This window comes from Stenotrophomonas sp. FSL W7-1447, from assembly GCF_037966425.1.
GTDB lineage: Bacteria > Pseudomonadota > Gammaproteobacteria > Xanthomonadales > Xanthomonadaceae > Stenotrophomonas > Stenotrophomonas pavanii.
The window spans coordinates 868,694-1,091,226 of record NZ_CP150199.1; the positions used below are offsets into that span (position 1 = coordinate 868,694).

Consider the following 222,533-nt stretch of genomic DNA (forward strand, 5'->3'; position numbering starts at 1 on the left):
CATGCTTTGACCCAGGGCCCGCAGTGACGCGGGCCCGGCACTACCCGCAACCAGAACAGGAATCCTCCGGTGTCCCAGTCCATCCCCAGCTTCGCCGTCACCCGTTCGGACCACCCGCGCAGCGCTGAAGAGCGCGCCAAGATCCTGGAGAAGCCGGGCTTCGGCCTGCACTTCACCGATCACATGGTGGAAGTGCGCTGGGACAAGGATGCCGGCTGGCACAACGCCAACGTGCGCGCCTACGGCCCGCTGCAGCTGGACCCGGCCGCGGCCGTGCTGCACTACGGCCAGGAGATCTTCGAAGGCATCAAGGCTTACCGCCATGCCGACGGTTCGATCTGGACCTTCCGCCCCGATGCCAACGGCCGTCGCCTGCAGCGTTCGGCGCAGCGCCTGGCGCTGCCGGAACTGCCGGTGGAGATCTTCGTCGAATCGCTGAAGCAGCTGATCGCCGTCGACAGCGACTGGGTGCCGTCCGCCGATGAGTCGAGCCTGTACTTCCGCCCGTTCATGATCGGCGACGAAGCCTTCCTCGGCGTGCGCGGCGCGCACAAGGCCGGCTACTACGTCATCGCCAGCCCGGCCGGCCCGTACTTCGCCAAGGGCGTGGCCCCGGTGTCGATCTGGCTGTCCACCGAATACGCGCGTGCGGCCAAGGGCGGCACCGGCGCCGCCAAGTGCGGTGGCAACTACGCGGCCTCGCTGCTGCCGCAGCAGAAGGCGCAGGCGCAGGGCTGCTCACAGGTGCTGTTCCTCGACCCGGTCGAAGGCAAGTACCTGGAAGAACTGGGCGGCATGAACGTGTTCCTGGTCTACAAGGACGGCACGCTGGTCACCCCGGAACTGTCCGGCAGCATCCTCGAGGGCATCACCCGCGAGAGCATCCTGCAGCTGGCCCGCGACCGCGGCATGAAGGTCGAAGAGCGCAAGGTCAGCATCGACGAGTGGAAGGACGGCGTGGCCTCCGGTGCGATCAGTGAAGTGTTTGCCTGCGGTACGGCGGCGGTGGTTACCCCGATCGGCCAGCTGAAGGGCGAAGGCTTCGCGGTGGGCGACATCAATGCCCCGGCCGGCGAAGTGACCATGTCGCTGCGCAAGGAGCTGACCGACATCCAGTACGGCCGCCTGCCGGACCGCCACAACTGGCTGGTCAAGCTGGGCTGATCGCCCACGCTCAACTGGAGAGCCGAGCCTACGCTCGGCGGCGTTGTTCCTGGAAAGCCCGTCCCTGTGACGGGCTTTCTGCGTTGTGAGGCCTCCAGATCGCTGCAGAGGACTGCTTGACGCAAATAGGTTTGCAGTGCAAACTATATTCAAGTGGCCACGATGGAGCGTGTCATGCAGCAGCCGTCCGTCATTGATCCTTCCTCGCGCCTGCAGGCGTTGACCCGTGAGTACTCGCGTTACTCGCGCAGTGCCGGTGGCCTGTCGGCGATCGCGGGTGGTGTCGCCTGTCTGGCCTCCTTCCTTGCGGGCGCGCTGTTGCCGACCACGCTGGCACTGCGCGTCGCACTGATCGCCGTCCCGGTGCTGTGGATCGTCGGCAAGCAATGGCTGGCGCGCCGCTACTACCAGCGGCTGGGCCAGGTCGAGGAGCAGGTGACGCCGGCCGAGCGCAACTTCCAGCGCTTCTTCATCGCCTTCACCGCCTTGGTGAGCGTGCTGGTGATCGGCAGCGTGCTGCCCAGGCTGGCGCCGATGGGTGAATTGCCCTGGGATCTGCGCGCAATCGGCTACCTGGCCGTGGTGGCGCTGCTGCCCTGGGTAGTGTGGCGCTGGCTGCGTACACCGCTGGAGTTCATCGTGGGTGTGTTCCTGCTGTGCCAGGCCGCGCTGGCCTTCACCGGGCAGACCTACGGTTTCGGGCTGAGCACTGCGGTGTTCCCACTGGCGTCCATTGCGCTGATCGTGGTCGGCTGGCGTGACCACCAGCGGTTCCACCGCCTGCAGGCGGAAATGCGCGCGTTCATGGCCGGACGGACGTTCGTCGAATGACCCGCTTGCCTGATTCGCGCGCGCTGCTCCAGCTCGACCGCCTGATCCACGAACCGGCGCGCCTGCTGATCCTGTCGATCCTGGCCGGCGCCGAGTCTGCCGAGTTCGGCTTTGTGGAACATCTCAGCGGGTTGAGCAAGGGCAACCTGTCCAGTCACCTGAGCAAGCTGGAGGCAGCCGGCCTGGTCGCCATCGAGAAATCGTTCCGTGGCAAGCGCCCGCTGACCACCCTGCAGTTGACGCCACTGGGGCGCACCGCCCTAGCCGAGTACCGCACGCAGCTGGCGGCGATCGTCGCCGGCATTCCCGATCCGGATCGGAAGGACGCCTGACATGACATTGCTCCCGCGCCTGTTTGCAGTTCTGGTTGTTTCCTTCTCTGCCCTCACCGGTGCCGCCGCGGCCACAGATCCGCGCCAGCAGGGAGCCACGCTGACCGCGCAGTTCTATGAAGGCCACATCGACGCCCTGTGGGAACGGATGACGCCACAGATGCGGGCGGGGCTGCAGTCCCCGCAGAACCTGGTGGCGCTGCGCGAGCAGGTGCTGGCAGGCTGGGGCGCAGAAACCGAGCTGGTCAGCGAGAAGGTCGAGAAGGCTGAGGGATACGACACCTATCTGCGGCAGGCGCGCTTCGCCAAGAGCCAGGCCATCATCCAGGTGCTGTGGGCCATCGACGCTGACGGGCGGATCGGCGGCTTCTACATCCGCCCGCTACAGACCACGCCTCCGCAGGCCGCGGCGAGCGGGTTCCTTGACTACCAGACCCGCACACGGCTGCAACTGCCGTTCAAAGATGAATTCTTCGTGTTCTGGGGCGGCCGCAGTGTCGAACAGAACTACCATGCGGCCCACGCCGGCCAGCGCTTCGCGATGGACCTGCTGGTGGTCCGCGATGGCCGTTCCCATGGTGGAGAGGGTCAGCGCAACGAGGACTATTTCTGCTTTGGCCGGCCAATCCTCGCGCCGGCCGACGGCACGGTGGTGGAGGTGGTCGAGGGCGTCGCCGACAACGTGCCAGGCCAGATGAACGCTGCCCAGCTCACCGGCAACCGCGTCATCCTCGATCACGGCAATGACGAGTACTCGGTGCTGGCGCACCTGCGCCAGGGCAGCGTGCGCGTTGCACAGGGGCAGGTCGTCCGCAGCGGCACGCACCTCGGTGACTGTGGGAACAGCGGCAATTCCTCCGAACCGCACCTGCACTACCAGCTGCAGGCCGGGCCTGCGTTCGGGGTCAGCGCGGCGCTGCCGGCCCAGTTCTCCGGCTATGTGGCCGACGGCCAGCCGGTCGCGCGCGGCGAACCGGTCAAGGGGCAGCACATTCGGCCTGGCGGCGCTGCACACATCGAATAGTCCCTGCACTCGAACGGGGCAGCACTATGGCCGCGCCGATGCTGCGCGGCCATCGGCGTGGAAGTGCACGCCGATGTCGGCAAAGTCATCGGCGGACAGGACAACGCCCAGTCAGGTGCGTGCAGGGCGTGAGAAAGTCCTTCACCTTCACAAACCCTCGACCCGAAAAGTCTCATATCAGACATTTCATCTTGCTGAAAAGACGCTGAAAATCTTGTGGTGTCCGCTTTTGGTCATTAGCGTCATGTGCACGGCGGATCGATAGGGGGATCCGCTGGCCCGCCGGACTTCGAACCTCGCCAACGCAAGCCAGCCCAGGGTTCGGGCCGGTGCTTCTGCCGATTCCGGCATTCACACCACTAGAAAGGGAAATACGATGTCCCAGGTAACGCAACCGCGTGTGCGTCGAGTGTGGGTGGTCCTTGGTGCGTCCGTTCTGTCATCGCTGCTGCTGGCCACGCCTGCGCTGGCCGGTGACGTCCAGCTCAGCGGCCTGCAGTCCGCGCCGACGCACCAGCGCTTCATCGTGAAGTACCGCGACGGCAGTGCGCCGGTGGCCAACACCACTGCACTGGCGTCTTCGCTGAAGAGTGCCGCCGCCGGCCTGGCCAGCAGCCAGGGGCGCGCGCTGGGCCTGCAGGAAGTCCGCAAGCTGGCCGTGGGCCCGACCCTGGTCAGGACCGATCGCCCGCTCGACCAGGCCGAATCCGAGCTGCTGATGCGCAAGCTCGCTGCCGACCCGAATGTGGAATACGTCGAAGTCGACCAGATCATGCGTGCGACGCTGACCCCGAACGACACCCGCTTCAGTGAACAGTGGGGCTTCGGTACCTCCAATGCGTCGATCAACGTGCAGCCGGCCTGGGACAAGGCCACCGGCACCGGCGTCGTGGTGGCCGTGATCGACACCGGCATCACCAACCATCCCGATCTCAACGCCAACATCCTGCCCGGCTATGACTTCATCAGCGATGCCGCGATGGCGCGCGATGGCGGCGGCCGCGACAGCAACCCGAACGACGAAGGCGACTGGTATGGCGCCAACGAGTGCGGCTCGGGCACCCCGGCGTCCAACTCCAGCTGGCACGGCACCCACGTCGCCGGCACCGTGGCGGCGGTGACCAACAACAGCACCGGCGTGGCCGGCACGGCGTTCAACGCCAAGGTCGTCCCGGTGCGCGTGCTCGGCAAGTGCGGCGGCTATACCTCCGACATCGCCGATGCCATCGTGTGGGCCTCCGGCGGCACCGTCAGTGGCGTGCCGGCCAATGCCAATCCGGCGGAAGTCATCAACATGTCGCTGGGCGGCGGCGGCACCTGCTCGGCCACCTACCAGAACGCGATCAACGGCGCGGTCAGCCGCGGCACCACCGTGGTGGTCGCCGCTGGCAACAGCAACACCAACGTGTCCTCGTCGGTGCCGGCCAACTGCGCCAATGTGATCGCAGTGGCGGCCACGACCTCGGCCGGTGCGCGGGCCAGCTTCTCCAACTATGGTGCCGGCATCGACATTTCCGGTCCGGGCCAGAGCATCCTGTCCACCCTCAACACCGGCACCACCACGCCGGGCAGCGCCAGCTACGCGTCCTACAACGGCACTTCGATGGCGGCCCCGCATGTGGCCGGTGTGGTTGCACTGATGCAGTCGGTGGCGCCGAGCCCGCTGAGCCCGGCGCAGGTCGAGAGCATCATCAAGAGCACCGCACGCCCGCTGCCGGGCGCCTGCTCGGGGGGCTGCGGCGCCGGCATCATCGACGCCAACGCGGCGGTCACCGCAGCGATCAACGGCGGTGGCAACCCGAACCCGGGTGGCAACGTGCTGCAGAACAATGTGCCGGTGACCGGCCTGGGCGCCGCGACCGGTGCCGAGCTGAACTACACCGTCGCCGTCCCGGCCGGCAGCACCCAGCTGCGCGTGGCGACCAGTGGCGGCAGCGGTGATGCCGACCTGTACGTGCGCCAGGGCAGTGCCCCGACCGATACCACCTACACCTGCCGCCCGTACCTGAGTGGCAACAGCGAGACCTGCACCATCAACAGTCCCGCCGCCGGCACCTGGTACGTGCGGGTGAAGGCGTACAGCACCTTCTCGGGCGTGACCCTCAGCGCCCAGTACTGAGCCCAAGACCCTCTCCAAGGGCACGCCCTGGCTTCGGCCGGGGCGTTTTTTCCTGGGTGGATGCCGACCCTGGTCGGCGCCCTGTTCCTCAGACCGACTCGAATCGGTTGGCCGCCACGTTCTTGCGCACGTGCTGCGGGTCGAAGATCCGCCCGTTCATCGCGATGTACACGCCGCTCGGCAGCGACTGCACCGCACCGATCGCACAGCCGATGTTGAACTCGGCATCCGAGCCGCGGAAGCGGGCCGGGCTCAGCGCGCCGGTCATCACGATGGTCTTGTCCGGGATCGTCGCCAGCACCTTGCCGGTCTGCACCATCGAGTCGGTGCCATGGGTCACCAGCACGTGCCGGGTCGGCTGCGCGGCGATGGTGGCACGGATCAGCTCGCGGTCCTCGTCGTTGATGTGCAGCGAATCCTTGCGCAGGATCGGGATCACGTTGAAGCGGAACGTCACGCCCAGCTCGCGCAGGATCATGCCGATCTGCGGATCGCCGATCTGGTAGTCCGACTTGTCGTCGAAGTAGATCTTGTCGATCGTGCCACCGGTGGTGACGACCAGGAGCTCTTCCATCATGTGCATGCGCGAAACCAGGACAGGGACTGCGGCGCGGGGCCAGGAATGCAGATGATAAGGCCCTGCGCGCGCAGCGTCAGCGCCGCTTGCCGAAGCGGGCGCGCAGGCCGGGCAGGCTGGCGCTGAAGATCACCAGCAGCGCCAGCGCGATCTCGATCAGCGCCAGCCAGCGTGTTTCCGGGTGGCTCCAGGCGCTCATCACGCCGTGGCTGAACCAGCCCAGCGCCAGCACCGAGGCCCAGAAGCCGGCCTTGCGCCAGCCCAGGCGCACGGCGATGGCCAGTGCCAGCGGTGGGGAGGTGAACACCAGCTGGGTGGCCAGCCAGTGCCTGTCATTGATGAACCAGCCGGCGAACAGCGCGGCCAGCCCCATCAGGGCCAGCAGCAGCACCGTGCGCGGCGCCCGGCTCATCGGGCCAACCGCTGCGCGATGTCGGCCACCCGGCGCCCCAGCGCGCGCGCCAGCACCGCTTCGTCGTCGGTCGGCTGCGGATCGTCGGCGGCACCGGCCACATGGCTTGCGCCGTAGGGTGTACCGCCGCTGGTGGTATGGCTCAGCGCCGGCTCGGTGAACGGGATGCCGACGATCACGCAGCCGTGGTGCAGCAGTGGCACCTGCATCGACAGCAGGGTCGACTCCTGCCCGCCGTGCATTGACGCGGTGGAGGTGAACACGCCCGCCGGTTTGCCGGACAGGGTGCCGTTGACCCATTCGGCACCCAGCCCGTCCAGGAAGTGCTTGACCGGCGCGGCCATGTTGCCGAAGCGGGTAGGGCTGCCCAGCAGCAGGCCCTGGCATTCGGCCAGGTCCTGCACGCTCACGTAGGGCGCGCCATCGTCGGGTACCGGTGGCTGCGCGGTCTGGGTCACGGCAGCCACCGGCGGCACCGTGCGCAGGCGCGCGGTCATGCCCGGCACTTCGCCGATGCCCCGCGCGATCTGGCGCGCCAGCCGTGCCACCGAACCGCCCCGGCTGTAGTACAGCACCAGAATCTCGCCCATCGTGCCCGCTTCTCCTCGTCGTGTGGCCACCAGTATGGCTATCCTGCGAGCATTCCGCATCGGGTACCCTTTCGCCGATGGAACCTTTGGATACGCTCAACCTGTGGATGGAGCGCGCGCGGGATCGCGCACGGGCCATCAGCTTCGGCCGCTTCCTGTGGCACCGCTTCCTCGACGACCGCCTGTTCCAGGCAGCGGCGGCGCTGGCGTACACCACGGTGTTCGCGCTGGTGCCGCTGGCGATCGTGGTGTTCGGTGTGCTGTCGGCCTTCCCCGTCTTCGACCGCTGGAGCGACCAGCTCAGCGACTACGTGTTCTCCAACTTCGTGCCCTCCGCGGCACGTGCCGCCGAAGGCTACCTGCGGCAGTTCTCGGCCAGTGCCGGGCAGCTGACGGCGGCCGGCTTCATCGCGCTGGTGGTATCGCTGCTGATCACGCTCAACAGCGTGGAAGAGACCTTCAACCAGATCTGGCGGGTCGGCTCGACCCGGCCCAAGCTGACCCGCTTCCTGGTCTACTGGACCGTGCTGACCCTGGGCGCGATGCTTGCCGCTGCGTCTCTGGCCGTATCGGCGCGGGTGTTCGCCATGCCGTTGTTCGGTACCCAGGAGGGCCGGTGGCTGGCCGAACTGGCGCTGCGGCTGGCGCCGATCCTGATCGAGTTCGTCTGCATCACGCTGATGTTCCGGGTGGTGCCGCACCACACGGTGAAATGGCGGCATGCCGTGCCCGGCGCGATCCTGGCGGCGGTCATCCTGGAACTGGTGAAGTGGGGCATCGGTGCCTATCTGGGCAGCTTCCAGTCCTACCAGAAGCTGTATGGCACGGTGGCGTTCGTGCCGATCCTGCTGCTGTGGATCTACCTGTGCTGGGTGGCGGTGCTGCTGGGGGCGTCGCTGGCTTCGTCGATGGCCGCCTTCCGCTACCAGCCGGTGGAACTGCGCCTGCCGCAGGGCTATGAGTTCTATGGACTGCTGCGCCTGCTTGGCCGCTTCCAGCATGCACGGGCCAAGGGCAAAGGCCTGGCCGATGACGAGATCCTGCGGCTGGAGCCGATGCTGACCGATTCGCTGCTGCAGGACCTGATCTGCAACCTGCAGGAGATCGACCTGCTGCGCCGCGATGAGCGCGGCGAGTGGCTGCTGTCACGCGACCTGGACCAGGTCAGCCTGGCCGATCTGTACGAATGCACCCAGCTGCGCATCCCGGTGGCCGAGCAGCACCTGCCGTACCGTGACGACAGCCTGGGCCGTGCCGCGTTGGCGGCGCTGGACGATCTGCGGCTGCCCCTGCGCGAACGCCTGAAGCGCCGGGTCAGCGATATCTATACCGATTCTGGAGACATGCCATGACCCGCAAGACCCCGTTGCCGCTGCTGCTTCCAGTGGCCCTGATGCTGGCCCTGGCGGCCTGCAAGCCGGCCCAGGAACCGGCGCCGGCCAGCAGCCAGCCGCCGGCGCAGGCGCCCACCCCGAGTGCCCCAGCACCTGCGGAGGAGACGCCGGCCGAGCGCACCACGGCCGAGTTCCCGACGCTGAAGATGAAGGCGGTGGACGGCAGCGACTACGACTTGGCCGCGCGTCGCGGGAAGTGGGTGGTGGTGAACTTCTGGGCCACCTGGTGCGCACCGTGCCGCAAGGAGATGCCCGAGCTGTCGGCGTTGCACGCGATGCGCAGCAACATCGAAGTGGTCGGCCTGGCCTATGAGGACATCGCGGCACCGGAAATGCAGTCGTTCCTGGCCAAGCATCCGGTGACCTATCCGATCGTCATCGTGGATCCGTTCGATCCGCCGGCGGACTTCGCCACACCGCGCGGCCTGCCGCTGACGCATCTGCTGGACCCGCAGGGCAAGCTGGCGCATACGTTCCTTGGCCCGGTGACCGCCGCCGACATCGAAAAGCAGATCGCTGCTGCCAAGTAATGGGGTTGGGCGGCAGGGCCTGCGGCCCTGCACCCGCCGACGCGGTAGTGCCGGCCGCTGGCCGGCAGCAACAGCAACAGCCGAAGCAACAGCAACAGCGGGCTATCCGTGGGATGGCGGGGCGGTGTCGGAGTGCGGGGACGCTGCAAGTACGTCCCTGTAAGCTTGGCAGCCGCATCCATGCGGCTGACACCCCGCACTCCGACACCGCCCCACCTCTGACAGTTTTCCGCGATCGGGTAGATCCACGCCATGCGTGGATGAATTTCTGTCAGATATCGAAATCAATCTGGGGTCGGATCCGTTTTCCTGCGGAAAACGGATCCGACCCCATGCCATTCCGACAGCTCGCAAGAATCTGTCGAAGGCGGGGTGGGTCCGGTTGCGGGGGCGTGAGCCGCATGGATGCGGCGACCGAGCTTACAGGGACGTACTTGCAGCGTCCCCCGCAACCGGACTCACCCCGCCATCCCTTAGGAAGCCCGCCGTTGCTGTTGCTTCGGCTGTTGCTGTTGCTGCCGGCCAGCGGCCGGCACTACCGCAGGTGCAGGGCCGCAGGCCCTGCCGACCCACCCTAATCCTCGACCGGGAAGTCCTCGATCGGCTTCAGCACATCGTAGTGCTCGCGATGCAGCTTGCCCTTCAGCTTCGGCAGCTCCGGCAACGGCGCATCCACCCGCGTGTCCGGCAACCGGTCCAGCAGGTTGCGCACCAGCGTCAACCGGCCCAGCCGCTGGTCATTGAAATTCACCAGCGTCCACGGCGCCGCCTCGCGATGCGTCGCGCGCAGCATCGCCTCGCGGGCTTCGGTATAGGCGCTGTACTTGCTGCGCGATTTCAGGTCGACCGGGGACAGCTTCCAGCCCTTCAGTGGATCGAGATGGCGCTCGGCGAAGCGCTTTTCCTGCTGCTCCTGGTCCACGCACAGCCAGTACTTGAACAGCAGGATGCCGTCGTCCACCAGCAGCTGCTCGAACACCGGTGCCTGGCGCAGGAACTGCTGGTACTCGGTTTCGCTGCAATAGCCCATCACCCGCTCGACGCCCGCGCGGTTGTACCAGCTGCGGTCCATCAGCACGATCTCGCCGGCGGCGGGAAGATGCGAGGCATAGCGCTGGAAATACCACTGCGTGGCTTCGCGGTCGGTAGGCTTGGGCAACGCCACCACCCGGCATTGGCGCGGGTTGAGATGCTGGCTGATGGCCTGGATCGCGCCGCCCTTGCCTGCCGTATCCCGTCCCTCGAACAGCACCAGCAGGCGTTGCCCGCTGTGCTGCACCCAGCGCGCCATCGCGGTCAGTTCCAGCTGCAGCGGCAGCAGCAGTTCGTCGTAGTCCTTGCGCTTGAGCTTGGCCATCGTCACACCACGCGGGGAGGAAGCCCGAGCGTAGCGCAGCGGTGGCTCAGGCGATGTCGACGCCCTGCCAGCCCTGCTCGCCGGCCAGTCGCTGCAGCAGCGCCGACAGGTCGCGGGCGAACCCGGCCATGTCGAACAGGCCACTGCGGTCGCGCGCCTGCGCCAGCTCGGCGCGCAGCGCGGCCAGGGCCGACGGGTCGTTGCCCAATGCGCTGGCGGCGGCGATGAACGCCGCATCGTCGACAACATTCATCCGCGAAAGACCCAGATGATGGTTGAGGCTGCCGGCCACGCGCGCGGCGAAGGTATCGCCCGGGCAGGTCAGCACCGGGCAGCCGGCCCACAGCGCATCGGAAGCGGTGGTGTGCGCGTTGTACGGATGCGTGTCGAGGAACAGGTCGGCCAGTTGATACCGGGCCAGGTACTGCGGGTGCGGCAGCTTGGCCATGAACACCAGGCGCGCCGGATCCACGCCTGCCGCCTGCGCGGCAGCGCGCAGGCGGGCGTCGGCCTGGCCCGGGCCGGACAGCAGCCACAGCACGCTGCCCGGCACCGCCTGCAGCACGGCGAACGCACGGCCCATGCTGCGCGGGTTGAGCTTGTAGCTGTTGTTGAAGCAGCAGAACACCACGCCCTGTTCGGGCAGGCCGCACTCGGCGCGGGACGGGGACGGCTCCAGCGCGCGGGTGTTGTCCGAGGGCTGGAAGGCCCGTTGCAGGCGCAGGACGCGTTCGCTGAAGTGCGGTTCCAGCGATGCCGGCAGCACGAATTCATCGGCGACCACGGCGTCCAGCCACCGCGCGCCCGAGGTGCCGGGGTAGGCCAGCCAGTTCAGCTGCAACGGGGCCGGGCGCATGGCCAGCACTTCGGGCGTGCCACCGCCACCCCAGCCGCGCAGGTCGAACAGCAGGTCGATGCCCTGCGCACGGATGCGGGCCGCGATGTCGGCATGCCGCAGCGCGGCCACGTCATGCAGGCGGGTCGCGGCCTGCAGGCGGTCGCGGATGCGGCTGCCATCGGCGCGGTTCAGCGCGAACAGGTGCAGCTGCAGCGCCGGGTCATGACGCAGGTGTTCGAGCAGGGCCACGGTCAGTAGCCCGGTGGGATGGGCACCGAAGCCATTGGAAAGGAAGCCGACGCGCAACGGGCCGCGCGTGCGCATCTTCACCGCTGGCAAGGGCCGCACCGAGCCGGCGATGACAGCGGCGCGCGCCCGTGCACAGGCCAGCTGCTCGGCGGCGCTGGCGTCTTCGCTGAGGAAGGCGAAGGGTTCCACCGCACCCTGCCCGGAAGCGAGCGCGGCGCGTACCTGCGTGGACAGCGCGTCCACGTCCTGCCAGTCACACAGGCGGCGCTGCCAGGCCAGGCGCTGGGCCGCGATGTAGGGCTCGTCGGGCATCAGCGCATGCGCGCGCCGATAGGCCGCTGCCGCGCCCTCGGCATCATCGGCATCTTCCAGTGCATGGCCCAGCCACAGCGCGATGCCCGGGTGCTGCGGCGCCAATGCCGAGGCCTGGCCGAGCAGCGCCGCCGCGTCGGCATGCGCGCCGGCCATCCAGGCCACGCGGCCCAGGCGCGCCAGTGCCTCGGGGTGGTTCGGGCGCAGCTGCAATGCACGTCGTGCGGCCTGCTCGCCGGCGGCGATGTCGCCGGCTTCCAGCTCCAGGTCGGCCAGCATCACCCAGGCGACGAAGTCACCGGGCTGGCGTGCGATCGCCTGCTGCAGGTGCTGCCGCTGCTGCCAGGCCGACATCGCGCTCAGCCCGCTGACAGCTGGGCCAGGGCATCGACCTGGTGTTCGTGGCTGAGCCGCTGCAGCAGCGGGTCGAGGTCGCCGGCGAGGATGTTGGGCAGGTCGTACAGGGTCAGGCCTTCCACGCGATGGTCGGTGATCCGGCCCTGCGGGAAGTTGTAGGTGCGGATGCGCTGGCTGCGGTCGCCGCTGCCGACCTGCAGGCGCCGCGATTCGGCCTGCGCGGCGTCCTGGCGCTGGCGCTCGGCATCGAGCAGCTGCGCCTTCAGGCGCTTCATCGCCTTGTCGCGGTTGGCGTGCTGGCTGCGCTCGGTCTGGCACTCCACCACCACGCCGGTCGGCACGTGGGTGATGCGGATCGCCGATTCGGTCTTGTTGACGTGCTGGCCACCGGCGCCGGACGAGCGGAACGTATCCACCTTCAGGTCGGCCGGGTTGATGACGATGTCATCGACCTCGTCGGCCTCGGGAATGATCGCCACAGTTGCCGCCGAGGTGTGGATGCGGCCCTGTGATTCGGTGGCCGGCACGCGCTGCACGCGATGCGTGCCCGATTCGAACTTCAGGCGCGAGAACGCACCGCGGCCGACCACGCGCGCCACCACTTCCTTGTAGCCCCCATGCTCACCCGGGCTGTCCGATTCGATCTCGACCTTCCAGCCCTGGCGTTCGGCATAGCGGGCGTACATGCGGAACAGGTCGCCGGCGAAGATCGCCGCCTCATCGCCGCCGGTGCCGGCGCGCACTTCCAGGAACAGGTTGCCGTCGTCGCGCGGGTCACGCGGCACCAGCAGCAGCGCAAGCTCCTGCTCCAGTGCCTGCAGGCGCGCCTGCGCGGCGGCGATTTCCTCCTCGGCCAGCTCGCGCAGGTCGGGGTCGGCGCGCATGCCTTCGGCGGCGGCCAGGTCGGCCTTGGCACGGGCTTCATCGGCCAGTGCAGTGGCGACCGGTTCAAGTTGGGCGAATTCGCGCGAAAGGTCGCGGAAACGGGTGTTGTCGGCGACCACATCGGGTTCGGCGAGCAGGCGTTCCAGTTCTTCGCGGCGCTCGGCCAGCGCTTCCAGCTTACGGCGCAGGGTCGGCGTCATCGGGTCTCACGGGTGGGTGGCGGTAACCCGGCGTGGCCGGGAACAGGCGCTCGGCGGCGCGGGTCAGGTCGGCATCGCCGCTCAGCGCGGCCGCGCGCAGGGCGGCGGTCGGCGGATGCAGCAGGCGATTGGTCAGGCCATGGGCCAGCAGTTCCAGCACTTCGTCGGCGGGCTTGCCGTTGGCCAGCTGCTGGCGCGCACGCTCCAGCAGCTCGGCGCGGGTGGCTTCGCCAAACGCGCGCAGCTGCCGCAGCGGTGCCTGATGGGCGCTGGCCTGCTGGGTTTCGATGAAACGCGACACCTGCAGGTCGATGATCGCCTCGGCCTCGGCAGCGGCCTCGCGGCGGCCACGACGGTTGTCTTCCACCGCGCGTTCCAGGTCATCGACGGTGTAGAGGAAGGCGTCGTTGAGCGTGCCGACCTCGGCTTCGATGTCGCGCGGCACGGCCAGGTCGAACAGCAGCATCGGCTTGTGCCGGCGCGCGCGCAGGGCCTTGGCCACCATCTCGCGATGGATCACCGGTTCGCGCGCGGCGGTGGCCGAGAACACGATGTCGGCCTCGCCGAGGTGGCGATCCAGTTCGGTCAGCGGCAACGCCACGCCGCCATGGCGGCTGGCCAGTTCCTGCGCGTGGGCCAGGGTGCGGTTGGCGATCAGCAGCCGCCGTACCTTGCCTTCACTCAGGTGCCGTGCAGCCAGTTCGATGGTCTCGCCGGCACCGACCAGCAGGACGGTGGAGTCGTCCAGCCGGGCGAACGCGTTCTGTGCCAGGCGCACGGCCGCCGAGGCCACCGACACCGGGTTGGTGCCGATCTGGGTATCGGTGCGCGCACGCTTGGCCACCGAGAAGGTCTGCTGGAACAGGCGGTCCAGGCGTTGGCCGAGCAGTCCGTGGTCGCGCGCCGTCGACCAGGCTTCCTTCACCTGGCCGAGGATCTGCGGCTCGCCCAGCACCATCGAGTCCAGGCCGGTGGCGACCCGGAACAGGTGGCGCACGGCTTCGGCATCGGCGTGCTGGTACAGATAGCCCTGCAGGTCGCCGGCCTGGCTGTGCAGCCACTGGTCCAGCGCCTGCGCCGACTCGGCCACGGCGTACAGCTCGGTGCGGTTGCAGGTGGACAGCAGGACCGCCTCGGCAATCTGCGGGGTGTCGCGCAGCGAACCCAGCGCACGCGGCAACGCCTCACCGGCGAAGGCCGCGCGCTCGCGCAGCTCCACCGGTGCGGTCTGGTGATTCAGTCCGAGCACCCACAGGGTCATTGTTCAGTTGCTTGCGATAAGCTGCTGGCCATTGGACGACATTTTAAGGCCCCGATGCCGACGATGCCCGCATTGATTCGCATCCCCAGTGTTCTGCTGCTGTCCCTGGCCTGCGCCCAGGCCATGGCGGCGGCGCCGGCCAAGGCGCCTGTACGGGGCCCGGCCACTGAGGAACTGGCGCTGGAACCGGTGATGGCCGGCGAGTTCGCGCTGCAGGCCGGCAAGCTGGCCGAGGCCGCGCGCTGGTACCTGCAGGCGGCCCAGCAGACCGACGGCGATGCCGGGCTGGCCGAGCGCGCCACCCGTATTTCGATGCTGGCCAACGATGACGCCAGTGCCGCCAAGGGCCTGGCCCTGTGGCAGCAGCGTGCGCCGGATTCGTTGACCCTGCGCAGCGCCGCCGGTGCGCTGGCCATGCGCCAGGGCGATGTGAAGGCGGCCCGCAGCGCGTTGCAGGCCCTGCTGGCCGACCCCGACGAGCGCGGCTGGAAGTTCGCCCTGGCCGCACTCATCGGCGGTGGCCGCGACCCGGCGGTGCCGGCGCAGGTGCTGGGCGAGCTGGTCGATGCCAATGCGATTCCAGCGAAGATCGAGGCCTGGCAGGAGTTCGGCCGTCTCGCCCTGCGCATGGACAAGCCCGAACTGGCGCGGCGCATGATCGATGAAGTGGTCAAGCGCTTCCCCGAAGAACCGCGTGTGGCGCTGTTGCGTGCCAGCCAGCTGCAGCAGGCCGGCGAGACCGACAAGGCCCTGTCGCTGCTGCACGACGTCGAACCGAAGACCCGCCAGGACCCCGAGCTGCGCAACGCGGTGGCCATCGCCTATGACAGCCTCGGCCAGCCGGCTGCGGCCGAGCGTGTGCTGGCGTTCGGCCCGCAGGACGTGCAGACCTGGGGCATGCGCGCCTCGCTGCTGGCCAAGCAGGGCGACAAGGCGGCGCTGTCCAACCTGTACAACGAACTGTCGCGGCAGGCGGCCAAGCCGGACCCGGCGCAGCGACTGCTGCTGGGCAAGATCGCCGAGTACCTGAAGCGCTACCCCGAAGCGGTGCAGTGGTACCACAGCGTACCCGGCGGTGATGAGCTGAGCGAGGCGCGCCTGCGTGCGGCCAACGCCCAGGCCCTGGCCGGGCGCCTGCCGCAGGCCCTGGATGAAGTGCACGCGATCCAGTCCGACGCGGTGGTCGACGACGATGTGCGCCGTGACGCCTATCTGCTGGAAGCCGAACTGCGCCAGCGTGGCGACGACAGCGCCGGTGAACTGGATGCGCTGGCCCGCGGCCTGGCTGCCTACCCGGATGACAACGGCCTGCTGTACGCACGTGCGCTCACCTGGGAGCGCCGCGACGACATCCCGCGCGCCGAGGCCGACCTGCGCAAGATCCTGGTGACCGACCCGGAAAACGTGCCGGCGCTGAACGCGCTGGGCTACACCCTGGCCGACCGTACCGGCCGCCTGCAGGAGGCGCTGGAGCTGATCGACCGCGCCCGCGTGGCCGAGCCGGACAACGCCGCCATCGTCGACAGCTATGGCTGGGTGCTGTATCGCCTGGGTCGCAAGGAAGAGGCACTGGTGCAGCTGCGCCGGGCCTGGACCCTGGCCAAGGACCCGGAGATCGCCGCCCATGTCGGTGAAGTGCTGTGGGTGCTGGGCAAGCATGACGAGGCCCGCCATTTCTTCGAGGAAGCGGCCAGGCTCGACCCTGAAAACCGCGCGCTGCTGCGCGCCCGCGAGAAATTCAATCCATGAGTGTTTCCCTGATCCGTCCGCTGCTGCTGGCGGCTGCGACCTTGGCGGTGACCGCCTGTACCAGCGTGGGTACGCAGAAGACCGCGCCACCGGCGGTGGTCCAGACGGTTTCGGCCGAAGCGGCACAGGCCGAAGCGGCCCGCGTGGCGGCCCTGCACGCGCAGCCGGAGTGGGCCTTCCAGGGCCGGGTCGCGGTCAGCAAGGGCAAGGACGGCGGCAGCGGTCGCATTGACTGGAAACAGGACGGCCGCCGCTACGTGGTCGAACTGAGCGCGCCGGTGACCCGGCAGAGCTGGAAGCTGACCGGCGACACCCATTCCGAAGCCGGCCGCCTGGAAGGGCTGTCTGGCGGTCCGCGTGATGGCGAGGACGCCCAGCAGCTGCTGCTGGAGGCGACCGGCTGGGACATCCCGGTCAACCAGCTGCCGGAGTGGATCCGTGGCCTGGTGGCCGGCGACGCTGCCGGTCCGGAGGCGGTCGAGCGCGACGCTGACGGCCGGCCGCGCCGCATGCAGCAGATGGGCTGGCAGGTGCAGTACCTGGACTGGTACCCGGCTGAGAGCGGACGCCCGGCGCTGCCACGCCGGATCGAGGCCAGCAATGGCGACGCCAAGGTGCGCCTGCTGGTGGACCAGTGGGGGCAGGGCACGCCATGAGCGGGGCTGCCGACGACGCGGGCTGGTCCTGGTGGCCGGCCCCGGCCAAGCTGAACCTGTTCCTGCACATCACCGGCCGCCGGGCCGACGGCTACCACGAGCTGCAGACCGTGTTCCGCCTGCTGGACTGGGGGGACCGCATCGGCCTGCGCCTGCGTGAAGACGGCCAGGTGCGTCGGCAGGGCGAGGGCCTGGCCGGCGTGGCCGAGGCCGATGACCTCGCGGTGCGGGCCGCGCGCGTGCTCCAGGAAGCGGCGAAGGTCGCGCAAGGTGCTGACATCATCGTCGAAAAGCACGTTCCTGCCGGTGGTGGGTTTGGCGGCGGTTCGTCCGACGCGGCCACCGTGCTGGTGGTACTGAACCGGCTCTGGCGTGCCGGCCTGGATGAAGATGCCCTGGCCGCGCTGGGCCTGCGCCTGGGCGCCGACGTGCCGGTGTTCGTGCGCGGGCGCAACGCCTGGGCCGAAGGGGTGGGCGAGCGCCTGCAGCCGATCACGCTGGCCCCGGCCTGGTATGTGGTGGTTGAACCGGGCGTTCATGTTCCCACGCCGGTGCTCTTTGCAGACCCGGATTTGACGCGCGACAGCCCAGTGGCGAAAATAGAGGACTTCGCTTCCGGGACCCTGGTCGGGAACGCGTTCGAACCGGTGCTGCGCCGCCGTGAGCCTGCCGTCGAGGCCGCGCTCGCTGCGTTGAGCGGCATCGGCACGGCGCGGCTGACCGGTTCGGGAAGTGGTTGTTTCGTCGAGTTCGCATCGCAGTCTGCCGCAGAGCAGGGACGGTCGAAGTTGCCGAAGGAGTTGCGGGCAAGGGTGGCAGCGGGCGTTGCGCGTTCGCCACTGCTGGATGCACTCGAGCAACACTGATTTATCAATGCAGGGGCGTCGCCAAGAGGCCCAAGGCACCAGGTTTTGATCCTGGCATTCGTAGGTTCGAATCCTACCGCCCCTGCCAATAGCGGCTGTGTCCGCGCCTTCCAGCGCATCGCCCGCGCGGGACGTGGATACAACCGCGGTGTTGTCAGCAGCAAGGGTCCATCGGGGTCCTTGCCGACTCCGGATCCCCGCCACTCGTCCCCGCCCGAGACAATCATGATGCAAGAGTCCCCGAACCTGCTGGTCTTTTCCGGCAACGCCAACAAACGTCTGGCGCAGAACATCTGCAAGGAACTGGGGGTTCGCCCGGGCAAGGCGCTGGTCTCGCACTTCTCCGATGGTGAAGTGCAGGTGGAGATCGAGGAGAACGTCCGCAAGCAGGACGTGTTCGTGATCCAGCCGACCTGCGCGCCGAGCGCGGAAAACCTGATGGAACTGCTGGTGCTGATCGACGCGCTCAAGCGCGCATCGGTGGCCAGCGTGACCGCCGTGGTGCCGTACTTCGGCTACTCGCGGCAGGATCGCCGCATGCGTTCCTCGCGCGTGCCGATCACCGCCAAGCTGGCGGCCAAGATGTTCAGCACCGCTGGCGCTGATCGCGTGCTGACCGTCGACCTGCACGCCGACCAGATCCAGGGCTTCTTCGATATTCCGGTCGACAACGTGTACGCCTCGCCGCTGCTGCTGGCCGACATCTGGCGCGCCTACGGCACCGAGAACCTGATCGTTGTGTCGCCGGACGTGGGCGGCGTGGTCCGAGCCCGTGCGGTGGCCAAGCGCCTGGATGACGCCGACCTGGCGATCATCGACAAGCGCCGCCCGCGCGCCAACGTCTCCACCGTGATGAACATCATCGGTGACGTCGAAGGCAAGACCTGCGTGATGGTCGATGACATCGTCGATACCGCCGGCACCCTGTGCGCCGCTGCCGCTGCCCTGAAGGCGCGCGGTGCGCTCAAGGTCGCCGCCTACTGCACCCACGCGGTGCTGTCGGGCCCGGCGGTGGACAACATCACCAATTCCCAGCTCGACGAGCTGGTGGTGACCGACACCATCCCGCTGAAGGACGCGGCGCGCGTGTGCAGCAAGATCCGCCAGCTGAGCGTGGCGGAAATGCTGGCCGAAACGATGCGCCGCATCGCCTTCGGCGAGTCGGTCAGCTCGCTGTACGTCGACTGAGTTTTTCGCCCCTGCCGGCAACGGCGGGGGCATACCCGGATGCTTCTGGTCGCGGAAGCATCTTCAACCGCCACGCCGCAGGGCGCGGCAACAACCTGAGTAGTCGAAAATGTCGAAGACCCATGAAATCAAGGTCACCAAGCGTGAACTGCAGCGTAAGGGTGCGAGCCGCCGCCTGCGTCACGCCGGTGTGATCCCGGCCATCGTGTACGGCGGCAACGCCGAGCCGGTCGCCATCAGCCTGGACCACAACGAAATCTGGCTGGCCCAGCAGAACGAGTGGTTCTATGCCTCGATCCTGGACCTGAACCTGGATGGCCAGGTGCAGAAGGTCCTGCTGCGTGACATGCAGCGCCACCCGTACAAGCAGCTGATCATGCACCTGGACTTCCAGCGCGTGAACGAGAACGAAGCCCTGACCGCTTCGGTCCCGCTGCACTTTGTCAACGAAGACACCTCGCCGGCCGGCAAGGCTGCCGACGTCGTGGTCACCCACGAACTGAAGGAAGTGACCATCACCTGCCTGCCGAAGGACCTGCCGGAGTCGATCGAAGTCGACCTGGGCGAGCTGAAGGCCGGTGACGTGGTGTACCTGTCCGACATCAAGCTGCCGAAGGGCGTGGAAATCCCGGCCCTGGCGCTGGGCAAGGACCACGACGACGCCATCGTCACCGCCAAGGCCGGCAAGGCCGACGAGGCTGACGAAGAAGCGGCTGCCGCCGAGTAATACCGTTACGGTGCCTGCCTCCGGGCAGGCACCGTACTGGAAGGAACCATGGCAGGACTGCGACTGATCGTCGGTCTGGGCAACCCCGGATCGGAACACGCCCGGACCCGGCACAATGCCGGGTTTCATTTCGTTGAGGCCCTGGCGGAAAAAGCCGGTGCGCGATGGAATGTGGACAGCAAGCTGTTCGGTGAGACCGCCAAGGTCGAGATCGCCGGGCAGACGGTGTGGCTGCTCAAGCCCGCCACCTTCATGAACCTCAGCGGCAAGTCGGTCACCGCCGCGCAGCGGTTCTGGAAGATCGAGCCGGAGGAAACCCTGCTGGCCCACGACGAGCTGGACCTGCCGCCCGGTGCGGCGCGGCTGAAGTTCGACGGTGGCCACGGCGGCCAGAACGGCCTGCGCGACACCATGCGCCTGCTGGGCCACGGCAGGTTCCATCGCCTGCGCGTGGGCATCGGCCATCCCGGCCACAAGGACCGCGTAGTGGGTTGGGTGCTCGGCCGCCCGTCCAAGGAGGATGACGTGCTGATCGCACGCGCCATCGACGATGCGATCGACGTGCTGCCGCTGGCGGTGCAGGGCGATTTCAACGAAGCGATGAAGCGGCTGCATACCCCGAAATAGCCGGTAGGTACCGACCGCTGGTCGGTACGGAGTCAACCAGACCGGGAGGTACCGACCGCTGGTCGGTACGGAGTCAACCCGACCGGTAGGTACCGACCGCTGGTCGGTACGGAGTCAACCCGACCGGTAGGTACCGACCGCTGGTCGGTATGGAGTCAACCAGACCGGTAGGTACCGACCGCTGGTCGGTACGGAGTCAACCCGACCGGTAGGTACCGACCGCTGGTCGGTACGGAGTCAACCAGACCGGTAGGTACCGACCGCTGGTCGGTATGGAGTCAACCAGACCGGTAGGTACCGACCGCTGGTCGGTATGGAGTCAACCAGACCGGTAGGTACCGACCGCTGGTCGGTACGGAGAATGATTGGAAAAGCAGCGCCCACGTCGCTGTTTCCCCAATCACTTTCACCCCAGAGAGCTGTCACCCATGGGTATCAAATGCGGCATCGTCGGCCTGCCCAACGTCGGCAAGTCGACCCTGTTCAATGCGCTGACCAAGGCGGGCATCGCTGCGGCGAACTTCCCGTTCTGCACCATCGAGCCGAACGTCGGCATCGTGCCGGTGCCGGATCCGCGCCTGAACGAGCTGGCGGGCATCATCAACCCGCAGAAGGTCATCCCGACCGCGGTCGAGTTCGTCGACATCGCCGGCCTGGTCGCCGGTGCCGCCAGCGGTGAAGGCCTGGGCAACAAGTTCCTGGCGCACATCCGCGAAGTCGATGCCATCACCCACGTGGTGCGCTGCTTCGAGCATGGTGACATCGTGCACGTGGCCGGCAAGGTCGACCCGATCTCGGACATCGAAACCATCGACACCGAGCTGGCGTTGGCCGACCTGGACAGCGTCGAGAAGGCGCTGAACCGTGCCGAGCGCGCGGCCAAGGGCGGCGACAAGGATGCGGCGGCGCGCAAGCCGGTGCTGGCCAAGCTGCAGGCGGCACTGTCCGACGGCAAGGCCGGTCGCTCGGCCGGACTGGACGACGAGGAAAAGGCGCTGGTGCGCGACCTGTTCCTGCTCACCCTGAAGCCGGTGATGTACATCGCCAACGTGCTGGAAGACGGCTTCGAGAACAACCCGCACCTGGACGCCGTGCGCGCGCACGCCGCCGCCGAGGGCGCGCAGGTGGTGCCGGTGTCGGCCGCGATCGAAGAAGAGCTGTCCCAGCTCGACGACGAAGACCGCGATACCTTCCTGGCCGACCTGGGCCTGAGCGAGCCGGGCCTGAACCGCGTGATCAACGCGGCCTACAGCCTGCTCGGCCTGCAGACCTATTTCACTGCCGGCGTGAAGGAAGTCCGCGCGTGGACCGTGCGCAAGGGCGCTACCGCTCCGCAGGCTGCCGCCGTCATCCACACCGACTTCGAGAAGGGCTTCATCCGCGCCGAAACCATCGCGTATGACGACTTCATCAAGTACAAGGGCGAAGCCGGCGCCAAGGAAGCCGGTCGCCTGCGCCTGGAAGGCAAGGAATACCGCGTGCAGGAAGGCGACATCCTGCACTTCCGCTTCAACGTCTGATCCAGCGGCATCGGATCGGCCCCGGACGCCCCGCCTTGTGCGGGGCGCCTGCGTTTCTGGCGATGGACAAAAATTCACCATGCTGCGAAACGCTTGCCGCGTGATGTTCGCCGGCACTTGTCCACAGCAAACTCCCATCGCTTTCCACGCCGGGTGTGGAAAACCGGCGAAGCCGATGTAGCGCCGAGCCCATGCTCGGCTGCGATGGACGTGAGCCGAGCGTGGGCCCGGCGCTACACGCCTCAATCGTTCCGCGTGGACAAAATTTCGCCACGCATCGAAACGCTTGCGTGGCAACATTCCCGCCCACTTGTCCACATCAAATCCCAACCGCTCTCCACGGCGCATGTGGAAAACCGCGGATGGGCATGGTTAAAAATTCACCAGCCTTTGAAACGCTTGCGCCGCAACGTTCGCGGTCACTTGTCCACATCAAGTCCGCATGGCTTTCCACGCGGCGTGTGGAAAAGCGCCCGGCACTCCCTTGCCGGGCACGTCCCGCATCACCAGGTGTACGACACGCCCAGCTGGGCACCGACATCGCGGAAGCCCATGCCACCGCTCTGCCGGCTCAATTCACCCCAGCCGCGCCAGCCACCGGACAGATCCACCTGTACACCGGCCTTGGCTTCGTAGATGTCGCGCGGCAACGGCCGCTGCAGGCGCTCGCCGTCCATCGCCAGGCCCGCGCCATTGCCGCCGGACCACCAGTTCACCGCCACGTACGGGTGCACCTGGCCCTGCGCCTGGCTCAACCCACGGCTGTAAAGACGCAGGCCGAGGCGCGTGCTGGTCTCGCCACCGCCACGGTCTTCGACCACCGTGCCGTTGGCTTCGATCAGCCGGTCGCTGTCGTAGCGGCTGTGCACCACCTGCAGCTGCGGTTGCAGGTAGACGCCACGCTGCGCGGTCTGGCGCAGCGGCAGCACGTAGCCGGCCTCGGCCGACGCGCTCCAGTTGCGCGCGTCATAGCGCTCCTTCTGCAAGCCATCGCCCTGCACGCTGTTGCGGAAGCGGCCGTACTGCAGCCAGCCATCCACATAGGCGCCACCGCGCATCTGCGCATCCTGCAGCCAGGTGGCATAGGCACCGACGCTGGTGCCGGTGACCACGCCGCGTGCGGTGTAGCCGGTCAGCTGCGAGCGGCTGTCATTGCGGGCGCGGCCGTGGCCAAGCATCGCACCTGCCTGCAGTTCGCCGGTACCGCCCACTTCGAAGCGGCGTCCGACGCCGACCAGCACACTGCTGATCTGCCCATCGACGTGCACCTGGCGGTTGCGGTCGTGGCTGTCCGGCTGCGCGCTGCGCAGGTGCATCCAGGCCACGGCATCGCTGCTTGCGCCGGCCTCGGCGGCGGGATCACCGGCGCGGTCGTGCAGGCTGTGCCGGAACATGCCCAGCGCGGCGTTGCGGTTGGCCAGGTAGGCCGCCGGTTCCGGGCGTTCCACCTGCGGGCGCGGCGGATCGATCGGCGGTTCCGGTGGCAGCGGCGGATCGACCGGCGGTTCCGGCGGCAGTGGCGGATCGACCGGCGGTTCCGGCGGCGACGGCGGATCGACCGGGGGATCGGGTGGCTGCGGCGGATCAACCGGCGGCTCCGGCGGATCGACCGGCGGCACGTATTCCGAACGCAGGTACCAGTTGCCGTCATCCGGGGTCGACACGCCGCCCTTGAACAGGAAGTAGTCGTAGGCACCGGCAACCGCGCGGCCCTGCAGGCTGAACTGTGCATCCGACTGGCCAGCCACGGTGATCAGGCGGATGCCCTCCTGGGTCAGTGCTCCGGCGCCGCCGGCGTTGCGCACGCTCACGCTGGCAGTGCCGCTGCTGTTGCCGTTGATGACAAGCTGATCGCCGAGCGAGGTGTCGTCACCCAGTGCACGGTTGAAGATCCACTGGCCACCGTTGCCCACGTAGTCGCCGCTGACAGTGACCGTCTTGAAGTCGCCGGCCGTCGGCGCATCGAAGGCGATGGTGCCGGCGTGATCGAGCGCGCCGACGCTGGAACTGGCACGCACGTTCCATTGGCTGCTGCCATCCAGCGACAGCTGCGCGACCTGGTAGCCGGAATCGCTGCGCAGGGCACCGCTGAAGAGCGTGCCGTTGCCCAGCAGCAGGTGCACGTCGGCGGTTGCGCTGTCGACCACCACGTCGCCGCGCAGCGTGCTGGCGTCGGCGTTGAAGTCGATGCGGCTGGTCGCCACGCTGCTGCCGTCGGTGAACACCGTGTCGCTGACCCGCAGCAGCCGGCCGTCGCCATCGCCGGCGGTCACCTCGCTGCCCTTGACGGTCAACGCATGATTGCTGCCCTGCAGCCAGAACGCGGCGCCGCTGGCGGTCTCGATATGGCTGTCGTTGAAGGTGGCGCGGTTCCAGTAAGGGCCGAACGCGGTCAGGTAGGAACGGTAGCCGCCGCTGTTGCTGCCGGTCATGCGGATGTCCAGGCGGTCGGCCTGGGTCAGCCGTGCGGTGTTCATGTGCACGATGCCGAACACGTTCTCGCCGTCACCGCGGATCGCGACGGTGTCGAGCAGCGCGGTGGCGGTGGAGCCCCCGATGAACACGCCGCCGCCGCCGTCGCCGCGCACATCGATCACGTTGCCGGTGGCTTCGATGCGGCTGGCGGAGCTGCCGGTGGAGCCGGTCACGCGAACACCATAGGTCGCATCGCCGTGCGTGGTGATCCGGCCGCCCTGCACCGTGGCGGTGCCGCCGTAGATCTCCACGCCATGGCCGTAGCTGTCGGTCCAGGTGTCGACGCTGCTGTCGGTCAGCTGCAGGCGCGACGCATCGCTGGCCAGCCAGAAGCCGGAATATCCTTCGCGTACATCGAAGGTCGCGTCGCGGGCGGTCAGTTCGCCCCAGCTGTTGATGTTCACGCCATAGCCGCCGACGGTGAAGAAGCTGCCGCCGTTGATCACCGCGCTGGAATAGGTCTTGCTGAGGGTGCTGCCGAGCAGTCGCATGCTGCCGCCCACCGAATGGGCTTCCACGTTCTCCAGCAGCAGGCTGCCGCCGCTGTCGATATCGAACCAGCCGCCCTGCAGGTAGGTGTCGTACAGCTCGGCGCGGCTGCCCACGCCGTCGGCCGCCACGCCGGCAAGAATGCCACCGGGGGCGAGGGTGATGCGGCTGTTGCGGATCGTCAGCAGGCCGGCGCTGTCGGCGCGCAGGCGGGCACCGCCGTCGGCGCTCATCTGCAGATCGGCCAAGTGCAGTTCGCTGCCCTTGCCGGACGCACCGGCCAGAGTGCCACCGGTCCCGGTCATTGAAAGACGGCCCCCGGCATAGTGGATCACGCCACCGTTGTAGGCCTGCACGCTGCCGAATCCGCTGCCGTTGCGGGTGGCATCGATGTCGACATCGCGTGCGTCGATCACACTGCCAGCGCCATTGGCGTACAGCGCATAGAAGCCCGTACCGGTGGCCGGCGCGATCGACAGCGTCGCGTTGCGCAGCTGCACCTGTCCCCCATTGCTGGCGGACACGGCGCTGCCACTGCCGGTCACGTTGATACGGCTGCCGTCGATCACTGCCTGGCTGCCCGCACCGGTGACGGTCAGCGCAAAGCTGCCGGCGGCATGGGTGAGGACATCGTCCGCGCCGAGTTGCAGGGTATTGCCGTCGCTGACCTGCAGTGGGCCGGTCAGATCGGCCGCGTGGACCGGCAGTGCCGCCCACAGGGCGGTCGCCAGCAGGCTGGGAAGGAGCGGGGCAGGCGCGCGGCGCGCGCGCCCGGACGCACGGCGGCGCCGTGTAGGGGAGGCGTACATGCTGTTGGACTTCCTGTGGCAGAGCGCAGCACGGCTGCGCGAACTGGCGCGGCAGGGCCGCGTCGCTGCGGAAGCCACATGCGATGGCAGCTGCAGGCGCCATCGGGCTTCCGTCCCCCACGGCGACGCAGTGCTGCTGGCACGCGCACCATGGCGGGATGCATCCAGCCTAGAAATCGGCGCCGTCCTATGGAATCAGGCGTTTCCTAAAGCCACTGCGGGCCCGCGTACAGCACCCGCGCGATTCAGCCCGGAGTCGGTCTCAGGCGAACAACGAGGCCTGCAGGCAGTACTCGATCAGCGCCTGGTCGCTGTCCACGCCGAGCTTGCGCATCGCGCTGATCTTCTGCGTGCTGACCGTCTTGGCACTGCGTTGCAGCTGTCGTGCGATCTCGCCCACGCTCATGCCGCCGGTGAACAGGCGGATCACTTCCAGCTCGCGCGGTGACAGGCGCGCACGCACGGCCTCGGCATCGGCCGGTTCACCCGCGTCTACCGGCAGCAGGCCCGGGGGCCGGTAGACCCGGTCGGCCAGCACCACGCGCAGGGCCTGTACCAGGCTGCCCAGTCCATGGCTCTTGAGCACCACGCCGCCGGCGCCTGCGGCATACATCGCCGCCACCAGCGACGGGTTGGATACCATCGTCAGCACCAGCAGGCGTGTCTCCGGAAAGCTGCGGCGCAGGAACGAGATCAGCTTGATGCCGTCCCCGAAGTGATCACCCCCGGGCATGCTGTAGTCGGTGATCACCGCCTGTGGCCGGGTCCGGGTCATCAGCTCGATCAGCGTCGCCGGGTCGGCCGCTTCGCCCACGACCTCCAGGTCCAGTTCCCCGGCCAGCACGTCGCGGATGCCGGCAAGCACGATCGGGTGGTCGTCGGCGATGAGGATCCGTGTGGTCATGGCAGGGCCGGGTCGTCGGGAAGGGAAGGGGATGCGGGGTCAAGCAGGGGGTGCAGCAGTTGTTCGAGGCGCCGCTGGAAGCCGGCAAGCGGGGCCGCCTGGGTCGCCAGGTCAGCGCCGCCCGCCAGGGCATGTTCGATCTGCAGGCCGCGATCCACCAGGGCTGGCGCGCCGACGATCACCAGTGCGCCGCGGATGCGATGCAGTACCTGCACCACGCGTGCGGGGTCGGCGGCGGCGATCGCCTGGCGCAGGCTGTCCAGGTCGCCCTGCATGGTCTGCACGAACAGCGCCTGCATCCTGTCCGGAACCTGCAGTGGCGCATCATCATCATCGCGCGCATCGGCGGAGGCCGGGCTCTCCGGCAGCGCCCGGACGCCTGCGTCGCCCTGGCTGATCCGGGTCAGCAGGCGCTGCAGGGCTTCCAGCGTGATCGGCTTGACCAGTACGCCCTGCATGCCTGACTCCTGGCAGCGTTGTCGCTCGGCCGGGTCGGCGTTGGCGGTGGCGCCGTGGATCGGTACGCGGGCACCGCGCGCGCGCAGGGCACGGGCCAGGCCGTACCCATCCATGCCGGGCATGTTCAGGTCGGTCAGCACCAGCGCGAATGCACCCTGCTGCCAGTAGCCCAGCGCTTCATTGCCATCGCTGGCGACCACGGCGCGGCAGCCCAGCTGCTCCAGCTGGTCGCGCAGGATGGCCTGGTTGATCGGATTGTCCTCGGCTACCAGCACCTGCAGGCCGAAGCGCCGCGGCAGGGGCAGGCGTCCGTTGGCACTGGCCGCCAGGGGCTGGCCTGCGGCGGCGGCCAACGCCATCACGATCGCATCGAACCGATGCAGTCCCACCTGCCAGAAGCCATCCATCTGCCGAGGCCGCACGCCGCCGTCGCGGCAGGCGACAACGCGCGCGCCACCGGCCCAGTGTGGCAGCGGACCGTCCAGGACCAGGTCAAGCAGTACCGCAGCCGCTGGCAGGCCCATGGCGCTGTCTTCCCGGTACGCGCCGGCGTGCGCGCCGCGCTGCTGCAGGCGCTCGCACAGCGACTGCACCAGCTCGCGCACATTGCCGCGCACCTGCACCTGCAGCCCCGCCGGCAACCGCAGTGCCGGGCATTGCTGCGGATCCGCCGGCGCCGGGAACAGCGGCAGTTCGACGCTGAAACTGCTGCCCAGGCCACTCTCGCTGACCACGCGCAGCTGGCCTTCCATCAACGCCACAAGGTGCGCACAGATGGCCAGGCCCAGGCCGGTGCCGCGCATCGCGTCGGTGCCCGGGTTGGCCTGGAAGAAGGGCTCGAACAGATGCGCCTGGTGTTCACTGGCAATGCCGATGCCGGTATCGGCCACCTGCCACTGCAGCCAGCAGCGCTGTGCCTGCCAGCGTGCCGACACGCGCACCACCACGCGTCCGCTGTCGGTGAACTTCAGCGCGTTGCTGATCAGGTTGTTGAGCACCTGGCGGATCCGTGCGGCGTCACCGCATACCCTGGAGGGCACGTCGGCATCGATGCAGGCGTAGAACTGCAGCCCCTTGCTGGCGGCCGCGGCGGCGTACGAGTCGAGTGCATCTTCGGTCAGCCGGACCGGATCGAACGGGCTGGGCTCCAGGCTCAGTTGTCCGGCCTCGGCCTTGCTGACATCGAGGATGTCGCTGATCAACTGCATCAGGGTCGAGGACGAACGCTGGATCGTGGCGAGGTACTCCTGCTGCCGCGCATCCAGCGGCGTGAGCCCCAGCAGTTCGAGCGTACCGAGCACGCCGTACAGCGGCGTGCGGATCTCGTGGCTCATGGTGGCCAGGAACTGGCTCTTGGCGCGGTTGGCCTGGTCGGCAGCGCGACGCGCCTGCTGCAGTACCTGTTCGGCCTCGTGCTGGCTGCTGAGATCGATGAACAGGCACAACACCGCCGGCTCGCCGCGATAGCGCGCCGGTGTCGCCGTCACCAGCAGGTGGCGGTCCTCAGGCGTGGTGTAGGCCAGTCCGTCGCCGAGGGTGGTGCCGCCAGCGGCCAGCACGCTTTGCCGCCAGGGGCCATGCCAGCCGCCTGCGTTATGGTCCTCGCCCAGCCAGCGGCGGGCGAGGGCGTTGTCCAGCAGTACAGTGCCATCGTCGCGCCGCAACAGGCACAGCCCGATCGGTGCGTTGTCCAGGATGGTGCGGCTGAAGGCCTCGCTTTCCAGCAGGCGCGCGTGGTGGCTGCGCAGCGGCTCGATGACCGAGCGCCGGTACGCGCGCAGCAGCAGCGTGCCACCCAGCGCCAGCAGCAGGGCCGCCACCGTCGCGCCGAGCAGCGGCCCTTGCGGGTGCTGGAATACCTGGCGCCAGCTGACGTGGTAGACCGCCTGCCAGCCGCGCTCGCTGCGCATGCGGAACTGCAGGCCGTCCAGGCCGGCCCGCGTGGCGGTGCCGGTGTCGCTGGCGTCTGCGGCATCGCCCAGCAGGCGCTGGCCCTCAGGATCGAACAGCGACAGCCGCTGGAACACCGGGACACCCAGCACCTGGCGGTAGTCATCAACACGCGCCGGATCCAGCAGGCACGCCAGCGCGGCCTGTGAATCCCGGCCATCCTCCCCCCACAGCCGCGCATCCTGTGGGGCGTGCGCGATGGCCAGCAGGCGGGTCTGGCGGTCGCGCCACGGCACGCTCACCCAGGCGATGCCGCCACGCCGCAGCGCGGGCCGCGTGGCCAGCGCCCGGTGGATGTCGGCGATCGCCGGGCGCAGGTGATGCGGGCTGTTCTGGCCGGCGTCATGACGGCCGATCTGCACCGGTGCCAGCAACCCGCGCGTGCCCTGGCCGTTGACCAGCAGGCATTGCGGCGGTGGGTAGCGCGAGGCCGACCAGAACGTGCCATAGAAGCGCAGGAAACGGTTGCCCAGTTCGGACGGCGGCGAAGGGCTGGCGCCCTCGCTTCCGACCATCGCAAAGTGCGCGAACAGCGGGCCGTGTTGCAGTTCGCCGCTGGCATCGGCAAGCGGTGGCCCCTGCATGCCGACGTCATGCAGCCGCCATTGGCGCAGGAAGCGCTCCTGCTCGCGCAGCGTGCCGTCCAGGCGGCGGAAGTGGAACTCGATCTTGCTGCGCTCTTCGTTCAGCAGCTGCGAACCGGCCGACAGCAGCAGTCCGGCCTGCAGGGTCGCCAGTGCCACCACGCCGATCAGCACGGCATGGACGCGCAGCGAGCGGCGGGCGAGTCGGCGGACGGGAGCGGCCTCGGCCGGCATGGCAGGTCTCGGAGCAGGGGGCGCACAGCGGCACCGGTAGCAGCGGCACAGGTCCCCCGCCGCAGCGCAGACAGGATCATCAATGTCGCTTGATGGTTTCGTGAACCCGCCGCGGAGCCGGCGTCAGCGCAGCGCGGCCCGCGGGCGGTCATCCACAGGGCGCTTCCTCGTCCAGCAGGCGGGTGAACTCGTCCGACGGCAGCGCCTGCGAGATCAGGAAGCCCTGCACCTGGCTGCATCCGAGCTGGCGCAGTGCGGCCAGGTCCGCATCACTTTCCACGCCTTCGGCCACGATGGTCAGGCCCAGTTGGTTGGCCAGTGCGATCACCGTCGACAGGGTCAGGTGCAGGGCAGGATCACGGGCGCAGCCGCTGACCAGCGCGCGGTCGATCTTGACCTCGGTGAAGGGGGTATTGACCAGATTGTGGACCGAGCTCAGGCCCTGCCCGAAATCATCCTGGGCCAGGCCGAAGCCTTTCATGCGCAGCCGGCAGGCCCCGGCATAGAAATCACTGACGTGCCGCGTGGTGCTGTTCTCCATCAGCTCGAAGCACAACTCACCGGGGCTGCCGCCGTGGGCCAGGGTCAGCGCCAGCAGTTCATCGGGCAGGTCCGACTGTTCCAGCAGATGAGGCGGCAGGTTGATCGATACCGGTACCCGGAAGCCCTGTTTGCGCCAGCGTGCCTGTGCGCTGATGCTGGCCTTGAGCATCATCCGCAGCAGCTCGCCCTCCAGCCCGTGGCGGCAGATCGCCGGCAGGAAGCTGCCAGCGGCCAGCGTGCCCAGCTGCGGATGGCGCCAGCGCACCAGGGCTTCGGCCGCCACCACCCGTCCGGACTGCAGCGATTTCTTCGGCTGGAACCAGGCCGTCAGGCTGCCGTCGGCCATGGCCTGGCGCAGTTGGGATGCGTCCGGTTCGGGCGCTGCCGGTGCGCGCGCGGGAACCTCGCCGGCGGCCGGGCGCGCCTGCGCCAGGGCCTCGAACAGGGCGTCCACGTCGGCCGCCGCCACCGGCTTGGGCAGCAGGCCGATCACATCCAGCCCCAGCGATTCGGCCATGAGCCGTGCCGAGGTCATCATCCGCCGCGGCGCCGCACTGACCACCGCAAGGCGCGGCGGACGCGGCTGGGCCGCAAGGGCCTGGATGAACTGGATGCCGTCCTGCCCGGGCATCAGCAGGTCACTGACCACCAGGTCGTAGGGCTGGCACGCACACAGCGCGATGGCCGCCTCGACGTCCTCGCAGGCATCGACCTGGACGTCGGCGCGGCTGCCGAACAGGTTGGCCAGGAAGCCACGCTGGAAGGCCTGGTCTTCCAGGATCAGGACACGCTGGGTCATGCGGGGTCTCCTTGGCGCAGGGCGGTGATTGCCTTGCGCAGGCGGGCGATGTCGATGGGTTTGCTCAGGTAGCCCTGCATGCCACTGGCCAGGCAGCGCTCGCGTTCCTCGGCGGTGGCATTGGCGGTGGCGCCGATCACCGGCACCAGGCTGCCGTCATCGCGCAGCTGGCGGGCCAGTGCGTGGCCGTCCATGCGCGGCATGTTGATGTCGGTCACCACCAGGTCGAAGCACTGATCGCGGCACCGCTGCAGGGCCTCCACGCCGTCCTGGGCCAGCTCCACCTCGCAGCCCAGGGTGCGCAGCTGCTCGGCCAGGATCACCCGGTTGATCGGATTGTCCTCGACGGCCAGCGCGCGCAGGCCCAGCGGCATCGGTGGCGCCAGGCGGGCGGGCTCCGGCTGCGCCGCACGTTGCCGCTGCACGTTGGCCAGCGCATTGCCGATCGCGGCCATGCCGTGCAGGGTCACCACCAGGCTGCCATCGGCCGCGACGATCGGCTGGTCACCGCCCTCGATCGACGCCACCACGCGCGGTCCTGTCCACGGCAGCGGCATCCCGGCTTCGCCATCGAGCAGGATCGCGCCATCATGGTCCAGCAACGCCGGGTCGCCCTGCAGGGGCTGTGCGTTGGCGCCCCAGCGACGAAGCCATCCACAGGCACTGTCGACCAGCTCGCGGTTGCGGCCGCGCACCAGGATCGGCGGCTCCGGCAGCAGCGCGGGCCCGTCTTCGGCGGCGGCCAGGACCGGCAGCGGCAGGCGGACGCTGAAGCTGCTGCCCAGGCCCGGCTCGCTCACCACCTGCAGTTCGCCGCTCATCAGGCGCACCAGGCGGTCGCTGATGGACAGGCCCAGTCCGGTGCCCTGCGCGCTGGCCGCACCGCGCACCTGCCGGAACGGTTCGAACAGGCGTGCCTGCTCCTCAGCGGGGATGCCGACGCCGGTGTCGGTGACCTGCCAGGCCAGCACGCTCGAATCACCTTCGCGCTGCACCTGGCGCACGCGCAACACCACCCGGCCATGCTCGGTGAACTTGATCGCGTTGCTGAGCAGGTTGGCCAGCACCTGGCGGATGCGGTCGGCATCACCGAGCACCCGCGTCGGCAGGCGCGGATCGGTGCAGACCAGGACCTGCAGGCCCTTGCAGGTGGCCGACGCGGCGAAGCTGCGCAGCACGCTCTCGGTCAGTTCGCGCGGCGAGAACGCCGCCGGTTCCAGGCTGAGCTGTCCTGATTCGATCTTGGAAACATCCAGCACGTCGCTGATCAACTGCAGCAGGACCGATGAAGAGCTCTCGATGGTGCGCAGGTACTGCGACTGCCGGGCATCCAGTTCGGTATGCCCCAGCAGTTCCAGCGTGCCCAGCACGCCGTACAGCGGGGTGCGGATCTCATGGCTCATGGTGGCCAGGAACGCGCTCTTGGCCTGGTTGGCCGCATCGGCGGCCTGGCGCGCCGACGACAACGCGGCCTGGGCCTGGCGGTGCCGGGAAATATCATGGAAGACGCACAGCAGCACGTCGTCGCCCTGGTAGCGGCAGGCCGCGTGCAGCACCTGCAGCTGGCGCCCGTCGCGGGTGGTGAACTCCAGCCCACGCCCGCGTTCGCCGGCGTGCCCGCGCCACGGAGCCTGCCAGTCGCTGTGCTCGCCTTCTTCGCCCAGCCAGTCGCGCAGCAGCTGGTTGGACAGCAGCAGCGCGCGGTCGTCGCGGCGCAGCACGCAGATGCCGACCGGTGCCATGTCGATAACCGTCGAACTGAAATCCAGGTTCTCCAGCAACCGGCGGTGCTGCTGCAGGGCCGGCTGGATCAACTGGCGGTCCACGCGATGCTGCAGCAGGTACAGCGCGACGCCGGCCAGCAGCAGCAACAGGAGGCAGACCAGCAGAGGCGCGGCCAGGTCGCTCAGCAGCAGTGGCGGCGGCAGGTGGTAGACCAGCCGCCAGCCATCGGTACCGACGCCCTTGACCAGCGCCACGCCACGCGGCAGACCGCCGCTCCACAACGTGCCGAAGCTGTCGTTCTGGCGCTGTTGAAGGGTCGTCCAGCCCGCGCGGTCCAGCCGCGGCGCCTGGCTGGACAGTGCGGGCTGTCCAGCACGGTCCAGCAGCGCGTAACCGCCGATGCCCTGGCCATCGATCATCTCCGCCGCTGCATCGGCATCAAGCAGCAGTACCAGCCACTGCGCCGGCTGCGGGCCGGCCTGCACCGGCCTTGCCAGTGCGACGCCACGCTCACCCGGGCGCAGCCAGTACACCGGGTCCGCGCCCTCCAGGCTGCCGTTGCGCGCCTGCAGTGCACGCAGTGACGGCAGGCGCGCCAGGTCGACGTCGACCGCGTCGCCGGCCAGCCAATGCGCACCTCGCGCATCGACCAGCAGCAGGTGCGTCTGCAGCGCCTGCAGCGTGTGCTCGGCGCGTGCCGACAACAGCAGTCGCTGGCCCGGCTGGCCGCCGGGTCCATCCAGCGCCACCTGGCGCATGCCTTCGCTGTCCGCAGCGGGCGCATCCGGGCGGCCGGCCAGCACCGAATCGCCCAGGTACCGCAGCAGGGCTTCGCGCTGGTCGAAATAGATCTGGGCCTTGTAGGCGGCGGCATTCATCTCGCGGCGATGGGTCGAGATGTCCTCGGTGAACGCCGTGAGCAGGTAGAAGCCGGCCGCCGCAGCCAGGCAGAGGAAGACGCACACGGTCAGGCAGCGCAACAGCACCGACGCGGTGGCCGATGGCACGGTCTGCTGCAGCGAAGGGCGGGGAAAGCGGAACATGCAACGATGCTAGGGAGCGGCGCGGAAGGCGCGGAATCAGCCGTTTCCTAAAATCCCCTGCGGCCGGGCCAGGCTGAAGCACACGCGCAGGTGCCGTTCAGGTGGCGGAAAAAAAGAACCCCCGCCGGAGCGGGGGTCTTCTGTGTCTGCGCTGGCCGGGCGCTTACAGAGCGCTGCCACCGAACTTGTGGGTGTACTGCAGGTTGATCGTGCGCCCCACGCTGTCGAACCAGGACACGTCGTAGTACGGGTATGCAGTGTAGGTACGGTCCTTCGGCGGCATCTTGTTGAACACATTGACCACCGACAGCGACAGGCGCGAATGGTCGTCGACGCGGTACTGCAGCGATGCGTTGTAGCGGTAGGTTGCCTTCACGTACGGGCTGTCACCGCTGTCCCAGTCGAACACCTGGTCGTAGCTGTCCGAGGTCGGCAGCTTGCCCAGGCGAGAACCGTACACCGTTGCCGACCACGCCTCCTTCTCCCAGGTCACGCTCAGGCCGGTCTTGGTGCGCGGAATGTCGAAGCCGCTGTTGACTGCGAACTGGTCTTCGCTGCGGTCGCCCGGGTAGCGCTGGAAGTCATGCTTCTTCACCCAGGTGTGGGTGCCGTTGAAGATGAAATCGCCGATCCCTGTCTGCAGGCGGTAGCGCAGGCCGACGTCGATGCCGGAGGTGGACTCGCGGGCGACGTTGATCGGCTCCACGCGCACGCCATACAGGCGCCCGTCGTTGCTGCGGGTGATGCGGGCAATCGCGTCCACGCAGGTCGGCGAGGTGACGTCGGCGCTGCCCAGGCGGCAGTTCGCTTCGTTGGCCAGGATCGTGCGCACATCCATGTCCTGCACCTGGTTGCGCATGTCGATGTCGAACCAGTCCACTGACAGGTCCAGGCCGATCGCCGGCGACCAGACCACGCCGGCGCTCCACGAGGTGCTGGTTTCCGGGTCGAGCTGGCGGTTGCCGGTGCGGCTGCGGATCAGGTTGCGCTCGTAGTCGGCACAGTCGCTGGCACCGTCGGCGCGGCAGCTGTACAGGTCTTCGGCGCTGGTCTCGTCGTTGCCCGGGCCGGCGAATACATAGTGCAGGTCAGGCGCACGGAACGCGGTGCCATACGAACCGCGCACCAGCAGCGTGTCGATCGGGCGCCATTCCAGGCCGCCGCTCCAGGTGGCCTTGCCGATGGTGTGACCGGAATAGCGGTACTGGTCGTAGCGGCCGGCCACGCTCAGGTTGACCGTCTCGTGCAGCGGCATGCGCAGCTCCGCAGCGGTCGCCCAGCGGTTGCGCGAACCGTTGCCGTCCGAATCCTTCCAGCTGTAGTAGTAGTACTCGGTCGCCAGCGGATCGGGATTCAGCGAGTAGGCCTGCTGGCCCACTTCCACGGTCGCGGCAAACCCGGCGTCGCCACCGGGCAGGGCGAACAGGGCCGAATTGGTCAGGGTGAAGGCGGCGGTCTCCGTGCGCGACTTCGGGGTGTAGGTGGTACGCGCGGCGATCGCGTCGTACTCGGCGCGGGTCAGTGGTCGGTACAGGCGCGACGGGTCGGCGTTGTAGATCGGGAAACCGTCGTCATCCACGCCCAGCTGCGGGCCGAGGAACAGGTCATTGGCCTTGGCGGCAATGATCTGTGCCCAGCTGATCCGCGACTGGTACTGCGAATGGCTCAATGCCGCTTCGTAATCCCAGTTGCCGGCCAGGTTGCCCTTGAAGCCAGTGGTCACGCTGAAGGTCTTCTGCGTGCTGCGCACCATGGCATTGCGCAGGCCACCCATTTCCTCGGGGGAGAACTGGCGCTGCCAGAACTCGATCTCGCCGGTGGCTTCGTTGTTGAAGTAGCCCGACTCGTCGCCGTTGGCGTCCATGCGGCCCCACTTGGTGACGTCGCGCATCAGCGACAGCGTGTGGTAGCCCAGCTGCAGGTCGGCGAACCACTGCTGGCCATTGTCGAAGTCGTAGCTCAGCGACGCGTAGCCGTTGGCGCCCCGGCGCTTGCTGAGGACGGTGCCATAGCCGATCGAGCTGTCGCTGCCGCAGTAGTAGCCGTACTTCGGGCGATAGGTGCGATAGGTGCTGCCCTGGTTCTGGCCGGACAGCGCTTCGCAGGTGGCCGCGCCCGGGTCCAGGTAGTCATCGTTGTAGTCGGTGCGCAGGTAGGCACGGCGCGCGATGCGCGAGCCCTCGGTGGGACCGTCCTGGGTCGAGTCCTGGATCTCACGCTCATAGGCCCACAGCGGGGTCTGCGACTGCAGTTCGACGCTGTATACGGCGTTGAAATTGCCACGGCTGAAACCGCTGGCCAGGCTCATGTCGAACGACTCACCGCCGCCTTCGGTGGTGGTGCCCATGCGCATGTCGACGGTGGTGCCATCGGCCTTTTTCTTCAGGATGAAGTTGACCACGCCGGCGATCGCGTCCGAGCCGTAGATGGCCGACGCGCTGCCGGTCAGCACTTCGATGCGCTCGATCATTCCTAGCGGGATGTTGGAGACATCGGTGAAGTTGCTGCGGCCCTTGAACGGCATCGGGAAGTCGGCGATGCGGCGGCCATTGACCAGCACCAGCGTATGGTTCGGGCCCAGGCCGCGCAGGTCCACCTGCTGCGCGCCCGGCGAGAAGTCGGCGCCACTGGAAGACTGCGGGCTCTGCGTCTCACCGCCGTTCTGGGTCATTGCACGCAGCACGTCCGGCACGCTGGTGAAACCGCTGGAGCGGATCTGCTCGGCGTTGATCACCGTGATCGGGGCCGGGCCTTCCACCTGGGCGCGCGGAATGCGCGAGCCGGTGACCTGCACCGCGTCCAGTTGTTGAACCGAAGAGGAAGCCGGTGCCTGGGCCGCCGCGGAAGCAGCCACGCCCATCAACGCCAGCTGGATCGACCACGCCATCGCCTGTCTACGCATGAGGAATTCTCAAAAATGATGCCGGCCCGCAGAGGAGGGGCCCTGTCCCCCATTCATATTTCTGGAATGGGCGCGCGCATTTAACGCCTTTTTCATGTCCTTGACTACCGGGTGTCTATCTGGCAAAGAGTGAAAACGCTTGCAAGTCGATTTTGTTCAGGGAGATCAAGATGCGACCCCTCTGCAGTCTCCGGCGCGGTGCCTTCCTCTGGCTGCTGTCGCTGGTCCTGGCCTGGCCGTCCGCGAGCCCTGCCCAGGACCTGCAGGGACCGGGCTTCGCCTACTACGAAGTGGGTGACCTGGAGGCGCCGAGACCCGGTCCGCGCGTACCGGCGATGATGCTGATGGGCGGTGGCGAATGGGTGCCCGAGGCCTTCCAGTGGTGGCTGAAGCAGGCCGGCCATGGCCGCGTGCTGATCCTGCGGGCCTCCGGCAAGGACGAGCTGCAGGACCGTCTCTATCACCAGATCGGCGGCACCACCGCCGTGCAGACCCTGGTCTTCGACAGCCGTCGCGGCGCCGACGATCCGGCGGTGCTGCGGGTGGTGGCTGCAGCCGATGCGATCTTCATTGCCGGCGGCGACCAGTCGCGCTACATCCGCTTCTGGAAGGGCACCGCGCTCAACCGCGCGCTCAACGCGCATGTGCGCGCCGGCAAGCCGATCGCCGGTACCAGCGCCGGGCTCGCCATCCTGGGCGGCTATGCCTACGGCGCGATGGACGGCGGCAGCATCACCTCCGCCGGCGCCCTGGCCGACCCGATGGGCCGCGCGGTGACCCTCGACAGCGGCTTCCTGCAGATGCCCTACCTGCAGCGCGTGGTCACCGACACCCATTTCGACAAACGCGACCGGCTCGGACGCCTCATCGTGTTCGTGGCCCGTGCCGCGCTGGAGAGCGGCGACCCCGGCATCGTCGGCATCGGCGTCGACGAGGACACCGCCCTGTGCGTAGAGCCCGATGGCCAGGCACAGGTCTACAGCGCCGGCGGCCAGGGCCGGGTCTGGGTGGTAAACCCCGGCCGCGGCGCCGATCGTCTGGTCGAGGGCGAACCCCTGCGCTTCCATGCCGTACCGGTAACGGTGGTCGCCAGTGGCAGCCGCATGCGGCTGGACGACGTCCAGGCCGAGGCCGATTTCCAGGCCGTGGCCGACATCAGCGACGGCGAGATTGAGTTCACGCTTCGGTAGTGCCGGCCGCTGGCCGGCAACTCACCTTCCCCGATGCGCCCCGTGCCGGCCAGCGGCCGGCGCTACCCTGCAATCCATTCCCTCGTCCTGCTGGAGATGTACCCGATGAAACTGCGTCTGGCCCTGTGTGCGCTGCTGTCCCTGCCGTTGCTGGCCCAGGCCGCCCCGGCGGTCTCGCCGCTGCTGGTCATCCACGGCGGCGCCGGCGTCGAGCGCAGGGACCTGTCGCCGGCCGAAGAGAAGGCCGCGCGCGATGCGTTGCGCGCTGCGCTGCTGAAGGGGCATGCCGAACTGGCGGCCGGTCGCCCGGCGCTGGCCGCCGTCACCGCAGCGATCACGGTGCTGGAAGACGATCCGACCTTCAACGCCGGCAAGGGCGCGGTGTTCACCCATGACGGCCACAACGAGCTGGACGCCGCCGTGATGGACGGCGCCACCCAGGCCGCAGGCGCGGTGGCCGGCGTGCAGCGGGTGCGCAACCCGATCCTGCTGGCTCAGACCGTGATGCAGAAATCCAGGCACGTGATGATGGTCGGGCAGGGCGCCGAAACCTTCGCGGCCGAGCAGGGCATTGCCCTGGTGGATCCCTCCTACTTCCGCACGGAGAAGCGCTGGCAGCAGCTGCAGCGCGCACTGAAGGAAGAGGCCAGCGGCCAGGCCCATGCCGACCTGGAGACCGCAAGGCACTTCGGCACCGTGGGCGCGGTCGCGCTGGACGCGCAGGGGCACCTGGCCGCCGGCACGTCCACCGGCGGCATGACCAACAAGCGCTACGGTCGCGTGGGTGACTCGCCGATCATCGGCGCCGGTACCTGGGCCGACGCGCGCTGTGCGGTGTCGGGCACCGGCTGGGGCGAGTACTACATCCGCACCGCGGCCGCGCACGAGATCTGCGCGCGCATGCGCTACCAGGGGCAGACGCCGGAGCAGGCCGGCAAGGGCGTCATCAACCAGGCGATTCCGCAGATGGGCGGCGACGGCGGCGCGATCGTGCTCGGCGCCGATGGAAAAATGGCCGCGCCGTTCAACACCCAGGGCATGTATCGGGGCTGGATCGGCGCCGACGGCGTTCCCCATGTCGCAATTTTCGCCAGCGAAGCACTGCCGGCTCCCGGGCAATAACCTTGCGTATCAATGGGTTTGCGACGACGTGTGAAAAAGATGGAAAAAAGCGTTGACAGCCCCTCGTCCCATCAGCAGAATAAGCGGCTCACCACCACACACCGCAACGCTTCGGCGGCAACGGGACGGGGTGGTAAGGAGGGATACCCAAGCGGCCAACGGGGGCAGACTGTAAATCTGCTGGCTTACGCCTTCGGTGGTTCGAATCCACCTCCCTCCACCAGTTTCACGTTGTGACATTCCCGGCGCGGGAGTAGTTCAATGGTAGAACCTCAGCCTTCCAAGCTGATGGTGCGGGTTCGATTCCCGTCTCCCGCTCCATTGAATGAACTTTGAATAGTATCGAGTTCATGTCATAATGCAAAACTCGGCTCACGTAGCTCAGTCGGTAGAGCACTTCCTTGGTAAGGAAGAGGTCGAAGGTTCGATTCCTTTCGTGAGCACCATCTTAAGCATCACCTCTCAGACGAATTCGAGATAAGCAGCCATGGCCAAGGGTAAGTTCGAGCGCACCAAGCCGCACGTCAACGTCGGCACCATCGGTCACGTCGACCACGGCAAGACCACGCTGACCGCCGCACTGACCAAGATCGGTGCCGAGCGCTTCGGTGGCGAGTTCAAGGATTACTCCTCGATCGACGCCGCGCCGGAAGAAAAGGCTCGTGGTATCACGATCTCGACCGCGCACGTCGAATACGAATCCCCGATCCGTCACTACGCCCACGTTGACTGCCCGGGCCACGCTGACTACGTCAAGAACATGATCACCGGTGCCGCCCAGATGGACGGCGCGATCCTGGTGTGCTCGGCCGCTGACGGTCCGATGCCGCAGACCCGTGAGCACATCCTGCTGTCGCGCCAGGTCGGCGTGCCGTACATCGTCGTGTTCCTGAACAAGGCCGACATGGTCGACGACGCCGAGCTGCTCGAGCTGGTCGAGATGGAAGTGCGCGAACTGCTGAGCAAGTACGAGTTCCCGGGCGACGACACCCCGATCATCGCCGGTTCGGCCCGCCTGGCGCTGGAAGGCGACCAGAGCGACATCGGCGTGCCGGCCATCCTGAAGCTGGTCGACGCGCTGGACAGCTGGATTCCGGAGCCGGAGCGTGCGATCGACAAGCCGTTCCTGATGCCGGTGGAAGACGTGTTCTCGATCTCGGGCCGCGGCACCGTGGTGACCGGTCGTATCGAGCGCGGCGTGATCAAGGTTGGCGACGAAATCGAAATCGTCGGCATCCGTCCGGTGCAGAAGACCACCGTGACCGGCGTTGAAATGTTCCGCAAGCTGCTGGACCAGGGTCAGGCAGGCGACAACGCTGGCCTGCTGCTGCGCGGCACCAAGCGTGACGACGTCGAGCGTGGCCAGGTGCTGGCCAAGCCGGGCACGATCAAGCCGCACACCAAGTTCGAAGGCGAAGTGTACGTCCTGTCGAAGGACGAGGGCGGCCGCCACACCCCGTTCTTCAACGGCTACCGTCCGCAGTTCTACTTCCGCACCACCGACATCACCGGCGCCGCTGCACTGCCGGAAGGCGTCGAAATGGTGATGCCGGGTGACAACGTCAAGATGGTCGTCACCCTGATCAACCCGGTGGCCATGGACGAAGGCCTGCGCTTCGCCATCCGCGAAGGCGGCCGTACCGTCGGCGCCGGCGTGGTCTCGAAGATCATCGAGTAAGCCTGCAGTACCGGTGGTTGCATAGCGCCGCCGGTTACGCGAATGGCGGGCCGGGAACCTCGGTCCGCCTTCGCCGTCTAAGGGAAGGCAAGTTTTCAACGTACGCCAGTAGCTCAATTGGCAGAGCAGCGGTCTCCAAAACCGCAGGTTGGGGGTTCGAGTCCCTCCTGGCGTGCCATCTGCCCACCTTACCCAGCGGCCTGCGCCGCTAAAGCAGACACAGCCGGATGAATAGCAAGATCGAACACTCCAAGGACAACTCCGCCAATGGTGGAGATATCGTCAAGTATGTCGCCGCATCGTTGCTGGTGCTGGCCGGTCTGTTCGTCTGGTTCTGGTTCTCCGCCGACTCCGGTCGCGCCGCCCAGCTGGGTGCGTGGGCGGGTCAGGTGCGTGCGTTGGCGGTCGTGGTCGGTCTGGTTGGCGGTATCGGCGTGTTCATGCTGACCGGCAAGGGGCGCGACACCCGCGAATTCCTCTCCGAGTCGCGCTTCGAACTGCGCAAGGTGGTCTGGCCGACGCGCCAGGAAGCCATCCGCATGACCTGGGTCGTGATCGTCGTGGTGCTCATCCTCAGCCTGCTGCTGGGTGGCTTCGACTTCCTGATCCAGAAACTGACTCAGTGGTTCCTGAGCCGCTAAGGAGAATTGCATGAAGCGTTGGTACGTCGTTCACGCCTATTCGGGCTTCGAGAAGTCGGTGGCGCAGGCCCTGCGCGATCGCATCGTCCGTGACGGCATGGAAGAGCGCTTCGGCGACGTCCTGGTTCCGACCGAAGAAGTGGTCGAGATGCGCGCTGGCCAGAAGCGCCGCTCCGAGCGCAAGTTCTTCCCGGGCTATGTGCTGGTCCAGATCGAGACTCACGAAGAAGCCGGCATTCCGCGCATAGACAACGAAAGCTGGCATCTGGTCAAGGAAACCCCGCGCGTGATGGGCTTCATCGGCGGTACCGCTGATCGCCCGCTGCCGATCGCCGATTCCGAGGCCGAGGCCATCCTGAACCGCGTTCAGGAAGGTGTCGAGAAGCCGCGTCCCAAGGTGCTGTTCGAGCCGGGCCAGATGGTCCGTGTCACCGACGGCCCGTTCAACGATTTCAACGGCGTCGTCGAAGAGGTCAACTACGAGAAGAGCCGTCTGCGCGTCTCGGTGCTGATCTTCGGCCGTGCCACGCCGGTCGAACTCGAGTTCGGCCAGGTCGAAAAGGCCGTCTGACCTGTCTGTCGCGTCGAGCCACACTCGACGCCGGACCAGAAACCGGGCGGCGCCCGGTTTCGTTCGTTTAGATGCCGCTTCAGGCATGTGAAGAAAAAACCTGTTATAGTGCGCGGCTCCCCGCTGGGAAGCCAGCAGGACGAGGCCGCCGAAAGGTGGCCTTCGGCATGATTTCAAAACGCGATGCCGGGACGCGTGATTCCCGGTCCGATGGGGAGCCTGTTGTCGAAAGGCGCTAGCACCCGGAGAGCACTCACATGGCAAAGAAAGTTGTCGGTTACATCAAGCTGCAGGTGAAGGCCGGTCAGGCCAACCCCTCGCCGCCGGTCGGTCCCGCGCTGGGTCAGCGTGGTCTGAACATCATGGAATTCTGCAAGGCGTTCAACGCTGCCACGCAGAAGCTCGAGCCGGGTCTGCCGGTTCCGGTGATCATCACGGCCTACTCGGACCGTACGTTCACCTTCATCACCAAGAGCACCCCGGCCACCACCCTGCTGAAGAAGGCTGCTGGCATCTCGTCGGGCTCCAAGCGCCCGAACACCGAGAAGGTCGGCAAGGTCACCCGTAAGCAGCTGGAAGAGATCGCCAAGGCGAAGGAACCGGATCTGACTGCCGCCGACCTGGACGCCGCCGTGCGTACCATCGCTGGCTCTGCCCGTTCCATGGGCCTCGTGGTGGAGGGTTAATAAGATGGCACAGACCAAGCGTGAGAAGGCCATCAAGGCCGCCGTCGTTCCGGGCAAGGCATATGCCTTCGAGGACGCGATCAACATCCTGAAGACCGCCACCAAGGCCAAGTTCGTCGAGTCGATCGACGTTGCCGTGCGCCTGGGCGTCGATGCGAAGAAGTCCGACCAGCAGGTCCGTGGCTCCACCGTGCTGCCGGCCGGTACCGGCAAGTCGGTCCGCGTCGCCGTGTTCGCTCCGGCCGGTGCCAAGGCTGACGAAGCCCTGGCCGCTGGCGCCGAAGCCGTCGGTATGGACGATCTGGCCGAGAAGATGCAGGCCGGCGATCTGAACTACGACGTCGTCATCGCGACCCCGGACGCCATGCGCGTCGTCGGCAAGCTGGGCACCGTGCTGGGCCCGCGCGGCCTGATGCCGAACCCGAAGGTCGGCACCGTTTCCCCGAACCCGGGTGAAGCCGTGAAGAACGCCAAGTCGGGCCAGGTCCGTTACCGCACCGACAAGGCCGGCATCATCCACTGCACCATCGGCAAGGCCGACTTCGCCGAAGACGCGCTGAAGTCGAACCTGACCGCGCTGCTGCTGGACCTGATCAAGGCCAAGCCGGCCACCTCGAAGGGCACCTACCTGCAGAAGGTTTCGGTCAGCTCGACGATGGGCCCGGGCGTCACCGTCGACCAGTCGTCGCTGACCCTGAAGTAATCGTTTCAAGCGGTCACGGCATTTCGGTGCCGTGACCGTGACATTTGAAGGCATCGCTGGCAGTGCATCGCCCGCGGTAGCCGTCAAAGACCGCAGGCGCGGTCGTGGCAATACCGGCGACGGGCAGGGAGGCTCGATCTGGCAAGGAGTCGCCGCCGGAGCAGTCATGAACGCTTAATCGATTCCCCGGAATCACCCTGCGTAGATGGTGCCCTTCTGGAGTTTTTCTGGTTCACGCACGTCTGGGTTTCCCAGGTTGGCCCACTCCAGGTCTAGAACGGCCCACCCCCGGAACATCATCCCGATGTTCCCGGCGTCCAGGACGGATGCCGCACAGGACCGCACACGGCAGGAGCCGTAAGCGGAGTTCAATAGGAGGAGTGCAATGGCTCTCAATCTGTCCCAGAAGCAAGAAGTAGTCGCCGAGCTGGCAGACGTCGCCGCCAAGGCCCACTCCTTGATCGCAGCCGAATACGCTGGCACCACGGTCGCCCAGATGACCGCGATGCGCAAGCAGGCTCGTGAAACCGGTGTTTTCTTGAAGGTTGTCAAGAACACCCTGGCTTCGCGCGCCGTTGAAGGCACCGAGTTCGCAGTCGCCCAGGACCAGATGGTTGGTCCGCTGCTGTACGCGTTCTCGCTCGAGGAGCCCGGCGCTGCCGGTCGCCTGATCAAGGAAGCCGCCAAGGGCAACGACAAGCTGAAGGCTAAGGTCGTCGCCATCGGTGGCGAAGTGTTCCCGGCAAGCCACGTCGAAGTGCTGGCCTCGCTGCCGACCCGCGACCAGGCCCTGGCCATGCTGGCCCGCGTCCTGACCGAGCCGGTCACGATGTTCGCCCGCGCCATCAAGGCCGTTGGCGAGAAGCAGGGTGGTGGCGATGTCGCCGCCGACGCTGCCGAGCCGGCCGCCGAGACCGCCTGAGTTTCGACTTACCGTGGTTCCTGACGGAACCTCAACCCAGAAAATCATCCAAAGGTATTTATCATGTCCCTTACCAACGAACAGATCGTCGACGCCATCGCCGAGAAGTCCCTGATGGAAGTGATGGAGCTGGTCAAGGCCATCGAAGAGAAGTTCGGCGTCTCCGCCGCTGCTCCGGTTGCCGTGGCTGCTGCCGCTGGCCCGGCTGCTGCTGTTGAAGAGCAGACCGAATTCACCGTCACCCTGAAGACCGCCGGCGAGAAGAAGGTCGAGGTCATCAAGGCCGTCCGCGCCATCACCGGCCTGGGCCTGAAGGAAGCGAAGGACCTGGCCGAAGCCGGTGGCGTCCTGAAGGAAGGCGCTTCGAAGGAAGACGCCGAGAAGATGAAGAAGGACCTGGAAGCTGCTGGCGCGACTGTCGAAGTCAAGTAAGCAGTTCCCTTGCATCGTCATCGATTCGCGGCGATGCAGCCAAGGCTGGGGGCGTAAGCCCCCGGCCTTTGGTCGTTGTTGCGGTGGTGTAGAGTCGACGGTTGGTCGACTGCTGTGAAGGAAGTCGACCAACAGTCGACTCTACCGTTTCAAAAGCAGGAAAAAAGCCCAACACGGGCTGCAGTCAAACCCCGGCAGGCCAGCGCACGGCGCGGCAGCGGGGGCGTGGTAGCAGACGAGTTGGCAGTTGGAAGTAGCGGGAGAAGGCGTGCTGGTGCCGGCAATACCAGCGACTTCCAACTGACAATTTCAAGTTCCCTTCAGGGTCGTGGACGCACGGCCCGCACAACAAGGTGGAAGACCTCATGACGTCCTATTCGTTCACCGAAAAAAAGCGTATCCGCAAGGATTTCGGCAAGCAGCGCTCGATTCTCGAAGTGCCGTTCCTGCTCGCCATCCAGGTGGATTCCTATCGTGAATTCCTGCAGGAAAACGTCGATCCGGCCAAGCGCACGGACCACGGCCTGCATGCCGCGCTGAAGTCGGTCTTCCCGATCGCCAGCTACAGCGGCAATGCTGCCCTGGAATACGTCGGCTACAAGCTGGGCGAACCGGTCTTCGACGAGCGTGAGTGCCGCCAGCGCGGCATGAGCTACGGCGCCCCGCTGCGCGTCACCGTGCGCCTGGTGATCTACGACCGCGAGTCGTCGACCAAGGCCATCAAGTACGTGAAGGAGCAGGAGGTCTATCTGGGCGAAATCCCGCTGATGACCGAGAACGGCACCTTCATCGTCAACGGCACCGAGCGCGTCATCGTCTCCCAGCTGCACCGCTCGCCGGGCGTGTTCTTCGACCACGACCGTGGCAAGACCCACAGCTCGGGCAAGCTGCTGTACAGCGCCCGCATCATTCCTTACCGCGGCTCCTGGCTGGACTTCGAGTTCGACCCGAAGGACGCGCTGTTCACCCGTATCGACCGCCGCCGCAAGCTGCCGGTGTCGATCCTGCTGCGCGCGCTTGGCTACAGCAACGAAGAGATGCTGGCCGAGTTCTTCGAGATCAACACCTTCCACATCAACCCGGATGAAGGCGTCCAGCTGGAGCTGGTGCCCGAGCGCCTGCGTGGCGAAACCCTGGGCTTCGACCTCGCCGACGGCGACAAGGTCATCGTGGAAGCCGGCAAGCGCATCACCGCACGCCACATCAAGCAGCTGGAAGCCTCGGGCATCGCCGCCCTGGCCGTGCCGGACGACTACATCGTCGGCCGCATCCTGTCGCACGACGTGGTCGATGCCTCGACCGGCGAACTGCTGGCCCAGGCCAACGACGAGATCACCGACGAGCAGCTGCAGGCCTTCCGCAAGGCCGGCGTTGACGCGGTCGGCACCCTGTGGGTGAACGACCTGGATCGTGGCCCGTACCTGTCCAACACCCTGCGCATCGACCCGACCAAGACCCAGCTGGAAGCCCTGGTCGAGATCTACCGCATGATGCGTCCGGGCGAGCCGCCGACCAAGGATGCCGCGCAGAACTTGTTCCACAACCTGTTCTTCACCTTCGAGCGCTACGACCTGTCCGCGGTCGGCCGCATGAAGTTCAACCGTCGCGTGGGCCGCAAGGAAACCACCGGCGAAGCCGTGCTGTACGACAGCAAGTACTTCGGTGAGCGCAACGACGAAGAGTCCAAGCGCCTGGTCGCCGCCCACGGCGACAGCTCCGACATCCTGGACGTGATCAAGGTCCTGACCGAGATCCGCAACGGTCGCGGCGTGGTCGACGACATCGATCACCTGGGCAACCGTCGCGTGCGCTCGGTCGGTGAAATGGCCGAGAACGTGTTCCGCGTCGGCCTGGTCCGTGTCGAGCGCGCGGTCAAGGAGCGCCTGTCGATGGCCGAGTCGGAAGGCCTGACCCCGCAGGAGCTGATCAACGCCAAGCCGGTCGCCGCTGCCATCAAGGAGTTCTTCGGCTCCTCGCAGCTGTCGCAGTTCATGGACCAGAACAACCCGCTGTCGGAAGTGACGCACAAGCGTCGCGTCTCGGCGCTGGGCCCGGGCGGCCTGACCCGCGAGCGCGCCGGCTTCGAAGTGCGCGACGTGCACCCGACCCATTACGGCCGCGTCTGCACCATCGAAACCCCGGAAGGCCCGAACATCGGCCTGATCAACTCGCTGGCCGTGTACGCCCGCACCAACCAGTACGGTTTCCTCGAGACCCCGTACCGCAAGGTCGTGGACGGCAAGGTCTATGACGAAGTCGAGTTCCTGTCGGCGATCGAAGAAAACGAGTACGTCATTGCGCAGGCCAACGCGCTGACCGACGCCAAGGGCACCCTGACCGAGCAGTTCGTCCCGTGCCGCTTCCAGGGCGAATCGCTGCTGAAGCCGCCGGCGGAAGTCCACTTCATGGACGTCTCGCCGATGCAGACCGTGTCGATCGCGGCCGCGCTGGTTCCGTTCCTGGAGCACGATGACGCCAACCGCGCACTGATGGGCGCCAACATGCAGCGTCAGGCCGTGCCGACCCTGCGTGCGCAGAAGCCGCTGGTGGGTACCGGTATCGAACGCGCCGTGGCGCGCGACTCGGGCGTGACCGTGAACGCCCGCCGTGGCGGCGAGATCGTGCAGATCGACGCGGCCCGCATCGTGGTCAAGGTCAACGAGGAAGAGATCGTTGGCGCCACCGACGCAGGCGTGGACATCTACAACCTGGTCAAGTACACCCGTTCGAACCAGAACACCTGCATCAACCAGCGTCCGCTGGTCCAGGTCGGTGACGTCATCGCCCGCGGCGACGTGCTGGCCGACGGTCCGTCCACCGACATCGGCGAACTGGCCCTCGGCCAGAACATGCTGATCGCGTTCATGCCGTGGAACGGCTACAACTTCGAAGACTCCATCCTGCTCTCCGAGCGCGTGGTGGAAGAGGATCGTTACACCACGATCCACATCGAAGAGCTGACCTGCGTCGCGCGTGACACCAAGCTGGGGCCGGAGGAAATCTCCGCCGACATTCCGAACGTCTCCGAGCAGGCGCTGAACCGCCTGGACGAGAGCGGCGTGGTGTACATCGGCGCGGAAGTCCGTGCCGGCGACATCCTGGTCGGCAAGGTCACCCCGAAGGGCGAAAGCCAGCTGACCCCGGAAGAGAAGCTGCTGCGCGCGATCTTCGGCGAGAAGGCTTCGGACGTGAAGGACAGCTCGCTGCGCGTGCCGCCGGGCATGGACGGCACCGTCATCGACGTGCAGGTCTTCACCCGCGACGGCATCGAGAAGGACAAGCGCGCCCGCCAGATCGAAGAGTCTGAAATCAAGCGCGTCAAGAAGGACTTCGACGACCAGTTCCGCATCCTGGAAGCCGCCATCTACATGCGTCTGCGTTCGCAGATCGTGGGCAAGGTGGTCAACGGCGGCGCTGGCCTGAAGAAGGGCGACGTGATCACCGACGCCTTCCTGGACGGCCTGAAGAAGGCTGACTGGTTCGCGCTGCGCATGAAGGACGAAGACGCTTCGGAAGCCATCGAGCGCGCGCAGAAGCAGATCCAGGCGCACGAGAAGGAATTCGAGCGTCGCTTCGCCGACAAGCGCGGCAAGATCACCGCCGGTGACGACCTCGCTCCGGGCGTGCTGAAGATGGTCAAGGTGTTCCTGGCCGTGAAGCGCCGCATCCAGCCGGGCGACAAGATGGCAGGCCGCCACGGCAACAAGGGTGTGGTCTCCAACGTGGTGCCGGTCGAGGACATGCCGTACATGGCCTCGGGCGAAACCGTGGACATCGTGCTGAACCCGCTGGGCGTGCCGTCGCGCATGAACATCGGCCAGATCCTGGAAGTGCACCTGGGCTGGGCGGCCAAGGGCCTGGGTCGCAAGATCCAGGCGATGCTGGAAGCCCAGGCCGCGGTGGCCGACCTGCGCAAGTTCCTGGACGACATCTACAACCACGACGACACCAACGTGGCCAACCGTGTCGACCTGTCGCAGTTCAGCGACGAGGAACTGCTGCGTCTGGCCCGCAACCTGACCGACGGCGTGCCGATGGCCACCCCGGTGTTCGACGGCGCCACCGAAGCGGAAATCAAGCGCATGCTGGAACTGGCCGACCTGCCGAGCAGTGGCCAGACCCAGCTGTACGACGGCCGCACCGGTGAAGCCTTCGATCGCCACACCACCGTCGGTTACATGCACTACCTGAAGCTGAACCACCTGGTCGACGACAAGATGCACGCGCGTTCGACCGGTCCGTACTCGCTCGTCACCCAGCAGCCGCTGGGCGGCAAGGCGCAGTTCGGCGGCCAGCGCTTCGGTGAAATGGAAGTCTGGGCGCTGGAAGCCTACGGCGCGGCCTACACCCTGCAGGAAATGCTGACGGTGAAGTCCGATGACGTGCAGGGCCGCAACCAGATGTACAAGAACATCGTCGACGGTGAGCACGAGATGGTCGCGGGCATGCCGGAATCCTTCAACGTGCTCGTGAAGGAAATCCGCTCGCTGGCCATCAACATGGAACTGGAAGACAACTGATCCATGCCGCGCGGCGGCCCCGCCGCCGCGCCGCTGGCAGTGAACTGAAAGCCCATCGACACAGCATTCCTCCTTCTGGAGAACACCATGAAAGACCTGCTCAACCTCTTCAACCAGCAGCGCCAGACGCTGGACTTCGACGCGATCAAGATCGCGCTGGCCTCGCCGGACCTGATCCGTTCGTGGTCCTTCGGCGAAGTGAAGAAGCCGGAAACCATCAACTACCGTACCTTCAAGCCGGAACGCGACGGCCTGTTCTGCGCCGCCATCTTCGGCCCGGTGAAGGACTACGAGTGCCTGTGCGGCAAGTACAAGCGCATGAAGCACCGCGGCGTGGTCTGCGAAAAGTGCGGCACCGAAGTGACCCTGGCCAAGGTGCGTCGTGAGCGCATGGGCCACATCGACCTGGCTTCGCCGGTCGCGCACATCTGGTTCCTGAAGTCGCTGCCGTCGCGCATCGGCCTGATGCTGGACATGACCCTGCGCGACATCGAGCGCGTGCTGTACTTCGAAGCGTACGTGGTGACCGAGCCGGGCCTGACCGCCCTGGAGCGTCGCCAGCTGCTGACCGAAGAACAGTACCTGCAGGCCCGCCAGGAGCACGGTGACGACTTCGACGCCGCGATGGGCGCCGAGGCGGTGTACGAGCTGCTGCGCACGATCGACCTGCAGTCGGAGATGACCCGCCTGCGCGAGGAAATCGCTGCGACCGGTTCGGAAACCAAGCTGAAGCGACTGACCAAGCGCATCAAGCTGATCGAGGCCTTCCTGGAATCGGGCAACCGTCCGGAGTGGATGGTCATGACCGTGCTGCCGGTGCTGCCGCCGGACCTGCGCCCGCTGGTTCCGCTGGATGGCGGCCGCTTCGCGACCTCCGACCTGAACGACCTGTACCGCCGCGTCATCAACCGCAACAACCGCCTGCGCCGCCTGCTCGAACTGAGCGCGCCGGACATCATCGTGCGCAATGAAAAGCGCATGCTGCAGGAATCGGTCGATGCGCTGCTGGACAACGGCCGTCGCGGCCGTGCCATCACCGGTACCAACAAGCGCCCGCTGAAGTCGCTGGCCGACATGATCAAGGGCAAGCAGGGTCGCTTCCGCCAGAACCTGCTCGGCAAGCGCGTCGACTACTCGGGCCGTTCGGTCATCGTGGTCGGTCCGTACCTGCGCCTGCACCAGTGCGGCCTGCCGAAGAAGATGGCGCTGGAGCTGTTCAAGCCGTTCGTCTTCGCCAAGCTGCAGCGTCGTGGCCTGGCCACCACCATCAAGGCCGCCAAGAAGCTGGTCGAGCGCGAAGAAGCCGAAGTCTGGGACATCCTGGAAGAGGTCATCCGCGAGCATCCGGTGATGCTGAACCGTGCGCCGACCCTGCACCGCCTGGGCATCCAGGCGTTTGAGCCGGTGCTGATCGAAGGCAAGGCCATCCAGCTGCACCCGCTGGTCTGCACCGCGTTCAACGCCGACTTCGACGGTGACCAGATGGCCGTCCACGTGCCGCTCTCGCTGGAAGCCCAGCTGGAAGCGCGTGCGCTGATGATGTCGACCAACAACATCCTGTCGCCGGCCAACGGCGAGCCGATCATCGTGCCGTCGCAGGACGTCGTGCTGGGTCTGTACTACATGACCCGCTCGCTGGAGAACAAGAAGGGCGAGGGCATGGCCTTCGCCAACATCGCCGAAGTCAAGCGCGCCTATGACAACCGCGTGGTGGAACTGCACGCCAAGGTCAAGGTCCGCATCACCGAGGTGGTGACCGACGAAGACGGCAACAAGCAGAACAAGACCTCGATCGTGGACACCACGATCGGTCGCGCCCTGCTGGCTGAAATCCTGCCGGAAGGCCTGCCGTTCGCGCTGGCCAACACCGAGCTGACCAAGAAGAACATCAGCCGCCTGATCAACTCCAGCTACCGCCAGCTGGGCCTGAAGGACACGGTCGTGTTCGCCGACAAGCTGATGTACACCGGCTTCGCCTACGCGACCCGCGCCGGCGTCTCGATCGGCATCGACGACATGCTGATCCCGGACGAGAAGAAGGGCATCCTCACCGAGGCCGAAGCCGAAGTGCTGGAAATCCAGGAGCAGTACCAGTCGGGCCTGGTCACCGCCGGCGAGCGCTACAACAAGGTGGTCGACATCTGGTCGCGCACCAACGAGCGCATCGCCAAGGCGATGATGGACACCATCGGTACCGAGAAGGTGGTCAATGCCAAGGGTGAGACCATCGACCAGAAGTCGATGAACTCGCTGTACATCATGGCCGACTCCGGTGCGCGTGGTTCGCAGGCGCAGATCCGTCAGCTGGCCGGCATGCGCGGCCTGATGGCCCGCCCGGACGGCTCGATCATCGAGACGCCCATCAAGGCGAACTTCCGCGAAGGCCTGAACGTGCAGGAGTACTTCAACTCCACCCACGGTGCCCGTAAGGGTCTGGCCGATACCGCGCTGAAGACCGCGAACTCGGGTTACCTGACCCGTCGTCTGGTCGACGTCGCGCAGGACGTGGTGATCACCGAGGTGGATTGCGGTACCACCGAAGGCCTGATCATGACCCCGATCGTGGAAGGCGGCGACGTGGTCGAGCCGCTGAAGGACCGCGTGCTGGGCCGCGTGGTTGCCGAGGACGTGTTCCTGCCGGGCAACGACGAGGATCCGATCGTCACCCGCAACACCCTGCTCGACGAAGCCTGGGTCGCCAAGCTGGAAGATGCCGGCGTGCAGACCATCAAGGTCCGCTCGACCATCTCCTGCGAATCGGCGTTCGGTGTCTGCTCGCGCTGCTACGGCCGCGACCTGGCCCGTGGCCACCTGGTCAACATCGGTGAAGCGGTCGGCGTCATCGCCGCCCAGTCCATCGGTGAGCCGGGTACCCAGCTGACCATGCGTACGTTCCACATCGGTGGTGCGGCGTCGCGAGCTGCAGCGGTCGACAACATCACCGTCAAGACCACCGGCTCGGTCAAGTTCAGCAACCTCAAGTCGGTCGAGCATGCCAACGGCTCGCTGGTGGCAGTGTCGCGCTCGGGCGAAATCTCGGTGCTCGATGCCCACGGCCGTGAGCGTGAGCGTTACAAGCTGCCGTACGGTGCGACCATCACGTCCAAGGACGGTGATGCGATCAAGGCGGGCCAGACCGTGGCCAACTGGGATCCGCATAACCATCCGATCGTGTCGGAAGTGGCCGGCTTCATCCGCTTCATCGACTTCGTCGACGGCATCACCGTCATCGAGAAGACCGACGAGCTGACCGGCCTGGCTTCGCGCGAGATCACCGATCCGAAGCGTCGTGGTACCCAGGCCAAGGACCTGCGCCCGATCGTGCGCATCGTTGATGCCAAGGGCAACGACCTGTCGATCCCGGGCACCGACCTGCCGGCGCAGTACCTGCTGCCGCCGCGTTCGATCGTCAACCTGCAGGATGGCGCCCCGGTGGGCGTGGGCGACGTCGTCGCCAAGATCCCGCAGGAAGCGTCGAAGACCCGCGACATCACCGGTGGTCTGCCGCGCGTGGCCGACCTGTTCGAAGCGCGCAAGCCGAAGGATCCGGCGGTGCTGGCCGAGCGTTCGGGCATCATCAGCTTCGGCAAGGACACCAAGGGCAAGCAGCGCCTGATCATCAAGGACACCGATGGTTCGGAGCACGAAGAGCTGATCCCGAAGTACCGTCAGGTGATCGTGTTCGAAGGCGAGCATGTCACCAAGGGTGAAACCATCGTGGACGGCGAGCCGAGCCCGCAGGACATCCTGCGCCTGCTGGGTGTCGAGCCGCTGGCGGCCTACCTGGTGAAGGAAATCCAGGACGTGTACCGCCTGCAGGGCGTGAAGATCAACGACAAGCACATCGAGGTGATCACCCGCCAGATGCTGCGCAAGGTCGAGATCACCGACCAGGGCGGCAGCAAGTTCCTGAACGGCGAACAGGTGGAGCGTCAGCGCGTTATCGAGGAGAATGCGCGCCTGTCGACCCGCAACGAGCTGCCGGCACGTTTCGATCCGGTCCTGCTGGGCATCACCAAGGCATCGCTGGCGACCGAATCGTTCATCTCGGCCGCATCGTTCCAGGAAACCACCCGCGTGCTGACCGAAGCGGCCGTCCGCGGCACCTCGGACAACCTGCGCGGCCTGAAGGAAAACGTCATCGTGGGTCGCCTGATTCCGGCCGGTACCGGCCTGGCGTACCACAGCAACCGTCGTCGCGGCGCCTCCGGTCTCACCGAGTCGGAGATGCAGACCCTGGCCGGCACCCCGGCCGTCGCCGAGGCCGCAGTGGTTGAAGCTGAAGCTGAACAGGCTTCGGGCGAAGAATGAGGCATCCGGTCCGGCCACACGGCCGGACCACCCCGTCGGTGCATTGACGGGATTGGGAAAGGGCAGGGGCGATCGTCCGCGATCGGCCCGGCCAACCTGAACGGGGTACATGGAGGCCCCCCAGTAACGTCCCGGGATCAGGGGCGGGCTTGACAGGAGGCGTTTGACTGCTTTCCTGGCAGGTTGCTACAATCGTCTGTCTCAGCAGGCCAGAATTTTGGCCTGCTTTAACATTTCCGCATCTCTGGTCGGATTTTCCGGCCACCAATCAGAAGAACCTACTGATGGCGACGATCAACCAGCTGGTCCGCAAGCCGCGGCAAGCGACCACCTACAAGAGTGCCTCGCCGGCGCTCGACAAGTGCCCGCAGCGCCGTGGCGTCTGCACCCGTGTCTACACCACCACTCCGAAGAAGCCGAACTCGGCGCTGCGCAAGGTTGCCAAGGTCCGCCTGACCAACCAGGAAGAAGTGATTTCCTACATCGGTGGTGAAGGCCACAACCTGCAGGAGCACTCCGTGGTCCTGATCCGCGGCGGTCGCGTCAAGGACCTGCCGGGTGTGCGTTACCACACCGTTCGTGGCTCGCTCGACGCCGCCGGCGTTGCCAAGCGTCGCCAGGCCCGTTCCAAGTACGGCGCCAAGCGTCCGAAGGCATAAGGAGAGAGCACTATGTCGCGTAAGGGTAATACTCCGCAGCGTTCCGTCCTGCCCGATCCGAAGCACGGAAGCGAAACCATCGCCCGCTTCATCAACATGGTCATGCAGAGCGGCAAGAAGTCCGTCGCCGAAAAGATCGTGTACGGCGCCATGGACGTGATCACCGAGAAGAACAGCAGCGCCAACGCCATTGACCTGGTGCAGAAGGCTCTGGACAACGTCGCTCCGGCGGTTGAAGTCAAGTCGCGCCGCGTCGGTGGTGCCACCTACCAGGTGCCGGTCGAAGTGCGTTCGTCGCGCAAGATGGCCCTGGCCATGCGCTGGCTGATCGACTCCGCGCGCAAGCGTGGCGAGAACACCATGCCGAAGAAGCTGGCTGCTGAACTGATCGACGCCTCGGAAAACCGTGGCGGCGCCATCAAGAAGCGCGAAGAAACCCACCGCATGGCCGAAGCCAACAAGGCCTTCGCCCACTACCGCTGGTGAGTTTGACGGCCTTGTAAAACAGGCAGGGCAGCGCCACTTAGGTGCGTGCTGCCTCGCGGTCCCAGAAGGACTGCGCCAATCCGAAGGCCGCCGAAAGGCGGCGTTCGGCCATCCGAAATCCAAGAAATCTGAGAGGCTCCCGTGGCCCGTTCCACTCCCATCGAGCGTTACCGCAACTTCGGCATCATGGCTCACATCGATGCCGGCAAGACCACCACGTCCGAGCGCATCCTGTTCTACACCGGCAAGAGCCACAAGATCGGTGAAGTGCACGACGGCGCCGCCACCATGGACTGGATGGAGCAGGAGCAGGAGCGTGGCATCACGATCCAGTCCGCTGCCACCACCGCGTTCTGGAAGGGCATGGACAAGTCCCTGCCGGAGCACCGCTTCAACATCATCGACACCCCCGGGCACGTCGACTTCACCATCGAAGTGGAGCGCTCGCTGCGCGTGCTCGACGGTGCCGTCTTCGTCCTGTGCGCCGTCGGTGGCGTGCAGCCGCAGTCGGAAACCGTGTGGCGCCAGGCCAACAAGTACCACGTGCCGCGCATCGCGTTCGTCAACAAGATGGACCGCACCGGTGCCAACTTCCAGAAGGTCGTCGGCCAGCTGAAGGCCAAGCTGGGCGCCGTTGCCGTGCCGATGCAGCTGCCGATCGGCGCTGAAGACAACTTCAAGGGCGTTGTCGACCTGCTGAAGATGAAGGCCATCCATTGGGATGAGGCTTCGCAGGGCATGAAGTTCGAGTACAGCGACATCCCGGCCGAACTGCAGGCGGCTGCCGAAGAGGCTCGCCAGTTCATGGTCGAGACCGCTGCTGAAGCCAGCGAAGAGCTGATGGAAAAGTACCTGGGCGGCGAAGAGCTGGCCGAGGCCGAAATCATCAACGCGCTGCGTACCCGCACCCTGGCCACCGAGATCGTGCCGATGTACTGCGGCTCGGCCTTCAAGAACAAGGGCGTGCAGGCCATGCTGGACGGCGTGATCCAGCTGCTGCCGTCGCCGGTCGACGTGCCGGACGTGAAGGGCGTGGACGTTGACGACGACACCGTCGAAATGACCCGCAAGTCGGACGACAAGGCTCCGTTCTCGTCGCTGGCCTTCAAGATCATCACCGACCCGTTCGTCGGCGCGCTGACCTTCTTCCGCGTCTACTCGGGCACCCTGAACGGTGGCGACACCGTGCTGAACTCGGTGAAGGGCAAGAAGGAGCGCATCGGCCGCATCCTGCAGATGCACTCGAACAACCGCGAGGAAATCAAGGAAGTTCTGGCTGGTGACATCGCCGCGGCGGTGGGCCTGAAGGACACCACCACCGGTGACACCCTGTGCGCCGTGGACGCGCCGATCATCCTGGAGCGCATGACGTTCCCGGAGCCGGTGATCTCGATGGCCGTCGAGCCGAAGACCAAGTCGGACCAGGAAAAGATGGGTCTGGCCCTGGGCCGTCTGGCGCAGGAAGATCCGTCGTTCCGCGTCAAGACCGACGAAGAATCCGGCCAGACCATCATCTCGGGCATGGGCGAGCTGCACCTGGACATCATCGTCGACCGCCTGAAGCGCGAGTTCAACGTTGAAGCCAACGTCGGCGCGCCGCAGGTGGCCTACCGCGAAACCATCACCCTGGCTGACGTCAAGTCGGACTACAAGCACGCCAAGCAGTCCGGTGGTAAGGGTCAGTACGGTCACGTCGTGATCGAGCTGTCGCCGATCACCGCTGAAGACCGTGCCGATCCGAAGCTGGCTCCGGCCATCAAGGACGACTTCCTGTTCATCAACGACATCACCGGCGGCGTGATCCCGAAGGAATTCATTCCGTCGGTTGAAAAGGGCCTGCGCGAAACCATCACCAGCGGTCCGCTGGCTGGCTTCCCGGTCGTGGACGTCAAGGTGAAGCTGGTGTTCGGTTCGTACCACGACGTCGACTCCTCGGAAATGGCGTTCAAGCTGGCTTCGTCGATGGCCTTCAAGCAGGGCTTCGCCAAGGCCAAGCCGGTGCTGCTGGAGCCGATCATGAAGGTCGAGATCGTGACCCCGGAGGATTACCAGGGTGACGTGATGGGCGACGTCAGCCGTCGTCGCGGCGTGCTGCAGGGTTCCGACACCACCGGTGACGGTTCGGCCAGCATCATCAACGCGATGATCCCGCTGGGTGAAATGTTCGGCTACGCCACTGCGCTGCGTTCGCAGACCCAGGGCCGCGCCACCTTCACCATGGAATTCGATCACTACGAGCCGGCTCCGACCAACATCGCCGAAGCCGTCATGAAGAAGGGCTGAGCCTCGCTCAGCCTCTCTTGAAACCACTTACGAACAATCAAGGTATAGAACAATGGCAAAGGGTAAGTTCGAGCGCACCAAGCCGCACGTCAACGTCGGCACCATCGGTCACGTCGACCACGGCAAGACCACGCTGACCGCCGCACTGACCAAGATCGGTGCCGAGCGCTTCGGTGGCGAGTTCAAGGATTACTCCTCGATCGACGCCGCGCCGGAAGAAAAGGCTCGTGGTATCACGATCTCGACCGCGCACGTCGAATACGAATCCCCGATCCGTCACTACGCCCACGTTGACTGCCCGGGCCACGCTGACTACGTCAAGAACATGATCACCGGTGCCGCCCAGATGGACGGCGCGATCCTGGTGTGCTCGGCCGCTGACGGCCCGATGCCGCAGACCCGTGAGCACATCCTGCTGTCGCGCCAGGTCGGCGTGCCGTACATCGTCGTGTTCCTGAACAAGGCCGACATGGTCGACGACGCCGAGCTGCTCGAGCTGGTCGAGATGGAAGTGCGCGAACTGCTGAGCAAGTACGAGTTCCCGGGCGACGACACCCCGATCATCGCCGGTTCGGCCCGCCTGGCGCTGGAAGGCGACCAGAGCGACATCGGCGTGCCGGCCATCCTGAAGCTGGTCGACGCGCTGGACAGCTGGATTCCGGAGCCGGAGCGTGCGATCGACAAGCCGTTCCTGATGCCGGTGGAAGACGTGTTCTCGATCTCGGGCCGCGGCACCGTGGTGACCGGTCGTATCGAGCGCGGCGTGATCAAGGTTGGCGACGAAATCGAAATCGTCGGCATCCGTCCGGTGCAGAAGACCACCGTGACCGGCGTTGAAATGTTCCGCAAGCTGCTGGACCAGGGTCAGGCAGGCGACAACGCTGGCCTGCTGCTGCGCGGCACCAAGCGTGACGACGTCGAGCGTGGCCAGGTGCTGGCCAAGCCGGGCACGATCAAGCCGCACACCAAGTTCGAAGGCGAAGTGTACGTCCTGTCGAAGGACGAGGGCGGCCGCCACACCCCGTTCTTCAACGGCTACCGTCCGCAGTTCTACTTCCGCACCACCGACATCACCGGCGCCGCTGCACTGCCGGAAGGCGTCGAAATGGTGATGCCGGGTGACAACGTCAAGATGGTCGTCACCCTGATCAACCCGGTGGCCATGGACGAAGGCCTGCGCTTCGCCATCCGCGAAGGCGGCCGTACCGTCGGCGCCGGCGTGGTCTCGAAGATCATCGAGTAATCTGGTAGTATCTGCGCCCCGATGTTGCCTGGGTAGGGCATCGGGGCGTATCAAATGGGAAAGCAGGCACAGGACGTGCCTTGTGTTCCCCGGACCAGGAAGGGTCAATGCCATTCAGGCGGCGTCAACAGGCGACTGTTGACAGCTGCCTTGCGTGCCATTATGCTTCTACGTCTGGGCAGGCCGGGAAACTGGTCTGCCTACGTTTTTGAGGTCCATGGAGTGACCTTGTCGGCCTGCAGGACTGCGGGCCGTCCGTATTCAGGAATTTCATGGGGCAAAGCAACCCAGAGGCTTTGTCTGTCGCTCTTTTAACGAAGGAACCTACCGCCATGGCGGACCAAAAGATCCGGATCCGGCTGAAAGCGTTCGATCATCGTCTGATCGACCGTTCGGCCAGCGAGATCGTTGAAACGGCAAAGCGGACCGGCGCGCAAGTGCGTGGCCCGATCCCGCTGCCGACCAAGATCGAGCGTTACACCGTTCTCGTCTCCCCGCACGTCGACAAGGACGCGCGTGACCAGTACGAGACCCGCACGCACAAGCGCGTGCTCGATATCGTTGACCCGAATGACAAGACCGTGGACGCGCTGATGAAGCTCGAACTGGCTGCCGGCGTCGACGTTCAGATCAAGCTGACCTGAGGACTACGACCATGACGAAGAAGTATTCGTTGGGCTTCGTGGGCCGCAAGGCCGGCATGAGCCGCGTGTTCACCGAAGATGGCCGTTCCATCCCGGTGACCCTGATCGAAGCAACCCCGAACCGCATCGCGCAGATCAAGACCGTCGAAACCGACGGCTACAGCGCCGTGCAGGTGACCGTCGGCGCGCGTCGCGCTGCCCTGGTCAACAAGCCGGAAGCCGGCCACTTCGCCAAGGCGAAGGTGGAAGCGGGTCGTGGCCTGTGGGAATTCCGCGTTGAAGACGCGCAGCTCGGCGATTTCGCCGTTGGCGGCGAAGTCAAGGCGGACATCTTCGAAGTCGGCCAGATCGTCGACGTCCAGGGTGTCACCAAGGGTAAGGGCTTCCAGGGCACCATCAAGCGCCACAACTTCCGTATGGGCGATGCAACCCACGGTAACTCGCTGTCGCATCGCGCGCCGGGTTCGCTGGGTCAGCGCCAGACCCCGGGTCGCGTTTTCCCGGGCAAGAAGATGTCGGGCCACATGGGCGCGGTGCAGCAGAGCACCCAGAACCTGGAAGTGGTCAAGGTCGACGTCGAGCGCGGTCTGATCGCCGTTCGCGGCGCCGTTCCGGGCGCGGCGGGTGGCGATGTGATCGTCCGTCCGGCGAGCAAGGCATAAGGAGAGATGACGATGGAACTCGTTATCACGGGTAGCAACAACAAGGTCTCGGTCTCCGACGCCGTGTTCGGTCGCGATTTCAGCGAAGATCTGGTCCACCAGGTCGTCGTTGCCTACCGCAACGCCGGTCGCGCCGGCACCAAGGCACAGAAGACTCGCTCCGAAGTGGCTGGTACCACCAAGAAGTCGAAAAAGCAGAAGGGCGGCGGCGCGCGTCATGGCGCACTGACGGCTCCGATCTTCGTCGGCGGCGGTGTCACCTTCGCGGCCAAGCCGCGCAGCTTCGAGCAGAAGGTCAATCGTAAGCAGTACCGTGCCGCCATGTGCGCGATCCTGTCCGAGCTGAACCGTCAGGGCCGTCTGACCATCGTGGAGTCCTTCGACGTCGAAGCGACCAACACGAAGGGTCTGGTCGCCAAGCTGGCCGGCCTGGAAGTGGGCAAGCGCCCGCTGATCGTCACCGAAGAAGCGTCCGAGCACCTGTACCTGTCCGCCCGCAATCTGCCGTACGTGCAGGTGCGTGACGTCCAGGGCCTGGACCCGGTCTCGCTGGTGGGTGCCGACACGGTCGTCATCACCGCTGACGCGGTCAAGAAGGTCGAGGAGTGGCTGGCATGAACAGCAACGAAAAAATCTTCAGCGTGCTGCGTGCCCCGCGTGTCTCCGAAAAGACCGCGCGCCTGCAGGAACTCTCCAACCAGTATGTCTTCGAAGTTTCGAACGAAGCCACCAAGGCCGATGTAAAGGCCGCGGTTGAGCAGCTGTTCGACGTCAAGGTCGAAGCCGTCAACGTGGTCAACGTCAAGGGCAAGAACAAGTCCTTCCGTAACCGTGCTGGCCGCCGCGGCGATTGGCGCAAGGCGTACGTTCGCCTGGCCGACGGCCAGTCGATCGATGTAACGGCCAAGGCCTGAGGTACATCCCATGCCATTGATGAAATTCAAGCCCACTTCCCCCGGCCGCCGTTCGGCCGTGCGCGTGGTTACGCCCGACCTGCACAAGGGTGCTCCGCACGCCGCACTGGTCGAGTCGCAGAGCCGCTCGGGTGGCCGCAACCACCACGGCCGCATTACCGTGCGTCACGTCGGTGGTGGTGCCAAGCAGCACTACCGCATCATCGACTTCAAGCGCAACAAGCTGGGCATCCCGGCGCGCGTGGAACGCATCGAATACGATCCGAACCGCACCGCCCACATCGCCCTGCTGTGCTACGTCGATGGTGAGCGTCGCTACATCATCGCCCCGAAGGGCCTGAAGGCCGGTGATCAGGTGATCGCTGGTTCGGACGCCCCGATCAAGGCCGGCAACACCCTGCCGCTGCGCAACATCCCGGTCGGCACCACCATCCACTGCATCGAGCTGAAGCCGGGCAAGGGCGCTCAGATCGCTCGCGCCGCCGGTGCGGCCGTGCAGCTGGTGGCTCGCGAAGGCATCTACGCCACCCTGCGCCTGCGCTCGGGTGAAATGCGCAAGGTTCCGGTCGAGTGCTGCGCCACCATTGGTGAAGTCGGCAACGACGAGCACAGCCTGGAAAAGCTGGGCAAGGCCGGTGCCAAGCGTTGGCGCGGCGTCCGCCCGACCGTTCGTGGTGCTGCCATGAACCCGGTTGACCACCCGCACGGTGGTGGTGAGGCCAAGGCCGGCCAGGGTAACCCGCATCCGGTCACCCCGTGGGGTGTTCCGACCAAGGGTTACAAGACGCGCCATAACAAGCGCACTCAGCAGTTCATCGTCCGCGATCGTAGGGGCTAATCGACCATGGCACGTTCACTCAAGAAGGGCCCGTTCGTCGATCACCACCTCGTCAAGAAGGTGGAGGCCGCTGCGGGCAGCAAGAAGCCGATCAAGACCTGGTCGCGCCGTTCGATGATCCTGCCTGACATGGTAGGCATCACCATTGCCGTGCATAACGGCAAGAACCACATCCCGGTTCTCGTCAACGAGAACATGGTCGGCCACAAGCTCGGCGAATTTGCCATCACCCGGACCTTCAAGGGTCACGGTGGTGACAAGAAGTCGGGCAAGTAAGGAGAGATGACAATGGAAGCGAAAGCCATCCTGCGCACTGCGCGCATCTCCCCGCAGAAGGCTCGTCTGGTCGCTGACCAGGTGCGCGGTCTGCCGGCCGAACGTGCGGTCAACCTGCTGAAGTTCTCGGACAAGAAGGCTGCCCACCTGATCAAGAAGGTGGTGGAGTCGGCAATTGCCAACGCCGAGAACAACCAGGGCGCCGACGTCGACGAGCTGAAGGTTCAGACCATCATGGTTGATGAAGGTCCGACCCTGAAGCGTTTCATGGCGCGGGCGAAAGGCCGCGGTACCCGCATCCTCAAGCGCACCAGCCACATCACTGTGGTTGTGGGCGCCGCCAAGTAAGCGGATAAGGAAAAGACCATGGGTCATAAAGTTCATCCGATTGGTATCCGCCTCGGCATTTCCAAGGACTGGAACTCCAAGTGGTACGCCAACAAGGCCGAGTTCGCCGGTTACCTGGCAGCCGACCTGAAAGTGCGCGAAATGCTGCGCAAGAAGCTGGCCCAGGCCGGCATCAGCAAGATCCTGATCGAGCGTCCGGCCAAGACCGCTCGCGTGACGATCCACACCGCCCGTCCGGGCGTGGTGATCGGCAAGCGCGGTGAGGACATCGAGAAGCTGCGCAAGGAAGTGAGCGAGATGATGGGCGTCCCGGCGCACATCAACGTCACCGAAGTGCGCAAGCCGGAACTGGACGCGCAGCTCGTTGCCGAGTCGATCGCCCAGCAGCTGGAGCGTCGCATTATGTTCCGCCGTGCAATGAAGCGCTCGGTCGGCAACGCGATGCGCCTGGGTGCCCTGGGCATCAAGGTCAACGTTGGTGGCCGCCTCAACGGTGCTGAAATCGCCCGTTCGGAGTGGTACCGCGAAGGCCGCGTGCCGCTGCACACCCTGCGTGCCGACATCGACTATGGCTTCGCTGAAGCCAAGACGACCTACGGCATCATCGGCATCAAGGTCTGGATCTACAAGGGCGAGGTCTTCGATTTCTCCCAGGTTGGCCAGGAAAAGCAGGACGACACCCCGTCGCGCAACGATCGTCACGATCGCGGCGACCGTGGTGACCGTCAGCGCCCGGCCCGTGAAGCGAGGTAACGACAATGTTGCAACCCAAGCGAACCAAGTACCGCAAGGTACACAAGGGCCGTAACGATGGCCTGAGCTGGAGCGCCAACGCTGTCAGCTTCGGCGAATACGGCCTGAAGGCAACCGCACACGGTCAGCTGACCGCGCGTCAGATCGAAGCGGCCCGCCGCTCGATCAGCCGCTACGTCAAGCGCGGCGGCAAGATGTGGATCCGCGTGTTCCCCGACAAGCCCATCACCAAGAAGCCCATCGAAGTTCGAATGGGTTCGGGTAAGGGTAACGTGGAATACTGGGTGGCCCAGATCCAGCCCGGCCGCATGATCTATGAAATCGAGGGTGTTTCCGAGGAAGTGGCTCGCGAGGCGTTCCGCCTGGCCGCCGCCAAGCTCTCGGTCACCACCACTTTCGTGACCCGTACGGTGCGCTGATGGATATCAAAACTCTCCGTGAAAAGTCGGCTGACGAACTCAAGGCCCACCTGATCGACCTGCGTAAGGAACAGTTCTCTGTCCGTATGCAGCAGGTCACCGGCCAGCTGCCGAAGACCCACGACATTCGCCGGGTCCGTCGCGAGATTGCTCGCGTCAAGACCCTGCTCGGCAGCACGAAGTAAGGATGGCCGCTATGAGCGACAATACTGAAAAGAAGACGCTGCGCACGGTCGAAGGCCGTGTCGTCAGCAACAAGATGGACAAGACGGTTACCGTCCTGGTTGAGCGTCAGGTCAAGCACGCGCTGTACGGCAAGTACATCAAGCGCTCGACCAAGCTGCACGCCCACGATGCCGACAACGCCTGCAAGGAAGGCGATGTCGTCCGCGTGACCGAGATTGCTCCGATGTCCAAGACCAAGAACTGGCGCGTGGTGGAAGTCATCACGCGTGCGGCTGAATAAGGAGTCTGAATCATGATCCAGATGCAGAGCTACCTTGACGTCGCGGACAATTCGGGTGCCAAGCAGGTGATGTGCTTCAAGGTGCTGGGTGGTTCCAAGCGCCGTTACGCCGGCATCGGCGACATCATCAAGGTCACCGTGAAGGATGCGATTCCGCGCGGCAAGGTCAAGAAGGGTGAAGTGTATGACGCCGTCGTGGTGCGTACCCGCAAGGGTGTGCGTCGCGCCGACGGTTCGCTGATCCGCTTCGACGGCAACGCTGCCGTCCTGCTGAACAACAAGCAGGAGCCGATCGGTACCCGTATCTTCGGGCCGGTGACCCGTGAACTTCGTTCGGAGAAGTTCATGAAGATCGTCTCGCTCGCTCCCGAAGTGCTGTGAGCGACAGGAGATAATCATGGCTAACCGTATCAAGAAGGGCGACCAGGTTGTCGTCAACGCTGGCAAGGACAAGGGCAAGCAGGGCGAAGTCGTCCGCGTCGACGGCGACCGTGTGGTCGTCGCCAACGTGAACATCGTCAAGCGCCACACCAAGCCGAACCCGCAGGCAGGTGTTGCCGGCGGCGTGGTCGAGCGCGAAGCTTCGATCCATATCTCCAACGTGAACGTGCTGAACCCGGCTTCGGGCAAGGGCGAACGCGTTGGCTTCAAGGTGCTGGAGGATGGACGCAAACTGCGTGTGTTCCGCTCCAGCGGTGAGGCGCTCGACGCCTGAGGAATGTGAAGATGACTTCCCGTCTCGAAAAGATCTACAAGGAAGAAGTGGTGCCGGCGCTGATGAAGCAGTTCGGCTACACCAATCCGATGGAAGTACCGAAGCTCGTCAAGGTCACCCTGAACATGGGTGTCGGCGAGGCTGCCACCAACAAGAAGATCCTGGAAAACGCCGTCGCGGACATGACCAAGATTTCCGGCCAGAAGCCGGTTGTCACCAAGTCGCGTATCTCGGTTGCGTCGTTCAAGATCCGTGATGGTTGGCCGATCGGCTGCAAGACCACGCTGCGTCGCCACAAGATGTACGAGTTCCTGGACCGCCTGATCAACATCTCGCTGCCGCGCGTGCGCGACTTCCGTGGTGTTTCCGGTCGTTCCTTCGACGGCCGCGGCAACTTCAACATGGGTGTGAAGGAACAGATCATCTTCCCGGAAATCGACTTCGACGCCGTCGACGCGATCCGCGGTATGGATATCGCCATCACCACCACTGCGAAGACCGACGCGGAAGCGAAGGCGCTGCTGGCAGCGTTCAAGTTCCCGTTCCGTAACTGATCTGTCGAGGAAACCGAAATGGCAAAGACCTCCATGGTCAACCGCGACATCAAGCGGGAAAAGCTGGCCAAGAAGTACGCTGAGAAGCGTGCGGCTCTGAAGAAGATCGTGTCCTCCGTGGACGCGACCTACGAAGAGAAGATCGACGCCGCAACCAAGCTGGCCAAGCTGCCGCGCGATTCGTCGCCGAGCCGTCAGCGCAACCGTTGCGAGCTGTCGGGTCGTCCGCGTGGCGTGTACAGCAAGTTCGGCCTCGGCCGCAACAAGCTGCGCGAAGCCACCATGCGTGGCGACGTCCCGGGCCTGCGCAAGGCCAGCTGGTAATCCCAGCCGGCCCTGCGATCAGCACCTCCTTGCGGGGGTGCTGAACCGGGAGAGGGGGCTGTTCAGCTTCCTTTCTGCGAAAAAACCCGAAGAGCCCGACGCAAGTCGGGCTCTTTTGGCGTATACTCCCGCGTCTTGCCCTGTGCAGACGGGGTTGTAGGAGTGGGCCCTGGCCCGCTGCATCAAGGGACCTGGCCCGTTTCCAGGAGACAACAGATTTTCGCGAAAGCGGATATCGGTGCACTCAAAGGTACTCATATGAGCATGACTGATCCCATCGCCGACCTGCTGGTCCGCATCAAGAATGCGGCCGCAGTTGGCAAGCAGACGGTGAAAGCCCCGTCGTCCAAGATCAAGGTTGCGATCGCCCAGGTCCTGAAGGACGAGGGTTACATCACCGACCTGCGCGTGACCCAGCTGGAAAACAACAAGTCCGAGCTGGAAATCGTGCTGAAGTATTTCGAAGGCAAGCCGGTCATCGCGACCCTGAAGCGCTTCTCGCGTTCGGGTCTGCGCCAGTACCGCGGCAAGAGCGAGCTGCCGAAGGTCATGAACGGCCTGGGTATCTCCATCATTTCCACCTCCAAGGGCATCATGACTGATGCGCAGGCGCGCCAGCTGGGCGTCGGCGGCGAAGTCCTGTGCTTCGTGGCCTAAGGCGAAAGGAGTAGAACTATGTCCCGCGTAGCCAAGAAGCCGATCACCCTGGGTAAGGTTGAACTGAACGTCCAGTCGGACAGCGTCACCGCCAAGGGCCCGAAGGGCACCCTGTCGCTGGCCAAGCCGGCCGGCATTGCCATCAACGTCGACAATGGCGTTGCCACCCTGAGCACCGAGAACGCCGAGCTGGTCGCACTGACCGGCACCGTGCGTGCGATCCTGTCCAACATGGTCAAGGGCGTGTCCGAAGGCTTCGAGCGCAAGCTGGAGCTGGTTGGCGTGGGTTACCGCGCTGCCATGCAGGGCAAGGACCTGAGCCTGTCGCTGGGCTTCTCGCACCCGGTCGTGTTCGTGGCGCCGGAAGGCATCACCATCACCACCCCGACCCAGACCGAGATCCTGGTCCAGGGCGCTGACAAGCAGGTCGTCGGTGAAGTCGCCGCCAAGATCCGTGCGTTCCGCAAGCCGGAGCCGTACAAGGGCAAGGGCGTGAAGTACTCCGACGAAGTCATCATCCGTAAGGAAGCCAAGAAGGCGTAAGTGCGAGTCCCTCGCAAGAGCCCGCACATCCATGTGCGGACTCCTCAGGGAAAAGCCCATCCTTCAGCTTTCAAGGAACAATCAAAATGAACAAGAACATCGCCCGCCTGCGTCGCGCCAAGTCGACCCGCGCCCACATCCGTGAGCTCGGCGTCGCCCGCCTGTCGGTGCTGCGCACCGGCCAGCACCTGTACGCCCAGGTCTTCACCGCTGACGGTTCGAAGGTGCTGGCTGCCGCCAACACCACCCAGACCGACGTCAAGGAAGGCCTGAAGAACGGCAAGAACGCCGATGCCGCTGCCAAGGTTGGCCGCATCGTCGCCGAGCGCGCCAAGGCCGCCGGCGTCGAGAAGGTTGCCTTCGATCGTTCGGGCTACCGCTACCACGGCCGCATCAAGGCCCTGGCAGAAGCCGCCCGCGAAGCCGGCCTGCAGTTCTAAGGGACAAGGGCAGGGGCCGATGGCCTCCTGCCTGCCTGCTCGCCAGCCTGAGCGAGGCTGGACGGCGCCGCTCTTCTGCAGCGGCCCACCGGAACAACGCGTCACTCCACAACCATAAGCGGCCTCGAGCCGTACATACCCAAACAACCAAGGAATCAACATGGCAGAAGAGCGTCAGCAGCGGGGTCGCGATCGCGACCGTAACCGCGAAGAGAAGATCGACGACGGCATGATCGAAAAGCTGGTCGCGGTCAACCGCGTCAGCAAGACCGTCAAGGGTGGCCGCCAGTTCACCTTCACCGCCCTGACCGTTGTCGGCGACGGCGAAGGCAAGGTCGGTTTCGGTTATGGCAAGGCCCGCGAAGTGCCGGTCGCCATCCAGAAGTCGATGGAGCAGGCCCGCAAGAACCTGGTCAGCGTTGACCTGAACAACGGCACCCTGTGGCACACCATCAAGGATGGTCACGGCGCAGCCCGCGTGTTCATGCAGCCGGCTTCGGAAGGTACCGGCGTGATCGCCGGCGGTGCCATGCGCGCCGTGCTGGAAGCCGTTGGCGTGAAGAACGTGCTGGCCAAGGCCACCGGTTCGCGCAACCCGATCAACCTGGTGCGTGCCACCGTGAAGGGCCTGTCTGCTGCGCAGTCGCCGGCTCGCATCGCGGCCAAGCGCGGCAAGAAGGTGGAGGAACTCAACCATGGCTAATGAGTCCAACAAGACTGTGAAGGTCCGCCTAGTGCGTGGCCTGCGTGGTACCCAGTCGCGTCACCGCCTGTCGGTGCGTGCCCTGGGCCTGAACAAGCTCAACGATGTGCGTGAACTGAAGGACAGCCCGCAGGTACGCGGCCTGATCAACAAGGTTCAGTACCTCGTCCAGGTTGAGGAGTAATCGACCATGACTCTGCGTCTCAATGAACTGAGCCCGGCACCGGGCGCCCGCACCGAGCGCACCCGCGTCGGCCGCGGTATCGGCTCGGGCCTGGGCAAGACTGCCGGCCGCGGCCACAAGGGTTCGTTCGCCCGTAAGGGTGGCGGCAAGATCAAGGCTGGCTTCGAAGGCGGCCAGACCCCCATGCAGCGCCGTCTGCCGAAGATCGGCTTCCGTTCGCCGATCGCCAAGGACACCGCTGAAGTGCTGCTGTACGCGCTGGACAAGCTGCCGGCCGGTGAGATCGATTTCGCCGCCCTGCGTGCTGCCAAGCTGGTCCCGAGCACCGCAAAGAAGGCCAAGGTCGTCGTCAAGGGCGAAGTGACCAAGGCGTTCACCCTGAAGGGTATTGCTGCCACGGCCGGTGCCAAGGCTGCAATCGAAGCTGCCGGCGGCAGCGTAACGGAGTAAGAAAATCATGGCGCAAGCTGGCATCGGTAACCTCGCGGGCGGAATGGGCAAGTTCACTGAACTTCGCCAACGTTTGCTGTTCGTCGTCGGGGCTTTGATCGTCTATCGCATCGGCTGCTACGTGCCGGTGCCGGGCGTCAATCCCGATGCCATGCTTGCCATGATGCAACAGCAGGGCGGCGGCATCGTGGACATGTTCAACATGTTCTCGGGCGGCGCCCTGCACCGTTTCAGCATCTTCGCGCTGAACGTGATGCCGTACATTTCGGCATCGATCGTGATGCAGCTGGCGGTGCACATCTTCCCCGCGCTGAAGGCGATGCAGAAGGAAGGTGAGTCCGGCCGCCGCAAGATCACCCAGTATTCGCGCATCGGCGCCGTGCTGCTGGCGGTGGTGCAGGGTGGCTCGATCGCGCTGGCCCTGCAGGGCCAGGTCTCGCCGTCGGGCGCTCCGGTCGTGTACGCGCCGGGCATGGGCTTCGTGCTCACCGCCGTGGTCGCGCTGACCGCCGGCACCATGTTCCTGATGTGGGTGGGCGAGCAGGTCACCGAGCGCGGCATCGGCAACGGCGTCTCGCTGATCATCTTCGCCGGTATCGTGGCCGGCCTGCCGGGTGCGGTCATCCACACCTTCGACGCCTACCGCGACGGCAACATCCAGTTCATCCAGCTGCTGCTGATCGCCATCGTCGTGCTTGCCTTCACCTTCTTCGTGGTGTTCGTCGAGCGCGGCCAGCGCCGGATCACGGTGAACTACGCGCGCCGCCAGGGCGGTCGCAACGCGTACATGAACCAGACCTCGTTCCTGCCGCTGAAGCTCAACATGGCCGGCGTCATCCCGGCGATCTTCGCCTCGAGCCTGCTGGCCTTCCCGGCCACCCTGGCCATGTGGTCCGGCCAGGCGGCCAACCAGAGCAGCTTCGGCCAGGTGCTGCAGAAGGTCGCCAACGCGCTCGGCCCGGGCGAGCCGCTGCACATGATCGTGTTCGCTGCGCTGATCACTGGCTTCGCGTTCTTCTATACCGCGCTGGTCTTCAACTCGCAGGAAACCGCCGACAACCTGAAGAAGTCGGGCGCGCTGATCCCTGGCATCCGTCCGGGCAAGGCCACCGCCGACTACATCGACGGCGTGCTGACCCGCCTGACCGCTGCCGGTTCGGCGTACCTGGTGATCGTCTGCCTGCTGCCGGAACTGATGCGCACGCAGCTGAACGCCTCGTTCTACTTCGGTGGTACTTCGCTGTTGATCGTGGTGGTGGTGGTGATGGACTTCATCGCCCAGGTGCAGGCGCACCTGATGTCCCACCAGTACGAGAGCCTGCTGAAGAAGGCCAACCTGAAGGGCGGCAACCGCGGCGGTTTTGCCCGCGGCTGATTGAGCTGTTATACTTTCGTCTTCCTGACGTGATGGTCCCTCCGCTTCGCGGACTTCGGCCACACAAACGAAGGGCGGCCCCCGCAGCGGTTCCGGGTGGGGGTGTGATGAGGTGGTCCCGCGCTGGAGTAGCGCGGGCGGCCCCGGGGGAAACCCCAGGTCCAACCCCATCCGGCGCCGGAGCCTGGGCACACTCCCCAGGCCGGGTTCATGAAACCAATGGTTTCACGGGCTTCCATGTAAACCGGAACCTTGTTAGTATCGCTAGTTCACTTTTTTGATCCATCCTGCCGGATTGGCGTGCCCGAGGCGCGCTGTCGGCCATCACTCAGCTGGAGAACCGCGTCATGGCGCGTATTGCAGGCGTCAACCTGCCAGCCCAGAAGCATGTCTGGGTCGGGTTGCAAAGCATTTACGGCATCGGCCGTACCCGTTCGAAGAAGGTCTGCGAAGTCGCAGGCGTTGCTTCGACCACCAAGATCCGCGATCTGTCGGAGCCGGAAATCGAGCGCCTGCGCGCCGAAGTCGGCAAGTACATCGTGGAAGGCGATCTGCGCCGTGAGATCGGCATCGCGATCAAGCGCCTGATGGACCTGGGCTGCTACCGCGGCCTGCGTCACCGTCGTGGTCTCCCGCTGCGTGGCCAGCGCACCCGTACCAACGCCCGCACCCGCAAGGGTCCGCGCAAGGCGATCAAGAAGTAAGGGACTGAGAAATGGCTAAGCCCGCTGCTAAGACCAAGAAGAAGATCAAGCGCGTCGTCACCGACGGCGTCGCCCACGTCCACGCTTCGTTCAACAACACCATCGTCACCATCACCGACCGCCAGGGCAACGCTCTGTCGTGGGCAACCTCCGGTGGCGCTGGCTTCCGCGGTTCGCGCAAGTCGACCCCGTTCGCTGCCCAGGTGGCGGCTGAAAAGGCCGGTCGTGCTGCGCTGGACTACGGCGTGAAGTCGCTGGAAGTCCGCATCAAGGGCCCGGGTCCGGGCCGTGAGTCGGCCGTGCGTTCGTTGAACAACGTCGGCTACAAGATCACCAACATCATCGACGTGACGCCCATCCCGCACAACGGGTGCCGTCCGCCGAAGAAGCGTCGCGTCTAAAGGGAGCGATAAGAAATGGCTCGTTATATCGGTCCTACCTGTAAGCTCGCCCGCCGCGAAGGCGCCGACCTGTCCCTGAAGAGCCCGGCGCGTGCGCTGGACTCCAAGTGCAAGCTGGAGCAGAAGCCCGGCCAGCACGGCGCCACTGCCCGCAAGGGCAAGCTGTCCGACTACGCCACCCAGCTGCGTGAAAAGCAGAAGGTCAAGCGTATCTACGGCCTGCTGGAGCGTCAGTTCCGCAACTACTACAAGAAGGCCTCGACCAAGAAGGGCAACACCGGCGAGAACCTGCTGCAGCTGCTGGAAACCCGCCTGGACAACGTCGTCTACCGCATGGGCTTCGCCGTGACCCGTCCGGCTGCCCGTCAGCTGGTGTCGCACCGCGGCGTCACCGTGAATGGCAAGTCGGTCAACCTGGCCTCGTACCAGGTCAAGGCTGGCGACGCCATCGCTCTGTCCGAAAAGGCTGCCAAGCAGCTGCGCGTCCAGGAAGCCCTGACCGTCGCCGCCCAGCATGACCTGAGCCCGTCGTGGGTTGAAGTGGATTCCGGCAAGTTCACCGGCATCTTCAAGGCTGTTCCGGATCGTTCGGATCTGCCTGCGGACATCAACGAAGCGCTGATCGTCGAGCTGTATTCGAAGTAATTCACATTGGAGAGCCCCCGGCGACGGCCGGGGGTTCACTAGGAGAACCCGCAACATGACGGTTACCGCCAACCAGGTTCTGCGTCCTCGCGGTCCGCAGATCGAACGCCTTACCGACACCCGCGCAAAGGTCGTCATCGAACCTTTGGAGCGGGGTTACGGGCATACGCTGGGCAATGCCCTGCGTCGCGTGCTGCTGTCGTCCATCCCGGGCTTCGCCATCACGGAAGTCGAAATCGACGGCGTGTTGCATGAGTACACCACGGTCGAAGGTCTGCAGGAGGACGTGCTCGAAGTCCTGCTGAACCTGAAGGACGTGGCCATCCGTATGCACTCCGGCGACAGCGCCACCCTGTCCCTGTCCAAGCAGGGCCCGGGCGTTGTCACCGCTGCCGACATCAAGGTCGACCACAATGTGGAGATCCTGAACGGCGACCATGTGATCTGCCACCTGACCAAGGATACGGCGATCAACATGCGTCTGAAGATCGAACGTGGTTTCGGCTACCAGCCGGCGGCCGCGCGTCGTCGTCCGGACGAAGAAACCCGTGCCATCGGCCGCCTGGTCCTGGATGCCTCGTTCTCGCCGGTCCGCCGTGTCGCCTACGCCGTGGAAGCGGCGCGTGTCGAACAGCGCACCGACCTGGACAAGCTGGTCATCGATATCGAGACCAACGGCACCATCGATGCCGAGGAAGCCGTGCGCACCGCCGCCGACATCCTCAGCGACCAGCTGTCGGTGTTCGGTGACTTCACCCACCGCGACCGCGGTGCGGCCAAGCCGGCCAACAACGGCGTGGATCCGGTGCTGCTGCGCCCGATCGACGATCTGGAGCTGACCGTGCGTTCGGCCAACTGCCTGAAGGCTGAAAGCATCTACTACATCGGCGATCTGATCCAGAAGACCGAAGTGGAGCTGCTGAAGACCCCGAACCTGGGCAAGAAGTCGCTCACCGAGATCAAGGAAGTGCTGGCTCAGCGCGGCCTTTCGCTCGGCATGAAGCTGGAGAACTGGCCGCCGGCCGGCGTCGCCAGCCACGGCATGCTGGGCTGATATCGGTAATGCCTGGAGGCTCCACCGCTCGCGGTGGAGCCTTCAACGCAACACACCACGCCACGACGAACCGCAGGTTCGCGGGCAGGTCGTCCAGGACGGGTGACCAGGACCAACCGCAGTCCGCGCAGTAACGCCAGGATGGCGACAACGATCCACACAGCCGCATCATTAACCAAGGAATATCACCATGCGTCACCAGAAGTCTGGCCGTAAGTTCAGCCGCACCAGCGCCCACCGCGAAGCGATGTTCAAGAACATGGCCGCCTCGCTGTTCAAGCACGAGCTGATCAAGACCACCCTGCCGAAGGCCAAGGAACTGCGCCGCGTTGCCGAGCCGCTGATCACCCTGGCCAAGGTCGACTCCGTCGCCAACCGCCGTCTGGCCTTCGCCCGCCTGCGCGACAACGAAGCCGTGGGCAACCTGTTCACCATCCTGGGCCCGCGCTACGCGAACCGTCCGGGCGGCTACCTGCGCCTGCTGAAGTGCGGTTTCCGCGCCGGCGACAACGCACCGATGGCCTACGTCGAGCTGGTTGACCGTCCGGTCGTGGCCGAGGAAGTGGCCGAGTAATCGGACTGCTCCAATGCGACACAGCGAAAGCCCGGCCTCTGCCGGGCTTTTGCATTTCCGGAGCGGAGGTCCGGGGTCGGATCCCGTGCCATGGGCGCGGGATCTGACCCGCACCGTTCCGACAGGCGTCACCTGTGGCGGTTCGAATGGCGCGCGCTCTCGGTTACGCTTGGCGCCTTGATCCATTCGAGCGTTGACGATGAATCCACTGCGCTGGCCCTTCCGCGCCCAGTTCTTCCTGGGCTTCCTGATCTGCGCGGGCCTGCTCGGCTACGCGATCTTCCTGCAGCTCAAGATGGGCCTGGAGCCGTGCCCGCTGTGCATCTTCCAGCGCCTGGCTTTTGCCGCGCTGGGCCTGCTGTTCCTGATCGGTGCGCTGCACGGGCCGTCCAACCGTCCCGGCCGCGCCACCTACGGCGTGCTCGCCTTCATCGCGGCGGCCGTCGGCGTGGGCATCGCTGCGCGCCACGTCTACGTGCAGATGCTGCCGCCGGAGATGGGCGCGACCTGTGGCCCGCCGCTGAGCTTCCTGCGCGAGACCATGGGGCCGCTGGAAGTGTTCCGCACGGTACTGACCGGTACCGGCAACTGCGGCAACATCGACTGGACGTTCCTGGGCCTGACCATGCCGATGTGGTCGGGCGTGTGGTTCGTGCTGCTGGCGCTGTGGGCGCTGGTGGTGTCGCTGCGCAAGGTCAAGCGCTGAAGCAAGGCGGGGTCGGAGCCCTTTCCTGCGGAAAGAGATCCGACCCCAGGCACCCTGGCGTCCTCAGAAGTCCTGCTGCAGGCTCAGGTAGGCGCCCCGGCGCGGACCCCACTGCGGGGCGAACACGCCGACGCCACCGCCATCACGCAGCTGGTAGCTGCGGTCCAGTGCGTTGATCAGGGCGAGTTGCACGTGCAGGGGATGGCCACTGTCGGCGTTGAAGTCATGCCCGGCGCTGAGGTTCACCTGCAGGTAGGACGGCAGTTCGCCGCCGTTGGGCACGCCGTCGGCGTCCGAGCGCAGGCCGCTGCCGAACAGGTAGTTGGCACCGATCCGGTTGTGCCCGGCAAAGGCGTAGCTGAAGCCGCCCGAAGATGTCAGTTTCTGGTCGTGGTCGAGGTGGATCCAGTGGTTGGCCACATAGGCCAGTGCGTCCGGGTCGAGGTTGTACTGGCTGGTGATGACCTGGGTGCCGATCGCCTTGTTGTAGGCCGCGTTGAAGTAGGCGCTGAACGGGCCGTTGCTGTAGTCGGCGCTGAACTCCAGCCCACGGATGTGGCCACGGCGATAGTTGAACGTCGAGTAGATGTAGGCGGCGCCGAACTGGCCTTCGTCCTGCAGGCGCGCAACGCGGCGGTCGTAGGCGTCCAGGCCCAGGGTCAGGTGGTCGCCCAGCTGCTGCGAGATGCCGATGTCGTAGTAGTCGCTGCGTTCGGCCAGGGGCGTGTTGTTGCCGCCGCTGGGCTGCTGGTTGGTGGTGCCGTCGTACAGCGCGATGTCGCTGCTGGCAATCAGCTCACTGGCCGGCGGCGTGAAGTAGCGCGCGTAGCCCGCATGCACGGTGGTGCGGTCGCTGGCATTCCAGACCACGCCTGCGCGCGGGCTGAGCTGGCCCTCGGTGCGTCCAAACGCCTTGTAGCGGTCGCCGCGCAGCCCGTAGTTGACGGTCCAGTCGTCGCCGATCTTCCACTCGTCCTGTACGTACACCGCCAGCGTGCTGGCGTGGAAGGCGCTGCGGTCTGGAATCAGCAGTGGCGTGGTGCTGGATTGCTGGCCGGCGCCATCGACCGGGAAGACCCAGCTGTTGTTGCTGGCGCGCGCATTCTCGTAGTTGCCGTACAGGCCGTAGCGCAGCGTGTGGTCATTGCCCAGCGGGGTGGAGAAGTCGGCCTGCAGCGTGTTGGCGCGGTTGCTGCGCTGCACCTGTGAGGCGACGCCGCTGAACACCAGGTCGCCGATGACATCCGGATGGAATGCCACATCGCTGTAGCGCTGCCCGGCCGAGAGCTGATAGGCGGTGCTGCCCAACGTGCCCTGCAGCACCAGCATGCCGAAGCGGGTGGCCTCGCGCTGGGTTTCATCCAGCTGGCTGGAGTCGAAGGCGGTGGTATCGAGGTAACCGAACTGCGGCGTCTGCCCGGGGTTGACCGGGATCTGGAAGCGATTGTTGGCAAAGCCGGCGAACACGCTCAGGCGGGTGTTCTCGTTGACCAGGTAGGTGAGGTCGGCGAAGGCCTTGCCCTGGTGGGTGTCGTCGTGCTGCGGCTTGCGCGTGCTGGTCGGGTTCTCCAGGCCCACCTCGTTCTGGTCGTAGTTGCCGGTCAGGAACCAGCTCCAGCGCCCCTGGTTGCCCCACCAGGAGGCATTGGGATTGATCTTGCCGAACGCGCCTGCGGTCAGCCCGGCGCTGCCGCCATTGCCAAGCTCTGCGCCGCTGCGGGTGGTGATGTCGACCACCGCTGCCGTGCGTTCGCCGAACTGTGCCGGCAGCGCGCCATCCATCAGGCGGAGGCTCTTGATCGTGCGGGCATCCAGGGTCTGGCCAAAGCCGGAGATCGACTCGGGCAGCAGGACGCCGTTGATGCGGTACTGCAGATTGGCGTGGTCGCCGCGCACGTGCACGCCGCCGTAGGAATCCTGGACCACGCCCGGGGCCTGCAGCAGCACCTGGCTCAGCGGCGCCGAGGCGCCCAGCGGCTGCTTCTGGATGTCCTCGGCGGTGATCTGGTACTGGCTGCTGCCGATGTCCGGCGACAGCGCATTGCGGGCCTGGTCGAGCTGGGCACTGACGGTGACCGTATCCAGGTCCTTGACCGATGGTTTGCCGTCGTCGGGCGTGGCCGCGAACGCGGGCAGGCTGGCCAGGGCCAGGGCCAGGGCGAAGGTGATGCCGGTAGCGAGCAGGGAGGGCTTCATGGCAGCGGGCTGTGGAAGGGAGCTGTGGAAGGGAGGGCGGGGCGATTGTTACTTCGTAACAGTGCGTGGCGAATCATGCGCCTGTCCGGAGCCCCCGGCCATGCGATTTCTGGCCGATCGCGAGAGCCTTTGCCCGGCGTTCAGTCATGTGCAGGCGTCGGCCGGGCCTTTGCGGCAGCGGTCGGCTCTGCGACCATGAACGCCTTCTCCCCCCCGCCGGAAACCTGCAATGAGCCTGTCCGCCGTTTCGCCTGTTCCCGATCCTGCCGCGACCGCCGTCGGCGCTGCCTGGTCGCCGGAGAGCTGGCGTGGCAAGACCGCGCTGCAGATGCCGACCTACCCCGACCCGGTGGCCTTGGACGCTGCCCTGCACGAGCTGAAGCGGCTGCCACCGCTGGTCACGTCGTGGGAAATCCTGGCACTGAAGCAGCAGCTGGCCGAGGCCCAGGAAGGCAAGCGGTTCCTGCTGCAGGGCGGCGATTGCGCCGAGAACTTCAGCGACTGCGAATCCGGCACGATTTCCAACCGGCTGAAGGTGCTGCTGCAGATGAGCCTGGTCCTGGTGCATGGTCTGCGCCAGCCGGTGATCCGCGTCGGCCGCTTCGCTGGCCAGTACGCCAAGCCGCGTTCGGCCGATACCGAAACCCGCGACGGCGTGACCCTGCCCAGCTACCGCGGCGACGTGATCAATGCGCCGGCGTTCACCGAGGCGGCGCGCCTGCCCGACCCGAAGCGCATGCTGCAGGCGCACGCGCATTCGGCGATGACGATGAACTTCGTGCGCGCGCTGATCGATGGGGGTTTCGCCGATCTGCACCACCCCGAGTACTGGAACCTGGAATGGGTGAGCCATTCGCCGCTGGCCGCCGAATACCAGAAGATGGTGGCGTCCATCGGTGATGCGGTGCACTTCATGGAAACCCTGGCCGGGGCCCGCGTGCACAACCTCAACCGCATCGACTTCTACACCTCGCATGAAGCATTGCTGCTGCCCTACGAGCAGGCGCTGACCCGGCAGGTGCCGCGCCAGCAGGGCTGGTTGAACCTGAGCACGCATTACCCGTGGATCGGCATGCGTACCGCCGCGCTGGAGGGCGCCCACGTGGAGTACCTGCGTGGCGTGCGCAATCCGATTGCAATCAAGGTGGGCCCGTCGGTGTCGCCGGACCAGCTGCTGCGCCTGATCGATGTGCTCAACCCGCATGACGAGCCTGGCCGCCTGAGCTTCATCCATCGCATGGGGGCGGCGCAGATTGCCGAGAAGCTGCCGCCGCTGCTGGATGCGGTCAAGCGCGACGGTCGCCGCGTGCTGTGGGTGTGCGATGCGATGCATGGCAATACCGAGAGCACCGCCAATGGCTTCAAGACGCGCCGCTTCGACAACGTGCGCGGCGAAGTGGAGATGTCGTTCGATCTGCATGCGGCGGCAGGCACGCGCCTGGGCGGTGTGCACCTGGAGCTGACCGGCGAGGACGTGACCGAGTGCACCGGCGGCGCGCGCGAGCTGACCGAGCGTGACCTGGAGCGCGCGTATCGTTCGACGGTGGATCCGCGGTTGAACTACGAGCAGTCGCTGGAGATCGCGATGGCGATCGTGCGCAAGCAGGAGCAGGTGCGGTAAGGGGTTGCGGCAGGGCTTGCAGCCCTGCACCTGCTGCGTGCTGGAGCAACAGCAACAGCAACAGCAACAGCCGAAGCAGAAGCGGCTTTCCTGTGGGTAGGCGGGGTGGGTCCGATTGCGGGAGACGCCGTAAACCCATCCATGGGGGCTTGGCCGCGGCATCCATGCCGCGGACACTCCCGCAACCGGACCCACCCCGCCTTCGACAGATCTCTGCGATCTGCAGTAGATCCACGCCATGCGTGGATGAATCTCCATCGGAATCGAATATTTCGAATGGGAATCCAAAAGCATCCACGCATGGCGTGGATCCACCGTGTCGACCAAGGTCGACACCTACCAATAGCCGCCGGAATCTGTCAGAGGTGGGGCGGTGTGGGCAGGCAGGACCGTTGGCGCCATGGATGGCGCCATCGAGCCCCCATGGATGGGTTTACGGCGTCTCCCGCAACCGGACCCACCCCGCCATCCCTCGGAATGCACGCTGTTGCTGTTGCTGTTGTTTACCAGCGGCTCTACACTGCCGCAGGTGCAGGGCTGCACGCCCTGCCGATCAACACCCTGCTTACGAACGACTGACACGGCGCTCATGCGCCATGCGCGACGCTGCCCGTTGGTGTGTTCACGCAGAGGTGGCAAGGGTGCATTGGGAGCGCATGCAGGCCTATGCATGGCCGTTGGGTCTGGCGGTGCTGGTGGGTGGCATCGGCGCCTGGCTGATCCTGTGGATCTATCATCGGCTGAAAGGGCGTGATCGGCGGCGCGCGCGCATCGGTCGCGTGCTTGGATTGCCGATGGCCACCGCATGGCCGCTGCTGCTGTTGATCCCTGCATTGCAGGCCACCCCGCTGCAGGATCCCGTTCTGGGCAACCTGCAACGGGTGCTGCATATCGCGCTGACCGCGTGCTTCATCTGGCTGCTGGTGCGGGCGGTGGCGGCGGGCGAACGGGCCATCCTGCGCAGCCATCCCATCGATGTCTCCGACAACCTGGAAGCGCGCCGCATCCAGACCCAGACCCGGGTGCTCAGCCGCGTGCTGATGGGCGGCATCATCGTGCTGGGCGCATCGCTGGTGCTGCTGACGTTCCCGATGGTGCAGAAGATCGGCACCGCATTGCTGGCCTCGGCGGGGCTGATCGGGCTGGTTGCGGGCATCGCCGCCAAGCCGGTGTTCGGCAACCTGATCAGCCGGCCTGCAGATCGCAGTGACGCAGCCGATCCGGCTGGATGACGTGGTGATCGTCGAGGGCGAGTGGGGCCGCATCGAGGAGATCGGCAGCAGCTATGTCGTGGTGCGCATCTGGGATGAGCGGCGGATGGTGGTGCCGCTGACCTGGTTCATCGAGAACCCGTTCCAGAACTGGACGCGGCGCAGCGCCGACCTGCTCGGCACCGCGTTCCTGTGGCTGGACTATCGTGCCCCGGTGGCAGCGATCCGTGCCGAGCTGGAGCGCATCTGCCGCGGTGAAGCGCTGTGGGACGGCCGGGTCTGCGTGACCCAGGTGACCGAGACCAGCGAGCGTGCGATCCAGGTCCGCCTGCTGGTCAGCGCGCGCAGCTCCGGCGATGCCTTCGACCTGCGCTGCCTGGTCCGCGAACGCATGCTCGATTTCCTCGCGCGCGAGCATCCGCAGTCGCTGCCGCAGGTGCGTGCGCGGCTGCAGCACGAGGACGAGCAGGACATGCCGCGGGCGCCTCGCGCGCGTACCGCCGATGTGCGTTCGCCGGGTGCTGAGGATGGTGAGGCGGCGATCGTGCCGGTGGAGCTGGAGCCCGATCGGTAGCGCCCGGCCGCTGGTAGCGAGCGTGGTTCTGTACCAGCGGCCGGCACTACCGGAAGCAGGATGTCGCGGCGTTACCGGAGCTCACGGCTCGCCGGCGTCGATCAGCGCATCGGTATCGAAGTGCGGAGGACGCCGCGCGCGGGTGCGCTGTTCGTAGGCGTAGGCCATTTCGATCAGCTTCGGCTCGCTCCAGGCGGTGCCCATGAACAGCAGGCCCACCGGCAGGCCGTTGATCTGGCCCATCGGCACGCTGAGGCTGGGATAGCCGGCCACGGCGGCGGCGCTGTAGCTCTCGCCGGGAAAATCGTCGCCTTCGCTGCGGATCGGCCACGCCACGCCGGTGGTGGGTGCCACCAGCGCGTCCAGCCGGTGGGCGGCAAGGGCCGCATCGATGCCTTCGGGGCCGGCCAGCCGGCGGGCATCGCTGCGTGCGCGGATGTAGGCGGGGTCGGCCAGGCCAGCGGTAGCCTCGGCTTCCACCAGCAGTTCCTGGCCGAACAGGCCCAGTTCCTGCTTGCTGTGCGCCTGGTTGAAGGCGATCAGGTCGGCCACGCTGCGCACGGGGGCATGGTGGGCGCTGAAGTAGCGCTCCAGCCCGGCCTTGAACTCGTACAGCAGCAGCGTGCGCTCGGCCTCGGCCCAGGCGCCCTGGTTGGGCAGCGTCACCGGCACCACGACCGCACCCGCGCGGCGCAGCTCGGTGGTGGCCTGTTCGATCAGCGGTGGCATGCCGCGGTACGTCAGCAGCGGTGTCTGCAGCAGGCCGATGCGCTTGCCGCGCAGGCCCTGTGGATCCAGCCGCGCGGTGTAGTCGTAGACCGCGCGGCCGGGCATGGTCGCCGTGGCCGGGTCGGCATCATCGCGGCCGGCGATCGCGGTCAGCACAGCGGCGGCGTCGGCGACGCTGCGTGTCATCGGCCCGGCGGTGTCCTGGCTGAACGAAATCGGGATGATGCCGTCTCGACTGATCAGGCCGACGGTCGGCTTGAGCCCGACGATGCCGTTGATCGCTGCCGGGCAGACGATACTGCCGTCGGTTTCGGTGCCGATTGCCACGCTGGCCAGGTTGGCCGCGACTGCCACCGCGCTGCCGCTGCTGGAGCCACAGGGCGAGTGGCTCAGGCGATAGGGGTTGCGGGTCTGGCCGCCGCGCGCGCTCCAGCCGGAAATCGAATCATTGCCGCGGAAATTGGCCCATTCGCTGAGATTGGTCTTGCCCAGCACCACCGCACCGGCGTCGCGCAGCCGCCGTACCAGGTACGCGTCGTCCGGGCGGAAGCCCTGCAGGGCCAGCGAGCCGGCGCTGGTGGCCATGGGCGCGGCGTTGATGTTGTCCTTCAGCAGCACCGGGATCCCGTGCAGCGGGCCGCGCAGGCGTCCCGCACGGCGCTCGCGGTCGCGTTCGGCGGCGTCCTTCAGGGCATCGGGGTTGAGCTCGATCACCGCGCGCAGGCGGGGCCCGGCGCGATCCAGGGAGGCGATCCGCTGCAGGTAGGCCTGGACCAGGGTGGCGCTGTCCAGCTCGCCGGCGGTCATCTGCGCCTGCAGGTCGGCGACATCGGTTTCAGCGTAGGGGAACGGCACGTTGCGGCTCGCGGGTTCGGCCGCATGCGCGCTGGACGCGGCCGGGCTGCAGCCAGCCGAAAGCAGCGCAGGCAGCGCGGCAAGCAGGCAGGTCAGCAGAGGCGGCAAGGACGGGCGCATGGGGCGGCTTGGTCGGCTCCAATCCCCAGTGTAGCCGGTGCTCAGCGGTGGCGCTTGCGCAGGTCGCGGGCGAGGACGTAGACCACGATCAGGTTGATCGCCAGGATCGTCCACGATGGCCAGCCGGGATGGCGGATGATCGCGAAGATGTCGAAAGGCAGGTACAGGGAGGCGGTCAGGCAGCCCAGCCAGGAGGCCCAGGCCTTGGCCCGCCACAGGCCCCAGGCTTCGACCAGGTGCAGCAGGCCGTAGCCGATCATCCCCGCCGCGGCCAGATGGACCGCGTCGGGGCTGATCATGTGCAGCAGCGAGGGCAGGGTGCCATGGTCCGGATCCAGGCTGAAACGCCGGATCAGGACCATGATGCCGTGCCGCAGCGGTTGCGGTCCGAGCACTTCCAGCCCGGTCGCGGCCAACAGCGCCAGCATCGCCTTGCTCGCTTCGAGCAGGGCGATGACGTGCAGACCCGGATGCCGGTGCGGATCCGGGTTGTAGCCGCTCGGGTTCACGGGGTGCTGGCTCAGCCGCCGCGCGAAGCCTTCTTGCGGTCGCTTTCGGTCAGGAACTTCTTGCGCAGGCGGATCTCCTTCGGGGTGATCTCGACCAGCTCGTCGTCTTCGATGAAGTCCAGCGCCTGTTCCAGCGAGTACTTGATCGCCGGGGTCAGCTGGATCGCATCGTCCTTGCCCGAAGCGCGCATGTTGGTCAGCGGCTTGGTCTTGATCGCGTTGACGGTCAGGTCGTTGTCCTTGGAGTGGATGCCGACCAGCTGGCCTTCATACACGTTGTCGCCTTCGGCAGCGAAGAGCTTGCCGCGCTCCTGCAGCGGACCCAGCGAGTAGGCGGGGGTGACGCCCGGCGCATTGGCGATCATCACGCCGTTGATGCGCTTGGCGATCGCGCCCTGTTCCTTCGGACCGTAATGGTCGAACACGTGGAACAGCAGGCCCGAGCCCTGGGTCAGGGTCTTGAACTCGTTCTGGAAACCGATCAGGCCACGGGCCGGGATCTGGTACTCCAGGCGCACACGGCCCTTGCCGTCCGGCTCCATGTTCTTCAGCTGGCCCTTGCGGGTGCCGAGCTTTTCCATCACGCCGCCCTGGTGCACTTCCTCGATGTCGACCACCAGCTGCTCGATCGGCTCCATCATCTGGCCGTCGATTTCCTTGATGATCACTTCCGGGCGCGACACGGCCAGCTCATAACCTTCACGGCGCATGTTCTCGATCAGCACCGACAGGTGCAGTTCGCCGCGGCCGGAGACCAGGAACTTGTCGGCGTCTTCCAGCTGCTCCACCTTCAGGGCCACGTTGTGGACCTGTTCGCGGTCCAGGCGGTCCTTGATCTGGCGGCTGGTCAGGAACTTGCCACCGGACAGGTCCTTGTTGCCGGCGAACGGCGAGTTGTTGACCTGGAAGGTCATCGAGATGGTCGGCTCGTCGACGGTCAGCGCCGGCAGGGCTTCGGGGGTGTCCGGGTGGCACAGGGTGTCGGAGATGGTCAGCTCCGGAATGCCGGAGATGGCCACGATGTCACCGGCTTCGGCGGTGTCCTGCTCGATGCGCTCCAGGCCCAGGAAGCCCAGCACCTGGGCGACCTTGCCGTTGCGCTTCTTGCCTTCACGGTCGATGACGGCGACCTGCATGTTCTTCTTCAGGGTGCCGCGCTGGATGCGGCCGATGCCGATCACGCCCACGAAGTTGTTGTAGTCCAGCTGGCTGATGCGCATCTGGAACGGGCCTTCCGGGTCCACTTCCGGACGCGGGGCGTGCTGCATGATCGCTTCGTACAGCGGGGTCATGTCGCCGTCGCGCACGGTGTCTTCCAGGCCGGCGTAGCCGTTCAGGGCCGAGGCGTAGACGATCGGGAAGTCCAGCTGCTCATTGGTGGCGCCGAGCTTGTCGAACAGGTCGAAGACCTGGTCGATCACCCATTCCGGACGGGCGCCCGGACGGTCGATCTTGTTGACCACGACGATCGGCTTGAAGCCCATCGCGAAGGCCTTCTGGGTCACGAAGCGGGTCTGCGGCATCGGGCCGTCCATCGCATCGACCAGGATCAGCACGGTGTCGACCATCGACAGCACGCGCTCGACCTCACCGCCGAAGTCGGCGTGGCCGGGGGTATCGACGATGTTGATCCGGTTCTTGATGCCGGTCTTCTTGTCTTCCCAGGTGATGGCCGTGTTCTTGGCCAGGATGGTGATGCCGCGTTCCTTTTCCTGGTCGTTGCTGTCCATCACGCGCTCGGCGAGGACGGTACGCTCGGACAGGGTGCCGGACTGCTTCAGCAGCTGGTCGACCAGGGTGGTCTTGCCATGGTCGACGTGGGCGACGATGGCGATGTTGCGAAGATTTTCGATGGACATACGAAAGGGGGCCAGTCGGCGCCGGATTTGGAAAAAGAAGTCCAACATTATACGTCGAACTTGACGATTCGCGAAAAGGTGGATTTCACGCCGGTCCCGGGCGCCATTCAGGTGGCTGTCCAGCGCCCCCCCGGCCGAGGCTGCCAGGAAGGCGGGCGGCGCTGCCCGTCCGGTGGCTGAAGCCGGCGTCTCCACCGATGGTCGAAGCCGCCGCCGCCACGAGGCAGGTGTAAACTAGGGGGCTAGACGCATTCCCCTTTGCATCAAGGATCTTCATGTCCCTCATCGCCACTTTCGACACCACCCAGGGCCCGATCAAGGTCGAGCTGTTCGCCGACAAGGCGCCGCTGACCGTGGCCAACTTCGTGAACCTGGTCAAGCACGGCTTCTATGACGGCCTGATCTTCCACCGCGTGATCGCCGACTTCATGATCCAGGGCGGCTGCCCGCAGGGCCGTGGCACCGGCGGCCCGGGCTACAAGTTCGAAGACGAGAAGAATGGCGTGAAGCACGAGGTCGGCTCGCTGTCGATGGCCAACGCCGGCCCGAACACCAACGGCAGCCAGTTCTTCATCACCCACATCAAGACCGATTGGCTGGACGGCCGCCACACCGTCTTCGGCAAGGTCCTGGAAGGCCAGGCCATCGTCGATTCGGTCAAGCAGGGCGACGTGATCCATTCGATCACCCTGGAAGGCGACGTCGACGCCGTGCTGGCCGCCCAGGCCGAGCGCGTGGCGGAGTGGAACAAGCACCTCGCCGCCTGATCCCCTTCGAAACGGCCACCCACGGGTGGCCGTTTCCCTGTTCCGCGCCGCCCGCCCGGCCTGCATGGCCACGCCCGCGGCGTCCCATCAAACGCTTGCAAGCAAGAGGAAACCCCCATGAAAGCACCCGTTCGTGTTGCCGTGACCGGCGCCGCCGGCCAGATCGGTTATGCCCTGCTGTTCCGCATCGCCTCCGGCGAAATGCTGGGCAAGGACCAGCCGGTCATCCTGCAGCTGCTGGAACTGCCGGTCGACAAGGCCCAGGCCGCCCTGAAGGGCGTGATGATGGAGCTGGAAGACTGCGCCTTCCCGCTGCTGGCCGGCATGATCGGCACCGACGACGCTGAAGTCGCGTTCAAGGACGCCGACATCGCCCTGCTGGTGGGTGCACGTCCGCGCGGCCCGGGCATGGAGCGCAAGGACCTGCTGCTGGAAAACGCCAAGATCTTCACCGCCCAGGGCGCGGCGCTGAACAAGGTCGCCAGCCGTGACGTGAAGGTGCTGGTGGTCGGCAACCCGGCCAACACCAACGCCTACATCGCGATGAAGTCGGCCCCGGACCTGAAGCCGGAAAACTTCACCGCCATGCTGCGCCTGGACCACAACCGCGCGCTGAGCCAGCTGTCGGCCAAGCTCGGCAAGCCGGTCGGTGGCATGGAGAAGCTGGTCGTGTGGGGCAACCACAGCCCGACCATGTACCCGGATTATCGTTTCGCCACCGCCGATGGTGCGTCGATCGCCGATGCGATCAACGACCAGGAGTGGAACGCCAACACCTTCATCCCGACCGTCGGCAAGCGCGGCGCGGCGATCATCGAAGCCCGCGGCTCGTCCTCGGCCGCTTCGGCCGCCAACGCTGCCATCGACCACGTGCGTGACTGGGTGCTGGGCAGCAACGGCAAGTGGGTCACCATGGGCGTGCCGTCCGACGGTTCCTACGGCATTCCGGAAGGCGTGATCTTCGGCTTCGCGGTCACCACCGAGAACGGCAAGTACACCCTGGTCAAGGATCTGCCGATCGACGACTTCAGCCAGAAGTACATCGACAAGACCCTGGCCGAGCTGGAAGAAGAGCGCGCCGGCGTCGCCCACCTGCTGGGCTGATGCAGGCGGTACCGGCTCCGGCCGGTACGTCTTCCATCGAGGTCGGTACCCAGAGAACGGGGAAGCTTCGGCTTCCCCGTTTGCGTCTGGACGGATACGGAACGGCATGATCCACCTGCACTACATCGACGACGCACTGCTGGTGGCCGAGAAGCCGGCCGGCCTGCTGTCCGTGCCCGGCCGCAGTGCCGAGAACCAGGACTGCGTGGTGGCGCGCCTGCAGGTGCTGTACCCGGATGCATTGACCGTGCATCGCCTGGATCAGGTGACGTCCGGCCTGCTGCTGCATGCGCGCGGCAAGGCGATGCAGGCAGCGCTGTCGATGCAGTTCGAGCAGCGCCAGGTCGGCAAGCGGTATGAAGCGATGGTGCAGGGGCTGCTCGAGGGTGATGCCGGCGCAGTGGACCTGCCGTTGATCGTGGACTGGCCGAACCGGCCGAAGCAGAGGGTCGATCACGAATGCGGCAAGCCGGCGCTGACACGCTGGCGCGTACTGGATCGCGATGCTGAGGCGCAGCGCACCCGCGTGGCGCTGGAGCCGGTCACCGGCCGCAGCCATCAGCTGCGCCTGCACATGGCCAGCCTCGGCCATCCCATCGTCGGTGACGTGCTGTACGGTGCCGCCCCGGCGCGACGCGTGCACCTGCATGCGCGCAGCCTGCGGTTCATTCATCCGGTGACGGGCGAGGCGCTCGCGTTCGAGTCCGCGGCTCCGTTCTAGGGGTTCGGCAGGGCTACGCCCTGCACCCGCGGTAGTGCCGGCCGCTGGCCGTCAACCTCAGAAGCAACAGCCGAAGCAACAGCGGGCTATCCGTGGGATGGCGGGGCACTGTGGGTTTGCGGGGACGCCGTAAACCCATCCATGGGGGCTTGGTCGCGGCATCCATGCCGCTCACGCCCCGCAAACCCACAGTGCCCCGCCTTCGACAGTTGGCCGGCGGCCAGTAGCAACTGTCTTGTCAGGGGCAGCCGAGGGCCACCTCGGCGTCCCGCTTACGGGCGTTGAGGATCACCAGCATTTTGCGCATGACCGCCACGAGCGCCACCTTGCTCGCTTTGCCCTTGGCCTTCAGGCCAGCGTAAAACGCGCGCAGTCTTGGCTCGTACCGGATGGCCGTCAGGGCCGCCATGTAAAGGGCTTCGCGTACCACCGCGCGCCCACCACTGATCCGCCGTTGGCCCTGCCAGGTGCCACTTTCGCGGTTCATCGGGGCCAACCCCACCAGCGACGCTATGGCTTTGCTTCCCAAGCTGCCCAGTTCGGGCAACTCGCAGGCCAGTGTGCTGATCAGGATGGGGCCGACGCCTTTGAGCGCGCCGATGTTCTTCCAGCCAGGCTGTCCCTCAAGCTGCTCGGCAATAGCTTTGTCCAGTTGCTTCAGGTCGTCAGATAGCTGAGCTATATAGCGTTGCTTCATCGCAATCAGATCCGGATCGACCAATCGCCGCAAGCGCTGCATCTCACTGACGCGCATCTGCACCAGATGCCTGCGGCATTGCGCAAATTCAGCCAGACGCTGCTGCCAAGGGGCAGGCGGTACGTAGCGGGTCAGCGGTAACAAATGGGACATCTGCGCCAGCACTGTCGCATCGAGCCGATCGGTCTTTGCGGCACGGCCCGTGCCTTGGGCAAATCGCCGTGCACGCGCCGGATTGATTCGCACCATCGGCAGGCCGGCGTGCAATGCATCCAGAGCAGCACGCTCGTAACCCCCGCTTGCCTCAAGAACGACCTGCTTGATCGGCCACGTCTTCAGCCACCGAATCAAGCGTACAAAGCCGCGCTTGTCGTTGCTGAATTGGCGAAACTGCTCTCCATGGACGGCCACATCCAGCGTGGCTTTGCTCACATCAATCCCGATCCCAAACATGGCAGAACTCCGCTAGGCTGACAGGGTCGAGAGCTCTCCCCGCTTGCCCAGTCTTATCAGTTCGAGCGCCAACTCAACCAACTGTTCGGGCGGTTCAGGGAGAATCCGGCGTGGGGACCCAAGCTACTTCTCGGTCGCAAGACCTGGATCCACACGGTCGCCCACGCCGGGCTCTCGGCACCCAAGGTGCCAGATCGGCAAGAGATAAGATCCACGCCATGCGTGGATGCATCTCAATCGGAATCGAGTATTCCGAATTGAAATCGACATGCATCCACGCATGGCGTGGCTCTACCGTGTCGACCCAGGTCGACACCTACCAGAGCATTCGACCCAGGTCGACTCCCACCTAGGCAGAACGCAGTTCCGACAGATCGCGGCAGTCTGTCGAAGGCGGGGTGGCTCCGGTTGCGGGGGCGTGAGCCGCATGGATGCGGCGACCGAGCCTCCATGGACGGATTCACGGCGTCCCCCGCAACCGGACCCACCTCGCCATCCCACGGGAAACCCGCTGTTGCTTCTGAGGTTGCTTACCAGCGGCGGCCACACCGCGGGTGCAGGGCGCAGCCCTGCAGAACAAACCCCACCCCCTACCAAGGTAGGGCGGCCCGCGCGGCAGCGCCGGACTATCCTCGAACCCATGACTTTGTCTGGGAGGGCTGCGTCATGAACTACGAGGAAACCTACCGTCGCTCGATCGACGAGCCGGAGGCCTTCTGGGGCGAGGAAGCCAAGCGCATCCACTGGCATAAACCGCCGCAGCAGGTGCTCGACTACAGCAATCCGCCGTTCCGGCGCTGGTTCGTCGGCGGTGAAACCAATCTCTGCTACAACGCCGTCGACCGCCACCTGGCCGAGCGCGCCGACCAGCTCGCGCTGGTCGCCATTTCCACCGAAACCAACAGCACCCGCGAGATCACCTATCGCCAGCTGTATCGCGAAGTGAACGACTTCGCCGCCGTGCTCAAGCACCTCGGCGTCGGCCACGGCGACCGCGTGGTGATCTACATGCCGAACATGGCGGAAGCCGTGTTCGCAATGCTGGCCTGCGCGCGCATCGGCGCGGTGCATTCGGTGGTGTTCGGTGGCTTTGCCGCGCACAACCTGGCACTGCGCATCGATGACGCCAAGCCCAGGCTGCTGATCGCCGCCGACGCGGGCATGCGCGGTGGCAAGCTGATTCCGTACAAGCCGATGGTCGACGCCGCCTGCGCCGAAGCGGCGTCGCCTCCGCCACACGTGCTGATCGTCTCGCGTGGGCTGGATGCCGCCGAACCGCGCGTGCCGGGTCGCGACGTGGAGTACGCCGCGCTGCGCGCACAGGTGGGTGAAGTCGACGTGCCGGTGCAGTGGCTGGAAGCGAGCGAGCCGAGCTACCTGCTGTACACCTCCGGCACCACTGGCAAGCCGAAGGGCGTGCAGCGCGATGTCGGCGGCTACGCGGTGGCGATGGCGCAGTCGATGGAAACCGTATTCGACTGCAAGCCAGGGCAGGTGATGTTCTCCACATCCGATGTCGGCTGGGCGGTGGGTCATTCCTACAACGTGTACGGCCCGCTGATCGGCGGCTGCACGTCGCTGCTGTACGAAGGGTTGCCGACGAATCCGGACCCGGGCATCTGGTGGGCGCTGTGCGAGCAGTACAACGTGCGCACGATGTTCTCCTCGCCCACTGCCATCCGCGTGCTGAAGAAGCACGATGCGGACTTCATCCATCGCCACGACCTGCGCGCGCTGAAGTACCTGTTCCTGGTACGAGCCGCTGGACGAACCGACCGCGCACTGGATCAGCGAAGCGCTCGGCAAGCCGATCATCGACAACTACTGGCAGACCGAGACCGGCTGGTACGCTGACCCTGCTGCCGGGCCTGGAGATGAAGCCGGTGCGCTTCGGTTCGCCGGGCTTCCCCAACCTCGGCTACCGGATGAAGGTGATCGACGAGAACACCGGCGAGGAAGTGGCAGCGGGGCAGAAGGGGGTGCTGGTGGTGTCGCCGCCGTTGCCGCCGGGCTGCATGAGCACGGTGTGGAACGACGACAACCGTTTCCTGCAGAGCTACTTCAGCCACTTCAAGGAACTGCTGTACAGCTCGCTGGACTGGGCGATCCGCGACGACGATGGCTACACCTTCATCCTCGGCCGTACCGACGATGTGATCAATGTGGCCGGGCACCGGCTGGGCACGCGCGAGATCGAGGAGGCCATTTCGAGCCACCCGCGCGTGGCCGAGGCGGCGGTGATCGGGGTCAAGGACGAACTGAAGGGGCAGGTGCCGTTGGTGTTCGTTACCCTCAAGCAGGGCCTGGATGGCGAGGATCCGGCGCCGGTGGTGGCCGAGATGATGGCCACGGTGACCACCTCGCTCGGCGCGGTCGCGCGCCCGGCGCACGTGCACGTGGTCAACGCGCTGCCCAAGACCCGTTCGGGCAAGCTGCTGCGGCGCTCGTTGCAGGCGCTGGCCGAGCAGCGCGACCCGGGCGACCTGTCGACGCTGGACGACCCCGGCGCGCTGGAAGAGATCCGGCGGGCGCTGGGGCGTTGACCGGGTAGTGCTACCCACTGGCCTACACCCCCATCAATCCCGAGGTTGTACCAGCGGCCGGCACTCCCCTCTGACCTGCAATACGCGGCGCGCGCCGGGGAAGGCGCGTGCCCTCGGGGGATGGCACACAGGGGGGCGTGCCCGCGAGGGCCCGCCGGCATGGCGCATCGAGGGAGGGGGAGGCAATGGCATTGCTGCACGCCAAGACGGCTGCTGGCCGTCAGGAAATCGAAGACCGTGGCCGGCGCCTGCCGGCGGGGCTGCGCTCGATCCTGCTGATGGTCGATGGCCGTCGCGACGACACTGAACTGCGCGGCCTGTTGGAAGGCCTGCGCGCGCCTGCCGATGCGCTGGAGCAGCTGGCCGCGCAGGGACTGATCGAAGTGATCGGTGGAAGCGCAGACGTGGCGCCCGCACGTGGCCTCAGCACCGGTCGCGAACACGACCCGGCGCTGTACCAGCAGCTGTACGACGCAATGAGCGAGGCGGTGCGGCGTCATCTGGGCCTCAAGGGGTATTTCATGCAGTTGAAGATCGAACGCTGCACCGATGCACTGGCACTGGAACGCCTGTGCCCGGAACTGCTGGCGGCGGTCGCCAAGGCGCGCAGCCCGGCGCTGGCCCAGCGCTGGTGGCAGGAAACCCGGCTGGCCCTGCTGGACACCGGCAGCGAGGTCGTGCAGGCCTGAGCCAACGCGTAAAGTGATCGGTTCACTTCCCCACAAGGAGTCCCGCGTGCAGGACGACCACGACGACACCGACACCCCTGGCTGGGACGCGATCAATGCGGCACTGGCACCGCTGTACGCGGGCCAGGAACCCCGCCACTACGGCACGGCATTGCCGTACACGCTGGGGGGCCAGGATCCACTGGATGGCATCAGCGTGTACTGGGTGGACGCGCCGCTGCCGCATTGGCACTACATCACCTATGGCTTCTCCGAGCTGTATGCCAAGGAGAGCCGCGATGCTGCCGCCAGCGGCTATGGCTTCGAGCTGACCTTTCGCCTCGCGGCCGAAGCCGGCGAGGACGCCGGCAGCCCGCCACCGGTGTGGCCGATGAACCTGCTGCAGAACCTGGCGCGCTATGTGTTCGGTAGTGGCAACGTGTTCGAGGACGGTCACCACCTCAATGCCAACGGCCCGATCGCGCTGGAGACCGACACGCGGCTGTGCCATCTGGCGTTCATTGCCGACCCGCAGTTGCCGGCACGCGACACCGCCAATGGCCACCTGCAGTTCCTGCAGCTGGTTGGATTGACCGATGAGGAAATGGAGGCAGTCAAGCGCTGGTCCACGCGCGGCGTGCTGCAGGCGTTGCAGCCGGCAATGCCGTTGTGGGTCAGCGACCTGCACCGCGGCAACCTGCTGGAGGACCCTGCGCTGGCGGCAGAGGTGCGGGCCGGCAGCGAGCGCGAAGGCTCCAGCACCGGCATGTTGTTCATCGAGACACTGGACTGGCGCCAGGAGGCGGGCATGACCACGCTGGTGCTTGGCGCCGGCCAGGTGGCGAGCGTGTGCGAACTGCTGCCGCTGCGCCTGCGCCATGGCAGATCGCTGGAACTGGTCAGCCGCGAGCGGCAGTGGGAGTTCATCGCGGACGGGGGCGGTGAAGTGGCGGACGTATCCGCCGACAGCGCGCGCTGGTCACTGGACGAGGCGGGCCTGCAGGCCCTGGCAGGAGTGCGCGCCGAGCGCGGGGTCTACCCGCTGGCAGGAAGGTTGCGTATCGAGGTGGTGCCGACCTACCTGCGCGATGCCAAGGGGGAAGTGATCCGCCAGATCGGCTGATCGCGCCAATGAAATCGAGGGGGGGGGGGCGGAGCCGCCTGGTAGCCGATGGGGTCAGATCCGTTCACCACGCGAACGGCTCTGACCCCTGACCAAGGTCAGGCCAGGCCTTCGGCCTTCAGCGCGGCCTGCACGCCGGCGTCGGCGTCCATGCGTGCCTTGTAGGCGGCCAAGTTGTCCAGGCCCGACAGGTCGACCTTGGTGCCGGCGGCCCAGCGCAGGGTGATGTAGAAGTACGGGTCGGCGAAGCTGCGGAAGCCGGCCAGCCACGGCTTGTCGGCCAGCTGCCTGTCGGCGGTCTCGAACAGGCCACGCAGGCGCTTATGCGCGGCGGCGCGGATCGCGTCGTACTGGCCTTCGTCGGCAATGAACTTGCCCGGCGCGAACAGCGGCGAGAAGGCCGGATGCACGTCGGAATTGACGAACGCCAGCCAGCGGGTGGCTTCGGCGCGCTGGCGCGGGCTGCCATCACCGCCGAGGCCGGCCTGCGGGAAGCGATCGGCGATATAGCCCATGATCGCGGCGTTCTGCAGCAGCACGAAGTCGCCGTCGACCAGCGCGGGCACCGCACCGGCCGGATTGATCTTGAGGAATTCCGGACCCTTCAGGGTGTCCTTGTTCAGCAGTTCGACCTCGAACGGCTGGCCGGTCCACTGCAGGGCAATGTGGTCGGCGGTGGAACAGGCACCGGGCTTGCTGTACAGCTTCATGGGAACTCCAGGTGATGCGGGCGGGAAACGCCCACTATCCCAGAGCCTGCCGGCAGGCGGCAACGCTGCCGCCGGCACGGATCGTTACGACTGCCGCGGCTTGAGGTTCTGCACCTTATAGAAGGTGTGATCGCCGATGGTGGCCACCTGGTAGGCATTGCGCCAGTTCGGGCTGGCGATGGACAGCGCGGCGAAGTGGCTGGCACCGGGCACGATCTCGCGGCGCTCGCCGGCCGGCAGCGCCCAGTTGCGCTCGGCGTCGAAGGCCACGTTCATGGCCTCGCTCCAGGCCGCGTCGTTGCCCAGCTGGGTGCCGGGGGAGACGATGGTCGGCGCGAACTGCTTGCGTGCGGTGACCACCTGGCACATCGAATCACCCCACAGGCCGCTGTCGAGGCGGCGCAGCGCGACCTCGGCGACGGCCTGCTGGCCGCGCAGGGTCTGGTCGCGGGCTTCCAGGTAAACGGTGGTGCTCAAACACAGTGAATCAGCGGCCGGCTGAGGCAACAACTGCGACAGCCAGAGAATCCAGGCCAGTTTCATATAACTCCTTGCTCCGTATGGGTCGCACTCTCCGGTTCCGGCCGCGGGGGCGGCAGGAGGCGGGTACGACTTGGCGTCATGGGGAGGCGGCCATCGGGGCCGCCCCGTGGGCAGCCCCAAAAGAAACGACCAGTACCGGTCGTGGGGGCTGCGCCGGCTCACCGGAAACTGGCTGGTGAGCGGAAAGATGGCGCAAGGTAGGGGGGCGTAGCCGAACGCATCGTGAACCGCCCGGCTTGACATTCAGGTTCGCCGGGGGTGACGGAAATCACATTCCGTCCCCCATTCATCCGCAGGTCAAAGCGCGGCGGCGACCCGGCTGCCCTGGTCGATGGCGCGCTTGGCGTCGAGTTCTGCGGCCACGTCGGCGCCGCCGATCAGTTGCGCGCTGATGCCGGCGGCCTGCAGTTCGGCCTGCAGCGCGCGGTTGGGTTCCTGCCCGGCGCAGATCACCACATGGTCGACCGGCAACAGCTGTTCGCTGCCGTCCACGCGGATGCGCAGGCCCGCGTCGTCCACGCCCAGGTACTCGACGCCACCGAGCATGCGCACGCCCTTGGCCTTCAGCGTGGCGCGGTGGATCCAGCCGGTGGTCTTGCCCAGTCGTGCGCCGGGCTTGCCCGGGCTGCGCTGCAGCAGCCACAGCCGGCGCGGCGAGGCCTCGACCTGCGGCCGGGCCAGCGAGCCACGGGCCTCGAACGTACTGTCCACGCCCCATTCGGCCATCCAGCGCTGCGGGTCCAGCGAGGGCGACTCACCGGCGTGGCTGAGGAACTCGCCGACATCGAAGCCGATGCCGCCGGCGCCGATGATCGCCGCACTGGCGCCCACTTCGACCCGGCCCAGCAGCACGTCCAGGTAGCTGACCACCTTGGCGTGGTCGGCACCGGGGAAATCGACCCTGCGCGGCGTGATGCCGGTGGCCAGCACCACTTCGTCGAAGCCGGCCAGGTGGGAGGCGTCCGCGCGGGCGCCGAGGCGCAGCTGCACGCCGGTCTCCTGCAGTGTGTGGCGGAAGTAGCGCAGGGTCTCGTGGAACTCTTCCTTGCCGGGGATGCGCTTGGCGACGTTGAACTGGCCACCGATCTCGTCGCTGGCATCGAAAAGGGTGACCTGGTGACCGCGCTGGGCGGCGACGGTGGCACAGGCCAGGCCGGCCGGGCCGGCGCCGACCACGGCAACCTTCTTCGGCGTGGCGGCCGGGCGATAGACCAGCTCGGTCTCGTGCGCGGCGCGCGGGTTGACCAGGCAGCTGGCCAGCTTGTTCTCGAAGACGTGGTCCAGGCAGGCCTGGTTGCAGGCGATGCAGGTGTTGATCGCCTCGGCGCGGCCGGCGCGGGCCTTGTTCGGCCACTGCGGGTCGGCCAGCAGCGGGCGTGCCAGCGACACCATGTCGGCGCCGCCATCGGCGAGGATGCGTTCGGCCACCTCGGGCATGTTGATGCGGTTGGTCGCCACCAGCGGCAGCGCCACGTGCGGCTTCAGCTTGGCGGTGACGCCGGCGAAGGCCGCGCGCGGCACCGAGGTGGCAATCGTCGGGATACGCGCTTCGTGCCAGCCGATACCGGAATTGATGATCGTCGCGCCGGCGGCCTCGATGGCCTGCGCCTGTTGCACGATCTCTTCCCAGTTGCTGCCGTCTTCCACCAGGTCGACCAGCGACAGGCGGTAGATGATGATGAAGTCCGGGCCACAGGCTTCGCGGATGCGGCGCACGATCTCGACCGCGAAGCGCATGCGCTGGCTGGCGTCACCGCCCCAGCGGTCGGTGCGCGTGTTGGTGCGCGGGGCGATGAACTCGTTGATGAGGTAGCCCTCCGAGCCCATCACTTCCACGCCGTCGTAGCCGGCCTCGCGGGCCAGCTTCGCGCTGCGCGCGTAGTCGGCGATGTGGCGCTCGACGCCGCTGGCCGACAGCGCGCGCGGGGTGAACGGGTTGATCGGTGCCTTCAGCTTCGACGGTGCCACCGACAAGGGGTGGTAGGCATAGCGGCCGGCATGCAGCAGCTGCAGGCAGATCTTCGCGCCATGCTGGTGCGCGGCGGCGGTCAGTTGGCGGTGCGGCCGCACTTCCCAGGGCCAGGACAGCTTGCCGCCGAACGGCTTCAGCCAGCCGACCACGTTCGGTGCGAAGCCGCCGGTGACGATCAGGCCGACGCCGCCCTCGGCGCGTTCGGCGAAGTAGGCCGCCAGCCGCGGGAAGTCGCGGGCGCGATCCTCCAGGCCGGTGTGCATCGAGCCCATCAATACGCGGTTGCGCAACTGGGTGAAGCCCAGGTCCAGCGGGGCGAACAGATGGGGATAGGCGCTTTCGTTGGCTGGCGACATGGTCGATACGCTTGCGTACGGAAGCGCGAAGCGTGCCGCGAAACGGCGGCCGGGGCAAGGGTTGCTGGATGGCGCCTGCGGCGCTGCCCCCGAACTCCGGGGGGCGGTCGTGCCGGCCGCTGGCCGGCATACGGGGCAGCTCAGGGTGATTGCGGTTGCCGGGCAGCGGCCGGCACGACCGGAGCGGGGCGACCGATCCCGAACCAGCCCAGGGTCACCCCGCACAGCGGGCCGATCAGCAGAGCGAAGGCGAGGGTGCCGAGGCCGACGTTGCCGCCCAGCCACCAGCCCAGCAGCAGGACGCTGCCTTCAATCAAACTGCGCACCTTCCAGATCGGCCAGCCGGTGCGGGCATGCAGGCCGGTCATCAGGCCATCGCGTGGACCCGGGCCGAGGCGGGCGCCGATGTACAGGCCGGTGGCCAGGGCCACCAGCAGCATGCCCGCGCAGAACATCGCCAGCTGCCAGCCAAGGCCGACGGCCGGCGGCAGCAGCCACAGCCCGAACTGCGCAGAGGGACCGATCAGCATCACGTTGAGCACGGTGCCGACGCCCGGCTTCTGGCGCAGCGGCCACCACAGCAGCAGCACCAGCGCGCCGATCACGTTGGTCGCCAGGCCGAACGACAGCGGGGTCTGCGCGGCGATGCCCTGCGACAGGACATCCCAGGGCGCCACGCCGATCGCGGCGCGGATCATCAGCGAAGCACCGAAGCCGTACAGGAACAGGCCAGTGATCAGTTGCAGCAGGCGCAGGGGCAGGGCGGTGGGCATGGTGGGCTCAGGGAGGGGGAATCTGTTCCCACCGTATCCCTGATTTCCTTGATGCCATAGATACAGATTCAAGCCAATCCGGCGCTACAGGCGGCGCCGAACCTGCATGCGGGCGGTTGTGCAGGTCCGAGCCCGTGCTCTGCGGGTGGCGGCAGGCACAGCAGCCGAGCGTGGGCCCGGCTCTACATCACCGCGTCAGTCGTCCCAGCCGACCAGCGCCAGCTTGCCCACCGTGTGCCCGCTGGCCAGGCGCTGATGCGCGATGTCCAGGTTGGCTGCGTTGATCGTGCCCAGCGTCTCACTGAGCGTACCGCGCAGCTGGCCGGCATCGATCATGCTGGCGGCGCGGCTGAGGATGCGGTGCTGTTCGATACGGTCGGCGGTGGCAAAGCGCGAGCGCGCGAACATGAATTCCCAGTGGATGCCGATGCACTTGGCCTTGTACGGATCGCCGATGCGCAGCGCGCCACGCGGCTCCACGATCAGTCCGACATGACCCTGCGGTGCCAGCAGCTGGCCCAGCTCGTCCCAGTAGTGGTCGGTGTCGGCCAGGTTGAGCGCAACCTGCACCGCAGCGATGCCCAGCGCCTGCAACTGGGGTTGCAGTGGCTGCCGATGGTCGATCACGTGCGTGGCCCCCATCTGCCGGCACCACTCGATCGAGGCCTCGCGCGAGGCGGTGGCGATCACCTCGAAACCGGCGTGGCGGGCGAGCTGGATCGCCATCGAGCCCACGCCGCCCGCACCGCCGATCACCAGCAGGTGCTGGCCGCCATGGCGGCGATCATCCAGGTGCAGCGGCATGCGCTGGAACAACAGCTCCCAGGCGGTCAGCGTGGTCAGGGGCAGCGCGGCGGCTTCGGCGAAATCGAGCGTGGTCGGCTTGCGGGCGACCAGCCGTTCGTCCACCCACTGGTACTGCGCATTGCAGCCCGGGCGGGTGACGTCGCCGGCGAAGTAGACCTCGTCGCCGGAGGCAAACAGGCTGGCCTCATCGCCGATGGCTTCAACCACGCCGGCGGCGTCCCAGCCGAGCACCCGCGGCGTCTCCAGCGTTGCCGGATCGGTGGCGGCCCGCTGCTTGGCGTCGACCGGGTTGACCGAGACCGCTTCGATCCGGACCAGCAGGTCCCGGCCGCGTGGAGGCAGCGGTGGTGGCAGCAGGACATCACGCAGGGCAGGGGCGTATTCACGACTCAGGGCGACAGCTTTCATCACGGCTCCGGCTGGGTTCGTCACCCCATCATAAGGTTCCTCACGTTTCCGCAAACGCGCTGAACCGTGTGATGCGGCGCGTTGCGCAATATGTCGCATTCGACACTTAAACCCCGTCAAACCCTTGCAGTGCGTGGGTCTTGCGGATTTTCATCATCCTGTATAGGGTTTCAACGTCGGACCGGTGGCCGGTCGGGCGCAACACTTCACATGTTACGGGACTGTTAACATGGCCTTCACCCGCCTGAGCATAATGTTCGCGGCGGTGGCGTGCTGAATCGGCTGTCGTACATCGATGCACTAGTGCTGGCCCATGCCTCTACCGGTTTCATACCCCCGAAATAGGAGCTGTACTCAATGAACAAGAAGATCCTTACTGCCGCGCTGCTGGGCGGCCTGGCTTTCGCCCAGGCAGCTTCGGCGCAGGAGTTCGATGACCGCTGGTACCTGACCGGTTCGGCCGGCTTCAACTTCCAGGACAGCGACCGTCTGACCAATGACGCTCCGTTCGTGACCCTGGGCCTGGGTAAGTTCATCAGCCCGAACTGGTCGCTGGACGGTGAGCTGAACTACCAGAACCCGAACTTCGACAGCAACCAGGACCTGAACTGGTCGCAGTACGGCGTCTCGCTGGACCTGCGTCGCCACTTCATCAAGGAAGGCCGCGGCTGGAACCCGTACATCGTCGGTGGCCTGGGCTACCAGAAGTCGGAAGAAGAGTACGCTGCGATCGACAACAACGGTCCGCGCCAGCGTAAGGACGGCAACCTGGCCGCCAAGCTGGGCGTCGGCCTGCAGACCACCTTCGAGAAGCGCGTGGCTGTCCGCGCCGAAGTGGCCTACCGCGCTGACTTCGACGACCAGAGCGTCGCTGCACGCGACGAAAGCTGGTTCGGCGACGTGCTGGCTTCGGTCGGCGTCGTGATCCCGCTGGGCCCGGCTCCGGTCGCGGCTGCTCCGGCTCCGGCTCCGGTTGCCCCGAGCTGCGCCGACCTGGATGACGACGGTGACGGCGTCAACAACTGCGACGACAAGTGCCCGAACTCGCAGCCGGGTCAGACCATCGGTCCGGACGGTTGCCCGGTTCCGGTCTCCATCGACCTGAAGGGCGTCAACTTCGACTTCGACAAGTCGAACCTGCGTCCGGACGCCGTGGCGATCCTGAGCGAAGCCACCGAGATCCTGAAGCGTTACCCGGATCTGCGCGTTGAAGTTGCCGGTCACACCGACTCGAAGGGTACCGACGCTTACAACCAGAAGCTGTCGGAGCGTCGCGCCACCGCCGTGTACAACTACCTGACCAAGAACGGCGTCGACGCCGGTCGCCTGGTCGGCCCGATCGGCTACGGCGAGAGCCGTCCGATTGCTCCGAACACCAACCCGGATGGTTCGGACAACCCGGAAGGTCGCGCCAAGAACCGTCGTACCGAGCTGAACGTCCAGAACTAAGTTCTGACGCTCTGCCAGTAGGACACAGCAGGACCCGGCTTCGGCCGGGTCTTGTTGTTTCTGCCGCCGGGAAACCGGCCTGGGGCGGGCGGGGAATCGCCGTTCGTCGGGATTTTGCCCGTAAATCCAATGAGTTGCCGTATTCATTGAAAGTGGCGCTTGAAAGCTGACGCGGCATTGCTAAACTCGCCGCGTCACTTCCTTCCGTGGATGCCCCTCATGCTGCGCTCTGCATCGGCCGCCGTTCTGGCGCTGGCCCTGGTTCCCGCCGCCCACGCCGCGGTTGATTGCTCGGTCAACACCAGCGCCTCGCCGCTGCCGTTGCCGGCCACGACCATCGCGCCGGTGGCCGACGAGCTGTACATCCGTGGCAACCAGCTGGGCATGCCGGCCGGCGTGCTGAGCAGCAACTACGACCCGTCGCAGTCGCTGGACCAGGTGCTGCAGCGCCTGCGCATCGATGGCTGCCAGAACATCGCCAAGGCCATCCCGAGCGCGCCAGCGGTGAAGCCGAACGATCCGGCGGCCTACAAGCCGCAGACCGAGTTCGACAATACGCCGTGGCGCTTCGACATGAGCCAGAACGGCAAGCGCATGACCGCCGAAGAATTCGACGCCTGGATGAAGGCGCGCGGGGTGCGCGTGGTCAAGGCGCGCCCGGCCCCGGCCGCCACTCCGGCTGCGGCCGAAGCACCGGCTGAGACCAAGCCGGTCGACAAGAAGTAAGCGCCGCGGGGAGCAGAGGCTTGCGCACGCGCCGCCCACCTGCCACCCCCGCCGCCCGCTCCCACGCACCGCGTGGGCGTGCGGCGCCGAACGTCTCCAGCGGTGCGCGTCATGGCCTGGCGCGCGTGCTGTCCAAGGCCGGCGTGTGCTCGCGCAGCGAGGCCGCGCGCTGGATCGCCGAAGGCCGGGTGCGCGTGTCCGGCCGCGTGGTGCGTGATCCCGAGTTCCCGATCGGACAGCCTGCGCCGCCGATCGAGGTCGATGGCCAGCCGATGGCTGCGCCGCAGCGCCTGTACCTGATGCTCAACAAGCCGCGCGGGGTCGTGACCACGGCGCAGGACGAGCGTGGCCGTGACACGGTGTACCGCTGTTTTGATGGCGCCGGCCTGCCCTGGATTGCACCGGTCGGGCGCCTGGACAAGGCCAGCGAAGGGTTGCTGCTGTTCAGCAACGATCCGCAGTGGGCCGCGCGCCTGACCGACCCGCAGACCGGGCCGGACAAGACCTACCACGTGCAGGTGGATGGCCTGCCCGATGCCGCCACCCTGGCGGCATTGCAGGCCGGGGTGGAGGACGAGGGCGAGTTCCTCGCTGCCCGCGCCGTGCACGTGCTGCGCCGTGGCGACAAGACCGCATGGCTGGAAGTGGTCCTCGACGAGGGCCGCAACCGCCATATCCGCCGCCTGTTGGCGGCTTTCGACCTGCAGGTGCTGCGCCTGGTCCGGGTCGCGATCGGTGGGCTGCTGCTCGGCGATCTCGGCAAGGGCCAGTGGCGGGTGCTGGAGGTCAGCGACCAGCAGCGGCTGGGGGCCGCTGCACCGGGCTGATCACCGCCCGCGGCCGGCAGTTGCCGGCCACCGTTCCAGGCGTAGGGGGCGCCTGGTTGCTGAATTTCCCGAACGGAGCCTGCCCATGTACCACCCGACCCTCAATCAAACCCTGCGCTGCGCAGGCCTGCTGCTGCCGATGGTGCTGCTGACCGCCTGTGGCGGCCACAAGAAGGTGGCCAAGGCGGAAACGCCGGCCGAAACCCCGGTGGTGGAAGTGAAGACCCCGGAGCTGGATGGTCGCGGCAGCTACCGCTTCCTGATGAGCAACGGCGACAAGAAGATGACCGCCGATGAGTTCGATGCCTGGATGAAGGCCAACGGCATCCGCGTCGCCAAGGGCAACGGCCAGGACGCCGCCGCCAAGCCGGTGGTGGTGGCCAGCAAGGACGAGCCGAAGGGCAAGAAGAAAAAGAAGTGACGCCTGGGGTGGGGTGATGGGGCCAGGGCCCTTTCCTGTGGAAAGAGACCCGGCCCCGGCGTGATCAGCCCTTGATCACGCCCAGCTCGACACCAATGCGGGTGAACGCATCGATCGCGCGATCCAGGTGCTCGCGGCTGTGCGCGGCGCTGATCTGGGTCCGGATGCGGGCCTGTCCCTTGGGCACCACCGGGAAGAAGAAGCCGATCGCGTAGATGCCTTCCTCGAGCAGGCGCTCGGCGAACTTCTGCGCCAGCGGTGCGTCGTACAGCATGACCGGGCTGATCGGATGCACGCCCGGCTTCACGTCGAAGCCGGCGGCGGTCATCTTCTCGCGGAAGTAGGCGGTGTTGTCGGCCAGCGTGCTGCGCAGGTCGTCGGCGGCCGCCAGCATTTCGAACGCCTTGATGCCGGCAGCCACCACGTGCGGCGGCAGCGAGTTGGAGAACAGGTACGGGCGCGAGCGCTGGCGCAGCAGTTCGATCACCTCGGCACTGGCGCAGGTGAAGCCGCCCAGTGCGCCGCCCATGGCCTTGCCCAGGGTGCCGGTGATGATGTCGATCCTGTCCAGCACGCCCTTCACTTCGGCCGAGCCACGACCGGTGGCACCGAGGAAGCCGGTGGCATGGCATTCGTCGATGTGCACCAGCGCGTTGTACTTCTTCGCCAGCGCGGTGATCTCGTCCAGCGGCGCGATGAAGCCATCCATCGAGAACACGCCGTCGGTGGTGATCAGCTTGGACTTGCAGCCGGCGGCATCGGCGGCCTGCAGCTGGGCTTCCAGGTCGGCCATGTCGCAGTTGGCGTAGCGGAAGCGCTTGGCCTTGCACAGGCGCACGCCGTCGATGATCGACGCATGGTTGAGTGCATCGGAAATGATGGCGTCGTTCTCGCCGAGCAGCGGCTCGAACAGGCCGCCGTTGGCATCGAAGCAGGCCGCGTACAGGATGGTGTCCTGCTTGCCGAAGAAGTCGGCGATCTGCTTTTCCAGCTGCTTGTGCAGGTCCTGGGTGCCGCAGATGAAGCGCACTGACGCCATGCCGAAGCCATGGGTGTCCAGCGCGTCCTTGGCGGCCTGGATCAGGTCCGGGTGGTCGGCCAGGCCCAGGTAGTTGTTGGCACAGAAGTTCAGCACCTGGCGGCCGTCATCGAGGGTGATCTCGGCCGACTGCGGGCTGGTGATGATCCGCTCGGACTTGAACAGGCCCTGGGCGCGGATGGCGTCCAGTTCCTCGGCATAGTGGCGGGTCAGGGCGGAGGAGGCGTCGGTCATGGCGTGGGCACGGCTCTGCACGGGAAACCGCCGATTCTACCGGGCAACGAGGTTCGCCGACCGCGGCGGGCAGGGCACCGCCATGGCAGGCACATGTTGCAATGCAGTAACAAATGGTTAAATATTCGTGAACCGTGCCTGTCTGGCATCGGCTTCACTGCTGCCCCCTTCCCGCCCCGCGCCCCCGGAGACGCTCATGAAGCACGCCCATGCCTGCCTCGCCATTGCCGCCGCCCTGACCCTTGCGCCGTTCGCGGCCAGTGCCCAGGAGACCGAATCGCCGTACAGCTGGAACGTCACTGCGGTGTCGGACTACCTGTTCCGTGGTGTGTCGCAGACCGACGAGAAGCCGACCCTGCAGGCGGGCTTCACCTACACCTCGCCGGTCGGCCTGTATGCCGGTGTCTGGGGTTCGGGCGTGGACTTCGGTCCGGGCGACCCGAGCACCGAGATCGACTACCAGATCGGTTACGGCGTGGACGTCACTCCGCGCGTCAACTTCGACGTGCTGCTGAACCGCTACACCTACCTGGGTGCCAGCGACCTGAACTACAACGAGCTGATCACCACCACCACGCTGGACGAGACCTACAAGCTGACCGTGGCCTACACCAACGACCAGTGGAACAGCGGCACCGATGGCTGGTACTACGGCGTCGGCGGCCAGTGGGGCCTGCCGCAGGAGTTCACCCTCAGTGCCAACGTCGGCCGCAGCAGCTTCGAGAAGGGCCTGGCCAAGGACTACACCGACTGGAACGTCGGCGTCAGCCGCCAGTTCGGCCTGTTCAATGTCGGCCTCGGCTACTACGGCACCGACAGCAACGGGCGCGAAAACTCGGGCAAGCTGGCGCACAGCCGCGTGCTGCTGACCGTGGCCGTCGGCAAGTAACGCCGCAGGCGTTACCGGTAGTGCCGGCCGCTGGCCGGCAACACCAGAAAAAGGCGCCCATCGGGCGCCTTTTTCAATTTCATGGTGTGCCGAGCAAGCTCGGCACCCACCATTCGTGCGCGGAACCGAGGATCAATTCCAGCTCAGCACGACCTTGCCGGCCTTGCCTTCTTCCATCAGGTCGAAGCCCTTCTGGAACTCGTCGATCGACAGCTGGTGGGTCATCACCTTGCCGAGCGGGAAACCGGACAGCACCAGCTGGGTCATCTTGTACCAGGTCTCGTACATCTTGCGGCCGTAGATACCCTGCACGGTCAGGCCCTTGAAGATGATCTTGTCCCAGTCGCAGCCGGCGCCCTTGGGCATGATGCCGAGCATGGCGATCTTGCCGCCGTGGTACATGCAGTCGAGCATGTCGTTGAACGCACGCGGGTTGCCGCTCATTTCCAGGCCCACGTCGAAGCCCTCCATGTGCAGCTCCTTCATCACGTCCTTCAGCGACTGGTTGGCGACGTTGACCACGCGGGTGGCGCCCATGTCGGCGGCCAGCTTCAGGCGGAAATCGTTGACGTCGGTCACCACCACGTTGCGCGCGCCGATGTGCTTGCAGATGCCGGCGGCGATGATGCCGATCGGGCCGGCACCGGTGATCAGCACGTCTTCACCGATCACGTCGAATTCCAGCGCGCAGTGGGCGGCGTTGCCATACGGGTCGAAGAACGCGGCCAGCTCCGACGGGATCTGGTCCGGGATCGGCCACAGGTTGCTGGCCGGCATCACCATGTATTCGGCGAAGGCGCCATTGACGTTGACACCGATGCCGACGGTGTTCGGGCACAGGTGCGGGCGGCCACCACGGCAGTTGCGGCAATGGCCGCACACGATGTGGCCTTCGGCCGAAACGCGCTGGCCGATCTCATAACCGGTCACTGCCGAGCCGAGCGCGGCGATGCGGCCGACGAACTCGTGGCCGATGGTCAGGCCCGGCTTGATCGTGCGCTGGCTCCATTCGTCCCACAGGTAGATGTGCAGGTCGGTACCGCAGATCGCGGTCTTCTCCAGCTTGATCAGGACCTCGTTCGGGCCGGGGGTCGGCACCGGAACTTCTTCCAGCCAGATGCCCTTGGCTGCTTCGCGCTTGACCAGGGCCTTCATCGTTTGCTGCGCCATCGGGGTGGAACTCATCAGGGGGAAAGCGCGGATTATAGGGTGCCGGGCGGAATTCCCATGTTGCGCTGCGGGTGCTTTGGCGGAACGAAAGGCGTGCGCCGGCGGGCGTTTCGAACGTGCCGCAAACAGCAGCGCCTCCTTGATTCCGGGGGAGGGGGCGTGGTCACCCTGGCCGGGACACGCAAAAGCCCATCCATGGTGCTCGATGGCGCCATCCATGGCGCCAACGGTCCCGGCCAGGGTGGCCACGCCCCCTCAGGACGATTCCATGTGCGCGGCCGACGTGCGCATGGCAGAGCAAGAAGCAGGCCCATGACTTCCGGGGTTCGGGCCGGGGCAGGGCGGCGGGCTACAATCGAGGGTTCCACTACCAGGGGCTGCTCCATGCGCTCGAACCTGCTTGCATTTTCCATCGTCGCCAGCCTCGGCCTGGCCCAGGTCGCCCATGCCGCTGAAGGCATGTGGGTGCCGCAGCAGCTGCCGGAAATCGCCGGCCCGCTGCAGAAGGCCGGCCTGAAGCTGTCCCCGGAACAGCTGTCCAACCTGACCGGCGACCCGATGGGCGCGGTCGTCGCCCTCGGCGGCTGCACCGCCAGCTTCGTCTCGCCGCAGGGCCTGGTGGTGACCAACCACCATTGCGCGTATGGCGCCATCCAGCTGAATTCGACCGCGCAGAAGAACCTGATCAAGGACGGCTTCAATGCGCCGACCCTGAAGGACGAACTGAGCGCCGGCCCGAACGCCCGCGTGTTCGTGCTCGACCAGATCACCGACGTCACCGCCCAGGCAAAGGCCGCCATCGCCGCTGCCGGCAACGACCCGCTGGCCCGCAGCCGCGCGCTGGACGCCTTCGACAAGGCCCAGGTTGCCGCCTGTGAGGCCGATGCCGGTTTCCGCTGCCGCCTGTACAGCTTCTCCGGCGGCAACACCTACCGCCTGTTCCGCAACATGGAAATCAAGGACGTGCGCCTGGTCTATGCGCCCCCGGGCAGCGTCGGCAAGTTCGGCGGCGACGTCGACAACTGGATGTGGCCACGCCACACCGGCGATTTCTCGTTCTACCGCGCCTACGTCGGCAAGGACGGCAAGCCGGCCGCCTTCGCCGCCGACAACGTGCCGTACCAGCCCAAGCACTTCCTGAAGTTCGCCGACCAGCCGCTGGGCGCCGACGACTTCGTGATGGTGGCCGGCTACCCGGGCCGCACCAACCGCTACGCACTGGCCGGCGAGTTCAACGAGACCGCCAGCTTCACCTACCCGACCATCGCCAAGCACTACAACGCGGTGCTGAAGATGATCGCCGACGCCGGCAAGGCCGACGCCGACGTCAAGGTGAAGTACGCCGCCACTGCCGCCAGCATGAACAACGTGGCCAAGAACTACCTGGGCCAGCTGGAAGGCTTCAAGCGCATCGACGCCGCTGGCCAGAAGCAGGCCGAGGAAGCCGCCGTGCTGGCGTGGCTGAAGAAGCAGGGCGCGGCCGGCAAGCCGGCGCTGGCCGCACACGCGCAGCTGGTCAAGCACCTGGACACCAGCAAGGCCACCCGCGAGCGTGACCTGTTCGTCGGCCAGTTCAACAACACCTCGGCCGTGGGCGCAGCGATCACCCTGTACCGCCTGTCGATCGAGCGCAGCAAGCCCGATGCCGAACGCGAAGCCGGTTACCAGGAACGTGACCTGACCACCATCGAAGGCGGCCTGAAGCAGATGGACCGTCGCTACGTGGCGAAGATGGACCAGCAGCTGCAGGCCTACTGGCTGGAGCAGTACGTGGCCCTGCCGGCCGCGCAGCGCGACAATGAAGTGCTGAACAAGTGGCTGGCCGGCAGCGATGCCGCTGCGGTGAAGTCGCTGGTGGCCAAGCTGTCGGGCACCGAGCTGGGCAGCCTGGATGCACGCCTGAAGTGGTTCAAGGCCGACCGTGCCGCGTTTGAAGCCAGCAGCGATCCGGCCATCCAGTACGCCGTGGCTGTCATGCCGGCACTGCTGAAGCAGGAAGAGCAGAAGAAGATCCGCGAAGGCGAGTCGCTGACCGCGCGCCCGCTGTACCTGCAGGCCGTGGCCGACTACAAGAAGAGCCAGGGTGAATTCGTCTACCCGGACGCCAACCTGTCGCTGCGCATCACCTTCGGCAACGTCATGGGGTATGGCAAGGACGGCGTGAAGTACACCCCGTTCACCACCCTGGAAGGCGTGGCAGCGAAGGAAACCGGTGAAGATCCGTTCGATTCGCCGAAGGCGCTGCTCGATGCGGTCAAGGCCAAGCGTTACGGCGGCCTGGAAGACAAGCGCATTGGTTCGGTGCCGGTGAACTTCCTGTCCAACCTGGACATCACCGGCGGCAACTCGGGTTCGCCGGTGCTGGATGCCAACGGCAAGCTGGTCGGCCTGGCCTTCGATGGCAACTGGGAATCGGTCAGCTCCAACTGGGTATTCGACCCGGTGATGACCCGCATGATCGCTGTCGACAGCCGCTACATGCAGTGGATCATGCAGGAAGTGGCGCCGGCGCCGCAGCTGTTGAAGGAACTGAACCTGGCCAAGTGAGGTAGTGCCGGCCGCTGGCCGGCAACGCCTGCAGACACTGCCGGGCGGTGCATCCACGCATGGCGTGGATCTGCTGCCCGGCGCGCCGTCCGCGATTCCGAAACCCCGCGACCCACGTCGCGGGGTTTTTTCATGCCCGGCCCGGCCCGGCGCGCCGAACAGGTATCATCCCTGTTCCGCGCACTTCACAGGATGTGAACGAAACGCGGAACCTCCTCCCCCAGGACCCCTTGCACGCATGCGCATCCTGCTTGCCCGCCACGGCGAAACGCCGTGGAACGCCGAAGGCCGCTACCAGGGCCAGATCGACATCCCGCTTTCGCCGATCGGCGAAGCCCAGGCCCAGGCCCTCGGCGCGCGCCTGGCCTCGGTGGACATCACCCGTGCCGTCGCCTCGCCGCTGTCACGCGCGCAGCGCACCGCCCAGCTGGCGCTCGGCGCCGCCCGTGCCGGGATGCTGCTGACCGAGCCGGAACTGCAGGAAATCGCCCACGGCGAATGGGAAGGGCTGTTGGCCAGTGAGATCCATGAGAAGGATCCCTCACGCCTGAAAGCGTGGCGCGAGGAACCGGATACCGTGCTGATGCCCGGCGGCGAGTCGCTGCGCCTGGTGCTGGAGCGCAGCTGGCGCGGCCTGGCCCGCGCCACCGAAGGCCTTGGTGAGCACGACACCCTGCTGGTGGTCGCCCACGACGCGGTGAACCGCGTGATCCTGTGCAAGGTGCTGGGGCTGCCGATTTCCCGGCTGTGGACCTTCCGCCAGGCACCGACCACGCTCAACCTGCTCGAAGGCGCCGACCTGGACAGCCTGGAAGTGGTGCGCCTGAACGACTGCGCCCACCACACGCCATTCTTCGGCGAAGCCAAGCACCGCGCTCTCTGATCCATCCCCCTGCATCAACTGCTTCTGCTGGAACCGCTGCCGTGACGAACACCCCGACCACCCTGGCCGACTGGCTGGACTACATTGAACGCCAGCATCCGGCGAGCATCGACATGGGCCTGGAGCGCGTGCGCGCCGTGGCCACGGCGATGGGCCTGGGGGCGCCGGCCAAGCGCACCATCGTGGTCGGTGGCACCAACGGCAAGGGCTCGACCGTGGCCTTCATCGAAGCCATTGCACGCGCCGCCGGCTGGAAGGTCGGCGCGTACACCTCGCCGCACCTGCTGCGCTACAACGAGCGCGTGCGCATCGACGGCCAGGACGTGGACGATGCGGCGCTGGTCGCTGCGTTCAATGCGGTCGAGGCCGCGCGTGGCCAGACCACGCTGACCTATTTCGAGTACGGCACGCTGGCCGCCCTGCACCTGTTCGCCGACGCCGGGCTGGACCTGGCGGTGCTGGAAGTGGGCCTGGGCGGTCGCCTGGATGCGGTCAACATCGTCGACGCCGACGTGGCGGTGATCACCACCGTGGACATCGACCATGCCGAGTGGCTGGGCGAGGACCGCGAAGCGATCGGCACCGAGAAGGCCGGCATCATCCGTGGCTGGAAACCGGTGATCCTGGGTGAAACCGACCCGCCGTCGAGCGTGCTGCGCCGCGCCTACCTGGTCGGCGCCAATGCGATCCGCGGCGGCAGCGATTACTTCTACGAACCGATCGATGCCCAGCGCTGGCGCTGGCGCGATGTCGGCCTGCGCATGGAACTGCCGACCCCGGCCCTGGCCGGCCCGATCCAGCTGGCCAACGCCGGTGCCGCCATCGCCGCGCTGCGCGCGCTGGACAAGCCGGTGCCGCGTGCGGCGTGGGCGGCCGGTATCGCGGCGGCGCGGATCTCCGGCCGCCTGCAGGCGTTCGAGCGCGACGGTGTGCAGATCCGCGTCGATGTCGGCCACAACCCGCAGGCCGCCGGTCAGCTGGCACGCGCATTGAAGGCCGATGTGTCGGCCGGGCGCACGCTGGCGGTGTACGCCGCGCTGCAGGACAAGGACGCGGCGGGCGTGGTGCAGGAGCTGCAGGACGTCGTGGGCGCGTGGACGTTGGCCGGCCTGGACGGCCCGCGTGGGCAGAGCGCGGCGCAGCTGCAGGCGCGCCTGGCCGGCACCGCCGCCGCCGATGCGCAGCTGGCCGGTTCCGTCGAACAGGCACTGGCCCAGGTCCTGGCCGAGGCCGGGCGCGGCGACCGCGTCCTGGTCTTCGGCTCGTTCCATACCGCTGCGGCCGCACTGCGCTGGCTGCAGGGCGCCGCCTGATCCGCGTTCAGCCAATGCCGACGCCGGCCGGTCCGGCACCCGTATAATCGACGGCAATCTCCGGACCGTTGCCTGCCTCACGTGGATACGTCTCTGAAACAGCGTCTGATTGGTGCCATCGTGCTGGTGGCGCTGGCCGTGATTTTCCTGCCGATGCTGGTCAAGGGTCCGGCACCGGACAGTGGCGTGGCCTCGGTGCCGATCGCCGCGCCGGATGCGCCGGCCGATGGCCAGTTCGAGACCCGCGAGCTGCCGCTGGTCGCGCCGGCCGGTGGCGCCACCGGACTGCAGACCGGACAGGCCAAGCCACTGCAGGAAGCGGCCGCGCCGGCCACGCCGCCGACCGTGGACACCTCCCCGGCCGTTGCCGCGGGCAACTTCGCGGTCACCTTTGGCGCATACGGCAGCAAGGCCGACGCCGATGCGGTGATCGCCTACCTGCAGCGCTCGCAGCTGCCGGGCTTCGCAGAAGCGACCACCATCAGCGGGCGCCAGGCGTGGCGCGTGCGCGTCGGGCCGTATGCCGACCGTGCCCAGGCCGAGGCCGCCCGCCTGCAGGCAGTGAAGATCCGCGCCGACGTGAAGGCCGAAGTCATCACGCTGGATGCGGCCGCAGGCAACAGTGCCGCGGTCGCTGCCACACCGGCACCGGCGGCCAGCACACCGGCCGCAGCGACCAGCCCGTCGGCCACCAGCAACCCGGTGCGCAGCGAAAGCCTGCCGCCGAGCACGGCGACCGTGACTACGCCGCCGGCCACCAAGCCGGAGCCGGCCAAGCCGGCGCCGAAGCCTGAGGCGCCGAAGCCTGAGGCCAAGCCGGAACCGAAGCCGGAGGCCACCGCCAGCAAGCCGGCCACGGCGCCGGCCACGCCGGCCGCACCGGCGGCCAGTGGCGTCGGCTTCGCCGTGCAGCTGGGCGCGTTCGGCCAGGCCAGCGATGCCGCTGCGCTGCGCGACAAGGTCCGCGCCGCCGGCTTCAGTGCGTTCGTCGAGCAGGTGCGCACCGAAAAGGGCACCCTGCATCGCGTCCGCGTGGGTCCGGTGGCCAACCGCGCGGATGCCGAACAGCTGAAGGCGCAGGTCGCTGCCAAGGTCGGCGTCGCCGGCATGGTCCGACCGCACCCATGACCGACGCGCAGGCCCGTTGCCAGCGCCGCCGAAGGAGCGGGGCGCCATGATCGACGTGGTGCTGCTGATCGTGATCGCCGCCTCGACCCTGTTGGGGATGCTTCGCGGCTTTGTTGGCATCGTCATCGGCACGCTGTCGTGGCTGCTGGCCGCATGGGCGGCCTTCGCCTTCGGCAACGACGCCGCGCGCTGGTGGGCGGCCCCGGCCGCGCCCGGCGGCGAGCACTTCGTCGGCGGCTACCTGGGCGTGGGCATCGGCGTGATGATCGTGGTCGCGGTGATCGGCATGGTCATCAAGGCGATGATCCACCGCAGCATGCTGACCAGCCTGGACCGCCTGCTGGGCGGCGTGCTGGGCGCCGTGCGCGGCGGCCTGATCGCGGCGATCCTGGTACTGCTGGCGGGTTTCACGCCGCTGACCGCCGAGCCGTCCTGGAAGCGTTCGGCGGTACGCCCGGTGCTGAATCCGGCCGTGGCCTGGATGAACGGCAAGCTGCCGCACTGGCAGGTGCCCGGCGCCGATATGCTGCCCAAGGCCTTGCCCACCGACATGCTGTCCCCATCTGCACTGATGGAGTTGGGGAAGAACGCGGGCGCCGGGTTGGGAAAGCCGGGCGAGGCAGGCGATAATGGCATCCTCAACCAGGTAGTGGCGGGCGGCGGATGGCTGCGGCCCGCGAAAGCGGAACAGGGCGATGCATACGATCCGGCCGAAGTGCGCCCGGACGCCCCAGCACTGCCGGACAGTATCGAGCCGGGCGATCCGGCCAACGTCGACCGCGGGCGCGGCGACCACCGAGGCCAGGTACGGCCACCTTCCTTGTAACTGGGCACGGCCCAGCGGAGACCTCGCACCATGTGTGGCATCGTCGGAATCGTCGGCAACCAGAACGTCGCCGGGCAGTTGTATGACGGCTTGACCGTTCTCCAGCACCGCGGCCAGGACGCGGCAGGCATCGCCACCGCCAGTGGCAGCCGCCTGCGCGTGCAGAAGGCCACCGGGCTGGTCCGCGATGTGTTCGACGCCCGCACCATGTCCACCCTGGAAGGCAGCGTCGGCATCGCCCACGTGCGCTACCCGACCGCGGGCTCGGAAGGCATGGACGAGGCACAGCCGTTCTACGTCAATTCGCCGTACGGCATCGCGCTGGCCCACAACGGCAACCTGATCAACACCGAGGCGCTGCGCCAGCAGGTGTTCGAACAGGACCGCCGCAACGTCAACACCGATTCGGACAGCGAAGTGCTGCTGAACGTGTTCGCCTACGAACTGGAGCAGCAGCGCCAGCTCAGCCCGGAAGCCGCGATCCGTGCGGTAGCCGGCGTGCATCGGCGCTGCAAGGGCGGCTATGCGGTGGTCAGCGTGGTGCTGGGCCTGGGCCTGGTGGCCTTCCGCGACCCGCATGGCATCCGTCCGCTGGTGCTGGGCAAGCGCAGCCATGCCGAGGGCGACGAGTACATCGTGGCGTCCGAGTCGGCGGCCCTGGACGTGCTGGGCTTCCAGCGCGTGCGCGACGTGCAGCCGGGCGAAGCGCTGGTGATCACTGCACGCGGCGAGCTGTTCTCGGAGATCTGCGCCGAGCCGGTCGAGCACACTCCGTGCATCTTCGAGTACGTGTACTTCGCGCGCCCGGACTCGATGATCGACAACGTCTCGGTGCACAAGGCGCGCATGCGCATGGGCATCAAGCTCGGCGAGAAGATCCTGCGCCTGCGCCCGGACCACGACATCGACACCATCATCCCGATCCCGGATACCTCGCGCGACGCCGCGCTGGAGATTTCCAACGTGCTCGGGGTGAAGTACCGCGAAGGCTTCATCAAGAACCGCTACATCGGCCGCACCTTCATCATGCCGGGGCAGGGGGAACGCGTGAAGTCGGTGCGCCGCAAGCTCAACCCGATCCACCTGGAGTTCCGCAACCGCGTGGTGCTGCTGGTGGACGACTCGATCGTGCGTGGCACCACCAGCCAGCAGATCGTGCAGATGGCCCGTGATGCCGGCGCGCGCAAGGTCTATCTGGCCAGCGCGGCACCGCCGGTGCGCTATCCCAACATCTACGGCATCGACATGCCGGCGGCCGAAGAGCTGGTCGCGCACAACCGCAGCGTGGAAGAGATCGAAGCCCACCTGGGGTGCGACTGGCTGATCTACCAGGACATCGAGGACATGGAAGCGGCGGTGAGCGAGGGCAACCCGGCGCTGCGCAGTTTCGATTCGTCCTGCTTCAACGGCCACTACCCGACCGGTATTGAGCCAGGCTACTTCGAGCGCATCCAGCAGTTGCGTTCGGACGATGCCAAGCACAAGCGCCGCGCCTGAGGTCCAGGCGTGGTCGCGGTGCCCGATGCCGGAGGTGACCTGCTGCGCGCGGCGCAGCAGTGCCTTGCCGAGGCCGACCCGCTGCGCAAGGTCGCGCTGACCCAGGCCTATGCCGCCGCGTTCCGTGCCGGCCGCCTGAAGGTGGCCGCCGATGCGCCGCCGCCGGAACCGATCCGCATGCCCGGCCGGCCGGCGCAGCTGGTGCTGGTGCATCCGCGCGACGTGCCGCGGCGTGGACTGGGCGGCGCGGAAGGGCGAGCGGCCTTCATCCACGCCATCGCCCACATCGAACTCAATGCGATCGACCTGGCCTGGGACGCGGTGTACCGCTTCCGCGGTCTGCCAGCGGCGTTCCATGCCGACTGGGTCAGCTGTGCCGACGACGAATCACGGCACTTCATGCTGCTGCGCGAGCGCCTGCAGGCGCACGGCCACGACTACGCTGATTTCCCCGCGCACAACGGCCTGTGGGAAATGTGCGAAAAGACCGCGCATGACGGCCTGGCGCGCATGGCGCTGGTCCCGCGCGTGCTGGAAGCGCGCGGCCTGGACGTCACCCCGGGCATGATCGAGAAGCTGCGCAACGTCGGTGATGGCGAAACCGCCGACGTACTGGAAGTGATCCTGCGCGAGGAAGTGGCGCATGTTGCGGCTGGTTCGCGCTGGTACCGCTGGTACTGCGACCGCGCCGGCGTTGAACCGCGCGCACGGTTCAAGGCGCTGCTGGTGGAATACGCCGGCGGCTACCTGCACGGGCCGTTCAACATCGAAGCGCGCCTGCTGGCCGGCTTCGACGCCGATGAGCTGGCCAACCTGGTCGAACAGGCCGGTTGAAGAAAAGGGGACGGAGGGGATTAAGTCGTTTGTGCCACAAACGACTTAATCCCCTCCGTCCCCTTTTTCATGCGTTGGGCAGCACCACGCGCTTGCCATCCACGGTGGGCCGGTTGATGTAGAACAGGCCGGGGCCGGGCCGGTACGGCAGCTCGCTGACACCGGCGTCGGCGGCATAGGTCAGGGCGGTGTCGCCCAGCGCGTCGAAATTCCAGTGCGCCGACTGCATCAGGTAGCGGCGCCGCAACAGTGCCTCCTGGGGCTGGGTCAACGCCTGGCCGGCCACCAGCCGCCGTGCGATCGGTTGCAGGGCCGACGGCAGTTCCCAGCCGGGAACCCCGGCAGCGCTGGCGCGCCAGGTCACGCCGGCATCGATGGCATGCTGCTGCATCACCTGGAGCGCGATCAGCTGGTAGCGCCAGTCGATGCGCCGCCGCAGTACCACGGCGGCCGTCACGTACAGCACCGGTGACAGCAGCACGCTGCGGCTGCCGGCGCGCCGCTGCTGCTGCCACTGGTGCCAGACATCCACCCACACTTCCTTTTCGTCCACGCCCAGCTGCTGCCGCCAGCGCTCGGCGTCGGCCTGTGCCTCGGCGTAGGCGGTGGTCGCCTGCAGGACCGCCAGCGGTGGCGTCTGGTAGTCGGCCACGCCCGCGCGGCGCAGCATCTGCCGGCGCGGACGGCTGAGCAGCTTGGGCCCTTCGTCGAGCTGGTTGTAGCCGCCGCCGATGTTGGCGTGCACGCCAGGCAGCGCGATCTCGGCAAAGGGCGGCGCGACGCTGGTGAGCGGATAGTGCTGGCGGTGCTCGTCGCGCGCACACAGCTGCAGCACCTGCCTGGCAACGCCGGGCCGCAGCGCGACGCGGGGCTGTTCATCGGCACGCCCGCCGTTGACCGCCACCACGGTGTCGAACAGGCCGATGAAGCGCAGCACCGGATCGGCGCGATCGAAGTCCGCAGTGCACGCCAGGCCGGCGCCCTGCAGCAGCTGGCGCCAGTGCGCGCCATCCCAGGCCTGCACCTGGTTGGCAACGTCACGCGCGGCCGCTGCACCGCGCGAGAAGCCGAACAGATCCAGCTGCACGCGTCGCAGCGGCTGCCGCCAGCGTGCCGCGAGCGCGCTCAGCGCAGCCGGCAGCAGCACCTGCAGTGCACGCTGCACTTTGGCACGCACACCGCTGGCGCCGATGCCGAACGCCAGTCCGATCAGATCGTCGTCGGCGTCATCGCGGGTGCCGACACCTTCGACGTAGATCGACAACGAGGGAGAAGCGGAGGTGCCGGTGCGGCTGTCCGGGTACAGCTGCTGCAGGCGCGCGATGTTGGTCGGCCCGTTGTCGTAGCTGCTGGTCAGCCGGCTCTGGTAGGTCGAATCGTCATCCGCACGCAGCTGCGCCGGGCGCGGCTGGGGCGGCCGTGGTCGGCCTCGCGCCAGGTTGTGTGCGTTGTTGCGGGTGCCATCGAAGAACAGGCCGATCCGCAGCAAGCCGACATCTTCGTCCGTGTCCTGCGAGGGTGCCATGTGTATTTCCCGTGGTGGCCGCGTCACGGTAGCGCGAAAGCGGTGTATTGGCGAAGTGTAGTGACGCTTTTGACCTGACTGAACGCAGCTGCGGTGGATCACAAATCCTGAATTCCATTCCTCGCGCCTATTGAATTCACGCGACCCACGCAGGCCATATGGCCAAACCCGGCAAACCGGGTCGTGCTGCATCAACGCTGTTCACATCATTCAAGGAGCGACGCAATGTTGTCCAGATCGATTGGTAAAGCGGCAGGTGGCCTGGTGTTGGGTTTGTCGGTCGCAGCGGCCGCGCAGGCGGCACCGTTGTTCGAGCCGGTGACGGTCATCAGCCGGGCATCGGCAAGCAGTGAGCCGGCGCTGGGAAAGCTGCTGGCCACCCCGTCCACCGCGACGGTACAGGAAGTGCGCGTTGATGCAGCCGCGACTGCACAGCCGCAGCTGGAATTCGAACTGCTCGGCCAGCGCGTGCAGGCGGTACGCAGCAAGGTCGAGGCGCTGCCCGACGGCGGCAGCATCTGGTATGGCCAGTTCCGTTCGCCCTCGGACAAGCTGACCGCAGCGACGTCCACCGGGCAGGACGATCCCGGCAATTCGCTGATCCTGGTGCGCTCGGGCAACACCATCACCGGTTCGATCCGCAAGGACGGCAAGCTGTACCGCCTGCGCCCGCTGGGCAACCGCCACGTGCTGGTGGAAGTGGATGAATCGCGGATGCCGGCCGACCATCCGGCCGACTACAACCAGCTGCCGAAGATCCCGATGGGCAACAACGATCGCATCGGCATCGCGCAGGCGTCGTCGGGCACGCCGGCCACCATCCGCGTGCTGGTGGTGGCGACCAATGCCGCCGTCACCGCCTACGGCGGCAACATGCAGTCACTGGTGCAGCTGGCGGTGGCCGAGTCCAACCAGGGCTATGTCAACAGCAACGTCGGCATCACCATGCAGCTGGCCGGCTACGAGACCACCAGCTACACCGAGTCGGGCAGCTTCGATACCGACCTGGCGCGCTTCCGCGGCACCAGCGACGGTTACATGGACAGCATCCATACCAGCCGCAACAACACCGCCGCCGACGTGGGCGTGCTGCTGATCAACAACACGGCCTACTGTGGGCTGGCCTCCGGCATCGGCTCGACGGCATCGACCGCGTTCGCGGCGGTGTACTGGGATTGCGCGACCGGCTACTACTCGTTCGCGCACGAGATCGGCCACCTGCAGAGTGCACGGCATGACATCGCCACCGACTCGAGCACCTCGCCCTATGCCTATGGGCATGGCTACCGCTACGAGCCGGCCACCGGCACCGGCTGGCGCACGATCATGGCCTACAACTGCACCCGCAGCTGCCCGCGCCTGAACTACTGGTCCAACCCGAACATCAGCTACAACGGCATCCCGATGGGCAATGCCAGTACCGCCGACAACCAGCGCGTGCTGGTCAACACCAAGGCCACCATCGCGGCCTTCCGCTGAGTCCGTACTGTCCGCGGCCGCCTTGTGCGGCCGCGGATTTCCTGCCGGCGGGAATTACCCGCGGGGCAGGGTATCCAGCGACCAGCCATTGGCGTCCACGCGCAGCACCGAACCCTGTTCGTACCAGTCGCCGAGCACGATGCGGGTGCGGTCGCGGCCGCCGGCCTGCAGCGTGTGGATGGCCGGGCGGTGGGTATGGCCATGGATCATCGTGTCCACGCCGTGGCGCACGAAGGTGGCATCGACTTCGGACGGGGCCACGTCGGTGACAGTCTCGAACTGCGCGCGATCGCCCTGCTTCATTTCCGACTGGCGGGCCTGGCTGGCTTCGCGCGCCTTCTGCGCGAAGGCGATGCGTGCGGCCAGCGGCTGCGACAGGAACTGCGCCTGGAACGCCGGGTCGCGCGTCTGCGCGCGGAACTGCTGGTAGGGGATGTCATCGGTGCACAGCAGGTCACCGTGCTGCAGCAGCACCGGGCGGCCGTACAGCTCGATCACGCAGGGGTCGGGCAGGATGCGCAGGCCGGCGCGGCGTGCGTAATCCTCGCCAAGCAGGAAGTCGCGGTTGCCACGGATGAAGTACACCGGCACGCCGCTGTCGGACAGCACCTTCAGCGCGTCGGCCACCGCATCGGCGGCGGGCGAGGGGGTGTCGTCGCCGATCCAGGCTTCGAACAGGTCGCCGAGGATGTACAGCGCATCGGCGCCGGGCGCCTGCTCGCGCAGGAAGCGCAGGAACAGGTCGGTGATCTCCGGACGGCTGGGGTCCAGGTGCAGGTCGGAAATGAACAGCGTGGTCATGGCCGCATTCTAGGCCATCAAGGAGGACGGTAGCGCCGCTGGCATCTCGGGCTCAGATCCCTCACCGGGGGAACAGGGATCTGACCCCGGTTTACACCGGCAGTGGCAACCAGGTCAGGCTGGCCGAAGCCAGCACGATGGCGATGGCGGTGGCGGCCAGCACATCGGAAGGATAGTGCAGGCCCAGGACCACCCGCGACAGCGCAACGCCACAGGTGAACGGCACCAGCAGCGGCGCCAGCCACGGGTAGTAGGCCAGTGCCACGATGGTGAACGACACCGCGTGCAGGGTGTGCCCGGAGGGAAAACTGAACTCGTCCAGCGGCGCTACCCAGGCGCGGATGCGCAGGTCGGCCGCGTAGGGCCGCGGGCGCCGGGTCCAGCGCTTGAGGCCCTTGTACATCAGCAGCGCGGCCAGGCCCGTGGCGGCCATGTGCACCGAGGCGCGCAGGCCGTCGAAGCCGTCCAGCATCACCAGCGCGGCCATCAGCACGTACCAGAACACGCCATCGCCGAGCCGGCTGATGACCGCGAACAGGCGACGCACGCGGCGCCGCCGGCAGTAGTGGTTTGCGCGCCGGCACCAGCGTGCTTCGCGCCCGGCCAGCAGCTCAAGCGGCGTAGTGCGCATGGCCGTTCCTCCGCGACTGTGCCAGTTCGGCCAGCAGTGCATCGAACTCGGCCACCACCTGCTGTGGATGCAGTCGCTTCATCGCGCGTGCGGCATTGCCGCCCAGTTCGCGGCGTTGCGCGTCATCGGCGGCCAGTCGCACGGCGGCATCGATGAACTGCTCGTCGCTGTCCACGGCTGCGCCGTTCTCGCCATTGCGCAGGTACTCGCGCGCGGCGCCGTAGTCGAAGGCCACGGTGGCCACACCGCTGGCCATGCTTTCCAGGGTCACGTTGCCGAACGTCTCGCTGCGGCTGGGGAACAGGAACAGATCGCCGCTGGCGAAGTGCCGGGCCAGCGCATCGCCGCGCTGGATGCCACAGAAGATGAAGTCGGGGTTTTCATGTGCCAGTTTTTCGCGGGCCGGGCCATCTCCGACCCACACGAAGCGTGCCTTAGGCCGGATCTGCTGCAGCCGGCGGAACGCCTTCACTGCCAGGCCGAGGTTCTTTTCGGCAGCGATGCGGCCGACATAGATCGCCACCAGGCCGTTGCCATCCACGCCCCATTCCTCGCGCAGCGCGGGATCGCGCCGGCCCGGATCGAACTGCTGGCTGTCCACCGCGCGGGCCAGCAGGCGCACGCGCTCGAAGCCCTGTTCGCCGAGGAACTGCTGCAGTTCGCGGGTCGGCACCAGGGTGGCGTCGGCCTGATTGTGGAAACGGCGCATCCAGCGCATGGCCGCGGCCTGCAGCCACGCCACGCCATAGTCGGGCAGGTACTCGTCGAAGCGGGTGTGGAAACCGCTGGCGACCGGAATGCCAAGGCGGCGCGCGGTGCGCAGTGCCGACCAGCCCAGCGGTCCTTCGGTGGCGATGTACACCGCATCCGGGCGTTGTTTCTGCCAATGGCGGCCCAGCCGGATCGGGGCCGGCAGGCCGAAGCGCAGTCCGGGGTAGCGCGGCAGCGCGGCGCCGGGAACCAGCAAGGTGCCGGGTGCCGAGTCCAGCGCTTCGCTGGACTGGCGGGGGCGGACCAGGTCGATCTCGTGGCCGGCTGCACGCAGACCCTGCTCCAGGCCCTGTACGGTGAGAGCGACGCCGTTCACTTCCGGCGGATAGGTCTCGGTGACGATGGCATAGCGCATGGCGGGCCTCCCGGTTTCCGGCATGCTCGGGCCTGGCGATGTAGCCGACATGACCGCTTTGCGACCATCAGATGACGGCGGCGCCGGCCACCGCATGGGCGCTGCGGCCCATAAAAAAACCACGGCCCCGAAGGGCCATGGTCGTCATGCTTCCGTTACAGCGCGATGGATCAGAAGCGCTGCTGGTACTTCATGTAGATGAAGCGGCCGATATCGTAACCACCGTAGTACGAGAAGGCCGAGTTCGGCTTGCTGTACATGACCGGGCCGTACTTCTCGAACACGTTGTTGGCACCGACCGACACGGTGGCATCCCACGGCAGCGAGTAACGCACCTGCACGTCGTGGAAGGTGACCGCGCCGCGCTCGTTGTAGTTGCGTGCGCCCTTGTACCACGGTGCGTACACGCCCGGATCCGAGCACTCGTCCGGGTACAGCGCGATGTTCGAGCAGGTTTCCTTCACGCCCGAATAGTAACGCGCGGTCCAGCTGGCGCCGAAGTTGCCCCGCTCGTAGCCCAGCACCAGGTTGGAACGGACGCGGAAGGCGCTGCCGATGCCGTTGGTGACGATCGGGACGATCGAGTTGTCGTTGGAGGTGCGGTAGGTCGCACTGGACACGTAGGTGGTGGCCGAGTTCACGTTGAACTTGCCGAACCGGGTATCCAGACGGTAGCTCACGTCCAGGTCGTAGCCTTCGGTTTCCATGAAGCCCGCGTTGCGGTTGCCGAACTTCAGGTTGGTCACGATGCCGGTCACCGGGTCACGCTGGAAGCGCGAGCAGCGCGCTTGGATACCCGACTCGTAGCAGTCCTGCAGGATCTGGGTCGGCGTGTCAGCGATGATCGTGTTGTCGATGCGGATCTTCCACCAGTCCAGCGAGGCGTTGAAGCCCTGGATGAAGCTCGGGCTCCAGACCAGGCCCAGCGTCTTGCTGGTCGAGGTTTCCGGGGTCAGCAGCGGGTTCGACCCGGAGGTGAACGGCACCGGCGTCGCGTCCGTCGACGTGTTCACCGGGGTGCCACCCTGGCGCAGCTGGCGGAAGGTATTCGCATTGGCGATGTCGCGTGCGCATCGTGCACGGACTTCCGCGCTGGAGGCCGAGGAACCGAAGCGGGTGTCGCACGGATCGCTGAACTGCGCGAAGGTCTCCGAACCACCACCGAACAGGTCGCTGATGGTCGGTGCACGGAAGCCCTCGGCCCAGGTGCCACGCACCATCAGCGAGTCGATCGGCTTCCACTTGAAGCCGAACTTGCTGTTGAGCGTGTTGCCGAAGGTGTTGTAGTCCGAGAAGCGCGTTGCGCCGTTGAAGGTCAGTTCCTTCGCGCCCGGCAGGTCGGCCAGCACGGGAACGTTCACTTCCAGGTAGGCCTCGTTGACGGTGTAGTCACCGCCGGTCGGGCCAGCGGCCAGGTTGGTGGTCGCGCCGGTCTGGGCCAGGGCATCCGGGGTGTACTTGCCTTCTTCCTTGCGGCTTTCCACGCCGAACGCGAAGCCGAGGTCGCCGGCCGGCAGGGTCACGATGCTGCCGGCGATGTTGGCAAAGAAGTTCTTGGAGGTGGTGCGGCCCTTGGTGATCTCTTCCGGGAACAGCCACGCCTGCAGTTCTTCGTTGCCGTACAGGCCATCGGCCGCCGTCGTGCCGTACGGCACCAGCGGGTTCCACGGCTTGCACACGTCATAGGAGATCGGTGCAGCGGCGGTGCCGCACTGCACCTTGCCGGTGGCGGCGTTGTAGAACGACGGGCCGACGCCGCCGGCGACGCGAGCCTTGTGCAGGTTGCCGGTCGCCACCGATTCCAGTTCATTGCGGTTGTACTGGTAGCCCACTTCCCAGTCGAAGTAGCGGCTGCCGATCTCGAACGAACCGTCGAACGACGCCACCGCGCGGTAGGTCTTCAGCTCGCTGGTGGTCACGCGCGGCACCTCCCAGGTGCGGCGGTTCCATGCCACGGCGGTCGGGGTGGCGTAACCGTGCTGGCGGCCGAACGGATTGAAGTAGCTGTTGATCGACATCGAGCCGACGCCGGCGGTGCTCGACTGCAGCGGATAGCCCGCGATCTGGCGGGTGGACTCACGCTGGTTGTAGCCCAGCTCGGTACGGAAGTTGACGTTGTCGGTGATCTTGAAGCGGCCGTCGAAATAGACCGAGTCACGCTTGACCGGATACATCACGTGCATCTGGTCGTTGGCGTTGCTCACGTCACCGGTGAACGGCGTGCTATCGGTGAGATGGTAATTGGCCGGATTGGTCGGATCCGCGCCGCGGTTGAGGGAATAGCCGCAACCCGCAGTGGCGGTACAGCCCGGGCCGCGCAGACCGGTGAACTGGCCGTACTGGCTGATCGTGGTCCAGTTGCTGCTGTCGTACGGATGACGATCGGTCATGCCGTACTTGCTGAAGCCGCGATCGCGCGCCCACACGCCCTTCTCTTCGGCGTGCTCGGCCGACAGGGTCAGCGACAGGCGATCGTTGCTCCAGCCGGCGACCACGTCGAAGCGGTCACGCGCGCCGTCGCCCTGGCTGTACTGGCCGTGGTAGACGTTGGCGGTCACACCGGTGACATTGGAACGGGTGATGATGTTCACCACGCCGGCCATGGCGTCGGAGCCATAGATCGCAGAGGCGCCGTCCTTCAGCACCTCGATGCGTTCCACGGCGGACACCGGCAGGGTGGAGATGTCCTGGTAGCCGGACGTGCTGATGCCCAGGCGCTTGCCGTTGACCAGCACCAGCGTGCGCTGGGTACCCAGGTTGCGCATGTCGATGTAGGTGCCACCCGCGTTTTCACCCGCGGTCAGCGCATTGGCGCGGCTGATGGTCGGGCTGCCCATCGCGGTGACGTTCTGCAGGATGTCGGCAACCGAGCTGAAGCCCTGCTTTTCGATGTCGTTGCGGCTGATCGCGAACACCGGCTGGGCGGTTTCCACGTCCACCTGGCGGATGCGCGAGCCGGTGATCTCGATGCGGTCGAGGTTGGTGGGCGTAGCGTTGCTGCCGTCCTGGGCGAACGCGGGCAGGGCGGCCAGCGTTGCGGTGGTTACCAGGGCATAGCGGATGGCCTGCCCCAGTGCGGTGGTGCGTGAAGTCATGGCGAGCTCTCTCTCTCAGGTCGTGCACAAGACGCCAAAGTGGGCGTCGAAGGAGCCAGCTGGGTTGATGACCGAGCCGGTGACCCGATAGTAGTCTCGTTAGTTAATGCTCTGTAAAGAGTTCGTATCAATTTATGTCACGAGGCACCTTCTGCCTTCACGAAACGTGAACAAAAGCAGGCGCTTACGTGAGAGGTTCGGGACGCGATACGGTGCCGTCGTGTTGCGAAGCAGCACAAAAAACCGCCAGACTGCGCAAAGTGGGACAGCGAAGTGCATCACTTGAGCGGCCCGTGCAAGGCACGGGGCAGCGTATTCAGGCGACGAACGGGCGGAACTGGATGCCCAGCCCGGCGATGCCGTCGGTCTCGCCGATCAGGTCGGCGCGGAGCAGCGGACGGGCATCGATGAACGCCTGCGGCACGATCAGCGACAGCCGGTTATCGTCGGCGGTCAGTTCCAGCGCCGGCAGCGGGGCATCCTCGTGGGCGCGGTTGAGCAGCACCGCCAGCCGCAGCAGCGCCGCGAGCCGGCGCGCGGTCAGCAGCAGGCGTTCGGGCAGGGCGTCGAAGGCGGTCTTGGCCACGCTGCGGCGGTGGCTGCGCACCAGCGCCGCCAGCATCTGCTGCTCCTGGCGCGAGAAGCCGGCAATGTCCGAATGTTCCAGCACATAGCTGCCATGCACGTGGTAGCCGCTGTGCGCGATCATCAGGCCCAGCTCGTGCAGGCGTGCGGCCCAACCGAGCATGCGCGCATCGTCGGCGTCGAGCCGCCAGCGTTCCTGCACCTGTTCCAGCAGCGAAAGCGCGGTCTCCTGCACGCGCTCGGCCTGCACGGTATCGATGCCGTAGCGCTGGCTGAGTGCAGCCACCGATTCATCGCGCAGGTCGTTCTCGCCGGCGCGGCCGACGATGTCGTACAGGATGCCTTCGCGCATCGCGGCCTTGCTGACCAGCAGCTTCTGCAGGCCCAGCGCCTGGAAGGCGGCTTCCAGCACCAGGATGCCGCCGGCGATGATCGGGCGGCGGTCGCTGGACAGGCCCGGCAACTGGATATCGTCGATCTTCTTGGCCTTCAGCAGTTCATCGCGCAGCTGCGGCAGGGCTTCGGCGGTGATCGCGCCCTTGCTCAGCTTCATCGTCGCGCAGATCTCGCTGATCGCCTTGTGCGTGCCTGACGAGCCCAGTGCTTCCTGCCAGCCCAGCGCACGGTACTTGCTGGCGAAGGGCTGGAACTCGCGGCCGATCTCGGCCAGCGCGTCCTTCCAGCGCTTCTTGCTCAGCTTGCCGCCCGGGAAAAAGCGCCGCGTGCTGGCGATGCAGCCGGCCTGCAGGCTTTCACGCTCCAGGGTCTGCATGCCCATGCCGATGATGAACTCCGTGGAGCCGCCGCCGATGTCGATCACCAGCCGGCGCTGGCCGGGCTTGGGCGGCTGCGCATGGGCCACGCCCAGGTAGATCAGGCGGGCTTCTTCGCGGCCGCTGACCACTTCGATGGCATGCCCCAGTGCGGTTTCGGCCGGGACCAGGAACGACTGCGGCGAGCGCAGCTGGCGCACCGTGTTGGTGGCCAGTGCGCGTACCCGGTGCGGCGGCACATTGCGGATGCGCTGGCCGAAGCGCGCCAGGCACTCCAGCGCGCGCTGGCGGGCCGCTGCGGAGAGGCCGCCCTTGCCGTCCAACCCATCGGCCATGCGCACGGTCTCGCGCAGGCGGTCGATCACCCGCAGCTGGCCAAGCGTGTAGCGCGCGATGACCATGTGGAAACTGTTGGAGCCAAGGTCGATGGCGGCCAGCAGGTCGCCATCCTGCAATGCGGGCGGAGTCGTGGTGGTATGCGGCATGGACGAATGTTAGCCGAAGGGGCGGTGCGCTCGTCACCGCGCGGCCTTCACATATTGGAAGAGGGGAGTGCGGCAGGGCTGCGCCCTGCACCTGCCGAAGCATCAGCAGCAGGCTATCCGTGGGATGGCGGGGTGGGTCCGATGGCAGGGGACGCCGTGAACCCGTCCATGGGGGCTTGGTCGCCGCATCCATGCGGCTCACACCCCTGCCACCGGACCCACCCCGCCTTCGACAGTTCTCTGCGATCTGCCGGACGGCGTTCTGCGCTGCTGCTGGTAGGTGTCGACCTTGGTCGACACAGTGGATGCGGCACCTACCGGGTCAGAGCCCCTGCATCAACGCCATCTGTGCCGAATGCGGGGCTTCGTCATGGGCCGGGGCGCGCTTGTGGTACACGCCGTCCGCGTCCAGCTCCCAGGCATTGAGGTTGTCGTCCAGGTAGTTCTGCAGGACTTCGCGATAGACCCGCTTGGCCAGTTCCGGATCGAGGATCGGGAAGCAGGTCTCGACCCGGCGCAGCAGGTTGCGCTCCAGCCAGTCGGCGCTGGCGCAGTACATCTCCGGCGCGCCGTCGTTGCCGAACCAGTAGACCCGGCTGTGTTCCAGGAAACGACCGACGATCGAGCGCACGCGGATGTTGTCCGAGATGCCCGGCACGCCGGGGCGCAGGGTACAGGCGCCGCGGATGATCAGGTCGATCTGCACGCCGGCCTGCGAGGCGGCATACAGCGCACGAACCACCTGCGGCTCGTTCAGTGCGTTCATCTTGGCGATGATCCGCGCCGGGCGACCGGCGGCGGCGATGCGCGTCTCGCGCTCGATGCGGCCGAGGATGCCGGTGTGCAGGGTGAACGGCGACTGCAGCAGGCGCTTGAGCTTCATCTTCGAGGCCAACCCGGACAGCTGCTGGAACAGCAGGTGCACGTCGTTGCCGATATCCGCGTCGGCGGTGATCAGGCTGATGTCGGTGTACGCGCGGGCGGTGCCACTGTGGTAGTTGCCGGTGCCCAGGTGCACGTAGCGGCGCAGCTTGCGGCCCTCGCGGCGCACGATCAGCAGCATCTTGGCGTGGGTCTTGTAGCCGACCACGCCGTACACCACCTGCACCCCGGCCTCCTGCAGGCGATCGGCCAGGCCCAGGTTGGCCTCTTCGTCGAAGCGGGCGCGCAGCTCCACCACCACGGTCACGTCCTTGCCGTTGCGCGCGGCCTGGATCAGCGCATCGACGATCAGCGAATCCTTGCCGGTGCGGTACAGGGTCTGCTTGATCGCCAGCACGTTGGGGTCGATCGCCGCCTGCCGGATCAGGTCCAGCACCGCGGTGAACGCATCGAACGGGTGGTGCAGCAGCAGGTCCTGGCGCGCCGCTGTCTCGAAGATGCCATCGCTGTCGCGCAGCGTGCGCGGGGTCATCGGCGGGTATTTCAGGTCCGGCTGCGCGATCAGGTCGTACAGCTGGATGATGCGGTTGAGGTTGACCGGGCCATCGATGCGGTACACCGCGTTCTCGGTCAGGCCGAAATTCTGCAGCAGCGTGCGCACGATCTCGCGCGGCATGTCGTGGGCGATTTCCAGGCGCACCGCCGGCCGGTAGCCGCGGTCAACCAGTTCGTCGCGCAGCGCCAGCGCCAGGTTTTCCACTTCCTCCTCGTCCACCACCAGCTCGGAATTGCGGGTGACGCGGAACTGGTAGGCACCCTGGACTTCCATGCCCGGGAACAGTTCATCGACGAAGGTCGACAGCACCGACGACAGGAACACGAAGTTCTGCGATCCGCCGAGCTTCTCCGGCAGCTGGATGATGCGCGGCAGCGAGCGCGGTGCACGCACGATCGCCAGGTGGCCGGCGCGGCCGAAGGCATCGGTGCCCTTCAGCACCACCACGATGTTCAGCGACTTGTTGAGGATCTTCGGGAACGGGTGCACCGGGTCCAGGCCCAGCGGCGACAGCACCGGCATGATCTCGTTGCGGAAGTAGGCACGCAGCCAGCGCCTCTGGCGATCGGTCCAGGAATGGCGGCCAAGCACGCCGATGCCGGCCTCCATCAGCGCCGGGCGCAGCGTCTCGTTCCAGCAGCGGTACTGCTGGTCCACCAGTTCGGCGGCGCGGTCATGGATGGCGTTGAGGATGGCCTGCGGGCTCATGCCGTCCGGCGCCGGCGGCAGGCCGAACTCCTGCGCGTGGCGCACGGCCGCGGCGCGGATCTCGAAGAACTCGTCGAGGTTGGTGCAGGAGATGCACATGAAGCGCAGGCGCTCCAGCAGCGGCACCTGCGGGTCCATGGCCTGCGCCAGCACGCGGAAGTTGAAATCCAGCTGCGACAGCTCGCGGTTGATGTACAGCGCCGGGTCGCGCAACGGATCGTTGTCCGGGCTCACGGGGAGGGGGAGGGATCCGAGGCTGCTCATGGCGTCATTCTTCGATGGAGGTCAGGGGGGCGGACTCGCGCGGGCGCACGTGGTCGGCATCGAAATGGCAGGAGAACACCGAGCCCTTGCCGACTTCGCTTTCAATCTCCAGCCGTGCGTGGTGCAGGCCGAGGATATGCTTGACGATCGACAGGCCCAGCCCGGTGCCACCGCTCTCGCGCGAGCGGCTGCTGGACACGCGGTAGAAACGCTCGGTCAGGCGCGGCAGGTGGGTGGCGGGAATGCCGTAGCCGGAATCGCGCACCGCCAGCACGGCGCCGTCGCCTTCGCGGCGGAACTCCACCGCGATGCGGCCACCGGCCGGGGTGTAGCGCACCGCGTTGGTGACCAGATTGGAGAACGCGCTGTGCAGTTCCTTGGTCGAGCCCTGCAGGTCGACACCGGCCAGATCGTCGATGCTGATCTGGTGGCGGCCCTGGCTGTGCGCCTCGGCCTCGCGGCGCAGGGTCGCCAGCATCGGCTGCATGGCCACGGTCTCTTCTTCGCTGTGCTCCTGCGATTCCAGCCGCGACAGGGTCAGCAGGTCTTCCACCAGCTGGGCCATGCGCTGGCTCTGCTTGCGCATTTCTTCCAGCATCGGGCCCGTGCCGGGGAAATCCTCCGGGTCCATCATGTCCAGGTAGCCGTGGACCACGGTGAGCGGCGTGCGCAGTTCGTGTGAAACATTGGCCACGAAGTCGCGGCGCACCTGTTCCAGGCGCAGCAGTTTGCTGACGTCGCGCGCGATCAGCAGCCAGTAGTCCGACGAATAGGGAATCAGGCGCAGGTTCAGGCGGATCGCCGGGTCGACCGGCGAGGGCACGTCCAGGATCGGTTCGGCATTGCGGCCACCGGCCAGCCAGTGCGCCAGCGGCATCGGCTGCAGGCGCTCGACCAGGGCCTCGCCGAGGTCGCCGGGGTGGTGCAGGCCAAGCAGGGCGGTGGCCGCTTCGTTGAACCACTGCACGCGCTGGCTGTTGCGGTCCAGCACCACCACCGCATCGGGCAGTGCGGCGGCAGCGGCGCGGTAGCTGCGCAGCATGTCCAGCAGGCGGCGCTTGCGCACGCGCATTTCCACCTGGTTGCGGTACAGCAGGCGGTCCAGTTCGTTCCAGACGCCGGTGCCTTCTTCGGCGGTGTCCCAGCGCTGGCGGGCGGTCAGCCGGCGCAGCACGCTGCGCAGGCGCCAGTAGTGCCAGGCCAGGGTGGCCAGCGCGGCCAGCGCGATGCACAGCCACAGGTGGCCCGTGACTCCCCCCACCAGTCCGGCGAACAGCAGTACCGCGGCAACAGTGGCCAGGGTCTTCAACCAGGCAGAGCGGATGTGGCGGGGCATTGCGATCTCGTCGTTGAGGTGCGGCGGTTCACTGGGGTGAACCGAGGGTTATAGCAGAGTTGCCGGCACCGGCACCCGCAGGTGCACGGCGCCGGCACGACGAGACTCAGGTGGCAGTGGAGAAGCGGTAGCCGGCGCCGCGCACGGTCTGCACCATGTTCTCGGCGTTGAACGGTTCCAGCGTCTTGCGCAGGCGGCGGATGTGCACGTCGATGGTGCGCTCTTCGACGTACACGCTGCCGCCCCACACGTGGTCCAGCAGCTGGGCGCGGGTGTAGACGCGCTCGGGGTGGGTCATGAAGAAGTGCAGCAGGCGGTATTCGGTCGGGCCGATCGGCACCGGCTGGTCGTTGGCGAACACGCGATGGGCGGCGCCGTCGATGCGGATCGGGCCGACCGCCACGCTGCCGTCCTCGTCATCCTCGCGCGCGCGGCGCATGACCGCACGGATACGGGCCAGCAGTTCGCGCGCCGAGAACGGCTTGACCACGTAGTCATCGACGCCGGCCTCCAGCCCGCCGACGCGGTCGTTCTCTTCGCCACGGGCGGTCAGCATGATGATCGGCACTTCGCGGGTCAGCGTTTCCTTGCGCCAGCGACGGGCCAGGTCCAGGCCACTGGTGCCGGGCAGCATCCAGTCCAGCAGGATCAGGTCGGGGACGCGGTCGGCGATCGCGGTCTGGGCCTCCCGGGCATCGCCGGCGTGGACCGGTTCGTAATCGCCCTTGCGAAGGGCGAAGGCGACCATTTCGCGGATCGCGGGCTCGTCATCGACGATCAGGATGCGTTTCTGCACGAGGACACCGTAGGGCTCGGTTACTGGAGTGGTGCCAGTAGACTACGGTTTGATGACATGTTTGTGACTGCCCGGGCGGAACCGGCCGGGATTGCCATCGGCCGGTCATGCACCGCTCAGCGGCGGTCCAGGTCCGGGTCCTGCACGCCCTGGCGGCGCAGCTCCAGTACGGTCGGGGTGATCGATTCGATGCGGGCGTCGACGCGCGCGCGGCCGATATAGTCCAGCGCCGGGTTGCGCTTGAGCGCCTGCAGCTGCAGCAGCGCCTGTTCCGGCCGCCCGCTGAGGAACGCCGCCTCGGCATAGGCTTCGCTGGCGCGCACGCTGTCACCGGCCAGCTCGCTGGCGCGGGCAAAGCGCTGCTGGAAGACCGGATCATTACCGCTTTGCGACAGCAGCGGGCGCAGCATCGCCTGTGCCCGCTGGCCGGCCTCGCGGTTGCCCTGCTCGTTCAGGATCTCGGCATAGGTCAACGCCACCGGGCGGCTGTTGGGATGTTCGCGCAGCAGCTGCTCGAAGCGGCTGTTGGCCTGGGCGGCCAGGCCCGCACGCGACTCCGCCTCGCCCAGGCCCAGCGCCAGCCACAGGTTGCCGGGATGGGTCTGCAGCAGGCCCGCCAGGGTCTGCCGGGCCTGGCCGGCACCGGCACGGCCACCGCGCATCATCGCCAGGGCCTGGCCATAGCGCTGTGCATCATTGAGACCGTCCTTCTGCCGTTTGGCCAGATCGGCATACTCGCGTTCCAGCTCGGGGGTGGAATCGGCACTGAGCACGCGCAGGCGCTCCCGTGCCCACTCGAAGTCACCGCTGGCGCCGCGGTTGAGCTGGCCGATCGGCAGGCGCAGCACACTGCTGGGCAGCAGCGGGTTGTTGCCGCGCAGCAGCGGCTCGCCCAGGCTGGGATCGGCCGGGTCCACCCGCTCCCTGCGCTCGCCGCTGGGGGTGCTGGTGGTCAGCAGCACCGTATCCTTCTTCATCTGCTCGGCGCGGGCCTTGGCCTCGCTGATGCGGGTGATGTTGACCGGGTGGGTGCGCAGGAACTCGGGCACGCTGTAGCCGCCTTCATTGCCGCGCATGGCCGCCGACATCCGTTCGAAGAAGCCGGCCATGGCATCCACGTCGTAGCCGCTGCGCGACAGGGTACGGATGCCGAGGCGGTCGGCCTCGGACTCGTTGGAACGGGTGTAGTTGATCTGCCGTTGCTGCATCAGGCCCATGCCTGAACTGATCGCGGCCATCGTCGCGTTGCCGGACGAGGTGCTGTTGCTGGCCTGCGCGGCCACCACCGCCGCCAGCATGCCCAGCAGGATCGGGATCTGGTCACGCTGGGCACGCTCGACGCCGCGCAGCACATGCTGCTGGGTGACGTGGGCGATTTCGTGGGACAGCACCGCAGCCACCTCGTCCTCGCGCTCGGCGGTCAGCACCAGGCCGGCATTGACGCCGATGTAGCCGCCGAGGGTGGCGAAGGCGTTGATCTGGCGGTCCTTCATCACGAAGAAGGTATAGGGCTGCCGTGGCTGGTCACTGTTGGAGCCAAGCCGGGTACCCATGGTCTGCAGCCAGTCGTTGACCAGCGGATCGTCCAGCAGGTAGCCATAGTTGCGCAGCTCGCGCAGCATCATTGCGCCGTACTCGGCCTGGCGGGCCGGGGTCAGCAGCTCGCCGGCCGAGGAGCCGATGTCAGGCAGCTTCTCCTGGGCCTGGGCCAGCGGCATGGCCAGGGCCAGGGTGACGGCGGTAGTCAGCAGCAGGGCTCGCAAGCAGAAGGTCCTCGGGCGGGGCGCGCCCAGCGTGGCAGGGCAGGGGGCAACCATTCGTTAATCCACAGTGTTGCGGCCGTGGCGTGGAAATTCCAGCGCACCGGTACCATATGTAGACCGTCGATCCATCGTGGAGTTTCCCGTGACAGCCCAGACCGCCGGCGGTGCCCCCGCCATCACCCTCTATTCCACCGCCGTCTGCCCGTACTGCGTGGCCGCCAAGAACTTCCTGAAGAGCAAGGGCCAGCAGTGGACCGAGGTCCGCATCGACCTGGACCCGGCCGAGCGCGAGAAGATGGTGGCCAAGACCCGCCGTACCAGCGTGCCGCAGATCTTCGTCGGCGACGTCCACGTCGGCGGCTACGACGACATGATGGCCCTGCACCGTGAAGGCAAGCTCGAGCCGCTGCTGGCCGGGCAGGGCCAGGCATGAGCGCGGCCGACGACGGCAGCAAGGACCGCATCGCCGAATTCACCGAGTTCCGCAAGCGCATGAACGAGCGCATCCTGGGTGAGCCGAACCAGGTGGTGCGGCGCTTCTTCGCGCTGGACACGCAGACCTACCAGGCCGGCGCGCTGGATGTGAAGACCAAGGAGCTGCTGGGCCTGGTGGCCTCGATGGTGCTGCGCTGCGACGACTGCATCAGCTACCACGTGGCCCAGTGCAAGGACGCCGGGGTCACCCGTGAGGAGTTCTTCGAGACCTTCTCGGTCGGCCTGGTGGTGGGCGGTTCCATCGTGATCCCGCACCTGCGCCGCGCGGTCGATTTCCTCGACCAGCTTGAAGGTGGCGCCGCCGCCCCGGCAGCGCACGAGCACTGAGTGCTCCGGAAGTCGCCGGCCGCTGGTACACTTCCTGAACCCCACATGGCCGAGGTTGCCACCAGCGGCGTGCACTACCGCACCCGCGAGTGGCCTTCCCCACGATCCAACAGCCCAGGAGCCCCTTCTTGTTGAAGGGCGCGCCGACAGGCGCAGGGTTAAGGCGGGATGCGCGGGCAAAGCCGCAGAGCGGTTTGCTCAAGGGGGCGCGCCGACAGGCGCGGGGATAAGGTGGGATGCGCGGGCAATTCTGCCTGAGCCGGGAACTGGGACCATGGTCTATTTGGGACCTCGGCCCCGGCTCAGGCATAATTGCCGGTGAAACTTCCTTTGCGCCGGCGTTTCCGGGCACGTCCGGACGGCGTTTTTCCCCCTGTTCGGAACATCGATCAATGACGCAGAAAATTACGGTCATCCGCGGCGACGGCATTGGCCCGGAAATCATGGACGCCACCCTGTTCGTGCTGGACCAGCTCAAGACGGGCCTGGAGTACGAAGACGCCGACGCCGGCCTGGTGGCCCTGGAGAAGCACGGCGACCTGATGCCGGCGGTGACCCTTGAATCGATCGCGCGCAACAAGGTCGCGCTGAAGAGCCCGCTGACCACCCCGGTCGGTGGTGGCTTCACCTCGATCAACGTCAGCCTGCGCCGCCACTTCGACCTGTACGCCAACGTGCGTCCGGCCCACACCTTCCCGAACACCAAGTCGCGTTTCGACAACGTCGACCTGATCACCGTCCGTGAGAACACCGAAGGTGCCTACCTGGCCGAAGGCCAGGAAGTGTCGGCCGACGGCGAAACCGCCTTCTCCGGCACCCGCATCACCCGCAAGGGTTCCGAGCGCATCGTGCGCTACGCCTTCGAGCTGGCCAAGAGCACCGGCCGCAAGAAGGTCACCGCCGTGCACAAGGCCAACATCATCAAGTCGACCTCGGGCCTGTTCCTGAATGTCGCCCGTGAAGTGGCCGCGCAGTATCCGGACATCGAATTCCAGGAAATGATCGTCGACAACTGCTGCATGCAGCTGGTGATGCGTCCGGAACAGTTCGATGTGATCGTCACCACCAACCTGTTCGGCGACATCATCTCCGACCTGTGCGCCGGCCTGGTCGGCGGCCTGGGCCTGGCCCCGGGTGCCAACATCGGCAAGGACGCGGCGATCTTCGAAGCCGTGCACGGCACCGCGCCGGACATCGCCGGCCAGGGCAAGGCCAATCCGTGCGCGCTGCTGCTGGCTGCCGCGCAGATGCTGGACCATGTCGGCCAGCCGGAAAACGCCGAGCGCCTGCGCAAGGCCATCGTGGCGACCATGGAAGCCAAGGATTCGCTGACCGGCGACCTGGGCGGCACCGGCACCACCATGAGCTTTGCCCAGGCCATCGCCCGCCGCCTGTAAGCGGCCGGCCGACCTCGGTTGGATCCACAGCGGGGCGCCTTCGGGCGCCCCGTTGCGTTATGGGCTGACCCGGTAGATCCACGCCATGCGTGGATGACGGGGCGTTGGTCCGCAGCCACCCATGGGGTGGCTTCAGGGGGATGGCCTGTGCGGATTTTGCACAGATCATGTGCCCCTGCGGGGCTGGTTCGTGCGCCAGGCGCTCCGCATCCTGTGCTCCACACCCATCGCAGGAATCCGCACATGAATCTCACCGCTTTCGGCCTGGCCAGTCTGATCGGCATGGCCGCCACCGCCCCGGTCGCCGCCGCCGAGCCGGCCCATCCCACCATCCGCCACATCGCAGGGGCACCGCGTGCGAGCTCGCTCGACGCGGCGAAGACCGCCGTGCTGGTGATCGACTTCCAGAACGAGTACTTCGATGCCAAGGCCGCACCGGGCTTTGCCGGTGGCCGCATGGTCATTCCCGATGGCCAGGCCGCGCTGCGCCAGGCGAAGCGGGTGGTCGACTTCGCCGATGCTCATGGCATCCGCGTGATCCATGTGCAGCACGTCCTGCCGGCGGGTGCGCCGCTGTTCGCACAGGGCAGCATCAACGCGGCCTTCCATCGCGACCTGCAGCCGCGCCAGGGCGAGACCGTGGTGCAGAAGGACAACGTCAGCGTGTTCGCCGGCGCCTCCGCCGCCGTGCTCGATCAGGTGCTGAAGAACGCTGGCATCGACACCCTGATCGTCACCGGCCTGCAGACCCATGCCTGCGTGGCTGGTGCCGCGCGCGACGCGGCGGCCGCGCCCCGTGGTTACCGGGTGATCGTCTCGTCCGATGCCAGCGCCAGCCGCGACCTGGATCTGGCTGGCGGGCAGCGCATCGGCCATCGCGCGCTGCATGAAGCCTCGCTTGCCCAGATCGAGGACGCCTTTGGTGATGTCATGACGACTGACGCGATCCTGGCACTGCCGGTGCGCAAGGCCGGCGACGGCGCTTGATAAGCTGGCGGGGCCCGCATGCCGTGGGCCCCGCCACGTGGAGCTGCCCACCGATGGATCACCTCGCCGCCCTGCGTGCGCTGCGCGCCATCGTTGACGCGGGCAGCTTTACCTCCGCCGCCGAACGCCTGGGCACCACCCATTCGGCGATGTCGCGGCAACTGCGGCAGCTGGAAGAACACCTGCAGGTGCGCCTGCTTGATCGCAACAGCCGTCGGCTGTCGTTGACCGAGGCCGGGCGCGATTACTACCGCGAGGCGGCAACGCTGCTGGACCGCCTGCAGGAGGCGGATGATCGTGCCCGCGCCGGGCAGGCGCAACCCAGTGGCAGGGTGCGGATCAGCGTGCCGCAGGTGGTGGCCAGCCAGGAACTGCCGCATTGGCTGCCCTCGTTCCTGCAGCGTTACCCGCAGGTCACGCTGGACCTGTCGGCGGATGATCAGCTGGTCGATGTCGTGGGCGGTGGTTTCGACCTGGCTCTGCGCATCGCGGCTTCGTTGCCGGACAGCCAGCTGGTCGCGCGCGAGCTGGCCAGCTGCCCGCGCATCCTGGTCGCCGCACCGGCCTACCTGGCCCGGCATGGCCTGCCGCGGCAGGCTGCGGATCTGGAGCAGCACACGCTGCTGGGGTTCAGTCCCACCCCATCAATGCCGCCCTGGCAGTTGCAGGGGCCGCGCGGCGCCTGCGTGAGCGTTGAAGCCGGACAGCGCCTGCGTGTGGATGCCACGCCTGCGCTGTACGCCGCCGCGCTGGCCGGAATGGGCATCAGCCTGTTCACCGCGTTGACGGTGCAGGAGGACCTGCGCGCCGGTCGTTTGATCCGAGTGCTGCCGGCCTGGCATGCCGGCCAGCGGCGCTATTTCGCGCTGTATCCGCATGCACGTGCGCTCGCGCCCAAGGTGCGCGCGCTGGTCGAGCACCTCGCGGCGCACTACGCTGCACCGATGGGCGCGGCCGGGTAGCCGCGCGGCTGCAGCCGTGGTGGTGATAGCGTCGGTGAGTCTGCGGATTGCCCCGCAAAGGGCTGGGATCAGGTCGGGCGGAACATGCGGAAGCGCTGTTCGGCGCCGATACGGAAGTAATCGGCGGGGCCGCCGCCGCGCAGGATCGGTGCCGCTGCGGCAGTGTCGTAGATGCCATCGATCAGCAACCGTGCATCGATGTGCACCGCCACCACCTCGCCCAGCACCAGCCAGCCTTGGGTGTCCTGTCCGGCGGCATCGCGCAGGCGCACGATCTGGGTGCAGCGGCATTCCATGCTGACCGGGCTTTGTGCCACCCGCGGTGGTGCGACCTGCGTGGAGGCCAGCGGGGACAGGCCGGCGAGGGCGAACTCGTCGACATCCGGCGCGACCGCACGGCAGCTTTCGTTCATGGCCTCGGCCAGGTCGAAGGTGGCCAGGTTCCAGACGAACTCTCCAGTGGCTTCGATGTTGCGCAGCGAGTCTTTGCGGCCCTGGCTGGAGAACCCGATGATCGGCGGGGTGTAGTTGAAGGCGTTGAAGAAGCTGTAGGGCGCCAGGTTCAACGTGCCGCCCGCGTCCTGGCTGGAAATCCAGCCGATCGGGCGCGGGCCGATGATGGCGTTGAACGGGTCATGCGGCAGGCGGTGGCCCTCCGCCGGGCGGTAGCTGTGGAAGGTGTCGGGCATGGGGGCAGGGGACGTGTGGACTTGCTCGACTCTACAAAAAAAGCCGCGACCCTTGCGGATCGCGGCCTGTCGTTTACGGCGTGGCTGGACTCAGCGCTGCTGGATCTTCGAGAGCAGGCGCAGGAATTCCACGTACAGCCAGACCAGGGTCACCATCAGGCCGAATGCGCCATACCACTCCATGTACTTCGGCGCACGCTGGGCGACGCCGGTTTCGATGAAGTCGAAGTCCAGCACCAGGTTCAGCGCGGCCACGACCACCACGAACAGGCTGAAGGCGATGCCCAGCCAGCTGGCGTCGTGGATCACCGGCACGTTGATGTTGAAGAAGCCCAGCACGAACGAGGCCAGGTAGAGCAGGGCAATGCCGCCGGTGGCGGCGACCACGCCCATCTTGAAGTTCTCGGTGGCCTTGATCACGCCGCTGCGGTACGCGACCAGCAGCGCGGCCAGCGTGCCGAAGGTCAGCAGCACGGCCTGGAACACGATGCCCGGGTACTTCATGTTGAACAGCGCCGACACGGCGCCCAGGAACAGGCCTTCGACCAGCGCGTACATCGGCGCGGTCACCGGCGACCATTCCTTCTTGAAGATGGTGATCAGCGCCAGCACCAGGCCGCCGATCGCGCCACCGATGGCGTACAGGCTCGCGCTGCCGGAGATCTGGCCGTAGTCGTCGACCGACTGGCTCCAGGCGAACGCTGCGGTCAGCACGGTCAGCAGCAGCAGGAGTCCGGTCTTGTTGGCGGTGCCGTTGAGGGTCATCACCTGGTCGGGGCTGGTCACCACCGAACCGCTGGCGAGGTCGAGGAAGGTCGACTCGGAAAGAGCCGGGTTGCCGCTGCGCATGCGTATTCTCCGTGCGAATGAGGATCGGGACGGCCATCCGGCCGATGACCGCGAGCATAGCCGATGACTGCGTACGGCGCTGTGGCGGGGACCAGCGTCGAGCCGGCCGCGTTGACAGTTCGCGACCGGCTTGGCGACAATGAGCAGCTCCCCGGGCCTGGCCCGAGGGGATTGCAAGACCGGGGTATAGCGCAGTCTGGTAGCGCGCCTGCTTTGGGAGCAGGATGTCGGGGGTTCGAATCCCTCTACCCCGACCAATCCCACATCACGTCGGATTGGACACCGTTCCGGTCCGGGCGCCCGTAGCTCAACTGGATAGAGCACCGGCCTTCTAAGCCGGCGGTTACAGGTTCGATTCCTGTCGGGCGCGCCATTTCACCCATCTCCTGCAGGTCCTGTCGTTACCGGCCTCTGCCTGGTCCAGCGCTGTGTTGGCGCGCATTCAATCTGGTCCGTCGTGGCCGAGGCATAGTCGGCCTGCCCCATGCCGGGGTGACTGCGCTGAGCCATCCCTTCATGAACACCGTTGCGCGATCGCGCTGTCTGCTGCTGGCGATGGGCCTGGGGCTTGCCGTGCAGGCGTCCGCCGATGCCCCCGTGATTGCGGTGTACCGTGGCGACGCCGGTTGCCCAGGGTGTTCGGAGGCCGTCGAACAGGCCATCCATCGTTCGCGTCCGGACTATCACGTGGTGTTCGTCGGCCCGGGCGAGGCCGTGGATGTCGATTCGCTGGCCACGTCGCGCTACCGGGCCTATGTGCAGCCGGGGGGCGGGCAGGACATCGACGCCGCGATGGCGGCGGTGGGCGAAGAGGGGGCGGCAGTCATCCGTCGTTTCGTCGATGCAGGCGGAACCTACATCGGCCTGTGCATGGGGGCCTACCTGGCCGGTGCATCGCATCTGGGCCTGCTGGCGCAGGACCTGGACGCCGAGGCCGGCAGGCCGGGATTCCCGGTGCAGGATGAAGACGATGCCGTGATTCCCGTCGTCTGGGACGGGCGTCGCCAGACGGTGTACTTCCAGGACGGTCCCTACCTGCCCAAGGCGCCACGCGACCAAGGGTTCAAGGTGATTTCCCGCTACACCAATGGCGACATTGCGGCTGCGTCGTATCGCTACGGTAAGGGCAGGGTGGTGCTGTCGGGACCGCATCCGGAAGCGCCGACGCAGTGGTTCAAGATGGCGGAAATCCCGCTTTCGCAGATGCCGTCGGCCGATCTGTTCAAGTCACTGCTGGATGAGGATCGGCGCTGAGGCGGGCGCGTGCGCAGCGCGACGCGGGCCGGAATGGCGACCGGCACATCAATGTGAAGAAATGCTTGCAATTCCTTCGCGACTCCCGGAAAATGCCGGACTCGCTTCAGGGGACGGCCTTCTGGTCCCACCCGGTCGCAACGCATCAGGTTCCACTGCTGGCAGCATCGGCAGGGGAGCAGAAGTTTCAGTGGTGGCTGTAGCTCAGTTGGTTAGAGTACCGGATTGTGATTCCGGTGGTCGGGGGTTCGAATCCCCTCAGCCACCCCACTTTTTTCTTACTACCGTCGCTAAGTTACTGAAAAGTAAGCTGGCGACGGTCAGTTTTGGTACTACAATCCCTCGTTGGCAATCAATCCCTGTCTCGGAACGTCACCTGGGGGCGTCACCTGCGGCGCAGCCCGCAATTGCTCCAGCGCAGACTTGCCGATGAGCGCCTGCTCGGCCAGCACCTTCGCGTAGGTCTCTGACGTGGTGCGGATGTCTCGATGCCCCAGCCACTCCTGCACGAGCTTGATGTTGCCGGTCGCCAGCAGCAGCCGGGTTGCGCAGGTGTGCCGCAGCGAGTGGATCACGCACTCCTTCTCCTTGGCGAGATGCGTCCCCTTTCGCGCACGATTCCAGAGCTTGTTGGCGCGGGTCTTGTTGAGCGTGGAGAAGGGGCCGGTCTGCTCCTTGCCTGCCGCCTTGCGCCGCCGCTGGACCACCTCCGAAGCGCGGGAGGTCAGGGGGATGGTGCGCTGCCGGCCGCCTTTGAGTTCCCCGTGACGCCAGAAGCGCACGGCGGTGGGTGGGGTGCCCACGAGGTCGCTCCAGCGCAGGTTGAACGCCTGGCTCAGGCGGCAGCCCACGTCGGCCAGGAACACGAACAGGTCGTGGTAGTCCTTACCGTCGCGCGTCCGCGGCCGACCGCCGTACTCGGGGTCGGGTAGGGTGTCCCATGCGAGCACGCGGGAGAGGATCAGCTCCTCGTCCTGGATGGTCAGGGTGAACTGGCGCGCGTTGTCGCGCTCGTCGCTCGGGCGGTACTCCGGGATGGCGGCCAGCATGCGTCCGGCCTTCGCCTCGCGGCGCAGGACGGCCATCAGGGCGTGCATCTTGCGGTTGATGGTCGCCGGGGCAGCCTGCTCGGCCTCCATCTTGGTCACCATCGCGTCCACGGCGGCCTGGGTGATGTCGTTGATGGGCGTGTCCTCGCCAAGGAAGCCCTGGACGATCTTGCAGTTGGTGCGGACGGTCTCGATGGACTTGAGCTTGCCCCAAAAGTTGCGGTCCTCCAGGGCGTCATCCATCGCGTCCTTGAGGGTGCGCTGCCGGGCCTTGGCTTTCGCCACGGCCATCTGCGCCGACCGGGACTTGCCCCGGATGAGTTCGCGCAGCACGTCCTCGGAAACGTCGGGGTCATCGCGCAGGGCGTCGAGGACCGCCTGCTCCTTGCGCTCGGCGGCCACGCGGTCACGGGTGCCGGTGGACAGGCGCACGCGGCGGTATCCCTCCTGCACGTCGAGCATGTAGTAGCGCTTGTCGGGCGCACCCGGCTTGGGTGCGGTCCCTTTGAGGCGAAGGGCCATGTGTATCTCCAAAAATGAAAAGGCCCGCACTAGGCGGGCCTCGGGGCACAACGGGGTGTTGGGGGTTAGGCGGCTGCGACGCGCGCCGTCACCTTGCGGTTGACACGTTCTGAGAGCGAAGCCAGCCAGTGCAGCGCCTTGGTCGTCGGAAAGATCAGGTTGCGCTTGCGGTAGGCGGGATCGGGGCGCTGCTCCAGGAAGTCAGGCCCCGGCTCGCGGTTACGCTTGATAGACGACAGGTCGAGCACATTGCGGCTCACTGCGGAGGGAGAGAGTCCGCCGAGGACGCGCTCAAGGTCCACCTGCTGAATGCCCGGCTCGTCCACAACGGCGAGTAGGGTGAGGATGCGGGTGGCGGTGATGTCCTCGTCGATCTCTTCCCGGAAGGCTGACAGTGCGGTTGTGAGAATGGCCGTCAGTTCTTTCTGCGAGAGATTCATGGTGCGCTCATTTTCCGTAAGGGGATGGTTCCCCCTTGGGAAACCATCAGGGTCTATCTTGGAGCCGCAATGTAAGGATTACAAGGCCCAAGCCAATGTTGATGGCATTCTTGCCAATTTTGTCCATCCAAAAACCACGCTGCCAAGGCGTGGGGGAGGGGTCGATTCCGATCTCATATCCAAAGGCTTTCACGAACAGGTCCAGGTACTTCTGCCCTGCGAAGGGGCCGTCCTGTCCCCTGCTCACGGCGTTGTAATGCGCCGCCACCCCCGGCTGCGCTCCACAAAAAGGTCTTACGTTTCAGTGTTTTAAGAACGGTAGTACAAGCATCACCGCCAGGGTCACGATGGCCCCGACCACGGATGCAAAGTCCTTGCCCTACGCGGACTACCGCGCTGGCTATTGTCCGTCTCACCGTACTCATAGACTGAGAACGCCCCCCCTGGTCGTCTGCGGATGCGCAGCCCGACAGCAGCACGCTACCGTCGGGCAGACTACAGGCCACAATGATGGCGCGTCCGTAGGAATCAAGTACCACCGGAGAGATTGATCCCGACTCGTGCATTGAGTTCATGGCTGCGGGGTCTCAGTTGGGGCGGCGGGTGGGACCGGATAGGACACCCGCCAGCCACAGTCCTCGGGGACGACCGAGAACTGGACGCGCTCGTTGAGCAGGCCGAGCACGGCGCGCAGGACGCCGCGCTTCTCGTTGTGGTCGAAGTGGATGGTCCGAATCATTCCGGCACCTCATAGGTGCGCTCGTGGAGCACCGAGACCTCCCGTTCGATGACCAGGAACGGGCCGATCTGGTGTGCGCGGAAGGCCAGGCTGACGATGATGATTTCCATGATGGTTTCCTTTGACGTGGATCAAGCGCCGCGACGGGCGAGGTGGTAGTTGGCCTGACGCATCAGGCGGTGGAACTCGGCGACATCGGCCGGAGACATCGGCCGAGCCACCCGGATGGCTTGGGGGCGCTTAGGAGCGCGGAGGCGGATCACGGTGCGCGCCCTCCCGACAGCGCGACCCACAAGGTCACGCAAGGCAGGACGTTGATGCACCAGCGGCGGTTGTAGGGCGACCAGTGCGCGCCAATCCACGCGCTGCCCCAGCGGAACAGGAGACCGGCTTTCATGCGGCCACCTTCGGAGCGCGCAGGACGATGGTGCGCGCGGGCACCTCGATCACGTCGTCCCAATTGACGCGCGCGCCAATCTCCAGGGCCAGGTCATTGGCGACCGTCTTTGCGTAGTCGCCGTCGTCATCCACACCCCACAGCGCGTCGCTGTGCTCGGTGTCGTTGCCCTCGGCGTCCAGCAGCGTGACCTGCACGCCGATGTAGCTCCAGCGGTCCTCGCACCACGCGCGGAGCCACTCGAACTCGCGGTCGGCAGCCTCGGCAGCTTCCGGCCCGGTCATGCCCTCGCGGCGGCCCTTTGCGACAGCCCCGGCGTAGTCGTAGAAGCGGTAGCGGTGGCGGTCACCCTTGTTGAGGATGCGCTCTCCGGGACGCTTGCCGCCCCGGTAGTGGTCGCGGCATTCCCAGCCGCTCACAGTGCCCAGCGTGTCGTTGTTCTCCCAGGGCGCACCCGCGTCAGGGTCAGGGATGTGCTCGACCTTGAAGGTCAGCCCGTGCAGCTCGATGGTGTCCATGCTCGTCTCCTCAGCGGAACCAGCGCTGCGCCACGCCGCGGCCCAGCTCGCGGCGCGCGGTTGCGCGGATGTGATTGCCCCAGCTCCCGTCGTGTCGCTCGCGCAGCTCGGCGGGCGAGTTCTCGCGCCAGTAGTCCCAGAGCAGTTGCGAGAGCACGCGGCAGACGCCAGCGCGGAACTCGGTCGGCCAATACTGGCCGGTGCAGTAGTCCAATCGGCCGTCGTCGCGCAGTTGCAGTCGCCCCGAGCCTTGCAGCGCCTTGCGGATGTCGTGCGCGGTGATCGACTCGCGCCAACCAATCGCGGCCAGCATTTCCAGTGCGTCGCTGCGCTGCCGCTGGGCGGTGCGCTGGTCGCTACGGTAGCTCGACGCGGTGCCGTAGTTGCACGGATCGAAGCCGGGGCGCTGATTGACGAAAGCGGTCAGCATCGCCATCAGTTCTTCGCGGGTCAGCAGTGCGGCAGGCTTGCGTGCCATGTGAGTGCTCCAGAAATGCGAAGGCCCGCACTAGGCGGGCCTCGGGATCAGCGGTGGTTGTCGGTCAGTGCGCCCAATCGGGCTTGACGTTCAGCAGGTAGGCGGCGGCCACTGCGCGGGCGGTGTCCTCGTCGGCCACGTCGGCAATCCACCACCAGCGGTCCTTACCGGCCCAGCGGTAGACGCCCCAAAACTGCGCGGCCATCGGTGCGCAAGGCTCGACGCTTCCATCGAACTCTTGGCGGGGACCGTAGGAGACCGATCGGTCGCCCAGGGTGACCAGCTTGTCACCGGCAGGTACAGCCAGCTCGTTGTCGTTGCTCATTGCGACAGGCCCTTTGCGTGCTCAATGGCGCGATCCAGCGCGCCGGGGATGTTGTGAAAAATGCCGTGGCGTGTCGAGTGGGTGAGGCCGATTTTGTAGACCTCAAAATGGTTCGGTCCCTTGCGCAGCACCCACGCCTTTTCGGTCTCGAACATGATGTCCTCCTCGCGGTAGCTCATCGCGCGGCTCCCATGCCCTCGGCGATCCATGCGCGGGCCTGCTGCTCGGCGCGCGCCACACCATCGGCGGTCTCGTGGTCGATGCCGTTCCTCGACAGCCATCCGCCCAGCGGGTCGGCGATGTCGTAGGCCCACACGCCGCTCCACTGCTCGCCGACCTCCTGCCAGAGGCGGTGCAGCATGCGCGCCACCTCGACAAGGAATTGCGAGTCCTCAATGCCCAGCGGCGCAGTGCTGCTCGGCTCGGGCCACGTCCACCCACTCGCCAGCTGCGCGAGGTCGATGGGGTCGAAGTCGGTATCCCTGATTGCGCGGTTGACCACGGTGGCGAACTCCTCGGCTTGCTGCGGCGTCATCGCGGTCGCCGCCAGTTGTTCGTGATAGCGCCCCGGCTGTGCCAGGAACACGTTGCGGGTTCCGTAGGTGCGCAGTTCCATCACAGCACCCCCAGCCCGCGCAGCACCGGCTCCACCAGCGCGTCGGTGTCCTCGTTTGCGCTCCAGTCGCTCGCTACGTCGGCCCCGTTCTGCCAGATCAGCCACACGAAACCGACGCGGCTGCCATCCTCGCGGCGGAATACCAGCGTGTCGGCGTCGGTGGTCGCCAGCGCTTCCAGCACCATCTGCCGGTCGCGTCCACGCTTCACCGTCCACTCCTCGCCATCGTTGACGGAAATGGCATAGCCCTTGGCGAGCGCGAGGTCCACCAACGCCCGCGCTATGTCGGCGGCGATCTTCGGTGCGTACTTGTCGAGATTCATGGCTTTCTCCGGGCAACAAAAAAGCCGCCTTGCGGCGGCTTCGGGGGATTGGGGTAGGGCGCGGTTAGAGGAACAACTTGGTCAGCGTGACGATGCCAGCCACAAAGGCCGTGGCGACCACCAGCGGATACCACCGGGTCTCCATCATCAGCTTGTCGATCTCGCGGTTGATCTTGCGAATCTCAGCGGTGAGCTTGCGCACTTGCAAGTCCTCCAGTGGTCCATTGGTGCTCATGGTAGCTCCAAAAAAGACCCGCCGTCACACGTCGGCGGGGTGTGGAAAATCGGGTTGACGAAAGGGGATCAGATGACAACGGGGGATGGACAAGGCGCAACTTGGGTGCGGTTCTTGTTCGCCTGGCGCTCCCGCTCGTTGAGTCGGGCGCGGTGCTCGCGGATGCCGCGGCGGATGCAACCGGCCACGTAGTAGTCGCGGGCGGTCATATCAAACGGGATCATCGTCATGGGGTGCTCTCCAGTGAATCGGACCACCAAAACGCCCCATCACAACGGTAGGGACGCTTTGGCGGTCAGACTCATGCTTGTAAGGCATGGAATCTGACCGTCGCCAGCTTCCGGGAGCGCCTCCAGCTCGCCTAGGAATCCCGTACAGCTGGCCCCGCTCTTTCTGGCGGTGACCCGGTATCCGTGGCGGCCTTCATCGGCCCTTACACTTCCCGGCGCGGCTAGTGTTCCCAGCTCCCCGCGTTCTGCCGTGGGCGGCGCTCCTGCCTGCCCCTTTCCTACTGTCCCGACCGCACCCTGCGACCGTTGTTCGATGGTGGGCATTATGCCCGTTTGCTCCCGGTTTGTCAATCACTCCCGGTAGTGGGATGGTTGAGCCGGACGTTACCTGCGGTGCGCTTAGGGGCCTTTGGGGCTAGTCCTCAGTGCTGGCGGGATAAGCTCTAGGTGCTGTCGATCCATCGGTCGCACGTCTGTCGCCGCCTTTTCCGCTGTCGCCGTTGTTGCTGGCGACGGGGCATAGATTAGGAAATCCCCCGATGGCCGTCAATCCCCCAATGGCAAGAATATTCATAGTTCGTTTAGGATTCGATCAGGGGGTGGCATCTGCATTCCCATGCTCGCGCGTGGGCGCGCGTGGGCGCGCGTGTGAGCGCGTGGGCGGGCCGTAGGGCGCGACATAGGCGGGGCCGCTAGGTGTGCCCGTAGTGGGGCAGCGGTGCGCCGTGGTGGGGCAGCGGTGCGCCGTGGTGGCGATGCAAAAAGACAGATAGGGACAGACAGAAGCGCGAACGTTTGCGCGGCGGCCTGCGGTGCGCCCAGGTATCGCATTAGATGCCCTAGCGATTGGATACCTAATCCGGTGGTTCACCTTTGGAATCAGTAGGTTAGCCGAGGTGGTGACGCCGCAGGTGACGCGAAGGGGGCGCATCGTGCCTTACGCTACAGGGGGCGACCCCCTACGGGGGGTGATCGCGCCGTTCCAAGTAGTTGGATACTCCTTCGGAAATTTGCCGCAAACCTTTCGACCACCTCTGTCACTTCGAGGAGACGTTATGTACGCCCGCCGATACACGATAAGAACCGCTACCGCGATCACCGTCCTGGCCTTAGTGCTCGCAGGACTCCCTGCCGCGTACTTTCAGACCGGCGTAAGGAGCGCTGAGGAGTTGCGTTCCTGGAACGAGCAGATCATCGAGAACGACGCCTCGCCGCAGGTGTTGGTTGATGAGGCGGTGCGGACGTTTGACGCCGCGACGAATGACCTCATCAGCAACCGCAATTCCCGCAACCTGTTTCTCCAGCTCGCTTTGGGCATCCCGGCGCTCGCTTGGATTGGTGCGGGCGTGGTGCTATGGGTCATCAAGGATGGGACGGAGGTCTAGTCCGCCGCAGTGGCACCCAAGGAGGACAGAGGAACACCCCAGGAGTGCATAGGAGAACTGTAGCTCTACTTGATGGTGAATACCAATGAATAGAACTCTATAGTCCTGCTAGAGTAATACTTAGGTCTTACTATGATAGCACCCTTGTCAAGCCCTCCCAGTGCTCCGTGGTCGAATAAACTTAGCGGTTGGCATAGACATTACAACGAGCATCTATGGCATCGCTCAATACCCTCCTCATTCGCTTGGCGGCGCTGGTCACTGTCCTCTCGCTGGTCTGTGCTGGAGTGCCCGCCGCATATCAGCACGCGAAGCTTCGAGCAGCACGGGAGCTGGTCGAACGTACCCGCGAGGTCATAAACGATGACACGACCGCGTACAGCGTGGTGGCCGATGCGGTGCCAATTCTGGATTCTGCACTGACTGAGGCCGCGCAGCACGAGCACATGAGAGGCCTACTCGTGGAATTCACGATTGGCGTCCCGCTGATCGTTTGGTTTGTCGTCTTGGCTGTAATGTGGTGGTTCAAGGATGAAGAATTGGCGTGATAGCTGAACTGTTCACTTTCAGGTAGAGTCGTTTCCTGTCTTTTAACTGGCCGTCGTGTACGGTACGAACCGTTTGGGGAACGTAGGCGTGGGAGAACGCGCGATGGCTACGGATGCATACAGCCAGGGTCGGCTCGGCTCGTTGTTGGTCATGGAAGATGATCCTGACCTCTCAGGGATGTTGAAGGAAATCCTGGCGATGCAGGGTTACGAGGTCGATGTGGTCGCCTCCGCTGCCGATGCATTCGACCGCATAGAGGCGAAAGCATTTCACGCGGCGATCTTAGACATCCAGACGCAGGACGGAGCATCAATGTCCGTCGCCGATTACCTGCTGTCGCACCGAATTCCCTACATGTTCGCGTCCGGGGTGCCGAACCCGCAGCTCCCTGACGCTCACCAGTGGGCGACCTTTCTCCCGAAGCCGTACCGCATCAAAGAACTCATGAGCGCCCTTGATAGGACTCGCCAAATCGGCATTCCTGTTTAGGCGCGTCCATGCGCCAGTAGTTCAGGTCCGGCGTTTTAGGAAACGCTTTGTAACCGTGTCGTAGGTCTGCACCGGAGGACCGCTGTAGAGGTCCGTCGAGCAGGCCATGAGGACTGCTTCGGTCGCGTTGTGGCCTGCCTTCATGGCGGCCAGGGCAATCGCACCACCACTACCGGCGACGAGGAAGTCGCGCCGGAGGTCGAGAGGGAGACCGTCGTGGTAGAAGGCCACCGGGTTGTCCCGCAGGCCGACCACGAGGATCGTGTACTCGCCCTTGGTCAGTTCGTCGAATCCCTCCGACAGCTCGCGCACGGCTCGCTGGATGTGGGAAGTGGTGCCCGCGCCGAACACCACCAGGTCGCGCCCGGTGGTGTCGGTGGTGCGGTAGAACTTCTCCTCCTCGTACCGCAGATCACCAGCGGTGACCTGCGAGTCGATAGCAACGAGCCGGCCGTCAAAGGCCAGCGTGGTCACTGCTTGATGTGCTCCCGCCAGTAGCTCGGGGTGAACGCAGCCCACTCGATGTCGTTCACGTCATCCCACAGGCGCTCCGCGGCATTCCGCAGGTGCTCCCACAGGCCGCCGAGGACGACGTAGGGAAGCGCCAGGAACACGGCGACGAACAGCCAGCCGGTGTAGGTGCGACGGGAGGTCTCGCGCAGGCGCTCCAGGAGCCATTGCGAGGCGAGGGCAATGCGCAGCGCTACGTACCCCTTAGCGCGCTCGTAGGCGCGCACCAGGCGCTCGCTGGCGCGGTTGTAGATGGTCTTGATGGTCACTTGGAGTTCCAGAGTTTGACTTCCGCCTCGCGGCGGTCGATGAGGCCGGGCAGGTCCGTCAGCACGCCCTTGACGCGACCCTTGGTCCATCGGCGGAGCTGTGCGGGCACCGCCGCGTAGTCGCCCGCGTTGAGCACGCGGAGCAGGGTGGAGCTGGCGAAGTTGCCCTCGCCGAGGTTGAACACGAAGTCGATCAGGGCGGCTTCCTGCGGCGCGCTGAGGGGCACGCGCACGTATCGACGGACGACCGTAGCGGCCTTGGAGAGGTCAGCCTCCAGCAGCTCCACAGCGCGTTCCTCGGTGATGCGGAGGCCAGGCTTCACGTCACTGCCGGTGTGGCCGTAGCCGATGGTCCACTTGTCTGCGGGGCACAGGTAGGCCACCAGGCGCAGACCCTCCGACTTCATCGTCAGAGGGCGCGCGAGCTGGACAGCCTGGCTCACACCGGGGCGTAGGGGTTCGACTGGCCGCCCTGGGTGTGGCAGCAGGGAGCGTGGTTGCAGTCGCACGGCGTTACCGGCGCGGGTGCGCTCGGGCCGTCGTTGTCGTCGTCGTTCTTGCGGCGCAGGAACAGGTACAGCAGGGCAGCGGCGGCGAGCGCCATCAGCCACGCAGCGAGCGTGTCGGACATTGGGTCTCCTACAGGATGTCGAGGTAGTTGTCGGGTGACGGCACGCGGCCGGTCACGGACTGGATGAAGGAGGCGTACTCGCGGTCGAGCAGCTCCTCCAGGTAGCGCTGCTCCTCCTTGGACACGTCTCGGGAGAGCTGGTCGGCCCAATACTTCACGGCCATCGCCAGCGCTTCGAGGCGGTCGTCGTGGCGCAGTGCGCCGCGGTCGCGCGTGATGCGCGTGAGCTGGTAGAACAGTTGGTACTTCTGTTCGGACTTCTGATCGGCGCGGATGATCGAGGCATCGACCACCAAGCGATGCTGGTTCAGCACAGGCTCCAGCACGTCGATGATTCGGTTCTCCTTCGAGGTGCCGTAGTGCTTCACCTCCTCGATGGAGCACGGGTACACGCGCGCCAGGACGCCGGAGAGCATCTTGGCGAACATGCCGTCACCGAAGTTGGCCTCAATGAGGACTGCGGAGACCTTCTCGGCGCGCGCGATGTGCGCCAGGGTCTCTAGCGTGTCGTCGTCGTAGCCGCCCTTGGTCGCACCAGCCCGGCGCGCGTAGAGCATGCCGCGAAGCATGCCGACGACCGCGTAGCCGGTTTCGTCGCCGCCTCGGCCCGAGGGGTCGATGGCGAGCACCTTGCCGGTGAACTCCTCCATTTCCGAGGCGAGGTACATGGGCCGGTACAGGCGGTCGCCCGTGAAGCCCACGGACGCGATGTCACTGACGATGTACTCCGGGCCGCTGCTGTAGACCACGCGGATCGGAGCGACCTCTCGGTCCACGTCCATCACGATCAGGTCGGACAGCTTGAGCGGGTACTTCTCGGCGTCGGACAGCGACGCATCGAGCATGAACTGGAGCATGAAGCCGGAGCGTCCATAGGACGCCTCGCGCTCCATCAAGTCCTCGTCGGAGAACCGGACGGACTCGCAGTTCTTCCAGGCGAGCTTGGGGTTCGCATCGAACGCATCGGCGATCATCGGGGCGAGCCGGTCGCCGTACACCTGGCGGTGCTTGGTGTCCTTCGGGTAGCGCGCGGGCCAGATGCGGATGACGTAGCCGCGCTCGGGGAGCTTGTTGTAGAGCGACTCCTCGGTCTGCGGAGTGCCGAGGTAGATGATCTCGCCGCCCGGCTTGAGCACCGCGTCGAACTCCTTGACCAGCTCGGCCAGCTTCTCGCGCTGTACGACGGTCATGGAGTTCTTTGGGACTTCGATGTCGTCCGCGATGATGGTGTCAGCGCGGGAGCCGGTGAGCTGGCCGTTGATACCGACCGACTTCACCGAGGGCGACTGATCCGGCTGCGCGGGACCAACGTCGAACGCCAGGTTCGAGTTGCGCTGGTCGGGGCGCGGACGGAGGTGTTGCAGTTCGGGCAGGGTTTCGATCAGGCGCTTGACGAACACCGAGAACGCATCGGCGCGTTCCTTCGATGCCGAGACAACCATGATCTTGTGCTGGGGGTCTTTCCAGAGGAGCCAGCAGACGTAGGCGGCCGTCACCCAGGACTTGCCGACGCCGCGGTACGCCATGATGACGCGACGGCGCGGGCCGGTTTTCAGGAACTCGCAGATGTCGTACTGGATCGGAGTGGGGCTTGGTAGCCCCAGCTCCTTCCAGACGTACCAGGCGAAGTTGCGGAAGTCCTCGAAAGGGTGACTAACGTGGAGGCTCGTCATGCCCTCCATCAGTTCAGCCGCCCGTCCTCAGCGGGATCGAACGGGAACTCGGACACCTTGTCCGCCAGCTTGCCCAGCGGAGAGCCGGGCGGCGTGGCAGCAACGTCGATGCCGTTGTCCTTGAGAAACTGCCGGGCCACGTTGAGGATCGAGGCCAGGCCCTTCGCGTCCGACTCCATCGTGTCGATGGTGTCGGCGAGCTTGTCCGCGACTGCGGCGTGCAGTCGCTCCAAGGCATCCTTGGGGGCGGTCACTTGTTGACGACGCGGTTCAGTACGGTCTCCAGCGCGGACGTGCCGAGCGACGCCAGGATGCACGCGAGCGCGACCTGGGCGACGAAGGAGACGCCGGGGATGAAAATGACGATGGCACCAGCGGCAAGGCCGGTAGCGCCGGAGAGGATTGCGCGGCCGAGCGCCTACTTCCAGGTGATCGGGTCGTTCGACGTGAGCATCTTTGCGATGCCCACGATGAGGCCGACGCCCGCGAGAGCGCCGACCAGCTTCACTTCATCGTGCATTAGGTCTCTTGTAGGTGGTAAGGGCGTTAGATCGGAACGCCGAAGCTGTACTCGTAGCTGCCGCTCAAAGTGATCTGCGTTACGCCGTCGGTGACGGCTACGGTGAAAGTGCCCATGCGGCTAGTGTTGCGGCCAGATGCGGTCACGGTTCCGCCGAGGCCGCTGCCGGAGATCGAAGCGCCACCGTCCACCGTGCGAGAGATCACCGAGTAGTTGCCGGTGCCGCCCGAACAGCTAACGGTGAACGATCTGCTGATCGTGCCGCTGGTGTTCTGCGGCCAGCTCCCCATCAGCCAGCTCGGCGACAACGACGCTTGGAACGGCGTCGCCTTGACCGCGTTGTAGAACTGCGAGGCGTAGAGCGGGCCGCTCGTGGGTACGCCGTAGTTGGCAGGAACGTCGGGCACCAATCCAGCGCCCCGGTAATACTGGTGCGCGTAGATCGGATACCCGCCGCCGAACTCGGCACGGATCATTTCCCAGGAGATCGCACCGGAGCCAGGGAGGGCCATCAGGCACCTCCCCGCAGCTCTGCGACTTCCTTACGGAGCGCCTGCACCTCGGCAATCAGGAACGGCACGGCCTTGTCCCACAGGATCGTCTTGATCCCGTTATGCTCGGACTCGTAGACCATGTACGGCAGAACCTCCTCGACTTCCTGCGCGATTGCGCCGTACTCGTGCTTGGCCGAGTAGGTGAAGCCGGGGTTCAGCTCCTTGATCCGTTCGTCGTTCCAATCGAACTCCCGCACTCGGAACTTCGAGAAGAAGTCGTCGACCGCAGTTCGCGCGATGGGCGCGATGTTCTCCTTGAGACGGGCGTCCGAAGCGTAGGAAATGCTGTTGCTCTGACACTGCCAGTCGTTGTTATTGTTGCGGAAGCAGGCCCAGGCGAAACTGTTAGACGCGAGGAAGCCCAGGTTGTTGTCGTTACAGTGGAGCCAGTGAGTCGTTCCGAGATCGGTGTCGTAGAAGGTAATGGTCGGGGAGGTGCTTTCCAGGCGGAGGTCGCCGTCCGCACCGCCGCCCGACGAGATCAACACGCGCTTGCTGCCGTAGCTGCGGATGTACGAATTGTCTTGCATGAACCAGCCGCCGCCATGCGGCTCCGAGTACCAGCCGGTGCCGGATTGCTGCGAGCGGAACCAGCCCGCGTTGAGGTAAATCTGATCGCCAGCCGTCAGGCGGCCCGCGATATTCGCAGCGCCGTTCCAGTACAGGTTGTACCAGCTGTTCGTGTTCACGCGGGTGATCGAGCAGACGTCATCGCCAGCGCCGTTCGTTCCGTGGATGTACACGGTTCCCGCTGCACCCATGCCGGTCAACCGCAGAGGCGCGGAGTAGGCCAGAGTGACCTGTCCGGTGAAGGTTGCGCCGCCCAGGCTCGCCTTGCCGTCGAGCGCAGCTTGGAGGCCCGTGACGTTGGCAATGGTGTGCGTGTGGCTCACGTCTGCCTTGCTGGCGGGGTTGAAGGTGCCCGAGTGCCAAACAGCGTTGCCGTTGATCTTGATCGCGGCCTTGGCCGGATCGATCTCGATCACGTTGTTGGTCTGCGCCGCTGCGATCTGGAACCTCTTGGCACCAGTGTTGTCATACAGCTGGAGAACGGTCTCAGCGGCCGTGCCCACCTGCTTAAACGACCACGAGCGTTCGCTGTTGAACGTGAGTAGGTCGTTGCCGTCCCCCGCAGAACCAACGCCGACAGGTCCAGTGAAGTTCGCCCCGGACAGGTTCGCCTTCGCGTCCAGCGCCGCTTGCAGGCCCGTGACGTTGGCGATGGTGTGCGAGTGCGACGCCGCGGCCTTACCGTCGAGCGCAGCCTGGAGGCCGGTCACGTTGGCGATGGAGTGCGTGTGCGACGCCGCCGCCTTGCCGTCGAGCGCCGCCTGCGTCGCGGTGCTGATCGGCTTGTCGAGGTCGGCGGTGTTGTCCACCTTGTCGAGGCCGACCTGCGCCTTGGTGTGCGTGTGGGTGCTCGGCGGGTAGGTCGTCGGCTTGCCGGTGACGTGGGTGTTGAAGTCCACGTCGTTGCGGGTCGCCAGCGCGCCCAGCCCGCCGATGTCGCCAGCCACGAGGGTCACGTCGCCCTGCTTCCCGGCGACGCTGGTTACCTGATCGGTGTTGTCGATCTTCTCCCAGGTAGCGCCGTAGAGCGCCTGGTCGCCGACTCGCCAGTGGATGTCCCCCACGGTGCCTTCGCCGACGACCTTGTAGAAGTGACCCTTCACGGGGTTCGCCGGGAATGCCCCGGTGCTCGCGTCCCACGACCCCATGTAGATCAGGGAGCCGGTAGCCGCAGCCTGAGCCTGGGCGGCCCAATGCTTCGCCGAGAACTCGCCCGGCGAAACCTCGGTGCCCTGGGGAGCGTTCGCGTACAGGTTCGCCTTGTCGCGGGCAGCCTCGGCAGCGGTCTTGGCCGACGATGCGGTCTGCGCTGAGGTGGAGGCGGCCGACGCCGAGCCGGACGCTGCGGAGGCATGGCCGGCCGCGGTTACCGCCGAACCAGCCGCTTCGCTGGCCTTGGTGGTGGCGATGGACGCCTGGGCTTCCGCCCGGTTGGCCTGGGAGGTTGCGCTGGTCACCGAGGCGGCAGCAGCGGTTGCGCTGCCAGCTGCGGCGGTCTTGGAGGCGGCGGCCGACTGCGCGTCTGCCTCCACCAGGTCTGCCAGGTCCGTCATTTCCACCAGCACGGCCGCCGAAGCGGCGCGCGAAGCGTCAGCAGCGTTCGCCGCCGCCCTAGCCTGCGACATCGAGTCACCGGCCGAGGCGGCAGAGGCCGACGCTGCCTGCGAGGATGCTGCGGCATCAACGGCCGAAGCACCGGCCTCGGCTGCCTTGGTTGCCGCCGCAGACGCCGATGCGCTTGCTTCGCCAGCCTTTGCGACAGCGGTAGCCGCCGCTTCGGCCGAGGCGATAACGTCGTCCTCGATGCTGGCAGCAGATTCCGCAGCCCGCACGGCGGACGCCTCGGCGGCGTCGGAGAAGCCCAGGGCTTCACTGGCAGACTCGGCCGCTGCGTTCGCCATGCCGGTTGCCACGGACACCAGGTCGCGTACCTGCACGACCGAGCCGGTCAGCTCGTCGGTCATTGCCGTCACGTCCTTCTGGAGCTGCGGGAACGACGGTAGCGTGTGGTTGACGCCGAGGCCGTCCGTGACAACGACAGTGCCTTCGTCCTGCGTCAGCAGCGAGATCATCTGATTCTCGCGGGTATTCCAGCGGTCAACTACTTTCGACAGGCGAGAGGCCAGTTCCGAGTTGGAGACGTAACCGGGATTGTTGCTCATGCGTTTGAGGATTTTCTATGTTGGTTAGCGAATGCCGAATACGTAGCCGCGAACCGAGCGGACGATTCCGTTCTTACGCAGGCTGTCGAGGTCTTGAACAATCAGAAGGCGAAACTCGGACTCGGAGCCGGTCTGATAACCGGCGCCGCTGATCTGCCCGTAGCGGCCCATAGGGATCGCGGTCGATCCGGACGAGTAGATGCCGTCCATGCCCGCGCGGGTGACGTCGAGCCAGACGGAGCCGACACGCTGCTGTAGTACGTACACAGGGCAGTAGGCTTGGTCGTGGACGATACTGAGGTTGATTGCCGGGATGTGCTGCTCCCCGGCAAGCAGCGGCGCAGGAAGCCAGAAGCGCATCACCTCGACTTCCTCGCGCGGGCCACCAAGGTTGACTGCACCAGACCAAGTGATTGCTGCGGCGGCCTGGAACTGACCGACGACATTGGGCGCGTTGACCTTGCCCCGGAAGAATGCACCACCGCCTCGATCCACATAGAAGACAGCATTGTTGGCGGTCTTCACGCCGGAGCCGATCCAGAGGGGCCAGTCGCCCAGGTTGGAGATTTCGACCCGGAACTCAGCCGCGTTAATGACGTTGCCGTTTCCGTCGAGCGAGTGGGTCTTGAAGGTGCCGCCGTTAATCGTGCCAGCGTTCGCGGTGAGTGCCGACAGGCTGTTCACTCTGAGCTTGTCCGCAGTGATGGTTCCATCCACGACGAGGGCGCCTTGGATGCCTACGGTGGACTGGCCGCCCACGCTGCCAATCACGAACGGGTACTTCACGCTCGCCAGGTTGCCGCCCTGAGTGTACTGCGGGTGGACGAAGGCGAAGCGGTCGGCCGTGACGATGAAGTCGCTGCCCGTCGCAGGATTCGCTGACAGGGCAATACCTGCTACGACAGGGACGCCGTTGACAGTGCCTGCGTTGATCTTGACCGAGTAGTTCGCCTGCCACTGCCCGTACATGCCAGCGTGTTCGCCTGCGACGACGGAGAAGTTCTGCTGGAGCGTGGCGAATGCGCCGTCCTTGAACGCCTGCACCTGGGTGCTTGCGATGGACTGTGCCTGCTCTGCGGTGATCTTGGTGGACTGGAGCTGCTGCACCAGCGCACCGGTCGGTGACGTGGTGTCGATGTCGGCCTTGCGCCAGCTCGTGCCGTCCCAAACGTGGGTCAGGTACGCGCCGGTCTGACCGGTCTTGATCCAGAACGTCGGGACCTTGAAGCCGCCAGCGGGAGCCGTGGGCTGCGTCTCGGAGAAGATCGTCGGTGCGGTGGTCGTCTGGAGCGTGGACACCTGGGTTGCCAGGGCCTCGCGCGCGGACGCCTCAGTGTCGATGCGCTGCTCGAAAGCAGCCGACACGGCGGCCACCTGGCCGTCGATCTCGTTGGCGATGCCCTGCGGGACGTTCGCCCCGTAGCTGGCCGCCATCTGCTGCCGGAATGCCGTGTTGGCACCCTCGGCGGTCGTCAGGGCTTCCGTGGTCTGCGCCAGGCCAGCGATGTTCTCGCCGTGCTGGACCACTGCGGTCTCCACGTCGGAGACGCGCGCCTTCGTGGCGTCCACCTCGACCATCACGGCGTCGCGCATTTGCACCACGCTGTCGTCGATCTGTGCGCCGAGGCGTTGCTCGGTGGCCGCGCGGGCTTCCTCGGTGGTGGATTCCACCTCGTCGATCCGCTGGTTGAGCGCTGCGGACACGACCTCGCCGTTCTGGACGATCTGAGCTTGCAGCTCGGTCAGCGCCTCGACACGCGCCGAGGTCTCGTCTGCGATGGCCCGGTTGACCTCCAGGAACTGAGCCTGGTTGCTCCGCTCGCTGGTATCGACACGCGCGAACAGGTCGATGACCTGCTGGGCGATGACGCGGTTGCCCTCGGTCAGCAGCCCGATCTCGTGGGTTGCCGTGCTGATCTTGTCGCCGTAGTCGCGCTGCACGTCGAAGAACTCGTGCGAGCGCATGATCTCCTCCAGGATCGCCTCGGCGTTCATGTCGATCAGCTCGATGCGCGTCAGGAGGTCCTGGAGTGCGGGAGAGCGGAGGAGCTGCTCGATGATTGCGTTGAGGTCCGAGGAGCCACCGCCGTTGCCGGGGGTGCCACCGGGGAGGCCGCTACCGCCACCGAACTCGGCGAGTTCTTGGTGTGCGTACAGCAGTTGGCGGAACGACTTGGACAAGTCGCGCGCCGGGAGGTTTGCGCCTTCCTTGTAGTTGACCAGGAGGGCGTCAATCGGCGTGAATCGCCGGATGGTCACAGTGTAGGGTGCGTCGAGCACGCCATCCTGCGACGGAATCTCGATGGTGCTGGCGTCCACCCACGACACGGAGACAGCGCGGGCCGCGTCCGGTTCACCGACGAACGCCCGGATGTGTTCGCGGGCGATGTACGGGAACGGCACGGTGAACCGCGTAGGGCCTCCCTCGTAGGTGTAGAGCACGAAGGAAAGGCCGCGCGATAGTTCGATCATGCGTTCTCAAAAAGGTGGAGGCCCCGAAGGGCCTCCTGGTTACGGTCGATCAGTCCCGTCCTTGCGGTCTGGGAACTGCTGTAGGGCTTGATCCGCGATGTTGCGGACGCCCGTCATGTTGTTGAACCACCAAATCTTCCAGAAGTCTCGCATCTGCTTCTCGGTGATCTCCTCGTCGTCGCGGATGGCCGAGCCGATCATCCGCGTGCTGCCGTAGACCTTGTTGAACAGGTCGATGGACGGGATGCCCATCACGCCGTTCTCCAGGCCGGTCGAGCGGTTGTTGGCGAACACCGGGTCGTTGCCCAAGGCGTCCGCCCACACTGCGTCGGTGACGGCGGGGATCACGTTCGACCAGCTCGATTGCGCGACAGCGTTCTTGTAGAAGTTCTCCTGTGTCAGCTGCTTCTTTCGCTGTTCGGGGTTGCCCGCAGTGTTGATGTACGTGCGAGCCGCCCAGCCCATGCCTGCTGCCGAGGTGGACAGCACGACCATTGCGTAGGTGCGCCAGTCGTCGTAGTGGTGGACGGAGTTCAGGAAGTGGCGGGTGTAGCTGTTGACCATGAAGCTGCGGAACTGCGTGACGATGCGGCCGGTGGTGGAGTGCATCAGCTCGATGCTGTCCGAGGCGTCACCTTCGAGAACCTGGTGTCGCGTCACGCGGAACAGGAAGGCCGCCATCCGCTCGCGCGTCTGGAACGGCAGCTTGTCCGGGTCGATCTGCTCGATCTGCCGTTTGCCTTTGAGGTAGCCGAACACGTCGGCCTGGGCCTTCTCGTCGAGGCCCCAGGTGCGCAGGCGGGCCACTTCGGCGTCCGACAGCTTCTTGGCGTTCGCCATGTCCAGCAGCCGCAGCAGCGTGGCGCGACCGGCGATGCGTTGGAGCATCGTGTTGATCGGGGCCATGCCGGATGCGACCGAGGTGACGTGCGTCGCCATGTTCATCGCGTTGTCGATCTTCTCGCCGTGCTTGACGTTGAACGTCTGCGGCACGAGCGCGTCCTCGTCCAGACGCAGGAACGGCGGGTTGCGCAGCCAGTCGGTGCCGGGTGCGAACAGCCGCTCCATCACGCGCGCCTCCTGCGAGGACAGCTTGCCGTCAGCACCACGCACCAGGAAGTCGCGTGCGGCACCCACGGAGTTCCAGAAGTTGCGGAGACCGGCATGCGCGATGGTCGGGCCAAGCTCGGCGAACAGCGAGAAGCCGACCTGGTTCATCACGCGGGCGAAGTTCCAGTTGCGCAGGAACCGCGCGTAGCGTGCGCCACGGCTGGCGGGATCGAGTTCGGTGCTGCGGCCGAAGGTGGACTTGAGGCCGATGTCGATCAGGCGCTCGATGTCCTTCACGTCGTCGCCGGACTTGCGGGCGTCGCTCTTGAGCTTTGACACGAAGCGGTCCAGCTGTGCTCGGTTCTTGATGCCAGCCTTAGACGACAGCGCCGACCAGCCGGTGATCTCGCGCATGTAGCGGGTCATCACCGAGTCCACGTCGTTGTCGAACAGGTCGGCCATCGAGACCTGCACGTCCTCGCCAGCTTCGTTGCGGATGGTGGTGGAGTAGGTCTCGTCGAGGTCGATGCGCTTCTTCGCGCGGTCGAGCTTGCCCGACTCGTAGGTCTTGCGGTCCAGCTTGGACAGCAGCTCTTGCGACCGCACGGGCGAGACGCCCGCCTCGGTCAGCATATTGCCGATCTCCTCGACCGAATCGCTGTCCAGCGGGCGGACCAGCAGGTCCATCCCGTCGCCCTCGAAGTTCGCCTGAGCGCGCTTGAGGTAGGAGCGTGCAACCGCACCGAGCAGCTCGTCGTCGATCTCGTCGCCTTCGTCGGCGACGGCCTCCCATGCGCGTCGCATGGCGGGCTTGATGAGCTGGTCGATCACGTCGTCCTGGTGGAGCTGCATTTCGCCGAACAGGCGCTTGAAGCCCTTGCCGCTCCAGTAGCGCGGCAGGTAGTTGCCGTTCTGCGCCACGTTGGCGAAGCCGTCGAGGTTGCTGTCCTGCGCCAGCTTGAGCGCATCCCGCATCGCCTTGGCGACGCTTCCAGCAGCCTTGGCGGCTTCCGGTGACACGTCCGGCGCGCCGCGCACGGCACGGCCGACCTCCTCGTTGAACTTGGCGCGCTCGGAGAAGTTCCACCAATGCGTGCCCGTCCGCTGCTTGTAGGCGTCCCACGCGGCGTTCACTCCGCTCCGCCATTCCGTCTCCATGACGGCCAGGTGGCGCTTGGCGAACTCGGTGGTGGACTCCTGGACCGCGACGGAGCGATCGGTGTAGCCGACGCCATCACGGAACAGCAGGCGGCCCGCCTCGCGCACCAGCGGCGACTTTGCGCTACCCATGCGGGCAGCAAGGTCGCGGCGGACGGTGGCGAAGTGGGGCGTGATGTGCGCGTTGACCAGCGCCTTGTCGGTGAACTCCTGCTCGAATGCGCTTTCGTTGCGCAGCGGGAGGACGCCTGGCGTGGGATCGATGGCGGCGGTGCCTGCCACGCGGGCGGCGGACAGTGAGTCGTCACCGGCCAGCCGCTTCACCACGTCAGGCTTCACCTCGCCGTCGAACAGGGCACCCCGGCGAGCGCCAAGGGCACCACCGAACGCGAACGACAGGGCGGCGCTCTGCACGCCATCCGCGAGCGTCTGCTCGGGGTCGTAGGTGGAGGTTGCGGCCGACATCAGCGCGGAGGTGCCCGCAGCCTGTAGACCGGATCGCACCGCGTTGGCGAGGCGTCCGGCCTTGGCTGCGTACCCCAGGCCGCCCGTGGCGAGATCGAGGCCGGTTGCCACCGGGTCGGTGAAGCCGAGGGCGATCTGTCCGCCCAGGCCAAACTGCGCCAGGTCGTCGTCCGCCATCTGATTCATGAAGGCCACGGATTCCAGATAGGAGAGGTGCTCGTCGGACGTGGCCCGACCGAACAGCTCCCACTGCTCGGGGCGCAGGCCCATCGACTCCCAGCGCTTGCGCGCGTCTGCGGGAATGCGATAGCCCTGCTGCGGCTCGTAGCCCAGCTCGGTGATGAAGCGGTCGATGAAGCCGATGCCGCCCTTTGCCTGGGCAGCGCCCCATCCGTCCCATACGGTCGTCTGATCCTTCCGGCGCTGCGCGGCCTCTCGCTGCTCCTTGCGCTCGCGCACGGCTTGCACGATGGGCTGCTGGGTTGCCGGCTTGACGATGTTCTCGTCTGCGCCGGGTAGGGATTCAAACATGCGGTCTTACTTCCTCGTCAGGTACTCCAGGAAGTCCTCGGGGACTGCTGGGGTGGTGGTGGTTTGCTTGGTGCCCGCGTTGGGGACCAGCGGCTTGGTGAGGTCGAACTTCGGCAGCTCGAAGGCGGGAGCCTCGGCGGCGTTGGCGTCGCGCTTGGCGATGGCCGCGGGGACTTCCGTGGTCGCCGACTGCGAGCGCAGGTCGCGGATGTTCCGGGACTGATCCGCCCAGGTGGTGCGCTGCTCGACCCGACGCCGCGCCTGGGATTCCGCAAGGTCTCCCTTCCAGCGCTGGTGCTGTGCCGCGATGGCGCGCGGGTCGAAACCGATAGCGCGGCCGGTGTCCGGGTCAGGGATCAGCCAGTTGTCGGGGCCGACGATCTGCCACTGCCCCGGATTGCGGGGATTGGGCAGGGCCGACAGCTCATCCGGGTCGCGGCCGAGCTTGCGCGCGACCGTTTGGATCAGCTCGTCTACCGCTGGCTCGGCACCCTGCGGCATGCCGATGTTCGGCACGCGACGGCCATTGACGGTCGTGCGCTGGGCGTCGATCTGACCGACCGCCGCACGGATGGCAGCTTCGCCGGACACGCCCCCGCGAGAGGCGATGCGCTCGGCTTCCTGGCGGATGCGGTGCAGCTCACGCGGGTCGCGCGGCTTGCCGTCGATCTCCAGGTAGTCCTTGATACCGGACTTCCAGGTGTCGTTGATGACCGAGCGGGCCTCCTCGACTTCGCGCTTCGGTTGCGTCAGGACGCGAGCGGCCTCCTGGTGCGACTGACCGCTGCGCCGGGTGTCGTAGAGGTACTGGTCCAGCATCGCCGCAGCCTCGCCGCCAGCGACCGTATCAGCGTACTTGGGCGAGACCTTGCGGAGCTGTTCGTACAGCGTCGCGGCGTTCTGGAAGTTCTCCTGGAACGCCGGGTCGGCGCGCTTGAGGATGCGTTCGAGCTGAGGGATGACGATGCCCTGCCGTGCCCACTTCTGGAGCACCTGGCCGCGTGCGGCCTGCGGGGTTTCCTCCCACTCCTTACCGGCCTGCTTCTTGAGATCGGCGTCGCTGATCTCGTAGGGATTGCCTCCGGCGACCAGCTTGCGGATGCGCTCCTCGCGGGCGCGCTCCTTCGCTTCCTGCTCCCAGCGGCGAAGGGTCTGCTCCTGCTGGTTGTTCCAGTATCGCTTGAAGGACTGGAGGTCGCCACCGCTCAGGCCGAATTTACTGGCCCAGGTGTCGATGGTCTTGTGGGTGAGCTGGCCGCGATCCGCGAGGCCCTGGAGCGTCCACTCTGCCTCGGCCATCGCCTGCTTGCGTGCCTCGTCCTCGCGGTGTGCGATCACGCGGGCACCAGCGGCAGCCGCCGCGCGCAGCTCGTCGCCGTGCTCGGTGTTCATCAAGCCGGGCTGGCCGTCGCCGCGGTCCTGCTCCAGGAACGCCAGGATCGACTGAGGATCGCGGTTGCCTGCGGCCAGCTCCTCCTTGGCGGCCTCGACGTAGAGTTCGTCCACGTCGCGCTTGTTGAGATAGGCGTACTCCTCCTGGTCCAGCATCGCGTACAGGCCGTTCATGCCCTCGGAAGTGAGGAACGTGCCGCCCTTGATGCCGTCGCGGATGATCGCGGTCAGCGACTCCTTCTGCCGGACCAGCATTTCCCGCATCGAGTCGGCCTGCCACTGCTGGCGGACCTGCTGCGCGGCGCGCATGGCGACCGGCATCAGGGCCTTGCGGACCTGCGGGTCTTGGAACTCGGGGTTCTGCGTCAGCGCAGCCATCCGCTCCTTGATGAGCGGCTCGATGTCGGTGCCGGGTTCGGCCTTGGCGATCTCTTTGGCCGCTTCGATCTGCCAGTCGCGGACGCGGATGATGCCGTCTGCCTTGAGGTAGCCGCGACGCCATGACTCCGACTGCTGGGCAACGAAGTCCTCGGCCTGCCGGGGCGTACCCTCGGCGTCCTCCTGCATACGTTGGGTCGCCGCGGCGCTGTACTGCTCGCGGCTGTTTGAGATCATCTGCGAGTTGACGGAATCCGAGACGCGCGTCAGCACCGCAGCGGCGGTGCGAGAGAGGACACCGGCACCAGCGGAGGACGCTTGGTCAGCCTGCACCGCCAGAACGGGGCGCTCGGCGAGACGCTGCGGCACCTGCGCGCGGCGGATGATCTCTTGGGGTTTCGTGCGAGCCACGGGTTACTCGTCTCCGGGAATGGAATAGCGCTTGTAGGTTTGGATGTTGCTGTAGGCATTCGCGCCTGACTGCATCACGCCGCCCAGCGCCTCGGCATTGCCGATGCGGATACGAGCGCGTGCTTCGGAGCCGCTTTCGACGACTCCGTTCCTGCGGTTCTTCTCGATGAGGGCCACGTCACGGCCAGCCTGGGCCATGATGTCGTTCGCCAGCAGCTCGACCGAGTTGCCGGACACTGCCGCTTCTGCTGCGGAGGCGCGCATCGCGGATCGCAGTGCGCGGGCCTCCTCCATGCGCTGTTGGGTGCGCTCGGCGGCCTGGTCGTTGATCTGCTCCTGCTGACGCTCCGCGGCTTCCTCGATGGCCTTGTTGTTCTGATTCTGGCCGTACATGGTCGCCATCGCGCTGACTGCGGCGATACCGACCTGGACTGCTACGGGGTTGCACATGGGGTCTTGGTTACTCGGACGAAGGGTGTCTTGGCGAAGCCGTAGGCGGACTCGACGCCGCTCTCGCGGAAGCCAAGCCAGCCGAGCCATCGCCGCGTGGTGACGGCGTGGACATCGACGAAGTTGAAGATGGTGCCGAAGGTGGCCGACCACTCGTCGCTGATCCGCCGAGCTTCTCGGAGGAACGTGCGGCAGAACGTGGGAGCCACCAGGGCGTCGGTGCCCAGCAGCCAAACCGAGGCGATACCCTCGGCGTGCTGGCTGAAGCCGAAGATGCACACGGGGGAACCGTCGTGCATCGCGGCGAAACTGCGGTCGCTCGCGGTCACTGCAAATGCGAGCGCCTGGAGCGGGGTGTGACCATGCGAAGCCGCCACCTCCAGGATGTCCTCCTGCCGCATGTTCTCGGCGACGTGGAGGATGTCGCTGGCGGTGGGGCTTCGATAGGTCAGGGTCATACTCGGCTGCGGGAGACGAACATGCCGCGCCACTGTGCTGACTGGAACCAGCACTGGAACGGCAGGCGGTTGACGAGGTGCATGCGGACGCTGTTGGCGTCGCCCAGCACGGGGAACCGGCGAGAGCCGGAGTGGAACGTCGGGGCGCTGGTGCGGAACACCGAGTCGTTGAGGACGCGCGCGGTGTACGCACCGGAGTGCGACGCCACGTAGGTCTCGACGCGGCCATTGCCGTGCTGCTCGACCTCCAGCTCGAAGTACGCGCCATCCTTGTAGGCGACCTCGATGTCACGCACCTGCGTGCGGCCCACCAGCACGGCCTGGTTCTGCCCACCGCGAACGATGGGCTTGGTCAGGGTGAGGCGGTGCTCGTAGTCCATGCCGACGACCACGCGGCCCTCGGTGTGGTTACCGGGGAGCGCAAGGCGGGTGCGGGCGTTGTCCCAGCGCGCCTTGGTGATGTCCAGGTACGCGCCGGGGTCTTGCCAGTCGTCCGTCTTGAGGACGGTGACCGTCATGCCATCGGGCACGATGTAGGGCAGGTCGATCCAGGTCTCGTTGCCGAACTGCTGATAGGTGGGCTGCACCACCAGCATGCGGTCGAGCAGGAAGTTGTAGTCGCCCGTGGCATCCGTGTCGTGCTGGTTGAGCACCATGCGGAACTTGAGCAGCTCGCAGCCGCCGCCTGGGGCTTCCGCGACGGCGTACAGCACGTCGTTGATGGCGTGCATGTGGACGATGCGACCGACGCCGGAGATTGACCAGCGCGTCCATGCGGACTGCTGCTTCTCGTCGCCGATCCAGCGGACGAAGTAGACGTAGAGCTGCGCGTCGGTCGGCTCGTCAGGAGCGAAGAACACGCAGTCGGCACCACTTGCGCTCGCCATCGCTCGCATGCGGCCCGGCATCAGCTTGGGCACATGCGCCGTCACGTCGGCGGCGTCGCCGGTCACCGACAGGTCGTCGATGAAGTATTCGCGCACGCTGGCGTATGCGCCGCTGTCCTCGGTGAAGTACAGCGACTCGCCCATCAGCTTCGGCCGGATGTACGGCGAGCTGCTGTAGCTGTTGACCGGATCGCTCTTGACGTTCTTGGCGGCCAGGTACGGCTCGGCGGTCAGGAGGAACTGGCCGCCCGCAGCGGCAAGGAACAGGGCCGACTGGAACGGGACTGCGTGGTAGAGCGTGGTGACGCCGTTAGACCCGCTGACGCTCACGTCGATGGGGTCGGCGTCGAGCACCTGGGTCACCGAAGTGCGCCAGAGGTTGAACGGATCGGAGACCTCGGACATCAGCACGTTCTCCCCGGCCAGGAAGCCTAGGCGGTCCCGGTGCTTGAACACCTCGCGGATGCGCTGGCCGTCGATGGACGGGAACGGGTTGCTTTGCTCGTCACCCGCGAGCCGCGCGGTCCACTCCGGTCCACCGAAGGAGAACCAAAAGCCGTCCGCATGCACCGGATCGGGGATGCGCTTGAGGATGTGGGGCATCGTCTTGGCATCGAAGCGGTGCTTGATGCCTGGCCGGGCGACCTCCAAGTAGACCGAGGAGGACTGCTTCTGGACGTAGTAGTCGTCGAACTGCGACTCGGACGAGCCGATGATGTTGTAGATCGCGCCGGTCGGCACAACGGCCGAGCCTTTGTCACCGGGCTTCGGCAGGTCCGACATCGTTTGCGCCGATCCGTACAGCGAACCGGGCGACAGCTCATCGCTCTGCTTCACGTCTACCAGCCGGTTGACGATGAAGGTGGTGTCGGAGAACGTCGCCAGCGCAAAGCACGACCACGCACGCTGTCCCTGGGTGTCCAAATAATCGAGCGCGTCGCCCGTGGCGTTGACGGTGTATTCCTTGCCGGTCTCGTGGTCGAACACGCGGATGCTGCGGTGACCCACGGCGACGATGTAGCGCTCGTTCTCATCGCGGACGATGGAGTGGAAGGCGCAGTCGTGATCGAGGGTGACGCCAAGGCCAGCAACGAACTCGGCGGGCGGGCGCTTGCCAGCGCCCATTGCGGCATGCAGCCAGGCGTTGATCGCCTTAGTGAGCTGGTTCGGCGAGCGGACGGTATCGTCCTGCTGCGACTCGCCTCCCAGGAACGAGGGGTAGTCCCCCGTGATTAGCGGCATCAGCGGTCCCAAATATCAGACACGTCCGTCGATCCACTGAGGAAGTTGTGGCCGCGGGCGTAGGTGAAGTCGGCGTGCTCCTGGGCGAAGATGAGGTATGCCTCCTCCTCGTGCTTCTCGGTGAACACGTAGAGCTGGTCGCTGCCCAGCACGCTCGTCTGGAACAGACGCGCAGCGCGCAAGGCGATGTAGCGACGGGCCGACTCGGGAAGCTCCTCGTAGGCGAGGAACCAGGTCACGAAGTCGGCGGTGGGTGCCGACGAGAAGGTGTCGGCGAGGGTGAGCGGGTTGATGAGGCGCGTGCCTCGGATCACCAGTGGCTCGCTTCCGCGTGCGGGGACGAGCTTGAGGATCGACTGCGGCGGCAGCACCTTGCCTTCCGCGTTGAGCGTGAAGGTGAACGACTCGCGGGTGTTGAACCACCAGCCAGCGGTTTGGACCTCGCGGCTCACCGCGCGGAGGGTGTCGCGCGCCTGCGAGGCGTACAGGTTGCCGAGCGCTTCGAGGTCGCTGATCGGCGCTTCGCCGATAGCACCGAGCAGCACGTTGACGGCTTCGAGTTCCGTGGTCGGAGTGAGTTCGAGGTTCATGGATTCGGGGCAAAAAAACGGGGGACACCCGTATGGATGTCCCCCGTAGATGGAGAGAGATTGGAGTTGGGACGGGAGCCGACTTGACGATCTAGGTCTGCGGTGCCAGCTACACGACCGGGTACTCTATGAGTCCCGTCCCGGTGGAACTTACGCGGCCTTCGACAGCTCGATGGCACCGCGCGGAGCCAGGATGCCGTGACCCAGCGCGTACTTCGCCAGCATCAGGGTGCCCTGCTTCTCGCCCTGGTACACGTCCTCCAGGGACAGGTCCAGCAGCTTGAGGGTGCCGACAGCCGAGCGGTGGAAGATCACGCCTACGGTGTCCGCGAAGTTGCCGCGGTACTTGGCCGGGATCGAGGCCAGGGCCGACTCATCGACACGCGGCATCGCGTTGATCTTCACCAGCGGGATGCGAGCGACCGAGGAAATGATCGCCTGGCCGTAGGAGCCGTTCGATTCCGCGTTGATGTCGCGGTCGATCAAGTCCTTGTTCTCGGTCAGCAGATACCACTGAGCCGGGGCCAGTGCGCCAGTGAACTCCTGCGGGTTGTCCGGCAGCAGCTTCTCGTCGAACAGCATGCGGGCGTTGCGGAACGCATCGGCCAGCACGGTCGCATCGGAGGCCATCGTGGCGGCCTTGATGATGGCACCACCTGGCTGGCCTTCGACCTTGCCTTCGGTGGTACGCGCGGCCAGGATCGCGCAGCGCAGCTCGTTCTGCATGCGCTTGAGCGCCAGCTCCGCACCCTGCTGACGGGTGTACTCGGAACGCACATCGTAGTGGTTCATCGCCTCGTCGATGTTGGCGATGAAGGCGTGCGAGATCAGCATCGGATCGAGGGTGATGATGGTCTCGTTGTGCTCGACCACCAGGCCCTTGATCTCGGTGCCCGGCACATGGTACTCGGAGCCGATGGTGCCGACGTTCGGGAACGAGGCGGACTTGCCGCTCTCGATGTTGCGCACCGACACGCGGCCGTCCAGCTTGTAGTTCTCGACGAAGCTGGTGATGGTTTCAGCAGTGTAGTTCTGCTTGAACAGCGCCCAGGCGTCGCCGTTGGCCTGGGCTTGACCCAGGCGGGAGGGGATTGCGTCCGACATTTAGTCCTTGCTTGAGGTTGAGTGGATTACTTGAACAGCGGCGACACGGCCAGGCGGGCGGAGACTTCCGCGCGGTAAGCCGGATCACGGTGGTAGCGCACATCGCGCATCGCTTCGACGACCTGCGCCTGCGACTGGAACGGCTTGGGGCCTGCATCGGCGTTCGATGCGGTCTTGCCATTCAGAAGGCGGCCGTTGCCGCCACGGAGGGCGACGAGGCCCTGGACTGCCAGCGCTGCGCGGCCGGCGTCGCCGGACTGCACCGCTTCGTTGAACGCCCGCTTCTGCTCGGCGCTCAGGTTGGTCTTAGCCCACTGGACCAGGCCGTCGTAACCGGCCTTGCCACCTGCGGGCGAGTAGACGGCGTTCTCGTAGGTCTGCACGCGAGCGCGCAGGCCATCGACGTACACGTCCACCAGCTCCTTCGGATAGCCCGCGTCCTGGAGCTTCTTGTAGCTCTCCTCGGACAGCGCGCCGTTCGAGTTGAACTCGGTGGCGAAGTCGTCCAGGTTCAGGCCAGCCCGCGCCAGGGCGTCACGCGCGTCATCCGCGGTGGCGTCGTCGATGGTCGCGGGGCCGCCCTTGCCACCCTTGTCGTCGGCTGGCGTGCTCAGTTGTGCGTAGGCGGCTTCCAGCTCCTCCACGGTCTTGTACTTGCCGCCGTACAGGCGCTCGCCATCGGTGCCGCCCTGCGCGCCCGGTGCGGGCTGCTGGGTGTCTTGGGAGTTCTGCGGCGGCTGCTGACCTGGGGTCGGCTGGCCGTTGATGCCGTCAAGGTTGACGGTCACTTCGGACTTGCCCGGCTGCGACATTACTTGTCCTCGGGCTTGTAGTTGACGATGACCAGGCCGTTCGCCTTGCGGGTGATCTCGGCCTTGCCCTTACGCTCGACGCTCGGAGCCTTCGGGGCTTCCTTGGTCGGCTTGGCGGGCTTCTCGGTGGTTTCGTTCGACATTGCGTCCTTCTCGGGGTTACGGGGTTTGGGTCATCGCTGAGGCGATATTCGGAGCGGCACGGACCATCGCCTCCTGCGCCGAGGCGTCCTGCTGCTCGGCAGCAAGCTCGTCGTCGGAGCGGATCAGGCCCTTGGTGGAAATGTCGGAAGCGGCGGCCAGCCGGGAGATCGCCTCGCCACTGTTGAGGCGGCGTGCCTTCTCCTCTGCGCCGACAAGCGCATCCACTGCCTGACCGAACTCGATCAGCTTGTTCAGGTCGTGGCCGCGGCCGAGGGCAGCGATGCCAACGGTGATGCGCGGCTTGATGAGTTCCTGCGGCAGCTCGGGCAGGCGACCCTGCTTCTGGAGCTTGTGCAGGCGGCGGCGGATCAGTGGGAGCAAGAGCTGCTCGCCCGACATCGCCATGAAGCCGCTGAGGGCGTCGTCGAGTTCCTGGGTGAGCACCCGGATTTCGTAGGCGGTGACACGCTCGCCGGGGCGCTGCACGGCGGACTTCACGCCGAAGATCAGCTCCAGCGAGTTCGCTAGCGCCTCGGCCTCCTGACGCACGAAGTTCAGGTCGTAGGCTTTCTGGAGCTGGAGCGTGGTCACGTCGCTGGCGTCGCCACGCAGCACCGCGCCGGATTCGGCCTCGGTGAGCTGGCGCTCGCGGATCGTCGAGGTCGGCTTGAGGAACATGATGATCTTCGCCAGCGCGGCGGCACCCTTGCGGATCGCCTTACGCAGCGCCTCCAGCGACTCGAACGCGCCCACGTAGTCGTAGACCAGGCCCTCGCCGTAGTCGTCCACGAGGGACGGCGGGGCGCACAGGGGAATCCACGGGCAGGCGTCGATGGGGTAGGTGCCCACGGTCTCGGGCACTTCGACGCCCTCGACCTCCTGGACCACTTCCCACTCCTTGCCATCTTCCGAGCGACGCACCCAGGTGTAGAGGTTCACGTCGTCGTTCTTGGTCTTTTCGTCGCGTTCCTGGGCGAGCTTCTGCATCACCGCCGCGCGGATCGAGTCCGGCAGCATGGCCGGGGCGATCTTGTCGAGCGTGATGATCTCCAGCACGTTGCCCAGGCCGTCGCGGTCCGTCACATAGGAGGTCAGCGGGTACAGCTTGGGCTTACCCTCGTCGGGGTCGTAGAGCAGGAAGTTGCCGAGGACAATGGCGTGCTTGGCCGCCTCGCTGAGGACCGGGCGGACGCCGCTGGTCTCCAGGTCGTTGACGATGACCCGCTCCACGTCCACCAGCGCGGCCTCCAGTTCGGAGGTCTCCACGCCAGCCTGCTCGGCGATGTTCTCGGCGACGGCCTGGTCAGGCGCGAGCTTGAACACCGAGGCGTTCGGCGGGAGCCAGGCCAGCACGATCTTCGAGGCCAGGGCGTTGACGCACTTCGGGCCGGTGTCGATGTAAGCGGAACCGGGGGTACGCGATTTCGCGCCCTCGTCCACCCACAGGCGGGGCAGGGTGACCTTGGCGCAGCGCTTGGCGCGCGTCTCGGCCTCTTTGCGGTTGGACTTGAGATCGCCGTAGCGCTTCGCGGCCGTCTGCTTCTCGGCCGAGGTCTGCTTGGCGTCAGCCATTCGGAATGGTCAGTCCTTGGTACTGCGTTGCGTTGTTCAGGTCCAGGCGGACCTTGGACTTACGCCGCTGATCGGCCGCGTGGCCGGTCGGCTGGGTGTCCTGGCGGGTCAGTAGGATCGGGTCTTTCTCCTGCTGGTCCGGCATGTTGGGCTTGCTGCACATGATTAGCGGGCGCGGTGCTCCATCTGCTCGACCTTCCGCAGCGCCTTGAGCCGGAGGATCAGGCGGCGCTCGCCCTGCCGGAGCAGGAACTCCTCCTTCGGCTGGGCGGGGTCGTAGATCACTTCGGGGTGCAGTTCGTCCAGGAGGTCGATCAGGTCGTAGGAGTGCAGAGGGATTTGCATAGAACTCCTGGGTTATGAATAGGTGGGGAAACTGACGTTTCCCCCGATGATGACTACTAAACCCCTAGAGTCGGGCCAGCGATTCCGCGACCATCCGCAGGCGGTGGATCGGGCCGTTGTTGTCGATCACGGTGTCGATCAGGTCGCCGTGGACGCCTGCCTCCGAGGCATGCGCCGAGACCGTAGCCGCGCTGTCGCGGAGCACCTGGACCACCTGGCCGCCCCACTCACGGATGAACTGCGCCTCGTTGTCGAAGCGAACGTCCGACACCACGACGCCAGCAGCGCCGTCGCGGCGGGCCTGACGGATCTTCTGCGCGACAACCTTGACCCACAGGTCGCGGTCGATCATTTCGCGGCCCCACTCGGTGCCTACGGTCTGCATCAGGCGGCGCGGGGTCTGCCCGTTGAGCCAGTCGAGCGGCTCCTCCTTGAGCGGGCCGTCCTCCATCGCGGACACCGGCAGGCCGGTGATGTCCGCCACGAAGGCGCGGATCGGGGCCGCGAAGGACAGCTTCACGAAGCCGTGGTCGCTGACCAGGAACTCGGCCAGGGTGTCTTTGCCGCTACGGGCGCGGCCGGTGATTCCGATGATCTTCATGGGGACTCCAGAAAAGGAAAGGCCCGCACGAGGCGGGCCGGGGGGGACTTGGGGGAGAGGCGCTACCAGCCGGGACGGCCGTGCAGCGCCAGGTTGATGGCGAGGGCCAGCAGCTTCGGACGCATCAGGCGAAGCACCGGGCGATCAGCCAGGCCGCACCAGCAGCGCCGACAGCGGCCGGCCACAGCTTGACGCGGCCAGCCGAGCGGTACAGGGCGCGTTCGAGGGTGTTGAGGCTGCGCCACCACAGCCAGGCGGCACCGTAGGCGACGAAGGCGAACAGCACGGCCAGCACGGCGACGATGGTGATGAACAGGATCAGGGTTTCCACAGCTTCACTTCCTTGGTCTTGGGGTTGTAGTCGCCGTAGCGCAGGATTCGCGCGAGGCGTGCTTGGCGGATCGCATCGTGCTTCGACAGCGGCTCGGTGCCGCCGCGGGGGATGCGGGTGGTGTAGGTGGTGACGACGGTGTTCCACAGCGCGCCGAGGTGCTCCTCGACGGACGCATCGCGGTACGCCTCGTGGATGGGCATGAGCAGCTCATCCGCGCCCTTGTGGCCGATGCCGGGGAAGCCGGGGTAGTTGTCCACCTGGTCACCCGTGAGCACCTGCTTCATCCAGAACAGGTCAGCGTCGTGAGCCGAGATTGGCCGGACGCCCACGTCGGGACGGTTGGGGTTGTAGAGACGGATGCCGGGGATCGTCTGCATGTCCTTGTCGATGGACACGACGATGCGGCTGCCTGGCGCGCGCTTCGGATTCGGGTGCGAGGCCAGCAGCCCCAGCACGTCGTCACCTTCCAGGTTCTCGATCTCCACGATCTTGTCGCCGAACTCGTCGTAGACGAACTCGTCGAGCACGTACCACAGGGCAGGCTTGTCCTTGCTGGCACGGTTGAGCTTGTAGGTCGGGTCGATGTCCTTGCGGAAGTTGTGCTTCTTGCAGGACAGGGCCAGCAGGTAATCACGCGCGCCGAACTTCTCGACGATCTCGTCGATGTAGTCCTCCAGCTTCGCCTTCGCGCGCTCGGGCTGGATCGCTTCGACCTTGTTGCCGTCGCCGTTCCAGTCGATGTTCGCGGTGTTCGAGAACGCGAGCTGGTAGCGCAGCACATCGGCGTCGATCAGTAGCAGGGGGCCGCGCTTGTTCATGCGTCCACCCACTGCCATCCCAGGAACGCCAGCGCGAACCAGCGGTGCAGCCAGTTCGGACGCTCCCGGACCTGCACGAAGAAGTTGCCGCCAATGACCCAGGAACCGGCCGCCTGCGGTGGCCGATAGGTGACGTAGGAAGTCATGGCCGCTTCTCCGGGTGGCGCTCATACCACGCCTGTAGCTCGGCGGCGTAGCGCTTCATTCCGGCCTGGTACTCCGGGCCGTCGCCGAGCGGGTACTCGTGCTCGTCGCACACGAAGTCGGTGGTCGGGATGGTGTACGGAATCTGCGTGCAGGAGTTCCCCGTACACATCGACTGCCACATGATGATGTAGGAGTTCTCGCTGTGCCCTTTCAGGCACGAGCCATAGTCCGCACTCGGCGGCCAGGGCTTCATATCGCACGCAGCGAGGCCAGCACACAGCGCCAGGATCAGGAGAGCGCGCTTCATACCATGCTCTCGTGTACGGCGACCCAGCACTTCTCGCTAACGCGGCGGATGAAGTAGGTCGCGGTGCTCCACTCCACGGGGCGCAGCATGCGCTCGGTGCAGCACGGGCACTTGGCGTTGTAGGCATGAACCTCGGGCTGGTGTTCGAGCACAGCCACGCGGTAGGTGGTACACGGATCGATCACGCGGACATCGCCGTCAGCGGGGCCGCCAATGAAATGCACGCGAAGCCGGTTCTCGTTCATCGGTTCGATTCCTTGAGGACTTCCAAGGCGCTCGCTTTGTCGGCGTTGCAACGCTGGAGGCCGTCCTCGGCGTTGCCGCCGAAGCGGTAGAGGTCGTAGGTGGTGGTGGTCGGGTCAGCCATCACGGCGTCGAGTGAGGAGTGCGTGCCCTCAATGACGGTCGGCTGGAGGAACTGCTCCGGCACGACTTTCGAGGTGTGCGCGGCGCAGCTCGTCAGGAATGCGGCGAGACAGGTAATCGCCAGTTTCCGGGTCAGCATTTGCTGCAATCTCCACAGAGCGGTTGGTGGTGGCGCGGGCGTTCCGCAGCGCTGCATCGAAGGCAGAGCGGCGCACGGCTTCGCGGTTGAGGGTCTCGACGGTCTGCTTGAGGTCGGCCAGTTCCTTTGCCGACTCCTCCAGCTCCGTCACGCGCTGGGCCATTGCGGTGTACTTCCAGGCTGCGAAGCCGCCAGCCGCGAGCGCGGCAACGACCAGCAGCGCCGCGAGGGCGCGCAGGATGTTGGTTGGGTTCATCGGTTCTCTTGGACGTAACAGGCGACTCGCAGAAGCTCCGAGGGAGTCGCGTCGGACTTGATCTGATTCGCGCGTGCGGAGATCACGCGCACGTTGCCCCGGACGTAGCCGAGGTCAGGTTCGATGCGGTCGAGCGTGGGTGAGTTGGGGCCTTGGGCCTTGCGCCCGACAGCGCGGTACAGCGGGATGCCCAGCGCCGGGCAGAAGTCGGGGACCGCGATGTCGTCCGACGTGAGGTCGAACGGCAGTCCCTTTCTTGCTGCCCGGCGTTTCGCTTGGCGCACCAGGGCGAGTGCAATGTCCCGCTTGCCGCGGATCAGTGCGTCTCCGCCCAATTCCTTCCGATCTTGAACTCGCCATCGAGCGGACAGCGGAAGCCGAAGTGGTCGCCAGCTTTGCGGATGGCGGCCTGGGCGGTCTTGCCCACGAACTCGGCCTTGTCCTCGTCCACTTCGATCTGCCACTCATCGTGGACGTTGGCGAGGAACTCGTAGTGGACGCCCGGCACCAGCCCTGCGGCTTGCAGGTCGGCGTCGAGGATCACCAGCGCCTTCTTCATCACCAGCGCACCGGCCGACTGGAGCAGGGTGTTGAGCGCAGCGTGGTCGCTGCGGATGTGCAGCTTCCGACCGTCGAGGCCAATCAGGTATCCCTTTTCGGCCGCGCGCTTCTTGACCCCGCGCACCAGCTTCTCCAGCGCAGGCAGTCCGGCCAGGAACTTCGAGCGGAGCTTCGCGCCGGCCTGTCGTCCCTTGCCCACGATGGAGCCGAGCTTCGCGTCGCCTGCCCCGTAGAGGAAGGCGTAGATGAAGGTCTTGGCGTTGTCGCGGGTGGGCAGTCCAGCCGCCGCCTGGTTGACCGAGTGGATGTCGCCTTCGAGGATGACTTTGGCGTACTCACCGCCATCGTGCTTCGCCATGAAGTGCGCCAGGCAGCGCAGCTCCAGCCCCGAGGCGTCCGCGCCGACCTGGAGCTTCCCTGTCGGGACGCAGAACAGAGAGCGGCATTCCTTGCCGTAGGGCACGCCGCACTTCGGCACCTGGGCGATGTTCGGCTTAGAGTGCGTCATGCGGCCGGTCACCGCCGCGTTCTGATTCACGCTGCCGTGGATTCGGCCATCTTTCTTGATGGCCTTGAGCCATGCCTCGTCGCCCTCGGCAAGCTGGCCGAGACGCTTGTTGACGATGAAGTGCTCCAGCAGGAGCGGGATGATCGGGAACTTGAGCGCGCCCAGGACATCTTCGTCGATCTTCGGCTGGCCCTTCTCGGTGAACTCCTGCGGTTGCCAGCCATACATCGCGGTCAAGCGGTCAGCGATGTGCTGGCGACTCGCCGGGTTGAACACAACGTCCTTGTAGGTCGTGACCTCCACGCCCTTGACGTAGCCGCGGCGCTTGTCGTCGCGCTTCGGTACGAACTTGCGCTTCACCACCTTCCACGGCGGGATGACCTTGCGCAGCTCGGCCTCCAGCGCGGTGCGCCGGGACACGAGGACGCACTCCAGCTCGCGTGCCTTCTCCTGATCGAACAGGTAGCCGTAGCGCTGCTGACGCGAGAGGATCGGCGCGACGGCCTGCTCCAGCTCAATGGCCTCGGTTGGGAGGCCCTTGCTCATCAGCAATGCGAACAGGGCTTGGGTGACCGCAACGTCCTGGTCGCAGTAGTCGTCCATTTCCTGAGACCACTGCGCCCAGGGGTCGAGGCCGCGTGCGACCATCTGCGCCGCGTAGTCGCCTTTCCAGCGACCGAGGCGGTAGCCCCATGCTTCGAGGGAATGGCGGCCGATCAGCTTGCCCGGCAACACCGGGTTCGCTCCCTGCTTCTTGCGGGCTTTGAAGTCGCGGTCCTTGAGGTCCGGGTAGACCAGCGTGGACATCAGCAGCGTGTCGAAGTACGCCTGGACCTTGAAGTCCGGGAACACCTTGGCGATAGCCGGAATGTCGAATCCGGCGATGTTGTGGCCGACAACGCGCGTGGCCTTCTTGAGCCTCTCGACGGCCTGACGGACTGTCATTTCGCCCGTGCCGTGATCGTTGGCGGACAAGATGGGACCGCGCGGTGCGCCGGTCTCATCTACCTCTTGGAGGGAAATGCAGTGGATCGTGTCAAGTTCGTCGAGGAGGCCATTGGTCTCGCAGTCGAATACGAGGATCAACGGCGGTCCTCCTTACGGGTAGCCGTGGTTGGTTACGGGGATTGCGCGGACGCGGCGGCGGGCGCGGAGGATGTACTCCGGCTCGGGGGCCTTCGGCGGCGTGTGGACGCCCTGCGGCGCGTGGCCGGGGAAGTCGTCGTCCTCGAAGAGTTCGCCCTGCTCGGGCTGGTCGGGATGCAGCGTGTAGCCGTAGTCCTCGACGTAGTGCGTGATGCGGCGGATGGTGCGCTCGGTGCCGTTGTTGTTCAGCACGAACAGCAGCTTCTCCGATGCGTCGGCAACCGCGCCTTCGAGGGATACGACCACCACCTCGTCGGTGCTGGGTTCGTAGATGGCGACATGGGCGCAGCACCGCAGATCGAACCGGGCGCAGTGCTCGTGCGGCGTACCAAACTCGAAGCCGATCAGGCTCACGAGGTGACCCTCGGGCGAGCGGAAGTTGCGGATGCCGTTCGGAGCGGCCTCGCTGGTCCAGTCGCTACGGCCGCTCAGGTACGCGGCCACGTAGGTGTAGCTCGCAAGTGACACGAAGAAGCAGTCGATGTCCTTGATTTCGGTCCCGTCGTAGAACGCGCGCAGGCTTCCGCCACCCAGGATCACCAGGTGGCGGACTTCGGCCGGCAACACGTCGAACAGGGACCGAGCGTGTTGCTCGGCAGTCATGGTTGGTCCCTTAGCGGATCAGGTTGGTGAAGCGCTCGGCGACGCGCAGGGCGCGCTCGGCTTCTTCCTCGTGCTCGTCGGCCTGCGAGTGCAGGACATCGGCCTTGTCGCGCAGCGTCGAGGCGGTGGCGATGCGGTCGGCGCTGATCTTGAACAGCTTGTCCACCTGGCCCTCCAGAACCTTCACCACGTCGGTCACGGTGTCCTTGCGGAACGGAGCGGTCAGCAGGTCGATTGCGATTGCGACGATCTCTTTCATTGGGGTAGTTCCTCGGCTTTGATGTGGATGACCACGCGCCGCCCAGGCTTGCCGTACATGACACGGCAGGCTTGGTCGGAGCGGGGGAGTTGGTAGGGGAGAACGAGGCTCTCAGCGAAGGAGAGCGGCGCATCAGCTGGGATGAAGCCGACGACCGAGCGGCCGTCAGTAGTCGGAGGTGGATACATCGGATGACTCGTCGGCGAAGTCGCCGTATTCGCCCGGAGCATCTGCATTGAGCAGGCGGCCGGATGCGTGGTCGTAGCTGTAGTAGAGAACCTGGCCGTTCGACTGGCCGGTGAAGCGATCCTTGAGGACACGGAAGGTCGTGCAGTTGCGCTCGGCCTCGTTCTCGGCCTGCGTATTGCGCTCCAGGCCAAACGCGAAGTGCGTCCAGAAGCCAATCGCGCGGCTGCCCTTGAAGTGACGGAGCATCACGCGCCCGCCTTCCTCGTGGGGCTTGCCTTCCGGCGTGGCGAGGTGCGAGACCAGGTAGATGCAGATGAGGTGGCGCTGCGCGAACTGCGCGATCTTCGCCATCGTGTCCTCCAGCATCTTCCGCTCGTCCTCGGCACCGGCCGCGAACGACGTAAGGTTGTCGAGCACGATGTGCTTGACGCCCTCGGCGACGACCATGTGGGCCATCTTGGCTTCGATCACGTCCCACTCGGACGAGCCGAAGTGGTCGTAGATGAACACCTGGCCCTTGTCGAGAATCTCGAACGCGGCTTCCAGTTCCTCCTGCGTCCAGCTCCCATCGGGAACGTGGAAGCGGCGGCCCGCGACCTTGCCTGCCATGCGCTTCGCCGTCTCGACCGGCTGCTGCTCCAGGAAGAACAGGCCAACACGGTCGCCGGTTTCCTGCGCGATGAAGGCTGCTTCCTCCATCAGCCAGTCGGTCTTGCCGATGCCGGTGCCCGCGCCGAAGGTGTAGACCTCGCCATACCGCTTGCCGTAGGTCAGCGCGGTGAGGCGCGGATCGTGCCAGGGCATGCCCATCGAGACGGGCTTGAGTGCCTTCTCCTTGAGGGAGCCGAACGTCACCACGCCATCGGGGCGCTTGGTCTGCGCTTCGTAGATGGCGCGAGTGATCGCCTCGGCGTCGCCGCGCTGGAGCAGCTCGTTCGGGTCTTTCGCGGGGAGCTGTGCGATCTTGGCCTTGCCGGGAGTCAGCAGCAGCGCCACTTCCTGCGCGGCGGCCTGGCCCGGTTCGTCCATATCGAACATGAGCACGACCTCGTCGAAGCCATTGACCCACTCCAGCTCGCGCTTGATGGACTTGGCTGCGGCTTGTGCCCCGTTCGGGACGGACACCACCGGCCAGCGGAGGCCGAGTGCCTGCGCCACGGAGAGCGCATCAATCTCGCCTTCGGTGATGACGAGGCGTCGCCCCGGTTCGTAGAGGTGCTGGCCGAACAGCCCGCACGCCTTCGAGTCGCCGATGAACGAGAACTTCTTGTCGGGGTAGCGGAGCTTCTGCGCGACGATGCCGCCATCGCGCTTGTAGTTGGCGATCTGCACGGTCTTGCCGTGCTTGTCCTTGCCGATCCAGTAGCCGTACTTACGGCATGCTTCCTCAGTGATACCGCGCTTCGCCAGGGCTTGCGGTTCACCCTCCGCAAAGTCGCTCATGGTTTTCCTGCTGGTGGGTTGAGAGACCTCTTCGCCTTCGGCTGGCTCGTAGTGACCGCAGCCGAAGCAGTAGCCGTGCCCGTCGCTGTAGCGCGCAAGGTTGTCCTTGCTGCCGCAGTTCGGACACGGCTCTTTGTGGAGGTATTCGGAGTCAGCGCTTTGCACGCTCCACGGACCACATGCGCTTGCGGTAGGAAATGCCGAGGCGACGGTTCAGCGCACCCTTGACGGTGCGGCCCAGGCCGCGGAACGGCTTGTCGGCGCTCGCCCATGCGCGCTCGAAAGCCAGGCGCATCGCGGACGGAATGACGGTGGTGGCGGTGTTGGTCATGCGTTCTTCTCCAGCAGGAACTTGGTGAATGCGGCGACTTCTTCGGTCGCATCGTTTGCGTCGAGGCCCAGCTCGTCGGTGCAGTAGTTGCGGTACAGCTGGAGCAGCGCATCGACGCGGTACTGCTTCGGAGCGCGGCGCGCTTCCAGGAGCGGGGCCTTGCTGCGGCGCTGACGGCGCGACAGGCGATAGCGCGTGTACCGCTGCCCCGAGGCGTCCTCGCAGGTCTGCGTTTCGATTTCGAAGCCAGTAGCACGCAGCTCATCGACGCGCGAGGCGAGGCGGCGGATGCGGTAGACGCCTTCGGCCTGCCACGAGGTCAGGTGCGAGTGGCGACGCAGGTGATCCAGGACGACCTGGGTTTGCGGGGGCAGCGGTTTCACGTTGGGTTCTCCTATCGAGGGAAGTCAGGTGCCCACACGACGGGCTTGCCGTAGGCGGCGAGCAGGCGTCGCAGCGCGGCGTGTTGGGCTTCGGTGAAGTTGTCCTCGGGCTGCATGGCGTCGTTGACGCCGCCCAGGAGGCAGACTTGGTATGCGGATTGGTTGTGCTTACCGGCGAGAGCGCCGGGCTGATTTAGCGGGCGACCGTCGTAGATCGAGCCGTCACGTTCGATGACGAAGTGGACGGCGATCTTCGAGTAGCCCTGCGAGCGGTGCAGGCGTGCGAGTTCCTCGCCGGTCGTGACCTGCTCGGGGCGGGTCATGCTGGCGAGGACGAACAGCGCCTCTACCGATTCCAGAGGTTTGAGGCGCACTTAGAGTTTGTAGAGGTGGACTTCGGTGCGTGGTTCTTCGTCCGGCTGCGCCCAGCGCTTACCGGAGAGCAGCCACATGACTTGCTTGTCGTCGGCCCAATAGCCGGTGGCTTTGGTCACAACGTCCATCGGCCCCTTGGCGAGGTTGTCCACGTCGCCCTTGGGAAACGCGGCCTTCGAGGTCTTGGCGCGTTTGCATACCGCGATGATGACTACTAAAACCGGATCGGTCGGCGATAGGTCCAGATCACCGGCTGGCAGATGCTTCTCTGCCGCTTCCTTCCAGGTCTTGTAGGTCTTGCCGTAGTAGACGCCCCAGCGCGATACCTTCGGGCGCGAGGCGGGCACCGGGTCGAACGGGAACGTGAGGGAGGCCAAGTGCTTGGCCCCCCTCGCGGTGTCCACGATGACCGACAGCGGATCAGTAGTCGCCGTCATCGCCCTCGTCGTCGGAGTCGCTGTCGTCGTCCGAGTCGTCATCGCTGTCGCTGAACGGCGCGCTGTCGTCGGCCTCGTATCCGTCCTCCTCGCCGAAGCCGTAGTCCTTGGCGTTGCGCTGGCCGAACTCGACCAGTTCGATCACCTGGACGGCGACCATGTAGCAGGTCAGGTAGAACTTCTTGGCCGATTCGACGAACGAACCACCGATCTCGTAGGAGACCTTGAGTTCGCTGCCGCCGCCGATCTGCGGCGGGTTGTCGATCTTCTTGCCGCGGGCGTCGAAGATGTCCGGGCGCATGGTGAACTTCTTGCCGGTGCGCTTGCTGACGCCGCTGGCCTTCATCTTGAACTTCACCAGCACGCGGCCGGTGTCATCGCCGTTCTCGTCGGTTTCTTCGGTGAACACCGGGGCCACTTCGGCACCCTTCTTCTTCTTCGGGTTCTCGCTCAGGAACTCCTGGAACAGCTCGTCGCGCCGGGTTTCCAGCTTCTTCGCCAGCGCCTTGAAGTCCTTGTCGTTCGGGTCGAACGCCAGGCTCACGGTGTATTCGCCTTCCGGCTTGAACTTGGTGTCCGGTTCGTTCAGTCGCGGCCACACGGCGGTGCCCTTCGGGGAGACGAATCGTTCGCGCTTCTTGGTTGCCATCAGTTGTCGGTCTCGTAGTTGGTCGGGAGATAGATGCCCGCTCGCCACAGGTCGGCGGCGGCGGTCAGCGGGGTGTCGGCGGAAATGCCGAAGGCTTCGTCGATGTCGAAGCCGACGAGCGCCTCGTCGATGAAGGCGTCGGTGATCGGGTCACGCATTACGGGTAGTGCGGTTTCAGCTCGCGCTCCGCGTAGCGGCGCACGGCGTTGAGGGTGTTGACCTGCCGGTAGCGGCAGTCCTGCTCCATGCGCGAGACGACCCGCAGCACTTCCATCGGATCGAGGCCGAGCACTTCGCAGAAGTTCTTGAAGGCGCACGCCAGGCCGATCACCTGATCGGCCGGGTGACCGAGGGATTGCACGCTGTCGATCACGACGAAAGCGCCGCGTGCGGCGCTCTCGGCAGAACGTGAGTGCAGTCCGTCGATGACGCGATCACGCACCTGCGTGCAGCTCCGTCATGCGGTGCTTGAACTCCTCGACCGTGCCGTGTTCGGCCGGGTTGTAGATGCCGAGGACCACACCGAAGTGGTCTTGGGCAACGTAGGTGTTCAGTGCGTGCTGGTAGTTGATGCTCATGTGGATGTTCTCGTTTGGGGTATCAATTGCCAAAGGGGGATGGACTAGGCAAAGAAGTAGCGCGACTCCAGCACCAGGCTGAGGTCCAGGTCGCCGTGCGGCGGGAGTGGTGGAAGTTTCTCTGCCGCTTCTGGCGGGAGCTGCTCGACGAGTTGCTGTCGGAAGTCGGCCAGTACGTCGCCGCTGTACTGATCGACGAACGCCTGCCGGAGCGCGGCGGCGAGGATTGCTGCCTTGCCCGCGTGTGTACCGTAGGAGTCATGGATCATTGCGAACGACTCGATGCCGTTCTCTGCCGCGAGGCAGGTGGTCAGCATCATGTGGCTGGCGTCACAGGAGTGGACGAAGTTCGGGCTGATCCCGAGGGTCTGCCTGCGACGGTCGAGCTTCGTACCGCCGATGTTGACTACTAAATTCGTCAGTCGGCCGCCCAGGTGGGCCTGGACGCGCACGCCTTCCTCCTCGCGGTACTCCTGGAGGACCGGGAAGCCAGCGGGGGTCGTCCAGCTCACCGGCAGGTCGGCCGACGAGGCGACCTTAGAGGCATCGCGCAGCCAGTCCATCGCCGCGCGGGCCGCGATCACGACCTCGCCGATGCACTCCCACAGCAGGGTCGCCAGGTACTCGGCGGTTTCCCAATCGTCCTCCATGCCCAGCTTCTTGAACTTGGAGAGCACCTGGGCGCGCATGCCCGACTTCGTGACGCCGTAGGGCAGCGTCATCACCGGCTGCTTCACGATGTCGCGGGTGAGCTGGCCGTCCAGCTTGATCGCCAGCGGGTCGCCGCCCTCGGCACGGGCGCGGAGCTTCTCCTGCGCCACGTCCTTCACGCGCGAATAGATGTCGGCGGGCTTCGGCTGCGGGATCAGGTTGGTGGCTGCGCCGCCCACGGAGTCGCGGAGCATGGCCGAGAAGTTCTGGAGGCCGTTGCAGGAACCGTCGAGCGCGATGGGCAGATGGGAGACGTGATCGCGGCCGTTGAGGCTGTAGCCGAGCCACTCGAAGCACGCGGCCAGCGCGCAGAACGGGCTGTCGGCGTCCATCCAGAAGCGTTGGCCGTCCAGCGGATCGAGGGCGCTGTCGAGAATCTGCTCCTCGTGCTCGCGCACCCAGGCCACGCGCTTCTCGAACGACACCTTGTCCACGCCGAAGCAGTTGGCAACGTGGATGGCGAGCCAGTAGGCACCGTCCTCGCCGAGCGGCACGCCTTGGGCGAACGTCAGCAGGCCCTTGGCCGCATCATCACCCTGCGGGGTCAGCGTCGGGGGCAGGGGGTAGCAACGGCCGCGGAAGTCGAGGTTGTGCGGGAAGTAGATCGCGGGGTACTCGGCGAACTTCTCCGCCAGGGCGATCTTCTGCGCGGCGGCGAGGCGGGTGGACACGCTGCGCGCATTGGCCTCGTAGACCTTGGCGCGGTCGCGCTTCCATTCCTTGAACTCGTCGGCGTGGTGCTCCTTGAAGTAGTCCGGGTCGGTCTCCAGCAGGGCAGGGCGGCTCGGCAGGTCCATCAGCTCGCGCTCCGGCAGCCCGGCGACACCGCCGCCTGCGTTCCACAGCTCGCGCATGACCTCCAGGACTGGCACGTTCACCTTCCAGGCGGTTGCCTGGATGGCATTGAGGGCCTGGTAGACGTTGGGCATATCGACCAGCGCCAGCTCGCGCTTGTAGGCGCGGTTGCGGGTACGCACAAGGTCCGCCCGGCCGCCGATGTCGGTCAGGTAGCCGCCGTCGCGGGGCGTGGTCCACGGACGGGGCGGGACGACCATCGGCATCAGCACCGGCTGGTACAGGGCGGCGCTGTCGTGGGCCTTGGTCAGCCAGTCGAGCACCTTCTGATTCCCGGCGATCAGCAGGTGGCGCTTGCCGCGCTCGGCCACGGTGACCAGCTCGACCAGTCCGGTCGCCTCGACGAACAGCTCGATGAGCTTCATGCCCACCAGCAGGGCGTCCTTGTCGGACAGGTAGAGGCGCTTGTCGTCCTCGGGGCTGAACTCGGCGTCGGCAACGACGTGCCGCATCACTGCGGTGGAATGCCGAGCCGAAGTGGACTTCTTGAGCTGCTCCTGGACGACCCGGTATAGGCCGGGATGCTTCTCGCGGAGCAGGGAGAAGTTGATCTCGTTGGCGACCTCGTGGCCCAGGGTGATCGCCACGGACACCGCCTTGCGGTGATCGGCGACGAGCGCGTTGACGCAGGTGAAGCTGGTCAGATAGGCGAGGGCGTGGGGGTTCAGGTGGCGGATGAACTTGAGGGCGGCGTGGCGCTTGCCCGGCTTGCCGGTGTCGGCTTCGGCCACGAACGCCGCGATTGCGGCGGCGGTGGCGTCGATGCTCTCCAGGACCAGCTTGCGGCCGGGGCCGGTCTCGGCCTCCTGGCGCTGCTCCCTGATCTTCTCGTAGCGGGCAATGCCCAGGCTGGTGCTCTCCTTCTCCAGTTCGAGCTGGGCGGCGTGCAGGTCGTTCTCTTGCCAAGTCGTCATCGTTTGCCCTCAGGGGATGCAAAAGTCAAAACGGGAGGACCGCACCGGGGGCTGCCCGGTACGGTCCTGAGTGGTTCGGTTGTTGGTCCTGGGTGGACCTATGTGGAACTGTAGTAGTCCTCGGTGGTGAACAGCAATGAGTAGTTCTGAATGGTTGTCCTAGGAGGAGGTCCGCCGATGATGACTACTTTATTCGGCGTCACCTCGCGTCACCTGTGACGGCACGAGGCGTCACCTAGTTGTCACCCGTGATGTCACCTGTTACGATGTGCGTCTCGTAAGTGCTTGCACTTGCTGGGGTTCTAGATCAGCGGAATCAGATTGTGATTCCGGTGGTCGGGGGTTCGAATCCCCTCAGCCACCCCACTGTTTCAACCGTATCGGCGCAGCCGGAGCGGTATTGCAATAAACAGAATGCACGTTACAATGTGCGTCTGAGTTTCACGGGCCGTTAGCTCAGTTGGTAGAGCAGTTGACTCTTAATCAATAGGTCCAAGGTTCGAATCCTTGACGGCCCACCAAGACAGAAGCCACCTGGCACGCCAGGTGGCTTTTTTCTTATAAGTGTGACCCCTTCGATTTCCGGGATCACACGTAGCGGTACCCGCGCAGGGCGTGGATCTGCCGCGGTGCTGGAACAGCGGTACTTGGTTCAACATCGTTGAAAAAAGTGCTTGCACCCACCGCTGTGATCAAGCCATAATTCTCGCCCCGATTTCGGGCTGTTAGCTCAGTTGGTAGAGCAGTTGACTCTTAATCAATAGGTCCAAGGTTCGAATCCTTGACAGCCCACCAGACGAAAGCCACTTGGTTCGCCAAGTGGCTTTTTTCTTGCCTGTGCGTCACGTCGGCGCCGCGGCAGTGCGCGGGGTCAGTGACGCGGTGCCCGGAAACCGGCAGTTGCAGGTGTTCATCTTTGTGCAGGCCTTCCGCTGGCCGACGCTGCCTGCGACAATGTGGGCCTGTGCCGGCCACGCGAAAGTGGCGGAATTGGTAGACGCCCTGGATTTAGGTTCCTTTCCGGTCCCTTGTTGATCAAGTCGTTACCGTCGCCTGGGCGGCGCAAAGCGGGTACACGCGTCGTGGCACGCCCAGCGCGTTCAGAATTGGACCCCCTGTGCCGTGCTTCAGCACACGATCTATCAAGCGGTTGGCCGCGTCAGAGGGGTAGTGTTAACGTCTGCTTTCGACCCGAAGCGGACATTGGGCTGGGGCACTTGGGATCTCAATGGACACTCTCGTCGTAAAGGCGATCGAACGGTTCGGCGATTCAGCGGAGGTCACGTTGCACAGTGGCAACGGCGAGATCGTTGCCTTCAGCTATCCCTGCGAACTTTCGGTAGGACAGCTTGTACCGAACCTTGTGCGCGGCATGACCGAGTACGTAGCTGCTGCATACCTTTCGGATTGGCCGGAAAGCCTGAAGTCCGAGCGATCAATCGAGCGCCTTGATCGGATTGAGGGGTTCGCCTATCGCGGATGCGGGCAAGTCGTGGATCAAGGGGCCGGGCTAGTAGAGGTTCTCGGCTTCGTACTGGAACTGGACGAATTGCCCTGCACAGGCTTCGTGGAGTTCGAGTGCACACGTCTCGACATCGGGGATGCCTGACCGAGGGAACATCTGCTCCTAGCCGACAGCAGCCATCCCGTGGTACCGGTGACAGGACTCGAACCTGCACGCCAAAGGCGAACGGACCTAAACCGTTTGCGTCTACCAATTCCGCCACACCGGCACGGGCAGGCGGAGTCTACCTGACTGAAATTCATCTGGCGAAGGAATTGCAGCGAACCAGTGATGTATTTCCGAAGGGGGAGGCACAATTCGTCGCTTTTGGCACGCTGAATGGGCCAAAATTGAGGTGGGGCAAGGCCTAGGGGCCAATCTGCACTGGAGTTGGGTTCCAGTGCCGCAAGGCGTGGGGGTTCGAGTCCCCCCTTTCGCACCAGTGCCGGCCTGTCCCCGCCCTGATCGGGCCCTCGGCGCCCCCTTGACCGGCACGCGCTGGCAGTGCAGGCCGAATTGGGCGAAACTAAAGGGCTGCGGCAAGCAGGCGCGTCCCAGACGTCGTGTCCTTACAACCGTTTCATCCCAATCATCGAGCCGGGGGCCTGGGCCACCGGTGGCAGGAGTCAACATGCAAGCTTCGATCGAATCCACCGGCAACCTGGAACGCCGCCTGAGCTTCTCGCTGCCGGAAGAGCGTCTGCAGAGCCACATCGCCGGCCGCCTGGGCGAAATCGCCCGTACCACCCGCATCAAGGGGTTCCGTCCGGGCAAGGTGCCGGCCAAGGTGATCGAGCAGCGCTTCGGCGCGCAGGTCCGTGGCGAGGCGCTGGACGGCCTGCTGCGCGAGACCTTCGACGCGGCCGTGCGCGAGCACGACCTGCGCGTCGTCGGCAGCCCGCGCATCGACAAGGGCGACGAGGGTGAGTTCTCCTTCGTGGCCACCGTGGAAGTGGTGCCGGACTTCGGCGACATCGACGTCAGCAAGCTGACCGTCGTGCGCCACACCGCCGAGATCACCGACGCCGACATCGACCAGATGATCGAGAACCTGCAGAACCAGCGTCGTACCTGGGCCCCGGTCAGCCGTGGCGCACAGGACGGCGACCTGGTCGCGGTGGAAACCTGGTCGCAGGCCGGCGAAGAGCGCCTGCCGGCCGAGGGCACCGAGAAGGGCTCGATCGTCCTGGGCCAGGGCATGATGTTCGACACCATCGAAAAGGGCCTGGTCGGCCTGGCCAAGGGTGAAGAGAAGACCCTGGACGTCGAGTTCCCGGCTGACTGGCGCGTGCCGGTGCTGGCCGGCAAGACCGTGCAGGTCACCGTCAAGGTTGCCGAAGTGTCCGAGCCGGTCGTGCCGGCGGTCGACGAAGCCTTCATCAAGAGCTTCGGCGTGAAGGGTGGCGACGTCGAGCAGTTCCGCAGCGACATCCGCGCCAACCTGGAGCGTGAGCTGAAGGGCGCGCTGATGAACCGCCTGCGCCGTGAAGTGGGCGAGCAGCTGATCGCGGCCTACTCGTCGGTGGAAATGCCGCCGCGCCTGGTCGAGAACGAAGCCCGTGCCATGCTGGCCCAGCAGGTCGAGCAGCTGCGTCGCAACGGCCAGAACGTCGGCGAGATCCCGGCCGATGCCCACGAAGGCTTCAAGGACGCTGCCGCCAAGCGCGTGCTGGTCGGCCTGCTGGTCGGTGAAGTGGCCCGCATCAACGACCTGCGCCTGGAAGCCAAGCGCCTGAACGAAACGATGCGTCTGATCGCCTCGACCTACGAAGAGCCGGAGCAGGTCATTGAGATGTACCGCAACGACCCCCAGCTGATGTCTGGCCTGCAGAACCGTGTGATGGAAGAGCAGGTGATCGACTGGATCGCCGAGCGTGCCCAGCACACCGAAGAGAAGCTGTCGTTCCAGGACGCGATCCGCCAGTAAGCCGGCGGATCACCGGATGCCCCGCGCCTTTGCCGGCGCGGGGTTGTTGCCCCCCAAGATAGGTACCTCACGTAATGGACAACCGAACCAAAGCCCTGAACCTGGTTCCGATGGTGGTCGAGCAGACCAGCCGCGGCGAGCGTGCCTACGACATCTATTCGCGCCTGTTGAAGGAGCGCCTGATCTTCCTCGTGGGCCCGATCGACGATCACATGGCCAACGTGGTGGTGGCGCAGTTGCTGTTCCTGGAATCGGAAAACCCGGAAAAGGACATCAACATCTACATCAACTCGCCGGGTGGCGTGGTCACCGCCGGCATGGCGATCTACGACACCATGCAGTACATCAAGCCGAATGTGAGCACCACCTGCATCGGCCAGGCCGCCTCGATGGGCGCCCTGCTGCTGGCCGCGGGCGAAGCCGGCAAGCGCTATGCGCTGCCGAACTCGCGGGTGATGATCCACCAGCCGCTGGGCGGCTACCAGGGCCAGGCCACCGACATCGACATCCACGCGCGTGAGATCCTGACCCTGCGTTCGCGCCTGAACGAGATCCTGGCCAAGCACACCGGCCAGTCGCTGGAGACGATCGCCCGCGACACCGAGCGCGACAACTTCAAGAGCGCCTTCGAGGCGCAGGCCTACGGTCTGGTCGACCAGGTCCTGGAGCGTCGTCCGGATGAGTCGATCCAGGCCGGCTGACCGGCCCTCACGGGGCCAGGGAGGCTCCGTTCCTGCAGGGTCGGGCGGGACTGGTGTCCCCTCGGCCCTGTGCTATTCTCGAATCGAACCCCCGTTCAGCGGGTGGGGTAACTGGGTAAGCGAAGCATGAGCGAAGACCGCCAAGGTCGTTCCACGGACACCGGCAAGATCCTCTACTGCTCTTTCTGCGGCAAGAGCCAGCATGAAGTGCGCAAGCTGATTGCGGGTCCGAGCGTATTCATCTGCGATGAGTGCGTGGAGCTGTGCAACGACATCATCCGTGAGGAACTTGAGGAAAAGGCGCAGTCGGCGCGCAGTTCGCTGCCCAAGCCGCGCGAGATCCTCGAGGTCCTCGACCAGTACGTGATCGGCCAGAACCGTGCCAAGCGCACCCTGGCCGTGGCCGTCTACAACCACTACAAGCGCATCGAGAGCCGGCAGAAGAACGACGACGTCGAACTGGCGAAGTCGAACATCCTGCTGGTCGGCCCGACCGGTTCGGGCAAGACGCTGCTGGCCGAAACCCTGGCCCGCCTGCTCAACGTGCCGTTCACCATGGCCGACGCCACCACGCTGACCGAAGCCGGTTACGTGGGCGAGGACGTGGAGAACATCATCCAGAAGCTGCTGCAGAAGTGCGACTACGATGTCGAGAAGGCGCAGCAGGGCATCGTCTACATCGATGAAATCGACAAGATCTCGCGCAAGAGCGAGAACCCGTCGATCACCCGCGATGTATCCGGCGAAGGCGTGCAGCAGGCCCTGCTGAAGCTGATCGAAGGCACCGTGGCCAGCGTGCCGCCGCAGGGTGGCCGCAAGCACCCGCAGCAGGAATTCCTGCAGGTGGACACCAAGAACATCCTGTTCATCTGCGGTGGCGCGTTCGCCGGGCTGGACAAGGTGATCCAGGCCCGTTCCACCGACATCGGCAGCATCGGCTTCGGTGCCAAGGTCAAGAGCAGCGAGCGCAAGCAGGAAGTGGGCAAGGTGCTGGCCGAAGTCGAGCCGGAAGACCTGATCAAGTTCGGGCTGATCCCCGAGTTCGTCGGCCGCCTGCCGGTGGTGGCGACCCTGGAGGAGCTGGATGAGCCGGCCCTGATCAAGATCCTGACCGAGCCGAAGAACGCCATCACCAAGCAGTTCAAGAAGCTGTTCGAGATGGAGAACGTCGAGCTGGAGTTCCGCCCGGACGCGCTGTCGGCCATTGCCCGCAAGGCGCTCAAGCGCAAGACCGGTGCCCGTGGCCTGCGCACCATCGTCGAATCGGTCCTGCTGGACACCATGTACGACCTGCCGTCGCAGGAAAACGTCAGCAAGGTGGTGGTGGACGAATCGGTGATCGAGCACAAGTCCGAGCCGTACCTGATCTACCAGACCCCGGCGGCCCCTGAACAGAAGGCCGCAGGCGCCGAGTGATCCTTCCAGGTTGTTGATTGGAAAGGATTTTCAAGGAATGCCTTGCATCTGAAAGCCGATGGCCCCATAACGGGGCCATCGGCTTTTTTTGTCTCCGGAAGATGCCCTCCCGGAGGCGGTTTTCCCCTTCCCTGGAGCCCCCATGGCCCGTTCCCCAAGTGAAACCCTCGACCTGCCGGTCCTGCCGCTGCGCGACGTAGTGGTGTTCCCGCACATGGTCATCCCGCTGTTCGTCGGCCGTGACAAGTCCATGCACGCGCTTGAGCAGGCAATGGAAGCGGACAAGCGCATCCTGCTGCTGGCGCAGAAGTCTGCCGAAACCGACGACCCGCATGCGGCCGACCTCTACCAGGTCGGTACGCTGGCGCAGGTGCTGCAGCTGCTGAAGCTGCCCGACGGCACCATCAAGGTGCTGGTCGAAGGCCTGTCGCGCGTGCAGGTCACCCACGTCGACGAGCGCAATGGCTCGCTGCACGGGCAGGCAGTGGAGATCGACGCCACCGACGAGCGCGAAGCGCGTGAGGTCGAGGCGATCGCCCGCTCGCTGATGTCGCTGTTCGAGCAGTACGTGAAGACCAACCGCAAGCTGCCGCCGGAACTGCTGCAGACGCTGTCGGGCATCGACGAGCCGGCGCGCCTGGCCGACACCATCGCCGCGCACATCAGCGTGCGCCTGGCCGACAAGCAGCGCCTGCTGGAAACGCTGGCCGTGGGTGACCGCCTGGAGATGCTGGTGGGCCTGGTCGACGGCGAGATCGACGTGCAGCAGATGGAGAAGCGCATCCGCGGCCGCGTGAAGTCGCAGATGGAGAAGAGCCAGCGCGAGTACTACCTCAATGAACAGATGAAGGCCATCCAGAAGGAACTGGGTGACCTGGACGATGCGCCTGGCGAGCTGGAAGAGCTGGCGCGCAAGATCGCCGAGGCCGGCATGCCGAAGGCCGTTGAGGCCAAGGCGCGCAACGAGCTGAACAAGCTCAAGCAGATGTCGCCGATGTCGGCTGAAGCGGCGGTCGTGCGTAACTACCTGGAGTGGTTGCTGGGCGTGCCGTGGAAGAAGCGCAGCAAGGTGCGCAAGGACCTGAAGGTGGCGCAGGACACCCTCGATGCCGATCACTACGGCCTGGAGAAGGTCAAGGAGCGCATCCTTGAATACCTGGCGGTTCAGTCGCGCGTGAAGCAGATGAAGGGCCCGATCCTGTGCCTGGTCGGGCCGCCGGGCGTGGGCAAGACGTCGCTGGGCCAGTCCATCGCCAAGGCCACCAACCGCAAGTTCGTGCGCATGTCGCTGGGCGGCGTGCGTGATGAGGCCGAGATCCGTGGCCACCGTCGTACCTACGTCGGTTCGATGCCGGGTCGCATCGTGCAGAACCTCAACAAGGTCGGCAGCAAGAACCCGCTGTTCGTACTCGACGAGATCGACAAGATGTCGATGGACTTCCGCGGCGATCCGTCCTCGGCGCTGCTGGAAGTGCTCGACCCCGAGCAGAACAACGCGTTCAACGACCACTATCTGGAAGTGGACCTGGACCTGTCCGAAGTGATGTTCGTGGCCACCTCGAACTCGCTCAACATTCCCGGCCCGCTGCTGGACCGCATGGAAGTGATCCGCATCCCCGGCTACACCGAGGATGAGAAGCTCAACATCGCCACCCGTTACCTGGTGCCCAAGCAGGTCAAGGCCAACGGCCTGCAGCCGGAAGAGCTGGAGATCGGCAGTGACGCCATCCAGGACATCGTGCGCTACTACACGCGCGAGTCGGGCGTGCGCAACCTGGAACGCGAGATCGCCAAGATCTGCCGCAAGGTGGTGAAGGAGATCGCGCTGGCCGGGCCGCAGCCTGCGAAGGCGAAGAAGGGCGCGAAGAAGAAGGCGCTGGTGAGCGTGTCCAGCAAGAACCTGGACAAGTACCTGGGCGTGCGTCGCTTCGACTTCGGCCGTGCCGAGGAGGAGAACGAGATCGGCCTGGTCACCGGCTTGGCCTGGACCGAAGTCGGTGGCGACCTGCTGCAGATCGAATCCACGCTGGTGCCGGGCAAGGGCCAGCTGATCCTGACCGGCCAGCTCGGCAACGTTATGAAGGAATCGGCGTCGGCCGCGCTGTCGGTGGTGCGTTCGCGCGCCGTGGGCTTTGGCATCGACAGCGACTTCCTGCAGAAGCACGACGTGCACCTGCACGTGCCCGATGGCGCTACGCCGAAGGACGGCCCGAGCGCCGGCGCGGCGATGGTCACCTCGCTGGTTTCGATGCTGACCAAGGTGCCGGTGCGTGCCGACGTGGCGATGACCGGCGAGATCACCCTGCGTGGCCGCGTCACGGCCATCGGTGGACTGAAGGAGAAGCTGCTGGCTGCACTGCGTGGCGGAATCCGCACGGTCATCATTCCCGAGGAGAACCGCAAGGACCTGGCCGACATCCCCGCCAACGTCACCCGCGATCTGAAGATCGTGCCGGTGAAGTACATCGAAGAAGTCCTGGACCTGGCGCTGGAGCGTCCGTTGGCACCGAAGAAGGCGCGCAAGAGTGCGCAGCGCGTCACGGTGCGCAGCAAGGCCAAACCGAGTGGAAACGCGCGCGTCAAGCATTGACGCGCGCTGTCCGATAGCCGGAAACCCGCGTCGTTGCTGGCTTTCAGCTTGCGTGGGGGTAGGGCCACTGGTATAAAAGCAGCACTCGCGAATGAGTGATCGCAGTCTGGTGATCGCTGAATTCGGCGAACCGTTTCCACATGGCGGCCGCATGCAGATGGCATGCGGTTGCTTCCCTGTCGAATCCGCGGAACCCACCGCCAAAGGAGTTGTAGAGAATGAACAAGACCGAATTGATCGATGCCGTTGCTGAAGCTGCCGACCTGACCAAGGCAGAGTCCAGCCGCGCTGTCGATGCCGTCGTTGCTGCCATCACCAAGGCGCTGAAGGACGGCGATGCGGTCACCCTGGTTGGCTTCGGTACCTTCCAGGTCCGCGACCGTGCTGCCCGCACCGGCCGCAACCCGAAGACCGGCGACACCATCAAGATCGCTGCTTCGAAGAATCCGTCGTTCAAGGCTGGTAAGGCCCTGAAGGATGCTGTAAACTAAGCGGCTCGCTGGGGTGCTTAGCTCAGCGGTAGAGCGTCTCCTTTACACGGAGAGGGTCGGGGGTTCGAAACCCTCAGCACCCACCACAGCACCGCGGTAAAAGTTTGAGTGTGGAGCGGTAGTTCAGCTGGTTAGAATGCTGGCCTGTCACGCCGGAGGTCGCGGGTTCGAGTCCCGTCCGCTCCGCCATTCAACGAGGCCTCCGGCCAAAAGCTGGAGGCTTTGTTTTCTCCCCGGTCCAGGCCGGCTGAAAGCAAGAAAGGTAACAACGCGGAGCGGTAGTTCAGCTGGTTAGAATGCTGGCCTGTCACGCCGGAGGTCGCGGGTTCGAGTCCCGTCCGCTCCGCCATTACATCGAGGCCCCCGGCCGAAAGCTGGGGGCCTTGTCTTCTCACCGGCAGGTCCGGGAAGAAGACGAAAGGGTTTTTGCAAGAACGGAGCGGTAGTTCAGCTGGTTAGAATGCTGGCCTGTCACGCCGGAGGTCGCGGGTTCGAGTCCCGTCCGCTCCGCCATTGCAGACTTCTTAAGTCCCTGTGAAAAAACTTTGAAAAAAGTGTTCATCGGGCTGGGTTTGCAGGGAATCTTCGGATATACTGGGCGCCTGCAAAGTTTCAGCGCGGAGCGGTAGTTCAGCTGGTTAGAATGCTGGCCTGTCACGCCGGAGGTCGCGGGTTCGAGTCCCGTCCGCTCCGCCAACTTCAAAAGCCCTCGGCGCAAGCCGGGGGCTTTTTCTTTGCGTCATGCGCGGACATTGCCAGTGCGCGGGTCACGCACGCCTGCGGAGGCGGGCGCGGGCCGCGCCGGGGTTGCTTTTGGTCCCTGCGGCGAAGCGGGTTACACTGCCGGGCTCGCCAATCAGGCCTTGTGATTCCTCACCATGCTGCAGAAACTCCGCGACAAGACCTCAGGCTGGATCGTCACCGTGATCCTGGGGCTGCTGATGATTCCGTTCCTGTTCGTGATCGACAACAGCTACCTCGGTGGCGTTGGCGCACAGAACGTGGCCAGGGTATCCGCGCCGCCGACCTGGTGGCGTTCGGCACCGTCGTGGTGGCCGGTGCGCATGCTGTGGCAGCACCATGAGATCAGCTCGCAGGATTTCCGCACGCGTTTCGAGCAGGAGCGCATGCGTGAGCGCCAGCAGCAGGGCGACAACTTCGACCCGCGGGCGTTCGAGAGCACCGAAAACAAGATGGCCGTGCTCGATCAGCTGATCGACGAGCAGGTCGTGCGCCTGGTCGGTGAACAGGCGGGCGTGGTGATCGGCGACGGCGCCGTGCGCGAGTACATCGCGACCATGCCGGCGTTCCTCGATTCGAACGGCAAGTTCAACGAGAACAACTATCGCCTGGCCCTGGCTGGCGGCAATCCGCCGCGTACGCCGACCCAGTTCCAGGAACTGGTGCGTGAGAGCCTGCAGCAGTCGGTGATCCCGTCGGGCCTGCAGAGCTCCGGCTTCGTCACCCAGGCCGAGACCGAGCGCCTGCTGAAGCTGCTGGGCGAGACCCGCGACGTCGAGCTGGCTGCGCTGCCGCCGGTGCCGGCCGATACCGCGCCGGTCACCGACGCGCAGATCAAGCAGTGGTACGACAGCCACGGCAAGGACTTCCGCCAGGCCGAGAGCGTGTCGCTGGAGTACGTCGAGATCAACGGCGCGAACCTGCCGGCACCGACCCCGGCCGATGAAGCCACCCTGCGCAAGCGCTATGAAGAGGAAAAGGCCAAGTTCACCTCGCCGGAGCAGCGCCAGGCTTCGCACATCCTGATCACCGGTGACGGTGCAGAGGCCAAGGCGAACAAGATCGCTGCCGAAGCGAAGGCGGCCGGTACCGATTTCGGCGCGCTGGCCAAGGCCAATTCGGAAGATCCGGGCTCCAAGGACCAGGGCGGTGATCTGGGCTGGGTCGAGCGTGGTGCGATGGTCAAGCCGTTCGAGGACGCGCTGTTTGCGGCCAAGGCCGGTGACGTGATTGGCCCGGTCAAGACCGAGTTCGGTTACCACATCATCAAGGTGGCTGCTGTGCGCGGTGGCCAGGGCAAGTCGTTCGAGGAAGTGCGTGACACGCTGGCCGCCGAACAGCTCAAGGCCGACGGTGAGCGCGGCTTCAACGAGCTGGCCGGTCGCCTGGTCGATGCCATCAACAAGAGCCCGAGCGACCTGGCTGCGGCGGCCAAGGAAGTGAACCTGCCGTTGCAGACGCTGGGCCCGATCACCCGCGCGACCGCCAGTGGCATCGCCGCCGATCCAGCCGTGCTGCGTGCCGCCTTCTCCGACGTGCTGGTGCAGGACGGTACCGCCAGTGACCCGATCGCCCTGGGCGGCGCGACCAACCACAGCGTGGTCATCCGTGTGGCTGCGCACACGCCGGAACAGGCCCTGCCGCTGGACAAGGCCCGTGAGCAGGTGATTGCTGCGATCCGCGCCGATCGCCAGCGCCAGGCCAGCGACAAGGCTGCCGACGCCATCCTGGCCAAGCTGAAGGCCGGTGCCACCCTGCAGTCGCTGGCCGCCAGCGAGAAGCTGCAGCTGAGCCCGATGCCGGGCCTGCCGCGCAGCCAGCCGGTGCCGACCCCGGAAATCAACCGCGCGATCTTCAGCGCGCCGGTGCCGGCCGAGGGCAAGCCGAGCTATGGCAAGGTCGACGTGAACGGCCACGCGCTGCTGTTTGCGGTGAACAAGGTCAATCCGGGCGACATCAAGGAAGTGACCGCAGAGCAGCAGAAGCAGCTGAAGGAACAGCTGAGCCAGATCGACGGCATGGCCGCGGCCAAGGCCTACATCGAGGCGATGCGCAAGAAGTTCGTGGTCCAGACCACCGAAGCGAACCTGTAAGCCCATCGGCTGCAGGTATGAAAAGGCCCGGCAATGCCGGGCCTTTTTTGTTGGAGCGCTGCTGGAATTGAACTGTAGCGCCAAGCCCATGCCCGGCGGGCCATGAACCGCGACAAGTCGCAGGCAAGAAAAAAGCCGAGCATGGGCTCGGCTCTACACGGGAGGCGCTTGGCCTGCGCGTCAATCCTCGACGCGCAGCACCGCGCCCGGCTTCAGCACGCTGCTGCCGCTCAGGCCGTTCAGTGACAGCAGGGCCTTGACCGGCATGCCGTAGCGGCGGGCGATGGTCCAGGCCGATTCGCCGTCACGCACGGTGTGGCGACGGCTGCGCGGACGATCGGCGATCGCGGCGACGGTCTTGGCGACCTGCGGCGCTGGCGTGGTGGTGGCCACCGGTGCGGCACTGGCCACCTGCACGGTGGCGGCGTCTGCGACGGCCACATTGGCAGCCGAGACCGGCGCCAGCACGCGGGTGGTGCCCGACGAGGCGCGGCCGCCGCCCGCCAGGGCAGGGTTCAGGCGGGCGATCCTGGCCGGGTCCAGGGCGCGCTGTGCGGCCCACTGCTGGATGCTGGTGCCGGCGGGCAGGGTGTGGTCCTTCAGCACCGGCACGGTGCGGTCCAGCGAGGCCATCACGCCCGGCTGGTCTTCCACGTCTTCCAGCACGCAGGCCAGGGCGTGCAGCTTCTCGACGTAGGCATAGGTGACCGGCGACAGGCCGGGCAGGGCCGACGGCTTGGCATTCTGTGCATTCATGCCGGCTTTGCGCAGCGACTGCAGCACGCGGTACTCGCCGGCGTTGTAGGCCATGGTGGCCAGGCGCCAGTCGCCGCCGAACATGCCATGCAGGGTCTTCAGGTAACGCACTGCGGCCTGGGTGGAATCGACCGCCGACAGGCGGCCGTCGTAGCCATTGGCCATCGGTACGCGGTGGTTGCGCGCGGTGGTGGCGATGAACTGCCACAGGCCGGTGGGGCCGCTGCCGTTGCGGGCGTTGGGCCGGTAGCCGCTTTCCACGAACGGGATCAGTGCGAATTCGGTGGGCAGGTTGGCCTTGCGCAGTTCCTCGACCACGTAACCGAACAGCACCAGCGCATCGTCATCCTGGTTGGCCAGTCGCGAGGGCGCGTGGGCAAACTGCTTCTGCCAGCGCGGGCTGGTGGCCTCGGCGTCGCAGGTAGGCTCGGCCAGGCCATCGCGGAAGCTGGAGAAGATCTCCTGGCCGTTGCGCACCGACGCGGCCGGCAGCGCGGCCGGATCCAGCGGGAGGGCCGCAGCGGCGGTCAGGTTCTGGCTGATGCCGGCGCCCAGCGACTGCGCGCCAGCGGATCCGGCCAGCCCCAGGACCAGGCCCAGGGCCAGCGGCAGACTTCGGCGCATCATGCGCGGAAGCCGTCTTTCCAATGCCGGAGACCGGCCATGACGTCGACGTCGTCAACGACGTCGCGGCCCAGGTGTGCCGACACCGACGCGCGGATCGGCGCCGTGTGCACACGCAGGAACGGATTGCATTCGAATTCGCTGGCCAGGGTTACCGGCAGGGTGGAACGGTCATCGCGGCGCATGGCCAAAGCCTCCTCTTGGCGCTGCCACAGGGCAGCGTTGGCGGGGTCGACATGCCGCGCGAAGACGGCATTTGACACGGTGTACTCGTGGGCGCAACACAACAGCAGCTGCGCGGGCAAGGTACCCAGCTTGCGCATCGATGCCAGAAGCTGGGACGGCGTACCTTCGAACAGGCGTCCACAGCCCAGGCTGAACAACGAATCTCCGCTGAAAAGATGTTCAGCGGTGTGAAACGCGATGTGGCTGCGGGTATGCCCGGGCACGGATAGTACGTGGAATGTTTGGCCCATTGCCTGAACGCGTTCACCTTCGCCGACCCGCTCGGTCGCCGCCGGGATGCGCTCGTCGACCGGTGCGATGACCCGTGCGCCGGGAAAACGCGCCCGCAGTGCGGGCACGCCACCGATGTGGTCGTCGTGGTGGTGGGTAAGCAGGATCGTGTCCACGCGCAGGCCCTGATCGGCCAGCGCGAGTACCGGCGCGGCATCGCCGGGATCGACGACCACGGCGGCGCCATCGTCGTCGATCAACGTCCAGATGTAGTTGTCCGCAAATGCGGGCAGGGCAGTCAGTCGCATAGAATTGGACCATGCCCGCGCTGCAGAGCACCCGTCAAGCGAGCCAGGCCCCGTGGTTCGACAGTGAACCGGCGGCGTCCCTGCGCGTGCTGGAGCGGCAGCTGCTGCTACCGCAGCTGTCGGCGCTGCCGGTGCAGCCGTGGCTGTGGATCGCGCCCAGTGCAGGCTGGCTGGACGATGCACAGCTGGGCGGGCGTGGCCTGCGCCTGTTCCGGCAGGGGCCGGGGTATGCCGGCGATACCCGCTGCGCACTGCCGCTGCCGCTGGCCAATGAAAGCGTCAATGCGGTCGTGTTGCAGCATGTCACCACCGGCGATGCCGACCAGCTGCTGGACGAGTGCGAGCGCGTGCTGATGCCGGGCGGCCACCTGTGGCTGAGCAGCCTCAACCCGTTCAGCCTCTACCGCACGCACTGGCGCCAGCATGGGCTGGTGGTACGCACGCCGCAGCGGATCCGCCTGCTGCTTGGCCGCCACGGCCTGGAGTGCGACGACATGCGTTTCCTCGGCCCGCTCTGGCGCGGCGCCGGCAGCCGCCGGCCGGGCGGTTGGGCGCCGCTGCGCGCGGCCTGCCTGTTCCATGCCGAAAAACGCACGCTGGCCCTGCCCGGGCCGAAACCGCTGCCGGTGCGCTGGCACGGCACCGTTGTCACCTGATCTGGAGTTGTATTGAAAACCATCGAAATCCACACCGACGGTTCCTGCCTTGGCAATCCTGGCCCCGGCGGCTGGGCCGCCCTGCTGCGCTACAAGGGCCATGAGCGCGAACTGAGCGGCGGCGAAGCGCATACCACCAACAACCGGATGGAGCTGATGGCGGCCATTTCCGGGCTGGAGACGCTGACCGAGCCGTGCAACATCGTGCTCTACACCGATTCGCAGTACGTGCGGCAGGGCCTGACCCAGTGGATGCCCGGCTGGATCCGCAAGAACTGGAAGACTGCCGGCGGTGACCCGGTGAAGAACCGCGAACTGTGGGAGCGCCTGCATGCGGCCACGCTGCGGCACCAGATCGACTGGCGCTGGGTGAAGGGGCACTCCGGCGACCCGGACAACGAGCGGGTGGACACCCTGGCGCGCAACGCGGCCATCCAGATCCGCGACGCCAGCCCGGTAAACTGAGCCCATGCGTCAGATCATCCTTGATACCGAAACCACCGGCCTGGAATGGAAGAAGGGCAACCGCATCGTCGAAATCGGCTGCGTGGAGCTGTTCAAGCGCCGCCCGACCGGCAACAACTACCACCAGTACATCAAGCCGGACTGCGAGTTCGAGCAGGGCGCGCAGGAAGTCACCGGGCTGACGCTGGAGTTCCTGGAGGACAAGCCGGACTTCGCGCAGATCGCCGATGAGTTCCTGGCGTTCATCGATGGCGCCGAGCTGATCATCCACAACGCGGCGTTCGACCTGGGCTTCCTCGACAACGAACTGTCGCTGCTGGGCCCACAGTACGGAAAGATCACCGACCGCTGCACGGTGATCGATACCCTGGTGATGGCGCGCGAGCGCTTCCCGGGCCAGCGCAATTCGCTCGACGCGCTGTGCAAGCGGCTGGGCGTGGACAACTCGCACCGCGCCCTGCATGGCGGCCTGCTTGATGCGCAGATCCTCGGCGATGTCTACATCGCGCTGACCTCCGGCCAGGAAGAGATCGGCTTCGGTCTGGGCGACGAGGAGGGCGGGAGCGCCGGTGCGGCGCTGCACGCGTTCGACACCAGCAAGCTGCTGCCGCGCCCGCGCGTGGTGGCCACGCCGTCGGAGCTGGAAGCGCATGCCGCACGCCTGGAGCGGCTGCGCAAGAAGGCCGGTCACGCACTGTGGGATGGCCCGAAGGTGGAAGAACCCGTCAGCGCGTAATGCCTGCAATGAGGTAGTGCCGGCCGCTGGCCGGCATCTGCGTGAAACACGTTTTCCCGGTGAGCCGGCCAGCGGCCGGCACTACCGCCTCCACGCATGGCGTGGATCTACCGCTTAGTGGCAGCGCACCAGGATCACGCTGATGTTGTCGCGGCCACCACCGTCGAGCGCGGCGGCGACCAGCGTGTCCACGCATTCCTGCGCGCTGGCGTCCTCGAACGCCAGGGTGCGGGCGATGCTGCGGTCGTCCACTTCCTCGGTCAGGCCATCACTGCACAGCAGCAGCTGCATGCCCGGGCGCAGCTCACCGCTGGTGGTTGCCACGTTCAGGTGTGCCGGGTCGGTCACGCCCAGTGCCTGGGTGACCACGTTGCGATGCGGATGCGCGCGCGCCTGTTCGGCGGTCAGGTTGCCCTGCGCGACCAGTTCCTGCACCACGCTGTGGTCCTGGCTGAGCTGCGCCAGCTGGCCGTCGCGCCACAGATAGGCGCGGCTGTCGCCGACCCAGGCCACTTCGTAGCGATTGCCCTGCACGCGCGCCGCGACCACCGTGGTGCCCATCGGCAGGGTGTCGTTGCGCCGCCGCGAGGCACGGATGATCTCTTCGTCGGCGGTACGGATGGCCTGGGCCAACGGCGCGCCACGGCGGATCTCGCGCACGATGGTTTCGCGCGCGAGCGCGCTGGCCACCTCGCCGCAGGCGTGCCCGCCCATGCCGTCGGCCACCAGCCACAGGGCCAGCTCGCTGTCACCGTAGTAGGTGTCCTCGTTGAGCTCGCGGCGCAGGCCGGGATGGGTGAGGTGTCCGAATTCGATCATGGTGTGCAGGGCGGGTATTGCCGGGGGAGACAGGCATCATCGGGGGGCTTCCGCCATCCGGCAAGGCATGTACTCAGGTATTTTTCACTTCGTGGGCCGGAATGACTTGTCGTCGGGCTCACTTCCTCGTATGATGCGCGTCCCCGGTCCGCCGGGGACCACCCGGAGAGGTGGCAGAGTGGTTGAATGTACCTGACTCGAAATCAGGCAGGCGTTTATAGCGCCTCGGGGGTTCGAATCCCCCCCTCTCCGCCAGATAAAGAAAAAGGGCTGCCGAAAGGCAGCCCTTTTTCTTTATCTGGCGCGGGACGCGACGCGCGTTGCGCAACGCGTGGGCCCCTCCCTTTGCCTGCCTCTCCCCGCCCCGATGGATCAGTAGATCCACGCCATGCGTGGATGCTGTTCCTGCCGAGCTGGACCATCCACGCATGGCGTGGATCTACCCGTTTCATTGCGAGCTGCGGGTTAAACTGCCTGCATCACCTGCTGGAGCCTTTCCCCATGACCGCTGAAATCCTCGTTCCCGTTTCCTTCGGCGAGCTGCTGGACAAGATCTCGATCCTGCAGATCAAGTCCGAGCGCATCAGCGACGAGGGCAAGCTGGCCAATGTGCGCAGGGAGCTGTCGGCGCTGGAGAAGACCTGGATGGCACACCCGGCGGCGGTGAAGGACATCGCCAAGCTGCGTGCCGAGTTGAAGGCCGTGAACGAACAGCTGTGGGACATCGAGGACGACATCCGCCTGAAGGAGAAGGCGCAGGCGTTCGACCAGGGCTTCATCGACCTGGCGCGCAGCGTCTACCTGCGCAACGACGAACGCGCGCGCATCAAGAAGGCGATCAACCTAGCGCTGGGTTCGGCGTACGTGGAAGAGAAGTCCTACCAGGATTACGCGCAGCGCGCGTAATCCCGCGCCGCTCGCCGCTCACCCCAGGTGGTCGGCGACGTAGCGTTCGAAGGCGGCGATGCCGTCTTCCACGGTGATCAGTTCCATCACATCGTCGAACTCGATCTTGGTGCCCCACTTCAGATCGGCGGCCTGCTTGGCCAGGTACTTGCGTGCCGCATCGTCGTAGCGGTCCACGCAGTAGCGACGGTCCGAGTACGGGCCACTACGGTTCGGGTTGCTGGCTGCATGCAGGCCCAGCACCTTGGTGCCCATCGCATTGGCGATGTGCATCGGGCCGGAGTCGGGCGTCATCACCAGGTTGGCGCGGGCCAGCAGCGCGGGCAGCTGCTTGAGCGTGTCCTTGCCGACCAGATCCAGTGCCGGCGTCTGCAGCTGGGCCTGGATGGCGTCGGCCATGCTGCGTTCCAGCTCGCTGCGGCCACCGCACAGCACCACCTGCCAGCCGCGCTGCACGGCGTGGTTGGCCACGGCGGCGTAGCGGTCGGCGTACCAGTTGCGGCGCACGTGGCTGGAGCAGGGCGAGATCATCAGTACCGGGCGGCCATCGTCATGCCACTGCGCGGCGGCCCACTCGAAGGCGGACGGCGGCACGGCCAGGTCCCAGCTGACCTCGGTCTGGCGCAGGCCCAGCGGTTCGCAGAAGCTGCCGATGGCATCCAGCACATGGATGCCGGGGCGGTCGGGGATGCGCTCGTTGATGAAGAGCCCATGCAGGTCCTTCGAACGGCTGCGGTCGTAGCCGATGCGGCGCTCGGCCGGAATGAAGGCCGACAGCATGTTGGCGCGGAACGCGACCTGCATCTGCAGCAGCGCTTCGAAGCGCCCCGGCGGCAGTTGCCTGCGCAGTTCCTTGACCCCGGCCATGCCGCTCTGCTTGTCGTAGGCATGGAAGGTGACGCCGGGCAGGCCGTCGAGCAGCTTGTGGCCGACCTTGTCGATGATCCAGTGGATCGGCGTGTCCGGGCGCGCAGCCTGCAGGGTGCGCACCAGGGGCACCACGTGGGTGACGTCGCCCAGTGCGGACAGGCGCAGGAGGCACAAGGAGGAGGACGCTGATGCCATGTGTTGTTAGACTCAATGAAATGGTCGCATTCGACGCCAATGAAGCGCTGACGCCATGCCGCGAGGGTCGCGGCATCGGGGCCATTCTGTTCGACCGCGAGCGGCTGCGGCAAGCCGAGATCGGCCTGTTCTCGCCTCAGCACTGGGGCAGCAGGGCCCGGCCGGTGGGCGAGGGCGGCCGCGGCAGCGCCTGGTTCGTCGATGCGCCGTTCGGGGCCAGCGTGCTGCGCCACTACCTGCGCGGCGGGATGGCCGCCCGTATCAGCCACGACCAGTATCTCTGGCGCGGCTCGGACCGGACCCGCAGCTTCGCCGAATTCCGCCTGATGCGCGCGCTGCGCGAGAAGAAGCTGCCGGTGCCACGGCCGATCGCCGCGTTCTACATGCGCGAGGGCCTGCGCTACCGGGCGGCGATCCTGATGGAGCGGATCGAGGGCGTGCGCTCGCTGGCCGACCGCGCACTGGTCGCCGGCCGCGGCGCCCCCTGGGAGGAAACCGGGCGGCTGATCGCCCGCTTCCACCGTGCCGGCCTGGACCATGCCGACCTCAACGCGCACAACATCCTGTTCGATGGCAGTGGCCATGGCTGGCTGATCGACTTTGATCGCGGGGTGATCCGCATCCCGGCCACCGCCTGGCGCGAGCGCAACCTCAAGCGCCTGCTGCGCTCGCTGATCAAGCTGCGCGGCGAGCGCAGCGTGGAAGACGTGCAGAAGGACTACGCGCGGCTGCGCCGCGCCTATGACATGGCCTGGAACCGGGGCACCTGATGGACTGGTCGTTGCGATTCCTCGGCGTCGGCAATGCGTCGGCGGTCGAGCTGGGGTCGCCGATGTCGGTGATCGAGCGCGATGGTCGCCCGTGGCTGACCATCGATTGCGGCGGCGAAGGACTGACCGCGTTCAAGGCGCACTACGGGCAGATGCCGCAGGCGCTGTTCGTCACCCACGTGCACCTGGACCACGTGGCCGGCTTCGAGCGCCTGTTCGTGGACACCTTCTTCAATGCGCACCGGCGCGGCAAGGTGCGGCTGTACGTACCCGCCACGGTGGTGCCGCTGCTGCACAAGCGCATCGGTGATTACCCGAACGTGCTGGCCGAAGGCGGTGCGAACTTCTGGGATGCCTTCCAGCTGGTCGTGGTGGGTGAGGCGTTCTGGCATGAGGGGGTGCGCCTGGAGGTGTTCCCGGTGCGCCACCACTGGCCGGAGACCGCCTACGGCCTGCGCCTGCAGGGCGCGCTGACCTGGAGCGGCGACACCCGGCCGATTCCGGAGATGCTGGCCCGCTTCGCCAGCGACAACGAACTGATCGCCCACGACTGCGGCCTGCACGGCAATCCGTCGCACACCGGCGTGGACGACCTGGAGCGTGAGTACAGCGCCGACCTGCAGGCACGGATGATGCTGTACCACTACGCCAGCGCGGCCGATGGCCAGGCGCTGGCCGCGCGCGGGCACCGCGTCGCGCAGCCGGGGCAGTGCGTGCCGCTGGCGAGCCCGACCGCGCCGCACGTACTGGCGCAGGATCCGCCCTGAGCAGGAGCGGCCAGCCCGCCGATACGGTGCTGGCCGCTGGACTGGAGGCGCTGGAGCGCACTGTTGGCCGAGGGGCTGGCCCAGGTGCGCTATCGCAGCTGCTGTCACTTCGATGCGCCGCTGCAGCACGGGGTGCTGCGCAGTTCGCTGTGGCGCCGGGTGTTCCACCAGGCACGCCCGAGCCAGATTGGCGCGGGGCCATGCCGGGCAAAGAATGCGACGCCGGGGCCAGAGCCCCTTGCCATGCAAAGGGATCTGACCCCAGTGCAGAAAAGGCGATGGCCCCGCCGGCTGACCTCGGCGCCCGCGTCGATCGATACCGTTGCTGCCTTCCGGCCCTGGCGGGGTTTTCGACCTAGCGTCGCGAGGGGCCGACGGGGCCACCATAGAGACGTTGGCCGCCCGGGAGGCGGCCAGTTCACGGAACAGGGGAAGCAGCGCGCGATGCGCCGGAGACCACAGCCGGACTGCACATCGGCTGGCCGATGGCAGGCGCTCATTCTAGCGCAGGCGGGTGCGTCGATGCCAGCTTCACGCACTGAATCGGCTGTAACCCGTCGCCGCCGGCAGCGGCCGGCACCGACCCCCGTTGCTAGAATGCCGGCCAGGAGGAACGACCTCCCCCACATCGGGAACCAATGACCAGGACGGCCTGGCCCTACCAAGAGGAGGGCCGTCATGGCCTGGATCTATCTGTTGTTTGCCGGCCTGCTGGAAATCGTCTGGGCCGTATCCATGAAGCAGTCCGAAGGCTTCACCCGGCTCACCCCCACCGTGGTCACGATCATCGGCATGGTCGCCAGCTTCTGGCTGCTGGCGGTGGCCATGCGCAGCCTGCCGCTGGGCACCGCCTACACGATCTGGACCGGCATCGGCGCGGTCGGTGCGTTCGTGGTGGGCATTGTGTTCCTGGGCGAGCAGGTCAGCCCGATGCGCATCGGTGCGGCGGTGCTGATCGTTTCCGGCCTGGTGCTGATGAAACTCTCCAGTAGCTGAATTTATTTACTCATGGCGGGGAATGGATTCTCCGCCACATGCAGCAATATGCATTTTCGGCAAAACCATTTTGTTCGCCCCTATTATTTGACGCACGTCATAAAAATAGCGCGCGTGATTCACATGCCGCTGGCACCGTCGGTCGCACAGTGCCGCCATTCGTCGGGCGAAACCGGGGAGTTTTCGCCTTGACGGACGCGCTGGCGCACCTGTCCCCGGGTGCGATCGCGTGAAGATGTGAAGATTTTCAGGAGTTAATGCCTTCAGGCCTTGTTCCCGTTCGGGGAGCCGGGGTGGGCCGCATTGTCTCCAAAAAACCTGCCAGCTGTGCCATCCGGTCTTTTCATGGAGATTTACCGATGAACCGCATTTACCGTCTGGTTTTCAATCGTGCCCTTGGGGTAATGCAGGTTGCTTCGGAGGTCGCCCAGAATCCCGGCGGAAGCGCGGTCAGCGCAGGGCGGGTGCCGCGATTGCGGGCACACCAGCTGGCGGCGGCTTTGGCCGCCACACTGGCCAGCGGATCGGCATTCGCAGCGTGCACGGGCACCACAACCGTGAACTGCGACAGCACCACCAACATCAACAACTACTCCAACGCGACCAACGGCCTCACGCTGAACATCGCCGCAGGTGCATTGCTGCGTACGCCGCCGGTCGTAGGTGGAGGCAACGCAGCGACGCTGACCGGCGACAACGTGACGGTCAACAACAATGGCACGATCGATCCGAGCTCGATCATCCTCGCCTCGCCCGGCCTGGTCATCGGCAATGCTTCTTCCAACAACAGCGCGATCGTCGTCAACAACAACGCCAGCGGACAGATCAAGGGTGTCGTCAACATCGCAACGCTGCTGGGCTTCGGTGGACAGGCGCTGGTGGCACAGAATGTCAACGGCACCACCACCATCAACAACGCCGGCCTGATCAGTACGTCGTTGATCGGTGCAGGCAGCGTTTCCGACGCGACCACGGTGGTGACCTATGGTGGTGCAGCCGCCGCTGTGACCAACACCGGCACCATCGACGGACGCGTCGGCCTGGGGGCTTCTGGCGGTAACACGTTCCTCAATGCGGGGGCGGTCAGTGGCAGCGTTCACCTGGGTGATTCAACCGGCGGCAACACCTTCACCGCAGTGTCGGGTTCCAGCGTTGTGAGCGGCGGCGGCACCGCTCTTGCCGGCGTGATTACCGGTGTCACCGGGGTAAAGGTTGCGGCTGCGGGATCGGTCGACGCCGGTACCGGCAGTGGTGCGGCCAACAACACGCTGGTGCTGCAGAACGTCGTCAGCGGCCCGGGGTCCGGCACCGGCGGCGCGGTGACCACGCTGGGCTGGAACCAGTACCTCAACTTCCAGAAGCTCACCGTCAACAGCGGTACCTGGAACCTGCAGGGTGCGTGGGCGGGTGCGGGTACGACCACGCTCAATGATGGCCTGGTCAATTTCAACAATGCCGGTTCCTTCGGCACCGGGCTGTTCACCGCCAACGGCGGTGCCATCGCCTCCTCCACGGCCGGTCTGAACCTGGCCAACGCTTTCAGCCTTGGGGGCAATCTGTCCCTGGCAGGGACCAATGCATTCAGCCTGGGGGGCGTGCTGTCCGGTACTGGCGGGCTGACGGTCAACAACACCGGCATCGTTACTCTCGGCGGCGCAAACCTGTTCTCCGGCGGCGTCAACCTCAATGCCGGCGGCCTGGTACTGGGCAATGCCGGTGCACTGGGCAGCGGCAACCTGACCGTGGGTGGCAGCGCCTCACTGGATACGACCGCGGGCTTCACCCTGGGCAACAATCTGGTGATCAATGGCGGGGGCTCGCTGAACCTGCTGGGCAGCAATGCGTTGTCATTGAACGGTTCGATCTCCGGTGCCGGCAACCTGACCAAGAACGGCGCCGGCACGCTCACCTTGAACGGCGCCAATGCGCTGACCGGCAGTTTCAACCTGGCCGGAGGCGCGTTGGCGCTGGGCGCGGGCGGCAGCCTGTCGCCCACCGGTGCGGTCACGGTCGGCGTCGGTACCACCCTGGACCTGTCGGCGGCCGCCAACCAGACCATCGGTTCGCTGGCGGGCCTCGGCGGTTCGGTCAACCTGGGCAGCCGCACGCTCACCCTCGCGGGGCTGGGCAATACCAGCTACAGCGGCACGTTCGCCGCAGGCACGGGAGGCCTGGTCAAGCTGGGCACCGGCGTGCAGACCTTGTCGGGCGTGAACAACCTCAGTGGCGGCGTGGCACTCAACGCCGGTGGCCTGCTGCTGGGCAATGCTGCTGCGCTGGGCAGCGGTGCGCTCAGTGTCGGTGGCAACGTGACGCTCGATGGAACCACGGGAGCGCTTGCACTGGCCAACGCGGTCAACCTCGGTTCGGGCGCCAGCCTCAATCTGCTTGGCAACCAGGCGTTGACGTTCAACGGCGTGATCGGTGGCACCGGTGGCCTGGTCAAGGGCGGTGCGTCGTCGCTGACGCTCAATGGCGCCAACACCTTCGGCGGCGGCGTGGCGTTCAATGCCGGCAGCCTGGTGCTGGGCAACGGTGGAGCACTGGGAACCGGTGCGCTGAATGTTGGTGGCGTGGTGTCGCTCGACACCAGCGCGGCGCTTGCGGTCGGCAATGGCATCACGCTGGGCGCGGGTGGCTCGCTCAATGTGCTGGGCTCGAACGCACTGACGCTGGGCGGTGTCATTGGCGGCAGCGGCAGCCTGGTCAAGAACGGCGCTTCCACGCTGACGCTGGGCGGTGCGAACACGTTCACCGGCGGCCTGGCGATCAATGCCGGCAAGGTTGCGGTGAGCAGCGGCGGAAGCCTGGCCGCCGGCGGTGCGGTCAGCCTGACCGGCGTTGGCGCGGACCTGGACATCTCGCTCGGCGGCAACCAGACCATCGGCGCGCTGTCCGGTATTGCCGGCAGCACGGTGACGCTGGGCAGCAGCACGCTCACCTTCGGTGATGCCACCAACCAGACGTTCGCCGGCGTGATCGGCGGCACCGGTGGCCTGATCAAGCAGGGCACCGGCGTGCAGACGCTGACCGGCGCCAATACCTTCAGTGGTGGCCTGGACCTTGCGGCCGGTGGCCTGGTGCTGGGCAATGCCGGTGCGCTGGGAAGCGGCGCGCTGACCGTCAGTGGCAACGGCTCGCTGGATGCCACGACAGCGCTGAACCTGGGCAATGCGATCAACCTCGGCGCGGCCCTGACCCTGCCGGGCAGCCAGAACCTGGCCCTGGCCGGCAACATCACGGGCACCGGCAGCCTGGTCAAGAACGGCGCGGCGACGCTGACCTTGAACGGTACCAACACCTTCAGTGGTGGACTGAGCGCGAACGCTGGCGCCCTGCTGCTGGGCAACAGCGGCGCACTCGGCAGCGGGACGCTGGGCATCGGTGGCAACGTCTCGCTCGACGGCAGTGCGCCGCTGAACCTGGGCAACAACGTGGCACTGGGTGCAGGCGCCGCGTTGTCGCTGCCGGGTTCGCAGGCGATCACGCTGGGTGGGGTGGTCTCCGGTGCGGGCAGGCTGGTGAAGAACGGTGCCACCACCTTGACCCTCAATGGCGCCAACAGCTTCGGTGGCGGGCTGACCGTCAACGGCGGCGGCCTGCTGCTGGGCAATGCCGGCGCGCTGGGCACCGGTGCATTGTCGGTGGGGGCCAATACCACGCTGGACAGTTCGGTGGCGCTGGACCTGGCCAACAACGTCAACCTCGGCGCCGGTGCGGTGCTGGATCTGCTGGGCAGCCTGAACGTGTCGCTGGAAGGCGTCATCAGCGGCACCGGCGGGCTGGTCAAGAACGGTGCGGCGACACTGGCATTGAACGGCGCCAATACGTTCAGCGGGGGCGTCGGGCTCAACGCGGGCGTACTGCAGCTTGGCAACGCACAGGCGCTGGGTACCGGCCAGCTGGACGTGGGCGGCAACGCTTCGCTGGATGCCACTGCGGCGCTTTCGGTGGGCAACACCCTCGGCCTCGCTGCGGGCGCCAACCTCACCGTGCTGGGCAGCAATGACCTGACGCTGACCGGTCCGGTGTTCGGCGCCGGCGGGCTGATCAAGGATGGCGCGGCGCGCCTCACGCTGTCTGGCGCCAACACGTTCGGGGGTGGCACCACCGTCAACGCCGGCACGCTGGCGCTGGGGGCCGGTGGCAGCCTTGCCGCGGCCGGTGCGGTGGATCTTGCCGGCGCCGGTGCGACGCTGGACATCTCGGCAGCCGGTGCCGCGCAGACCATCGGCGCACTCGACGGCGTCGCCGGCAGCCAGCTGGCGCTGGGCGCGCAGTCGCTGACCTTTGGCGGCGCCGGCAACGGCAGCTTTGCCGGTGTGATCGGTGGCACTGGCGGCCTGGTCAAGACGGGTACCGGCGTGCAGACGCTGTCCGGTGCCAACACCTTCAGTGGCGGAGTTGCACTCAACGCCGGTGGCCTGATCCTCGGCAATGCCAGCGCGCTCGGCACCGGTGCGCTGGGCATCGGTGGCACCACCACGCTGGACAGCACGGTGGCGTTGACCCTGGCCAATGCAGTGAACTTCGGTGCGGGCACGCAGCTGACGCTGGGCGGCAGCAACGATGTCACGCTCGGTGGCGTGGTGGCCGGCAATGGCAGCCTGGTCAAGAACGGTACGGGCCTGCTGACCCTCAACAACACCAACACCTTCGGTGGCGGCCTGACCCTGAACGGTGGTGGCCTGGTCGTCGGTGCGGATGGTGCGCTGGGTACCGGCACGCTGGCGGTGACTACCAGCACCACGCTGGATGCAGGCGCTGCAGTCACCCTCGGCAATGCGGTCACGCTGGGCTCGGGTGTCGCGCTGACCGTACCTGGCAGCAACGCGCTGACGCTCTCGGGCGTGATCGGCGGCAACGGCAGCCTGGTCAAGAATGGTGCCACCACGCTGACCCTGTCCGGTGCCAACACCTACACCGGCGGCACCACCATCAATGCTGGCACGCTGGCACTGGGAACAGGAGGCAGCCTTGCTGCAGCGGGCGATGTCACGCTGGGCGCCGGCGCTGGCTTCGATATCTCCGGCGCCGGCAGCAACCAGACCATCGGTGCACTCAACGGAGCGGGGGGAAGCACGCTGACGCTGGGCGGCAATTCGCTCACCTTCGGTACGGCCGGCAACGCCGCGTTCGATGGCGTGATCAGCGGCGGTGGTGGCCTGGTCAAGGTGGGCGCGGGCGTACAGACCTTGTCCGGCGCCAATACCTTCGGTGGTGGCGTGACGCTCAATGCAGGCGGACTGGTGCTCGGCAATGACGCAGCGCTGGGCACGGGCGCATTGACCGTCGGTGGTGCTGCCACGCTGGATACCACCGGCCTGGCAACGCTGGCCAACAACATTGCGCTCAATGCCGGGCTGACCGTGCTCGGGACCCAGGCACTCACACTCAACGGCGTCCTTTCCGGGGCCGGCAGCCTGACAAAGAATGGCAGCGCGACGCTGACCTTGAACGGCGCCAACACCTATACCGGCGGTACCACCATCAATGCGGGCACGCTGGCGCTGGGCGCCGGTGCCAGCCTGGCCGCGAGCGGTACCGTCAATCTTGCCACCGGCGCCACGCTGGACCTGTCGGCCGGCAGCGGCACGCAGCAGTTCGGCACGCTGGTCGGCAACGGCACAGTGAATCTCGGCGCCAACTCGATCGAGGTCGGCGGTGCCACCGATGGCACCTTCAGTGGCTCGATCGCAGGCACCGGTGGCCTGACCAAGGTCGGTGCCGGCATCGAGACGCTGACCGGTGCCAACACCTACACCGGCGGCACGTTCATCAACGCAGGCACCCTGGCGATCGGCCCCGGCGGCAGTCTGGCCGCGACCGGTGCGGTGACGCTCACTGCGGCAGGCACGGGCTTCGATATCTCCGCTGCCGGCGCCAACCAGACCATCGGGGCGTTGAACGGTGTGGCGGGTTCGACGGTGAGCCTGGGGGCGCAGACGCTGACCCTGGGCGGCGTTGGCAACAGCATCTTCGATGGCGCGATCTCCGGCACCGGCGGCCTGGTCAAGAACGGCGCCGGCAGCCTCACGCTGGGCGGCGCCAACCTGTTCAGCGGTGGCGTCGCGCTCAATGGCGGCGCATTGGTGGTTGGCAACAACGCTGCGCTCGGCAGCGGTGCGCTGACGGTGGGAAGCAACGCGACGCTGGATGCATCGACCGGCGTCAGCCTGGCCAACAACATCGGGCTTGCCGGCGGCGCCAACCTCGATCTGCTCGGCAGCCAGGCGCTGACCCTGGGCGGCGTGATCTCCGGCACGGGCGGGCTGATCAAGGACGGTGCGGCCACCGTGACCCTGACCGGCGCCAACACCTACACCGGTGGCACCACCATCAACAGCGGCACGCTGGCGATCGGCGCCGGTGGCAGCCTCGCCGCGACCGGCGCGGTGAACCTGGCCGGTGCCGGCACGTTCGACATTTCGGCGGGCAACCAGGCCATCGGCTCGCTGGCCGGCGTCGCCGGCAGTACGGTGGCGCTGGGCGGCAGCACGCTGACCCTGGGCGGCACCGTGGACAGCACCCTCAGCGGTGCGATCAGTGGCAACGGCGGCCTAGTCAAGAACGGCGCAGGCGTGCAGACGCTCAACGGCGTCAGCACTTTCAGCGGCGGCGTAACGCTCAACGCCGGCGGCCTGGTGGTCGGCAACAATGCTGCATTGGGCACCGGTGCGGTGACGGTCGCGGGCGCTGCGACGCTCGATTCGAACACCGCGGTCACCCTCGCCAACAACTTCACCCTCAACAACGCGTTGACCGTCCTTGGCAGCAACAACCTCACCCTCAACGGCAACCTGAGCGGCACTGGCAGCCTGACCAAGGAGGGCGCCGCAACGCTGACCTTGAACGGCACCAATACCTATACCGGTGGCACCAACATCAACGCCGGTACGCTGGCACTGGGCGCGGGCGCGAGCCTGCACGCCAGCGGCATCGTCAACCTGGCCTCGGGTGCGACCTTCGATCTGTCAGCGGGCAGCGGCACGCAGCAGTTCGGCACGCTGGTCGGCAACGGTACGGTGAACCTGGGTGCCAACACGCTGACGATCGGTGATGCCACCAACGGTACGTTCAGTGGTTCGGTGGCCGGCTCCGGTGGCCTGATCAAGGAAGGTTCGGGAACGCAGACGTTGACCGGTACCAACACCTTCACCGGTGGCACCACCATCAACGCCGGCACGCTGGCGATCGGTGCCGGCGGCAGCCTGGCGGCGACCGGTGCGGTCACCCTGGCCAACGCCGGTACCACCTTCGACATCAGCGCGGGTGGTGCGCAGGCGATCGGTTCGCTGGCAGGCGTGGCAGGTTCGACCGTGGCGCTGGGCGGCAGCACGCTGACCCTCAATGGCGTGGGCAATACCACGTTCGCTGGCACCATCGGAGGGGCCGGTGGCCTGGTAAAGAACGGCGCAGGCATCCAGGGCTTGACCGGCGTCAACGTCTTCACCGGCGGCGTGACCCTCAACGCCGGTGGCCTGCTGCTGGGCAACGACGGATCGCTGGGCACCGGCGCGCTGACCGTAGGCGGTGACGCCAGCCTGGATGGCACCAGCGCGTTGACCCTGGCCAACACCGTGCAGCTGGCCAGCGGCACGCTGACCCTGGCTGGCAGCAACGCTCTGACCTTGAACGGCCCGATCAGTGGTGCCGGTGGCCTGCTGAAGGATGGCGCGGCGACAGTCACCCTGGGCGGTGCCAGCAGCTATACCGGCACCACCACCATCAACAGCGGCACGCTGGCAGTTGCGGCCGGCGGCAGCCTGTCCGGCGCCAGCACGGTCAACCTGGCCGGTGCGGGCACGCTGGATATCAGCGCCGGTGGCAGCCAGAGCATCGGAGGCCTGGCCGGCGTGACCGGTTCCAGCGTGGTGCTGGGCGGTGCAACCCTGACCACCGGCGGCAACAACGCCAGCACGACCTTTGCCGGCGTGCTCAGTGGTACCGGCGGCCTGGTGCAGGGCGGTACCGGCACGCTGACCCTGAGTGGCGACAACACCTATACCGGAGGCACCACCATCAACGGTGGCAGCACGCTGCAGATCGGCAACGGCGGCAGCAGCGGTTCGGTGCTGGGCGACATCACCAACAACGGCAGCCTGGTCTACAACCTGGGTACGACGGCCACCGTGGGCGCGGTGGTGAGTGGCAGCGGCAGCCTGACCCAGGCCGGCAGCGGCACGCTGGTGCTGACCGGCAACAACACCTACACCGGAGGGACCGCCATCAATGCCGGCGGCACGCTGCAGATCGGCAACGGTGGTGCGACCGGTGCGATCGTTGGCGATATCACCAACAATGGTGCGCTGGTGTCCAACGTGGCCGGCAACACCACGCTCGGTGGCACCATCAGCGGCAGTGGTGGCCTGACCCAGGCCGGCAGCGGCACGCTGACCCTGACCGGCAACAACACCTATACCGGCGGCACCACCATCAATGCCGGTGGCACCCTGCAGGTGGGCAATGGCGGTGCGACCGGCGCGATCACCGGCAACGTTGCCAACAACGGCAGCCTGGTGTTCAACGTCGGCGGCAACACCACGGTCGGCGGCGCGATCAGCGGCAGTGGTGGCCTGACCCAGGCCGGCAGCGGTGTGCTGACCCTGGTGGGCAACAACACCTACACCGGCGGGACCACCATCAATGCCGGCGGCACGCTGCAGGTGGGCAACGGCGGCGCGACCGGTGCCATCGCCGGCAATATCACCAACAATGGCGCGTTGATTTCCAACGTGGCCGGCAACACCACGCTGGGCGGCACCCTCAGTGGCAGCGGCGGCCTGACCCAGGCCGGCAGCGGCACGCTGCTGCTGACCGGGACCAACACCTATACCGGCGGCACCACCATCAACGCCGGCGGTACGCTGCAGCTGGGCAATGGCGGTGCGACGGGCTCGATCGTCGGTGATGTCACCAACAACGGCACGCTGCTCTCCAACGTGGCCGGCAACACCACGCTGGGCGGCACCATCAGCGGCAGTGGCGGGCTGACCCAGGGCGGCAGCGGCACGCTGACCCTGACCGGCAACAACACCTATACCGGCCCGACCACCATCAATGCCGGTGGCACCCTGCAGGTCGGCAATGGCGGTGCGACCGGTGCGATCGGCGGCAGTGTCGTCAACAACGGCAGCCTGGTGTTCAACGTGGGTGGCAACACCACCGTCGGCGGCGCCATCAGCGGCAGCGGCGGCCTGACCCAGGCCGGCACCGGCACCGTGGTCCTGACCGGCAACAACACCTATACCGGCGGCACCACCATCAACACCGGCGGCACGCTGCAGGTCGGCAACGGTGGCGCGGGCGGTGCGATCACCGGCAACGTTGCCAACAACGGCAGCCTGGTGTTCAACGTCGGCGGCAACATCACGGTGGGCGGCACGATCAGCGGCAGCGGTGGCCTGACCCAGGCAGGTGCCGGCACCGTGGTCCTGACCGGCAACAACACCTACACCGGCGGTACCACCATCAATGCCGGCGGCACCGTGCAGGTCGGCAACGGTGGGGCCAGCGGTGCGATCACCGGCAACATCACCAACAACGGTGGCCTGGTGATCAACACCGGTGGCACCACCACGCTCGGCGGCAGCATCAGTGGTGGCGGCAGCATCGTGCAGGCCGGCCCGGGCAGCCTGAATCTGGGCGGCAACAGTGCTGCGTTCAGCGGCACGGGCCAGGTCACCGGCGGTGGCCTGAACGTCACCGGCAACATCGGCGGCCAGTGGACCATCGGCAGTGGCACCACGCTCTCCGGCACCGGCACCATCGGCGGTACCGGCGGTGGCGTGACCGTATCCAGCGGTGGCGTGCTGTCGCCGGGCAATGGCCCGGGCAATGGCGGCGGTGCCGGCAATGGCACCGGAACGATCACCGTTGGCGGCAACCTGACGCTGTCGCCGGGCAGCACGCTGGGCATCGATCTGGGGGCCACCGGCAGCGACACGGTCAAGGTGGGCGGCAGTGCCAATGTGGGTGGCAGTACGGTGCGGGTGAACACCATTTCGCCGAGCACCAGCTACCAGCAGGGCCAGCAGTACACGGTGGTCAATGCAGGGGGGGGCGTGAGCGGGCAGTTCGCTGCGGCAACCTCGCCGTCGGCCTTCCTGACGATCACGCCGGTCTATACGGCCAACACCGCCAACCTGCAGATCGACGTGGCGCAGACTGCGGCATTCACCACCGCAGCGACGACGCGCAACCAGTACAACACTGCCGCAGCGCTGGACAGCCTGCCGCAGAGTGGCCCGGCGCTGGACCTGTACAACACGGTGCTGCTCTACGACGCGGCCACTGCGCGCAGCGCCTTCGACCAGCTGTCAGGCGAAGTGCATGCGGCCAGCCGCGCGGTGCTGCTGTATGACAACTATCTGGAGGAGGGCATCCGCCAGCGCCTGGGCAGCGAACTGCCGACCGTGCGGGGCGAGCGCGCTTCGGCCTGGCTGGCCGGCAGCGGCAAGGTGTTCCGCCAGGACGGTGACGGCAACGGTGCCGACATCCGCTCCAACCGCAATGCGGTGATGGCGGGCGTGGATTGGCAGCTGGGCGAGCACGTCGTGCTGGGTGCGGCGGCCGGCAATGAGCGCCTGGATACCCGCCTGTACGATCGCAGCGCGCGGTCCCGCCTGCGTGGCAACACGTTCGGCCTGTACGCGCAGGGGCAGTGGAACAATGGTTTTGCGGTCGGCGGCAGCGTGTCGCGCGGTGATTACCGCACCCGTACCACGCGTGAAGTCCCGCTGCTGGCCCAGACCCTGTACAGCAGGCAGGATTCGGACGTGACCATTGCGCAAGTGGAGGGCAGCTGGACCTGGACCCATGGCAGGACCCAACTGCAACCCTACGTGCAGTTCACCCGGCACTGGGTCGACAGTGATCGTGCCGTGGAGCAGGGCGGCAGTGCCGCACTGGTGCTGGAGGGCGGCAAGGACACGCTCAATGTCAGCACGGTGGGCGTGCGCGGCCGTTGGGACGTGGGCAGCGGCGAGCGCTTCCCGGCGCAGCTGACCGTCGGCCTCGGCTGGCAGCACGCCTCGGGTGACACCGATGTGGTCAGCCGCAACCGCTTCGCGGTGGGCGGCAATGCCTTCGATGTCTACAGTGCGGTGATGGCACGCAATGCGCTGGTCAGCCAGCTTGGCGTGGCGGTGGGCCTTGGCCGCAACAGCCAGCTGTCGATGTTCGTACAGGGCCAGCATGGCGACGGCCGCCGCGATGTGGGCGGGCAGATCAACCTGCGCGTGGGCTTCTGAGGAAAGCGCGGCGACGTTGGATCCCGGCTCGCGTGGATCCAGGGCGGGCGGAGGGCTAGACCCTCCGCTCCATCTCCACGGCGTCGATCCCGGCGCCGTGGCCATTGGACACGATCCGCGTTACTTGGAAGCCCAGGCCAGCATAGAAGCCCTGGGTGTGCTGGCTGGTGCTGAGCGTGATGCGCTTGATCGAGGGATCCGCTTCGGCCTGGCGCAGGCGTGCCAGCGCCAGTTCGCGGCCCAGTCCCTGCCGGTGCAGCGCGCGCTGCACCATGCCCCAGCAGAAGCCGGCACTGCCGTCGCCGCGTCGCGACAGGCCGCCACAGGCCACGATGCTGCCGTCGCGCTCGATGACCTGGAATGCGCAGTCCACGGCCTGTTCGCGCAGGAAGCGTTCAAAGTCGCTGCGCTCTTCGGGCGCGAAGTAGGTGGGCACGTTGCTGTCGAACATCGACAGGCAGGCGCGGGCATCTGCGGGGCGGTAGAGGCGGAGGTTCATGGGAAATGCCTTGGAGTTGCCCGGCTGCATTTCAACCGTCCAGGCGTTGGGAGGGGGCGAAGCGTTCCAGGGTACATGGAGCGATGCCGATCCTTTTACAGCTGACGTCTCCCCACTCGAATGACCGTGCGGAACACAGGCGCCTGTACCAGGCGGGTGCGTCGGTGGCGGGCAATGGCGAGGCGCATCCGGTCGCGATGGCGTGCAGTGTGGCGCGATGGCTTCTGGGCTATGCTGTCGACACGTGGGACTGACCGCGCGGCAGGATCCGCCGGCCCCATTCGTGTTCCCGCCTGCAACGGAGCTGCCCAGCGATGCCCGACCCTTCTTTTTTCCGGCCTGCCCCGATCATGCGCGGCCTGCTGTTTGGCGCGGTGGGTCTGTTGATCCTTGCCGTGGCCGCCTTCGAGGTGACGCATCGCCTTGAGTTCCTGCAGGTCGCGCAGGCCGTTGATGGCCAGGTCGAGCGCCTGAACGCCGGCGGATCGCATCCGCAGGTCGCGTTCACCACCGCGACCGGCCAACGCGTCTCGTACCCGCAGGGCGGCATGATCTTCGGCTATGAGCCCGGGCAGCCGGTACGCGTGCTGTACGACCCGGCGCAACCGCGGCTGGAGCCGGTCCTGGATACGTTCGGTGCGCTGTGGGGAATGACGGTCGTGTGGGTGCTGCTGGGGCTGGTGTTCGTCGGCGCCTGCGTGCGCGGACTGCTCCGGCGCAGATGACTCGCGGCGGATCGCGCGCCGTCGGCGGGCGGGCCGTTGGACCGGCCACGGCGGCAGGGCCTGTTCAGTCCGGTAGTACCTGCGGCGCTTCCCGCCAGCCCAATAAAAAAGCCGCCCAAGGGGCGGCTTCTTCATTTATCTGGCGGAGAGAGGGGGATTCGAACCCCCGAAGCGCGGTTTAGACGCTTACACACTTTCCAGGCGTGCTCCTTCAACCACTCGGACACCTCTCCGGATCCTGCCATCGGCAAACGCCTCAGCAGGGGCGCAGATTCTAGCGGGCGGCGCGGCCGGACACAAGCACCCCGGCCAGGCAACACCTCCGGGGGCGATGTTGGCGAGGGGGCTGGACAGGCATGGCACAATGGAACATCCGATGGAAAACGGTGGCCTGATGTCCTATCTCGTCCTTGCCCGCAAGTGGCGTCCGAAGCGTTTTGCCGAGCTGGTGGGCCAGGAACACGTGGTCCGTGCGCTCAGCAATGCGCTGGACAGCGGCCGGGTCCACCACGCGTTCCTGTTCACCGGCACCCGCGGCGTGGGCAAGACCACCATCGCGCGCATCTTCGCCAAGTCGCTGAACTGCGAGCAGGGCACCAGCGCCGACCCCTGCGGCCAGTGTGCAGCCTGCCTGGATATCGACGCCGGCCGCTACATCGACCTGCTGGAAATCGACGCCGCGTCCAACACCGGCGTGGACGACGTGCGCGAGGTGATCGAGAACGCGCAGTACATGCCCTCGCGCGGCAAGTACAAGGTCTATTTGATCGACGAAGTGCACATGCTGTCCAAGGCGGCGTTCAACGCGCTGCTGAAGACGCTGGAAGAGCCACCGGAGCACGTCAAGTTCCTGCTGGCCACCACCGATCCGCAGAAGCTGCCGGTCACCGTGCTCAGCCGCTGCCTGCAGTTCAACCTCAAGCGCCTGGATGAAGACCAGATCCAGGGCCAGATGACCCGCATCCTGGCGGCCGAAGCGATCGAGGCCGACGGCAGTGCCATCGTGCAGCTGGCCAAGGCTGCTGACGGCAGCCTGCGCGATGGCCTGTCGCTGCTGGACCAGGCGATCGCCTATGCCGGCGGCGCGCTGCGCGAGGACGTGGTACGCACCATGCTGGGCACCGTTGACCGCACCCAGGTGGCGGCGATGCTGGATGCGCTGGCCGCCGGCGATGGCCCGCGGCTGCTGCAGGTGGTCGCGGCGCTGGCCGAGTTCTCGCCGGACTGGAGTGGCGTGCTGGAAGCGCTGGCCGAAGGGCTGCACCGCATCCAGGTGCAGCAGCTGGTGCCGGGCGCCGCTGTTGCGGAAGGCCTGGATGTGGCGGCATTCGCCGAGCGCCTGCGCCCGGAAGTGGTCCAGCTCTGGTACCAGATGGCCCTGAACGGCCGTCGCGACCTGCCGCTGGCACCGAGCCCGCGCGCGGGCTTCGAGATGGCGGTGCTGCGCATGCTGGCGTTCCGTCCGGCCGCAGCGGTACCGCCGGTGCCGAAGGCGATCGACGGTGCGGTGGGCGGCACGGCGGGTGGCAACGCTGCCGGTGGCGGCGGCGGTGCCGGTAGCCACGAAGCGACGCCGGCCGCTGCCGCCGCTTCAGCCAGCCCGGCTGTGGCAGCGCAGGTGGCCGCTCCGGTACAGGCCGTGCCGCGCGAACCTGATCCCGAACCGGAGCCGGCCCCGCAGCCGGAGCCGGATCCGACGCCAGAGCCCGAGCCGGTTCCGGTGGAGGAACCCGAGTCGCCGCCGCCAGTGAAGGCGGAGGCGGCAAGCGACGACCTGCCACCGTGGGCCACCCAGGACGCGGAGGCGCGTGATGAGGCGCTGGCCGCGGAGATGGCGGGCCCGGACGCCGCCATGGTCGCGCCCTGGCATGAGCCTCCGGCTCCCGCCGCGGTCGCTGGCGAGCCTGCGCGGCCGGAGCGTCCGTTCCGCGCCGAAGGCATTGCCATTGCGCCGGTCGAACCGGCCCCGGCGCGCGATGCCGCGCCGCCGGACGGTGTCAGCGAGCTGGCCACTGCCGAAGACTGGCTGGACCTGGTGGCCAACAGTGGCCTCAGCGGCCCCTCGCGGCAGCTGGCTGCCAACGCCGCGTTCATCAGCTGCCAGCACGGGACCTTGAAACTGGGCCTTTCGCCCGGATTTGAATACCTGCGCTCGGAGCGCGCGCTGGCTGCCCTCGGCGAGATGCTGCAGAAGGCCCTCGGCCAGGCGCCGAAGATCGTGGTCGAGACCGTGGAAACCGAACACGTTCCGGCCGAGACCCTGCATCAGCGGGCCGACCGCCAGCGTGGCGAGCGGCAGCAGGTGGCAGAGGCCGTTTTCATGGACGACCCGGAAGTGCAGGTGCTGATCCAACAGCACGGCGCGCGGGTTGTTTCCGATTCCATCCGTTCTTTTGACGAGTAAGACACCATGCGCGGAAACATCGCCCAACTGATGCAGCAGGCCCAGAAGATGCAGGAAAACCTGCAGAAGGCCCAGGAAGAAATCGCCCGGATCGAAGTGACCGGCAGCGCCGGCGGCGGCATGGTCAGCGTGACCCTGACCGGTGCCAAGGAATGCCGCAAGGTGCGCATCGACCCGTCGCTGACCAGCGACCCGGAGATGCTGGAAGACCTGATCGCCGCCGCCTTCAACGATGCCTCGAACAAGATCGACGCCGAGTCGAAGTCGAAGATGGGTTCGGCCACCGCCGGCATGCAGCTGCCGCCGGGCATGAAGCTGCCGTTCTGATTGCCAGCGTGGCACCCGTGCAAGCGGGGTGCCACGGAATCTGTAGCCGTCGAGCTTGCTCGACGCCATGAAAGCACGCCGCCGTGTCCGCACCCCTGCTTGAACAATTGATCGACGCGCTGCGGGTGCTGCCTGGCGTAGGCCAGAAGACCGCACAGCGCATGGCCTACCACCTGCTCGAACGCGAGCGCGAAGGTGGCCAGCGCCTGGCCGAGACGCTGGCCCTGGCGGTGGAGCGCATCGGCCACTGCGCGCAGTGCCGCGACTTCAGCGAAACCGAGCTGTGCCCGACCTGCGCCAACAGCAGCCGCGAGCGCAGCCAGCTGTGCGTGGTCGAATCGCCGGCCGACCGCCTGGCCATCGAAAACGCCACCGGCTTCCGCGGTGTCTACTTCGTGCTGCAGGGGCGGCTGTCGCCGCTCGATGGCGTCGGCCCGCGCGAGCTGGGCCTGGAGCAGCTGGAACAACGGCTGGCCGAAGGTGAGGTGCAGGAGCTGATCATCGCCACCAGTGCCACCGTCGAAGGCGAAGCCACCGCGCACTACCTTGCGCAGCTGGCGCGCGCGCGCAAGGTGCAGCCCAGCCGGCTGGCGCAGGGCCTGCCGCTGGGCGGCGAGCTTGAATACGTTGACCGCGGCACGCTGTCGCACGCGTTCGGAACGCGCAGCGAATTCCGCGATTGAGCAGGCGCCGGGCAGCGCCCGGCGCGACCGGCCTACAATGCGGAAGACACTCCCGCCGAGGCCGACCATGAGCAACGAAACCCTCTTCAGCAAGATCATCCGTCGCGAGATCCCGGCCACCATCGTCTATGAGGATGACGAGGTGCTGGGTTTCAAGGACATCGCACCGCAGGCGCCGGTGCACGTCCTGTTCATTCCGAAGAACGAGATCATCCCGACCCTGGACGACCTGCAGCCATCGCAGGCGCACCTGATCGGCAAGCTCGCCCTGGCTGCCGCCGAATATGCGCGCCGCGAAGGGTTCGCGCAGGACGGCTACCGCATCGTGATGAACTGCCGCGAGCATGCCGGGCAGACCGTGTTCCACATCCACATGCACCTGTTGGCGGGTGCCCCGCTGGGCCATTTCGGCGCGCCGGGGCGCTGATGCGCCCGGCCTCCACCCTTGCCCCGCAGTAGAGCCACGCCATGCACGGATGAAAAAAGGCCGCCCGAAGGCGGCCTTTTCCGATCACGCGTGGCGGCTGGCGATCAGATCACCACCAGCCCCAGCGGCCGTAACCACCCCAGTACGGGCCATACGGGCCCGGGCCCCACGGGCCGTAAGGGTAGGGCACCACGTCGACCTGGCGCTGTTCCGGCCACAGGTAGATCACATCGGCCGACAGCTTCGGCAGGCGATAGTCGTACTCGCCGATGCGGGTGTTCTGGTAGCCGTCGATCTTGCCGATGAAGGTCACGTCGCGGCCCGCTTCAAACACGGCCGGGTCGTAGAAACCGGCGCGGCAGGCAATGAAGCGGCCATCGCTGGCGTCGGACGAGGTGGTGTTCGGGCGGCCACTGGCGTTGAGCGGGCGCGAGATCATCTGGAAGCAGGTCTCGCCCTGGCCGGGCTTGGTTTCGATGATGCGGCCGCCCCATCGGACCGGCGTGCCGACCTGCTGGGTGGCGACCGAGTCGCGCGGGGAAACCAGGCTGAACTGTCCCTGCAGCGGCTTGGGGGCCGTGGCGCAGGCCGACAGGGCCAGCGTGGCCACAGCGGTGAGGAGGAACTTGGTGTTCATGGGGAGGCTCCGGAAGTCGGGCGATGCCTGCGCAGGTCCCGCAATAATGAAGCGAGGTCGGTGCAAGTTCCAGCGTAGCGCGCGTCGGCGAAACGCTGGCTGAGCGCGAGCAGGGCCGGATCGGGGCGCCGGGCGTGCACCCGCCGTGCCCAGTCCCGCGCGGTCTCGCAGGGCTCGCGAGCCAGCCCGAGGCGCGCATACCGCCGACCCAGTCGGTGCCAGGCGCGCAGCAGCGGGTCGCGTTCGCGCTCGCCGCGGGCCAGCAGCCAGGCCATCCACGCCAGCGCCAGCAGCGCGGCCACCACCAGGCCAGCCACCAGCTGCGCCGGCCCGAGGTCATCCAGCCCGAATGGCTTGAGCAGCTGCTGCTGGCGGCGCGCGTCAAAGGACAGCACCAGGTCGTTCCAGCCGCGGCGCAGCCAGTCGCCCATCTGCCCCAGCTGCAGCCAGCGCTGCTGCAGCGGGGTATCGGTACCGGCCTGCAGGCGGTCGTCCAGCGTGTCCAGGATGCGCTCCGGCGCCACGGCCGCGGTCGGGTCGACCCGGACCCAGCCGCGTTGTGGCAGCCAGACTTCGGCCCAGGCGTGGGCATCCATGCGCCTCACCACCCAGTAGTCGCCGATGCGGTTGCGGGTGCCGCCGGCGAAGCCGGTCACCACCCGGGCCGGAATGCCGGCGTTGCGCATCAGCACCACGAAGGCCGAGCTGAAGTGCTGGCAGAAGCCGGCCTTGTAGTTGAACAGGAAATCGTCGACCGGATCGCGCCCGGCCACCGGGGCATCGAGCGTGTAGGAGAAATCGCGGGTGATCCACTGCAGCGCGCGACGGACGATGGCCTCGTCATCGTTGCCGGCCTCCTGCCGCCATTGCCGTGCGAGCTGGGCGGTACGTGGATTGAAGCCCGGCGGAAGCTGCAACGCGGCGCGGCGCAGATAGGGCGAAAGATCGGTCTCGAACCGTTGCGGTGGCGCCGAATGCAGCCGCCAGCGGCTGAGCGCGGACAGCGTGCGGTCGCTGCGCAGGCTCATGTCGGCATCGAAGCTGCTGCCCTCCGGTGCGCGGCTGGGCAGGTCCAGTGCCACCAGCAGGCGACGGTCGGTAGGCTCGTAGTCGATCTGGTAGTCCCATCCCGGTGCCGCCGCCTGGACCACGGGAGCGGACCGCCGGGCTGCGGCGTGGTCGCGGCTCCAGCGGTGGCCATCGAAGGAGGTCAGCACCGGGCCGCGCCAATAGCGCTGCGCGGGCTCGGGTACCGCGCCGAAGAACTGCACGCGCAGCGCCGGGGTGTCGTCGGCCATCAGGTCCAGCCACTGGTCCGGCGCCATGCTGTCGGCCAGGCCCGGCGTACCCACCGCCCGCTCGGGCACGCCCCACAACGGCGTGGACAAGCGCGGGAACAGCCAGAAGCAGGCCAGTGCCAGCGGCAGGCCGATGCCCAGCAAGCGGCCGACACCACGCAGTTGTCCACGCAGTGGCTGGCGTGGGCTGCGGCCTTCGTCCTGGGCCAGGCGCTGCAGGGCCAACAGCGCGACAATGGCGGCCAGCGCCGCCAGCCCCGTGGTCAGCGGCCCCTGGTCGAGCAGGAAGGCCGCGAACGGCGAGAACAGTGCGAAACCCAGCAGGCTGCGTGCATCGCGCAGGTTGCGCAGTTCGCTGGATTTGATCGCCAGCATCGCCGCGAGCAGCGCACAGCCGGTGTCACGCCCCGGCCGCACCATGCCCATCTGCCAGACGATCGTTGCCAGCATGGCCAGTACCAGCAGCAGGCGCACCGGCATCGGCAGCACCCGCCGCCACGCGAGTGCCGCGGTCAGTACGGCGGCGATCGCGATCACCAGGGCCAGCACCGGTGGCAGCTGCAGCAGCAGCGGCAACAGCGCGAGCGCAGCGCTGGCCAGGGTCCAGCTGCGGGCGTTGCGATCAAGCAGGACGGCGGGCTCAGTCATGGGGCATCAACGCCAGCGCGCGCAGGCACAGGTGGTGGTGGCTGGCGCCTTGGCCGGGACCCAATGGCGGATGCGCCGGAAGCAGTAGTGTGTAGCGCCGGCCCTCGCGCTCGGCCATGTCGACCCAGCGTGCCAGCCGCGCGATGCGCGCCTCATGCGCCAGCGGCGCCAGCGTGCGCCAGTCCAGTACCACTTCGATGCCGATCGGCTTCTCGTATTCGCGCACCAGCAGGCTGTCACGGCGTGCCGAGTGCTTCCAGGCAATGCTGCGCGGGGCGTCGCCGGCACGATAGGGGCGCAGCTGATGCAGCTCTTCGCCCGTGGCGTGGGCGCGGGTGTGCAGGGGATCGCTGCCACTTTCCGGGAGGGGCGGTGCCTGGGCCTCGGCCAGCGGGTAGACCAGCAGCGGCTGTTCCGGCCACACCCACGACCACGCGCGCACCAGCCCCAGCGGTTGCGTACTGGACAGGCGGATGCGGGGCAGTTCCAGCCAGCCGCGGCGCTCGCTGGGGACATCCAGCTCCACTTCGCCGCGACCCTGCGCCGGCAGCGCGACCCAGGCCTCGCTTCCCGCCAGCTGCAGGTGCAGCCCATGGCGCGCGCGCGGGTCGCGCAGCGAAAGGTCCACGCGCAGGCGCAGCGGCTGCCCGGCCGGTACCGGTTCGGCGGAGATTGCATCGATCTGCAGGCCGGACAGCTGCAGGTGCGCGGCGATGGCGCTGGCGATCGCCGCTGCGGCCAACAGCAGCGCCAGCAGCAGGGCCGGGTTGTTGTTGTAGTTCAGTGCGCCCAGCAGCATCGCTGACAGCAGGGTGGCGACGAACAGGCCGAAGCGCGTCGGCAGTACATAGATGCGATGGCGATCCAGTCGCTGCGGCAGGGCTTCTGGCCTGCGTGGGCGTGCCAGCAGCTGCATGCGTGCCCAGCGTGTGGCCACCGTCAGTCCACCGCGACGGTCTGCAGGATCGCCCGTGCCAGTGCCGGCCCGGAACTGGACTCGGCCTCGGCCACCAGGCGATGGCCGGCCACCGCCACGAACAGGGTCTGCACGTCCTCGGGAACCACGTGCCCGCGGCCGAGCAGCAGCGCGTGCGCCCTGGCGGCGCGCAGCAGGGCCAGCCCGGCACGCGGCGACAGGCCCACGCGGACCCCGGCATGCTGGCGGCTGCGGGTCAGCAGCGCCTGCACGTAGTCGACCAGCGCGTCGCTGGCGTGCACCTGGCCAACCGCTTCACGCAACGCACGCACCTGGGTGTCGTCCAGCTTCGGCACCGCGCGCGCGATCAGGTCGCGGCGATCACTGCCACGCAGCAGTTCGCGCTCGGCCTGCGCGCTCGGGTAGCCCATTGCCAGGCGCAGCAGGAAACGGTCCAGCTGCGAATCCGGCAACGGGAAGGTGCCCGACAGGTCGACCGGGTTCTGCGTAGCGATGACGAAGAACGGATCGGGCAGCGGATGCGTCTGTCCGTCCAGGGTGACCTGCTGCTCGGCCATCGCCTCCAGCAACGCGCTCTGCGTGCGCGGCGGTGCGCGGTTGATCTCATCGGCCAGCAGCACGTGGGTGAACACCGGGCCGGGGTGGAACTGGAACTGGCGGCTGCCGGCCTCGTACACCGATACGCCAAGCACATCGGCCGGCAACAGGTCGGAGGTGAACTGCACGCGCTGGAAGCTGAGGCCGAGGCTGCTGGCCAGCGCATGCGCGAGCGTGGTCTTGCCCAGGCCAGGCAGATCCTCGATGAGCAGGTGGCCGCCGGAAAGCAGGGCGACAAAGGCCAGCCTGACTTCCGGCACCTTGCCCAGCACCAGTGCGTTCACCTGATCCTGTGCCTCCCGCAGGGCCTGGCGCAGTTGATCGGTTAGCATGCTGGGAGTGGGGGACGAGGCTGGCATGATCGTCTCAGGTCTGGAATCCATTCGATTATCCATAGAGCAATGCAAGGCGAACAGCGCGCGCGGACGATATTTCTCTGGTTGTGGACGCTGGTCACAGCGGCCAAGCTGGTGGTGGCTGCGCGCCTGCCGCTGTTCGTCGACGAAGCGTTCTACTGGCAGGAAGGCCAGCATCTGGCCGCTGCCTATTCCGATCTGCCGGGGCTGACCGCCTGGCTGGCACGCCTGGGTGTGGAGATCGGCGGTCATCACGTACTCGCATTGCGATTGCCGTTCCTGGCCATCGGTGCGCTGTTGCCGTTGCTGGTGGTGCGCATCGCCACACGCTGGTTCGGCAACGTTGCCGGGTGGCAGGCGGGCAGCCTGACCCTGCTGATGCCGCTGTCGGCCACGCTGGGCCTGCTGGCGGTGCCGGACGTGCCCATGGCGCTGGCCGCAGTGATCTGCCTGCACGCCGGCGCACGCCTGCTGCACAGCGTGGATGCATCATCGGCGATGAAGCTGGCGCTGGGCCTGCTGATCGGTGCGCTCAGCCACTACCGCTTCATCGGTGTCATCGGCGTCGGGTTCATCGCGCTGCTGGCGTTGCCGCAGGGGCGTCGCATGCTGGCCGATCCGCGCGTATGGGTGGCGCTGGCGGTGGGTGTGCTGGCCTGGCTGCCGCTGCTGGCCTGGAACGCGGACAACCATGATGCCGGCCTGAAGTTCCAGGTGGTGGAGCGCCACCCGTGGGCGTTCGAGTGGGAGGGACTGTGGTTCCTGGTGATCCAGCCGATGCTGGTCACGCCGATCCTGTGCATCGCGATGTGGAAGGTCGCGCTGGCCGGCACCCGCAGCGGCGGCGGTGCGCGGGTGCAGTGGCGCTACTTCGGCCTGGTGGGCGGTGTATCGACGCTGGGCATCTTCCTGCTGGGTTTCTTCACCGATGTCGAACGCATCAGTTTCCACTGGCCGCTGCCGGGCTACCTGGCACTGCTGGTGGCGGTACCGGTGGTGCTCAATGGCTGGCCGCGCTGGCTGCGCCGTACCGGCTGGTGGCTGGCGGCGGCGGGTA

Annotated in this window: 208 protein-coding genes, 18 tRNA genes, 1 other RNA gene and 2 pseudogenes (2 of these 229 running past the window's edge); 125 read left to right on the forward strand and 104 right to left on the reverse strand. The window is 66.4% G+C overall.

The window, feature by feature from the left end; translation table 11 throughout:
• The 6 genes from sufT to NSQ78_RS03935 all read left to right on the forward strand — a co-directional run.
• Positions 1-10, forward strand: partial view of a putative Fe-S cluster assembly protein SufT gene (gene sufT / locus NSQ78_RS03910; protein WP_005415385.1) — the 3' portion only. It extends 542 nt beyond the left edge of the window; the window shows 10 of its 552 coding nt (coding positions 543-552); the start codon falls outside the window, past its left edge; it ends in the stop codon at positions 8-10.
• Positions 11-69: 59 nt separating this feature from the next.
• Entirely contained in the window at positions 70-1,164 is a 1,095-nt protein-coding gene (locus tag NSQ78_RS03915; RefSeq protein ID WP_049465764.1) for a branched-chain amino acid aminotransferase, read from the forward strand.
• 174 nt (positions 1,165-1,338) lie between these two features.
• Positions 1,339-1,995 carry a hypothetical protein gene (locus NSQ78_RS03920; RefSeq protein WP_053505760.1) on the forward strand — a complete coding sequence of 219 codons (657 nt, stop codon included), beginning with the start codon at positions 1,339-1,341 and terminating at the stop codon, positions 1,993-1,995.
• A complete protein-coding gene (locus NSQ78_RS03925) occupies positions 1,992-2,327 on the forward strand; it encodes a transcriptional regulator (RefSeq protein WP_049465767.1) in 336 nt (111 codons plus the stop codon). Before NSQ78_RS03920 ends, NSQ78_RS03925 begins: the two co-directional genes overlap by 4 nt.
• 1 nt (position 2,328) lies before the next feature.
• On the forward strand, positions 2,329-3,351 hold the full coding sequence (locus NSQ78_RS03930; RefSeq protein ID WP_064237712.1) for a M23 family metallopeptidase: 1,023 nt from the start codon (positions 2,329-2,331) through the stop codon (positions 3,349-3,351).
• Positions 3,352-3,727: 376 nt separating this feature from the next.
• Positions 3,728-5,470, forward strand: a complete 1,743-nt coding sequence (locus NSQ78_RS03935) for a S8 family peptidase (protein ID WP_064237713.1) — start codon at positions 3,728-3,730, stop codon at positions 5,468-5,470.
• A gap of 88 nt (positions 5,471-5,558) precedes the next feature.
• On the opposite strand, the gene NSQ78_RS03940 is transcribed toward NSQ78_RS03935, so the two are convergent.
• The 3 genes from NSQ78_RS03940 to wrbA form a co-directional block, all read right to left on the reverse strand.
• Positions 5,559-6,044: an asparaginase domain-containing protein gene (locus NSQ78_RS03940; protein ID WP_010481766.1), complete on the reverse strand. Its 486-nt coding sequence runs from the start codon at positions 6,042-6,044 to the stop codon at positions 5,559-5,561.
• A gap of 79 nt (positions 6,045-6,123) precedes the next feature.
• The gene (locus NSQ78_RS03945; protein WP_064237714.1) at positions 6,124-6,459 is read right to left on the reverse strand and encodes a DUF2069 domain-containing protein; all 336 of its coding nucleotides are present in this window, start codon (positions 6,457-6,459) and stop codon (positions 6,124-6,126) included.
• The gene (gene wrbA / locus NSQ78_RS03950; protein WP_049465775.1) at positions 6,456-7,049 is read right to left on the reverse strand and encodes an NAD(P)H:quinone oxidoreductase; all 594 of its coding nucleotides are present in this window, start codon (positions 7,047-7,049) and stop codon (positions 6,456-6,458) included. The genes NSQ78_RS03945 and wrbA overlap by 4 nt, the downstream gene beginning before the upstream one ends.
• Before the next feature lie 77 nt (positions 7,050-7,126).
• On the opposite strand from wrbA, the gene NSQ78_RS03955 reads away from it, so the two are divergent.
• Positions 7,127-8,401 carry a YihY family inner membrane protein gene (locus tag NSQ78_RS03955; protein ID WP_049465777.1) on the forward strand — a complete coding sequence of 425 codons (1,275 nt, stop codon included), beginning with the start codon at positions 7,127-7,129 and terminating at the stop codon, positions 8,399-8,401.
• The gene (locus NSQ78_RS03960) at positions 8,398-8,973 is read left to right on the forward strand and encodes a TlpA disulfide reductase family protein (protein WP_064237715.1); all 576 of its coding nucleotides are present in this window, start codon (positions 8,398-8,400) and stop codon (positions 8,971-8,973) included. The genes NSQ78_RS03955 and NSQ78_RS03960 overlap by 4 nt, the downstream gene beginning before the upstream one ends.
• A gap of 574 nt (positions 8,974-9,547) precedes the next feature.
• Here the strand turns inward: NSQ78_RS03960 and ppk2 are convergent.
• From ppk2 to hemA, 4 genes are read right to left on the reverse strand one after another with little or no spacing between them, the layout of a single operon-like run.
• Positions 9,548-10,330 (reverse strand): polyphosphate kinase 2, encoded by a 783-nt coding sequence (gene ppk2 / locus NSQ78_RS03965; RefSeq protein WP_064237716.1) that lies wholly within the window; start codon positions 10,328-10,330, stop codon positions 9,548-9,550.
• A gap of 46 nt (positions 10,331-10,376) precedes the next feature.
• On the reverse strand, positions 10,377-12,083 hold the full coding sequence (locus NSQ78_RS03970; RefSeq protein ID WP_064237717.1) for a tetratricopeptide repeat protein: 1,707 nt from the start codon (positions 12,081-12,083) through the stop codon (positions 10,377-10,379).
• Between the two features lie 5 nt (positions 12,084-12,088).
• Positions 12,089-13,171 (reverse strand): peptide chain release factor 1, encoded by a 1,083-nt coding sequence (prfA, locus tag NSQ78_RS03975; protein WP_049468710.1) that lies wholly within the window; start codon positions 13,169-13,171, stop codon positions 12,089-12,091.
• Positions 13,149-14,432 (reverse strand): glutamyl-tRNA reductase, encoded by a 1,284-nt coding sequence (gene hemA / locus NSQ78_RS03980; RefSeq protein WP_049468712.1) that lies wholly within the window; start codon positions 14,430-14,432, stop codon positions 13,149-13,151. The genes prfA and hemA overlap by 23 nt, the downstream gene beginning before the upstream one ends.
• A gap of 63 nt (positions 14,433-14,495) precedes the next feature.
• On the opposite strand from hemA, the gene NSQ78_RS03985 reads away from it, so the two are divergent.
• The 8 genes from NSQ78_RS03985 to ychF all read left to right on the forward strand — a co-directional run bounded on the left by NSQ78_RS03985 (position 14,496) and on the right by ychF (position 21,765).
• Positions 14,496-16,181 carry a tetratricopeptide repeat protein gene (locus tag NSQ78_RS03985; protein WP_180995919.1) on the forward strand — a complete coding sequence of 562 codons (1,686 nt, stop codon included), beginning with the start codon at positions 14,496-14,498 and terminating at the stop codon, positions 16,179-16,181.
• Positions 16,178-16,837 (forward strand): lipoprotein insertase outer membrane protein LolB, encoded by a 660-nt coding sequence (gene lolB / locus NSQ78_RS03990; protein WP_057493424.1) that lies wholly within the window; start codon positions 16,178-16,180, stop codon positions 16,835-16,837. Before NSQ78_RS03985 ends, lolB begins: the two co-directional genes overlap by 4 nt.
• Complete coding sequence (ispE, locus tag NSQ78_RS03995) at positions 16,834-17,703, forward strand: 4-(cytidine 5'-diphospho)-2-C-methyl-D-erythritol kinase (protein WP_064237718.1); 870 nt, start codon at positions 16,834-16,836, stop codon at positions 17,701-17,703. The genes lolB and ispE overlap by 4 nt, the downstream gene beginning before the upstream one ends.
• An 11-nt stretch (positions 17,704-17,714) precedes the next feature.
• Positions 17,715-17,791, forward strand: a tRNA-Gln gene (locus tag NSQ78_RS04000).
• Positions 17,792-17,931: 140 nt separating this feature from the next.
• Positions 17,932-18,891 (forward strand): ribose-phosphate diphosphokinase, encoded by a 960-nt coding sequence (locus NSQ78_RS04005; protein WP_005415400.1) that lies wholly within the window; start codon positions 17,932-17,934, stop codon positions 18,889-18,891.
• Positions 18,892-19,000: 109 nt separating this feature from the next.
• Positions 19,001-19,618 (forward strand): 50S ribosomal protein L25/general stress protein Ctc, encoded by a 618-nt coding sequence (locus NSQ78_RS04010; RefSeq protein WP_005408191.1) that lies wholly within the window; start codon positions 19,001-19,003, stop codon positions 19,616-19,618.
• 48 nt (positions 19,619-19,666) lie between these two features.
• Positions 19,667-20,245 carry an aminoacyl-tRNA hydrolase gene (gene pth / locus NSQ78_RS04015; RefSeq protein ID WP_049468722.1) on the forward strand — a complete coding sequence of 193 codons (579 nt, stop codon included), beginning with the start codon at positions 19,667-19,669 and terminating at the stop codon, positions 20,243-20,245.
• Positions 20,246-20,673: 428 nt separating this feature from the next.
• Positions 20,674-21,765 (forward strand): redox-regulated ATPase YchF, encoded by a 1,092-nt coding sequence (gene ychF / locus NSQ78_RS04020; protein ID WP_049464661.1) that lies wholly within the window; start codon positions 20,674-20,676, stop codon positions 21,763-21,765.
• 503 nt (positions 21,766-22,268) lie between these two features.
• Here ychF and NSQ78_RS04025 read toward each other — a convergent pair.
• From NSQ78_RS04025 to NSQ78_RS04050, 6 genes are all read right to left on the reverse strand, one after another.
• Positions 22,269-25,538 (reverse strand): autotransporter outer membrane beta-barrel domain-containing protein, encoded by a 3,270-nt coding sequence (locus tag NSQ78_RS04025; RefSeq protein ID WP_064237719.1) that lies wholly within the window; start codon positions 25,536-25,538, stop codon positions 22,269-22,271.
• A 262-nt stretch (positions 25,539-25,800) separates the two neighbouring features.
• Positions 25,801-26,442: a response regulator transcription factor gene (locus NSQ78_RS04030; RefSeq protein WP_064237720.1), complete on the reverse strand. Its 642-nt coding sequence runs from the start codon at positions 26,440-26,442 to the stop codon at positions 25,801-25,803.
• On the reverse strand, positions 26,439-29,669 hold the full coding sequence (locus tag NSQ78_RS04035; RefSeq protein WP_064237721.1) for a hybrid sensor histidine kinase/response regulator: 3,231 nt from the start codon (positions 29,667-29,669) through the stop codon (positions 26,439-26,441). The genes NSQ78_RS04030 and NSQ78_RS04035 overlap by 4 nt, the downstream gene beginning before the upstream one ends.
• A 148-nt stretch (positions 29,670-29,817) precedes the next feature.
• Positions 29,818-31,011, reverse strand: coding sequence for an EAL domain-containing response regulator (locus NSQ78_RS04040; RefSeq protein ID WP_049464669.1), 1,194 nt, complete (start codon positions 31,009-31,011; stop codon positions 29,818-29,820).
• Positions 31,008-33,779, reverse strand: a complete 2,772-nt coding sequence (locus tag NSQ78_RS04045; RefSeq protein ID WP_064237722.1) for a response regulator — start codon at positions 33,777-33,779, stop codon at positions 31,008-31,010. The genes NSQ78_RS04040 and NSQ78_RS04045 overlap by 4 nt, the downstream gene beginning before the upstream one ends.
• Positions 33,780-33,942: 163 nt before the next feature.
• The gene (locus tag NSQ78_RS04050) at positions 33,943-36,681 is read right to left on the reverse strand and encodes a TonB-dependent receptor (protein ID WP_064237723.1); all 2,739 of its coding nucleotides are present in this window, start codon (positions 36,679-36,681) and stop codon (positions 33,943-33,945) included.
• 170 nt (positions 36,682-36,851) lie between these two features.
• Between NSQ78_RS04050 and NSQ78_RS04055 the strand changes: the two genes are divergently transcribed.
• The 47 genes from NSQ78_RS04055 to NSQ78_RS04285 all read left to right on the forward strand — a co-directional run bounded on the left by NSQ78_RS04055 (position 36,852) and on the right by NSQ78_RS04285 (position 73,477).
• The gene (locus NSQ78_RS04055) at positions 36,852-37,871 is read left to right on the forward strand and encodes a cyanophycinase (protein WP_064239613.1); all 1,020 of its coding nucleotides are present in this window, start codon (positions 36,852-36,854) and stop codon (positions 37,869-37,871) included.
• 105 nt (positions 37,872-37,976) lie between these two features.
• Positions 37,977-38,993, forward strand: a complete 1,017-nt coding sequence (locus NSQ78_RS04060; RefSeq protein WP_049464674.1) for an isoaspartyl peptidase/L-asparaginase — start codon at positions 37,977-37,979, stop codon at positions 38,991-38,993.
• A 137-nt stretch (positions 38,994-39,130) separates the two neighbouring features.
• Positions 39,131-39,216: transfer RNA gene (locus NSQ78_RS04065), tRNA-Tyr, on the forward strand.
• 24 nt (positions 39,217-39,240) lie between these two features.
• Positions 39,241-39,314: transfer RNA gene (locus NSQ78_RS04070), tRNA-Gly, on the forward strand.
• A 49-nt stretch (positions 39,315-39,363) separates the two neighbouring features.
• A tRNA-Thr gene (locus NSQ78_RS04075) sits at positions 39,364-39,439 on the forward strand.
• A gap of 41 nt (positions 39,440-39,480) precedes the next feature.
• Positions 39,481-40,671 carry an elongation factor Tu gene (tuf, locus tag NSQ78_RS04080; protein WP_014036096.1) on the forward strand — a complete coding sequence of 397 codons (1,191 nt, stop codon included), beginning with the start codon at positions 39,481-39,483 and terminating at the stop codon, positions 40,669-40,671.
• Between the two features lie 102 nt (positions 40,672-40,773).
• Positions 40,774-40,849 (forward strand) — tRNA-Trp (locus NSQ78_RS04085).
• A gap of 49 nt (positions 40,850-40,898) precedes the next feature.
• Entirely contained in the window at positions 40,899-41,312 is a 414-nt protein-coding gene (secE, locus tag NSQ78_RS04090; RefSeq protein ID WP_014646044.1) for a preprotein translocase subunit SecE, read from the forward strand.
• Positions 41,313-41,322: 10 nt separating this feature from the next.
• Positions 41,323-41,883: a transcription termination/antitermination protein NusG gene (gene nusG, locus NSQ78_RS04095; RefSeq protein WP_004154362.1), complete on the forward strand. Its 561-nt coding sequence runs from the start codon at positions 41,323-41,325 to the stop codon at positions 41,881-41,883.
• A gap of 257 nt (positions 41,884-42,140) precedes the next feature.
• Positions 42,141-42,569 carry a 50S ribosomal protein L11 gene (gene rplK, locus NSQ78_RS04100; RefSeq protein ID WP_004145248.1) on the forward strand — a complete coding sequence of 143 codons (429 nt, stop codon included), beginning with the start codon at positions 42,141-42,143 and terminating at the stop codon, positions 42,567-42,569.
• A gap of 4 nt (positions 42,570-42,573) precedes the next feature.
• Positions 42,574-43,272 (forward strand): 50S ribosomal protein L1, encoded by a 699-nt coding sequence (gene rplA, locus NSQ78_RS04105; protein WP_014646045.1) that lies wholly within the window; start codon positions 42,574-42,576, stop codon positions 43,270-43,272.
• Positions 43,273-43,657: 385 nt separating this feature from the next.
• A complete protein-coding gene (gene rplJ, locus NSQ78_RS04110; protein ID WP_010480377.1) occupies positions 43,658-44,194 on the forward strand; it encodes a 50S ribosomal protein L10 in 537 nt (178 codons plus the stop codon).
• Between the two features lie 63 nt (positions 44,195-44,257).
• Complete coding sequence (gene rplL, locus NSQ78_RS04115) at positions 44,258-44,626, forward strand: 50S ribosomal protein L7/L12 (protein WP_014646047.1); 369 nt, start codon at positions 44,258-44,260, stop codon at positions 44,624-44,626.
• Between the two features lie 365 nt (positions 44,627-44,991).
• Positions 44,992-49,146 (forward strand): DNA-directed RNA polymerase subunit beta, encoded by a 4,155-nt coding sequence (rpoB, locus tag NSQ78_RS04120; RefSeq protein WP_019662235.1) that lies wholly within the window; start codon positions 44,992-44,994, stop codon positions 49,144-49,146.
• Positions 49,147-49,233: 87 nt separating this feature from the next.
• Positions 49,234-53,457 carry a DNA-directed RNA polymerase subunit beta' gene (rpoC, locus tag NSQ78_RS04125; protein WP_049470850.1) on the forward strand — a complete coding sequence of 1,408 codons (4,224 nt, stop codon included), beginning with the start codon at positions 49,234-49,236 and terminating at the stop codon, positions 53,455-53,457.
• Positions 53,458-53,741: 284 nt separating this feature from the next.
• Positions 53,742-54,116 (forward strand): 30S ribosomal protein S12, encoded by a 375-nt coding sequence (rpsL, locus tag NSQ78_RS04130; RefSeq protein ID WP_004145320.1) that lies wholly within the window; start codon positions 53,742-53,744, stop codon positions 54,114-54,116.
• Between the two features lie 12 nt (positions 54,117-54,128).
• Positions 54,129-54,602 carry a 30S ribosomal protein S7 gene (gene rpsG / locus NSQ78_RS04135; RefSeq protein ID WP_014036101.1) on the forward strand — a complete coding sequence of 158 codons (474 nt, stop codon included), beginning with the start codon at positions 54,129-54,131 and terminating at the stop codon, positions 54,600-54,602.
• Between the two features lie 141 nt (positions 54,603-54,743).
• Entirely contained in the window at positions 54,744-56,885 is a 2,142-nt protein-coding gene (fusA, locus tag NSQ78_RS04140) for an elongation factor G (protein WP_049470847.1), read from the forward strand.
• Positions 56,886-56,937: 52 nt separating this feature from the next.
• Positions 56,938-58,128, forward strand: coding sequence for an elongation factor Tu (gene tuf, locus NSQ78_RS04145; protein WP_014036096.1), 1,191 nt, complete (start codon positions 56,938-56,940; stop codon positions 58,126-58,128).
• A gap of 332 nt (positions 58,129-58,460) precedes the next feature.
• Positions 58,461-58,772: a 30S ribosomal protein S10 gene (rpsJ, locus tag NSQ78_RS04150; RefSeq protein ID WP_005408208.1), complete on the forward strand. Its 312-nt coding sequence runs from the start codon at positions 58,461-58,463 to the stop codon at positions 58,770-58,772.
• Between the two features lie 11 nt (positions 58,773-58,783).
• Positions 58,784-59,434 (forward strand): 50S ribosomal protein L3, encoded by a 651-nt coding sequence (gene rplC / locus NSQ78_RS04155; RefSeq protein ID WP_004145336.1) that lies wholly within the window; start codon positions 58,784-58,786, stop codon positions 59,432-59,434.
• Between the two features lie 12 nt (positions 59,435-59,446).
• Positions 59,447-60,052 (forward strand): 50S ribosomal protein L4, encoded by a 606-nt coding sequence (gene rplD, locus NSQ78_RS04160; RefSeq protein ID WP_049470438.1) that lies wholly within the window; start codon positions 59,447-59,449, stop codon positions 60,050-60,052.
• A complete protein-coding gene (gene rplW, locus NSQ78_RS04165; protein WP_004145338.1) occupies positions 60,049-60,348 on the forward strand; it encodes a 50S ribosomal protein L23 in 300 nt (99 codons plus the stop codon). Before rplD ends, rplW begins: the two co-directional genes overlap by 4 nt.
• A 10-nt stretch (positions 60,349-60,358) precedes the next feature.
• The gene (rplB, locus tag NSQ78_RS04170; protein ID WP_004145339.1) at positions 60,359-61,186 is read left to right on the forward strand and encodes a 50S ribosomal protein L2; all 828 of its coding nucleotides are present in this window, start codon (positions 60,359-60,361) and stop codon (positions 61,184-61,186) included.
• A 6-nt stretch (positions 61,187-61,192) separates the two neighbouring features.
• Positions 61,193-61,462 (forward strand): 30S ribosomal protein S19, encoded by a 270-nt coding sequence (gene rpsS / locus NSQ78_RS04175; protein WP_005415413.1) that lies wholly within the window; start codon positions 61,193-61,195, stop codon positions 61,460-61,462.
• Between the two features lie 12 nt (positions 61,463-61,474).
• A complete protein-coding gene (gene rplV, locus NSQ78_RS04180) occupies positions 61,475-61,810 on the forward strand; it encodes a 50S ribosomal protein L22 (RefSeq protein WP_004145348.1) in 336 nt (111 codons plus the stop codon).
• Positions 61,811-61,828: 18 nt separating this feature from the next.
• On the forward strand, positions 61,829-62,563 hold the full coding sequence (gene rpsC, locus NSQ78_RS04185) for a 30S ribosomal protein S3 (protein ID WP_004145350.1): 735 nt from the start codon (positions 61,829-61,831) through the stop codon (positions 62,561-62,563).
• A gap of 5 nt (positions 62,564-62,568) precedes the next feature.
• A complete protein-coding gene (rplP, locus tag NSQ78_RS04190) occupies positions 62,569-62,982 on the forward strand; it encodes a 50S ribosomal protein L16 (RefSeq protein WP_004154486.1) in 414 nt (137 codons plus the stop codon).
• Positions 62,982-63,167: a 50S ribosomal protein L29 gene (rpmC, locus tag NSQ78_RS04195; protein ID WP_004154487.1), complete on the forward strand. Its 186-nt coding sequence runs from the start codon at positions 62,982-62,984 to the stop codon at positions 63,165-63,167. The genes rplP and rpmC overlap by 1 nt, the downstream gene beginning before the upstream one ends.
• A gap of 11 nt (positions 63,168-63,178) precedes the next feature.
• Positions 63,179-63,448 (forward strand): 30S ribosomal protein S17, encoded by a 270-nt coding sequence (gene rpsQ, locus NSQ78_RS04200; protein ID WP_004154489.1) that lies wholly within the window; start codon positions 63,179-63,181, stop codon positions 63,446-63,448.
• Positions 63,449-63,460: 12 nt separating this feature from the next.
• A complete protein-coding gene (gene rplN, locus NSQ78_RS04205; RefSeq protein ID WP_010483978.1) occupies positions 63,461-63,829 on the forward strand; it encodes a 50S ribosomal protein L14 in 369 nt (122 codons plus the stop codon).
• Positions 63,830-63,845: 16 nt separating this feature from the next.
• Complete coding sequence (gene rplX, locus NSQ78_RS04210; protein ID WP_004154490.1) at positions 63,846-64,163, forward strand: 50S ribosomal protein L24; 318 nt, start codon at positions 63,846-63,848, stop codon at positions 64,161-64,163.
• A gap of 11 nt (positions 64,164-64,174) precedes the next feature.
• Positions 64,175-64,717 carry a 50S ribosomal protein L5 gene (rplE, locus tag NSQ78_RS04215; RefSeq protein WP_005415416.1) on the forward strand — a complete coding sequence of 181 codons (543 nt, stop codon included), beginning with the start codon at positions 64,175-64,177 and terminating at the stop codon, positions 64,715-64,717.
• A gap of 18 nt (positions 64,718-64,735) precedes the next feature.
• Entirely contained in the window at positions 64,736-65,041 is a 306-nt protein-coding gene (gene rpsN / locus NSQ78_RS04220; protein ID WP_005408209.1) for a 30S ribosomal protein S14, read from the forward strand.
• Positions 65,042-65,299: 258 nt separating this feature from the next.
• Positions 65,300-65,698 (forward strand): 30S ribosomal protein S8, encoded by a 399-nt coding sequence (gene rpsH / locus NSQ78_RS04225; protein WP_005408210.1) that lies wholly within the window; start codon positions 65,300-65,302, stop codon positions 65,696-65,698.
• 18 nt (positions 65,699-65,716) lie between these two features.
• Positions 65,717-66,241, forward strand: coding sequence for a 50S ribosomal protein L6 (gene rplF, locus NSQ78_RS04230; RefSeq protein WP_014646052.1), 525 nt, complete (start codon positions 65,717-65,719; stop codon positions 66,239-66,241).
• An 80-nt stretch (positions 66,242-66,321) separates the two neighbouring features.
• A complete protein-coding gene (rplR, locus tag NSQ78_RS04235) occupies positions 66,322-66,681 on the forward strand; it encodes a 50S ribosomal protein L18 (RefSeq protein WP_169411773.1) in 360 nt (119 codons plus the stop codon).
• A gap of 160 nt (positions 66,682-66,841) precedes the next feature.
• On the forward strand, positions 66,842-67,384 hold the full coding sequence (rpsE, locus tag NSQ78_RS04240; protein WP_005408213.1) for a 30S ribosomal protein S5: 543 nt from the start codon (positions 66,842-66,844) through the stop codon (positions 67,382-67,384).
• The gene (gene rpmD / locus NSQ78_RS04245; protein ID WP_005408214.1) at positions 67,377-67,568 is read left to right on the forward strand and encodes a 50S ribosomal protein L30; all 192 of its coding nucleotides are present in this window, start codon (positions 67,377-67,379) and stop codon (positions 67,566-67,568) included. Before rpsE ends, rpmD begins: the two co-directional genes overlap by 8 nt.
• A gap of 6 nt (positions 67,569-67,574) precedes the next feature.
• Entirely contained in the window at positions 67,575-68,018 is a 444-nt protein-coding gene (gene rplO, locus NSQ78_RS04250; RefSeq protein WP_004154498.1) for a 50S ribosomal protein L15, read from the forward strand.
• A gap of 7 nt (positions 68,019-68,025) precedes the next feature.
• Positions 68,026-69,393: a preprotein translocase subunit SecY gene (secY, locus tag NSQ78_RS04255; protein WP_005415420.1), complete on the forward strand. Its 1,368-nt coding sequence runs from the start codon at positions 68,026-68,028 to the stop codon at positions 69,391-69,393.
• Between the two features lie 347 nt (positions 69,394-69,740).
• Positions 69,741-70,097, forward strand: coding sequence for a 30S ribosomal protein S13 (gene rpsM / locus NSQ78_RS04260; RefSeq protein ID WP_004154500.1), 357 nt, complete (start codon positions 69,741-69,743; stop codon positions 70,095-70,097).
• A gap of 11 nt (positions 70,098-70,108) precedes the next feature.
• Positions 70,109-70,498 carry a 30S ribosomal protein S11 gene (gene rpsK / locus NSQ78_RS04265; RefSeq protein WP_004145443.1) on the forward strand — a complete coding sequence of 130 codons (390 nt, stop codon included), beginning with the start codon at positions 70,109-70,111 and terminating at the stop codon, positions 70,496-70,498.
• Positions 70,499-70,513: 15 nt separating this feature from the next.
• Positions 70,514-71,143, forward strand: a complete 630-nt coding sequence (rpsD, locus tag NSQ78_RS04270) for a 30S ribosomal protein S4 (RefSeq protein WP_004145446.1) — start codon at positions 70,514-70,516, stop codon at positions 71,141-71,143.
• Between the two features lie 55 nt (positions 71,144-71,198).
• Positions 71,199-72,197, forward strand: a complete 999-nt coding sequence (gene rpoA / locus NSQ78_RS04275) for a DNA-directed RNA polymerase subunit alpha (protein ID WP_005408216.1) — start codon at positions 71,199-71,201, stop codon at positions 72,195-72,197.
• Between the two features lie 190 nt (positions 72,198-72,387).
• On the forward strand, positions 72,388-72,771 hold the full coding sequence (gene rplQ / locus NSQ78_RS04280) for a 50S ribosomal protein L17 (RefSeq protein WP_005408217.1): 384 nt from the start codon (positions 72,388-72,390) through the stop codon (positions 72,769-72,771).
• A gap of 199 nt (positions 72,772-72,970) precedes the next feature.
• Positions 72,971-73,477, forward strand: coding sequence for a disulfide bond formation protein B (locus NSQ78_RS04285; RefSeq protein WP_005415421.1), 507 nt, complete (start codon positions 72,971-72,973; stop codon positions 73,475-73,477).
• 63 nt (positions 73,478-73,540) lie between these two features.
• Here NSQ78_RS04285 and NSQ78_RS04290 read toward each other — a convergent pair whose 3' ends face one another.
• The gene (locus tag NSQ78_RS04290) at positions 73,541-75,673 is read right to left on the reverse strand and encodes a TonB-dependent receptor (protein ID WP_308306509.1); all 2,133 of its coding nucleotides are present in this window, start codon (positions 75,671-75,673) and stop codon (positions 73,541-73,543) included.
• Between the two features lie 229 nt (positions 75,674-75,902).
• Between NSQ78_RS04290 and NSQ78_RS04295 the strand changes: the two genes are divergently transcribed.
• Positions 75,903-77,294 carry a 3-deoxy-7-phosphoheptulonate synthase class II gene (locus NSQ78_RS04295; RefSeq protein WP_057494608.1) on the forward strand — a complete coding sequence of 464 codons (1,392 nt, stop codon included), beginning with the start codon at positions 75,903-75,905 and terminating at the stop codon, positions 77,292-77,294.
• 596 nt (positions 77,295-77,890) lie between these two features.
• Positions 77,891-79,079: pseudogene (locus tag NSQ78_RS04300) on the forward strand (mechanosensitive ion channel family protein).
• A gap of 81 nt (positions 79,080-79,160) precedes the next feature.
• Here the strand turns inward: NSQ78_RS04300 and NSQ78_RS04305 are convergent.
• The 3 genes from NSQ78_RS04305 to typA are packed head-to-tail and all read right to left on the reverse strand — an operon-like array spanning position 79,161 to position 83,151.
• Complete coding sequence (locus NSQ78_RS04305) at positions 79,161-80,783, reverse strand: amidase (RefSeq protein ID WP_064237726.1); 1,623 nt, start codon at positions 80,781-80,783, stop codon at positions 79,161-79,163.
• 41 nt (positions 80,784-80,824) lie between these two features.
• Entirely contained in the window at positions 80,825-81,292 is a 468-nt protein-coding gene (locus NSQ78_RS04310; protein ID WP_049467554.1) for a DUF2127 domain-containing protein, read from the reverse strand.
• 11 nt (positions 81,293-81,303) lie between these two features.
• Entirely contained in the window at positions 81,304-83,151 is a 1,848-nt protein-coding gene (gene typA, locus NSQ78_RS04315; RefSeq protein ID WP_049467556.1) for a translational GTPase TypA, read from the reverse strand.
• 275 nt (positions 83,152-83,426) lie between these two features.
• Between typA and NSQ78_RS04320 the strand changes: the two genes are divergently transcribed.
• From NSQ78_RS04320 to NSQ78_RS04330, 3 genes are all read left to right on the forward strand, one after another.
• The gene (locus NSQ78_RS04320) at positions 83,427-83,918 is read left to right on the forward strand and encodes a peptidylprolyl isomerase (RefSeq protein WP_004153629.1); all 492 of its coding nucleotides are present in this window, start codon (positions 83,427-83,429) and stop codon (positions 83,916-83,918) included.
• A 117-nt stretch (positions 83,919-84,035) separates the two neighbouring features.
• Positions 84,036-85,022: a malate dehydrogenase gene (locus NSQ78_RS04325; RefSeq protein WP_049467557.1), complete on the forward strand. Its 987-nt coding sequence runs from the start codon at positions 84,036-84,038 to the stop codon at positions 85,020-85,022.
• Positions 85,023-85,128: 106 nt separating this feature from the next.
• Positions 85,129-85,743 (forward strand): RluA family pseudouridine synthase, encoded by a 615-nt coding sequence (locus NSQ78_RS04330; protein ID WP_064237727.1) that lies wholly within the window; start codon positions 85,129-85,131, stop codon positions 85,741-85,743.
• Between the two features lie 238 nt (positions 85,744-85,981).
• On the opposite strand, the gene NSQ78_RS04335 is transcribed toward NSQ78_RS04330, so the two are convergent.
• Complete coding sequence (locus tag NSQ78_RS04335; protein WP_339207958.1) at positions 85,982-86,893, reverse strand: IS110-like element ISStma6 family transposase; 912 nt, start codon at positions 86,891-86,893, stop codon at positions 85,982-85,984.
• A 666-nt stretch (positions 86,894-87,559) separates the two neighbouring features.
• On the opposite strand from NSQ78_RS04335, the pseudogene prpE reads away from it, so the two are divergent.
• From prpE to NSQ78_RS04350, 3 genes and pseudogenes are all read left to right on the forward strand, one after another.
• A pseudogene (prpE, locus tag NSQ78_RS04340) lies at positions 87,560-89,436 on the forward strand (propionate--CoA ligase).
• 185 nt (positions 89,437-89,621) lie between these two features.
• The gene (locus tag NSQ78_RS04345; protein ID WP_049468321.1) at positions 89,622-90,125 is read left to right on the forward strand and encodes a hypothetical protein; all 504 of its coding nucleotides are present in this window, start codon (positions 89,622-89,624) and stop codon (positions 90,123-90,125) included.
• A gap of 46 nt (positions 90,126-90,171) precedes the next feature.
• Positions 90,172-91,227 carry a suppressor of fused domain protein gene (locus NSQ78_RS04350; protein WP_064237729.1) on the forward strand — a complete coding sequence of 352 codons (1,056 nt, stop codon included), beginning with the start codon at positions 90,172-90,174 and terminating at the stop codon, positions 91,225-91,227.
• Between the two features lie 98 nt (positions 91,228-91,325).
• Here NSQ78_RS04350 and NSQ78_RS04355 read toward each other — a convergent pair whose 3' ends face one another.
• The 5 genes from NSQ78_RS04355 to NSQ78_RS04375 form a co-directional block, all read right to left on the reverse strand.
• Positions 91,326-91,937 carry a glutathione S-transferase N-terminal domain-containing protein gene (locus NSQ78_RS04355; RefSeq protein ID WP_032955882.1) on the reverse strand — a complete coding sequence of 204 codons (612 nt, stop codon included), beginning with the start codon at positions 91,935-91,937 and terminating at the stop codon, positions 91,326-91,328.
• Between the two features lie 84 nt (positions 91,938-92,021).
• Positions 92,022-92,480 carry a cell wall hydrolase gene (locus NSQ78_RS04360; protein ID WP_004154513.1) on the reverse strand — a complete coding sequence of 153 codons (459 nt, stop codon included), beginning with the start codon at positions 92,478-92,480 and terminating at the stop codon, positions 92,022-92,024.
• A gap of 297 nt (positions 92,481-92,777) precedes the next feature.
• Entirely contained in the window at positions 92,778-94,808 is a 2,031-nt protein-coding gene (locus NSQ78_RS04365; protein ID WP_064237730.1) for an NADPH-dependent 2,4-dienoyl-CoA reductase, read from the reverse strand.
• A 140-nt stretch (positions 94,809-94,948) separates the two neighbouring features.
• On the reverse strand, positions 94,949-95,581 hold the full coding sequence (locus NSQ78_RS04370) for a membrane protein (protein WP_064237731.1): 633 nt from the start codon (positions 95,579-95,581) through the stop codon (positions 94,949-94,951).
• 195 nt (positions 95,582-95,776) lie between these two features.
• The gene (locus tag NSQ78_RS04375) at positions 95,777-96,796 is read right to left on the reverse strand and encodes a zinc-binding alcohol dehydrogenase family protein (protein WP_064237732.1); all 1,020 of its coding nucleotides are present in this window, start codon (positions 96,794-96,796) and stop codon (positions 95,777-95,779) included.
• Positions 96,797-97,153: 357 nt separating this feature from the next.
• On the opposite strand from NSQ78_RS04375, the gene NSQ78_RS04380 reads away from it, so the two are divergent.
• The 4 genes from NSQ78_RS04380 (at position 97,154) to NSQ78_RS04395 (ending at position 100,219) form a co-directional block, all read left to right on the forward strand.
• Positions 97,154-98,245: an OmpA family protein gene (locus NSQ78_RS04380; protein WP_049468332.1), complete on the forward strand. Its 1,092-nt coding sequence runs from the start codon at positions 97,154-97,156 to the stop codon at positions 98,243-98,245.
• Between the two features lie 219 nt (positions 98,246-98,464).
• A complete protein-coding gene (locus NSQ78_RS04385; protein ID WP_049468334.1) occupies positions 98,465-98,971 on the forward strand; it encodes a hypothetical protein in 507 nt (168 codons plus the stop codon).
• A gap of 20 nt (positions 98,972-98,991) precedes the next feature.
• Positions 98,992-99,798, forward strand: coding sequence for a pseudouridine synthase (locus NSQ78_RS04390; protein ID WP_064237733.1), 807 nt, complete (start codon positions 98,992-98,994; stop codon positions 99,796-99,798).
• Positions 99,799-99,883: 85 nt separating this feature from the next.
• On the forward strand, positions 99,884-100,219 hold the full coding sequence (locus tag NSQ78_RS04395; RefSeq protein WP_005412356.1) for a hypothetical protein: 336 nt from the start codon (positions 99,884-99,886) through the stop codon (positions 100,217-100,219).
• Positions 100,220-100,283: 64 nt separating this feature from the next.
• On the opposite strand, the gene kbl is transcribed toward NSQ78_RS04395, so the two are convergent.
• Complete coding sequence (gene kbl / locus NSQ78_RS04400; RefSeq protein WP_064237734.1) at positions 100,284-101,492, reverse strand: glycine C-acetyltransferase; 1,209 nt, start codon at positions 101,490-101,492, stop codon at positions 100,284-100,286.
• A gap of 196 nt (positions 101,493-101,688) precedes the next feature.
• Between kbl and NSQ78_RS04405 the strand changes: the two genes are divergently transcribed.
• Complete coding sequence (locus tag NSQ78_RS04405; RefSeq protein WP_049468338.1) at positions 101,689-102,381, forward strand: TorF family putative porin; 693 nt, start codon at positions 101,689-101,691, stop codon at positions 102,379-102,381.
• 132 nt (positions 102,382-102,513) lie between these two features.
• Here NSQ78_RS04405 and tdh read toward each other — a convergent pair whose 3' ends face one another.
• Entirely contained in the window at positions 102,514-103,536 is a 1,023-nt protein-coding gene (gene tdh / locus NSQ78_RS04410) for an L-threonine 3-dehydrogenase (RefSeq protein ID WP_049468340.1), read from the reverse strand.
• A gap of 399 nt (positions 103,537-103,935) precedes the next feature.
• Here tdh and NSQ78_RS04415 point away from each other — a divergent pair, with 399 nt between their 5' ends.
• The 7 genes from NSQ78_RS04415 to NSQ78_RS04445 all read left to right on the forward strand — a co-directional run bounded on the left by NSQ78_RS04415 (position 103,936) and on the right by NSQ78_RS04445 (position 112,579).
• Entirely contained in the window at positions 103,936-106,098 is a 2,163-nt protein-coding gene (locus NSQ78_RS04415) for a S46 family peptidase (RefSeq protein ID WP_053462263.1), read from the forward strand.
• A gap of 238 nt (positions 106,099-106,336) precedes the next feature.
• Entirely contained in the window at positions 106,337-106,981 is a 645-nt protein-coding gene (locus NSQ78_RS04420; RefSeq protein ID WP_053506861.1) for a histidine phosphatase family protein, read from the forward strand.
• A gap of 41 nt (positions 106,982-107,022) precedes the next feature.
• Positions 107,023-108,294 (forward strand): bifunctional tetrahydrofolate synthase/dihydrofolate synthase, encoded by a 1,272-nt coding sequence (folC, locus tag NSQ78_RS04425; RefSeq protein ID WP_064237735.1) that lies wholly within the window; start codon positions 107,023-107,025, stop codon positions 108,292-108,294.
• A gap of 81 nt (positions 108,295-108,375) precedes the next feature.
• Positions 108,376-109,422, forward strand: a complete 1,047-nt coding sequence (locus NSQ78_RS04430; protein ID WP_064237736.1) for an SPOR domain-containing protein — start codon at positions 108,376-108,378, stop codon at positions 109,420-109,422.
• A gap of 46 nt (positions 109,423-109,468) precedes the next feature.
• Positions 109,469-110,248 (forward strand): CvpA family protein, encoded by a 780-nt coding sequence (locus NSQ78_RS04435; protein WP_064237737.1) that lies wholly within the window; start codon positions 109,469-109,471, stop codon positions 110,246-110,248.
• Positions 110,249-110,278: 30 nt separating this feature from the next.
• Positions 110,279-111,745: an amidophosphoribosyltransferase gene (gene purF / locus NSQ78_RS04440; protein WP_049465904.1), complete on the forward strand. Its 1,467-nt coding sequence runs from the start codon at positions 110,279-110,281 to the stop codon at positions 111,743-111,745.
• 9 nt (positions 111,746-111,754) lie between these two features.
• The gene (locus NSQ78_RS04445; RefSeq protein WP_064237738.1) at positions 111,755-112,579 is read left to right on the forward strand and encodes a ferritin-like domain-containing protein; all 825 of its coding nucleotides are present in this window, start codon (positions 111,755-111,757) and stop codon (positions 112,577-112,579) included.
• Positions 112,580-112,646: 67 nt separating this feature from the next.
• Here the strand turns inward: NSQ78_RS04445 and NSQ78_RS04450 are convergent, their stop codons facing one another.
• The gene (locus NSQ78_RS04450; RefSeq protein ID WP_064237739.1) at positions 112,647-114,104 is read right to left on the reverse strand and encodes a DUF2235 domain-containing protein; all 1,458 of its coding nucleotides are present in this window, start codon (positions 114,102-114,104) and stop codon (positions 112,647-112,649) included.
• A gap of 225 nt (positions 114,105-114,329) precedes the next feature.
• Between NSQ78_RS04450 and NSQ78_RS04455 the strand changes: the two genes are divergently transcribed.
• Positions 114,330-115,583 (forward strand): zinc-dependent metalloprotease, encoded by a 1,254-nt coding sequence (locus tag NSQ78_RS04455; protein WP_049468176.1) that lies wholly within the window; start codon positions 114,330-114,332, stop codon positions 115,581-115,583.
• Positions 115,584-115,637: 54 nt separating this feature from the next.
• Here NSQ78_RS04455 and lpxH read toward each other — a convergent pair whose 3' ends face one another.
• The 9 genes from lpxH to NSQ78_RS04500 form a co-directional block, all read right to left on the reverse strand.
• A complete protein-coding gene (lpxH, locus tag NSQ78_RS04460) occupies positions 115,638-116,384 on the reverse strand; it encodes a UDP-2,3-diacylglucosamine diphosphatase (protein ID WP_057495138.1) in 747 nt (248 codons plus the stop codon).
• A gap of 91 nt (positions 116,385-116,475) precedes the next feature.
• Positions 116,476-117,015, reverse strand: a complete 540-nt coding sequence (locus tag NSQ78_RS04465; protein WP_064237740.1) for a phosphatase PAP2 family protein — start codon at positions 117,013-117,015, stop codon at positions 116,476-116,478.
• Positions 116,996-118,141 carry a glycosyltransferase family 1 protein gene (locus NSQ78_RS04470; RefSeq protein ID WP_049468169.1) on the reverse strand — a complete coding sequence of 382 codons (1,146 nt, stop codon included), beginning with the start codon at positions 118,139-118,141 and terminating at the stop codon, positions 116,996-116,998. The genes NSQ78_RS04465 and NSQ78_RS04470 overlap by 20 nt, the downstream gene beginning before the upstream one ends.
• Before the next feature lie 170 nt (positions 118,142-118,311).
• Complete coding sequence (locus NSQ78_RS04475) at positions 118,312-121,236, reverse strand: TonB-dependent receptor (protein ID WP_053462269.1); 2,925 nt, start codon at positions 121,234-121,236, stop codon at positions 118,312-118,314.
• A 316-nt stretch (positions 121,237-121,552) separates the two neighbouring features.
• Positions 121,553-123,079, reverse strand: coding sequence for an exopolyphosphatase (gene ppx / locus NSQ78_RS04480; RefSeq protein ID WP_049468166.1), 1,527 nt, complete (start codon positions 123,077-123,079; stop codon positions 121,553-121,555).
• Between the two features lie 322 nt (positions 123,080-123,401).
• Positions 123,402-125,489: a polyphosphate kinase 1 gene (gene ppk1, locus NSQ78_RS04485; protein WP_053506092.1), complete on the reverse strand. Its 2,088-nt coding sequence runs from the start codon at positions 125,487-125,489 to the stop codon at positions 123,402-123,404.
• Positions 125,490-125,493: 4 nt separating this feature from the next.
• A complete protein-coding gene (phoR, locus tag NSQ78_RS04490; protein ID WP_049468161.1) occupies positions 125,494-126,825 on the reverse strand; it encodes a phosphate regulon sensor histidine kinase PhoR in 1,332 nt (443 codons plus the stop codon).
• A 106-nt stretch (positions 126,826-126,931) separates the two neighbouring features.
• On the reverse strand, positions 126,932-127,621 hold the full coding sequence (phoB, locus tag NSQ78_RS04495; protein ID WP_005408258.1) for a phosphate regulon transcriptional regulator PhoB: 690 nt from the start codon (positions 127,619-127,621) through the stop codon (positions 126,932-126,934).
• 116 nt (positions 127,622-127,737) lie between these two features.
• Positions 127,738-129,438 (reverse strand): M48 family metalloprotease, encoded by a 1,701-nt coding sequence (locus tag NSQ78_RS04500; RefSeq protein ID WP_176422009.1) that lies wholly within the window; start codon positions 129,436-129,438, stop codon positions 127,738-127,740.
• Positions 129,439-129,526: 88 nt separating this feature from the next.
• Between NSQ78_RS04500 and grxC the strand changes: the two genes are divergently transcribed.
• The 5 genes from grxC (at position 129,527) to NSQ78_RS04525 (ending at position 133,552) form a co-directional block, all read left to right on the forward strand.
• Positions 129,527-129,817, forward strand: coding sequence for a glutaredoxin 3 (grxC, locus tag NSQ78_RS04505; protein WP_053462274.1), 291 nt, complete (start codon positions 129,527-129,529; stop codon positions 129,815-129,817).
• On the forward strand, positions 129,814-130,206 hold the full coding sequence (locus tag NSQ78_RS04510) for a carboxymuconolactone decarboxylase family protein (RefSeq protein WP_004154542.1): 393 nt from the start codon (positions 129,814-129,816) through the stop codon (positions 130,204-130,206). Before grxC ends, NSQ78_RS04510 begins: the two co-directional genes overlap by 4 nt.
• A gap of 392 nt (positions 130,207-130,598) precedes the next feature.
• On the forward strand, positions 130,599-131,603 hold the full coding sequence (locus NSQ78_RS04515) for an isocitrate dehydrogenase (RefSeq protein WP_049464919.1): 1,005 nt from the start codon (positions 130,599-130,601) through the stop codon (positions 131,601-131,603).
• Between the two features lie 243 nt (positions 131,604-131,846).
• On the forward strand, positions 131,847-132,590 hold the full coding sequence (locus NSQ78_RS04520) for a cysteine hydrolase (RefSeq protein WP_064237741.1): 744 nt from the start codon (positions 131,847-131,849) through the stop codon (positions 132,588-132,590).
• A 53-nt stretch (positions 132,591-132,643) separates the two neighbouring features.
• Entirely contained in the window at positions 132,644-133,552 is a 909-nt protein-coding gene (locus NSQ78_RS04525) for a LysR family transcriptional regulator (protein WP_064237742.1), read from the forward strand.
• 68 nt (positions 133,553-133,620) lie between these two features.
• Here the strand turns inward: NSQ78_RS04525 and NSQ78_RS04530 are convergent, their stop codons facing one another.
• Together NSQ78_RS04530 and NSQ78_RS04535 are read right to left on the reverse strand one after the other, a co-directional pair.
• Entirely contained in the window at positions 133,621-134,241 is a 621-nt protein-coding gene (locus NSQ78_RS04530) for a flavin reductase family protein (protein ID WP_049471073.1), read from the reverse strand.
• 90 nt (positions 134,242-134,331) lie between these two features.
• Positions 134,332-135,090, reverse strand: a complete 759-nt coding sequence (locus NSQ78_RS04535) for a Bax inhibitor-1/YccA family protein (RefSeq protein ID WP_057495144.1) — start codon at positions 135,088-135,090, stop codon at positions 134,332-134,334.
• 180 nt (positions 135,091-135,270) lie between these two features.
• Here NSQ78_RS04535 and NSQ78_RS04540 point away from each other — a divergent pair.
• The 4 genes from NSQ78_RS04540 (at position 135,271) to NSQ78_RS04555 (ending at position 136,614) form a co-directional block, all read left to right on the forward strand.
• A tRNA-Pro gene (locus NSQ78_RS04540) sits at positions 135,271-135,347 on the forward strand.
• Between the two features lie 39 nt (positions 135,348-135,386).
• Positions 135,387-135,463, forward strand: a tRNA-Arg gene (locus NSQ78_RS04545).
• Between the two features lie 143 nt (positions 135,464-135,606).
• Complete coding sequence (locus tag NSQ78_RS04550; RefSeq protein WP_064237743.1) at positions 135,607-136,344, forward strand: BPL-N domain-containing protein; 738 nt, start codon at positions 135,607-135,609, stop codon at positions 136,342-136,344.
• Positions 136,345-136,537: 193 nt separating this feature from the next.
• Positions 136,538-136,614 (forward strand) — tRNA-His (locus tag NSQ78_RS04555).
• A 62-nt stretch (positions 136,615-136,676) separates the two neighbouring features.
• Here the strand turns inward: NSQ78_RS04555 and NSQ78_RS04560 are convergent.
• The 12 genes from NSQ78_RS04560 to NSQ78_RS04615 form a co-directional block, all read right to left on the reverse strand.
• A complete protein-coding gene (locus NSQ78_RS04560) occupies positions 136,677-137,915 on the reverse strand; it encodes a site-specific integrase (protein ID WP_180890760.1) in 1,239 nt (412 codons plus the stop codon).
• A gap of 65 nt (positions 137,916-137,980) precedes the next feature.
• The gene (locus NSQ78_RS04565; protein ID WP_180890761.1) at positions 137,981-138,355 is read right to left on the reverse strand and encodes a MarR family transcriptional regulator; all 375 of its coding nucleotides are present in this window, start codon (positions 138,353-138,355) and stop codon (positions 137,981-137,983) included.
• A 571-nt stretch (positions 138,356-138,926) separates the two neighbouring features.
• The gene (locus NSQ78_RS04570) at positions 138,927-139,094 is read right to left on the reverse strand and encodes a hypothetical protein (protein ID WP_180890762.1); all 168 of its coding nucleotides are present in this window, start codon (positions 139,092-139,094) and stop codon (positions 138,927-138,929) included.
• A 259-nt stretch (positions 139,095-139,353) separates the two neighbouring features.
• Positions 139,354-139,491, reverse strand: a complete 138-nt coding sequence (locus NSQ78_RS04575) for a hypothetical protein (RefSeq protein ID WP_176422022.1) — start codon at positions 139,489-139,491, stop codon at positions 139,354-139,356.
• Entirely contained in the window at positions 139,488-140,009 is a 522-nt protein-coding gene (locus NSQ78_RS04580) for a hypothetical protein (protein WP_180890763.1), read from the reverse strand. The genes NSQ78_RS04575 and NSQ78_RS04580 overlap by 4 nt, the downstream gene beginning before the upstream one ends.
• 10 nt (positions 140,010-140,019) lie before the next feature.
• Positions 140,020-140,487: a hypothetical protein gene (locus NSQ78_RS04585; RefSeq protein WP_180890764.1), complete on the reverse strand. Its 468-nt coding sequence runs from the start codon at positions 140,485-140,487 to the stop codon at positions 140,020-140,022.
• A 64-nt stretch (positions 140,488-140,551) separates the two neighbouring features.
• On the reverse strand, positions 140,552-140,812 hold the full coding sequence (locus NSQ78_RS04590) for a hypothetical protein (protein ID WP_032961791.1): 261 nt from the start codon (positions 140,810-140,812) through the stop codon (positions 140,552-140,554).
• On the reverse strand, positions 140,809-140,991 hold the full coding sequence (locus NSQ78_RS04595) for a hypothetical protein (RefSeq protein WP_049397876.1): 183 nt from the start codon (positions 140,989-140,991) through the stop codon (positions 140,809-140,811). Before NSQ78_RS04595 ends, NSQ78_RS04590 begins: the two co-directional genes overlap by 4 nt.
• On the reverse strand, positions 140,988-141,428 hold the full coding sequence (locus NSQ78_RS04600) for a hypothetical protein (RefSeq protein WP_111007479.1): 441 nt from the start codon (positions 141,426-141,428) through the stop codon (positions 140,988-140,990). The genes NSQ78_RS04595 and NSQ78_RS04600 overlap by 4 nt, the downstream gene beginning before the upstream one ends.
• The gene (locus tag NSQ78_RS04605; protein WP_134734692.1) at positions 141,428-141,751 is read right to left on the reverse strand and encodes a hypothetical protein; all 324 of its coding nucleotides are present in this window, start codon (positions 141,749-141,751) and stop codon (positions 141,428-141,430) included. The genes NSQ78_RS04600 and NSQ78_RS04605 overlap by 1 nt, the downstream gene beginning before the upstream one ends.
• Positions 141,752-141,815: 64 nt before the next feature.
• Positions 141,816-141,986: a hypothetical protein gene (locus NSQ78_RS04610; RefSeq protein WP_167692992.1), complete on the reverse strand. Its 171-nt coding sequence runs from the start codon at positions 141,984-141,986 to the stop codon at positions 141,816-141,818.
• 68 nt (positions 141,987-142,054) lie between these two features.
• The gene (locus tag NSQ78_RS04615; protein WP_155029018.1) at positions 142,055-142,216 is read right to left on the reverse strand and encodes a hypothetical protein; all 162 of its coding nucleotides are present in this window, start codon (positions 142,214-142,216) and stop codon (positions 142,055-142,057) included.
• A gap of 1,055 nt (positions 142,217-143,271) precedes the next feature.
• On the opposite strand from NSQ78_RS04615, the gene NSQ78_RS04620 reads away from it, so the two are divergent.
• The 3 genes from NSQ78_RS04620 (at position 143,272) to NSQ78_RS04630 (ending at position 144,639) form a co-directional block, all read left to right on the forward strand.
• The gene (locus NSQ78_RS04620; protein WP_032961796.1) at positions 143,272-143,601 is read left to right on the forward strand and encodes a hypothetical protein; all 330 of its coding nucleotides are present in this window, start codon (positions 143,272-143,274) and stop codon (positions 143,599-143,601) included.
• 215 nt (positions 143,602-143,816) lie between these two features.
• Positions 143,817-144,149: a hypothetical protein gene (locus tag NSQ78_RS04625; protein ID WP_032961798.1), complete on the forward strand. Its 333-nt coding sequence runs from the start codon at positions 143,817-143,819 to the stop codon at positions 144,147-144,149.
• Between the two features lie 103 nt (positions 144,150-144,252).
• Positions 144,253-144,639 (forward strand): response regulator, encoded by a 387-nt coding sequence (locus NSQ78_RS04630; protein ID WP_005409127.1) that lies wholly within the window; start codon positions 144,253-144,255, stop codon positions 144,637-144,639.
• Positions 144,640-144,660: 21 nt separating this feature from the next.
• Here the strand turns inward: NSQ78_RS04630 and NSQ78_RS04635 are convergent, their stop codons facing one another.
• The 43 genes from NSQ78_RS04635 to NSQ78_RS04845 form a co-directional block, all read right to left on the reverse strand.
• The gene (locus tag NSQ78_RS04635) at positions 144,661-145,113 is read right to left on the reverse strand and encodes a hypothetical protein (RefSeq protein ID WP_005412387.1); all 453 of its coding nucleotides are present in this window, start codon (positions 145,111-145,113) and stop codon (positions 144,661-144,663) included.
• A complete protein-coding gene (locus NSQ78_RS04640; RefSeq protein WP_049447208.1) occupies positions 145,110-145,418 on the reverse strand; it encodes a hypothetical protein in 309 nt (102 codons plus the stop codon). The genes NSQ78_RS04635 and NSQ78_RS04640 overlap by 4 nt, the downstream gene beginning before the upstream one ends.
• Positions 145,415-145,825, reverse strand: coding sequence for a lysozyme (locus tag NSQ78_RS04645; protein WP_219627573.1), 411 nt, complete (start codon positions 145,823-145,825; stop codon positions 145,415-145,417). The genes NSQ78_RS04640 and NSQ78_RS04645 overlap by 4 nt, the downstream gene beginning before the upstream one ends.
• A 32-nt stretch (positions 145,826-145,857) precedes the next feature.
• Positions 145,858-146,049 (reverse strand): hypothetical protein, encoded by a 192-nt coding sequence (locus tag NSQ78_RS04650; RefSeq protein ID WP_049447210.1) that lies wholly within the window; start codon positions 146,047-146,049, stop codon positions 145,858-145,860.
• Between the two features lie 8 nt (positions 146,050-146,057).
• Positions 146,058-147,722 (reverse strand): phage terminase large subunit, encoded by a 1,665-nt coding sequence (terL, locus tag NSQ78_RS04655; RefSeq protein ID WP_238581852.1) that lies wholly within the window; start codon positions 147,720-147,722, stop codon positions 146,058-146,060.
• An 8-nt stretch (positions 147,723-147,730) separates the two neighbouring features.
• The gene (locus tag NSQ78_RS04660) at positions 147,731-147,955 is read right to left on the reverse strand and encodes a hypothetical protein (protein ID WP_339207998.1); all 225 of its coding nucleotides are present in this window, start codon (positions 147,953-147,955) and stop codon (positions 147,731-147,733) included.
• A gap of 313 nt (positions 147,956-148,268) precedes the next feature.
• Positions 148,269-148,754, reverse strand: a complete 486-nt coding sequence (locus tag NSQ78_RS04665) for a hypothetical protein (protein ID WP_049447215.1) — start codon at positions 148,752-148,754, stop codon at positions 148,269-148,271.
• Positions 148,754-151,528: a tail fiber domain-containing protein gene (locus tag NSQ78_RS04670; protein ID WP_049451865.1), complete on the reverse strand. Its 2,775-nt coding sequence runs from the start codon at positions 151,526-151,528 to the stop codon at positions 148,754-148,756. The genes NSQ78_RS04665 and NSQ78_RS04670 overlap by 1 nt, the downstream gene beginning before the upstream one ends.
• A gap of 24 nt (positions 151,529-151,552) precedes the next feature.
• Entirely contained in the window at positions 151,553-154,000 is a 2,448-nt protein-coding gene (locus NSQ78_RS04675) for a phage tail fiber protein (protein ID WP_049444473.1), read from the reverse strand.
• A gap of 39 nt (positions 154,001-154,039) precedes the next feature.
• Positions 154,040-157,204, reverse strand: a complete 3,165-nt coding sequence (locus NSQ78_RS04680; protein ID WP_049444474.1) for a hypothetical protein — start codon at positions 157,202-157,204, stop codon at positions 154,040-154,042.
• A gap of 6 nt (positions 157,205-157,210) precedes the next feature.
• On the reverse strand, positions 157,211-159,385 hold the full coding sequence (locus NSQ78_RS04685) for a hypothetical protein (RefSeq protein ID WP_049444477.1): 2,175 nt from the start codon (positions 159,383-159,385) through the stop codon (positions 157,211-157,213).
• Between the two features lie 3 nt (positions 159,386-159,388).
• Entirely contained in the window at positions 159,389-159,835 is a 447-nt protein-coding gene (locus tag NSQ78_RS04690; RefSeq protein ID WP_339208001.1) for a hypothetical protein, read from the reverse strand.
• Entirely contained in the window at positions 159,820-160,293 is a 474-nt protein-coding gene (locus NSQ78_RS04695; RefSeq protein WP_005412400.1) for a hypothetical protein, read from the reverse strand. The genes NSQ78_RS04690 and NSQ78_RS04695 overlap by 16 nt, the downstream gene beginning before the upstream one ends.
• Entirely contained in the window at positions 160,290-162,422 is a 2,133-nt protein-coding gene (locus NSQ78_RS04700) for a hypothetical protein (protein WP_049444478.1), read from the reverse strand. Before NSQ78_RS04700 ends, NSQ78_RS04695 begins: the two co-directional genes overlap by 4 nt.
• Positions 162,422-163,012 (reverse strand): hypothetical protein, encoded by a 591-nt coding sequence (locus NSQ78_RS04705; protein WP_339208004.1) that lies wholly within the window; start codon positions 163,010-163,012, stop codon positions 162,422-162,424. Before NSQ78_RS04705 ends, NSQ78_RS04700 begins: the two co-directional genes overlap by 1 nt.
• A 150-nt stretch (positions 163,013-163,162) precedes the next feature.
• On the reverse strand, positions 163,163-164,116 hold the full coding sequence (locus tag NSQ78_RS04710; RefSeq protein WP_049444480.1) for a hypothetical protein: 954 nt from the start codon (positions 164,114-164,116) through the stop codon (positions 163,163-163,165).
• 26 nt (positions 164,117-164,142) lie between these two features.
• Entirely contained in the window at positions 164,143-164,928 is a 786-nt protein-coding gene (locus NSQ78_RS04715) for a hypothetical protein (protein WP_049444481.1), read from the reverse strand.
• Entirely contained in the window at positions 164,928-165,071 is a 144-nt protein-coding gene (locus tag NSQ78_RS04720) for a hypothetical protein (RefSeq protein ID WP_160314196.1), read from the reverse strand. Before NSQ78_RS04720 ends, NSQ78_RS04715 begins: the two co-directional genes overlap by 1 nt.
• Positions 165,072-165,087: 16 nt before the next feature.
• Positions 165,088-166,644 (reverse strand): portal protein, encoded by a 1,557-nt coding sequence (locus NSQ78_RS04725; RefSeq protein WP_049444483.1) that lies wholly within the window; start codon positions 166,642-166,644, stop codon positions 165,088-165,090.
• Positions 166,637-166,789: a hypothetical protein gene (locus NSQ78_RS04730; protein ID WP_005412406.1), complete on the reverse strand. Its 153-nt coding sequence runs from the start codon at positions 166,787-166,789 to the stop codon at positions 166,637-166,639. Before NSQ78_RS04730 ends, NSQ78_RS04725 begins: the two co-directional genes overlap by 8 nt.
• A gap of 20 nt (positions 166,790-166,809) precedes the next feature.
• Positions 166,810-166,989, reverse strand: coding sequence for a hypothetical protein (locus tag NSQ78_RS04735; protein WP_004154580.1), 180 nt, complete (start codon positions 166,987-166,989; stop codon positions 166,810-166,812).
• A 64-nt stretch (positions 166,990-167,053) separates the two neighbouring features.
• Positions 167,054-167,590: an adenylate kinase gene (locus NSQ78_RS04740; protein ID WP_049444485.1), complete on the reverse strand. Its 537-nt coding sequence runs from the start codon at positions 167,588-167,590 to the stop codon at positions 167,054-167,056.
• Positions 167,591-167,714: 124 nt separating this feature from the next.
• The gene (locus NSQ78_RS04745; RefSeq protein ID WP_049444487.1) at positions 167,715-167,921 is read right to left on the reverse strand and encodes a hypothetical protein; all 207 of its coding nucleotides are present in this window, start codon (positions 167,919-167,921) and stop codon (positions 167,715-167,717) included.
• Complete coding sequence (locus NSQ78_RS04750; RefSeq protein ID WP_004154583.1) at positions 167,909-168,742, reverse strand: hypothetical protein; 834 nt, start codon at positions 168,740-168,742, stop codon at positions 167,909-167,911. The genes NSQ78_RS04745 and NSQ78_RS04750 overlap by 13 nt, the downstream gene beginning before the upstream one ends.
• The gene (locus NSQ78_RS04755) at positions 168,739-168,888 is read right to left on the reverse strand and encodes a hypothetical protein (RefSeq protein ID WP_005412410.1); all 150 of its coding nucleotides are present in this window, start codon (positions 168,886-168,888) and stop codon (positions 168,739-168,741) included. Before NSQ78_RS04755 ends, NSQ78_RS04750 begins: the two co-directional genes overlap by 4 nt.
• A complete protein-coding gene (locus tag NSQ78_RS04760) occupies positions 168,885-169,196 on the reverse strand; it encodes a hypothetical protein (protein WP_043033722.1) in 312 nt (103 codons plus the stop codon). The genes NSQ78_RS04755 and NSQ78_RS04760 overlap by 4 nt, the downstream gene beginning before the upstream one ends.
• A complete protein-coding gene (locus NSQ78_RS04765) occupies positions 169,193-169,441 on the reverse strand; it encodes a hypothetical protein (RefSeq protein ID WP_005412412.1) in 249 nt (82 codons plus the stop codon). Before NSQ78_RS04765 ends, NSQ78_RS04760 begins: the two co-directional genes overlap by 4 nt.
• A complete protein-coding gene (locus tag NSQ78_RS04770) occupies positions 169,438-169,563 on the reverse strand; it encodes a hypothetical protein (protein ID WP_005412413.1) in 126 nt (41 codons plus the stop codon). Before NSQ78_RS04770 ends, NSQ78_RS04765 begins: the two co-directional genes overlap by 4 nt.
• A gap of 28 nt (positions 169,564-169,591) precedes the next feature.
• Positions 169,592-169,957, reverse strand: a complete 366-nt coding sequence (locus NSQ78_RS04775) for a hypothetical protein (protein ID WP_005412414.1) — start codon at positions 169,955-169,957, stop codon at positions 169,592-169,594.
• Positions 169,954-170,292: a hypothetical protein gene (locus tag NSQ78_RS04780; protein ID WP_053091908.1), complete on the reverse strand. Its 339-nt coding sequence runs from the start codon at positions 170,290-170,292 to the stop codon at positions 169,954-169,956. Before NSQ78_RS04780 ends, NSQ78_RS04775 begins: the two co-directional genes overlap by 4 nt.
• Positions 170,274-172,112: a DNA polymerase gene (locus tag NSQ78_RS04785; protein WP_065428123.1), complete on the reverse strand. Its 1,839-nt coding sequence runs from the start codon at positions 172,110-172,112 to the stop codon at positions 170,274-170,276. Before NSQ78_RS04785 ends, NSQ78_RS04780 begins: the two co-directional genes overlap by 19 nt.
• Before the next feature lie 12 nt (positions 172,113-172,124).
• On the reverse strand, positions 172,125-172,775 hold the full coding sequence (locus NSQ78_RS04790; RefSeq protein WP_053448915.1) for a hypothetical protein: 651 nt from the start codon (positions 172,773-172,775) through the stop codon (positions 172,125-172,127).
• 10 nt (positions 172,776-172,785) lie between these two features.
• On the reverse strand, positions 172,786-173,034 hold the full coding sequence (locus NSQ78_RS04795) for a hypothetical protein (RefSeq protein ID WP_005412417.1): 249 nt from the start codon (positions 173,032-173,034) through the stop codon (positions 172,786-172,788).
• Positions 173,035-173,199: 165 nt separating this feature from the next.
• Positions 173,200-174,666: a toprim domain-containing protein gene (locus NSQ78_RS04800; RefSeq protein ID WP_065428124.1), complete on the reverse strand. Its 1,467-nt coding sequence runs from the start codon at positions 174,664-174,666 to the stop codon at positions 173,200-173,202.
• Between the two features lie 151 nt (positions 174,667-174,817).
• A complete protein-coding gene (locus NSQ78_RS04805) occupies positions 174,818-174,997 on the reverse strand; it encodes a hypothetical protein (protein ID WP_049434079.1) in 180 nt (59 codons plus the stop codon).
• Positions 174,994-175,380: a helix-turn-helix domain-containing protein gene (locus NSQ78_RS04810; protein ID WP_049444493.1), complete on the reverse strand. Its 387-nt coding sequence runs from the start codon at positions 175,378-175,380 to the stop codon at positions 174,994-174,996. The genes NSQ78_RS04805 and NSQ78_RS04810 overlap by 4 nt, the downstream gene beginning before the upstream one ends.
• 11 nt (positions 175,381-175,391) lie before the next feature.
• Positions 175,392-175,754: an N-acetylmuramoyl-L-alanine amidase gene (locus tag NSQ78_RS04815; protein ID WP_004154593.1), complete on the reverse strand. Its 363-nt coding sequence runs from the start codon at positions 175,752-175,754 to the stop codon at positions 175,392-175,394.
• Positions 175,755-176,192, reverse strand: a complete 438-nt coding sequence (locus NSQ78_RS04820; protein WP_049444495.1) for a RusA family crossover junction endodeoxyribonuclease — start codon at positions 176,190-176,192, stop codon at positions 175,755-175,757.
• Entirely contained in the window at positions 176,176-176,841 is a 666-nt protein-coding gene (locus NSQ78_RS04825) for a hypothetical protein (RefSeq protein ID WP_049444497.1), read from the reverse strand. The genes NSQ78_RS04820 and NSQ78_RS04825 overlap by 17 nt, the downstream gene beginning before the upstream one ends.
• Complete coding sequence (locus tag NSQ78_RS04830) at positions 176,841-176,999, reverse strand: hypothetical protein (RefSeq protein WP_160314197.1); 159 nt, start codon at positions 176,997-176,999, stop codon at positions 176,841-176,843. The genes NSQ78_RS04825 and NSQ78_RS04830 overlap by 1 nt, the downstream gene beginning before the upstream one ends.
• Positions 176,999-177,283 carry a hypothetical protein gene (locus NSQ78_RS04835; protein WP_005412421.1) on the reverse strand — a complete coding sequence of 95 codons (285 nt, stop codon included), beginning with the start codon at positions 177,281-177,283 and terminating at the stop codon, positions 176,999-177,001. The genes NSQ78_RS04830 and NSQ78_RS04835 overlap by 1 nt, the downstream gene beginning before the upstream one ends.
• Entirely contained in the window at positions 177,276-177,419 is a 144-nt protein-coding gene (locus tag NSQ78_RS04840; RefSeq protein WP_005412422.1) for a hypothetical protein, read from the reverse strand. Before NSQ78_RS04840 ends, NSQ78_RS04835 begins: the two co-directional genes overlap by 8 nt.
• A 44-nt stretch (positions 177,420-177,463) precedes the next feature.
• Positions 177,464-179,899: a DNA-directed RNA polymerase gene (locus NSQ78_RS04845; protein WP_049444498.1), complete on the reverse strand. Its 2,436-nt coding sequence runs from the start codon at positions 179,897-179,899 to the stop codon at positions 177,464-177,466.
• A gap of 445 nt (positions 179,900-180,344) precedes the next feature.
• Here NSQ78_RS04845 and NSQ78_RS04850 point away from each other — a divergent pair.
• From NSQ78_RS04850 to NSQ78_RS04860, 3 genes are all read left to right on the forward strand, one after another.
• Positions 180,345-180,420 (forward strand) — tRNA-Lys (locus tag NSQ78_RS04850).
• A 198-nt stretch (positions 180,421-180,618) separates the two neighbouring features.
• A tRNA-Lys gene (locus NSQ78_RS04855) sits at positions 180,619-180,694 on the forward strand.
• A 433-nt stretch (positions 180,695-181,127) separates the two neighbouring features.
• Entirely contained in the window at positions 181,128-181,508 is a 381-nt protein-coding gene (locus tag NSQ78_RS04860) for a hypothetical protein (RefSeq protein WP_064237744.1), read from the forward strand.
• Positions 181,509-181,548: 40 nt separating this feature from the next.
• On the opposite strand, the gene NSQ78_RS04865 is transcribed toward NSQ78_RS04860, so the two are convergent.
• Positions 181,549-181,632: transfer RNA gene (locus NSQ78_RS04865), tRNA-Leu, on the reverse strand.
• Between the two features lie 402 nt (positions 181,633-182,034).
• Between NSQ78_RS04865 and tig the strand changes: the two genes are divergently transcribed.
• The 11 genes from tig to NSQ78_RS04920 all read left to right on the forward strand — a co-directional run bounded on the left by tig (position 182,035) and on the right by NSQ78_RS04920 (position 191,362).
• Positions 182,035-183,330 (forward strand): trigger factor, encoded by a 1,296-nt coding sequence (tig, locus tag NSQ78_RS04870; protein ID WP_032961818.1) that lies wholly within the window; start codon positions 182,035-182,037, stop codon positions 183,328-183,330.
• 74 nt (positions 183,331-183,404) lie between these two features.
• The gene (gene clpP / locus NSQ78_RS04875; protein WP_019659528.1) at positions 183,405-184,031 is read left to right on the forward strand and encodes an ATP-dependent Clp endopeptidase proteolytic subunit ClpP; all 627 of its coding nucleotides are present in this window, start codon (positions 183,405-183,407) and stop codon (positions 184,029-184,031) included.
• Positions 184,032-184,157: 126 nt separating this feature from the next.
• Complete coding sequence (gene clpX / locus NSQ78_RS04880; RefSeq protein WP_049466059.1) at positions 184,158-185,447, forward strand: ATP-dependent Clp protease ATP-binding subunit ClpX; 1,290 nt, start codon at positions 184,158-184,160, stop codon at positions 185,445-185,447.
• Between the two features lie 142 nt (positions 185,448-185,589).
• Positions 185,590-188,037: an endopeptidase La gene (gene lon, locus NSQ78_RS04885; protein WP_049466057.1), complete on the forward strand. Its 2,448-nt coding sequence runs from the start codon at positions 185,590-185,592 to the stop codon at positions 188,035-188,037.
• A 218-nt stretch (positions 188,038-188,255) separates the two neighbouring features.
• Positions 188,256-188,528 carry an HU family DNA-binding protein gene (locus NSQ78_RS04890; protein WP_005408270.1) on the forward strand — a complete coding sequence of 91 codons (273 nt, stop codon included), beginning with the start codon at positions 188,256-188,258 and terminating at the stop codon, positions 188,526-188,528.
• Between the two features lie 11 nt (positions 188,529-188,539).
• Positions 188,540-188,614 (forward strand) — tRNA-Val (locus NSQ78_RS04895).
• Positions 188,615-188,640: 26 nt separating this feature from the next.
• A tRNA-Asp gene (locus tag NSQ78_RS04900) sits at positions 188,641-188,717 on the forward strand.
• Positions 188,718-188,800: 83 nt separating this feature from the next.
• A tRNA-Asp gene (locus tag NSQ78_RS04905) sits at positions 188,801-188,877 on the forward strand.
• Between the two features lie 87 nt (positions 188,878-188,964).
• A tRNA-Asp gene (locus NSQ78_RS04910) sits at positions 188,965-189,041 on the forward strand.
• Between the two features lie 106 nt (positions 189,042-189,147).
• Positions 189,148-189,224: transfer RNA gene (locus NSQ78_RS04915), tRNA-Asp, on the forward strand.
• A gap of 182 nt (positions 189,225-189,406) precedes the next feature.
• Positions 189,407-191,362: a peptidyl-prolyl cis-trans isomerase gene (locus tag NSQ78_RS04920; protein WP_064237745.1), complete on the forward strand. Its 1,956-nt coding sequence runs from the start codon at positions 189,407-189,409 to the stop codon at positions 191,360-191,362.
• 180 nt (positions 191,363-191,542) lie between these two features.
• Here NSQ78_RS04920 and NSQ78_RS04925 read toward each other — a convergent pair whose 3' ends face one another.
• Both NSQ78_RS04925 and gloB read right to left on the reverse strand, forming a co-directional pair.
• A complete protein-coding gene (locus NSQ78_RS04925) occupies positions 191,543-192,745 on the reverse strand; it encodes a lytic transglycosylase domain-containing protein (protein ID WP_064237746.1) in 1,203 nt (400 codons plus the stop codon).
• Complete coding sequence (gloB, locus tag NSQ78_RS04930; RefSeq protein WP_049466393.1) at positions 192,742-193,506, reverse strand: hydroxyacylglutathione hydrolase; 765 nt, start codon at positions 193,504-193,506, stop codon at positions 192,742-192,744. The genes NSQ78_RS04925 and gloB overlap by 4 nt, the downstream gene beginning before the upstream one ends.
• Before the next feature lie 11 nt (positions 193,507-193,517).
• Between gloB and NSQ78_RS04935 the strand changes: the two genes are divergently transcribed.
• Genes NSQ78_RS04935 through dnaQ form a run of 3 tightly spaced genes read left to right on the forward strand, consistent with a single transcriptional unit; the run spans position 193,518 to position 195,363 of the window.
• Entirely contained in the window at positions 193,518-194,162 is a 645-nt protein-coding gene (locus tag NSQ78_RS04935) for a methyltransferase domain-containing protein (RefSeq protein WP_064237747.1), read from the forward strand.
• A 12-nt stretch (positions 194,163-194,174) separates the two neighbouring features.
• Positions 194,175-194,627 (forward strand): ribonuclease HI, encoded by a 453-nt coding sequence (gene rnhA / locus NSQ78_RS04940; protein ID WP_005408275.1) that lies wholly within the window; start codon positions 194,175-194,177, stop codon positions 194,625-194,627.
• Positions 194,628-194,631: 4 nt separating this feature from the next.
• Complete coding sequence (gene dnaQ, locus NSQ78_RS04945) at positions 194,632-195,363, forward strand: DNA polymerase III subunit epsilon (RefSeq protein ID WP_049466387.1); 732 nt, start codon at positions 194,632-194,634, stop codon at positions 195,361-195,363.
• Positions 195,364-195,477: 114 nt separating this feature from the next.
• On the opposite strand, the gene NSQ78_RS04950 is transcribed toward dnaQ, so the two are convergent.
• Positions 195,478-196,182, reverse strand: a complete 705-nt coding sequence (locus NSQ78_RS04950; RefSeq protein WP_053506497.1) for a PP2C family serine/threonine-protein phosphatase — start codon at positions 196,180-196,182, stop codon at positions 195,478-195,480.
• A gap of 164 nt (positions 196,183-196,346) precedes the next feature.
• Between NSQ78_RS04950 and NSQ78_RS04955 the strand changes: the two genes are divergently transcribed.
• Positions 196,347-196,437: transfer RNA gene (locus NSQ78_RS04955), tRNA-Ser, on the forward strand.
• Between the two features lie 246 nt (positions 196,438-196,683).
• A complete protein-coding gene (locus NSQ78_RS04960) occupies positions 196,684-197,088 on the forward strand; it encodes a DUF6165 family protein (protein ID WP_049466382.1) in 405 nt (134 codons plus the stop codon).
• A gap of 18 nt (positions 197,089-197,106) precedes the next feature.
• Here the strand turns inward: NSQ78_RS04960 and NSQ78_RS04965 are convergent, their stop codons facing one another.
• Positions 197,107-198,153 carry a glycosyltransferase family 9 protein gene (locus tag NSQ78_RS04965; protein ID WP_064237748.1) on the reverse strand — a complete coding sequence of 349 codons (1,047 nt, stop codon included), beginning with the start codon at positions 198,151-198,153 and terminating at the stop codon, positions 197,107-197,109.
• Between the two features lie 20 nt (positions 198,154-198,173).
• On the opposite strand from NSQ78_RS04965, the gene NSQ78_RS04970 reads away from it, so the two are divergent.
• Positions 198,174-198,923: a 3-deoxy-D-manno-octulosonic acid kinase gene (locus tag NSQ78_RS04970; protein ID WP_032958195.1), complete on the forward strand. Its 750-nt coding sequence runs from the start codon at positions 198,174-198,176 to the stop codon at positions 198,921-198,923.
• A complete protein-coding gene (locus NSQ78_RS04975; RefSeq protein WP_064237749.1) occupies positions 198,923-199,690 on the forward strand; it encodes an MBL fold metallo-hydrolase in 768 nt (255 codons plus the stop codon). The genes NSQ78_RS04970 and NSQ78_RS04975 overlap by 1 nt, the downstream gene beginning before the upstream one ends.
• 281 nt (positions 199,691-199,971) lie before the next feature.
• Here the strand turns inward: NSQ78_RS04975 and ffs are convergent.
• Positions 199,972-200,068: signal recognition particle sRNA small type (ffs, locus tag NSQ78_RS04980), an RNA gene on the reverse strand.
• A 300-nt stretch (positions 200,069-200,368) separates the two neighbouring features.
• On the opposite strand from ffs, the gene sugE reads away from it, so the two are divergent.
• A complete protein-coding gene (gene sugE / locus NSQ78_RS04985) occupies positions 200,369-200,686 on the forward strand; it encodes a quaternary ammonium compound efflux SMR transporter SugE (RefSeq protein WP_049466375.1) in 318 nt (105 codons plus the stop codon).
• A 359-nt stretch (positions 200,687-201,045) separates the two neighbouring features.
• Entirely contained in the window at positions 201,046-211,938 is a 10,893-nt protein-coding gene (locus NSQ78_RS04990) for an autotransporter-associated beta strand repeat-containing protein (protein ID WP_064237750.1), read from the forward strand.
• Between the two features lie 55 nt (positions 211,939-211,993).
• Here the strand turns inward: NSQ78_RS04990 and NSQ78_RS04995 are convergent, their stop codons facing one another.
• A complete protein-coding gene (locus NSQ78_RS04995) occupies positions 211,994-212,437 on the reverse strand; it encodes a GNAT family N-acetyltransferase (protein ID WP_053505564.1) in 444 nt (147 codons plus the stop codon).
• Positions 212,438-212,751: 314 nt separating this feature from the next.
• Here NSQ78_RS04995 and NSQ78_RS05000 point away from each other — a divergent pair, with 314 nt between their 5' ends.
• Complete coding sequence (locus NSQ78_RS05000; RefSeq protein WP_238585483.1) at positions 212,752-213,162, forward strand: DUF3592 domain-containing protein; 411 nt, start codon at positions 212,752-212,754, stop codon at positions 213,160-213,162.
• Between the two features lie 140 nt (positions 213,163-213,302).
• Here the strand turns inward: NSQ78_RS05000 and NSQ78_RS05005 are convergent.
• Positions 213,303-213,395: transfer RNA gene (locus tag NSQ78_RS05005), tRNA-Ser, on the reverse strand.
• Positions 213,396-213,556: 161 nt separating this feature from the next.
• On the opposite strand from NSQ78_RS05005, the gene dnaX reads away from it, so the two are divergent.
• The 4 genes from dnaX to NSQ78_RS05025 all read left to right on the forward strand — a co-directional run bounded on the left by dnaX (position 213,557) and on the right by NSQ78_RS05025 (position 217,003).
• Positions 213,557-215,566 (forward strand): DNA polymerase III subunit gamma/tau, encoded by a 2,010-nt coding sequence (gene dnaX, locus NSQ78_RS05010; RefSeq protein ID WP_064239614.1) that lies wholly within the window; start codon positions 213,557-213,559, stop codon positions 215,564-215,566.
• 6 nt (positions 215,567-215,572) lie between these two features.
• Positions 215,573-215,893 carry a YbaB/EbfC family nucleoid-associated protein gene (locus NSQ78_RS05015; RefSeq protein ID WP_019659509.1) on the forward strand — a complete coding sequence of 107 codons (321 nt, stop codon included), beginning with the start codon at positions 215,573-215,575 and terminating at the stop codon, positions 215,891-215,893.
• Between the two features lie 83 nt (positions 215,894-215,976).
• Positions 215,977-216,576 carry a recombination mediator RecR gene (gene recR, locus NSQ78_RS05020; RefSeq protein WP_005415496.1) on the forward strand — a complete coding sequence of 200 codons (600 nt, stop codon included), beginning with the start codon at positions 215,977-215,979 and terminating at the stop codon, positions 216,574-216,576.
• A 67-nt stretch (positions 216,577-216,643) separates the two neighbouring features.
• A complete protein-coding gene (locus NSQ78_RS05025; RefSeq protein ID WP_005408300.1) occupies positions 216,644-217,003 on the forward strand; it encodes a histidine triad nucleotide-binding protein in 360 nt (119 codons plus the stop codon).
• Positions 217,004-217,112: 109 nt separating this feature from the next.
• On the opposite strand, the gene NSQ78_RS05030 is transcribed toward NSQ78_RS05025, so the two are convergent.
• From NSQ78_RS05030 to NSQ78_RS05045, 4 genes are read right to left on the reverse strand one after another with little or no spacing between them, the layout of a single operon-like run.
• Positions 217,113-217,640 carry a Slp family lipoprotein gene (locus NSQ78_RS05030; protein ID WP_014036182.1) on the reverse strand — a complete coding sequence of 176 codons (528 nt, stop codon included), beginning with the start codon at positions 217,638-217,640 and terminating at the stop codon, positions 217,113-217,115.
• Positions 217,637-219,586, reverse strand: coding sequence for a DUF3488 and transglutaminase-like domain-containing protein (locus tag NSQ78_RS05035; RefSeq protein ID WP_064237751.1), 1,950 nt, complete (start codon positions 219,584-219,586; stop codon positions 217,637-217,639). The genes NSQ78_RS05030 and NSQ78_RS05035 overlap by 4 nt, the downstream gene beginning before the upstream one ends.
• Positions 219,579-220,502, reverse strand: a complete 924-nt coding sequence (locus NSQ78_RS05040; RefSeq protein WP_049471050.1) for a DUF58 domain-containing protein — start codon at positions 220,500-220,502, stop codon at positions 219,579-219,581. The genes NSQ78_RS05035 and NSQ78_RS05040 overlap by 8 nt, the downstream gene beginning before the upstream one ends.
• A gap of 23 nt (positions 220,503-220,525) precedes the next feature.
• On the reverse strand, positions 220,526-221,479 hold the full coding sequence (locus tag NSQ78_RS05045) for an AAA family ATPase (protein WP_049471052.1): 954 nt from the start codon (positions 221,477-221,479) through the stop codon (positions 220,526-220,528).
• 42 nt (positions 221,480-221,521) lie between these two features.
• Here NSQ78_RS05045 and NSQ78_RS05050 point away from each other — a divergent pair, with 42 nt between their 5' ends.
• A protein-coding gene (locus tag NSQ78_RS05050; RefSeq protein WP_064237752.1) for a glycosyltransferase family 39 protein crosses the window boundary here: on the forward strand, positions 221,522-222,533 show its 5' portion. The gene runs 824 nt beyond the window's last position; 1,012 of the gene's 1,836 nt are visible here — the first part of the coding sequence; the start codon lies at positions 221,522-221,524; its stop codon lies off the right edge, out of view.

What these genes read in the sequence shown, in the direction of transcription:
- NSQ78_RS03930 (WP_064237712.1), top strand. Translation starts at nt 2,329, where the DNA reads ATGACATTGCTCCCGCGCCTGTTTGCAGTTCTGGTTGTTTCCTTCTCT.
- rpsG (WP_014036101.1), top strand. Translation starts at nt 54,129, where the DNA reads ATGTCGCGTAAGGGTAATACTCCGCAGCGTTCCGTCCTGCCCGATCCG.
- NSQ78_RS04600 (WP_111007479.1), bottom strand. Translation starts at nt 141,428, where the DNA reads ATGGAACTGCGCACCTACGGAACCCGCAACGTGTTCCTGGCACAGCCG.
- NSQ78_RS04435 (WP_064237737.1), top strand. Translation starts at nt 109,469, where the DNA reads ATGATCGACGTGGTGCTGCTGATCGTGATCGCCGCCTCGACCCTGTTG.
- NSQ78_RS04535 (WP_057495144.1), bottom strand. Translation starts at nt 135,090, where the DNA reads ATGCGCAGCGGCAACCCGGCTCTTTCCGAGTCGACCTTCCTCGACCTC.
- NSQ78_RS04550 (WP_064237743.1), top strand. Translation starts at nt 135,607, where the DNA reads ATGAACACCGTTGCGCGATCGCGCTGTCTGCTGCTGGCGATGGGCCTG.
- rpsS (WP_005415413.1), top strand. Translation starts at nt 61,193, where the DNA reads ATGGCACGTTCACTCAAGAAGGGCCCGTTCGTCGATCACCACCTCGTC.
- NSQ78_RS03925 (WP_049465767.1), top strand. Translation starts at nt 1,992, where the DNA reads ATGACCCGCTTGCCTGATTCGCGCGCGCTGCTCCAGCTCGACCGCCTG.
- tdh (WP_049468340.1), bottom strand. Translation starts at nt 103,536, where the DNA reads ATGAAGGCCCTGGTCAAGCGCGAAGCAGCCAAGGGCATCTGGCTGGAA.
- purF (WP_049465904.1), top strand. Translation starts at nt 110,279, where the DNA reads ATGTGTGGCATCGTCGGAATCGTCGGCAACCAGAACGTCGCCGGGCAG.
- rplW (WP_004145338.1), top strand. Translation starts at nt 60,049, where the DNA reads ATGAACAGCAACGAAAAAATCTTCAGCGTGCTGCGTGCCCCGCGTGTC.
- dnaQ (WP_049466387.1), top strand. Translation starts at nt 194,632, where the DNA reads ATGCGTCAGATCATCCTTGATACCGAAACCACCGGCCTGGAATGGAAG.
- NSQ78_RS04595 (WP_049397876.1), bottom strand. Translation starts at nt 140,991, where the DNA reads ATGAGCTACCGCGAGGAGGACATCATGTTCGAGACCGAAAAGGCGTGG.
- NSQ78_RS04960 (WP_049466382.1), top strand. Translation starts at nt 196,684, where the DNA reads ATGACCGCTGAAATCCTCGTTCCCGTTTCCTTCGGCGAGCTGCTGGAC.
- NSQ78_RS05030 (WP_014036182.1), bottom strand. Translation starts at nt 217,640, where the DNA reads ATGAACACCAAGTTCCTCCTCACCGCTGTGGCCACGCTGGCCCTGTCG.
- NSQ78_RS04620 (WP_032961796.1), top strand. Translation starts at nt 143,272, where the DNA reads ATGTACGCCCGCCGATACACGATAAGAACCGCTACCGCGATCACCGTC.
- secE (WP_014646044.1), top strand. Translation starts at nt 40,899, where the DNA reads ATGAATAGCAAGATCGAACACTCCAAGGACAACTCCGCCAATGGTGGA.
- NSQ78_RS04840 (WP_005412422.1), bottom strand. Translation starts at nt 177,419, where the DNA reads ATGAGCATCAACTACCAGCACGCACTGAACACCTACGTTGCCCAAGAC.
- NSQ78_RS04740 (WP_049444485.1), bottom strand. Translation starts at nt 167,590, where the DNA reads ATGAAGATCATCGGAATCACCGGCCGCGCCCGTAGCGGCAAAGACACC.
- NSQ78_RS04420 (WP_053506861.1), top strand. Translation starts at nt 106,337, where the DNA reads ATGCGCATCCTGCTTGCCCGCCACGGCGAAACGCCGTGGAACGCCGAA.
- NSQ78_RS04720 (WP_160314196.1), bottom strand. Translation starts at nt 165,071, where the DNA reads ATGTCGAACGAAACCACCGAGAAGCCCGCCAAGCCGACCAAGGAAGCC.
- NSQ78_RS04325 (WP_049467557.1), top strand. Translation starts at nt 84,036, where the DNA reads ATGAAAGCACCCGTTCGTGTTGCCGTGACCGGCGCCGCCGGCCAGATC.
- NSQ78_RS04770 (WP_005412413.1), bottom strand. Translation starts at nt 169,563, where the DNA reads ATGGCTGACCCGACCACCACCACCTACGACCTCTACCGCTTCGGCGGC.
- NSQ78_RS04700 (WP_049444478.1), bottom strand. Translation starts at nt 162,422, where the DNA reads ATGCCGCTAATCACGGGGGACTACCCCTCGTTCCTGGGAGGCGAGTCG.
- NSQ78_RS04825 (WP_049444497.1), bottom strand. Translation starts at nt 176,841, where the DNA reads ATGGCAACCAAGAAGCGCGAACGATTCGTCTCCCCGAAGGGCACCGCC.
- NSQ78_RS04680 (WP_049444474.1), bottom strand. Translation starts at nt 157,204, where the DNA reads ATGTTTGAATCCCTACCCGGCGCAGACGAGAACATCGTCAAGCCGGCA.
- rpsD (WP_004145446.1), top strand. Translation starts at nt 70,514, where the DNA reads ATGGCTCGTTATATCGGTCCTACCTGTAAGCTCGCCCGCCGCGAAGGC.
- NSQ78_RS04050 (WP_064237723.1), bottom strand. Translation starts at nt 36,681, where the DNA reads ATGCGTAGACAGGCGATGGCGTGGTCGATCCAGCTGGCGTTGATGGGC.
- NSQ78_RS04305 (WP_064237726.1), bottom strand. Translation starts at nt 80,783, where the DNA reads ATGCGCCCGTCCTTGCCGCCTCTGCTGACCTGCCTGCTTGCCGCGCTG.
- NSQ78_RS04375 (WP_064237732.1), bottom strand. Translation starts at nt 96,796, where the DNA reads ATGAAAGCTGTCGCCCTGAGTCGTGAATACGCCCCTGCCCTGCGTGAT.
- NSQ78_RS04320 (WP_004153629.1), top strand. Translation starts at nt 83,427, where the DNA reads ATGTCCCTCATCGCCACTTTCGACACCACCCAGGGCCCGATCAAGGTC.
- NSQ78_RS04450 (WP_064237739.1), bottom strand. Translation starts at nt 114,104, where the DNA reads ATGGCACCCTCGCAGGACACGGACGAAGATGTCGGCTTGCTGCGGATC.
- NSQ78_RS04045 (WP_064237722.1), bottom strand. Translation starts at nt 33,779, where the DNA reads ATGTTCCGCTTTCCCCGCCCTTCGCTGCAGCAGACCGTGCCATCGGCC.
- NSQ78_RS04675 (WP_049444473.1), bottom strand. Translation starts at nt 154,000, where the DNA reads ATGATCGAACTATCGCGCGGCCTTTCCTTCGTGCTCTACACCTACGAG.
- NSQ78_RS04950 (WP_053506497.1), bottom strand. Translation starts at nt 196,182, where the DNA reads ATGATCGAATTCGGACACCTCACCCATCCCGGCCTGCGCCGCGAGCTC.
- hemA (WP_049468712.1), bottom strand. Translation starts at nt 14,432, where the DNA reads ATGACCCTGTGGGTGCTCGGACTGAATCACCAGACCGCACCGGTGGAG.
- sugE (WP_049466375.1), top strand. Translation starts at nt 200,369, where the DNA reads ATGGCCTGGATCTATCTGTTGTTTGCCGGCCTGCTGGAAATCGTCTGG.
- NSQ78_RS04005 (WP_005415400.1), top strand. Translation starts at nt 17,932, where the DNA reads ATGCAAGAGTCCCCGAACCTGCTGGTCTTTTCCGGCAACGCCAACAAA.
- NSQ78_RS05045 (WP_049471052.1), bottom strand. Translation starts at nt 221,479, where the DNA reads ATGCCAGCCTCGTCCCCCACTCCCAGCATGCTAACCGATCAACTGCGC.
- ispE (WP_064237718.1), top strand. Translation starts at nt 16,834, where the DNA reads ATGAGCGGGGCTGCCGACGACGCGGGCTGGTCCTGGTGGCCGGCCCCG.
- NSQ78_RS04970 (WP_032958195.1), top strand. Translation starts at nt 198,174, where the DNA reads ATGGTCGCATTCGACGCCAATGAAGCGCTGACGCCATGCCGCGAGGGT.
- NSQ78_RS04475 (WP_053462269.1), bottom strand. Translation starts at nt 121,236, where the DNA reads ATGACTTCACGCACCACCGCACTGGGGCAGGCCATCCGCTATGCCCTG.
- NSQ78_RS04335 (WP_339207958.1), bottom strand. Translation starts at nt 86,893, where the DNA reads ATGTTTGGGATCGGGATTGATGTGAGCAAAGCCACGCTGGATGTGGCC.
- kbl (WP_064237734.1), bottom strand. Translation starts at nt 101,492, where the DNA reads ATGACCGACGCCTCCTCCGCCCTGACCCGCCACTATGCCGAGGAACTG.
- lpxH (WP_057495138.1), bottom strand. Translation starts at nt 116,384, where the DNA reads ATGACCACGCTGTTCATTTCCGACCTGCACCTGGACCCCAGCCGTCCG.
- NSQ78_RS04800 (WP_065428124.1), bottom strand. Translation starts at nt 174,666, where the DNA reads ATGAGCGACTTTGCGGAGGGTGAACCGCAAGCCCTGGCGAAGCGCGGT.
- NSQ78_RS04625 (WP_032961798.1), top strand. Translation starts at nt 143,817, where the DNA reads ATGGCATCGCTCAATACCCTCCTCATTCGCTTGGCGGCGCTGGTCACT.
- NSQ78_RS04010 (WP_005408191.1), top strand. Translation starts at nt 19,001, where the DNA reads ATGTCGAAGACCCATGAAATCAAGGTCACCAAGCGTGAACTGCAGCGT.
- NSQ78_RS04295 (WP_057494608.1), top strand. Translation starts at nt 75,903, where the DNA reads ATGAGCCTGTCCGCCGTTTCGCCTGTTCCCGATCCTGCCGCGACCGCC.
- typA (WP_049467556.1), bottom strand. Translation starts at nt 83,151, where the DNA reads ATGTCCATCGAAAATCTTCGCAACATCGCCATCGTCGCCCACGTCGAC.
- NSQ78_RS04890 (WP_005408270.1), top strand. Translation starts at nt 188,256, where the DNA reads ATGAACAAGACCGAATTGATCGATGCCGTTGCTGAAGCTGCCGACCTG.
- rplA (WP_014646045.1), top strand. Translation starts at nt 42,574, where the DNA reads ATGGCACAGACCAAGCGTGAGAAGGCCATCAAGGCCGCCGTCGTTCCG.
- rpsN (WP_005408209.1), top strand. Translation starts at nt 64,736, where the DNA reads ATGGCAAAGACCTCCATGGTCAACCGCGACATCAAGCGGGAAAAGCTG.
- NSQ78_RS04415 (WP_053462263.1), top strand. Translation starts at nt 103,936, where the DNA reads ATGCGCTCGAACCTGCTTGCATTTTCCATCGTCGCCAGCCTCGGCCTG.
- NSQ78_RS04925 (WP_064237746.1), bottom strand. Translation starts at nt 192,745, where the DNA reads ATGATGCGCCGAAGTCTGCCGCTGGCCCTGGGCCTGGTCCTGGGGCTG.
- NSQ78_RS05035 (WP_064237751.1), bottom strand. Translation starts at nt 219,586, where the DNA reads ATGACTGAGCCCGCCGTCCTGCTTGATCGCAACGCCCGCAGCTGGACC.
- phoR (WP_049468161.1), bottom strand. Translation starts at nt 126,825, where the DNA reads ATGCCCCGCCACATCCGCTCTGCCTGGTTGAAGACCCTGGCCACTGTT.
- NSQ78_RS04695 (WP_005412400.1), bottom strand. Translation starts at nt 160,293, where the DNA reads ATGACCCTGACCTATCGAAGCCCCACCGCCAGCGACATCCTCCACGTC.
- tig (WP_032961818.1), top strand. Translation starts at nt 182,035, where the DNA reads ATGCAAGCTTCGATCGAATCCACCGGCAACCTGGAACGCCGCCTGAGC.
- NSQ78_RS05015 (WP_019659509.1), top strand. Translation starts at nt 215,573, where the DNA reads ATGCGCGGAAACATCGCCCAACTGATGCAGCAGGCCCAGAAGATGCAG.
- NSQ78_RS04365 (WP_064237730.1), bottom strand. Translation starts at nt 94,808, where the DNA reads ATGTCGCCAGCCAACGAAAGCGCCTATCCCCATCTGTTCGCCCCGCTG.
- rplE (WP_005415416.1), top strand. Translation starts at nt 64,175, where the DNA reads ATGACTTCCCGTCTCGAAAAGATCTACAAGGAAGAAGTGGTGCCGGCG.
- NSQ78_RS04455 (WP_049468176.1), top strand. Translation starts at nt 114,330, where the DNA reads ATGTTGTCCAGATCGATTGGTAAAGCGGCAGGTGGCCTGGTGTTGGGT.
- NSQ78_RS05025 (WP_005408300.1), top strand. Translation starts at nt 216,644, where the DNA reads ATGAGCAACGAAACCCTCTTCAGCAAGATCATCCGTCGCGAGATCCCG.
- rplC (WP_004145336.1), top strand. Translation starts at nt 58,784, where the DNA reads ATGACGAAGAAGTATTCGTTGGGCTTCGTGGGCCGCAAGGCCGGCATG.
- NSQ78_RS04380 (WP_049468332.1), top strand. Translation starts at nt 97,154, where the DNA reads ATGAACAAGAAGATCCTTACTGCCGCGCTGCTGGGCGGCCTGGCTTTC.
- rplQ (WP_005408217.1), top strand. Translation starts at nt 72,388, where the DNA reads ATGCGTCACCAGAAGTCTGGCCGTAAGTTCAGCCGCACCAGCGCCCAC.
- NSQ78_RS04610 (WP_167692992.1), bottom strand. Translation starts at nt 141,986, where the DNA reads ATGAGCACCAATGGACCACTGGAGGACTTGCAAGTGCGCAAGCTCACC.
- NSQ78_RS04040 (WP_049464669.1), bottom strand. Translation starts at nt 31,011, where the DNA reads ATGACCCAGCGTGTCCTGATCCTGGAAGACCAGGCCTTCCAGCGTGGC.
- NSQ78_RS04585 (WP_180890764.1), bottom strand. Translation starts at nt 140,487, where the DNA reads ATGGCACGCAAGCCTGCCGCACTGCTGACCCGCGAAGAACTGATGGCG.
- NSQ78_RS04575 (WP_176422022.1), bottom strand. Translation starts at nt 139,491, where the DNA reads ATGAAAGCCGGTCTCCTGTTCCGCTGGGGCAGCGCGTGGATTGGCGCG.
- prfA (WP_049468710.1), bottom strand. Translation starts at nt 13,171, where the DNA reads ATGACGCCGACCCTGCGCCGTAAGCTGGAAGCGCTGGCCGAGCGCCGC.
- rpsE (WP_005408213.1), top strand. Translation starts at nt 66,842, where the DNA reads ATGGCAGAAGAGCGTCAGCAGCGGGGTCGCGATCGCGACCGTAACCGC.
- secY (WP_005415420.1), top strand. Translation starts at nt 68,026, where the DNA reads ATGGCGCAAGCTGGCATCGGTAACCTCGCGGGCGGAATGGGCAAGTTC.
- NSQ78_RS03920 (WP_053505760.1), top strand. Translation starts at nt 1,339, where the DNA reads ATGCAGCAGCCGTCCGTCATTGATCCTTCCTCGCGCCTGCAGGCGTTG.
- dnaX (WP_064239614.1), top strand. Translation starts at nt 213,557, where the DNA reads ATGTCCTATCTCGTCCTTGCCCGCAAGTGGCGTCCGAAGCGTTTTGCC.
- NSQ78_RS04670 (WP_049451865.1), bottom strand. Translation starts at nt 151,528, where the DNA reads ATGAGCAACAATCCCGGTTACGTCTCCAACTCGGAACTGGCCTCTCGC.
- clpP (WP_019659528.1), top strand. Translation starts at nt 183,405, where the DNA reads ATGGACAACCGAACCAAAGCCCTGAACCTGGTTCCGATGGTGGTCGAG.
- NSQ78_RS04580 (WP_180890763.1), bottom strand. Translation starts at nt 140,009, where the DNA reads ATGGACACCATCGAGCTGCACGGGCTGACCTTCAAGGTCGAGCACATC.
- ychF (WP_049464661.1), top strand. Translation starts at nt 20,674, where the DNA reads ATGGGTATCAAATGCGGCATCGTCGGCCTGCCCAACGTCGGCAAGTCG.
- NSQ78_RS04725 (WP_049444483.1), bottom strand. Translation starts at nt 166,644, where the DNA reads ATGGCTGACGCCAAGCAGACCTCGGCCGAGAAGCAGACGGCCGCGAAG.
- rplP (WP_004154486.1), top strand. Translation starts at nt 62,569, where the DNA reads ATGTTGCAACCCAAGCGAACCAAGTACCGCAAGGTACACAAGGGCCGT.
- NSQ78_RS04790 (WP_053448915.1), bottom strand. Translation starts at nt 172,775, where the DNA reads ATGACTGCCGAGCAACACGCTCGGTCCCTGTTCGACGTGTTGCCGGCC.
- clpX (WP_049466059.1), top strand. Translation starts at nt 184,158, where the DNA reads ATGAGCGAAGACCGCCAAGGTCGTTCCACGGACACCGGCAAGATCCTC.
- NSQ78_RS04630 (WP_005409127.1), top strand. Translation starts at nt 144,253, where the DNA reads ATGGCTACGGATGCATACAGCCAGGGTCGGCTCGGCTCGTTGTTGGTC.
- rplF (WP_014646052.1), top strand. Translation starts at nt 65,717, where the DNA reads ATGTCCCGCGTAGCCAAGAAGCCGATCACCCTGGGTAAGGTTGAACTG.
- lolB (WP_057493424.1), top strand. Translation starts at nt 16,178, where the DNA reads ATGAGTGTTTCCCTGATCCGTCCGCTGCTGCTGGCGGCTGCGACCTTG.
- NSQ78_RS04565 (WP_180890761.1), bottom strand. Translation starts at nt 138,355, where the DNA reads ATGAATCTCTCGCAGAAAGAACTGACGGCCATTCTCACAACCGCACTG.
- NSQ78_RS04360 (WP_004154513.1), bottom strand. Translation starts at nt 92,480, where the DNA reads ATGAAACTGGCCTGGATTCTCTGGCTGTCGCAGTTGTTGCCTCAGCCG.
- wrbA (WP_049465775.1), bottom strand. Translation starts at nt 7,049, where the DNA reads ATGGGCGAGATTCTGGTGCTGTACTACAGCCGGGGCGGTTCGGTGGCA.
- NSQ78_RS04035 (WP_064237721.1), bottom strand. Translation starts at nt 29,669, where the DNA reads ATGCCGGCCGAGGCCGCTCCCGTCCGCCGACTCGCCCGCCGCTCGCTG.
- NSQ78_RS04500 (WP_176422009.1), bottom strand. Translation starts at nt 129,438, where the DNA reads ATGGTTGCCCCCTGCCCTGCCACGCTGGGCGCGCCCCGCCCGAGGACC.
- NSQ78_RS04665 (WP_049447215.1), bottom strand. Translation starts at nt 148,754, where the DNA reads ATGGCCCTCCCTGGCTCCGGTGCGATCTCCTGGGAAATGATCCGTGCC.
- nusG (WP_004154362.1), top strand. Translation starts at nt 41,323, where the DNA reads ATGAAGCGTTGGTACGTCGTTCACGCCTATTCGGGCTTCGAGAAGTCG.
- rpsJ (WP_005408208.1), top strand. Translation starts at nt 58,461, where the DNA reads ATGGCGGACCAAAAGATCCGGATCCGGCTGAAAGCGTTCGATCATCGT.
- NSQ78_RS04735 (WP_004154580.1), bottom strand. Translation starts at nt 166,989, where the DNA reads ATGCAAATCCCTCTGCACTCCTACGACCTGATCGACCTCCTGGACGAA.
- NSQ78_RS04615 (WP_155029018.1), bottom strand. Translation starts at nt 142,216, where the DNA reads ATGACGATGATCCCGTTTGATATGACCGCCCGCGACTACTACGTGGCC.
- NSQ78_RS04370 (WP_064237731.1), bottom strand. Translation starts at nt 95,581, where the DNA reads ATGCCCACCGCCCTGCCCCTGCGCCTGCTGCAACTGATCACTGGCCTG.
- rpsQ (WP_004154489.1), top strand. Translation starts at nt 63,179, where the DNA reads ATGAGCGACAATACTGAAAAGAAGACGCTGCGCACGGTCGAAGGCCGT.
- rpsL (WP_004145320.1), top strand. Translation starts at nt 53,742, where the DNA reads ATGGCGACGATCAACCAGCTGGTCCGCAAGCCGCGGCAAGCGACCACC.
- NSQ78_RS04470 (WP_049468169.1), bottom strand. Translation starts at nt 118,141, where the DNA reads ATGCGCTATGCCATCGTCACCGAGACCTATCCGCCGGAAGTGAACGGC.
- NSQ78_RS04285 (WP_005415421.1), top strand. Translation starts at nt 72,971, where the DNA reads ATGAATCCACTGCGCTGGCCCTTCCGCGCCCAGTTCTTCCTGGGCTTC.
- terL (WP_238581852.1), bottom strand. Translation starts at nt 147,722, where the DNA reads ATGACGAGCCTCCACGTTAGTCACCCTTTCGAGGACTTCCGCAACTTC.
- rplB (WP_004145339.1), top strand. Translation starts at nt 60,359, where the DNA reads ATGCCATTGATGAAATTCAAGCCCACTTCCCCCGGCCGCCGTTCGGCC.
- NSQ78_RS04515 (WP_049464919.1), top strand. Translation starts at nt 130,599, where the DNA reads ATGACGCAGAAAATTACGGTCATCCGCGGCGACGGCATTGGCCCGGAA.
- NSQ78_RS05040 (WP_049471050.1), bottom strand. Translation starts at nt 220,502, where the DNA reads ATGCAGCTGCTGGCACGCCCACGCAGGCCAGAAGCCCTGCCGCAGCGA.
- rplL (WP_014646047.1), top strand. Translation starts at nt 44,258, where the DNA reads ATGTCCCTTACCAACGAACAGATCGTCGACGCCATCGCCGAGAAGTCC.
- rplD (WP_049470438.1), top strand. Translation starts at nt 59,447, where the DNA reads ATGGAACTCGTTATCACGGGTAGCAACAACAAGGTCTCGGTCTCCGAC.
- rpsM (WP_004154500.1), top strand. Translation starts at nt 69,741, where the DNA reads ATGGCGCGTATTGCAGGCGTCAACCTGCCAGCCCAGAAGCATGTCTGG.
- NSQ78_RS04060 (WP_049464674.1), top strand. Translation starts at nt 37,977, where the DNA reads ATGAAACTGCGTCTGGCCCTGTGTGCGCTGCTGTCCCTGCCGTTGCTG.
- rplK (WP_004145248.1), top strand. Translation starts at nt 42,141, where the DNA reads ATGGCAAAGAAAGTTGTCGGTTACATCAAGCTGCAGGTGAAGGCCGGT.
- NSQ78_RS03935 (WP_064237713.1), top strand. Translation starts at nt 3,728, where the DNA reads ATGTCCCAGGTAACGCAACCGCGTGTGCGTCGAGTGTGGGTGGTCCTT.
- NSQ78_RS04775 (WP_005412414.1), bottom strand. Translation starts at nt 169,957, where the DNA reads ATGAACCCAACCAACATCCTGCGCGCCCTCGCGGCGCTGCTGGTCGTT.
- rplO (WP_004154498.1), top strand. Translation starts at nt 67,575, where the DNA reads ATGACTCTGCGTCTCAATGAACTGAGCCCGGCACCGGGCGCCCGCACC.
- NSQ78_RS03970 (WP_064237717.1), bottom strand. Translation starts at nt 12,083, where the DNA reads ATGTCGGCCTGGCAGCAGCGGCAGCACCTGCAGCAGGCGATCGCACGC.
- rplX (WP_004154490.1), top strand. Translation starts at nt 63,846, where the DNA reads ATGGCTAACCGTATCAAGAAGGGCGACCAGGTTGTCGTCAACGCTGGC.
- NSQ78_RS04290 (WP_308306509.1), bottom strand. Translation starts at nt 75,673, where the DNA reads ATGAAGCCCTCCCTGCTCGCTACCGGCATCACCTTCGCCCTGGCCCTG.
- pth (WP_049468722.1), top strand. Translation starts at nt 19,667, where the DNA reads ATGGCAGGACTGCGACTGATCGTCGGTCTGGGCAACCCCGGATCGGAA.
- NSQ78_RS04845 (WP_049444498.1), bottom strand. Translation starts at nt 179,899, where the DNA reads ATGACGACTTGGCAAGAGAACGACCTGCACGCCGCCCAGCTCGAACTG.
- NSQ78_RS04705 (WP_339208004.1), bottom strand. Translation starts at nt 163,012, where the DNA reads ATGAACCTCGAACTCACTCCGACCACGGAACTCGAAGCCGTCAACGTG.
- NSQ78_RS03945 (WP_064237714.1), bottom strand. Translation starts at nt 6,459, where the DNA reads ATGAGCCGGGCGCCGCGCACGGTGCTGCTGCTGGCCCTGATGGGGCTG.
- ppk2 (WP_064237716.1), bottom strand. Translation starts at nt 10,330, where the DNA reads ATGGCCAAGCTCAAGCGCAAGGACTACGACGAACTGCTGCTGCCGCTG.
- NSQ78_RS04990 (WP_064237750.1), top strand. Translation starts at nt 201,046, where the DNA reads ATGAACCGCATTTACCGTCTGGTTTTCAATCGTGCCCTTGGGGTAATG.
- NSQ78_RS04760 (WP_043033722.1), bottom strand. Translation starts at nt 169,196, where the DNA reads ATGAAGCGCGCTCTCCTGATCCTGGCGCTGTGTGCTGGCCTCGCTGCG.
- NSQ78_RS04520 (WP_064237741.1), top strand. Translation starts at nt 131,847, where the DNA reads ATGAATCTCACCGCTTTCGGCCTGGCCAGTCTGATCGGCATGGCCGCC.
- NSQ78_RS04645 (WP_219627573.1), bottom strand. Translation starts at nt 145,825, where the DNA reads ATGAAGTCGGAGGGTCTGCGCCTGGTGGCCTACCTGTGCCCCGCAGAC.
- rplN (WP_010483978.1), top strand. Translation starts at nt 63,461, where the DNA reads ATGATCCAGATGCAGAGCTACCTTGACGTCGCGGACAATTCGGGTGCC.
- NSQ78_RS04055 (WP_064239613.1), top strand. Translation starts at nt 36,852, where the DNA reads ATGCGACCCCTCTGCAGTCTCCGGCGCGGTGCCTTCCTCTGGCTGCTG.
- NSQ78_RS04730 (WP_005412406.1), bottom strand. Translation starts at nt 166,789, where the DNA reads ATGCCGGACCAGCAGGAGAAAGACCCGATCCTACTGACCCGCCAGGAC.
- rpoC (WP_049470850.1), top strand. Translation starts at nt 49,234, where the DNA reads ATGAAAGACCTGCTCAACCTCTTCAACCAGCAGCGCCAGACGCTGGAC.
- NSQ78_RS04525 (WP_064237742.1), top strand. Translation starts at nt 132,644, where the DNA reads ATGGATCACCTCGCCGCCCTGCGTGCGCTGCGCGCCATCGTTGACGCG.
- NSQ78_RS04860 (WP_064237744.1), top strand. Translation starts at nt 181,128, where the DNA reads ATGGACACTCTCGTCGTAAAGGCGATCGAACGGTTCGGCGATTCAGCG.
- NSQ78_RS04805 (WP_049434079.1), bottom strand. Translation starts at nt 174,997, where the DNA reads ATGACCAACACCGCCACCACCGTCATTCCGTCCGCGATGCGCCTGGCT.
- NSQ78_RS04820 (WP_049444495.1), bottom strand. Translation starts at nt 176,192, where the DNA reads ATGACGGCGACTACTGATCCGCTGTCGGTCATCGTGGACACCGCGAGG.
- NSQ78_RS04570 (WP_180890762.1), bottom strand. Translation starts at nt 139,094, where the DNA reads ATGATTCGGACCATCCACTTCGACCACAACGAGAAGCGCGGCGTCCTG.
- NSQ78_RS04345 (WP_049468321.1), top strand. Translation starts at nt 89,622, where the DNA reads ATGGCATTGCTGCACGCCAAGACGGCTGCTGGCCGTCAGGAAATCGAA.
- tuf (WP_014036096.1), top strand. Translation starts at nt 39,481, where the DNA reads ATGGCCAAGGGTAAGTTCGAGCGCACCAAGCCGCACGTCAACGTCGGC.
- NSQ78_RS04385 (WP_049468334.1), top strand. Translation starts at nt 98,465, where the DNA reads ATGCTGCGCTCTGCATCGGCCGCCGTTCTGGCGCTGGCCCTGGTTCCC.
- NSQ78_RS05000 (WP_238585483.1), top strand. Translation starts at nt 212,752, where the DNA reads ATGCCCGACCCTTCTTTTTTCCGGCCTGCCCCGATCATGCGCGGCCTG.
- NSQ78_RS04025 (WP_064237719.1), bottom strand. Translation starts at nt 25,538, where the DNA reads ATGTACGCCTCCCCTACACGGCGCCGCCGTGCGTCCGGGCGCGCGCGC.
- NSQ78_RS04975 (WP_064237749.1), top strand. Translation starts at nt 198,923, where the DNA reads ATGGACTGGTCGTTGCGATTCCTCGGCGTCGGCAATGCGTCGGCGGTC.
- NSQ78_RS04750 (WP_004154583.1), bottom strand. Translation starts at nt 168,742, where the DNA reads ATGAACAAGCGCGGCCCCCTGCTACTGATCGACGCCGATGTGCTGCGC.
- NSQ78_RS04465 (WP_064237740.1), bottom strand. Translation starts at nt 117,015, where the DNA reads ATGCGCACTACGCCGCTTGAGCTGCTGGCCGGGCGCGAAGCACGCTGG.
- gloB (WP_049466393.1), bottom strand. Translation starts at nt 193,506, where the DNA reads ATGCGACTGACTGCCCTGCCCGCATTTGCGGACAACTACATCTGGACG.
- tuf (WP_014036096.1), top strand. Translation starts at nt 56,938, where the DNA reads ATGGCAAAGGGTAAGTTCGAGCGCACCAAGCCGCACGTCAACGTCGGC.
- NSQ78_RS04560 (WP_180890760.1), bottom strand. Translation starts at nt 137,915, where the DNA reads ATGGCCCTTCGCCTCAAAGGGACCGCACCCAAGCCGGGTGCGCCCGAC.
- NSQ78_RS04395 (WP_005412356.1), top strand. Translation starts at nt 99,884, where the DNA reads ATGTACCACCCGACCCTCAATCAAACCCTGCGCTGCGCAGGCCTGCTG.
- NSQ78_RS04755 (WP_005412410.1), bottom strand. Translation starts at nt 168,888, where the DNA reads ATGACTTCCTACGTCACCTATCGGCCACCGCAGGCGGCCGGTTCCTGG.
- NSQ78_RS03955 (WP_049465777.1), top strand. Translation starts at nt 7,127, where the DNA reads ATGGAACCTTTGGATACGCTCAACCTGTGGATGGAGCGCGCGCGGGAT.
- NSQ78_RS04995 (WP_053505564.1), bottom strand. Translation starts at nt 212,437, where the DNA reads ATGAACCTCCGCCTCTACCGCCCCGCAGATGCCCGCGCCTGCCTGTCG.
- NSQ78_RS04765 (WP_005412412.1), bottom strand. Translation starts at nt 169,441, where the DNA reads ATGAACGAGAACCGGCTTCGCGTGCATTTCATTGGCGGCCCCGCTGAC.
- NSQ78_RS04710 (WP_049444480.1), bottom strand. Translation starts at nt 164,116, where the DNA reads ATGTCGGACGCAATCCCCTCCCGCCTGGGTCAAGCCCAGGCCAACGGC.
- lon (WP_049466057.1), top strand. Translation starts at nt 185,590, where the DNA reads ATGGCCCGTTCCCCAAGTGAAACCCTCGACCTGCCGGTCCTGCCGCTG.
- NSQ78_RS04965 (WP_064237748.1), bottom strand. Translation starts at nt 198,153, where the DNA reads ATGGCATCAGCGTCCTCCTCCTTGTGCCTCCTGCGCCTGTCCGCACTG.
- NSQ78_RS04510 (WP_004154542.1), top strand. Translation starts at nt 129,814, where the DNA reads ATGAGCGCGGCCGACGACGGCAGCAAGGACCGCATCGCCGAATTCACC.
- rplJ (WP_010480377.1), top strand. Translation starts at nt 43,658, where the DNA reads ATGGCTCTCAATCTGTCCCAGAAGCAAGAAGTAGTCGCCGAGCTGGCA.
- rpsK (WP_004145443.1), top strand. Translation starts at nt 70,109, where the DNA reads ATGGCTAAGCCCGCTGCTAAGACCAAGAAGAAGATCAAGCGCGTCGTC.
- NSQ78_RS04830 (WP_160314197.1), bottom strand. Translation starts at nt 176,999, where the DNA reads ATGCGTGACCCGATCACCGACGCCTTCATCGACGAGGCGCTCGTCGGC.
- ppk1 (WP_053506092.1), bottom strand. Translation starts at nt 125,489, where the DNA reads ATGAGCAGCCTCGGATCCCTCCCCCTCCCCGTGAGCCCGGACAACGAT.
- NSQ78_RS04690 (WP_339208001.1), bottom strand. Translation starts at nt 159,835, where the DNA reads ATGTGCAACCCCGTAGCAGTCCAGGTCGGTATCGCCGCAGTCAGCGCG.
- NSQ78_RS03940 (WP_010481766.1), bottom strand. Translation starts at nt 6,044, where the DNA reads ATGGAAGAGCTCCTGGTCGTCACCACCGGTGGCACGATCGACAAGATC.
- NSQ78_RS03985 (WP_180995919.1), top strand. Translation starts at nt 14,496, where the DNA reads ATGCCCGCATTGATTCGCATCCCCAGTGTTCTGCTGCTGTCCCTGGCC.
- NSQ78_RS04030 (WP_064237720.1), bottom strand. Translation starts at nt 26,442, where the DNA reads ATGACCACACGGATCCTCATCGCCGACGACCACCCGATCGTGCTTGCC.
- NSQ78_RS04650 (WP_049447210.1), bottom strand. Translation starts at nt 146,049, where the DNA reads ATGTCCGACACGCTCGCTGCGTGGCTGATGGCGCTCGCCGCCGCTGCC.
- rpmD (WP_005408214.1), top strand. Translation starts at nt 67,377, where the DNA reads ATGGCTAATGAGTCCAACAAGACTGTGAAGGTCCGCCTAGTGCGTGGC.
- NSQ78_RS04405 (WP_049468338.1), top strand. Translation starts at nt 101,689, where the DNA reads ATGAAGCACGCCCATGCCTGCCTCGCCATTGCCGCCGCCCTGACCCTT.
- NSQ78_RS04330 (WP_064237727.1), top strand. Translation starts at nt 85,129, where the DNA reads ATGATCCACCTGCACTACATCGACGACGCACTGCTGGTGGCCGAGAAG.
- NSQ78_RS04355 (WP_032955882.1), bottom strand. Translation starts at nt 91,937, where the DNA reads ATGAAGCTGTACAGCAAGCCCGGTGCCTGTTCCACCGCCGACCACATT.
- rpsC (WP_004145350.1), top strand. Translation starts at nt 61,829, where the DNA reads ATGGGTCATAAAGTTCATCCGATTGGTATCCGCCTCGGCATTTCCAAG.
- rpoA (WP_005408216.1), top strand. Translation starts at nt 71,199, where the DNA reads ATGACGGTTACCGCCAACCAGGTTCTGCGTCCTCGCGGTCCGCAGATC.
- NSQ78_RS03960 (WP_064237715.1), top strand. Translation starts at nt 8,398, where the DNA reads ATGACCCGCAAGACCCCGTTGCCGCTGCTGCTTCCAGTGGCCCTGATG.
- rpoB (WP_019662235.1), top strand. Translation starts at nt 44,992, where the DNA reads ATGACGTCCTATTCGTTCACCGAAAAAAAGCGTATCCGCAAGGATTTC.
- NSQ78_RS04920 (WP_064237745.1), top strand. Translation starts at nt 189,407, where the DNA reads ATGCTGCAGAAACTCCGCGACAAGACCTCAGGCTGGATCGTCACCGTG.
- NSQ78_RS04935 (WP_064237747.1), top strand. Translation starts at nt 193,518, where the DNA reads ATGCCCGCGCTGCAGAGCACCCGTCAAGCGAGCCAGGCCCCGTGGTTC.
- NSQ78_RS04605 (WP_134734692.1), bottom strand. Translation starts at nt 141,751, where the DNA reads ATGAATCTCGACAAGTACGCACCGAAGATCGCCGCCGACATAGCGCGG.
- ppx (WP_049468166.1), bottom strand. Translation starts at nt 123,079, where the DNA reads ATGCCGCATACCACCACGACTCCGCCCGCATTGCAGGATGGCGACCTG.
- NSQ78_RS04590 (WP_032961791.1), bottom strand. Translation starts at nt 140,812, where the DNA reads ATGAGCAACGACAACGAGCTGGCTGTACCTGCCGGTGACAAGCTGGTC.
- NSQ78_RS04795 (WP_005412417.1), bottom strand. Translation starts at nt 173,034, where the DNA reads ATGAAAGAGATCGTCGCAATCGCAATCGACCTGCTGACCGCTCCGTTC.
- rpsH (WP_005408210.1), top strand. Translation starts at nt 65,300, where the DNA reads ATGAGCATGACTGATCCCATCGCCGACCTGCTGGTCCGCATCAAGAAT.
- rplV (WP_004145348.1), top strand. Translation starts at nt 61,475, where the DNA reads ATGGAAGCGAAAGCCATCCTGCGCACTGCGCGCATCTCCCCGCAGAAG.
- rpmC (WP_004154487.1), top strand. Translation starts at nt 62,982, where the DNA reads ATGGATATCAAAACTCTCCGTGAAAAGTCGGCTGACGAACTCAAGGCC.
- NSQ78_RS04530 (WP_049471073.1), bottom strand. Translation starts at nt 134,241, where the DNA reads ATGCCCGACACCTTCCACAGCTACCGCCCGGCGGAGGGCCACCGCCTG.
- NSQ78_RS04715 (WP_049444481.1), bottom strand. Translation starts at nt 164,928, where the DNA reads ATGTCGCAGCCGGGCAAGTCCGAAGTGACCGTCAACCTTGACGGCATC.